The sequence below is a fragment of the Bradyrhizobium sp. 215_C5_N1_1 genome (assembly GCF_052075935.1).
GTDB lineage: Bacteria > Pseudomonadota > Alphaproteobacteria > Rhizobiales > Xanthobacteraceae > Bradyrhizobium > Bradyrhizobium barranii.
This window is the reverse complement of record NZ_CP197228.1, coordinates 6682276-6907042: the sequence shown is the minus strand read 5'-3', so window position 1 is coordinate 6907042 and position 224767 is coordinate 6682276. Positions and strand designations below refer to the sequence as shown.

Here is a 224767-nt window from a genome sequence, read left to right as displayed (position 1 = left end):
CAAGGTCGTCTGCACCGGCTGGGGCGTGGGCGAGACCCATCTCGGTGCCTATGCCGAGAAGGCGCGGGTCAAGGGCGACTGGCTGGTCGCCTTGCCGCAGGGCCTGTCGGCGCGCGACGCCATGGCGATCGGCACGGCCGGCTTCACCGCGATGCTGTCGGTGCTGGCGCTGGAGAAGCACGGCCTGTCGCCGAAGAGCGGCCCTGTGGTGGTGACGGGCGCGGCCGGCGGCGTCGGCTCGGTCGCCACCGCCGTGCTCTCGAAGCTCGGTTATCACGTCATCGCCTCGACCGGCCGCGCCTCGGAAGCCGACTATTTGAAAGAGATCGGTGCGGCCGAGATCATCGACCGCAATGAATTGTCGGCGGCGGCCAAGCCCCTCGCCAAGGAGCGCTGGGCGGGCGGCGTGGACAGCGTCGGCTCGACCACGCTCGCGAATCTCCTGTCGATGACGAAGTATGGCGGCGCAATCGCGGCGTGCGGCCTGGCGGCCGGCATGGACCTGCCGTCTTCTGTCGCACCCTTCATTTTGCGCGGGGTGTGCCTTCTCGGCATCGATTCCGTGATGTGCCCGATCGAGCCGCGGAAAGCCGCCTGGCAGCGTCTGGCCTCGGATCTGGATCGGACAAAACTATCTGAAATTACTCATGAAATTCCGATCGAGGAAGTTTCGGAATGGGGCGCGAAAATACTCGCCGGCCAGGTCCGCGGCCGCATCGTGGTAAAAATTGTCTAACGGCGTTCAGACTTTACCAACCAAGCTGCTTCAATGTTGCCTTGGTTAGTATGGTAAGCAGCGGGTAAAGAGATAAGGCATCGCCCGCGCTGGGGTTGGTTCGGAGTTGAGCATGCTTGCGCGTATTGTGTTGGGGGCTGTCACGGCGGCAGCGACGTTTGTGCCGGCCATTGCAGGAAGCATGAACGCCGACGAGGCGCGCCGCTTCGTTGCCGGCAAGGTGTTCGCGTTCACCTGCTTCGACGGTACCCGCGGCGCAGGCCGCATCCTCGACGACCTTGGCGCCGCCGGCGCGGTGCAGTTCTCGGGCGCAGGCCCGGTGAAGCATCTCCGCCTGCCCGGCAACACGCTCCAGATCCGCGGGCAGAACGTCTGCGCCTCGATCAAGGGCATTCCGTTCGAGCCCTGCTTCAACCTGGAAAAGACCGACGATCGCAGCTTCCGCGGCTCGGTGTCGGGCATGGGCTTCGCCTATTGCGACTTCCACCACCAGGGCGGCAATCAGATGCTGATGGCGCGCGCCGTGGCGCGTCCGCGTTCGCTGCGCTCTTCGGAGCGCACCGGTTCGGTCGCTGCGTCCAATACTGAAGTCGCCGCGCGCGTCGAGACGCCGCGTGTCGAGAGCAGCCGGCTCGAGCCGGTGAAGTCCGAAGCCAGATCGGAGCCCGCCAGGAACGACGCTCCGCTGGAATTGCGCCGCTCGACCCAGTGAGCTGGCTGCGCGGGACCGCCCGCGCATTTTGTCGTTGAAAATATTCATCGGTCACCAAGCCGCCGCGCCGTAGTCATACGGACGGCGGCTTTCATGCCTTGGTAGCGACTCGCGTCCCAGTTTGCGCAGGGCCGGGGGGTGCAAGGGTACTACGATGTCGCTGTATTTCTTTCGCATCAGCACCGGTCGTTATTCCGGCGCCGCCGACCAGCCGTACGAGTTCGAGGATCGCGCCGCCGCTTGGGCCGAGATGAGCGAGGTCTGCGCCAACCTGCTCGGCAGCATCGCGCGCAACCTGAAGCCGAACGCGAAGTGGAGCATGGAGCTGCTCGACGAGAACAAGAAGCCGGTCTTCCGCGTCAGCCTGGTCGGTGAGACCGTGTGCTGATGACCGCGAACGGGCAACCGTTAACGGACGCCAGCGCGTGCAAATCCGCGAGTTCCATTTCATTGCACGTGAAAAGTGTGCAACTGCAGTAGTTTAAGCACGATTTCAGTATTTCTACCCAGGCTGCCGCGGCCACCCTTAACGTTAATGAGTAACCTCGCGGTTAGCCTTCCCGGACTGTTCACGCGCGTCGGCGCGGCAATGCGTATCCGGGGATTATGTCGATGATGTTCATTCAGAACCTGCGAATTGGCACCAAGCTCGCTGTGACCTCGGCACTCACCATCGCGCTCGTCGCGCTGATGATCGTCCTCCAGATGAACGGCGACGCTGCGGTTCAGAAGCTCAGCAATGGGGCATCGGGGCAGCAGTCGATCGCGCAAAGCGCCGCGGAAGCCAAGGCGTCGGTCCGCGGGATGCAGATCGGCATTCGTGACATCCTGAGCTCCACGTCGCCGGCCGAGTTGCAGAAGGCCGTCACCTATTTCAACGATCGGCAGACCGCGGCCCTGAAATTCGCGGACGAGATGGCGAAGCTGTCGCGCTCGCCGGAGAATCACAAGCGGATCGACCGCCTGATCGTGTTGGTCGGCAATTTCAGCAAGGGGCAACAGCAGATCGAAGCGATCCGCAAGCAGGAGCTCGCCCTGAGCGCGAAGAAGGACGGTGAAGCCGCAGCGCCGCTCGCAAAGCTCGTGGCCGAGGTCGACCGCATCCGCAAGGAGATGCTGGCGCCGATCAACGAAGAGATCTCGGAGCTGACCAACGAGATCATCAACTTTGCCAAGCAGAAGAGTTCCGAAGCCCGCGCCGAAGCCGAAGCTGAGGCCGCGTCCGTCGCGCGGACCTCGTTCGTCGCCGGCGTGCTGGTCGCGCTGGTTTTGATCGGGGCGTGCATCTTCTCCGTCTTCAGCATTGCGCGGCCCATGCGCGCATTGACGGCGGCGATGGAGAAGCTCGCCGGCGGCGATTTCTCCGTGGTGCTGCCGGGCCTCGGCCGCAAGGACGAGGTCGGCGAAGTCGCCGGTGCCGTCGAGAAATTCAAGATCGTGTCCGAACAGAAGGCGCGAGAGGACGCGGAAGCCAAGTCGCGGCAGGATCAGCTCGCGGCCGAGCAGCGCAAGTCCGAGATGCGCAGGCTCGCCGACAGCTTCGAAGGCGCCGTCGGCGAGATCGTCGGTACGGTGTCGTCGGCTTCCACGGAGCTTGAAGCATCCGCCACCACGCTCACCTCGACCGCGGAGCGCACGCAGCAGCTCACCACCGTGGTCGCGGCGGCCTCCGAAGAGGCCTCCACCAACGTGCAGTCGGTGGCGTCGGCAACGGAGGAGCTGTCGTCGTCGATCACCGAGATCAGCCGCCAGGTGCAGGAATCTGCGCGCGTCGCCAGCGAGGCGGTCGGCCAGGCCCGCACCACGACCGACCGTGTCAGCGAGCTGTCGAAGGCGGCGACGCGGATCGGCGACGTCGTGGAGCTGATCAACACCATCGCCGGCCAGACCAACCTGCTGGCGCTCAACGCCACGATCGAGGCCGCGCGCGCCGGCGAAGCGGGCCGCGGTTTTGCCGTGGTCGCCTCCGAAGTCAAGGCGCTCGCCGAGCAGACCGCGAAGGCGACCGGCGAGATCGGCCAGCAGATCGCCAGCATTCAGGCCGCGACCGAGCATTCGGTCGGCGCCATCAGGGACATCAGCGACACCATCGAGAAGCTGTCGGAGATCTCCTCGGCGATCGCCGCTGCGGTCGAAGAGCAGGGCGCCGCGACGCAGGAAATCTCCCGCAACGTGCAGCAGGCGGCGGAAGGCACCCATCAAGTGTCGTCCAACATCACCGACGTGCAGCGCGGCGCGAGCGAGACCGGCTCGGCGTCCTCGCAGGTGTTGGCGGCGGCGCAGTCGCTGTCCGGCGACAGCAATCGCCTCAAGCTCGAGGTCGGCAAGTTCCTGGGTACCGTTCGCGCGGCCTGACCAAAACCGCAGGGAGAGCCTTGCTCCCTGCGCAACTCTCGGAACGCAAGAGCGGCGTCGATCGCGGTGAAAACTCCGTGTTTCTACGGCAAACGTGGTTAAGGGAAGCGGAATGGTTTTTGGACGAAGTTCATGGGAATTCAGCCGCTTGAGCGGCAACGTCCATGAAGGATTCCAGTCATGCATTTTCTCGGCCGCTTCCGCATCCTGAGCAAGATCCTCGGGATCGTCCTCCTGCTGTGCGGGATCGGCGCCGCGATCGCCTGGATCGGCGTCTCCGCCCTCAGCGATCTCAGCGAAAAGGCCGACGTGATGTCGACCGCGGCCAAGCGGGCCCTGCTCGCCGCGCGCGCCAACCAGAACGTCATCGCGCTGAACCGCGCTGAATTCCGCAGTGCGCTTGATCCGCGTGACGACAATCGCCTCGCCGCGCGTGATGTCATCAACGCCCAGCTCAAGCAGTATCAGGAGCGTTTCGACGAGGTCAGCCAGACCCCGGACGAGAAGGCCAAGACGCTGCTCCCGGGCGTGCGTGAGGCGTTCTCGGCCTACAAGAGCCAGATGGACACGACGCTCGCGGCCGTCGATGCCGAGAAGTCGGCGAAGCTCAGCGACAGCGCAGACAAGCTGCGCGACATCGCGATGAAGAGCAGGACCGCTGCGGAGAACCTTCAAGGCAAGATCCGCGAACTCGCCGATCGGCTGAATACGCGTGTCGAGGAGAAGAGCAAGGAAGCGCGCGAGCAGTATGAATCGACGTCACGCTTCCTGATCATCCTCGCAGGCCTCGGTGTCATCATCGGCGGCGCGTTGGGCTTCATCATCGGTCAGTACGGCATCGCGCGGCCGATCCGCATGATCGTCGGTGTGCTCCAGGAGCTTGCCTCCGGCCGCTATCAGGTCGAGATCGCCGGCCTTGATCGCAAGGACGAAGTCGGCGAAGTCGCCAAGACCGCGGAAGTGTTCCGGGAGAACGGCCTTGCCAAGATCCGGATGGAAGCCGAGCAGAAGGAGATGGAGCAGCGCAGCGCGGCGCAGCGTCGCCAGGACATGCTCCGGCTTGCCGACCAGTTTGAAACCGCCGTCGGCGAGGTGATCGAGACCGTGAGCTCGGCCTCGACCGAGCTCGAGGCTTCCGCGACGACGCTGACCTCGACCGCGGAGCACGCGCAGCAGCTTGCGACGGTGGTCGCTTCGGCCTCTGAGGAAGCCTCCACCAACGTGCAGTCGGTGGCCTCGGCGACCGAGGAGCTGTCGTCCTCGATCACCGAGATCAGCCGCCAGGTGCAGGAATCCGCGCGCGTGGCGAGCGAAGCCGTCGGCCAGGCCCGCACCACCACCGAACGTGTCAGCGAACTGTCGAAGGCGGCAACGCGGATTGGCGACGTCGTCGAGCTGATCAACACCATCGCCGGCCAGACTAACCTGCTGGCGCTCAACGCCACGATCGAGGCTGCGCGTGCAGGCGAAGCTGGCCGTGGCTTCGCCGTCGTCGCTTCCGAAGTGAAGGCGCTTGCCGAGCAGACCGCGAAGGCCACCGGCGAGATCGGCCAGCAGATTTCCGGCATCCAGTCTGCTACCCAGGAGTCGGTCGGCGCCATCAAGGACATCAGCGACACCATCGAACGGCTGTCGGAGATCTCTTCGGCGATCGCGGCGGCGGTGGAGGAGCAGGGCGCGGCGACGCAGGAGATCTCCCGCAACGTGCAGCAGGCGGCGGAAGGCACCCATCAAGTGTCGTCCAACATCACCGACGTGCAGCGCGGTGCGAGCGAGACCGGCTCGGCGTCGTCGCAGGTGCTTTCGGCTGCGCAGTCGCTGTCCGGCGACAGCAACCGCCTCAAGCTCGAGGTCGGCAAGTTCCTCACCACGGTGCGCGCCGCCTGAGGGCGGCCGTCCTCACCCCATCGTCCGCCGATTGCAACCGCCGCGCGAGGACGCGTGGCGGTTCGCATGCGTCCGCAGCCGATGCCGCGGTGAGAAGGTCTGCACGGTTAACCTTCCGGAAAACCGATGCAGTCATGATCTCGCAATATTCGGGTGCCGAGTCGCCCTCCCTGTATTGCGTATCGAACGTATCGGAGCACATTCAATGAGCGGCTTCTCCATTCGCCTCACCCACAAGGTCATGGCGATCGGACTCTTCGGCCTTGTCGGTCTCGTCGTCTTCGGCGCGATCTACGAGATCGGCAGCCTCTCTCAGGACGCCTCCCGCACCGTTGCCAACCGCGCCCGCGCGATCGCTGACCTGAACAAGCAGCTCACGATCGAGATGCTGGAGGCGCGCCGCAACGAGAAGAATTTTCAGCAGCGCCGCAACGAAAGCTACGCCAAGGCCCATGCCGAGCTGATGGGACCGATCAACCGCGATTTCGACGAGGTCGAGCGGTTGATGGCGGCCGGCGGTATGAGCGCGCTGTCCGACAAGACCAGGCAGGCGCATGACGGCTTCAAACGCTATGCCGAGGATTTCAAGGCGCTCGTCGTGGCCGAGACCAGACTCGGGCTGAACGAGACGCTTGGCCTGTCCGGCTCGCTCCGCGCCGCCGTGCACGACATCGAGGTGAAACTCAAGGAGATCGACGATCCCAGGACGACGAGCTGGATGCTGATGATGCGCCGGCACGAGAAGGACTTCATGCTGCGGCGCGACCCCAAATACATTGCCGAAGTGAAGAAGGCCGCGGTCGAATTCTCCAAGGCGATCGAGGTGGTCGCAGTCCCGATGGCAGTGATGAACGACATCACGGCCAAGCTCCAGAAATACCAGTCCGAGCTCGCGGCCTGGGCCGAGACCGCGCAGCAGAGCGCTACGCTGGACGCGAGCATGATGAAGACATTCCGCGAGCTCGAACCCTCCATGGTCGAGGTGCGGACCGCCGTCGACGCCATGTACAAGCAGGCGGACGCCGCGGAGGCCGCAACGCGCGATGCCGTGCGCATGTGGATGATGATCGCCTTCGCGCTCACCGTCGTCGTGCTCGCCGTGGTCGGCTTTGTCCTCGGGCGCTCGATCTCGAAGGCGCTGTCCGGCATGGTCGGTGCGATGACGCGGCTGGCGCGCGGCGAGCTTTCGATCTCCGTCCCCGGCGTCGGGCGCAAGGACGAGATCGGCGAGATGGCCGGTGCGGTCGAGGTGTTCAGGACCAACATGGCGGAGGCCGAGCGGCTGCGTGCGGAGCAGGCCGAGGCTGACGCGCGCGGGCGCGAACGGCGCAAGGCGGACATGCACCGCCTCGCCGACGGGTTTGAAGGCGCGGTCGGCGAGATCATCGACACGGTGTCGTCGGCGGCAACCGAGCTCGAGGCGTCCTCCAATACGCTGACCCAGGCCGCCGAGCGCGGCAACGGGCTCGCCACGGCGGTGGCGGCGGCCTCGGAGGAGGCGTCCGCGAACGTGCAGTCGGTGTCGTCCGCGAGCGAGGAGATGACCACATCGATCTCGGAGATCAGCCGCCAGGTGCAGGAATCGGCCCGCGTCGCCGACGTCGCGGTGGAGCAGGCCCAGCGCACCAACGCGCGCGTCGCGGAGCTGACCAAGGCGGCAGGGCGTATCGGCGACGTGGTCGAGCTGATCAACACGATCGCCAGCCAGACCAATCTGCTGGCGCTCAATGCCACGATCGAGGCGGCACGGGCGGGCGAGGCCGGCAAGGGCTTTGCGGTGGTTGCGACCGAAGTGAAGGCGCTCGCCGAGCAGACCGCGAAGGCCACCGGCGAGATCAGCCAGCACATCGGCGCGATCCAGACCGCGACGCAGGATTCGGTCGGTGCGATCAAGGAGATCGGCGACACCATCGCGCGGATGTCGGAAATTTCCTCGGCCATCGCCGCAGCGGTGGAGGAGCAGGGCGCCGCGACGCAGGAGATCTCCCGCAACATCCAGCATGCCGCGCACGGCACCTCGGAGGTCTCCGCCAATATCGGCAACGTTCAGCGCGGTGCAGGCGAGACCGGGGCTGCGTCGGCCCAGGTGCATTCGGCAGCACAATCGCTGTCTCAGGAGAGCAACCGGCTGAAGAGCGAGGTCGCGCGCTTCCTGGAGTCGGTCCGGGCGGCCTGAGGTCGTCAGTTGCTCCGTTCGAGCCGCGCATCGCGGTGCGCCGGTGTGGCGTCGCGCGATGTCTGCTGCACTGCAACTAATAATTGCGGAACATATAACGGCGGCGACAGCGAATTCCGTAGTTTCACGTAGGTTCCTGTTAACGCCTGTTTGCAACTATGAGCGCAATCTTACGGGATAAAAATCAGCCAGCATTGTTGAACTGACTTCCGCCCTGTCGTCCGTCGTGACGATGGCGGCGCAGGTGATTTGCGCGTTGCTAGGTCTCATCGGGATTTGCTGTGATGTCGAAGTTGTCGATCGTGTTCAAGCTTCTGACCGTGTTGTCGGTCCTCGTGCTGTCGCTCGCCGGCGTCGGCGTGATGGCGATCGGCACCATGCAGAGTATCAATTCCCACACCGTCGAGATCGCGGAGAGCTGGCTGCCGAGCGTGCGTGCGCTCGGCTCGCTTCGCGCCGACATCAACGAGCTGCGCGTCGCGCTGCGCCTGCACCTGATGCAGGACACCGCCGAGGGCAAGGAAGCCGCCGAGAAGCGCCTCGCCTCGCTGCAGGCGCGCATCGACCAGACCCGCAAGGTCTACGAGCCGCTGATCACCTCGGCCGAGGAGCGTTCGCTCTATGAGCAGTGGAGCAAGGCGTGGGCCGAGTACCTGAACGGGGTGCAGGACGTCATGGCGCTGTCGCGCAAGGGCGTCGGTCGCTTCCCGACCGATGCCAACGAGCTGTTGCAGACCAAGGTCGCGAAGATGGCCCAGGCCGCCGACCCGCTGCTCCAGAAGGGCATCGAGATGAACAACCGGGGCGCCGAGCTGGAGACGAAGCAGGCAGCCGACAGCTACGCCACGATCTTCCGCGTGCTGGTCGGCATCATCGTGTTCTCGGTCGTGATCGCGATCGGTGCCGCCTATTATCTCGTGCGTGACGTTTCTCGCGGCATTGCCTCGATCATCCATCCGATGCAGTCGCTTGGCGAAGGCGACCTCTCCGCCGAGGTGCCGCATCGCGGCGAGAAGACCGAGATCGGCTCGATGGCGGATGCGCTCCAGATCTTCAAGGAGGCGTTGATCGCCAAGAAGGCCGCCGACGAAGTCGCTGCTGCCGACGCCGAGGCCAAGATCGAACGCGGCCGCCGCGTCGACGCCATCACCCGCAAGTTCGAGGCCATGATCGGCGAGGTCGTCGGCACCGTGTCGTCGGCCTCGACCGAGCTCGAGGCCTCCGCGACCACGCTGAGCAGCACCGCGCAGCGCGGGCAGGAGCTTGCGACCGTGGTCGCTGCGGCGTCCGAGGAAGCCTCGACCAACGTCCAGGCGGTTGCGTCCGCCTCGGAGGAGCTGTCGTCCTCCATCACCGAGATCAGCCGCCGCGTGCAGGATTCGGCGCGGATGGCCGCGGAGGCCGTCGAGCAGGCCACGCGGACCAACGACCGCGTCAACGCGCTGTCGCAGGCGGCATCCCGCATCGGCGACGTGGTCGAGCTGATCAACACCATCGCCGGTCAGACCAACCTGCTGGCGCTCAACGCCACCATCGAGGCGGCGCGTGCCGGTGAAGCCGGCCGCGGCTTCGCGGTCGTCGCCTCCGAGGTCAAGGCGCTGGCCGAGCAGACCGCGAAAGCGACCGGCGAGATCGGGGCGCAGGTCTCCGGGATCCAGGCCGCGACGCAGGAGTCCGTCAGCGCCATCCAGGAGATCGGCGGCACCATCGAGCGGCTGTCCGAGGTGGCGGCGGCCATCGCAGCCGCCGTCGAGGAACAGGGCGCGGCCACGCAGGAGATCTCGCGCAACGTGCAGCAGGCTTCGGTCGGTACGCAGGAGGTCTCGATGAACATCACGGACGTGCAGCGTGGTGCGATCGAGACCGGCTCGGCGTCGACGGAGGTGCTGTCGGCGGCGAAATCGCTGGCGACCGACAGCACGCGGCTCAAAGTCGAGGTCGCGCAGTTCCTGGAGTCGGTCCGCGCGGCTTGATCCTCAAGTGCTCGCCTGCGGAGCCGGCGGCGGTGCGACCTGCCGCCGGAACAGGATGCGCTGGTAGAGCCAGCCGATCGCGACCAGCACGATGCCGAGGCACATGAACGACAGCGCGCGGTAGACGCCTGTCAGCGTCGACATGTCGATCACGAAGGCCTTCAGGATCGTCAGCGCGATCACCGCGGCCGACGCCAGCCGTGCCCGCTCGGAGTTGACGAGAATGCCGACGCCGAGCAGCACCACGCCGAAGCCGAGCCAGCCGATCGAATAGGTGTATTGCTCCGCGCCCGTGGTGGCGCCGTAGAGCAGGACCGGGCCGTGATAGAAGCGGCGGATCTCCAGCGTCAAATAGGTCAGCGCGAACACCAGCGCAGCGCCGGCAATCGTGTTCGCATAGGCGACGGGGCGATGTCCGGCCACCGCATAGGACAGCAGCAGCATCAGCACCGCCGGGAGAGCGTAGCCGAGCAGCAGCAGGTTGAAGACGAGACCGCCGACATCGACGCTGGAGAGCAGCCACGGATTCTCCAGGATCAGCAGGCCGAACACGCTGATGAGCCCGGCGATCGCGGTGAGCGCGATTGCGCCGACATTGTGAACGATGCTGTGGCTCCTCAGCCGCAGCCGCTCCAGCCCGATCGCCATGGCGAGCGCGACGCAGACTTGCAGGGCAAATTCGAGCAGTGAGGGCGGCGACGTCATGCGGCCGCCGGTGGCAAGATGCCGGATCTCCATGAAGGCGAGCAGCGCGGTGAACAGGATCGCGGCGGCCTCCACGATGCGCAGCGGCGGATCGTCGCCGCGGCGGCGCAGGAAGATGCTCGCGCCCCAGAACGAGGCCGCCGGCAGGCCGTAGCCCCACAACAGCCAGTTGAAGATCGGCGTGGTGCCGACGGCATCGCCGACGATGCGTGGATCATAGCCGATGCGCGCGGTAACGATCGCGGCAAAGATGGCGGCGAGCCGGCGCAGGACCGGGATCGGCCGCTGCAGCGAGATCCAGGCCGTGCCGAGCGACATCAGGGCCAGCGCGATGGTGAGCCAGCCCTTTTCGAGGGCGAAGGTCAGCGCCAGTGCCAATGCGCCGAGCGTGCCGGTCGCGAACAGCGCGACGGAGGTCGCAGCGCCCGGCCGATCTTCGCGGCGTGCCAGCGCTTCGGTCGCAGCGCCGAAGGCCGCGGCGAGCAGCACCGCGAGGATCGCGAACGGGATCGAGCGGTCGAGATGGGCGATGCGCGCGTAGAGCGCAACGAGGATCGCGGTCGGCGTCGCAACGGCTGCCGCCGACCACACCACCGGAATGACCGCCGAGCTCGAGCGGCCCTGCGCGAGAAAGCCCGCGATGCCGAAGCCGGCAGCGAAGATTGCGGCCATCACCAGATGCAGCGTCACCGCGCCGTCGATCGCTGTCGGTCCGACGCCGGGCATGGGGCCGCCCGGCAGCACCAGCATGTCGGGATTGGCGCGCACCGCCCATTCGGCGAACACGATGAAGACGGTCGCTGCGGCCGCGCCCAGCGCGCCGGTCGCCGCCGGCGCGCGCCAGGCGACGAACAGCGTCGCACCAACCAGAAGCGTGAAGGCGATCAGCGCAAGGTCCGCATGCGCGCTCGACAGCACGATCAGCATCGCGCCGAACAGATAGGCGCCGAGGGAGCTCGACGACACCGGCTCGATCTCGCCGTCCTCGATGGTCGGGCCGAACATGAAGCCGCAGACCACGAGCAAAGCGGCGAGCACGAAGCCCGCGATCGCATGGAAGGCGTGCGGCGCGACCTGCAGTTCGCTGGTATCGAGACCCGGGAAGATCCAGAGCACGGCGAAGGCGATGGTCGTCACCGCGAGCCAGCGCCACAGCCGGATGTGCGCGAGGCCGAAGCTCGCGGCGGTGACGATCGCAAGATAAACATAGAGCGCCCAATAATCCGGCTTGCCGCTGGAGACGAGGATCGGCGTCACGAACGCGCCGACCACGCCGAGGCCCGCGAGTGCGGGCCCATGCAACAGTGCCGCGGCGAGCGTGCCCATCGCGACGATGCCGAGCAGCACGAAAGCGGTGGCGGGCACGAGGAAGCCATAGAGCGCATAGGCGGCGTAGATGGTCGCGAACGCCACGGCCGTTCCGGCCGCGGTGAGGATCGCGGGGATGTTGGCGATCGGCAGCGCCGCGATGTTGGAGATGCTCTCCTTGCGTCGCGACCATTCGCCGGCGCCCAGCAGCGCGGCTGCGAACAGCCCGCCGAGGAACACGCGCACGCCGGGGCCGACGAGGCCCGCCTCGATCGAATAGCGCACCATGAAGAAGCCGCCGAGCGCGAGCGCGAGGCCGCCGATCCAGACCACCCAGCGCGTGCCGAGCCGTTCCTCGAAGCCGGGCGCCGGCGCGGGCAAAGGCGGCGGTGCGTAGGCCTCGGTGCTCGCCGCAAGCGGCGGCGGTGCATCGGCTTCAGTGCTCGCTGCGAGCGGCCGCGGTGAAACCTCTTCGGTGACGAGCGGAGGCGGTGCTGCCTCGACTTCGGGCGCGAGCGGCGGCGGCTCGGCGGCCGTCGTCGCGGGCGCCTCGGCCTGCACCTGCGTGGGCATCAGCGGCGGTGGCTGCACCTGCCGCTGCGCGTAAAACATCTCTTCGAGCGAGGCGAGCCGGCGGCGCAGCTCGGTCGCCTGGCTGGAGGCCTTGATCGCGATCAGGACAGCGATGATCGCAATGATCAGCGCAAAGACGTCAAACGGGCCGTCGAACATAAAGCCTCCAGGCAACCGGCGGGCAGGGGCCGGTCACGCAAATCCTAGGATCTAGCGCCGGGAGCGTACGCGCAAGCCCGGCGCGGGTCGTTCCTGGAGCACGTCGCGGCGGAAGCGGTAGAGCGCCGCCGGCCGTCCGCCGGTCTGTGTCGACATCACCCCGGTCGGTTCGACCAGGGCTTCGGTTTCGACCAGGCGGCGGAAATTTTGCTTGTGCAGGTGCCGGCCGGAGATCGCCTCCACCGTGTACTGCAGTTCAGTGAGTGTGAACTCCGCGGTCAAAAGTTCAAACACCACAGGACGATACTTCAGTTTCGCACGCAGCCGCGCGATCGCGGTCGCGAGAATCCGGCGGTGATCGAATCGCATCGAGGTGCCGAGCGCGGGAAGCTCCTTGCGCGCCAATGCCGCAGGGCGGCCGTCGCGCCGCGCCTCCTCGATCAGCCCGGCCTCGTACAAGAGCTCGTAGCGGTCGAGCACGCGCTCCTCGTCCCAGGGCGCGCCGTCGAGACCGAAATAGAACCGCACGCGATCCCGGCGCGGCAATGCGCGTGTGGTCTCCGGCGTCTCCTCCTCGGCCCATAGCGTCAGCGCCGGGATGATGTCACGGGCGATGATCGCGGGCGGCTCCTCGCGCCAGTCTTCCCAGGGGAGGAAGCGATACCATGGTTCGAAGCTCGCGCCGGTCGCTGCGAGCTCGCCGCCCACCGCGCGCGTCAGCGCGAGATAGCCGATCGACACCATATGCGCACCGGTGTCGCCGGCCTCGGCATGACGACCACGATCGCCGAACGTGTAGAGCTGCTCGACATAGCCGAGCCGCAAGCCCGCCTGTGCCTCGACCCAGGCGCGCAGGCCGATCTCGAACGTGCGATGGCTCGGCGCATCGAACGGCCCGAACGGCAGGCCCGCCAGCCCATCACTGCTGTGCGCGGTGAGGATCAGCGGCTCATGATCCTCGATCGCGACGATCGCCGCGGTCAGGCCGATCTCGATCGGCGTCAGCTGCGTGTCGCTCATGCGGCTGATGTCGCAGTTGTCATTCGAGCTCGATCACGAAGGGGCGGCCCTCGACCATCATCGCGCCCGGGCCCATCTCGTCGAGCGCGCGCAGCATGCGGCCGTTGCGCCCAAGCGCGCGGTCGGCAAGGCCGACGATGCGGCGGTTCGGCGAGGCTATCGGCGAGGCCGCGCGGATCTTCTTGGCGATCTCGATCTCGTCGCGATCCGGATTGAGGGCGCAGACGGCCGCGAACGCGCTCGCAGTGGAGCGGCTGATGCCGGCATAGCAATGCACCACCAGCGGCGCGCTGCGGTCCCAGCCGCGCACGAAATTCAGCACCTGGTCGATATGAGCTTCGGATGGTGCGGTGAAGCCGTCCATCTCCTCGGTGATGTCGTCCATCGACACTTTGAGATGGTTGGCCGGCAGCACCGACACCGGACGTGCCACCTGCTCGACATTGGCCATGACGGTCAGCACATGGCTGGCCCTGGTGAGGCGGACGGTTTCGGGAAGGGCGGCGAGGGAACAGACGTGGATCATGGCGGACCTTTTTGCCGCTGATTATAGCGAGCGCTCGTACGGTGGGCAAAGGCGCATCGCGCCGTGCCCACCGTTTCGCACCGCGCACATTGCGGCTAGTTTGGTGGGCGCGCTTCGCTTTGCCCACCCTACGAAGGGATGATGCTACGCGAACACCGCGTTGAACCGCTCCAGAAACTGCTTCTCGGCCCGCGCCGCGGTCCAGGGCGTGAGGTAGTCGCGCCGGACGCTGTCGGAGAGGCCGGGGTCCCTGCCGAACAGGCGCTTCGCCTCGCTTTCGCTGAAGCCGGCGAGCTCGGTTGCCTCCAGATAGGCCGCCCCGCGATCGGCGGCCTTGATGGCTTGCGTGATCTCCTCGGGCAGCGCCGGCGGCAGGCCGAAGCGGATGTGGATGGCGCCGAGCAGGCGCTTCTCCACCGCCTTGTAATGGCCGTCGAGCACGGCCTTGAACGGCGAGATCATGTCGCCGATCACGTATTCGGGCGCATCGTGCAGCAGCGCGGCCAGCCGCATGCGCTCGTCGACGCGCGGCATCTCGTGCCGCATCACGGTCTCCACCAGAAGCGTATGCTGCGCGACCGAGAAGATGTGCGCGCCGGTGGTCTGCCCGTTCCAGCGCGCCACGCGCGCGAGCCCATGCGCGATGTCGGCGATCTCGACATCGAGCGGAGAGGGATCGAGCAGATCGAGCCGCCGGCCCGACAACATGCGTTGCCAGGCGCGGGATGCCACGTCGCGTGCCGTTTTCTTCGCGGTCATTTGGCCTTGAGGCGCGGCTTGCGCTGCGTCTTGCCGCAGCTCGCGTGACAATGGCAGTCGACGAGATGGTCGTTGACCATGCCGGTCGCCTCCATGAAGGCGTAGACGATGGTCGGACCGACGAATTTGAAACCGCGCGAGGACAGTTCCTTGGAGATCTGCGTCGACAGCGGCGTCGAGGCCGGCACGCTCGCAGTGGTCTTGAAATTGTTGACCTTGGGCCGGCCGTCCATGAAGTCCCACAACAGCTTCGAGAAGCCCGGGCCCTTCTCCATGATGTCGAGATACGATTTCGCGCTCAGGATCGCGCCGTCGATCTTGGCGCGGTTGCGCACGATGCCGGCATCGTTCATCAGCGCGTGCACCTTCTTGTCGTTGTAGCGCGCGATCTTCTCCGGCTGAAAATCATCGAAGGCTTTGCGGAAATTGTCCCGCTTGCGCAGGATCGTGATCCAGGAGAGGCCGGCCTGGAAGCCGTCGAGGATCAGCTTTTCGTAGAGCGCACGGTCGTCATATTCCGGCACGCCCCATTCGGTGTCGTGATAGGCGACATAGAGCGGGTCTTCGCCGGGCCAGGGGCAGCGGGTCTTTCCGTCGGGATGCAGGCGGGGGGCTCGGCTCATGCGATGGGCTGCTTCAGGGGAATGCGGACGACGTCGGGTTCGGCGAGCCGCACGGCGAGGCCGCCGGCGGTGAGCGGCTGGCCGGCATCGAGCGCGTCCGCAACGCGGTCGATGCGCACCAGCGCGATGCCCTTGCCCTGGGCGGACGAGCCCATCGTGCCGACCGGCTTGTCGCCGGCCATAACACTGACGCCGGCCTCCGGCGAGAGGTCATCGAGCAGCACCTTGACGCTGCGGGTGCGCGCGGTGCCGCGATGCTGCATACGCGAGACGACCTCCTGGCCGACATAGCAGCCCTTGTCGAAATCGACGCCGGCGAGGCGGTCCATGTTGGTCTCGTGCGGGAACGCATCGCTGTACATGAAATCGAGCCCGCCGCGCGGCACGCCAAGCGCAATACGATGCGCCTCATAGGCGGAGGCATCGACCAGCTCGGCGCCGATGAGATCGGACAGCTTCTGCTTGAGATCTTCGGGGATCAGGATGCGAGTGCCGAGCGCATCATTGCGCGGATCGGCGAATGCAAGGTCCGGCTGCGCCGCAAGCTGGCCGTCCCAGGCCGCGAGCACACCGAGATCGAGGTTTTCCACCGTGACCTTGGCGCGCAGCTTGTAGAATTTCAGCTTGGTGGCGAGGCCCTCGGCCAGCGCCTTCGGACAGTCGATCAGGAACCCGCCGCCATGGCCTGCGGGCACCTCTGTGATCAGGAAATCCACGATGATCTTGCCCTGCGGCGTCAGCAGCGCACCGAATCGCCCCAGGCCCGGCTTCAGCCTGTCGAGATCGGTCGTGATCAGGCCGTTGAGGAAGTTGCGCGCATCCTCGCCCGCGACCTTGACCACGCTCCGGTCGGGAAGAAACGCTGATTTCATGTGAAAATCTCTTGCGACATGTTGCTCCGGAACGTAAGCCCGCAAGGCATAAACGACAAGACCTCAAGCCCCGCGCTTGGGGATGAGAGAGGCCTTCAGCCATGACCCAGCGCTTCGATGTGATCCTCAAAGGCGGCACCGTCGTCAACCAGGACGGCGAGGGTGTTCGCGATATCGGCATCACCAACGGCCGCATCGCGGAGCTGGGCCCGCTGTCGCAGGCCTCCGCCGCTGAGGTGATCGACTGCAAGGGCCTCCACATCCTGCCCGGCGTGATGGACACCCAGGTGCATTTCCGCGAGCCCGGGCTGGAGCAGAAGGAAGACCTCGAGACAGGGTCGCGCAGCGCCGTGATGGGCGGCGTCACCGCCGTGTTCGAGATGCCGAACACGTCGCCGTTGACCGTGACGGAGGCCACCTTCACCGACAAGGTGAAGCGTGCCCATCATCGCATGCATTGCGATTTCGCCTTCTTCATCGGCGGCACCCGCGAGAACGTGCAGGATCTGCCGGTGCTGGAGCGCGCGCCCGGCTGCGCGGGCGTCAAGGTGTTCATCGGCTCGTCGACCGGCGCGCTGCTGGTGGAGGACGACGAGAGCCTGCGCCGCATCTTCCAGGTGATCCGCCGCCGCGCCGCCTTCCACGCCGAAGACGAATACCGCCTCAACGACCGCAAGTCGTTGCGCATCGAGGGCGATCCGCGTTCGCATCCGGTCTGGCGCGACGAGACCGCGGCGCTGATGGCGACGCAGCGGCTGGTCAAGCTCGCGCACGAGACCGGCAAGCGCATCCACGTGCTGCACATCTCGACCAAGGAAGAGATCGAGTTCCTGCGCGACCACAAGGATGTCGCGTCCTGCGAGGCGACGCCGCATCATCTGACGCTGGTCGCACCCGAATGCTACGAGCGGCTCGGCACGCTGGCGCAGATGAACCCGCCGGTGCGCGGGGCCGATCACCGCGCCGGCATCTGGCGCGGCATCGAGCAGGGCATCATCGACGTGCTTGGCTCCGACCATGCCCCGCATACGCTGGAAGAGAAGTCGAAGACCTATCCGGCCTCGCCCTCCGGCATGACCGGAGTGCAGACGCTGGTGCCGCTCATGCTCGACCACGTCAACGCCGGCCGCCTGTCGCTGGCGCGCTTCGTCGATCTCACCAGCGCCGGCCCCGCGCGTCTCTACAACATGGCCTGCAAGGGCCGCATTGCCGCGGGCTACGACGCCGATTTCACGATCGTCGATCTCAAGCGCAGCGAGACCATTACCAACAAATGGGTGGCGTCGAAGGCCGGCTGGACCCCCTATGACGGCGTTCGCGTCACGGGCTGGCCCGTCGGCACCTTCATCCGCGGCCGCCGCGTGATGTGGCAGGGCGAACTGGTGACGGCCTCGCAGGGCGAGCCGGTGCGGTTCCTGGAGACGCTGAAGCAGTAAGGGGCATTCTTTAGCCTCGTCATTGCGAGGAGCGCAGCGACGAAGCAATCCAGAATCTCTCCGCGGAGGCAGTCTGGATTGCTTCGCTGCGCTCGCAATGACGAGGGGAGAGAGCTACAATCCCTCGACAGGGAGAGTAGTCCATGACCCAACCCCTCATCACCACTGTGCAACTCGCCGCGATTCTCGGCGATCCCAACCTCCGCCTCTACGACTGCACGACCTACAACGAGCCTGTCCCGCCCGGCAGCGACGTGCCGTATCGCGCTGTCCCGGGCGACAAGACGTTCGCGGCCGGCCACATCCCCGGCGCGGATTTCTTCGACCTGCAGGGCGAGTTCTCCGACACCTCCGCGCAACAGCTCTTCATGATGGCTGGCGTGCCCCAGCTAGAGGCCGCCTTCGGTCGCCACGGCGCTGACGCATCCAAGACCATCGTGCTCTACAGCATCGGCACCATGATGTGGTCGACGCGATTCTGGTGGATGCTGCGCTCGCTCGGTGTCGATGCACAGGTGCTCGACGGCGGGTTTGACAAATGGAAGGACGAGGGGCGGCCGGTCGAGACGGGCGCGCCGAAGGGCTATCCCGCCACCACCTTCAAGGCCGTGCCGCGCGCGGGCTTCTTCGTCGACAAGACCACCGTGAAGGCGCGGATCGGCGATCCCTCGACCGTGATCGTCAACGCGCTCGGGCCGCAATTTCATCAAGGCCTCGAGCCGAGCCGCTACGGCCGGCCCGGCCGCGTGCCCGGCAGCGTCAACGTGCCCGCGGCCACGCTCGCCCAGGCCGACAAGACACTGACGACGCTCGCCGATGCCGAAGCGAAATTCGCGGCCCAGGGCGTTACGCGCGACAAGAATGTGATCTGCTATTGCGGCGGCGGCATCTCGGCGACGATCGACCTGCTCATGCTGACACAACTCGGCTACGACAAGCTGACGCTGTACGATGCCTCCATGGGCGAATGGGCGAGGGATCCGGCACTGCCGATCGAGACGGACTAGAGGACTCTCTTACCCTCCCCCCTCCAGGGGAGGGTAAGGAAGGAGGGGGAGTGTAAGGAAGAAAGTCGGGAACCTTTATCGCGGGCCCGCATCCAATGTCCGGAACGAATGGAAACAGGTGACCACCATGCAGCGGACCGCAGCCGGCCTGTCCGCCGGCGCCAGAGCATCGGAAGCCGAACTGATCGACCGCGCGCGGGGCCGTGACGAGGCCGCGTTGCGCGAGATCATGCAGGCCAACAACCGCAGGCTCTACCGTCTTGCGCGCGGTATCCTGCGCAGCGACAGCGAAGCCGAGGACGTGGTGCAGGAAACCTATGTCCGGGCCTTTACCCATCTGGACGACTTTCGCGGCGAGTCCGGGCTGTCGACCTGGCTGTCGCGCATTGCCATCAACGAGGCGCTTGGCCGGGCGCGAAGCCGCAAGCCGCATGTCGAGCTCAGCGCTCTGCCGGAAGAGGCGCTCGACGCGCAGATCATAAAATTTCCCGTTTCTCCCGCAGGCGATCCGGAAAGGACCATGGCCCAACGTGAAATCCAGCGCGTCGTCGAACGCGCAATCGACGAACTGCCGGATGTCTTCCGCATGGTCTTCGTCGCGCGCGTCATGGAGGGGATGAACATCGAGGAGACCGCCGATCTGCTCGGCGTCAAGCCCGAGACCGTGAAGACGCGGCTGCACCGTGCGCGCACCATGCTGCGCGAGAACGTCGAGAAGGAGATCGGTCCGGTGGTGATGGATGCCTTCCCGTTCGCCGGGTGGCGCTGCGAGCGGCTGACCGTATCGGTGCTGAAGCGGCTCGGCAGCGGCGGCTGAAGTTTTTCGGGAACGTTTGCGCGAAAATCCCATCCAATGCCTGTGAAGCAACGCCGGCAAACCGTCCGGCAGCACAGGAGTTTCAAACATGTCCACCCGATGGAGCGCGGCGATCGCCGCGGCAATTCTGTTGTCGAGCCCCGCGCTGCTTCGGGGCGCCGGCGCAGCCGACAAGCCCACCGATCCGCAGATCGCTCACATCGCCTACACAGCGGGCGTGATCGACATCAACGCGGCCAAGCAGGCGCAGAAAAAGGCCAAGAACAAGGACGTCAAGGCGTTTGCCGAGGACATGCTGCGCGACCACGAGGCGGTCAACAAGCAGGCGCTGGCGCTGGTCAAGAAGCTGAACGTTACGCCTGAAGACAACGATACCAGCAAGGCGCTGTCGAAGCAGGCGAGCGACAAGCTGGCTGAGTTCGACAAGCTGAGCGGCGCGGCCTTCGACAAGGCCTATGTCGCGAACGAGGTCGCCTACCACAAGGCGGTCAACGGCGCGCTGGAAACCCAGCTCATCCCGTCCGCCGGCAATGCCGAGCTCAAGAGCCTGTTGCAGACCGGCCTGAAGATTTTTCAGGGCCATCAGCAGCACGCCGAGCATGTCGCGGCCGAGCTGAAATAGGGGGTGTGGGATGAAGCCGGGACACCTCGCTTCGATCGCGCTTGCGGTCGTCTTGCTGTCGATCGTCGTCCCGGCGCGCGCCGCGACCATTCAGATCACAATGGAAAATCTCGTGGTTTCACCGGCCGAAACGTCCGCGAAGGTCGGTGATACCATCGAATGGATCAACAAGGACGTGTTCGCGCACACCGCCACGGCGAAGAACGGCGATTTCGACGTAATGCTGCCACCGAAGAAGTCGGCAACGTTTGTTCTGAATAAGGCGGGAACAGTCGATTATTACTGCCGCTATCATCCCAACATGAAAGCGACGCTCAAGGTCGCGCCGTGAGGGAGGAGGGAGTGCATTCCCGATCGTAGTGGGAATATCTCCCGGTCATCGCGAGACTAATGCTAGTCCGGGGGAGGCGGCTTCCGTGCGATAAACGCAGCAGACTTCGCGAACCTGTTCGCCAGATCCCGTTCGCCAGGTCATTCATCCGTAGACTGGCCCCGCCCGTGTGGCGGGGTCATTTTTCGCAAGCAGCTTACTGCCTTGCGAGAGTGACCGAGAATTCGCCGTTGCGGATGCGGCCCGGAAAGCCCTCGACGAATTTCGCCACCGCATCCTCGCCGTAGGTGCCGACGAGCTCGGCGAATGCCGCAAACAGGCTCGCCTGCGCCAGGCAGTCGCCGTCGACGCCATCATGGCGCGCTTCGGCCCAGGCCTCGTTGAGATAGCTCAGCGCGGCCTGTTTCTGCTCGTGATCGGGCAGCGGCGCGCGGGCGGGGGCGTAGGACACTGAATGGCTCATGAAACTCGATCAGGGCTGGGGCGCGATCCACGGCGATGCGCTGTACGAAAGGTGTAGCACGCGTATTAACGCCCGCTAGGCCACATCTTTAGGAACGGTTAACGGCTGTGAACAAAGTCGATGACAGGGTTCCAGATGCGCGTTCGCGTTCATCTCTCGTCATTCCGGGACGCGCCGACAGGCGCGGGCCCGGAATCCATCGTGCGTCAGAGTTGGTGGCCCGATGGATTCTCAGATGCGCAATTGCGCATCGTAGCTCGCGCTTCGCGCGCCCCGGAATGACGGAAAGAGAAATCAGTTCGCGTAACGCGCGGTGAGATCACGCGAGATCTTCGAGCCTTCCTCGATATAGCGGCGGATCGCCACCGTCGCGGCCGGCGTGCAGCTCCGATAGGTCTGCTGGAAGCCGTTATAGCCGCGGTTGAAGCCGGCGATCATGCGGGTGCGGCGCTCGCCCGAGGGGGTTTCGGCATCGATCAGCGCCTGCATCTCGCTGCGCCATTTGTTGCCCTCGTTGGACCCGCAGATGCCGCGCAGATAGTGCAGGCCGCCCAAAATCTCCGCCAGCCGCTGCAAATCGGCGTCAAACGGCGCCGCCACGTCCTGGGCCCTCGTGGGCACGGAGGCGCAGGCGAGAATCAGGGCAAAAATGGCCAGAAATCGCGTGGACATCGGCGGGGTGTATGCCCCCTCGGGGCGGAGGACGCAAGACGGGGCAGTCAGGGCCCGATCAGCCGGGCGGCCGACAGGATGACCTCCTCCAGCCCCCCGGTCAGCTTGAGGTCGCCGAGGCTCGCCAGGGCGCCGGGGGCGATCCAGCGGTAATCGTCGAGCTCGTCGTTGAGAGCCGGCTCCTTGGCCACCCAGCGGGCGGCAAAGGACATGATCAGGTAATGGCCGGCGCCGGGGGCGGTCGGCAGCACCTCGCGCCAGCCGGCGAGGCCGATGATTTCGATGGCGAGCCCGGTCTCCTCGTCGACCTCGCGCGCCAGCGCCTGGTGCAGCGATTCGCCGAACTCGACCCGGCCGCCGGGCAGCGAATAGAACCCCTTGGCGGGCGAGCGGGCGCGGCGGGTCAGAAGCACCTTGCCGTCGCGGAAGATGGCGGCGCTGACCGCGATCTGGGGGTGGGTGGGCTGGATGACCGCAGGCATATCTTCAACGACCCTTCAACAGCCCTTGGCTCAATTCGCCATGATGGTGTCGACGTCGGCTTCCGCGCCGCCATTGATGATGCCGCCGCAGGCCGCGATCAGCGGCTTGACCCAGAGCGTGGCCTGCTCGGCGAGGCGGACGCGGGTCGTATCCTTCTCGACCTCGCGCATGGCCGAGCCGACCGCTGTCAGGATCGAGGTCATGGTATCAGTGATGTGGTCGAACTGGGCGCGCACGTTCGGATCGGCCTTCTCATAGGCTTCGATGGCCAGATCCCGTGCCTTGAAATTCGACGCGGTGAAATGCTCGGCATAGGACAGCGGCGACCAGGTCAAAAAATCTTCGGCGCATTCCGGCATGTCCGGGACCATTTCCAGCAGCATCACGGCTTCATTGAAATGGTTGAGATAGTCGGTGGCAAGCCCGGTTCGCGGGTTGATGTTGGCCACGCGCAGCCGCTCGGCCCAGGCGGCGGCCTCGGGGCCCGTCTGTACATGCGTCCGCGCGGGTTGGGAGGCCTTTGAGCTCATCTGCCGCAGTGTTAGCGTTCGGGGTTAAAACGACCTGAACGGACCCTATATAGATCGCCAAGGATGTGTGGACGCTTCGTCATAACTTCGGCCCCCGCGGCTTTACGGCAACTGTTCGGCTACATCGAGCAGCCGAATTTCCCGTCACGGTACAACGTCGCGCCGACACAACCGATTCCAGTCGTGCTGCTCGAGAACGGCGCGCGCCATTTCCGCTTGATGCGCTGGGGATTGTTGCCCAGCTGGGTCAAGGATCCCAAGGGATTTACGCTCCTGATCAACGCGCGCTCCGAGACGGTGCTGGAAAAGCCCGCCTTCAAGAACGCGATTCGGAGGCGCCGCGGCCTGATTCCCGCCGACGGCTATTATGAATGGAAGACGGAGGGCGGCCGCAAGCAACCCTTCTTCATCCACCGCGCCGATGGCGAGCCGCTCGGCTTCGCTGCGGTATTCGAGACCTGGGTCGGGCCGAACGGTGAGGAGCTCGACACCGTCGCGATCGTCACGGCGGCGGCGGGCGAGGATCTCGCCGCGCTGCATGACCGCGTGCCCGTCACCATCAGCCCGCGCGATTTCGAGCGCTGGCTCGACAGCCGCGGCGACGATGTCGATGCGGTGTTGCCGCTGATGTCCACCCCGCGCATCGGTGAATTCGCCTGGCACCCGGTCTCCACCCGCGTCAACCGCGTCGCCAATGACGACGATCAGCTCGTGTTGCCGATCAGCGCGGAGGAGATGGAGGCCGAGGCAGAGGCAGAGGCTGCGAAGCCGAAGAAGGTCGCGCGGAAGGTTGCTGCTAGCTCGTCAGATGACGGGCAGGGGTCGTTGTTCTAGGCGGCGGTGCCGTAGGGTGGGCAAAGCGAAGCGTGCCCACCATCGTGTTTCAAGCAAGTGGATAGACGGTGGGCACGGCGCGTTGCGCCTTTGCCCACCCTACGCGATCTACACGATCTCTTTTGCCCTGAGCGCCGCGATCTCCGCTGCATCAAATCCCAGCTCGCCCAGCACAGCATCCGTATCCGCACCCAATTCCGGCGCCATCCGGTCCAGCCGGCCGCCGCCATGGGCGAGCTTGAAGCCGCTGCCGGCAAAGCGCAGGCGGCCGTAGGGCGTATCCAGCTCCTGGATCGCGCCGCGGGCCTGGATTTGCGGATGATCGATGACCTCCTCGACCTTCCAGATGCTGGCGCAGGGCGCGCCGGCATCTTCCAGGATTGTCTCCCACTCGCGCGCAGGCCTGGCCGCCAGCGCCTCCTCGATGATGGCGCGCAATGCGCTCTCGTTCTCGTTGCGCGCGAACCAGTCGGTGAAGCGCGGGTCCGACAGCGTGTCCTCGCGGCCGAGCGCGGACATCAGCGCGCGGTACTGCTTCTCGTTGTTGACGGCGAGCAGGATGTGGCCGTCGCCGCATTTGAACAGATTTGCCGTGGTCCGACGGCTCACCGCCTGGTTACCCGACAGCTGCTGGCGATGGCCGGCGACCGACCAGTCCGCGATCTGCCCCGAGAGAAACGCCATCGTTGCCTCCAGCATCGAGACGTCAATGAGCTGTCCCTTGCCGGTGCGGTCGCGCTGATACAGCGCGCTCGACACGCCGAATGCGGCCGTGGCGCCCGAGAGCACGTCGCACACCGCAAAGCCCGCGCGCGTCGGCCCCGTCTCGGGATGGCCCGTGATCGCCATGATGCCCGACAGCGCCTGCATCTTGCCGTCATAGCCGGGCCGCAGGCGGTCCGGGCCGGTCTGGCCGAAGCCGGACACGGCGCAATAGATCAGTTTTGGATTGATCGCCGACAGCGCCTCATAGCCGATCCCGAGCTTGTCCATCACGCCCGGGCGAAAGTTCTCCATGACGACGTCGACTTGCATCACGAGCTTCTTCACGATCGCGATCGCATCGGGCTTTTGCAAATCGAGCGTCAGGCTGCGCTTGTTGCCGTTGATGGCCTGGAACGCCGGCGCCAGTCCGCGCTCGGCCCATTCGCGGCTGAGCGGCGTGCGGCGCATGTCCTCGCCCTCGCGCCGCTCGACCTTGATGACATCTGCCCCCAGCAGCGCGAGCTGGTAGCTCGCATAGGGGCCGGCCAGCACTTGCGTGAAGTCGAGAATCTTCACGCCCTCGAACGGTCGCGTCACGTCGCTCTCCCCATTGTTTGTTGTTGTCGGAGGACGTCAGGCGGCGCGGTTGCCGCGCGCGATCTCCTTCTGCTTGTCGAATTCGGCGCGGCGGCGCGCCAGCTCTTCGGGCGAGAGCTGCGCGACATTGTTGTAGTCGAGCTTCCAGGACGCGTCCTCGCTCCAGCGCAGCGGCGACTGCATCGTGGTCTGCGGCCCGCTCGCGCTTTCCAGCAGCGTCAGCGCGAGCTCGAGTGTTTGCGCCTGCGAGGCGACGTCGTGCGGCTTGCCCGCCGAATTGCCGAGCGGGAAGTCCGAGAACAAGAAGCGCGGCACGGCGGCATGCTCGATGATGTCCTTGGCGCAGCCCATCACCACGGTCGGAATGCCGTTGGCCTCGAGATGCCGCGCCACCAGTGCGGTGGTCTGATGGCAGACCGGGCAGTTCGGCACCAGCACGGCGACATCGACCTTGTCAGCGAGGCAGCGCGCCAGGATTTCCGGCGCGTCGGTGTCGAGCGTGACGCGATGGCTCCGGTTGGTCGGCGCGCCGAAGAAACGCTGGCTCACCTCGCCGATGCGGCCTGCGGCAGATGCCTTCAAGAGCTGCGGCAACGGAAACCAGCTGCCGTTGTCGGTCGCCGTGGTGTGCTTGCGGTCGTAGCCGATGTGCGAGATGCGCAGATCGTGCTGCTTCGAGGTGTCGCCGTCATAGACCTGGTAGAATTTCGCCCCGCCATTATACGCCGCGCCCGGGCCCTGGTCGCCCTTGGTGGGATCGTAAGGCGCGGCCGTGGTGATGATCGTCACGCGCGATTGCGCCAGCGGTTTTTTCAGCGGCTGGAACGGCGCCTCGGTGTAATGCGCCCAGCGATATGGCGTGGTGTAGCCGATCGCGGTGTAATATTCGCGCGTGCGCTGCATATAGGGGACGGGGGAGTCATAGTCGGGCGCAAAGCCGAATTCGTCGTCGCGCGAAGCGGACATGGGGCGCGTCTCCTGGTTCTTGGTTGGGACCAGACTAGAGATAGTTTTGGGGTAGCTCAACCGGGGCGGGGCGGCGCAGGGCAGAATTGCAGGCTTAGTGGAGCCGATTGCGCTGTCTTCCCCTCTCCCCTTGTGGGAGAGGGTGGCTCGCCGCGGAGCGGCGAGACGGGTGAGGGGTATCTTTCCGCGAGCCCGCTTTTTCTGAATTTGCGGACGCATACCCCTCATCCGGCGCTTCGCGCCACCTTCTCCCACAGGGGGAGAAGGAAGAAAGCGTAACTCACCTGAAAATATGCAGCGCCGCGTATTGCAGCAGCATGATCGCCTTGGCGTCGATGATGCGTCCATCCGCGATCATCGCCAAGGCCTCGTCGATCGAGAGCTCCAGCACCTCGATGTCCTCGCCCTCGTGCTCGAGGCCGCCGCCGTCGCTGACCCGCATCTCCGGCTCGTATTCGGCGACGAAGAAATGCAGCTTCTCGGTGATGGCGCCGGGGCTCATGAAGGCCTCGAACACCTTGTGGACGTGGTGCAGGCGATAGCCGGTCTCCTCCTCGGCCTCGGCGCGGATGCGCACCTCGGGGGAGGCATCGTCCAGCACGCCGGCGGCCGCTTCGATCAGGAGATCGTCGTAGCCGCGGATAAAGGCCGGCAGGCGGAACTGGCGCACCAGGATCACCGTACGCCGTGCGCGGTTATACGGCAGCACGGCGGCGGCGTTGTCGCGCTCATAGGTTTCCCGGTGCTGCGTCTGCCACTCGCCATTGGCGCGCTGGTACTCGAACGTCGTGGTCTTCAGCGTGGTCCAGCCGTCCGAGAGCACGCGGACGTCCTTGATGCGGACGCGGTCGGAAATGGTCATTGCTGTTTTCCAGCTACGTTGTGGAAGCGCGGCCGTCGAGCCACTTCTGGAACATCACCGAGGTCGATTCCTCGAAACCCAGCGACTGGTAGAACGCATTGGCTTGCGCGTTCTCGCGGCGGACCAGCAGTTGCAGCTTCAAAATGCCGGCCTGCCGCAGCCAGTCCTCGGCCGCGACCATGATGACGCGGCCATAACCGCGTTTGCGCCCATCGGGATCGACCGCGACGTAATAGACCCAGCCGCGATGGCCGTCATGGCCGACCATGGCGGTGGCGACGATCGCGCCGCCATCGCGGCCGATCAGCACGGTGGAATTGTCGCGCCGCCGCGCCAGCGCGATGTCGGCATGCGGATCGTTCCAAGGGCGCGTCAGGCCGCAGCGCTGCCACAGCGCGACGAGGGGCTCGACATCGGCGTCGGTGATCGCATCGATCGTAAGTGAGACGCTCACAGCACCTTCCCCGGATTCATGATGCCGAGCGGGTCGAGCATCGCCTTGATCGACCGCATCAGCTCGATCGCGGTCTTGTCCTTCACCTCGGGCAACTCGTCGCGCTTGAGCACGCCGATGCCGTGCTCGGCCGAGATCGAGCCGCCCATGCGCAGCACGATCTCGAACACGACCGCGTTCATCTCGTGCCAGCGCGCCAGGTAATCCGCGGTGTTGGCGCCGATGGGCTCGCTGACATTGTAGTGCAGATTGCCGTCGCCGAGATGGCCGAACGGCACCGGCCGTGCGCCGGGGATCAGTTTCACGACGGCGGCATTGGCTTCGTCGATGAAGGCGGGCACGGCGGCGACCGGAACGGAGATGTCATGCTTGATCGAGCCGCCCTCCGGCTTCTGCGCCGACGACATCTCCTCGCGCAGCTTCCAGAAGCCGTTGCGCTGGGTGAGGTTGGCCGCGATCACGGCGTCGTCGACGATCTCGTCTTCCATGGCGCGGGTCAGGATCGTCTCCAGCGGCGTGCGGGCATCGTCGCCGGGCGAGGACAATTCCATCAGCACGTACCAGGGATGTTTTGCTTCGAGCGGGTCGCGCACGTCGATGCCGTGGCGGACCGAGAAGTCGACCGCCATCTCCGACAGCAGCTCGAAGCTCGTCAGCGCGTTCGCGGCTTCGCCTTGCGCGATGGTCAGCAGCTTCAGCGCCGCCGCCGGCGATTTCAACCCGACGAAGGCGGTCTCGATCGCCCGCGGCTTCGGAAACAGCTTGAGCGTGGTCGCGGTGATGATGCCGAGCGTGCCTTCCGCGCCGATGAAGAGGTTGTGCAGATTGTAGCCGGTGTTGTCCTTCTTCAGCTTCGACAACACGTTGAGCACGCGACCGTCGGCGAGCACCACCTCGAGCCCCAGCGCCATCTCGCGCGCAACACCATAGGCGAGCGCGGCGGTGCCGCCGGCATTGGTCGAGAGATTGCCGCCGATGGTGCAGCTTCCTTCGGCGCCGAGCGAGAGCGGAAACAGCCGGTCCACGTCGGCCGCCTTCTGCTGCGCGACCTGGAGCACGACGCCGGCCTCGCAGGTCATGGTGTTGGAGGCAGTGTCGACCTCGCGGATCTTGTCGAGCCGGCGCAGCGACACCACCACTTCGCCGTTGTGCGGCGTCTGGCCGCCGACGAGCCCAGTGTTGCCGCCCTGCGGCACCAGCGCGATTCCGTGCGCGGAGGCGAGCTTGCAGATCGCCGAGACCTCCGCCGTCGAGCCCGGGCGCAGGACCAGCGGCGAGCGGCCGTGAAACAGGTTGCGCTCCTCGGTAACGTAGGCCTCGATGTCGGCCGCGTCGGTGATGGCATGTCGGTCGCCGACGATCTTGCGGAATTGTTCGATCAGCTCTGGCGCAAGCGGCGGGGTGGCAGATTTATTGACGTTCATGCTCTTGTCTCTTGTTCGCTCTTATCTCTTGCGCATGATCTTATCGGAAAACCGCTGCATACTTTTCCGGGTCATGCGCTATCGGGCGACCGCGGCCCGGCGCAGCCGGTCGTTGATGGCCTCGCCAAGTCCTTCTTCCGGCACCGCCATCACCGCGATCGCTCGCGGGCTCTTCGCATCGAGGGCGCGAAGATAGCCGAACAGATTGGTGGCGGCTTCATCGAGATCAGCCGCGGGCGACAAATTCATGACGGCGGCGGCGGCCTCCAGGCCCGGCAGGCGATCGGGGCCGAACGCCAGCAGCGCTTCGCCAGCTGCCACATCGCGCGCATTGAGCCGCACGCTGGCGCGCGGCGCGTAATGCGAGGCCAGCATGCCCGGCGCCAGCGGCTGGCTGTCGTCGCTCTCGGCCTCTACGGGTGGCCGCGCCAGCGGCGCGCCGAGCACGGCCTCGATCCGCTCGCGCGACAGCCCGCCGGGGCGGAGCAGCATCGGGACGTCGAAACAGCCGACAATGGTCGATTCGACGCCGACCGTAACAGGCCCGCCGTCCACGATCAGGTCGATCCGCCCGGCAAGGTCGCTTTCGACATGGGCTGCCAGCGTCGGCGAGACATGGCCGGAGATGTTGGCGGACGGCGCCACCACGGCCCCGCCGAAGGCGCGCAGGATCGCCTCCGCCACCGGATGGGCAGGAATGCGGATCGCGACCGTGTCGAGCCCGGCGGTGGCCAACTCAGCCACCGGACAGTCATCCGTCTTCGGCACCACCAGCGTCAGGGGCCCCGGCCAGAACGCTTCCGCAAGCCTCAACGCACGCGCGTCGAAACGCCCGATCCGGCGCGCGGCGGCGAGATCGGCGACATGGGCGATCAGCGGGTTGAAGGCCGGCCGCCCCTTGGCGGCGTAAAGATGGGTGATCGCGGTGGCATTGGCGGCGTCCGCCCCGAGCCCGTAGACCGTCTCGGTCGGAAACGCGACCAGCCCGCCGGCGGCCAAAATCCGGGCGGCAGCTTCCGCGCCGGCCGCGCCGGCCGGTAAAATCAGCGTTTCAAGACCCGTTTTCACAGGGACAAAATTCCTCATGCCGGCCGCTTGCGGTGCGTCAAACCCGACGCTATAAGCCGCCTTCTTGTCGGAGTGTGGCTCAGCCCGGTAGAGCACTGCGTTCGGGACGCAGGGGTCGCAGGTTCGAATCCTGCCACTCCGACCATTCTTCCAAAAGTCGACGTTTTCCAGAGGCTTGGCGGACCGGCCGCCAGCGCCTCGGGAGCGCCTTTTTGCAACGATTTTCGGAGCGGGTCCACGGCCGATTTGGCCGGGCAGGGGCATCTGCCGCGGCGGCATGGCTCTACATTCGCCGGCCGATGGTCCAATGCTGGACAGTAGGTCAGTAGCCTACCGCCGCGCCACCAGCACGCCCACCAAGAACGCCACCATCAGTGCCGGCAGTGGCGCCTCGCGCACCATGCCGCGGACGATGTCCGGCCAGTGCTGGTCCGGGACGAGGCTTGGAGACCTGACTTCAGCCATCGGTGTCATGCCCCAGTCCGAGGCAAGTTCGGCGATCTCGCTCGAGGCCAAACGCACGCCGTCGCGGACGCGGAAGATGGCGGCGTCGGATCGCTCGCGCGGCGCGAGCGCCATCAGCGTCGCGACAGCAGTGCGCAACGTCATCTCACCAAAACCTTGCAGCCTCACCGATTCCTCGGGATCGGATGTCATGCAAAATCCCTCACAGCGCGAAGTGGTGCGCGATGGTGAATGCCGCCGTCGCGCACAGGACCAGCGTGGATACCGCGCCGGCCACCCCGCGCGCGAGATGGGCTCGCGTCAGGTGCCTGGTCATGATCTTGCTCCATGCTCTGCATGGCAATAGCGGCGAGGAAGGTTGGTTCCTCGCGCGTCGCTCGAATCGCCCGACGCTCTACTTCCGCAAGAGCTCGCTCAAGGCCGCCGTCGCCTCGGCGCAGCGGATGTCGTCGATCTCGCGCGACAGGCTGAGCGCGCTGGATCTCAGTTCTTCGAGCCTCCAGCTCGCCGGATGTTGGCTTTCGAGCTGACCGAGACGTTTGTTCAGGTCATCCAGTCTCGATTGGAGCTGCCCGATGCTGGCGGCCCCATTCACTTTCCAAACGCGCTGTGCACGCATCGTAGTTCCCCTGCTAGTCTCACGGCGTTGTGAGCGGGGTTCGTGGCTGGAATGGGAGTTTCTTTTGTCCGGCTTCAGACGGTGGGGAACCGTTGCAAAAGGGCAACGCGGGTTCCCGCGCGTTGACCGGCGCGGACAGAGCTATCGCCCATCGCCCGCGCCCTTCTGTAGATGCCGTCGCGTTGCCTAGTCGGGCCCGGCACGATCCGCGTCAGGCGGCGCTCGGCCACCCGGTTGATCGCTTTTCAATGCGGCTTTCCAGGATCGCGATGCTCACCTGGAGATTGTCGCGCCGGGCTCTCAGGTTCTGCGCGAGCATCGGGTAGGCGAGATTGTTTGGATCGGAGATCCCGGCCCTCCGCTCTTCCTCCAGAATGTCGGCGTCGAGCATCTGCGTGCGCCAACGCAGATCGGAGATCAGGACGTGGAGCTGTGTTGGGATGGTCGCTTCGAAACGGGACGTCGATTGCATAGGATCGCCTCACTATGAAACAGACCCACTGCGGGTCTGAGGGATTGGCGGACGAGCAGCAAGGAGAGTGCCAGCGCGCCGGCTGAGGGCGAAGGCCTGCCGGGCGGCCGAAGGGGTGACACTCTCCCCTTCGTCATTCCGGGGCGATGCGCAGCATCGAGCCCGGAATCCATCGGGCCGCAGTTGCGCGGCGACATGGGATCTCAGATGCGCAATTGCGCATCATAGCTCGCCGCTTCGCCGCGCTCCGGAATGACGGTGGCATGCCCGGGTGTTTCGCTTTGCTGTCAACCCAATCGCGCCAAATATTCCACTTTACCGAAATTCGGAAATGGCGTATGTGTAGCCCATCCCGGCTCATTCGGCTCGTAATGTTTGGCTGGCTATTCCCGAACGAAAATGTGGGACTTAACCTTCCATTCGCCGTTGGACTGGTGTTCGTAAAGCTTAACGGTGCTTCCGGACAGCTTGGTCGTTTCCTCGCCTTTGACCAAGGAAGCTTTGAAGCGGGAGGTCACGTATGTGTAGTTCCCCATTGGCAAAACCTCAACAAGTTCAAGCTTGTGATTTCTGACGCTCGTTCCCCTTTTGGCAAAGAAGTCGCGTATCGCAGTCGCACCCGAAACGGGCGGTGCGCCGGGCGGGATTAGACTGGCATCGGTGGCATACATTGGCAGCAAGGCATCGAAATTTGGATCGTTGATCGCTGCATCCCATTGCGCATTGAGTTTCGTCATGTCCTCAGTGAGCGGGTCCGCCCGCGCATGGCCGATAGTGACGAACAACAGCACCAGCAGCAGCGATAAGCTTTTGCTCATGACTTTGCCCTCTTTGATCTGATCGTGTCCGCCAGTCGGGCGCGCCTATGCGACGCGCACGCTGGTGATCTGTGAATGGCTGGTTCTGAAGATCGCGCCTGCCAATGGCACCAAGGCTGCAATTTGAAGAGAAGCGGAGAGTTCGGCGTTTCTCCGTTTTGTGGGCAGCAGCTTCCGGCAAGCAAAGAGCGTGACGGTGCGGGGAGGTTACACGGTTCTCGGAATCATGCCTACGGTTGTTTTGGGTCAGAAAGCCAGCGAATGTCGGCCCCGAACGCGGCATCGTCGATGGCTCGCACCGTGTCGTGGTGATGACGTGATGTCCGCAATGGCTGGCGGCGACCGTCGAAGGATGGGCGGTCCCTCCGCAATCGGTCGTCAGGGTTCTTCAGAGGGCAAAAAGAAACGCGGGGACCGCGCCACCGCACCTATTGAGAATATCTGGTGCGAGAAAATGCGTGGTTGCAGTTGCAGGGGACGCCGGAACGTTCGCTATGCGCCGATAGCGAGCAGCGAGCGCTTTGCAGCGAAATGACGCGATGGGCCCAAAGGCGACACTCAAGAAAAGCCGCCAAGCGAGGCGGACTTAGACCGGCGTCTCCCGGCGGACTGGCGGTAAGAGTGCCAACGCAATGTAGGGGAGTGGATAAAACAATCCGCCCCAGATGAACCAGGCGGCCCTAGAGCGTCCCCTCTGTTCGGCATAGTTCGCAGTATAGTGCCCGCACGCAGAGATGAGGCAGAGATAAAGGATTGCAGCAACAATTAACGGAAACATGGGCCGGCTCCGATCACTGCTACGAATAAACATAAGGGATTTGGGTCACGGGGCAATACACGCCCTCGTCAACGAATGAGTTCAAGACCGCATGGCAAGGTCCGGTTAGGCGCAATCGCGCCCAAGGTCGACCAGCAGCAAATCTGGATATGGTCCGCTCTGCCGCCGGAAGCGAAAGTGAGCTATCCCGCCGCGATGCAGCAGGAATGACGCTGATGACCGAAACCGTCGCGCCCGTCGCCAAGCCTGTTCCTCGACCGCGATCCAGAAGCGCCGAGACCGTCAGCGCGTCGGCGCTGGCGCAGCACCTCGATTGCAGCCGGACCTACATCGGCAAGCTCGAAGCCGAAGGCGTAATCCAGCGGTAAGGTGACGGCTTCCCGCTCGATCAGAGCCGCGTCGCTTATCTGCGATACCTGCGGCGCGAGCGGCGGCAATCGTCGCGCAGTGAAGCCGATGCTGCGCACGGCGCGGCAATGACAGCGTGTTTTCGAGAACGCTGCAATCTCCTCATGCTGTTGCCGAAAGGCAACTGATTTATTGTTTCTTCGTTGAACTGTTCCATTTTGCGTTTACGCCGCAACAAACAGTTTTAGATTTGCGGTCTCCGGGCTGGGGCGTGTTTTACGACAGCGAATTTTCGAACCCGGAGGCTTTTCGAAATGATTTTGGAATTCCTCGCAATTTTTTCTCTCGTTCAGTTCGCCAACATAATTTCGCGACTGATCGGTCAGCGGAATGACGTACTCTCCTACGTTTCAAGATCAGGTCCTCACCGGTAAGTGTGGCAAAAGCGGCATTGCTGGCACCGTTTTGATGGCATCTATCCTGCATGGTGCGCGACGTAGCGATCTTGCGACCCGGCGCGCCATCGAGCGTGTGTGTTCGAGGTGCGCACAGAGATTGCCAAGGTCTAACAGGAGATGGCCGACAAGTGAGGTGAGCCGCCACTGGATGACGACACATGATGACCGCCGCTCAAGTCGCGACACAGGTCCTACGTCGCCTCCGTTGTGCCGGCGTGCCGGCACGCCATCCACCGCAATCTGTAGCGGCGTGCTTGTCCATCGTAGGCCGGGCGGAGTTGTTTGCTATTTCTGCTCCCCGCGATACTCTGACAATCGGCTGGGGGCCTTAGAATGTTCGATGTGTATCTTAACACCAGGCGAGATCTGTTGGTTGTGCGAAATGGTTTGCCAATTCCGCTTCCCGACGCGTCAGGCAGATGGCATAAGAAGAAAAAAGTAGCGAGCGTCAGTGAGAACATTAAGCTCGCCGTTCAGCGACAAGGCTACTACCTGCGCAAGCTAACGGACTTTAAAAAGCGTTAGCCCGCGAACCGCATGTGCAACCTCTACAGCATCGCGACGAACCAAGCTGCGTCGCCGCACTGTTTCGCGTCGCCAACCGATACGTCGGCAACCTCGCACCGATGCCCGGCGTGTTTCCCGACTATCCTGCGCCGGTCGTCCGCAACACAGACGCAGGATGGTGTTGATGCGGTGGGGCATGCCGCCGCCACTTCGCACAGGCGTGCTGCCAGTCACGCCCCGCTGACCCCGGCCGTCGGGCAAAACACCGGGTCATTCCGATCTGCGCCGGTGTCAAGCTGCGCTTGCAAGAATATTCCACTTTACCGAAATTCGGAATTGGCGTATGTGCTGCCCATCCCGGCTCACCAAGAGGGGCGATCTTGTGTCGTCACTGTCGCGAGCCGGGTTGCGGTGGACGCGGCAGCGTTGGGCGCGAAAAGTGCGGGCAGGGCGGATTGCTCTCCGTGAGCCCAAAGCTTCGTGCCGGATGAGCGGCGCTGTCAGGTTCGTCTCGTCTGTAAGTTTCCGGCTCCGTCGACAGGGCTGGAAAAACTGCGGCAAAATGGCGGGCCGTGCGTACGGCAAAACCGTGTGGTCCTGGCCGTCGTTGCTACGGTCAAGTGCTTTGCGAATGCGGCAGTCGCGTCAACCGGCGCGGTGTCGGTGACTTTCGCAAGCGTGAGGGAGGCCAGAAGGAACTCGGCTCCCGGGAGAGCACGGCATAAGCCGTCCGACCATCGCGCAGGGAAGGCCGAGTGATCGGCACCACCTGTATGCTGCTGTGCGGTTTCCTTGCGCTACCTTTCGCGCAGCGGACCGCGGGTGCGAGGTCAGCACCCGGCCTTCCCTGCGCCCTCTTGGCTTCGAGGGTGGAACGACGAAGCAAAGCTCGGGCGAGATGCGCCGCGAGAAGGCGATGGTGCGTCTGCAGCACTCGCTGTCGTCGCCCGGCTTGACCGGGCGATCCAGCATTCCAGAGACGGCTGTGATTGAGCCGAGAGGCCGCGGCGTACTGGATTCCCCGCTTGCCGCCTACGCTAAAGCTTCGGCGGCCCTGGACCTCAGCCCCGGCGAAGCCTTGGCGTAGCCGGGTCGCGGGGAATGACAGTGGTATTTGGAGGACGACGCCGATGCCCCTTGCTCCGTCATTGCGAGCGCAGCGAAGCAATCCAGAGCCTTTCCGCGGAGGGATTCTGGATTGCTTCCGCCTTCGCTGAAGCTTCGGCGGACAAGTCGCTACGCTCGCAATGACGATGGGGAGAGAGCGTGCCCTCCATCCACCCCCATTCACAGCCACGTGCCTTGATTCGGGAACAATCATTCCCTATTATCCCGCAATGCAAAAAGCCGCGCGCCGTCCCCAGCCTGCTGCTCGTCCACCCGGCCGTCCCCGGGAATTCGACATGGACACTGCGCTCGACCGCGCCGTACGCGTATTTTGCGAGCGGGGTTATCATGCCACCTCGATCGGCGACCTGACCGCCGCCATGCGGCTTGCCACCGGCAGCGTCTACAAGGCGTTTCGCGACAAGCAGGCCGTGTTCCTGGCCGCTTTCGAGCGCTATGCCGTGGTGCGCCGGGAGCAGACCCGCAGCGCGGCCGCGCGCGGCGCCAACGGTCGCGAGCGACTGCGCCATATGTTGCTGTCCTATGTCGAGCACTCCCAGGGGATCGAGGGCCGTCGCGGCTGCATCGTGGTCGGCGGCGCGGTCGAGCTCGCCGCGCTCGATCCGGACGTCCGCGCCCGCGTCAACGCCCAGCTCGAGACCAACGAGGCCTTCATCGCCGGCCTCATTCGCGAGGGCCAGGCCGATGGCTCGATTCCCGCCCATGTCGCGACCGACGACACCGCGCGGCTGATGATCTGCATCACGCAGGGAATGCGCGTCGTCGGCAAGGCGCGCCTGCCGCTCGACGGCGAGCGCCTGGTCGGCGTCGCGATGAAACTGCTCGCCTGAATTTGTGTCATATTAGGGAATGATCATTCCCGATATCTGGAGTCTGTTGGAATGACGATGAATGCCACGATCGAGACCGCACCCGGGCCGGATGCGGTGTCGCAACGACTGACCTTCGTGCTTGCCGCGGCCTGTGGCATGGTCGCCGCCAACATCTACTACGCCCAGCCGCTGATCGCGCCGATCAGCGCCGCGCTCGGCCTCTCGCATGCGGCGGCCGGGCTGATCGTCACCATGACGCAGATCGGCTACGGCGTGGGGCTTCTCTTCATCGTGCCGCTCGGCGACCTCGTCGAGAACCGCGCGCTGATCTGCTCCGTCATCACGCTCGGCGCCGCGGCGCTGCTGGCCGCCGCGTTCGCCACCCACGCGCTGCCGTTCCTGATCGCCGCGCTGTTTATCGGCCTCGGCTCGGTCGCCGTGCAGATCATCATTCCCTACGCGGCACACCTTGCGCCGGAAGCCATTCGCGGCCGCGTCGTCGGCAATGTCTCGACCGGATTGATGCTGGGCATCATGCTGGCGCGACCGGTGTCGAGCTTCGTCACGGCAGCACTGTCATGGCACGCGGTGTTCTTCATGTCCGCCGCGCTGATGATCGTGCTCGCGGCGGCGCTGTGGACGACGCTGCCGAAGCGCAAGCCGGTTGCGCGCATGCATTACGGCACGCTGCTGCTGTCGATGCCGCATCTGGCCCGGACCACGCCGCTGCTCCGGCGCCGCGCGCTCTATCAGGCGAGCCTGTTCGGTGCCTTCACCCTGTTCTGGACGGTGGCGCCACTCCAACTCGCCAGCGAATTCGGCTTCTCCCAGCGCGGCATCGCGCTGTTCGCGCTGGCCGGCGTCGCCGGCGTGTTCGCCGCCCCGATCGCGGGACGGCTCGCCGATCGCGGCCATAGCCGCATCGCGACGCTGGTCGCCATGCTGCTCGCGGCCGCCGGCTTCCTGGTGACTTATATCGGCGCGGCCGGCTCGATGCTGAATCTCGCCTGCCTGGTCGTGGCCGCGATCGCCATCGATATCGGTGTCCAGGGGAACGTCGTGCTCGGCTTCCGCGCCATCTTCGCGCTCGGGCATGAGCACCGCAGCCGCCTCAACGGCCTCTATATGGCGACGTTCTTCGCCGCCGGCGCTGCCGGCTCTGCGGTCGGCGCCTGGGCCTTCGCGCAAGGCGGCTGGACGCTGGCGTCGGCCATTGGCCTTGCTCTGCCCGTCGCCGGCTTGCTCTATGCGGCGACAGAGTAGCGGTACGATCGTGCCCGCGGCCGTTTACCAAGCCCTGGATACGTAGCCTAGCACCGTGCGATTTCCGTCTCGCGGTTTCCCTGCGGCTGTAGTACTTTGGTCGCAAGCGAGCCCGGTTAACGGGCGGCAGGGGGAGGCTGATGAGGCGTGCGGGACTGGTTGGCGTACCGCGAGTACGGCCATGGTCGTGGCAGGCGTTTCTGCTCGGATTTGTCGTCGTCGCCGTGTCGGCCGCGCTTCAAGGCGTCTGCGTCGCACTCGGCGCAAAGCTCTATTTCGCGGCGTTCCTGCCCAGCCTGTTCGTGCTCGGAATCGTCGCGGGCGCGCCGGCAGCGGCGTTCGCCGCGCTGCTCACCGTTCCGCTGGTGTGGTGGGCGTTCATCCCGCCGTTCTTCCAGTTCATGCCGCTCTCCAGCGCGGGCGCGGATTCCATCAACCTGTTCTGCCTGCTCGCGGTGCTCTTGATCGGCCTTGCCGATCTCTGCCGCGAGACGATGGCAATGATCAGCCGCGGTGGACTGAAGCCCTCGGGCGAGAGCACGGCAACGAATTCGCAATAAATCCGCTTCGCGCGGAAGCGGCGCGTTGCGCCGGCGCAACAGTCCGGCAACCATCCGCGAGCTTGGCGCGCGCCGCTAACTTTTCGAAAAAGATTTGGCCGCAATTTCTCCCCCGGGAATGACGAGGGAGTTTTTGAACATGAACGGTCACGCCATCTTTGAGAATGTGCGCCGCTATCGCGGCATCGCATCGCTCTATCGCCAGACCGCTGCATTCCGCCCGGGCCAGAGCTGGTCGCTTCTGGAGCAGGCGAGCGAATGGGAAGCGCGGGCGCTGTCGGAGCTGGAAGCCTATTTCGCCGCGCGCACGGATTACGCCGCCGTCCAGCGCGCTGCCTGATCGTTAACCATCACAGGTTTTTGTATCCATGACGAACGGCGCGAACGACACGCGATGGGACGCAGACGTTCGCGCCATAGCCGTCAGAACCGGTAGCTCGCCTGAACCCTCACGGTGCGGCCCTGGCCGGGCGAGATGTTGTTGTTGCCGTCGGCGGACGCCCAATAGCCGCGGTTGAAGATGTTCTCGACCGTGAGCTGCGCCCGCCAGTTGGCATCGATCGTGGCGTAGACGCCGGCATCGAAGCGCACGAAGCTCGGCAGTCTCACCGTGTCATCCGACGATGCAAAGGAATCGCCGAAATAGATGATGCCGAGCGCGGCCGCCCACATCGGCGTGAACTGGTACTTGTTCCACCAGGCGAACTGATTGTACGGCACGAGCTGCACGCGATTGCCCGGCACCACGGTCGCCGACGTCGCGCTGGTGATCTTCGCATCGGTATAGGCATAACCGAGCGTGGACTGCCATTGCTCGGTGACGTAGCCGACGAGGCTCGCCTCGAAGCCGCGCGTCAGCGTGCTGCCGGAGGGCAGGAAGAAGCCGGGATTGTTGCCATCCGCGATCGGTTGGTTGGTGCGGTTGAGGTTGTAGATCGCGGTCGAGAACAGCAGCCTCGGATTGATGTTCCACTTCATGCCGACCTCGGTGTTCTCGAACTTCTGCGGCTGCAGGATCAGCGTGCCGTCGTTGAGCGAGGAGAACTGGTCGCCGGAGGCGGGCAAATAGGAGATGCTGTAGGCGGTGTAGACCGACATCGTCTCCATCGGCTTGAGGAGGACGGCCGCTTGCGGCGAGACCAGATTGTCGGTGCGGTTGCGGTTGAGGTTGGTGTTCATGTCCAGCGCCGACATCTCGAAGCGGTCGAACCGCGTGCCCACGATGAGCTGGAGCGCGCGTGAGAATTCGATGGTGTCGCGCAGGTAGCCGGACTCGACGTTCAGCGCATATTTACTGTTCGAATCCGGTGTCGTGACGCCATCGGTGTTGGTGCCGGTGAAGTGGTGGACGAAGGTGACCGGTCCGAAATAGGTCGGAGCGAACGGGTTCTGCACGATCGTGTTGGTACCGTTCGGAAAGACGCCGGTGTTGCGGATGTCGACACCGGTTTGGCGGCCGAACTCGGTGCCGAAGCCCACGGTGTGCGCGATCGGCCCGGTCCAGCCCTTGTAGGTGAAGTCGGTCTGGTTGAAGAAATTGTCGCGGTTGGTCGTGTGCTGATAGGCGCCAAGGTTGACCGCGGTGTCGGCTGCGTTGACGGCACCGGCGAGCGGCCCGCCGGTGGGATAGACATTCTGGTAGAACTTCTGGTAGTCGGCCGCCATCGTGCCGTTGCGCACCGACAGTCCGTTCTGGAAGTCGTGCTCGATGATCGCCATGCCGGTCTGCACCGTGGCTTGCGCGGTATTGAGGCTGGGGCTGCCGAAGAACGTCTGGAGATTGCCGTTCGGCGCGAACGGCGTCGTCGGATTGAAGCGCGTGACGCCGCCGGGAAGGCCCTGCGAGGGATTGCCGCGATCGGCGGTGCGGCCGTCGTGGTAATATTCGTAGGACAGCTTGATCTTGGTGAAGTCGTCGGGCTTCAGCGTAACGGTCGGGTTGATGCCGTAGCGTTCGAGATGGTTGAAGTCGCGGAACGCATCGCTGCCCTCGTAGAACACGTTCAGCCGGGCTGCCACGTTGTCGTTGACGGCTTGGCCCGCGTCGAGCGTGACGCGCCGGTCGCCCCACGAGCCCGTCTGCCCCGTCGCCTGGTAGATGCGGGTGCCATCGGCCTCCTTGAGGGTGCGGTTGAGCACGCCGCCGCCGGCGCCGCGGCCGAAGGTCAGGGCGCTCGGGCCCTTCAGCACCTCGATGCTTTGCGCGTTGTACAGGTCGCGGAAATATTGCACGTCGTCACGAAAGCCGTTGACGAAGAAGTTGGCGCTGGAATCGACGCCGCGGATGACGAGCTCGTCGCGATTGCCTTCGCCCTGGTGGACGGCGACGCTCGGGACGTAGCGCGTGACATCGGTCAAGCCCTGATAATTCTGGTCGCGGATCTGCTGCTGGGTGATGACGGAAAGCGATTGCGGGATGTTGACGATCGGCGTGTTCGACTTGGTGGCGACGGAGGTGCTGTTGGCGAAATAGCCGACGGTGCCGGTGCGCGCGTCCTGCGATGGCATGAAGGGCTGTGGCGCGGCGGTCGTCCCCGGCCGCCGTGCCGTTTGCGTCCGGCGGCTCCGCGTGCCGCTCGACCGGCGTACGGCCGAAGCGGGATTGGTACGGCGCTGTGCTTCCGGCGCGGTCACGGTGACGGATGGAATCGTCACGCCTTGTGCGGGCGTGGATTGCGCAAAGGCCTGCGGACTTGCGAAGAACGCAGCTGACGTCATCAGCGCGGTCAACACGCCTCCGATACCCGAAAAATTGCGCTTGGACATGTAGCTTGCGGCAGACAAAAGCTCTCCCGCGGCGGCGATGTGGCTCATCGCGCCCTCCCTGACTCTTTCAAAACTCGCCCGGATTCCCCATTGCACGGCCGGATGCGGGGCAAGGAGCATCCGTGCACGCGAAGTCACTGTGTGCATGAACAAAGTGACCGTGCGGCCATTCCGCGCAGGATGATTTGAATCGTTCGAAACTTGTCGGGTTCCAGGCGGTCACATGTTTCGGCGCGCCGGCAGGATCCGTGGCGACTACGGAGTTATCTCGGCGCCCGCGTGTGCTAGCAACAGGCCGATCGAGATCTCCTGCGTCGGCCGGGCCAAGCGATGACCACCTTCAACCGCATCTTCACGACGGAGCGTCTGCTCCAGATCATCGTCGTTCTGGCCGCGACGATCGCGATGAAGCTGATGGGGTGAGTATCGGCGGGCTATTGTCCGCCGAACTCGGGCACGTCGGGCAAATAGTTCGAGCCCTCGGAGCCGAGGAAATCGAACATCGCCTGCGCCGGTGGCAGCAGCACCTTGTCGCTGCGGCGGATCACGTACCATTGCCGGACGATCGGAAGGCCCGCGACATCGAGCACGATGAGACGACCTTCGGCGAGCTCATGCGCCACCGTGTGGGCCGAGATGAAGGCGATGCCGAGCCCGGCGATGACGGCCTGCTTGATGGTCTCGTTGCTGCTCATCTCCATGCCGATGATCGGCTCGAGATCCGATCTCTGGAACATGCCTTCCATCAGCGTGCGCGTCCCTGATCCCGGCTCGCGGGTGAGGAAGGTCTCGTGCACGAGGTCGGTCAGGTTGAGGCCGGAATCCTTCCCCAGCCAGTGTCCCTTGCGCGCGACGATGATGTGCGGATTGCGCCCGAGCTGACGCACGTCGACGCTGACGTCGGCCGGTGGCCGACCCATCACGGCGAAATCGAGATCGTAGCCGTGCATGGCCTCGCGGATCTCCTCGCGATTGCCGATCGTGAGCTTGATCTCGATCTTCGGATGCCGCTTCGAGAACGCCGCGATCGCATGCGGCACGAAATATTTCGCGGTCGAGACCGCGCCGAGATGCACCGTGCCGCCGGTCCGTCCAGCGAGCAGATCGAGCGCGCCCTGGCAGTCCATGATCGCGGCCTCGACGCGTTCGGCGAGCGCCAGCACCTCCTTGCCTGCCTCCGTCAGCAGCATGCCGTCGCCGGTCCGCTGCACCAGCGGCAGGCCGGCGAGGTCCTGGAGCTGCCGGAGCTGCTGGGTGACGGCAGGCTGGGTCAGGCCGAGCTGGCTCGAGGCCGCGGTGACGCTGCCCTTCGCCGAGAGCGCCGCAAGCGAGCGCAGCTGCCGGATCGTCAGATGCCGGAGCTGGGCCGCCGCATGGCCGGGGCCATTATAAGAAAATTCTTTGGCGCTCATTATGAATAGAAATTTTCCTTATTAAGCCGCCCCTGTCAATCTCCTCGCGTTAGGACCGACCGCACCGACCTCCAGCGGGGAGGGAACTGGATGCGGCGCCCGCAAGGGGATGGACGCAGATGACCGGGCAACTCAGGTTGGACGACCACCTTCAACGGTATTCCGAGACGGCGCCGCATGCGCTGGCAGTGGCAGCCGCAGTCGACGCCATCGCAGCGGCGGCGATCGAGATCGCCGACCTCATTGCCACCGGCGATCTCGCGGACGCATCGGGCCTGACCACGGGCCGCAACAGCGACGGCGATCTCCAGCGCGATCTCGACGTCCAGGCGGATGCGATCCTGCGCCGCTGTCTCAGCAGACTGCCGATCGCAGCGCTCGCGTCGGAGGAGATGCGCGAGCCGCAAATCGGCGACCGCGAGGCAAAAATCTGCGTCGCGATCGATCCGCTCGACGGCTCCTCCAACATCGACATCAACATGACCGTCGGCACGATCTTCTCGATCCTGCCTGCCCCGGATGACCTGGCTCTCGCCTTCCATCAGCGCGGCTCGGCGCAGCTTGCTGCGGGGTTCGTCACCTATGGGCCGCAGACCTCACTGGTGCTCACGCTCGGCGACGGCGTCGACATCTTCACGCTCGACCGCAGGGCGGGCTGCTTCCGCCTCGCGCGCAACGCCGTGCAGATCTCCGAGACGTGCGAAGAATTCGCGATCAATGCGTCGAACCGCCGCCACTGGGATACGCCGGTCCGCGCCTTCGTCGACGAATGTCTTGCCGGCGTCGAAGGGCCCGCCAACCACAATTTCAACATGCGCTGGATCGGTTCGCTGGTTGCGGAGGCCTACCGAATCCTCACCCGCGGCGGCGTGTTCCTCTATCCCTCGGACGCGCGCCCCGGCTATGGCGACGGCCGCCTGCGCCTCACCTACGAGGCGCACCCGATGGCCATGATCATCGAACAGGCCGGCGGCTCCGCCACGACCGGGCGCGAGCGCATCCTCGAGCTATCGGCGCAGAGCCTGCACCAGCGCGTGCCGCTGATCATGGGCTCGAGCAACGAGGTGCAGCGCGTCGAGGAACTGCATTGCGATCCGCTGCTGGTCGCCAGCATCTCCGCACCGCTGTTCGCGCGGCGCGGCTTCTTCCGGCTGTGAGCGAGGCGACCCATGTCCAGGAAGCATCCGATCATCTCCATCACCGGCTCCTCCGGCGCCGGCACCACCTCGGTCAAGAAGACGTTCGAGCAGATCTTCTTCCGCGAGAAGGTCAACGCCGTCTACATCGAGGGCGACGCCTTCCATCGCTATGATCGTGCCGAGATGCGCACGCAGATGGCGCAGGAGGCCGAACGCGGCAACAAGCATTTCAGCCATTTCAGCCCCGAGACCAACCTGTTCGAGGAGCTGGAGCGTGCCTTCCGCGACTATGGCGAGACCGGCACCGCGACGACGCGGCACTATGTCCATGATGCCGAGGAGTCCGCACTGCACGGTACGGCGCCCGGGACCTTCACCGAGTGGGAGCGGCTGCCGGAAAACTCGGACCTGTTGTTCTACGAGGGCCTGCACGGCGCCGTCGTCACCGACAAGGTCAATGTCGCGCGCTACGCCGATCTCAAGATCGGCGTCGTGCCGGTCATCAATCTCGAATGGATCCAGAAGCTGCACCGCGACCGCAGCGCCCGCGGCTATTCGACCGAGGCCGTCACCGACACCATCCTGCGGCGGATGCCCGACTACATCCACTACATCTGCCCGCAATTCACCGAGACCGACATCAACTTCCAGCGCGTGCCGACGGTGGACACCTCCAATCCGTTCATCGCGCGCTGGATCCCGACGCCGGACGAATCGATGGTCGTGATCCGCTTCAAGAATCCGCGCGGCATCGACTTTCCCTATCTGCTGTCGATGCTTCCCCACAGCTGGATGTCCCGCGCGAACTCCATCGTGTGTCCCGGCGCGAAGCTCGATCTGGCGATGCAGCTGATCCTGACGCCGCTGATCATGCAGTTGATCGAGCGCAAGCGAAATCTGAAGTGAACAGGGAGAGAATTCGATGAACATCTCCGTCCACGCTGAAGCCGACATCACGGCAGTCACACACAACGATCTCGCCAATGCCGTCCGCTTCCTCGCGGTCGACGCGATCGAGACCTCGCAGTCCGGCCATCCCGGTCTGCCCATGGGCATGGCCGATGTCGCGACCGTGCTGTTCTCGCGGTTCCTCAAGTTCGACTCCGCGCACCCCAACTGGCCGGATCGCGACCGCTTCGTGCTGTCGGCGGGGCACGGTTCAATGCTGCTCTATGCGCTGCTGCATCTCACCGGCGGCGACGTCAGCCTGGACGACATCAAGGCGTTCCGGCAGTGGGGCTCGAAGACGCCGGGCCATCCGGAATACGGCCACACGCCGGGTGTCGAGACCACGACCGGCCCGCTGGGGCAGGGGATCGCGACCGCGGTCGGCATGGCGCTCGCCGAGCGCATGGCCAATGCACGGCACGGCGACGGCCTGGTCGATCACTTCACCTATGTGATCGCGGGCGACGGCTGCCTGATGGAAGGCATCAGCCAGGAGGCGATCTCGCTCGCCGGTCATCTCCAGCTCGGCCGGTTGATCGTGCTGTTCGACGACAACGGCATCTCCATCGACGGGCCGACCTCGCTGGCCACTTCCGATGATCAGCTCGCGCGCTTTGCGGCGTCCGGCTGGTCGGTCCGCCATGTCGACGGCCACGACTCCGAAGCGGTTGCGCAAGCGATTGCCGAAGAGCGTGAGAGCACAAAACCGTCGCTGATCGCCTGCCGCACCATCATCGGTTATGGCGCGCCGGACCGCCAGGGCACCGAGAAGGCGCATGGCGCGCCGCTCGGCACTGAGCAGACGGCAGCGGCGCGCCGGACGCTCGGCTGGGACTACCAGCCCTTCGTGGTACCGATCCCGATCCTCAAGGCATGGCGGATGATCGGACAGCGCGGGCAGGTCGAGCGTCTTGCCTGGCTCGACCGCTACGAAGGCGCGACGGCCGCGCAGCGTGAGCTGTTCATCGAGGGCAAGGCCGTTGCCCTGCCGGAGGCCTATGCCCAGGCCTCGGCGAAATTGCGCGAGCGCTTTGCCAGCGAGCGTCCGAAGCTGGCGACGCGGCAAGCCTCGCAACAGGTGCTCGACGGCATTGCCGGGACAATTCCCGGACTGGTCGGCGGCTCGGCGGACCTGACGCATTCGAACCTCACGCATGCCAAAGCGCAGACTCCGGTGGCGCGTGGTGCGTTCGCCGGCGGCTACATCCACTACGGAATTCGCGAGCACGGCATGGCCGCCGCGATGAATGGCCTCGCGTTGCATGGCGGATTCATCCCCTATGGCGGCACCTTTCTCGCCTTCTCCGACTACAGCCGGCCGGCGATCCGTCTTGCGGCGTTGATGCGGCTGCGCGTCATCCATGTGATGACCCACGACTCCATCGGTCTTGGCGAGGACGGTCCCACGCATCAGCCCGTCGAGCATCTCGCGGCGCTGCGCGTCATCCCGAATCTTCTGGTGTTCCGCCCCGCCGACGCGGTCGAGACGCTCGAAGCCTGGGACTGCGCGCTTGAGGCGGAAGATCGCCCCTCCGTGCTGTGTCTGTCGCGTCAGGCGCTGCCGACATTCCGCAGCGACGTGCGCGGCAGGAACCGTGTCGCGCGCGGCGCCTACCTCATCGTCTCGCCGGACGGCGGTCGCGACGTCACGTTGATGGCGACCGGCTCCGAAGTCTCGATCGCGCTGGAAGCCGCTCGCCTGCTCGCGACGGAACACATCCGCGCCGCCGTGGTCTCCGCGCCCTGCTTCGCGCTGTTCGAGGAACAGCCGGAGGACTACCGCGCCTGTGTGCTCGGCACCGCCCCGCGCGTCGGCATCGAGGCCGCCGTAGTCGGCGATTGGCATCGCTGGATCGGCACTGACGGCGAGTTCGTCGGCATGCGGGGCTTCGGCGCCTCTGCGCCGGCGCCCGTGCTCTACCGCGAATTCGGCATCACGCCGCAAAGCATTGCCGAAGCCGCCCGGCGGGCGATCACCCGCGCCGGCAAGCCATAACAGGAGGAATCTTCGTGGCCCGTATCACCCTTCGTCAGCTGCTCGATCACGCCGCCAACCACGGCTACGCGGTGCCGGCGTTCAACATCAACAACATGGAGCAGGGTATTGCGATCATGCAGGCCGCGGCCGAGGTCGATGCGCCCGTGATCATCCAGGCCTCGCGCGGCGCGCGCAGCTATGCCGGCGATCTCATGCTCTCGCACATGATCGACGCGCTGGAGCGGACCTATCCGGACATTCCGCTCTGCATGCACCAGGACCACGGCAATGACGAGGCGACCTGCGCCTCCGCCATCGCCCACGGCTTCACCTCGGTCATGATGGACGGCTCGCTCAAGGCCGACGCCAAGACCGCCGCCGATTACGACTACAATGTCGACATCACCCGCCGCGTCGTCGATCTCGCGCATTGGGTGGGCGCCTCCGTCGAAGGCGAGCTCGGCGTGCTCGGCTCGCTCGAGCATGGTGGCGGCGAGCAGGAGGACGGCCACGGCGTCGAGGGCAAGGTCAGCCACGACCAGCTCCTCACCGATCCCGACCAGGCCGTCGACTTCGTCCGCGCCACCAAGGTCGATGCGCTCGCGATCGCGATGGGCACGTCTCACGGCGCCTACAAGTTCAGCCGCAAGCCTGATGGCGACATCCTGGCGATGCGGGTTGTCGAGGAGATTCACCGCCGCCTGCCGAACACGCATCTCGTGATGCACGGCTCCTCTTCGGTGCCGCAGCCGCTCCAGGACATGTTCAACCAGTTCGGCGGCGAGATGCCGCAGACCTGGGGCGTGCCGGTCGAGGAGATCGTCCGCGGCATCAAGAGCGGCGTACGAAAGGTCAACATCGACACCGACTGTCGCCTGGCGATGACCGCGGTGTTCCGCAAGGTCGCCGCGCAAACGCGCTCCGAGTTCGATCCGCGCAAATTCCTCAAGCCTGCGATGGATGCGATGCGCGAGCTCTGCCGCGATCGCTTCGAGCAGTTCGGCACCGCGGGCCACGCCAGCAAGATCAAGGTCATTCCCTTGAGCGAGATGGCGCGGCGCTATCGCGCCGGCGAGCTCGATCCGCGCATCGGCGCCCGCGAGTCGGTCGCCGCCTAATCATTCAGAGAGAGAAGAGCAGGAGAGAGCCATGAATGCACACGCAGGAACCGTCCGGGGCAAAGAGCGCTATCGATCGGGCACGATGGAATACGCGCGCATGGGCTATTGGGAGCCCGACTACACGCCGAAGGACACCGATGTCATCGCGCTGTTCCGCGTGACGCCGCAGGAGGGCGTGGACCCCATCGAGGCGTCAGCGGCGGTTGCCGGCGAATCCTCGACCGCGACCTGGACGGTGGTGTGGACCGATCGCCTGACCGCTGCGGAGAAGTATCGCGCCAAGTGCTACCGTGTCGATCCGGTGCCCGGCACGCCGGGCTCGTACTTCGCCTACATCGCCTATGACCTCGACCTGTTCGAGCCCGGCTCGATCGCCAACCTGTCGGCCTCGATCATCGGCAACGTGTTCGGCTTCAAGCCGCTGAAGGCGCTGCGTCTGGAGGACATGCGCTTCCCGGTCGCCTATGTGAAGACGTTCCAGGGGCCGGCGACCGGCATCGTGGTCGAGCGTGAGCGGCTCGACAAGTTCGGCCGGCCGTTGCTGGGCGCGACGGTGAAGCCGAAGCTCGGCTTGTCCGGGCGCAACTATGGCCGCGTGGTTTACGAGGCGCTCAAGGGCGGGCTCGACTTCACCAAGGACGACGAGAACATCAACTCGCAGCCCTTCATGCATTGGCGTGACCGCTTCCTCTATTGCATGGAGGCCGTGAATCGCGCGCAGGCGGCGTCCGGCGAGGTGAAGGGCACCTACCTAAACATCACCGCGGGGACGATGGAGGACATGTACGAGCGCGCAGAGTTCGCGAAAGAGCTCGGGTCGTGCATCGTCATGATCGATCTCGTGATCGGCTACACCGCGATCCAGTCCATGGCGAAATGGGCACGGCGCAACGACATGATCCTGCATCTGCATCGCGCCGGTCACTCGACCTATACGCGGCAGAAGAGCCACGGCGTGTCGTTCCGCGTCATCGCGAAGTGGATGCGGCTCGCCGGCGTCGACCACATCCACGCCGGCACGGTGGTCGGCAAGCTCGAGGGCGATCCCAATACCACGCGCGGCTATTACGACGTCTGCCGCGAAGACTTCAACCCGACCAAGCTCGAGCACGGCCTGTTCTTCGACCAGCACTGGGCGAGCCTGAACAAGATGATGCCAGTCGCCTCCGGCGGCATCCATGCCGGCCAGATGCACCAGCTGCTCGATCTCCTTGGCGAGGACGTCGTGCTGCAATTCGGCGGCGGCACCATCGGCCATCCCATGGGCATTGCGGCTGGCGCGATCGCCAACCGCGTGGCGCTCGAAGCGATGATCCTCGCCCGCAACGAGGGGCGCGACTACGTCCATGAAGGTCCAGAGATCCTGGCCAGGGCGGCAGAGACCTGCACGCCGCTGAAGGCTGCGCTCGAGGTCTGGAAGGACGTCAGCTTCAACTATCAATCCACCGACACGCCGGACTTCGTGCCGACCGCGTTGGAAACCGTTTGAGGAGATGAGATATGAAACTGACCCAGGGCTGCTTCTCGTTCCTGCCTGATCTGACCGACGACCAGATCACGAAGCAGTTGCAATATTGCCTCGCCAATGGCTGGGCGGTGAATATCGAGTTCACCGACGATCCGCATCCCCGCAACACCTATTGGGAGATGTGGGGCCTGCCGATGTTCGACCTCCAGGACGCCGCCGGCGTGATGATGGAGCTCGCCGAGTGCCGCAGGGTCTACGGCGACCGCTACATCCGCATCAGTGGATTCGACTCCAGCCATGGCTGGGAATCGGTGCGGATCTCGTTCCTCGTCAACCGCCCGCCGCAGGAAGCCGAGTTCGACCTGGTGCGGCAGGAGGTCGGCGGACGTGCGATCCGCTACACCACCGTGCGCCGGCCGGCCGCGCACGCGTCGACCTAGTCATTCCTCTCCGCGCGGAGCACTCCCTGCTCCGTTTCCTTGGCGGACCACTGCTTCGCCGCTCCCCCCGCGGCGAAGCTCTTTTCTTCGAGGTGCCGATGCTTGATGTCCCTCATGCGACGACCGCTGAAACCAGCGAGACCAGCTTCGATCTCCGCAAGGAGGCCGAGGCGGCCGGAATCACTGACACGCTGCAACAGCTCGAGCAGGAGCTGATCGGCCTCCGGCCGGTCAAGAACCGCGTGCGTCAGATCGCGTCACTGCTGCTGATCGAGCGCATCCGCCAGCGTGCGGGACTGGCATCGTCGCCCCCGACACTGCACATGTCGTTCACCGGTAATCCGGGCACGGGCAAGACCACGGTGGCGCTGCGCATGGCAAAGATCCTGCACGGCCTCGGTTTCGTGCGGCGCGGGCAGGTGATCTCGGTGACGCGCGACGATCTCGTTGGCCAGTATATCGGCCATACCGCGCCGAAGACGAAGGAGATATTGAAGAAGGCGATGGGCGGCGTGTTGTTCATCGACGAGGCCTATTATCTGCACCGGCCTGACAACGAGCGCGATTACGGCCAGGAGGCGATCGAGATCCTGCTCCAGGTGATGGAGAACCAGCGCGAGGACCTCGTCGTGATCCTCGCCGGCTATGGCGAGCGGATGACGAGCTTCTTCGCCTCCAACCCGGGCTTCCGTTCGCGCATCGCCCATCACATCGACTTCCCGGACTATGCGGAAGCCGAGCTTCTCGTCATCGCCGAGCTGATGCTGAAGGAGCGTGGATACCGCTTCTCGGCGGCGGCGCGCGGGGCCTTCGAAAAATACATCGCACTGCGCCGGACCCAGCCCTTCTTCTCCAACGCGCGCTCGATCCGCAACGCGGTCGATCGTATCCGCCTCCGCCAGGCCGATCGCCTCGTCTCCGATCTCGACCGCATGCTCGATGTCGCCGATCTCGAAACGATCGATCCGACGGATGTCCTTGCGAGCCGCGTTTTCAGCGGTGGTGCGGACGCGCAGAGGAGTGCGAAGTCATGACGGGAGAAATCCTCATCGCGCCTTCGATCCTGGCCGCCGATTTCGCGCGCCTCGGCGAGGAGATCAGGGCTATTGATGCTGCCGGCGCCGACTGGATCCACTGCGACGTCATGGACGGACATTTCGTGCCGAACATCAGCTATGGCGCCGACGTCATCAAGGCGATCCGGCCGGCGACGGCGAAGATCTTTGACGTGCATCTGATGATCGCGCCTGTTGATCCCTATCTGGAGGCGTTCGCAAAGGCAGGCGCCGACGTCATCACGGTTCATGCCGAAGCCGGCCCGCATCTGGACCGCTCGCTCCAGGCCATCCGTGCGCTCGGCAAGAAGGCTGGCGTCAGCCTGTGTCCGGCTACACCGGAAGCCGCGATCGAATACGTGCTTGATCGTCTCGACCTCGTGCTGGTGATGACGGTCAATCCCGGCTTCGGCGGCCAGTCCTTCCTCGACTCCCAGATCGAGAAGATCAGGCGCATTCGAAGCATGATCGGCGACCGGCCGATCCGGCTCGAGGTCGATGGCGGCATCACGCGCGACAATGCCGCCGCTGTGGCTGCCGCGGGCGCCGACACCCTCGTGGCAGGATCGGCCGTGTTCCGCGGCAAGAGCAGCGCCGATTATGCGGGCAACATCGCCGCCATCCGCGCTGCTGCGGAGGCCGGCAGGGTTCCGAAGCTGCAACATGGTTCGGCGCAGACGATCCGGGCCGGCGAGACCGCGCTCACCCGGTAGAATACGGCATACCGGCGTGGCAGAGCCGGCGTCGCACTGGTTGTACCATGGCGTGCCATTCCGTCCGAGGTTCTACAGGGCACGCTGCACGGCGCAGCGGGCCTTCCTCGCGCTAGAGTTCTGCGCAGAAATGCAGGGCAATCTCATCGGGTGGCCGGAATCGATCGAACGGTATCTTGATCTGATCGGCATCTCCGTCGCGCGCCAGCGCTACGCCTGGCCAATGAGTTCCACGTGGGGTTCTCCGATAGGAACCAATGGAGGCCTGCGCGTTTCCCAGACGTTAACCCAGGTTGCGCGGGGCGCCTCGCACGCAGTAAATGTTTTGCATAACCGCCATCGGCCTGACGTAAATCAGGGCAATAAGCTCAGTGAATGCGAGGGAGGGTCTCATGGAGAACGTACGTCGCTACCGGGCGCTGGCGTCTCTCTGTCGTCAGCAGGCGGCCTATCGGCCGCTCCAGAACTGGCAACTCCTTGGGCAAGCCGAACATTTCGAATACCTCGCCGAGATTGCGCTGAAGGCGCATTTCGACGCGTGCAATGCGCAACCCGAGGACGACGCCATCGCCACCGCGCCATTTGAGACCCCCGCCGCGGCGTGAGCGCGTCGGTCCGTTGCGGATCATCTCTCGATCAATGCGACATCAGCGTCGGGACCGTCATGGCTTCCAGCATGGCGCGGGTGACGCCGCCGAGGAAGCGTTCCTGCAACCGCGAGTGGCCGTAGCCGCCCATGACCAGGAGATCGAGGCTCTCGTCGGCGGCCAGCGACAGGATGGTCGGCTGGATGTCGGAGCGCGCCGCCGACAGGCTGACGGTGCGGGTCGACAATCCGCGCCGGCCGAGGTGTCTTGCCAGATGGCTTGCTGAGACCTCGTCGGGAACCGCGTCGGCTTCGTTGATCGTGATGATCACGATCTCCTCGGCGCGGGCCAGGAAGGGAGCGGCGTCGCGCATCGCGCGAGCGGCGAGGCGGCTGCCATCCCAGCAGATGCCGATCCGGTTCGCCCTGAATGACCCACGAAAGGTGTAGGGCAGGAACAGCACCGGTCCGCCCGCCTGGAACAGGATCTCGCCGGGCATATCATTGTCGAATGAGCCTTGCGCCGGATCGGGCTGCAGCACGATGCTGAGATCGTGGAGCCGCGCCATCTCGCCGAGCGAGCCGGCTGCGTCCGCGGGGATTGCGCCGAGCGGGTGGCAGGTGCAGGAGATGCCGGCGTTCGTGGCTTCGCTCCGAAATATCGCCAACGCGGCCTCGGCACGCTCCACCGCGCGCTCGCGCTCCATCTCGAACACCGCCGCTACGGCGGCACCGCCATCCAGGACATAGGCAGTGCTGCTCGCGACGTACCCGACGGCGACCGCGTCGACGTGTGCGTTGAGTCTCGCCGCGAGCGAGATCGAGCCGTCGATCACCGCGCTCATCGGGCGCTCGGTCGGGATGTGGACGAGAATGTCTTTGTACATGGCGCGCCTCCGGTGGACATCATCCAGTGGCCGCAGTCTATCACGGCGCACGGGGCCTGCGTTGAGCCGCATCAAATGTGCAGCCCTGATTTTCGCGGCACCTTTGCCAAGATTTAATCGGACGGACGGGACGCCGTAAGGTGACGATGTCCATGTTGGTTGCAAGGCGACTTACCCAACATGGACATTTCGACATGAACGATCACGTCAATTCCGACACCACCACGTCCCGCAAGATCTTGAAGCCGCGCCGGCTTGCGCTGCTGGGCACCGTGGCCGCGCTTGGCGTGGCCGTGCTCGCTGCCTCTCCCGCCTCTTCGCAGTTCGGTCTGAATTCCTTCATCGGGCCGGCCCAGGCGGCGGAAGCCGCCGCGACGCCGCCGGGCTTCGGCGATCTCGTCAGCAAGGTCAAACCCGCCGTCATCTCGGTGCGGGTCAGGATCGACCAGGACAATGACAAGAGCGCGATGCTGCAACAGAACCGGATGGATTCGGACGAGGATTCGCCGTTCGACCAGTTTTCGCGGCAGTTCGGCTTCCGCGGCCCGGGTGGCATGAACGGCATGCCGCGCCAGCGCCACCAGATGATCACGGGCGAGGGTTCCGGCTTCTTCATCTCCGCCGACGGCTATGCCGTGACCAACAACCACGTCGTCGATCACGCCGAGTCGGTACAGGTGACCATGGATGACGGCACGAGCTACACCGCGAAGGTGGTAGGCACCGATCCGAAGACCGATCTCGCGCTGATCAAGGTCGATGGCAAGAGGGACTTTCCGTTCGTCAAATTCTCCGACCAGAAGCCGCGCATCGGCGACTGGGTGGTCGCGGTCGGCAACCCCTTCGGCCTCGGTGGCACCGTGACCGCCGGCATCGTCTCGGCCAATGGTCGCGACATCGGCAACGGTCCCTATGACGACTTCATCCAGATCGACGCGCCGATCAACAAGGGTAATTCCGGCGGTCCGGCCTTCGACATGAACGGCAACGTGATCGGCGTGAACACCGCGATCTTCTCACCCTCCGGCGGTTCGGTCGGTATCGGCTTCGACATTCCGGCTTCGACCGCGAAGCTCGTCGTCGCGCAGCTGAAGGACAAGGGCTCGGTCACCCGCGGCTGGCTCGGTGTGCAGGTGCAACCGGTGAGCGCCGAGATCGCCGACAGCCTCGGCCTCAAGGAGGCGCGCGGCGCGATCGTGGACAATCCGCAGGACGGCAGCCCCGCGGCGAAGGCCGGCATCGAGGCGGGCGACGTCATCACCGCCGTCAACGGTACCGCGATCAAGGACTCCCGCGATCTCGCCCGCACCATTGCCACCCTGGCGCCGGGCACGTCCGTGAAGCTCGACGTCTTCCACAAAGGCGCGAGCAAGACGGTGACACTCGCCCTCGGCGAGTTGCCGAACGAGCGGCAGGCCAAGGCCGGCGAGGGCAAGGCGCAGCCGAACACCGGCACGCCGCGCCTCGGTCTCAGCCTGGCGCCGGCAGGCGACGTCCAGGGCGCGGGCCAAAAGGGCGTGGTCGTGACCGAGGTCGATCCGCAGGGACCCGCCGCGCAGCGCGGCATCCAGACCGGCGACGTCATTCTCAATGTCGGTGGCAAGGCCGTTGCCAATGTCGGTGACGTCCGCTCCGAGCTGGCGCAGGCCAAATCGTCCGGCAAGAACAGCGTGCTGTTGCAGGTGAAGAGCCAGGAAGCGACGCGGTTCGTCGCGGTGCCGCTGGCCTAAGCCTCGCGCTTCCCGCGGCAAACTCAAAAGGCGGCCTGCGGGCCGCCTTTTTCGTGCGCGTCTGGAAGATTCCCACAGGTGCCGATAACATTCTCGTTAACGGCAGCGTTGATGACGGGTTCGTCCGAAAAAGCCGCGTTCGCTCGTCACAGTTCGGAATCACGTGTTGGGCTTTGGCGTCAATGAAGACGCCCAGGCGAATTGCAGGAGTGGAACTTCGAACGCCCGGCCTTCTTGTGGAACCGGTGGTTCGCATTTGATCGGTGCCGACATGGATCGATTGAAGCTCTCGCTGAGGTGTGCGCTGCTTGTGGCGCCGCTTGTCCTGACGACCGGAAGCGCCCTGGGGCGCGACGATGGCCGCTACGCCAACTCGCCCCTGAAACCCTGGTTCGACAGCTTGCGCAGCCATCTTGGGCCCTGCTGCTCGGATGCAGATGGCTTTGCTGTATCCGACCCCGATTGGGAATCGCACGATGGGCACTATCGCGTGCGGCTCGACGGGCAGTGGGTGGATGTGCCTGATGAGGCCGTCATCACCGAGCCAAACCGGGCTGGCCACACCATGGTATGGCCGGTGAAGACTGCGTTCGGGATTTCGATCCGCTGCTTCATGCCGGGCAGCATGATCTGACGCGGGTGGGCGTTACCGCTTGCTGGATTTGCGCTTCGAGGTCTTCTTCGTTGTCTTGGTCGTCTTCCTGGCCGTCTTCTTGGCTGTCTTCTTCTTGGACGTTTTCCGCTTCGACGCCTTCTTCGGGACTTTCTTGCCCTTCGCGCGCGCTTCCGACAGGCCGATTGCGATCGCCTGCTTGCGACTCTTCACGCGTCCGCCACGACCGCCGGGGCCGCTTTTCGCGGTGCCCTTCTTATAACCGCGCATCTCGCGCTCGACATCACTGCTGGCGCTGCGTGAGTAGCGGCGTTTCTTTGCCTTGCGTGCCATCAACTCTCTCCCTTGGCCCGGGAAAGAACCGCATCACTGACCCTACGTTCCAAATGCGCTGGCCGCGTTCCTCAGAAGGAGTTCGCCAACTCGATCTCGTCTTCCAGCGCTCGAATGCGGCGCGCAGCCTCAGTGGAGGACAGAGCCCGATCGTATTGAGTGGGCTGATAGGCTTCCTCGCTCAGACGCTTCAGCCTCAGCCCCTGCGCTCTCGTCATCTGCTCCGTGAGGAAAACCCTGGCGTCGTATTTACCCTGAACCTGCATCTGGCCTCTCCGTTCTCAAATCGTCACTTGACTATATGTTCTTATTTTGTTCTAACAAGCCATGGACAACAGAATTAATGAAATTCGACGCAAAATCAGCGCCTTGAGGCTCGAGATGGCCGACATCGAGGTGTCTGTGCGCGACCTCGTCGATCGCGACCGCGACTGCACAGAAAAGGCCCTGGCGCAGATGGATCTGCGCCGGAAAATCAACCTGCTGATCGGCGAATGGAAGGCGGCCGGTGGCGGCGATGTCTTGCCTGACGTCCGCGAGCGGGTCCGCCTTCGTCCTGCAACGACATCCGGTAGTCCGCTGCGCGTGATCGCGCGCCGCTGAGAATTTTGGGAGCGTGCGGTGGAAGAAGACCCGGACACGTACCGGATTCTAAAACTGCGCGCCGAAATTCTCGAACTCGGCTCCGCCATCCGGCAATTGCAGCGCGAGGGTCTCGACGATGCCGCAGCGCAGCTCCTGATCGCACGCAAACGTGCACGGCTGGAGCATCTCGTGAAGGCGAATGCCACGGGACGGCCGCTTTAGCGATGCGACGCTGGAAGGATTCCCAATCTAGCTCCAAACTCCAGCTCCAAAGCGAAAGGCCCCGCGTCGCCGCGAGGCCTTTGATTGTCGGCCGGAGCTCACTTGGTGTTGCTCATGCCGCCCTTGTTGTTCGTCATGGTGCCGCCTTGGTCGGAGCCGGGGCCAGAACCACCTTGACCGGAGGGATCAGCGCCCTTGGAGGACTTGGTGTTGGCACCCGTGGTCTGCGACGAGGACATAGCGGATCCATGCTTGGCCTTATGCGACTTGGCCTGCACGGCGAACGGAGCGGCGGCGAGGCCGGTTGCCAACATCACGGTAAGAGCGAGCTTGGTGGTTTTCATGCGCGGGAACTCCCTGAGTTGAATTGACGCAGGCAGCCAACCGCCATTTGCTGCAGGAGTTCCGAACGAAATCGCCCGGTGCGCGTCACGCGCGCTTCAAAATTCCTTGTCCTCGGCGAGGATGAACACGAGGCCCGTGAGCGTTGCGCCGATCGCGAACGTCGTCACCAGTGTGATGATGAAGACCATGCCGGCCGAATGTCCGCCGTGGTTCAACAAATTTGCGACGGCCGGATTGAACAGGACGAGGGCGAGACCGAAGACAAGGCCGAGGGCTGCGCCCATCATCGCATGCGTCATCAGCTTGATGACGCCGGTCGGAGAGATGAGGCTCGGCGACTTTTTCCCGCGCATGGAACCGCCTCGCGGTGTGGCATAAAACGCATGCGACGATTGCGGGTTCCATTGTCATGACGATTTTGTCATTCCCCGCTTCATCCGACGTTCATGGCGGTCTTGCGAGGATGAATGCCATCAACACGGGAACATTCGATATGGGTAAGGTCGTCTTTCTCTATCGCTCGCTGGCCTATCGCAACGCGGCTGCGGACATGCTGCGCAAGGCGCGCAGGCTGCCGCGCGGCGCCGAGCGGAGCGCAGCCCGCCGTTACGCGCGGGCGCTGCGCGAGCTTTCGCAAACGGAAGCCTGGCTGGAAGGACGTGTCGCTGACGAACCGCAGGCGATGCAGAGCATGAGGGTCGCCGCGACGCGCTAGATCATGATCGGTTCTGAGTGAATCAGGGCCGAAGCTCCAGATTCCTATCTTTACGCGCGAACCGGAGCCCACTTCGCTCGCAAACGCGCTAGCCTGAGGCCCGCTGAAGGGGTTCGGACGGAGCCACGTCGAACTTGCTCGCGGCCGGCGGCGCTACGGTCTTCCGCGTCAGCGGCACCTCAAGGCGGCACAACAGGCCTTCGGCACGCCAGTTGAATTCCGCCTGTCCGCCGAGTTGCGATTCCACACTGGCAAGCAGGCTCCGCGTGCCGAAGCCACGGGATTTCGGCGTCCTCACCAGCGGACCGCCGGTTTCGTCCCAGGTCAGTGTGAGGTGGTCGTCCTCGACCTGCCAGCCGATCGCAAGCCGCCCAGACCGCGTCGAGAGCGCGCCATATTTCGCCGAGTTGGTGAAAAGCTCATGCAGCGCCAGCGCCAGCGTCTGCGCTGTCGCCGGCGCCAGCTGAACTTCCGGACCGGCCAGCTTGATCTGGCCGCCGAGCGAGTAGGGCGCGAGCTCCTCGTCGATCAGCCTTGAGAGTTCGGCGCCCTGCCAGCTCGACAGCGACAGGATCGTGTGCACGCGCGCCAGCGCGTTGATGCGCCCCTCGACGGCGTTGACGTAAGCCTTGACCTCGTCGGCGCGGGTGAGGCGCACGATCGATTGCGCCAGCGCCAGCGCGTTCTTGGCTCGATGATCCACCTCGCGCGCCAGCAGGTTTTGTCTCTCTTCCGCGCGTTTGCGTTCGGTGATGTCCACGGTGACGCCGCTCACGCGCACCACGCGGCCGCCCTGGTCCACCGTCGCGGCTGCCGTGCCGACGCACCAGCGCACCTCGCCATCGGGCCGGCTGACGCGAAACTCGCCTTCATAGGCGTGCGCGCCGGTGTTGAACGCGGCAATCGCCTGGCCGAACTGGTCGACGTCATCAGGGTGCAGCAGCGCCTGGATGTTGGCTGAGGTGACGTTGAAGGTCTCCGGCGTCACGCCGAAGATGCGGTACTGGCCTTCGTCCCACATCCAGTCGCCGTTGACCCAGTCCCAGTCCCACGATCCCATCTTGCCGGCGGCGATCGCCATGCTGCGCCGCTCTTCGCTCTCGCGCAGCTTTGCGGTGGAATTCTCCAGCTCGGCCGTGCGTGCGCGAACGCGGTCTTCGAGCTCCTGGTTCAGCCGTTCGAGCTCGCGTGTCTTGCGGTAGAGTTCGGCGAACACCTTGATCTTGGCGCGCAGCACCTCCGGCACGACCGGCACCGGGACGTAGTCGACGGCACCCATCTCGTAGCCGCGTAAGCGGTCGATATCGCTGACCTGAATGGCCGAGATGAAGATCATCGCGGTCTTCTGGAAGCGCGGATGCTCGCGGATCATCGCGGCCAGCTCGAATCCGTCGAGCTCGGGCATGCAGACGTCGACCAGGATCACCGCGATCTCGGTCTTGAGCAGCACCTCCAGCGCCTCGCGGCCCGATGATGCGATCACGAGGTTCTCGCCGAGTTCCTTCAGGATCACCTCGTAGGCGAGCAGCTTGGCCGGCTGGTCGTCGACGAGGAGGATGTTGACCTTTTCGTGGTCCATTCGCGGATCCAAACTCAGCGGTGCAGCCACATGCGGATTGCAAGCAGCAATTGATCGGTGTTGACGGGTTTGGCGAGGTAGTCGGACGCACCGGCTTCCAGGCATTTCTCACGGTCGCCCTTCATCGCCTTGGCTGTCAGCGCGATGATCGGAAGGCGGGCGAAGGCCGGATTTTCGCGAATGACGCCGATGGTCTGATAGCCATCCATCTGCGGCATCATGATGTCCATCAGCACGATGGCGATCTCCGGATTGGATTCGACCAGCGTTACCGCCTCGCGGCCGGTCGTGGCCGTCAGCACCTTCATGCCCCGACGTTCCAAGACGCTCGACAGCGCGAAGATGTTGCGGGCGTCGTCGTCGACGAGCAGGGCGGTCTTGCCGATCAGGTCTTCGTCGGAACTGTTCAGCTTCTCCAGCATGCGCTGCTTCTCGACCGGCAGTTCCGTGATGACGCGATGCAGGAACAAGGCGGTCTCGTCGAGCAGGCGCTCCGGCGATTCCACGCCCTTGACCACGATGCTGCGCGCCATGGTGTGGAGTTCCGCATCTTCCTCCGCCGAGAGCTCGCGGCCGGTGAAGACCACCACCGGAACGTTCGACAGCGCCTCGTCGTTGCGGATCTGGTCCAGCACCTCGAAGCCGCTCATGTCGGGCAGCCGCAGGTCGAGCACCACGCAATCGCAGGGTGCCTCGCGCAGTGTCGAGAGCGCGCCGGCGCCGGTATCCGTCGTCACGATCTCGATGTCGTCGTGATGCAGCAACTCGCGGATCGAGAGCTGCTCGGCCTCGTTGTCCTCGACGATCAGGAGCCGCTTGCGCCGCGGCCGCGCATATTCCTTGATCTGCGTCAGCGCGGCTGAGACGCCCTCGGTCGTGGTCGGCTTGTTGACGAAGGAGAAGGCACCGCGGGCCAGCGCATGCTGGCGGTCCTCGTCGAGCGTGATGATCTGCACGGGGATGTGGCGGGTCAGCGGATTGTGCTTGAGCTGGCTCAGCACCGTCCAGCCCAGCATATCAGGCAGGAACACGTCGAGCGAAACGGCCCGCGGCTGATACTGCTTGGCGAGCTCCAGCGCCTCCGCGCCGCGCGCGGCGACCAGAACCTTGAAGCCCTTGTCACGGGCGAGATCGACCAGCACGCGGGCATAATGCGGATCGTCCTCGACGATGAGCAGGATGGTATCGCCGGGCGCGAGGTTGAGGCGGTCGTCGGCAATCTGCTCGATGACGCGCTGCTGTTCGGGCGCAGCCGCTTGCAACGCCGGTGGCTGACTGTACTGCTGCGGCGCGGGTGCACGCGGCGCGAGCGTCGGGCCGGAATATTTCAGCGGCAGATAGAGCGTGAAGGACGAGCCCTTGCCGGGCGCGCTGCGCAGATGGATCTCGCCGCCGAGCAGGCTCGCGAGCTCGCGGCTGATCGCAAGTCCGAGACCGGTGCCGCCGTATTTGCGGCTGGTGCCGGCGTCCGCCTGCTGGAACGCCTCGAAGATCAGCTTCTGCTTCTCGAGGGGAATGCCGATGCCGGTGTCCGTCACTTCGAACGCGATCACCGCCGGCGCTGAGTTCAGCACCGGATGATCCGTGCCCCAGCCGCCGACCGCGGCGACGACCTTCAGGCGCACCTCGCCTTCGGCGGTGAACTTGAAGGCGTTGGAAAGCAGGTTCTTGAGAACCTGCTGCAGGCGCTTGGAGTCGGTGACGATGCTGCGGGCCAGGTTCGGGTCGACGTCGATCTTGAACGACAGGTTGCGGTTTTCCGCCTCGTGCCGGAACGGCCGCCCGACGGTCTCGAGCAGGTTTGCAGTCAGAATCTCCTCGGCGTCGACCGTCACCGTGCCGGATTCGATCTTGGAGAGATCCAGGATGTCGCTGATGAGGTTGAGCAGGTCGGTGCCGGCGCCATGGATGGTGCGGGCGAACTCGACCTGCTTGGCCGAGAGGTTGCCATCCGGATTGTCGGTGAGCTGCTGTCCCAGGATCAGGATCGAGTTCAGCGGTGTGCGCAGCTCGTGGCTCATATTGGCGAGGAATTCGGACTTGTACTTCGAGGTCAGCGCGAGCTCGGTCGCCTTTTCCTCCAGTGCGCGGCGGGCCTGCTCGATTTCCTGGTTCTTGCGCTCGACCTCGACGTTGCGCTCGGCGAGCTGCTGCGCCTTCTGCTCGAGCTGGTCGTTGGTCTGCTGCAATTCGCGCTGCTGGGTCTGAAGCTCGCCGGCAAGCTGCTGCGACTGCTTGAGCAGGCCTTCGGTCTGCATCGTCGCCTCGATCGAGTTGAGCACGATGCCGATGGAGTCGGTAAGCTGCTCGAGGAATGTCATCTGCGAGGTCGTGAACGAGGTCAGCGAGGCGAGCTCGATCACCGCCTTGACCTGGCCTTCGAACAGCACCGGCAGCACGACGAGGTTCTTTGGCGCGACGCGGAACAGCGCCGAGTTGATCGGCACCACGTCGGGTGGAATGTCGGCAATGACGCGCGGCCGTCTGTCGAGGGCGCATTGGCCGATCAGGCCGTCGCCGAGCGGGAGCACGCGCTGATAGGGATAGACGCCGTCGCCGGCATAGGAGGCGAGCAACAGGAGCCGCGGACTATCCTCGTTCTCGACCTGGTAGATCACGCCGGTATGGGCGTTCACCAGGGGTGACAATTCGGTCAGCAGCAGCCGGCCGACGGTGGTGAGATCGCGCTGACCCTGGAGCATGTTGGTGAATTTGGCGAGGTTGGTCTTGAGCCAGTCCTGCTCTGTGTTCACGTCCGTCGTGAGACGGAGGTTCGTGATCATCGTGTTGATGTTGTCTTTCAGCTCGGCGACTTCGCCGCGGGCGTCGACCTGGATCGACCGCGTCAGGTCGCCCTTGGTCACGGCGGTCGCGACTTCCGCGATCGCGCGCACCTGCGAGGTGAGGTTGGCTGCGAGCAGGTTGACGTTGCCGGTGAGGTCCTTCCAGGTGCCGGCTGCACCCGGCACGTCGGCCTGGCCGCCGAGCCGTCCCTCGACGCCTACCTCGCGCGCCACCGACGTCACCTGATCGGCGAAGGTCGCGAGCGTCTCGGTCATGTTGTTGATGGTGTCGGCGAGCGCCGCGACCTCGCCCTTGGATTTCACAGTGAGATTTTGCTTCAAATCACCGTTCGCAACTGCGGTCACCACCTTGACGATGCCGCGGACCTGCTCGGTCAGGTTCGCCGCCATGAAGTTGACGGTGTCGGTGAGGTCCTTCCAGGTGCCGGCCACACCGGGCACCTGGGCCTGGCCGCCGAGTTCGCCTTCAGTGCCGACTTCACGCGCGACGCGGGTGACTTCGCCGGCAAACGCGTTGAGCTGGTCCACCATGGTGTTGATGGTGTTCTTCAGCTCGAGGATTTCGCCCTTCACGTCCACGGTGATCTTGCGGGACAAGTCGCCGCGCGCGACGGCGGTGGTGACCTCGGCGATGTTGCGGACCTGCGTCGTGAGGTTCGCGGCCAGCAGGTTGACGTTGTCGGTGAGATCCTTCCAGGTGCCGCCGACGCCGGGCACGACGGCTTGACCGCCGAGCCGGCCCTCGGTGCCGACCTCGCGCGCGACGCGCGTCACTTCGGCGGCGAAGGAGCGCAGCTGCTCCACCATCGTGTTCAAGGTGTCCTTGAGCAGCAAGATCTCGCCGCGCACGTCCACCGTGATCTTCTTCGACAGGTCGCCGCCGGCGATCGCGGTCGCGACCTCGGCGATGTTGCGGACCTGGGCCGTCAGGTTCGAGGCCATGAAGTTGACGTTGTCGGTGAGGTCCTTCCAGGTGCCGGCGACGCCGGACACCTCGGCCTGACCGCCGAGCTTGCCTTCGGTGCCGACCTCGCGCGCCACACGCGTGACCTCGCCGGCGAAGGCGTTGAGCTGGTCGACCATGGTGTTGATGGTGTTCTTGAGCTCGAGGATTTCGCCCTTCACGTCCACGGTGATCTTGCGGGACAAGTCGCCGCGCGCCACGGCGGTGGTCACTTCGGCGATGTTTCGGACCTGGGCGGTGAGGTTGCCCGCCATCGAGTTCACGCTGTCGGTCAAATCCTTCCAGGTGCCGGCGACGCCGGGCACGTTGGCCTGGCCGCCGAGGCGGCCTTCGGTGCCGACCTCGCGCGCCACGCGCGTCACCTCGCCCGCGAAGCGGTTGAGCTGGTCGACCATCGTGTTCAGCGTGTCCTTGAGCTGAAGGATCTCGCCGCGGACGTCCACCGTGATCTTGCGTGACAGGTCACCGCCGGCGATGGCGGTCGCGACCTCGGCGATGTTACGAACCTGTGCGGTGAGGTTGCCCGCCATCGAGTTCACGGAGTCGGTCAAGTCCTTCCAGGTGCCGGCGACGCCGGGCACGTCGGCCTGGCCGCCGAGCTTGCCGTCGGTGCCGACCTCGCGCGCGACGCGCGTGACTTCGCCGGCGAAGGCGTTGAGCTGGTCCACCATGGTGTTGAGCGTTTCCTTCAGCTGAAGGATTTCGCCCGACACATTCACGGTGATCTTCTTGGACAGGTCGCCCTTGGCGACCGCGGTCGCGACTTCGGCGATGTTGCGGACCTGACCGGTGAGGTTCGAGGCCATCGAGTTGACGGAATCGGTCAGGTCTTTCCAGGTGCCGCCGACGCCGCGCACGACGGCCTGACCGCCGAGCTTGCCTTCGGTGCCGACCTCGCGCGCGACGCGCGTGACTTCGCCGGCGAAGGCGTTGAGCTGGTCCACCATGGTGTTGATGGTGTCCTTCAGCTCCAGAATTTCGCCGCGCACGTCCACGGTGATCTTCTTCGACAAGTCGCCGCCGGCGACCGCCGTGGTCACCTCGGCGATATTGCGGACCTGCGCGGTCAGGTTCGACGCCATCGAGTTGACGCTTTCCGTCAGGTCCTTCCAGGTGCCGGCGACGCCGAGCACGTTGGCCTGGCCGCCGAGCCGTCCCTCGGTGCCGACTTCGCGCGCCACGCGCGTGACTTCGCCGGCGAAGGCATTGAGCTGGTCCACGCAGGTGTTGAGCGTTTCCTTCAACTGAAGGATCTCGCCCGAGACGTTCACCGTGATCTTCTTCGACAGGTCGCCGCCGGCGATCGCGGTCGCGACGTCGGCGATGTTGCGGACCTGCGCGGTCAGGTTCGACGCCATGAAGTTGACGTTGTCGGTGAGGTCCTTCCAGGTGCCGGCCACACCGGGCACCTGGGCCTGGCCGCCGAGCTTGCCCTCGGTGCCGACCTCGCGCGCCACGCGCGTCACTTCGGAGGCAAAAGAGTTGAGCTGGTCCACCATCGTGTTGATGGTGTCCTTCAGCTCCAGGATCTCGCCGCGCACGTCCACCGTGATCTTGCGCGACAGGTCGCCGCGCGCCACGGCGGTCGTCACGTTGGCGATGTTGCGGACCTGGGCGGTGAGGTTGCCGCACATCGCGTTCACGGAGTCGGTCAGGTCCTTCCAGGTGCCGGCGACGCCGGGCACGATCGCCTGTCCGCCGAGCTTGCCGTCGGTGCCGACCTCGCGCGCCACGCGCGTCACTTCGGAGGCGAAGGAGCGCAGCTGGTCCACCATCGTGTTGATGGCTTCCTTGAGCTGAAGGATCTCGCCGCGGACGTCGACGGTGATCTTCTTGGACAAGTCGCCGTTGGCGACCGCGATCGTCACCTCGGCGATGTTACGAACCTGGTTGGTCAGGTTGTTCGCCATCGAGTTGACGCTCTCGGTCAGATCCTTCCAGACGCCGGTCACTTCCGGCACCTGGGCCTGGCCGCCGAGTTTGCCTTCGGTGCCGACCTCGCGCGCCACGCGCGTCACCTCGGAGGTGAACACGCCGAGCTGCTTGATCATGGTGTTGACGATGGTCGCCGACTGCAGGAATTCACCGCGCAGCGGGCGGCCGTCGACGTCCAGCTTGACAGTCTGGAGCAGGTCGCCTTGCGCCACCGCAGCGACCGCGCGCGTCACTTCGCGCGTCGGCCACAGGAGGTCGTCGATCAGCGTGTTGACGGAGCCTTCCATGTCGGCCCAGGAGCCGCTGGCGAGGCCGAACTTCACGCGCTGGCGGGTCTTGCCCTCGCGCCCCACGACCTGACCGACCAGCTCGAGCTGCTGCGCCATGCGCTGGTTGGCGGCGATGATTTCATTAAAAGTGTCGGCGATCTTGCCGTCGATGCCGAGATAGTCCCCGCTCATCCGCACCGAAAAATCGCCGCTGCGCATCGCCTGCAAGGCGAGCAGCAATTCCGGCCGCGAATCCGGGTCCGACATACCATTGGTTTTTGGCTTTGGGACGCGACGACCGGAGCGTGATGCAGTTCCGGGATCGAGGTCGCTCATACTGATTCCCCCGCGGCGTCGGCCGAATCCAAGGCGTGACGCAGTTGTCAAAATAGACCGTCAGCCAAATTCGAAATCAAGCGCCAACGTTGCAGCGCTTGGAATTGGAACCTGCCGTGCTCAGCCCGGCCAAAATAACGGTGAGGAGTGACGATGGTTCCATCCCGTTCAGGAAAAAGCCGGCCGGCCGCTGCACCAGAGCTCCGAGCCGTCCTAGGAGAGGGGGCTGGCGCGCCCAGCGGGCGCGGGGCTGTGACTGGCGACCCTGCCGCAAGCTCCGCCACGTCACGCGCTGATTCGCTGACCACGGGGACCGCGACCAGCGGCCGGAGAGCCAGCAGCATCATCCGGAAGACAAATAGGGCTGCTATTTATCCGCCATGGTGCGCTCCGCATCTTTCACCTGCGTGCGCAGCATCGGCAATTGCTCGCGCGCGAAGGCGGCGAGCGCAGGATTGTCGGGCGCTTTCAGATAGCGCTCGAGCAGGTTGATGGCGGAGTCATATTCGGGGATTTGCGCGGCATAGAAGCTTCTGACGTAAGTCGGTCCATCCGCATTTTCGGGCTCGACGAGGCTTGCGCTCACTGACGTCGTCTTGCCGGCGTGCGGCTCCGCACCGATCGCGTCCTGAATCTGCTTCAGGGTTTTGTCGCGCTTGCCCGCCTCCTCGGCGCGCAGGGCCGCGAGATTCTTCACCTCCGCATTGCCTTTCAGGTCGGTGCTTTCCAGCAGGCCCTGCTGGAAACGGCTGAAGCTATAGAGGCCGGTGATGACATCGGTTGCGGTCGGCACGCGGTCGCCGGCCGTTCGCTCACCCATATTGTCGGCGAACGCCGAGGTGCTGATGAAAGCCAGGATGATCGCGACGAGAATCCTCATGCATCTCCAATGACCGATGGCGTGCGAAGTTCCCCCGGCGTTACGATCCGGTAAGGGCGATTGCGGAGCGAGAGTTCCGTTCCCACATCTTCTGTATGAAACAGTCTGACATCTTCAGGGATAACGCCGACAACTGCCTTCAGCTCGCCGAGCGCGCGGAAGGGCAGCCCACCCACAAACGCTATTTGCGCATGGCGGCTGCCTGGACGGCATTGGCGAACGAGCAGGACTGGCTGGACGGTGAAATCCCGCCCGTAAAGGTCCGCGTCCTCCGAACGCAGGATGCGTGAGCGCTCTCATCTCTGTGAATCTGCGTGTGAGACCGCTCACGGAATGCAAGCAACCAATCCAGGATCATCCACGAACGGTCGATCGCGTTGATTTCGATTCCAGAAGGAGGTTTTGCGATGGCTCCACGTCTGGCTCTTCTCTCGCTCATTCTCGCCTTTGGCGTCTCGGTCGCGTTCGCGACAGTGACGACGGTGCGGCAGGTGCATCTGGAGAATGCATCGGCGGCGATCCACGCCACGCATAGTTAGCGCTGCGGGCCTCGCGCGCCGGAACATTCGTTGTGCCGGCGCGTAAGCGCTTCAGGACATCTGGAGAGGCGAGAGGACATCATGGCGCATTCCGACCACGGCATCGTCAAGGACAAGCGGGCGGAAGATCAACCGCGCGACAAGCAGCGCGCGCAAGCCGTGCACAAGACGGATTCGAAGGGCTCGCCGTCGCGCGAAGCAACGCGCGATCCCAAGCTCAACGACAACACCAAGACACCGGGCTCCGGCGTGATGCCGGACGATTCCGGCGACGCGCCGACCGGCTAGTTCTCGCGAGGAACGAATCCCTTCGCGACGAGTCGACGGATTGCTTCCGGCTGTCATGCCCCCGGTGCGCCGGAAGCAATCTCCAAGGACGGCCCTGGCACGCCACTGTGCCGGGGTCGTTTTTGCTTGGGAGAGACTCAATCCTCGGTGTCGCCCTCGGGCTTCGCCGGCGCGTGTCCTTCGGGACCGCGACCAAAGACACCAAACTCGCTTGATTTGATGCCTGCCGACGGGTCGATGCTCGTCTCGATGCCCGCGGCTGCGAGCCCGAACTTGAGAAGCTCTCGGACCGCCGCAGCGCGCGTCGGCATGCGGTGCTTGAATCGGAAATCATCGACGGCGGCCAGCTCTTCCGGCGAGAGCATAACCTGGAGGCGCTCGGCGCGAAGGTCATTCATGGTCGATCACGCAAAGTGAGTAAGTTGAGTAGTTTGCTCAACGAACGAGTTTGGCGCGAGTTCCACAAGAGTCGGAAAAATCGTCAGATTAGTAAAAATAATCAGTGAAATCAATAAGTTATTATTGAAACAACTCTGGCGGTGGCGCATTCTTTCGGAAGAGAGGGAGAACAGGCCATGACGGAGGAAGTCAGGTTACCCCGTAAGCTTTCCGAAGAGCCCGAGGCGCCCAAACCGGTGCGTCCGAGCCATCAGAAGGTCATCGAGCAAGTCGAGCGCTGGGCCAACAGCTCGGGGCTGCAACCACCGAGGACGGAAGATGCGAAGACGATCTGAGCCCCACACGTTCGAACAACGTCTCAAGGCAGAGCAGCTGCGGCTCGAGCACGAACTGTCGTGCTTGCCGGATGGACAGCAGCGCGATTCTGTTATGGCGCGCATCGATCAGCTTCAGACTGCTGCCGCGATGCATGATTTCCTGATGCTACCGGAGGCCGCGGCCGCTCGCTGATCGCCCCTGGCGACCGTGCTCCGTGTCTGATGCGACCACCAGAACATGCGCCGGAACGTTCGCTCGCAGACCCGGTTGGTTCACACGTTGGCTGAGTGGAGAATTGGGATGCTGATGCAAGACGAGTTGGACCGCAGCGAGATGGGCAGGTTGATCGGCAGCGACAAGGTCGAGGGAACATCGGTCTATGGCGCCGATCGCAACAAGATCGGTTCGATCGAACGCGTGATGATCGACAAGGTCAGCGGAAAGGTCTCCTACGTCGTGCTCGGCTTCGGCGGTTTCTTGGGCCTCGGCAACGACCACTATCCGCTGCCTTGGCAGTCGCTGAAATACGATACGGAGCTCGGCGGCTATGTCACCGGGATTACCGCCAAGACGCTCGAAGGCGCGCCGAAATACGACGAACGAAGCGACTGGAACTGGGGTGACGACGCGGCAGTCCGCGGCATCAACTCGTATTACGGCGTTCCCTTCGCGTAAGCTCCCATGGAAAGCGAGCTCCGATGAGCAAGGAACGGCCCACCGACTGGATGCCCCGGTCGAGGCGGGGCACGACACCTTTTGCTTGGCGCCACTCTACCCCACCGCTTCCTTCCGCCCCGGCCCCGCATGCACATGCACCTGTTTCGCATGCAGTGGCTCACCGCATTCCGAGCAGACCATCACGGGGTCGAACTCCTTGCCGCAAGTCTTGTGCTGGTGCAGCAGCGGGCGGCCGCGCTCGTCGCCCATGTGGGTGTCGCCCCAATGCACCATCGCCATGATGATCGGGTAGAGGTCGAGGCCCTTCTGCGTCAGGATGTATTCGTAGCGCTTGGGCGCCTCGGAATAGGGGACGCGGCGCAGGATGCCGAACCGCACCAGCTTCTTCAGACGCTCCGAGAGCAGGTGCCGCGTGATCTGGAGCGAGGACTGAAATCCCTCGAACCGGCGCACGCGTAAAAAACATTCGCGCAGGATCAGCAGCGTCCAGCGGTCGCCGACCACGGCGATGGTGCGGGAGAGCGAGCAGGGCTCTTCATCCAGCGTGTCCCACTTCATGTAGCGATCTCCGGCAAAGGGTAGTAAGTCAGAAAAAGGAACTGACTTGAATGATCAGCGCTATTCTCGCTGCAGGCTACCATTCAAACCTGTAGTTTGACAGTTCTATTTTAGAACTATAGCCTCCGGCTCAATCACATGCCGTTCCCACAGGAGGAGGTGACCTTGCCCAAGCGAAACGCGACAGCCGCCGTGATCGGGGCCGGCGATTTCATCGGCTCCGAGATCGCCAAGAAATTTGCCGCGGAAGGTTTCACGGTCTTTGCCGGGCGCCGCAACGGCGACAAGCTGGCGCCGCTGGTGAAGGACATCGAGGCCGCCGGCGGCGAGATTCACGCGCGCTCGCTCGATGCACGCAAAGAGGAGGAGGTCATCTCCTTCCTCAATGACGCCGACCAGCATGCGCCGCTCGAAGTCTGCATCTTCAACGTCGGTGCCAACGTCAATTTCCCGATCCTCGACACCACCGAGCGCGTGTTCCGGAAGGTGTGGGAGATGGCCTGCTATTCCGGCTTCCTGGCCGGCAGAGAAGCGGCGCGGCTGATGCTGCCGCGCGGTGGCGGCAACATCTTCTTCACCGGTGCGACGGCGAGCTTGCGCGGCGGCAGCGGCTTTGCTGCCTTTGCCAGCGCAAAATTCGGACTGCGCGCAGTGGCGCAGGCGATGGCGCGCGAGCTCGGGCCGAACAACATCCACGTCGCCCATCTCATCATCGATTCCGGCGTCGACACCGAGTGGGTGCGGCAGCGCCGGCTCGAAGCGCTCGGGGCGAATGCGATTGATAATCCCGATCTTCTGATGCCGCCGTCATCTGTCGCGGATGCCTATTGGCAGCTCTATCAGCAGCCGAAGAGCGCCTGGACCTTCGAGATGGAGATCCGTCCCTTCGGAGAGAAATGGTGACCGCGGAGCAAGACTGCGGCTAGACTGATCCCAATACAAACTGAAATCCGGGAGGCCCCTACGTGAAGACCGCGATCACCGAACTGTTCGGCATCGAGCACCCGATCATTCAGGGTGGCATGCATTTCGTCGGCTTTGCCGAACTCGCCGCTGCCGTCTCCAATGCCGGAGGGCTCGGCATCATCACGGGTCTCACGCAGAAGACGCCGGAATTGCTCGCGAAGGAAATCGCGCGCTGCCGCGACATGACGGACAAGCCGTTCGGCGTGAACCTCACCTTCCTGCCGACCTTCGCGGCGCCGCCTTATCCGGAATACATCGCGGCCATCGTCGAAGGCGGCATCAAGGCGGTGGAGACGGCGGGGCGCAGCCCCGAACAATACATGCCTGCGCTGAAGGCCGCCGGCATCAAGGTGATCCACAAATGCACGTCCGTGCGCCACTCCCTGAAGGCCGAGCGCATCGGCTGCGACGCCGTCAGCGTCGACGGCTTTGAGTGCGGCGGCCATCCCGGCGAGGACGACATTCCCAACATGATCCTGCTGCCGCGCGCGGCGGAGGAATTGAAGATCCCGTTCGTCGCCTCCGGCGGGATGGCGGACGGGCGCAGCCTCGTCGCAGCGCTGTCGCTGGGTGCGGCCGGCATGAACATGGGCACGCGCTTCATCGCCACCAGGGAAGCACCGGTGCATCAGAACGTGAAGAACGCGCTTGTTGCGGCAACCGAGCTCGACACCCGCCTGATCATGCGCGCTCTGCGCAACACCGAGCGCGTGCTCAAGAACGCCAACGTCGATCGTCTGCTCGAGATCGAGCGCGAGAAGGGCGCCAAGCTGAGCATCGACGACATCCACGACCAGGTCGCGGGCGTCTATCCGAAGATCATGCTGGACGGCCAGATGGACGCGGGTGCCTGGAGCTGCGGCATGGTCGCAGGGCTGATCCACGACATCCCCTCCTGCAAGGAGCTCGTCGATCGCATCATGGATGAGGCGGAAGAGATCATCCGCAGCCGCCTGATGGGGTTCCTGGACGGGACGGGTGCGGCGCGAAAGGTCGCCTGACACCGCCAAACTTCTTAACCACGGCGGCACTTGGCCGCTGGAATTGCGCGTGACGCCTCCTAAATAGAGGTAAATTACCCCTTGAAATAAGTGATTTCAGGAGGCGTCCGTGGTCCTGAAGAGCGTTTCTTTTGCAGTTGCCGTTGCCCTCGTGCTCGCATGGGGCGGCATTGCGCGCGCTGACGACTACAAGCCCGACGAATATCTCGGTCTCGATCTCTCCAAGGCGGTGCTGTCGCCGAAGCGGCTTGGGCCCGAGACGCAGTTCGCCCCGGTCGCGTTGGAGGCGAAGGGTGGCAACGAGGCGCAGGCGCGCGGCGAACCCATCGACGTGCCGAAGAAAGTTGCCGCCGAGCGCGTGCACGTGACCGGGCCGAAGGTTGTTCATGCCAGGAGCGCCCAGCCGCGCGGCGCAGCGCGCACCAAGCTTGCACATCGTCGCGGCAATCCGCTGGACGCGCAGGCGATGGACACCCGCATCCAGACCTGGCCGTGCCGCACCGGCGGCATCTGCAACTGGAAGCACTAGCCGGATCTCTCGCGTCATCCGGGCGTCGCAAAACCGTAGGCGCGGAGTCAAGAAACCGTCAGGATAGGAGTCAAGGAGCGCAGGCACCTTCCGTCGTGATTCGACGAAGGTTTCCTGAATGGCAACGCTCCGCGCCTCGCGCGCATGGACCCGGCGGCAGTTCCTGGTCCGCTCGACTTCAAGCCTCGCCGTTGCCGCGCTCGGCACACTCGCAAAGCCATCCATCAGCCGCGCCGCCGATCGCCCGCAGATCGCGGGTGGCATTCAGTCCGGCGATGTCTCGGATGGCTCCGCCGTGATCTGGGCGCGCGCCGACCGGCCCGCGCGGATGCAGGTGGAATGCGCGACCGTCGAGAGTTTCAAGACGATCATGGCGTCAGCTTCGCGCGACGCGCTGCCCGATGCCGACTTCACCGCAAAACTGCTGCTGAACGATCTGCCGTCCGGGCAGGACATCTTCTATCGCGTGCGCTTCGACGACATCGCCACCGGCATTGCCGGCGAAAGCCGCGTCGGCCATTTCCGCACAGCGCCGGCCGCAGGGCAATCGATCTCGTTCGTGTGGTCAGGCGACGTCGCGGGGCAGGGCTGGGGCATCGACATCTCGCGCGGCGGCTATCGCAGCTATCGCACCATGCTCGACAATCGCCCGGACTTCTTCATCCACTCCGGCGATCACATCTACGCCGACTGCACGATTCCCTCTGAGCAGAAGCTGCCGAACGGCGAGACCTGGCGCAATCTGGTGACCGAGGAAAAAGCCGAGGCCGCGCACACGCTGGCGCAATTCCGCGGCAACTACAAATACAACCATCTCGACGAGCATTTTCGCGCGTTCCATGCGGAGGTGCCGATGTTCGCACAGTGGGACGACCACGAGGTCACCAACGACTGGTCGCCGACCGGCAGCTATGACGACGCCGGCTATGAGGACGACGGCACGCCGCGCCTGGTCGCGCGCGCCCGCCGTGCCTTCTTCGATTTCATGCCGATCCGCGACGTCGGCGCGCGACAGGGCCGCGTCTATCGCAAGATCGCTTACGGTCCGCTGCTCGACGTCTTCATGATCGACATGCGCAGCTACCGTGACGACAGTTGGAACAAGGGCGAGGACCATCGCGGCTGGATTCTCGGTGCCGAGCAGCTCGCCTGGCTGAAGCGGGAGCTTGCCGCTTCGCGTGCGACCTGGAAGGTGATCGCGGCCGACCTGCCGATCGGCCTCGTCAGTCTCGATGCCGTCGCGCTCGGCAATGGAGCGCCCGATCGGCGTGAGCATGAAATTGCCGACCTCCTCAGCTCCATCAAGCGCGCCGGCATCCGCAACATCGTCTGGCTCACCGCCGACATGCACTACACCGCCGCGCATTATTACGATCCGAACAAGGCGCAATTCCAGGATTTTGAGCCGTTCTGGGAGTTCGTCTCCGGCCCGCTCCATGCCGGCACCTGGGGTCCGGGCGAGCTCGACAATACGTTTGGCCCGGTCGCGATGTACCAGAACGGCTGCAGCGAGGCGCAGGGGGAGAACCTCGCGCCGTGCTTCGGCCTGCAGTTCTTCGGCAGGGTCGATATCGACGGTGCGAGCGGCGTGATGACCGTGACCTTGAAAGACGTCGACAACCGCGACCTCTGGTCGGTCGACATCGTGCCGCAGCCGCAGGCGCGCCCGGCCGTGGTCGCGCAGCATTCGTGAGTGGGCAACTCTCTCCGTCGTCATGGCCGGGCTTGACCCGGCCATCCACGCCCTGCTGCTCGGCCCTGAGAACGTCGATGCCCGGGCATAGGCGAGCGGAAGCGACGCCGTCCTTCGGACGGCTATGCCCGGGCATGACGGTGGGGACGGATCGCGCATCCCAGCACTAACCCGATCTTGATTGGCCGCCTCGCGTCTCCTGCGCTATAGTCTCCATTCCCGCCACTTCTTTTCCATCACCGAAGAGTCTGCCCTTGCGGCCCCACCGCGTGTTCGGCGGCTGAAATACGTCAGGAGTTAGCTCATGGATCATCTGAAGACACAGGGCATCAGCATGCCCAAGCTCGGCCTCGGCACTTTCCGCATGCAGGGCGATGCCTGCCGCGCGGCGGTGGAGAGCGCGCTGTCGATCGGCTATCGCCACATCGACACCGCCGAGATGTACGCCAATGAAGAGCCGATCGGTGCCGCGCTCGCCGCGGCCCGGCTGCCGCGCGGCGAGCTGCATGTCACGACCAAGGTCTGGCACGAGAATCTCAGCCCCGATGCGATCCGCCGCGCCTTCGACGCCAGCCTGACCAAGCTCCGGCTCGACCATGTCGATCTCTACCTCGTGCACTGGCCGTCGAAATCCGCGAACTGGGGCGCGGTGTTCGAGACCCTGATGAAGCTGAAGGAGGAAGGGCGTACGCGGGCGATCGGCGTTGCCAATTTCACCACGGCGCTGCTCAAGATCGCGGTCGAGGACATCAAGGCGCCGATCGCCTGCAACCAGATCGAATATCACGCCATGCTCGATCAATCGAAGGTGCTGGCCTATCTCAACGCCAAATCGATCCCGCTGGTCGCCTATTGCCCGCTCGCGCAAGGACGCATCGCGTCAGATCCGGCGTTGGCCGAGATCGGCGCCAGGCACAACGCGACCGCCGCGCAGGTCGCGCTGAAGTGGCTGCTCGACCAGAACGGTGTCGCTGCGATCCCGAAGGCCTCGCGCCGCGAGAGCCAGCAGGCCAATCTCGATGCGCTGAAGATCACGCTCGACGATGCCGACCGCAAGAAGATCGCGGCGTTGCCCAAGGACAGGCGTTGCGTCAATCCAGGCTTTGCGCCGGTGTGGGATTAAAACTCGACGCTGAACGCACCGCCCTTACCCTCTCCCCTTGCGGGAGAGGGTGGCTCGCCGCGTAGCGGCGAGACGGGTGAGGGGTCTCCATCCGCGAGTCCAATTCTCATTGAATGCGCTGAAGCAACCCCTCATCCGGCGCTTCGCGCCACCTTCTCCCACAAGGGGAGAAGGAAGAAAGAGCGCAAAGAAATGGCCCCGCGAGGGGCCATTTCCATGATGTGTTACGCATCAATCCCAATGGTGACGGTGACCGCGCTTGACCACGACGACCCGGTCGTGATGGTGCCAGCCGCGATGCCAGCCGTGGTCGCGATGCTCGCGCATTTCGGCGCGGGCGCCGTAGCCATGATGGTAGCCGTTCTTGATCACCACCGTTTCGGCATTCGCCATCGTCGGTGCAACGATCGCGAGCGCGCCGAGAGCCGCAACCACATAACCAAGCTTCTTCAAGATGTCCTCCTCCAATGCAATGCACATGAGAACGGCGCATGTGTGCGAACGTTCCGGAGGAACTGGAAGAGAATTCTGAATGGATGTTCAGACAGAGCACGATTCGGAAAAGTGCGAAGCGGCTTTCCGAGCGATCATGCTCAAACGTGATGCTCAATCGCAGCGTTGCTGTGAAGGTGTCGGCGCGCCTGTCGCGACGTATTTGCCGTCCCTGATCGTGTACACACCGCGCTCGCTGCGATTGTAGATCGCGCGCAGGCTGCCATCCTTCGCCAGCAGCAGCCCGAATTCACGCGCCTGGTGCAGCGAGGGGAAGTAAACCATCACATTGAGCAGGCCCTCGGCTTCGACCGTGGCGGACACCACTTCGTTCTCGTCCCTGGCCTCGCCGAAATCGCGCCGGTACATCACCCGGCCGTCCTTCCTGATCTCGTAAGTCAACAGCGAGCCCTTGTCGCGGTCCGGCCGGGCCGCGCAATCGACTGCCCACGAGCCCAGCAGGCCCCATTGCTCGACCGTCGCCGCAAGCGTCTCGGCGCCGGCCGCTGGCGTGAACGCAATCCACAGCATCGCCGCCGCGATCCAGCAGCCCAGACAACGCGTCATGTCCTGAAAAACCCCGCCTCGAACAAGTCCAAGTGTAGCATCCCGCGCGCGATCGTCCACGCGAGCTGGCAATCGCGCGCGAATTTGATCCGCGTCAATGAGGCCGGTCGTATCAAGGGTAGGATGGCGCTCCCGAAGGCGAAGTTGGTGAGACCGATGCTGAATCAAGTCGTGGATTTCGCGGGCGAGGTACTGCCGGGGAGCTGTGCCGTGCCGCCTTATTCCGAGACCGCGTTCCTGGCCGAGCTGGGCGAGCGCTTGAGGTCCTCGCGCGCGCGGTGCGAGATGTCGCGCCGGGAGCTGGCCCGCCGCTCCGGGATTTCCGAGCGCTACATCGCCCAGATCGAGGCCGGCAAGGGCAACGTCTCGATCGTGCTGCTGCTGCGGCTGGCCTCCGCGATCCACGGCAGCCAGCCTCAGGTGGCCTAGAGCGAGCCTTAGGCGCGCTTCTCCACGTTGGCGCTGCGGGCCGGCACGCCGAACTCCTTGCGGCAGACCTCGGCCAGCACGGCGACGCCCTCACGGATCTGCTGATGCGAGGGGCTCGCAAAGCACAGCCTGAGCCGCGAGGAGGAATGGGGCTTGTTGGTCGACCATTCCGGCCCCGGATTGATCGAGACTCCGGCGGCGAGCGCGGCCTGATAGAGTTTCAGCGTATCGACCTGGTCGGGCAGCTTGACCCACAGGAAGATGCCGCCCTTGGGCTCCTCGAACTCGGCCGCCGTCCCGAACTGCTCGTTCAGCGCCTCCATCAGCGTATCGAGCTTGGTGCGCAGCGCCTTCGTCAGTGCCGGTACGTGGGTCGAAAAGTGCGGCTTGCAATAGGCGGCCAGCACCATCTGCTCCAGCGCGCCTGAGCCTGCATCCGTCTTCAGCGCCAGCATCCGCGACATCACATCCCAGGGCGCGACGATGAAGCCGACGCGCAGCGCCGGTGCGATCGATTTCGAGAACGAGCCGATATGGATCACGCCGCCGTTCGGGCTCATCGCGTGGATCGCCGGCGGTCGCTGTCCCGACCAGACGAGATCGGCGTAGCAATCGTCCTCGAAGATGGGCACGCCATATTCGGCCGCGAGCCGTACCAGTTCAGCGCGGCGGCTCTCCGGCATGATGCTGCCGGTGGGATTCTGCACGGTCGGGATGGTGTAAATGTACTTGGGCCGGATGCCGCGGCTCTTCAAATCGGCCAGCGTCGAGGCCAGCACATCCATACGCATGCCGTCCTTGTCGAGGGGGATGCCGACGACGTTGACCCCGAGCCGCGCCAGGCGGGTCAACGAGCCCTGATAGCTGTCCTGCTCGAAGATCACGGTATCGCCGCGTGTCAGCAGCGTTGCGTTGACGAGGTCGAGCGCCTGGAGCGAGCCGGAGACGATCAGGAGGTCGTCGACGGTGCAGTTGATGCCGGCGTCGCGCTTCAGTTTTGTCACCAGGAATTCGCGCAAGGGCAAATAGCCCTGCGGCCCGTGCGCCAGGCCGTAGGTCGCGAGCGAGCGGCCTTCCTTTTGCAAGGCGGAATTGGTCGCCTCGATCAGGCCGTCGAGCGGCAACTGCTCGGAGTCGTTGTTGCCACCGACAAAACTGTACTTGGCGAGGCCCGTCCAGCGCGCGGAAGGGGCCGGCAGCCCTGCGGGAAACAGGGGCGCGAAATCGAAGCTGGACGTCATGGGAGCGTTCCTCGTTTTGTTCTTGTTGAGCGACCGGCCTTGCGCCGGCGTGCCTTACTTCTTGCCGGCCGTCCTCGTCGGACGGCCTCTACTTCTTTGTGGCCGTCCGGGTCGGACGGCCCTGGCTGATGAAAGCGTAATGCGCATTGGCGACGCCGCCAACCATCAAGGCCTCGACCACGGGCTCGGCGATCTCGCCTGTTGCGGCCCAGTCGACAAGGAAATTGGCCCCGGTCCCCCCGCGCACATCGTCGGTCGGAATGAAGATCGAGACGGTGGCCAGAGGCTTCAGCGCCACCTGGCCCTTCAGGTAGGTCTCGACCTGCTTGCCTGCGGTGTCGAAATAGGCGATGCGTTTGACGATCAGCGGCTGGGTCTCGGAGGCGTTGTGAACGCTCAGCGTCACCGAGAAGTCGACACGTAGTTTGCCCTGGCTCATCGCAACGCTGGAATAGGCGGGCACATAGAACCCGCCGGAGACGGCGAGTTCCTCCTTCGGCAGTGTGGTGAGCGAATCGGCAAAGTTTTGTTCGATATTGACCTTGGATTGCGCGGCTGCGGGCGCGGCAGAGGCGAGGGGACATAGCAGCATTGCTGCGAAAAGCCCTGCTCGCATGTGACGAATTGCTCGCTTGCCGCGCCGCAACCTGGCCCTAGGGTGCGGCAAAACGGACCAATTTGGTATGCACGAACTCATTCGCGACATCACTCTCTGTATTCTGTTTGCCTGGATGCTGGGCCTGCTCGCCCATTTCTCCCGGCAGCCGCTGATCCTGGCCTACCTTATCGCCGGCTTCTGCATAGGTCCATTCGGTGCCGGCTGGGTCAAATCGCAGGAATCGATCAGCGTCATCTCCGAGCTCGGCCTGATCTTCATGCTGTTCATGATCGGGCTCGAGATCGACCTGAAGAAAATCGTGCGGGCGGGAAAGGTGATCCTGTTCGCGGCGGGCGGCCAGCTCATCGGCGGCTGCCTGCTCGGGGTGCTGTTCTTCGTCGGCATCGGCTTGTCGCTCGGCGGTGGGCATTTCGATGCGGTCTATCTCTGCGTCGCCTGCGCGCTGTCGAGCACCGTGATCATCGTCAAGGTGCTCTACGAGAAGCGCGAGCTCGACACGCTGCCCGGCCGCATCACGCTCGGTGTGCTGGTGCTCCAGGACATCTTCGCCATCCTGTTCCTGGCGGTGCAGCCGAGCCTCGCCAATCTCGAGGTCAGCGTCATCCTGCTGTCGATCGGCCGTGTCGCGGTGCTGGTCGCTGCCGCACTGCTGGTCAGCCGCTATGTGCTGCCGCGCCTATTCCATCAGATTGCCCGTCGCCCCGAGTTGATCCTGCTTGGCGCGCTCGCCTGGTGCTTCCTCGTCGCCGAGACCGCGGAGCGGCTCTCACTGTCGCGCGAGATGGGTGCGCTGATCGCCGGCGTCTCGCTGTCGACCTTCCCTTACGCCCTCGACGTCACCGCCAAGGTCACCACGCTCCGCGACTTCTTCATCACGCTGTTCTTTGTCGCGCTCGGCATGACCATTCCCGTGCCGGGCCTCTCCGTGATCGGGCTTGCCTTGATGATCGCGGCGTTCACGGTGGTGAGCCGCCTCGTCACCACCTTCGCCCCGCTCTACCTGATGAAGCAGGGCCTGCGCGCCAGCCTGTTGCCGGCCCTTAACCTCGCGCAGATCTCCGAGTTCTCGCTGGTGGTGATCCAGACCGGCGTCGCCGACCATCATATCGCGGCCGAAACGGCGAATGCGGCCTCCTTTGCCTTCGTGGTGCTGGCGGTGCTCTCGACCTTCGTGATGACCCGCAGCGACGAGATCACCCGCTGGGCGATCGGCCCCCTGAAGCGGATCGGCCTGCGCGACCTCGACCATGGCAACGGCCACGCCGAGGAGGGGCACGAGGGCGGCCACGGCGAGGCCCGCCGCATCGTCATCCTCGGCTTTTTCCGTGCGGCGAGCGCGCTGCTGGCCGAGATCGAACGGCAGGCGCCGGTGCTGCTCGAGCAGATCACCGTGATCGACTTCAATCCCAATGTGTACAAGACGCTGCTGTCGCGCGGCCTGCACGTGATCTATGGTGACATCAGCAGCGCCGACACGCTGCTCCATGCCGGCGTCGGCAAGTCCGAGATGATCATCCTCAGCGTGCCGGACGCCCTTCTCAAGGGCGCCAGCAACGAGAAGCTGGTCCGCCACGTCCGTACCCTCAACCCGACCGCCATGATCGTGGCCACGGCCGATCTTTTGTCGGATGTGAGCGAGCTCTACGCGGCCGGCGCCAGCTACGTCACGGTGACCCGGCTCAGCGACGCTCATGAGCTGTTTACCGTGATCGAAGCGGCCCAGGCTGGCCTGCTGGCCGACAAGCGGGCCGAGCTCGATGTCCGGCTCGGCGAGCGGCGCGAAGTGCTGCCCTGAAGGCGGCGCGGCCGCTTTCCGTCCGGGCCGTGTGCGCCTATATCCCTGGTATCTTCGGTGCAAGCCTTAGACCCGCGGGCCGGCCCGCCATCAGGCATATGCGGTTGCGTCCAGGACACTAGCGCTTGGGGCCAAGTCCGGCTAAGGCGTCCGGCGAAGCCTCCCGGCCATAACCGATAGAGATTGGGAAATGCCCGATAACGTTCAGGAAGTCTTGCAGGCCTTTGCCCGGGGTGAGCTCGTGGTCGTCACCGACGACGAGGACCGCGAGGGCGAGGGCGATCTGATCGTCGCCGCCTCGCTCTGTACCGCCGAGAAGATGGCGTTCATCATCCGCCATACCTCCGGCATCGTCTGCGCGCCGGTGACCACCGAGGACGCGCGCCGCCTCCGGCTCGATCCGATGGTGGCCCACAACGATTCCGCGCACACCACCGCATTCACGGTCTCGATCGACTACAAGCCCGACGGCGGCACCGGCATCTCGGCCGAAGAGCGCGCCTCGTGCTGCCGCGCGCTGTCCAATCCCAATGTCGGCGCCAACGATTTTGCCCGCCCGGGCCACATCTTCCCGCTGATTGCCAAGGACGGCGGCGTGCTCTTGCGCTCCGGCCATACCGAGGCCGCGGTCGACCTGTGCAAGCTCTCCGGCCTGCCGCCGGTCGGCGTCATCAGCGAACTCATGAACGACGACGGCAGCGTGATGAAGGGCGAGCAGGTCGCCCGCTTTGCGGCCCAGCACAAGCTCAAGCATGTCACCATCGCCGACATGATCGCCTACCGCCAGGTGCGCGAGAAGCTGATCGAGCGGGTCTCGACCTTCGTCACCGACAGCCCGATCGGGCCGCTTCAGGGCTATGCCTACCGCTCGCCGTTCGATTCCATCGCCCACGTCGCGTTCGTCTATAACGGCGTCGGCGACGGCAAGAACGTGCTGACGCGCTTCCACAAGCCCAACATCGTCAAGGACATCTTCACCGGCCATAAGCGCATGGCGGCAGTGCTCGAGCACTTCAAGAAGTCCGGCCGTGGCGTCTTGGTTTACCTGCGTGACGGAGCCGCCGGTGTCCCCGTTGCCCCGCTACCCGATGAGAGCGCGAGCGAGGCGGACCGCAACCGCCAGTGGCGCGAGGTCGGTGTCGGCGCGCAGATCCTGCGCGATCTCGGCGTCACCTCGATCCGCCACCTCACCTCGTCGGTGCACGACTACAAGGGCCTGTCAGGCTTCGGCATCGAGATCGTTGCCAACGAGCAGCTTGAAAGCTAGCGCTGTCATTCCGGGGGCGCGCGCTGCGCATCCCCGGGGTCCACGCAGAGCCATCCATCTGCAACGCAATTGCACTTGTTGCCGCGGCGCTTTACTTTGTCGGGCAAATTTTGACGGAACCAGACGAAAGGACGTTTCATGAGCGTGCGCCCTCAGACCAAGGACAAGCCGGCTGCGGCTTCTTTCCAATGGGACGATCCGTTCCTGCTCGACGAGCAGCTCACCGAAGACGAGCGGATGGTGCGCGACACCGCGCGCGCCTATGCTCAGGACAAGCTGCTGCCGCGCGTCACCAAGGCGTATCTCGAGGAGAAGACCGACCGCGAGATCTTCAACGAGATGGGCGAGCTCGGCCTGATCGGCATTACGCTGCCTGAGGAATATGGCTGTGCCAATGCGAGCTACGTCGCCTACGGCCTCGTCGCGCGCGAGATCGAGCGGGTCGATTCCGGCTATCGTTCGATGAACTCGGTGCAGTCCTCGCTGGTGATGTACCCGATCTACGCCTATGGCGACGAGAACCAGCGCAAGAAGTACCTGCCGAAGCTCGCCAGCGGCGAGTGGGTCGGCTGCTTCGGTCTCACCGAGCCCGACGCCGGCTCCGATCCGGCCGGCATGAAGACCCGCGCCGAGAAGGTCTCGGATGGCTATCGCCTGACCGGCAGCAAGATGTGGATCTCGAACGCGCCGATCGCCGACGTGTTCGTGGTCTGGGCCAAGTCGGCCGAGCACGACAACCAGATCCGCGGCTTCGTGCTGGAAAAGGGCATGAAGGGCCTCTCCGCGCCGAAGATCGGCGGCAAGCTGTCCCTGCGCGCCTCGATCACCGGTGAGGTCGTGATGGACGGCGTCGTGGTTCCCGAGGACGCGCTGCTGCCCAACGTGTCCGGCCTCAAGGGCCCGTTCGGCTGCCTCAACCGCGCCCGCTACGGCATCTCCTGGGGCGCGCTCGGCGCCGCCGAGGACTGCATGCACCGCGCCCGCCAGTACACGCTCGACCGCAAGCAGTTCGGCAAGCCGCTCGCCGCGACCCAGCTCGTGCAGAAGAAGCTGGCGGACATGGAAACCGAGATCGCGCTGGGCCTCCAGGGTTCGCTTCGCGTCGGCCGTCTGATGGACGAGGGCAAGTTTGCCCCCGAGATGATCTCGATCATGAAGCGCAACAATTGCGGCAAGGCCCTCGATATCGCCCGCGTCGCGCGAGACATGCACGGTGGCAACGGCATCTCGGCCGAGTACCACGTGATGCGCCACGTCCATAACCTCGAGACCGTCAACACCTACGAGGGGACTCACGACGTCCACGCCCTGATCCTGGGACGTGCGATCACGGGCATCCAGGCGTTTTTCTAGTCGCAGCGTTCTTCGGCCGCGGCTAGTTTGCTCCGCTGTCATCGCCCGCGAAGGCGGGCGATCCAGTATCCCAGAGACCTCGCCTTCGCCTCAGGCGCCGCGGCGTACTGGATACCCCGCTTTCGCGGGGTATGACGGCGAGGGTTGGGGCTGCAGTGCACAGGAAGTCCCATGTCCGACAACGACGACATCCCGTTCAACCGCAACTTTCCGCTCAGGGCCGGTGTCGTCGAGGAAGTCCGTCCCGGCGTGCGGCGCGTGCTCTGTAACAATCCGAGCCCGTTCACCTTCACCGGCACGGTCAGCTACATCGTAGGCCAAGGCAACGTCGCGATCATCGATCCCGGTCCGAACGACGAGGCGCACGCGGCGGCGCTGCTCGATGCCGTCAGGGGCGAGACGGTGAGCCATATCTTCGTCACCCACACCCATCGCGACCATTCGCCGAACACCGCGCGGATCAAGCAGGCGACCGGCGCGCCCGTCTATGCCGAGGGCCCGCACCGTGCCTCGCGCCCGCGCTTCGAGAGCGAGAAGCACAATCCGGAGTCCGGCGCCGACCGCGATTTCGCGCCCGATATCAGGATCGCCCATGGCGACGTCGTCGAGGGTGCCGGCTGGCGTCTGGAGGCCGTGGCGACGCCCGGCCACACCGCCAATCATCTCGCCTTCGCCTGGCCCGAACGGAAATTCAACTTCGTCGGCGATCACGTGATGGGCTGGTCGACGTCGATCGTGGCGCCACCCGACGGCTCGATGATCGACTACATGGAGTCGCTCGACCGCCTCGCCGCGCGCGAGGAGGATCTGTATTTCTCCGGCCACGGCCCGGAGATCCCGGACGGCCAGCGCTTCGTGCGCTTCCTGATCCGCCACCGCAAGGCGCGCGAAGCCTCGATCCTGCACCGCCTGGCCAAGGGCGAGGCCGATATCCCGACCATGGTGCGCGCGATCTATATCGGCATCGATCCCAGGCTGACGACGGCCGCCGGCTATTCGGTCCTGGCGCATCTGGAAGATCTGGTCGCGCGCGGCGTGGTGGCGACGGATGGCGATCCCGTGATCGGCGGTACGTATCGAATGGCGGGGGCCTAGCTTCTCGTCATTCCGGGCTGGATGCTGCGCATCGTCCTGGAATGACAGCGGGGCTACTTCTTCACCGTCTTCGCCGGTGCCTTCGGTGGCGCGACCGGCGTCTTCTTCACCGGTTTCAGCGCGTCGGCGTCGGCGGCGGTGTTGAGATCGTCGATGAATTTTTTGACGCGCGCGGCGTTGCTGCCGAGATCACTGTCGAAATAGCGCGACGCCGAGCGGATATCGACGCGGGAATCGTCACCATCGGGCACGACCCGGATCGAGATGTCCTCGCGGAACCCCATGATCGGCGTCCGTGCCACCGCCTCGATGCGGCCGATACGGCGCGGTGGCTGCGGCTCGCGCTCGTCGATGACGAGCCATTTGCGCTTGATGACGAGCTGGCGCGCGATCGCATAGGCCCGATCGACCGGGATCTCCAGCTCGATCGGCTCGATGTCCGGGTAGAACTGGCGCTGCTGCTCGGCCGAATAGAGGCCGGCATAGACCGCGGTGTTGGTGCCATCGCCGGTGCGCAGGTGCGCGAGCGCGTCGAAGCGCGGCGGGTCGATCGGGTTGGTGGTGATGTCGTAGATCGGCGGCAGCTTGCGGTATTGCAGGGCGAGATAAGCGGGATAAGCGAGGATCGCGCCGTTGATGAGGAAGGCGAGCAGGATGCGCCCCATGCCGCGCGAGCCGTTCTGCCAGATCGCGGCAAAGCCCGCGAGCCCAAACAGGATCGAGAGGCCGGCGATCGCGAGCCCGCCGAAGAACGTCATCAGCGCCGGTTTCATCTCCAGGAAGTCGAAGCGGACGATGATGATCGAGACCACCACCGCCACCACCGCGAACACGGCCAGATTACGCGCCCAGCTCGCGAGGCTGGACACGGGCTCCGACTGATAGGGAGCGGAAAACCTGCGGGCCATCGGGTGAAGCTCTGCCGGGGTTTTGGGCGATGTCGGCCGATTTGGCGCGACGATGGGCCGTTGAGACCACGGCCCGGGGGCAAATTCAAGGGTTCCGCATGCGCCCAGACCGTCATGCCCGGGCATAGCCGTCCGAAGGACGGCGTCGCTTCCACTCGCCTATGCCCGGGCATCCACGTTCTCCGTGCCGCGGGGCAAGGCGTGGATGGCCGGGACAGGCCCGGCCATGTCGTTATGGAGGCTTCAATGCGTCGAGCGCTCACGCCCTCCAGGGGAGGGCGGTACCGAGGGTTACGCCGCCGCGTTCGGGAAACGGTAATCCTTGAACTGGTCGCGTAGTGCGGTCTTCAGGATCTTGCCGGTCGCGGTGTGCGGAATGCCTTCGACGAAGGCGACGTCGTCGGGCATCCACCATTTGGCGATCTTGCCGTCCATGAACTTCAGGATGTCCTCGCGGCTGGCCTGCTGGCCCTGCTTGAGCTGCACGATCAGCAGCGGCCGCTCGTCCCATTTGGGATGATAGATGCCGATGACGGCGGCCTCCGCCACGGCGGGATGGCCGACCGCGAGGTTTTCGAGGTCGATCGAGGAGATCCACTCGCCGCCGGACTTGATCACGTCCTTGGAGCGGTCGGTGATCCGCATGTAGCCGGCCTCGTCGATGGTCGCGACGTCACCGGTGTCGAAGAAGCCTTCCTCGTCGAGGATGTTGCTGTCGACACGGTAATAGGCCTTGGCAACGGCGGGGCCGGAGACCTTGAGACGGCCGAAGGTCTTGCCGTCCCAGGGCAGCTCCTTGCCGGCATCGTCGGTGATCTTCATCTCCACCGCAAAGGGCGCATAGCCCTGCATCTGAAGCACGTCGAGCCGCGCCTCACCGGTCGCATTCTGGAACGGCGGCTTCAGCGCCGCGACGCTGCCGATCGGGCTCATCTCGGTCATGCCCCAGGCGTGGCGCACGTTCGAGCCCATGTCGAGGAAGGCCTTGATCATCGAGCGCGGCATCGCCGAGCCGCCGCAGATCACCATCTTCAAAGCCGGCAGCTTCAGATTGTTGGCGGCCATGTGCTGCAGCAGCATCAGCCACACCGTGGGCACGCCCGCCGTGTGCGTCACCTTCTCGGTCGAGAGCAGCTCGTAGACGGAGGCGCCGTCGAGCTTGGCGCCGGGCATGACCAGCTTGGTGCCTTGCGAGGGGGCCGAGAAGGCGATGCCCCAGCTATTGGCATGGAACAGCGGCACCACCGGCAGCATTGTCTCGGACGCGCTGGTGCCGAGCGCATCGACATTGTTCGCCATCAGCGCGTGCAGCACGTTGGAGCGATGCGAATACAGGACACCCTTCGGATCGCCCGTGGTGCCGGATGTGTAGCACATCGCGGCGGCCGTGTTCTCGTCAAAGTCCTTCCATTCGAACTTGCCGTCGGCCTCCGCGATCCAGTCCTCGTAGGCGACCACGTTCTTCAGCGTGGTCTCAGGCAGATGCGCCTTGTCGGTGAGCACGACGTAGCGTTCCACGCTTGGCAGCTTGTCGGCGATCTTCTCCAGGACCGGAACGAAGGTGAGGTCGGTCATCACGATGCGGTCCTGCGCATGGTTGATGATCCAGGCGATCTGCTCGGGGAAAAGGCGGGGATTGACGGTATGGCAGATGGCGCCGATCCCCATGATGCCGTACCAGACCTCGAGATGGCGCCAGGTGTTCCAGGCGATCGTTGCGACACGGTCGCCGAGCTTGATGCCGTCTCGCTCCAGCACCTGCGAGACCTTGAGCGCCCGCTTGTGGATTTCGCCGTAGGTGGTGCGATGGATCGGTCCCTCGACCGATCGCGTAACGACCTCCTGCTTGCCATGAATCTTGGCGGCGTGTTCGATGATCCGGTGGCAGAGCAGGGGCCAATCTTGCATCAAACCAAGCATTCAGACATTCCTCCGAGGTGGGCTGGACTTTTTATAGCTCTCAGCGCTGGGCCAAAGAATTGTCATGAGTTTTAGCCTGCCGGACTTTCGCCGCAAATGGTCTTGTCGCGGCTATATGTCCGCAGGCGCGGCAATGGTTACCGCTGCGCTCGGGCTGTCGCTTGTGCTGGCGGAGCGGGCAGAAGCGCGAAAATATGCTACGCCGCTGGATATCTTCGGTCTTGGTACACCACGGCCGCGCGCGAAGGTGCACTCCGCCAGGATACCGCTACCAAAGCCCCGCCCGGAGGAGGCCCCCCAAGCAACGGACGAGGCCGCGCCGGAGGCAGAGGGGAAGCCTTCCGCAGACAAGCCGAGCGCGACCAAGCCCGTCGAGGCCGCGCCGCCGCCCGAGAAGCAGCTCTCGGTCTGCCGGCTCGCCTTGACCGAGGAGATCGCCGTCGCGCCGTCCATTCCCGATATTCGCGGCCCCGGCGCCTGCGGCGGCGAGGATCTGGTGCGGCTGGAGGCGATCGTGCTGCCGGACAAGCGCAAGGTGGCGGTCAAGCCGGCGGCGATCCTCCGCTGCACCATGGCCTCCGCGATCGCCGATTGGGTGCGCAAGGACATGGTGCCGCTGGCGGCGAGCCTCGGCTCGACCATCAGCGATCTCGACAATTTCGACAGTTTCGAATGCCGAGGCCGTAACCGCATCGCCGGCGCGATGCTGTCCGAGCACGGCAAGGCCAACGCGCTCGACGTCCGCGCCATCAAGCTCGCCAACGGGCGGTCGATCGGCCTGACCGACCGCGGCATGCCGCGCGATGTGCGCGAGCGCGTGCTGCATTCAGTCTGCGCGCGCTTTTCCACCGTGCTCGGTCCGGGCTCGGACTGGTATCACGAGGACCACATCCATCTCGACCTGGCGCAGCGGCGCAACGACTACCGGATCTGTCAGTGGAACGTCTGGGATCCCCTGCCGCAGGTCGCCCCGTTGCTGCCGGCGGGACGGCCCGAGGAGGCGCCGCCGCGCGAGGTCGCGGCCAGGCCTGAGGCCAAGGATGGGGCCAAGGACGGAGCTGATGACGAGCCGGCGCAGAAATCCCCTGCGCCGGCGGACAAGTCGGCCGCCGATGGCACCAAAGCCGAGCCGCACAAGCCGGCAACAAAAAAGCGCCGGTAAAACCGGCGCTTTTGAATGTCCGAGAGCAGGAGGCGATCAGTAGCTGCCCGCCTGGCCCGTCTGGCTGCCGCCGAGCGCGAGGCGCGAATTGTAGGGCGAGTCGCCATGCTTCGGCTCGAGCACCACGACGATGGTGCCGACCTTGACGCGGCCATAGAGGTCGATCGCGTCTTCGTTGGTTAGGCGGATGCAGCCCGACGAGATCGAGGCGCCGATATATTCCGGCTGGTTGGTGCCGTGAATGCGGAACAGCGTGTCCTTGCCGCCGGAGTAGAGATACATCGCGCGGGAGCCCATCGGATTGTCCGGACCCGGTGCAACGTAGGTCGGCACGCCCAGTCGCGAAATCTCGCCTGGGGTCGGATGCCAGGCCGGCCACTCGGTCATGCTGCCAACCTTGGCAATGCCCGACCAGGCCATGGCTTCTTCGCCGACGGTGATGCCGTAGCGGATCGCCTTGCCGCCATCCATGACCCAGTAGAGGTAATGGTTGTCGGAATCGACCACGATCGAGCCCGGCGATTCCTTGCGGTGGTAATCGACGATGGCGCGGCGGAACGGCTCGGCGACGGGGGTGTTCTCGTACCGGACCTTGGCGAGGAGTTCCTTGTCCTTCGGCTTGAAGGCCTTGGTGTCGGTCGCTTCAAAATGTGTGGCCTGCATGCAGCCCGACAGCATCAGGCCAGCGGCCAAAATACCCAGCATAACTTTCAGCGACGACATGATTTGATTCCAATCGACAACAACTAGCTTTCGCGGGGCTTGAGACGCGCCCAAACCACGACTCCGTTGGGCCCTATTATCGTTGAAATCTGCCACAATTCCAGCGTTTCGGACCTTTTCCCGCGCTGCAAGAGCCGAGCTGTGGCTTTTTTGCCGCAAGTTTTGCGCTCCTGTGCTGGTTTTTAGGCAAAGCACGCCCGACTGTCGATTCCGTGCCACGGTTGGGCCACGGCGCCGCCACAAATGCAAACGCTCCGTTAATGTGCTTGTCATCATGAACTTGTCAGAATCGCGCTAAGGGCTGTCAGTCTGTCGCAGGCCCCTGCTGGAGTTGTGCATGTTTTCTGTGTTCGTTCCCTCCGACTCCTCCCTCAAGAAAGCGGTTGTCGAAGACCTCGCGGCGGTTCCGGAGCATGCGGTGTGGATCGACCTGGTCAACCCGACCGCGGCTGAGGACAAGGCGGTGGAGCGGCTCTCCGGTATTGCGATCCCGACCCGGGAGGACATGCAGGAGATCGAGATCTCCAGCCGGCTCTATATCGAGAACAGCGCGCGCTACATGACGGCGACGCTGATGTGCCAGTCCGACACCGACATGCCCCGGACCACGGCTGTGACTTTCATTCTCGGCGATCATCGCCTGGTGACGGTGCGCTACGACCAGCCCAAGCCGTTTGCGCTGGTCGAGGCCAAGCTGGCCCGGTCCTGCACGCCCGCGATCACCGGCGAGATGGTGCTGATGGAACTGCTGGACGCCGTGATCGACCGCTGCGCCGACATCCTGGAGCGCTGCGGCGCCGAGATCGACCAGGTCTCGCACGACATCTTCGAGCCGGAGAGCGAGCGCCACGGCCACGCCAAGCAATATTCCCAGATCCTGATCTCGATCGGCCGCAAGGGCGATCTGACCTCGAAGGTTCGCGAAAGCCTGGTGTCGATCGGCCGCGTCGTCACCTTCCTCTCCGCGGTGGTGGAGGGCGTGAAATGGTCGAAGGACATGCGCGAGCAGCTCAAGACCATGCAGCGCGACGTCGCCTCGCTGACCGACCACGCCTCCTATCTCTCCAGCAAGATCACCTTCGTGCTCGACGCCATGCTCGGCGTCGTCAATCTCGAGCAGAACAACATCATCAAGCTGTTTTCGGTCATGGCCGTTGTCCTGATGCCGCCGACGCTGATCGCCTCGATCTACGGCATGAATTTCAAGGCGATGCCGGAACTCGAATGGGTCCACGGCTATCCGATGGCGCTGGTGATGATGCTCGCCGCCGCGATCGTCCCGTACTGGCTCTTCAAGTGGAAGAAGTGGCTTTGATACCTACCGAGACCTTACGCCGTTCAACGAGACACGGTGGTTGGTGTCGCAGAATAGAGCGGGATTGAGGCCGCGCCGTGATGTGTGCCCGCCGCCCCAATTCCTCCGGTAAAATTTGAGCGGTGGGCTGAACGTTTGCGCGAAACTTGTCTGCGATAAGCAGCATGTTAGCCGCGAGGAACAGCCATGGTTGAAAAACACATAACGTCGCCCCGCAACGTCATCGATCTGGCGAATTATCGTCAGGTCCTGGCGAGCGGCAAGGCGTTGTCGATGTCGGCGCGCATGTGCCGGCACTGTGGTGCTCCGCTGCTCGACGGTGAGAACGACGACGACTGCTCGACTGCGTTCAGCACGGCCGCTCCGCGGCTGCGCGATCGGTCGCGTCGGATTCGAGTCGATTGAGGAACGGAAGGGTAAAGGCGATCCAGGTCCTGCGGCGGCGTTGTCTGGATCGCCTTGCTTCCCGCCCTTCGAGCGGGAAAATCATCTAGCGCTTCACGATCTGGGCCGTCGAGACGACGGTCTCGGCGATGGCGCCGTCGCGACTGAAGGGAGCGAGATGCTGCCCGACGTCGCGCAGCATCGCGTCGGCATTTTCGCCAAGCGCTTCCGGCGATGACGACGAGTAGGTGAGGGTGCGGCGTGTCAGGTCCTGCACACTGATTGTGTGGCTGGTCTCAACCGTGACGAGCTCGGTGGGCTGAAAGGCGCTGCCGCGAAAGAACGCCGGCAAGTCGCGATGGGTGCGCGTGCCCATGCCTGCCTCCTCCCAGAGCTTGGCCGGTGACCAGCGGCGGCGGACGTCGTTGTAGCCATCGAGCCACGGGTTGCTGCCGTCGGTGGCCGAGAACGAGGCGCAGATCAGAATTGCCCCATCGCGCGCGACCAGTCGATCGAGCCGCGCAAGCGTCGGCTCACGATCCATCCAATGCAGCGCGCGGCCGATGGTCGCGACGTCGAATGCGCCGATGTCGGGGCTAAGCGTCTCGACCTTGCCTTCGATCAGCGTGAGTGCGTGGCCTGCGCTCGCAGCCGCGCGTCGCGCCGCATCGAGCATGGCAGGTTCAGGGTCGACGCCGACGATGCGGCCGACATAGGGGCCGAAGCCGAGCGCCAGGAGTCCGGGTCCGGTGCCGAGGTCTATCAGGCTGCTCTGTTTGGTAAGACCAAGCTTATGCGCGACGCTGCGAAAGAATTCGCTCGGGTAGGGCGGCCGCAAATGCTCGTAGAGTGACGCAGTGCTCGCGAACCGGCCCATGCTTCGCCTGCCTGGCCTTACACGTGCTGGCCGCCGTTGATGTGGATCTCGGCGCCGTTGACGTAAGAGCTGGTGTCCGTGCACAGCACGTAGATGATCTTGGCGACCTCGTCGGGCGTGCCGAGCCGGTGCATCGGGATCTGCTGGTCGACGATCTTCTCGGTGCCCGGCGACAGGATCGAGGTGTCGATCTCGCCCGGCGCGATAGCGTTGACGCGGACGCCGACGCGGCCGAAATCGGAGGCCATTTCGCGCGTCAGGGATGCAAGCGCGGCTTTCGATGTGGCATAGGCGGCGCCCGCAAAGGGGTGCACGCGCGAGCCCGCGATCGAGGTGACGTTCACGACCGAGCCCCTGGCCGCCTTCAACTCCTCGATCAATCCCCGCGCGATCATGATCGGCGCAAAGAAATTGACGTGGAAGACGTGCGTCCAGGTGTCGAGGTCGGTGTCGACCGAGCCAAGCCGCGAGCCGCCCGGACCCTTCGGCGAGATCGCGGCGTTGTTGACGAGCGCATGCAGCATGCCGCCTTCGAGCCGGTTGCGGATGTCGGTGATCGCGCGCGCGGTGTCCAGGGGGTTGCCGAGGTCGACCTGGATGTGGTCCTCGGGGCCGGCGTCCCACGGACAGTCCTCGGGGAAGGGATGCCGCGAGCAGGTGATGACGCGCCAGCCCGCCGACGAGAACCGGATCACGGTGGCGTGGCCGATGCCGCGGCTCGCTCCGGTCAGGAGCAGCGTGCGGCGCGGCGCATTGGACGAATGCGGCATGGACATCTTTCAGGTCGGCCTAAGCTCAGGGATACATCCGCGTCTTGGACCATGGCTGGCCGGCCGCGTCACGGCGAAATTCGATACGGTCGTGCAGGCGGAACGGGCGGTCGTGCCAGAACTCGATACGCGAGGGCGTGATGCGCCAGCCGCTCCAGCCCGGCGGCCGCGGCACCTCGCCGATGATGTGCTTGGCCGCGACCTTTGCGATGGCCTGTTCGAAGGCGAAGCGGCTTTCCAGCGCCTCGGACTGCTTGCTCGCCCAGGCGCCGATCTGCGCCTGCTTGGGACGGGTGGCGAAGTAAGCGTCTGCCTCGGCGTCGGTCACTGGCGTCACGTTGCCGCGGATGCGGACCTGACGGCGCAGCGACTTCCAGTGAAAAAGTAACGCCGCCTTAGGATTTGCGGCGAGTTCGCGGCCCTTCTGGCTCGCGATGTGGCTGTAGAAGACGAAACCGTCGGCATCGAAGCCCTTCATCAGCACCATGCGCACGTCTGGCAGCCCGTCGGGGTCGACGGTTGCGAGCGCCATGGCGTTCGGATCGTTCGGCTCGCTCTTGATCGCCTCGTTCAGCCAGGCCTCGAACAGCGCAAACGGTTCGTCGGCGGCGGTGAAATCACCGGATGTTAAGGGTGTCTGGTGTTTCATCGAGGTCGTGTCGGTCATGTCCGGAGTCCGAATTGCGTCCCGCGGCCCAAAACGCGTTGTTGTCCGCTACCGCCCTATATAGGGCATGGGGACGCGTTGGCCTATCGGCGATCCGGCCGTCCGGCTTTGTCATGACAATGATTCTGATCGGGCTCGGCTCCGGCGGCTGCAGCTTTTCCCGCAACGACACCAGTGCCTACGCCAAGGCCGACGACAGCGACCTGACCGGCTCGATCGCGCGGCCGGCAAAGGACGCCCCGCCGACCGACACCGATCTTGCCTTCGCCCGTAACGCCGCCTCCGACGTCCTGAGCAAGGGCGACAAGGATTCCAGCCAGCACTGGGAGAATCCGGAAACCGGAGCGCGTGGCTCGGTGACGCCGATCGCGCAGTCCTACGCCGCCGAGGACGGCCGCAAGTGCCGGGACTTCCTGGCGAGCTACGTCAATGGCAGCACCGAAAGCTGGCTCCAGGGCGCCGGCTGCCAAAGCAGCCGTGGCCGTTGGGAGATTCATACGCTAAAGCCGTGGCGGAGCTAGGAATCGGCTCTGCGGCTAGTTGCAAAAATGCCACTCGCCTCCCACATGACCAGCAGATGGGGCGGGGAGCCCTTTGAACAATTCGATTTCTCTTGAAGGAGACGTGACGGATGCGCGACCCCTATGAGGTCTTGGGGGTGCCGCGGAGCGCCAACGCTGCCGCGATCAAGAGCGCCTATCGCAAGCTTGCCAAGAAGCACCATCCCGACAGCAACAAGGATGACCCCAAGGCCGCCGAGCGCTTCTCCGAGATCAATTCGGCGAACGAGATCATCGGCGACGAGGACAAGCGCAAGCAGTTCGACCGCGGCGAGATCGACGCCGACGGCAAGCCGCGCTTCCAGGGTTTTCCGGGCGGCGGCGGGCCGCGCGGCCGTGCGGGTCCCGGCGGGTTCGAAAGCTATACGTTCCGCAGTGGCGGCGCGGGCCCGGGCCAGGGCGGCGGCGCGTTCGAGGACATCCTCAACAGCATGTTCGGCGGGACGCGTGGTGCGCGGCCCGGGGCCGGCGGCGCCGGGCAGTTCGAATTCGACACCGGCGGGATCGGCCTCGATCTCGACGTCAATGTCGCGATGTCAGTCTCGCTGGAAGAATCGGTCAAGGGTGGCGAGAAGCGCGTCCGGTTGCCGACGGGCAAGGAGCTCAACGTCAAGATTCCGGCCGGCGTCACCGAGGGCCAGCAGATCCGGTTGCGGGGGCAGGGCGAGAGCGCTCAGGGCCATCCGCCGGGCGATCTCCTGATCACGATCAGCATCGCGCCGCACCCGTACTTCAAGATCGAGGGCGCCGACCTCAGGATCGACCTGCCGGTCACGCTCTACGAGGCGGTGCTCGGCGGCAAGGTCCGCGTGCCGACCCTCGGCAATGCCGTGGAACTGTCGGTCCCGAAAAACACCTCCAGCGGCCGGACCTTCCGCCTCAAGGGCAAGGGATTGCCAAAAGCCGGCGGAACCGGGGATCTCTTCGTTACCATCAGGATTATGCTACCGGACGGGAACGACGCCGAGCTTGAGGCATTGATGGAGAAGTGGCGGGACCAACACCCCTACAATCCACGTAGCGGGCTTGGCTAAGGCATGATCCGGACCCGGGGGGCCGCGTGAGCGCGAGGCGTTCATTTGGCGTTCAGCGGCTTTCCGAAAAGATCATGCGCAGAGAAAACTGCTGAAGCGTGAGCCATCGCGCTTTAGGGCGAAGTCGCAACTGAAGGGGGTTCTCCCAGAAGTCCAGAGCATCTCTCGACAGATGATGCTCGTCATATGCCTGAGGCGTGAGAGCGCCTCTCGGCCCATGTGGTTCGACGTGTCGGCTGTCCGGCGGGGCAGTCGATAATAGGTGCGGCCTCGAGAGGGGGACCAGCGCGGTACCAAAAACCCCAATCGAGGCCGCCCGCGTCGATCGGCGGATCGAACGCTACTCATTTTCTCGTGAGCATCCGGTGCGATAATGAGACGCACCCATGTCTTGATTCCAAATTTTCAATGTCGGAATCGAGGCACCGCCTTCAAGCGGTTGCTCAGGTACCGTTTTTCTCGGCTTGGTCGTAGACCGCCTGCGCGACCTTGGTCAGGCGATCGCGATCGCTGCCGCCGCTGACGACGTAGCCGACGCCGCGCTCGGCCCAGAACAGTGCGCCGTCCTTGTCGGCTTTGGCGTAGCGCATCTGAGTCGCGCCGGTCTCGGTCTTGGCGGTGTAGATCGTGTACCGCTCGCCCGAGGCGCCCTCATACATCAGGAACGACGCCGGACCGTTCGGCCCCGGCAAGAGCCGGCCGCCGACGAGCTTCAACCCGCTCGCCTCCAGGTTCGGCGCGAACACGGTCCAGCCGCAGCGCCTGGTCAGCCAGGCCTGGAGATGGTCTCGCTCGTTGCCGCCGACCTCGACCGGGTGGCGAACCTCGACGACATAGAGGCGGTGGGCGTCGAGCGCGTCCGCTGTAAAGCTCTGGAAGGTCGAGGGGGCGTTGGCGGCGCCGTGCGCCACCCAGCCGGCGGTGCCGCCGGCCACGAAGGCGACCAGCACAGCCGCCGCGGCGCCATAGAACCATTGCCGGGGACGGCGCTCCAGCCGCTCGAGCTCCAGCCGGGCCGGCACCGGCTCCTGGACGACAGAGTCGTAACGCGCGTGCAGCATCTCGGCCATGGCGCGCCAGGACTGCACGCGTCCGGCATCGTCAGGGTGTGCGGCAAGCCAGGCCTCGACGTCGGCGCGGCGCTCGGCCGGCAGCTCGCCGTCGACATAGGCGTGCAGCTCGTCTTCGGTAATGGGAATATTATGGTCGTTCATATCGATCGTCTCTGGCTCTGCGGCCCAAAATGTCTTTCGCGGTTCAACTGCGCTGCTTCCCGCTCCATGCAGGCGAAGCGACCCGCGCGATGCATCAACACTGCCATCACTTCACCCGCTTGAGCGCCGGGCGCTCACCTTCCAGCGATGCTTTAACGTGGGCTCTCGCCCGCGCCAGGCGCGACATCACGGTGCCGATCGGCACGCCCTGGATGTCGGCGACCTCGCGGTAGCTCATGCCCTCCAGCATCACCAGCAGAAGCACCGAGCGCTGCTCCTCGACCAGCGTCGCCAGCGCCTTCTCGATGTCGCGCCCTTCGGCCTCGGTCCCGCTGGCATCCGGATTGTTCTCCGTCAGCTGCGTGAATTGCGGGCGCCTTGCCAGCGAGCGCCGCCGGTTCTTGTTGAGGTTGGTCAGGATCGTATAGAGCCAGCTCCTGACATCGCCTCCGAGGAACAGGCGCTCCGAACGCAGCGCCCGCACCAGCGTATCCTGCACCAGGTCGTCGGCCGCATCCGCATCGCGCGTGAGCGCGCGGGCGTAGCGGCGCAACGCCGGGATCATGGCTTCCACACTCTGGCGAAACGCACTCATGCCGTCTTGACGTCCTGGTGTCCGGCGCGAGCGCCTCAATCATCATAACACCCGAACGGAACGGCTATTCCGGCGCTTGAAACAGCGTTAACGCCGCGTATTAGGACTGTACCGCGAAGGAGGGCTGGTGTACCTCCAGACCTCAACGAGAGCTCGACGGGACGCTCAAAAATGTCGCAGGATTCAGGTCTGATACAGGGACTGATGCAAGGCAAGCGCGGGGTGATCCTCGGCCTTGCCAACAACCGCTCGATCGCCTGGGGCATCGCCAAGGCATGCCACGCAGCCGGCGCCGAGCTTGCCTTCACCTATCAGGGCGATGCGCTCAAGAAGCGCGTCGAGCCGCTCGCCGCCGAGATCGGCGGTCTCGTGCTCGGCCATTGCGACGTCACCGATGCTGCCACCATCGACGCCGCCTTCGCAGTGCTGAAGGAGAAGTGGGGCAAGATCGACTTCCTGGTGCACGCGATCGCCTATGGCGAGCAGCTTGATGGCCGCTACGTCGACACCACGCCGGAGAATTTCTCCAAGTCGATGCTGATCTCCTGCTACTCGTTCACCGCCGTGGCGCAGCGCGCCGAGAAGCTGATGACCGATGGCGGCTCGCTCATCACGCTCAGCTATTACGGCGCCGAGAAGTGGATGCCGCACTACAACGTGATGGGCGTGGCGAAGGCTGCGCTGGAGGCCAGCGTGCGCTATCTCGCGGCCGATCTCGGCGAGAAGAACATCCGCGTCAACGCGATCTCGGCCGGCCCGATCAAGACGCTCGCGGCATCCGGCATCGGCGACTTCCGCTATATCCTGAAGTGGAACGAGAACAACGCGCCAATGCGGCGCAACGTCTCGATCGAAGACGTCGGCGGCAGCGCGCTGTATTTCCTCTCCGATCTCGCGCGCGGCGTCACCGGCGAGGTGCATCACGTCGATTCCGGCTATCACGTGCTCGGCATGAAGCGCCCGGACGCGCCGGACATCTCGTTCGGCGGCAAGGACTAGCTTATAAATCTGGAATGCCCGTGCCCACGATCTATTATCTTCGCCACGGTGAGACCGAGTGGAACGCGCTCGGGAGGCTTCAGGGCACCAAGGACGTTCCGCTGAACGCGCGTGGACGCGGTCAGGCCGTGCAGGCCGGCGGCGTGCTGGCGGATCTTTTCAAGCGCGACGGCAAGGACAAGGCGGCGTTACCCTATGTGTCGAGCCCGCTCGGGCGTGCACGCCAGACCATGGAACTCGCGCGCGGCAAGCTCGAACTGCCGCAGGCCGACTACGCGCTCGACGATCGCCTGCGCGAGATCGGCTACGGCAGCTGGGAAGGGCTGACGCTGGCCGAGAGCGAGGCGGCCGATCCGGACGTCTACGCCCGGCGCCTCGCCGACAAATGGACGGTCGGCCCCGCGGACGGGGAGACCTACGCCGATGTGCAGGTCCGCGTGCGGGCCTGGTACGACGAGCTCCGGACCGATACCGTTGCGGTCGCCCATGGCGGGACTTGCCGGGCCCTGATGGTTTCGCTCGGCCTTGAGACGCCGGCCAGCGCCGCCGAGCTCTATATCGAGCAGGGCGCCGTCTACGTCTTCCGCGACGGGCGGCTGGAGAAGTTTAGTTAGGCCGGTTCGCCGTCATCCACGGTGGCTATGGGTTTGACCCCCGGCCCCCCGCGCGTTACCACACGCCGGACCCGACCCAGCGAGCAGCGATGTCCTTCAACACTTTCGGCCACATGTTCCGCGTCACCACCTTCGGCGAGAGCCATGGGGTAGCGATCGGTTGCGTGGTCGACGGCTGTCCGCCCATGATCCCGCTCACCGAGGCCGATATCCAGCAGGATCTCGACCGCCGCCGGCCCGGCCAATCGCGCTTCACCACCCAGCGCCAGGAGCCGGACCAGGTCAAAATCCTGTCCGGCGTGATGGCGCATCCGGAGACCGGCGTGCAGGTGACGACGGGCACCCCGATCGGCCTGCTGATCGAGAACACCGATCAGCGCTCGAAGGACTATTCCGAGATCAAGGACAAGTTTCGTCCCGGCCACGCCGACTTCACCTACGAGGCCAAATACGGCCTGCGCGACTATCGCGGTGGCGGCCGCTCCTCGGCGCGCGAGACGGCAATGCGCGTCGCTGCGGGTGCGATCGCGCGAAAGGTGCTGCCCGACGTCAAGGTCCGCGGCGCGCTGGTGCAAATCGGCCCGCACAAGATCGACCGCGACAAATGGGACTGGGACGAGATTGCGAAAAATCCGTTCTTCTGTCCGGACAAGGACAAGGCCGCGTTCTTCGAGACCTATCTCGACGGCATCCGCAAGAGCGGCTCGTCGATCGGCGCGGTGATCGAGGTCGTCGCCGAAGGCGTGCCGGCAGGCCTTGGTGCCCCGATCTACGCAAAACTCGATTCTGATCTCGCGGGCGCGATGATGACCATCAACGCGGTGAAGGGCGTCGAGATCGGCGCCGGCTTTGGCGCGGCGGAGCTCACCGGCGAAGAGAACGCCGACGAGATGCGCACAGGCAATGATGGCACGCGCTTCCTCTCCAACCATGCCGGCGGCGTTCTGGGCGGCATCTCCACCGGACAGCCGGTGGTGGTGCGCTTCGCGGTGAAGCCGACCTCGTCGATCCTCCAGCCGCGCCTCACTGTCGATCGCAAGGGCGCCGACACCGAGATCTTCACCAAGGGCCGCCACGACCCCTGCGTCGGCATCCGCGCCGTGCCCGTCGGCGAGGCGATGATGGCCTGCGTGCTCGCCGATCATTTCATTCGGGATCGCGGGCAGGTCGGCCGGTAGGGCATTCGTGTCGCGGTACTAGCCCACCGCGCAGCTTGACGTCCCCACAACTTCGTCCGCAAATGCGGACATGCAAAACTCCGAGATCCAGCGCATCACCAACTGGCTGATCGACGGTGCGAGGTCGTCCGGGACCCCTTCCGAGATGATCGCCGAGGTCTGCGAGCATCTGGTCGCGGCCGGCCTGCCGCTGTCGCGGTTCGGCATCTTCATTCGCACGCTGCATCCGGAAATCTTCGGCCGCAACTTCATCTGGCGGCAGGGCCAGAAGGTCGAGATCGGCACCGTCGATTTCGAGATCCTGGAGACGCCCGAGTTCGCCCGGAGCCCGCTCCGGATCGTGTTCGAGGAGGGGCTGGAGGTCCGGGGACGGATGGACGATCCGGACAGCAAGCGGTTTCCGTTCCTCGACGACATGCGCGCCGAAGGCGTGACCGACTACCTCGCGATGCCGATGCACTATCTCGACGGCTCGATCCATGCGACGAGCTGGGTCACGCGGCAGCCCGGCGGCTTCAGCGACGACGACATCGCGGCGATCCGGACCCTCGGGGCACCGCTTGCGCGCGTCAGCGAGATCATCAGCCTGCGCCGCACCGCCGAGATGCTGCTCGACACCTATGTCGGCAACCGTGCCGGCGCGCGCATCCTCGGCGGCCAGATCCGCCGCGGCCACAACGACACCATGCAGGCCGCGATCTGGCTCTCGGATCTGCGCGGGTTCACTGCGCTGTCGGACCGGCTGCCGGCCGAGACCGTGGTCGAGATCCTCAACCAGTATTTCGACTGCCAGGTCACCGCGATCCGGGGCCATGGCGGCGAGGTGCTGAAATTCATGGGCGACGGCCTGCTCGCGGTGTTCCCGATCGACGAATATGTCGGCGATGCCGCCCATGTCTGCACCCGCGTGCTGGAGGCCGCGCGCGAATCCCGCGCCAGCGTCGAGGCGCTCGCTTTCCCGGTCGGCGACATCGTCGAGCGCTTCCGCTTCGGCGTCGCGCTGCACGTCGGCAACATCCTCTACGGCAATATCGGCGGCGGCAACCGGCTCGACTTCACCTGCATCGGCCCCGCCGTCAATCTCGCGGCAAGGCTGGAGAAGATCACGGGCCGGCTGGGGCGGACCGTCGTGGTCTCGGAAGTCTTCGCGAACGCCTGCCGCCATGACTGGCGCGAGCTCGGCGAATTTCCGATCGCGGGATTTTCCAAGGCGCAGCGCGTGTATGGGCTTGCCGAAGAGACGCCGGTGGTGATGGCCTGAAAGTCGATGCATGATCCCGCATGTGAGACGATGGGTATGCTTGGCACTCTTCCTGTTTCTGGCAGCCTGCGGGTTCGTTCAGGACGACGCGATTGACGGTCCCTATCGTCTCGTCGCCGTCGACACGGATGACGACATGACGCTTTGCCGCTCCGTCGGCACGGATGGAACTTGCGTTGGCGACGGCCTCCCGGAGCCTACGGTCTTTCAGGCCGGCGCGAACGCCCAGTACATCGTGTTCGCTCGCCATCCATGGACATCGGGAAAGCGACCGGACCGCTCCGTCACGGAGTTTTACTACATCTCGCGAAAAGCAAACGAATGGGACGTTGCGGTGCGGGTTTTCGTGAGCGGCCCCTTCACTGAATCTGAATACCTGGAGGAGAAGCGGAGGCTGCAGCTTCCGGAGTTCAGCAAGGTCTTTGCCAGGTTGAAGTAGCTTGCGACCAGATCATCACAGCAGCCTCAGGCGTGGCTCGCGAGCAGCGAAGCCCTATTCCTCGGGCTCCGTCGTGAACAGCAGCGGATAGCCCTTGGCGCGGCCGGCGTCGGTGGCGCGGGTGGCCTTGGTTTCGGCGACGTCCCTGGTGAACACGGCGACCACGCAGGCGCCCAGCTTGTGCGCGGTGATCATGACCTTGTAGGCCTGATCCTCGGTCATGCGGAACTCGGCCTTGAGGATCATCGTGACGAATTCGCGTGGCGTGAAGTCGTCGTTGATCAGGATGACCTTGTGCAGCTTGGGCCGCTCGACCTTGGTCTTCGTCCTGGTTTTAGGCTTGGTAACGGTGTCGTTCATTCCGCCTCCCGGAAACGGCGGGCTCGGTTCAGCCGCGGTGCTCAGTGTGCGGTCCTCTCACCATATTGTAGGACCTGCACCTTCTCCAAGGTGATCAGGCCGCTCGACATCATGCCATCCAGGATGGGCAGGAATGCGTTGATGCTGTCCTCGCTGTCGACGATCTCGATCAGCAGCGGCAGGTCTTCCGACAGCCGTAGGATCTTCGAGGTGTGTAGCCGGCTCGACTTGCCGAACCCCATCGGGCCGCGCAGCACGGTGGCGCCCGCGAGATGCCGCTCGCGCGCCGTCATCACGATCGCTTCGTAAAGCGGCTTGCCGTCGAAATGGTCGCTCTCGCCGATGAAGATCCGGAGCGAAACAGCCTGATTGGGGATTTGCATGGTCAGCTCCTCGTCAAGCGGTTGTAGCGGCTTGCCATCATATGGCCGAGCCACACGGAGACCAGCCAGCAGATGACGGATGCCGCGATATAGGCGAGTGCCGTGTATTTCATGCCGCCGTGGAACAGGCGGAAGGTCTCCAGGCTGAAGGCCGAGAAGGTGGTGTAGCCGCCGCAAAACCCGGTCATGACGAATTGCCGGTGCTCGGGCCGCGCCAGCATGCGGCCGTCGGGGCCGGTCAGCGTTGCGTAGAAGCCGATGATGAGCGATCCCGTGGCATTGATGAACAGCGTCGCGACGGGGAAGCCCGGGCCGGTGTCGAGCACGAGGGAGACGAAGTAGCGCGCGAGGCCGCCAAGGACGCTGCCGAAGGAAACCCAGGCATAGAGCATCGTGCTGCGCCAGCGGTCGGTGGAGGAGGGAACGGTCATCCGCCTCTAGCCTCCAAGACCGTCAGCGAGGACAAAGCCGAAACTGACGGCGGCAAGGCAAAGCCCGACCGAGAGCGCGACATTGCCGAGCGCATGCATCGGCTCGCCGTTGCGCGCCAAGGTCAGCGTTTGCAGGCTGAACGAGGATACCGTGGTGTAGCAGCCGAGGAACCCGGTCACCGCGAACAGCCAGGGATTGGGGGAGGCGAAGATCGAGCCGGGATGGGTTGCCAGCGCGCCGAAAATGCCGATCAGGAAGGCGCCGGTGATGTTGATGGTCATGGTGCCCCAGGGAAAGGTCTCGCCCAGCCGCCGCGCGATCGCGCCCGAGACGAAATAGCGCGCGCAGCCGCCGAGAACGCTGCCGATCACGATTGCGATCACTCCGCTCAACACGACGAACGCCCCTCCATCATCATTTGTCCTCCGCTGCCAGACCATTGCCGACGGCGAGCAGCCCTGCGAGCGCGACCAGCGCGAAGCCGAGCCCGGCCAAAAACGTGCCTGCCGGACCGTAGGCATCCCACAGCGCGCCGGCGATCACGCTTGCTGCCAGCAAGGCCAGTCCGGTGAACAGGTTGAAATAGCCGAATGCGGTGCCGCGCAGGCTCGGCGGCGCGGCGTCGGCGACGAGGGCCGACAGCAGGCCTTGGGTCAATCCCATGTGCAGCCCCCACAGCACGACGCCGAGCGCGAGGCCCGCGAGGCTAGGCAGCAGCGCGAGCGCGAGGTCGGCGGCCGCGAGGAAGACGAGGCCGAGCGCGAGCAGGCCGGTCCGGTTGATCCGGTCCGACAGCACGCCGGCGGGATAGGCCGACAGCGCATAGACCACGTTCATCAGCACCAGCACCGCCGGCACCCACATCGCCGAGAGACCGATGTTCTGCGCGCGCAGGATCAAGAAGGCCTCGCTGAAACGCGCGAGCGTGAACACCACGCCGACCGAGACGACGCGCCAGTACACGGATCCGAGCTGCCGCATGGCGGAGGTGTTCAGCGGATTCTTCGTAGTCTCCCGGCTTGGGTCCGGCTCCGGCTCGCTCACCGCGAATGCGATCAGGCCGAAAGACAGGAAGGCCGGCAGCACCGCCACCCAGAAGACAAGGGCAAAATTATCTGCCGTCCACCACATCAGGCCGATCGCCACGAGCGGTCCGACGAATGCGCCGATGGTGTCGAGCGACTGCCGCAGGCCGAAGCTCGCGCCGCGCAGACCCGCAGGTGCGATATCGGCGATCAGCGCATCGCGCGGTGCGCCGCGAATACCCTTGCCGACGCGGTCGATGAAGCGCGCGGCAATCAGCCAACCGACGCTGGGGGCAAGCGGGAACAGCGGTTTTGTCAGCGCGGCTAGGCCGTAGCCGAGCGCCGCGAGGAGCTTGCGCCGGCCGAGCCAGTCGGACAATGCGCCGGAGAAGATCTTCGTGATCGAGGCGGTCGCCTCCGCAATGCCCTCGATGAAGCCGACCGTCAGCGTGGAGGCCCCGAGCACAGTGACGAGATAGACCGGCAGCAGCGCGTGGATCATCTCGGAGGAGACGTCCATCAGCATCGAGACGAAGCCGAGCACCCAGATCCCCCTGGGCAGCCCCGCACGCGCAGCATTCGGTGTCGTCGTCGTCACGCCCTGACCTTCGCCTTCAGGCAACAAAAAACCCGCCATCGGCGGGTTTGTCCATGCTCCCGCCAAAGGCCGAGGCTTTTGAGATTGCCCCTCCTCGAGCAGGAGTCATCAGCCCACTACGGTCACAGGCCGACGGGCGGTTGTCGGGGGACTCCATCCCCATCTGTACATCCAACCTAGCATGGAAATCGCACCGGACAAGTGGGCGGGGAACGTCTGTCTTCGGCTCGATGCTGCTGGACGCTCCGGAATGATGGCGTGAGCGATCGCGCATGTCCCCGTGGCGCAAGCGCGGCAACACGGCGGCAGCTTTGCGTGACGTGCGCATTCCCAACTCGCGAATTCCTAACTGGAATGTGAAGCGCAAGCGATCTTCGGACTTTGCGGCAAGGCGATTGCATGTCACCATCGCGTCATACGACGGGAGACTGCGATGCGCATGCTGTTCTCGATCGGGGCTGTGCTGGTGGCCGGCGTACTCGCCGGAGGGGATGTCGCGGGCATCGCGGCACCAGGGCCCAAATTTGAACCGAGCAAGAGTTCGCCACAACGGCTAGCGGCCGATCGGGACGCGCAGACGGTCGATGTCGAGCTGGTCCTCGCGGTCGACGTCTCCTACTCCATGGACATGGATGAACTCGCGATCCAGCGCGAAGGCTATGCGCAGGCGATCCAGTCGAAGGAATTCCTCCAGGCGCTGAAGCTCGGGCCGAATGGCCGGATCGCGGTGACTTACTTCGAATGGGCCGCTTCCAGCGATCAGAAGATCATCATCCCGTGGCGGCTGGTCGACGGACCGGAGACGGCGGACGCGGTCGCCGCCGAGATCTTGAAGACGCCGATCCGGCGCGCCTCGCGCACCTCGATCTCCGGGGCGATCACGTTCGCGATGCCGTTGTTCGACGAGGATCCCTATCGCGGCTTGCGCCGCGTGATCGACATTTCCGGTGACGGCCCCAACAACAATGGCGGCCCGGTCACGGCGGCGCGCGACGCCGCGCTCGAGAAGGGCATCGTCATCAACGGCCTGCCGATCATGGTCAAGGAGCCGTCCTATTCGACCATGGATATCGACAATCTCGACTACTATTACGAGGACTGCGTCATCGGCGGTCCCGGCTCCTTCGTCATCACGATCAAGGATCGCGACAAGTTCAAGGAAGCGATCCGCACCAAGCTCCTGATGGAGGTCGCGGGCCGCATGCCGGAGCGCCCCGTGAGGCGCGTTGCCGACAAGGAGCCACGGGTCAGCTGCTTGATCGGCGAGAAGATCTGGTCGGACCGCTGGGGGCGCTGATCCGCACCACCCCGAATGAGACCTTTTGCCCTGTCCCGCCCGCGGTCGAATTTAACCACGCGTTAACTGCTGCGTGGCCCTAATCGGCCTGCTTCCGGTTGTTTCCGGATAAAGTTCTGACTTCGCCGTCCGGCGCGCGAACAGAAGCGGGTCTGTCAGACAAATCCGCCGAGCAATCCAATGGCCATCGTCACATCGAGCACCAGCCAGATTTCGCCCGCCAACGAGCGGGTGTATCACCAGAGCAGTCTGGTGGGTGACTGGAAGGGCAATTGGGCAGGCAACAACCAGGCCGTCGGCTTCAAGGTCGTGAACATCCGCGGGGCCAGGGCCCAGATCGAGTACACCCATAACGGGCACACCGAGCGCGGTATCGGCGAGGTCAATGGTGCAACGATAAGCTACGGCAACGTCACGGTCGGCACCAAGGACGGCAAGAACCTGGTGCTCCTGTTCTCCTCGGGCGTTGGCAAGCAGAGCGCGACTTTGCAGAAACAGGCGCCGGCAGGTTCCGACAGCATCCTCATGGGAAGCTGGGGCGGCTATTCCGCCGACATCGGCAAGAGCGCGAGCTTTCGCGTGCTGGCCATCAACGGCAAGGAGGCGACGGTCAGCGTCACCACCGACGGTATCACCCGCCAGGGCACCGGCTACGTCTACAGGAACGTCATCATGTTCGGGCAGTCGCAGATATCGACCGACAACGGACAAAACGGCAAGATCATCTATCAGGTCGGCTCCAAATCCTTCACTGTGCCGGTGACGAAATATCCGCCTGCGGATTCGTCGTCCTCGGTGGACAGGACGGCCTGAACGTCAGCCTCCCTGGGCGGCCGGCGGCCCCCTCACCATTTCGGCGCCCGCTTCTCCACGAACGCCCTCAAACCCTCCTGCGCTTCGTCCGACGTCGCGACATTGCAGAAATCGTCCACTGCACTTGCGATGCTGCGCCGGTAGTCGAGATCGATCTGGCGCATGAAGGCGGCGCGGCCCATCCGCAGCACGGCGGCCGACTTGCCGGCGAATTGCGCCGCGAGCTTGATCACCTCGGCGTCGAGCTCGGCATCGGCAACGACGCGGTTCACCACGCCGAGCTCGCGCGCCTCCGCGGCGGTGAAGACGCGGCCGGTGAACAGCAGCTCGAAAGCGCGATGACGTCCGACGATGCGCGGCAGATGCGCGTAGTGGATCGCGGGAATGACGCCGACGTCGATCTCGGGATAGCCGAACGTCGCGCTCTCGGTTGCCAGCACCACGTCGCAGGACACCGCCATGGTCATGCCGCCGCCGCGCGCCGCGCCTCCGACCGCGGCGATCGATGGCTTTCCGAGCCCATACTGGGCGTCGTAAAGGTCGATATAGAGCGCCTGGAGGAATTCGCGGATCTCGGCGCCGGATTTCCCCAGCAGGATGTCGAGGTCGAGGCCGGCCGAAAAGCGCTTGGCGATCGCGCTCGCCAGCACGACAACGCGTGCTTCCGGATCGTTCGCCGCGCGACGCAGGGCCGCGACCACCGCACGGATGACTTCGAGGCTCAGTGCATTGACAGGCGGGCGGCGCAGCGTGATGCGGGCGATGTTGCCTGCGCGTTCGTAGGCGACTGGATTGTCAGATGTCACCGGGTTCTCCATGCTTTCGGGAAACGTGCGGCATCGATCGCGGTGGTGGCGCGGTTATTTCGCGTCGAGCGGCGGCAGCGGCGGGACGCTGTCGTTCGGCGCTTCCGCCTTGTTCGGCGACAGCTTACGGTGCGGCTTGGGCCGTGCAAGACCTCCAGCGCGCATGTTAGACTGCGTGCATGAGATTGCTTGCCGGATGGAGGGACCAATGACCGACGAACACCCGATGATGGCCGGCTCCGCCACCGTCTTCGTCGTGTCCGACATCACAGCCAGCCTCGCCTATTACCGCGATGTGCTCGGCTTCGAGGTCACCTTCGAATACGGTCAGCCTCCGTCCTACGCCTGCCTCTGCCGCGACGAGGTCGGCCTGCATCTGCTTGCGGCGGGGGTAACGAAGCGGTTGCCCGGGCACGGCGGCATCTGCATCTTCGTCAGGGACGTCGATCAGGTCTATGCCGAACTATCGGGACGCGGTGCCAGGCTGCTCAACCGGCCGGAGGACCGCGACTATCGTATGCGCGATTTCGACGTCGTCGACGCCGACGGCAATCAGCTCACGTTCGGTATGGGAACGGACGACGCGGCCTGACATCGCCGGCCGCGCGCGTCCGCCGTTGCATCAGATCCGGGCCTCCAGGATCAGGTTGAAGGGTGTTTCGGCGGCGCGGCGGAAGCGCGACAGGCCGCCTTCGCTGGCGACCTTGCGCAGCCTTGCCTCGCCGGCTTGAGCGCCGAGCGCGAGGCCGACCTCCTGATCGAGCGAGGCCGGCGTGCAGATCATGGTCGATGCCGCATAGTAGACCCGCCCGACAGGATTGAGATTGTCTTCGAGGCGGTCGCCTGCGAACGGCTCGACCAGCATGCAGGTGCCGTCCTTGGCCATGGTCTCGCGCACGTGGCTGATGGCGCCGACGGGATCGCCCATGTCGTGCAGGCAATCGAAGAAGCAGACGAGATCGTAGCCCTCGGCCGGATAGGTCTTCGCCGAGTGAACCGCGAAGCTGACACGATCGCCCAGCTTCGCCTCAGTGGCCGCCTTTCGTGCGGCCGCGATCGAGCCCTCGTGATAGTCGAAGCCGTAGAAGCGGGAGTTCGGGAAGGCCTCCGCCATCAGCCGGGTCGAGACGCCGTGCCCGCAGCCGACATCGGCGACCTTGGCGCCGCGCTTCAGCTTGTCTACGACGCCTTCGAGCGCGGGCAGCCACTCCTGCACCAGATGATGCATGTAGCCGGTGCGGAAGAACCGGGCGGTGCCGCAGAACAGGCACTCGCTGCGACGATTCCAGCCGACGCCCTTGCCGGACTTGAATGCGTCCGTAATTTTCGGCTCGTCGAGGAACGCCGCGGCAATGACATTGCCGACCGCGCCGAGGAAGACCGGGCTGTCCTCATCGGCGAGCGCCAACGCCTGCTCCGGCAGCATCGAGAACTTGCCGGAAGTGGAGTCGTATTCGACGTAACCAGAAGCCGCCTGGCTCGCCAGCCACTCGCGGACGTAGCGTTCGTTCGTTCCGGTGGCGCTTGCGAGTTCGGCAGAGTTCATGGGTCCCTTGGCGGCGAGGGCGCGGTAGAGGCCGAGCTTGTCGCCCAGCAGGACCAGCGATGCGTTCATCGCCGCACCGACCTCGGTGATCATCTTGCCCATAAAGGCATTCAACCTGTCGGAATCGACCTCCATGACAGCCTCCATGTTGTGTCTGGCATTTTCAAAGGTCTGCGCAATTGCGTCTTGCCGGACTGCCCCGGCCGATCAGGATCGAGGCGACGGCTCGCGTTCGCGCGTCCTCTATGTGGGTCAATCCGTCGCGCAGGAGGTTCAACACGTCGGGATAACGTAATTTTGGAACTCGATGGCGCGACCACCGGCATCGCGTCACTGGTATTCGCGTGGTCCCCGGCGTATAATTTCCGCACTTTTTTGACGGTCACCTGAATGTTCAGCCTTGCACGTTCCTGCGGTCTCGCAACTCTCTTCGTGGTGCTCTGCCTCGGCGGAGCGCCGGCTCATGCGCAAGTCGCGCCGCTGCAATATTGGATCCCGGGCGGGCCTTTCGGCTTTGGCGGCAGCGCCGGCCAGAGCTCCGATGGCTACGGCAATTTTCCGAGCTTCAAGGGTGGCGATGCCAACGCGGGCTATGATTTTCGTCCCGGTTTCTTCGTCGGAAGCGAACGCGGCAACCTAGGCCTGGGCGGACTCAGCCAGCCTGCGCCGGCCGGCAATTTCAGCGCGCTCTCCTACGATGGCACGCAGTTCGGTTACAACTACAAGACCGCGGGCGGCATGCCCGTCACGTTCTTTGCCGGGTTCGACACGCTGAAATACAATGGCGGCATCGGCAGCTCGCTCGCCCCGCTCACCTCCGGCGCCTCGCCCGGCTACGGCGCTTTCGCGGGTGTCGAGTTCAAGCCGACCCCCAACCTCAGCCTGTCGTTCGGCGCCGGTTTCACCCAGCAGCAATCGGGACGCATGGACAGCGACATCAATTCGTCAATGCTGCCCGGCGAGTCACCGGCGTTGGGCGGCTTGCGGCGTTGAGCGCTCACACGTCCGTTTCGCCGCCCGCTTGACCGCGGCCGCGTTGGCCTACGACAAGCCGGCCACCAGCGGGCGTTGCAGGTGCTTCGCCATCAGCTCTGCCGCCTCGGCGTAACGCCGCGTTTCCAGAACCTCGAGCAGGCGCAAATGCTCGCGCACGTGCCGCCGCATACCGTCGCGGTCGGCGAAGCTGCGATAGGCGAACAGGCGTCTGATTGAATTCACGCGCCGGAGCGATTCAAGAAAGAAGGGATTGCCGGCGCCGCGAATGATCTCCTCATGGAATTCGCAACCGGAAAGAAAGACCTCGCCGATCGTCATCTTCTCGAGCTCGCCTTCGAACACGCGCAGCTGGCGCTCGCGCAAGCGTGCAATCACCTCCTGCGGCAGCGCAAAGCCGGGCTGGGCGATTGCCGCAGGTTCGATCACCGCGCGAAACGCCATGGCCTTGGCGTGAGCTTCGGGGTTCGAGACCGTCTCCGCGAAGCGCCAGCCATAGCCCGGCAGGCGTGCAATCCAGCCCTCGGCAGCGATCCGGTCAAGCAGCCGCTGCAACTCGGCCCGGCTGAGGCCATAGCGGCGCATCAGCTCCGCCTCGGTGACGTCAGCCGGCAGTCGGCTTGCGAGCACGTCGCCTGCGATGGACGTATAAACCTGTTCGCTGCGCCTGACCGCCGCGAGGGCTGGCTGGGCTGCGCCGCTGGTCGGATGCTTGGCCAGCACGAACCCGCGATGTGGCTCGCCGCGCGCGAGCCCTGCCGCTTCCAGAGCCTTGAGGCCGAGCCGGATCGGCGCGCGTGAAAGATCGAGCGCATCGGCAAGCCGCTGTTCGATCAAGCGATCGCCAGCCTTCATGCCTTCGCGTCGGGCGAGCGCCATGATCAGCCCGGCGAGGTGCTCAGCGCGCTCGGAACCGCCTTTGCTTGAAGCGGGCGGTCGGGAATTGTCGGAGGCGGTCATTGCAGTGCACGCGGATTTTGAGCTTGACAGATTGTCCCACGGATTGTTCTTTTACGCAATAATATACAATCGAACCCAGGGAGAGCCTGATGGCTCATGCGCCGGATGTCCTGATTTGCGAGGTCGGCCCCCGCGATGGACTGCAAAACCTGGACGTGTTCGTTCCCACCGAAGCCAAATGCGCGCTGATTGATACGATCGCCGCCGCCGGCATGCGCGAGATCGACGCGGGATCCTTCGTGCCGCCGAAGGTCGTGCCGCAATTCGCCGATGTCGATGCGGTGATGGCGCACGCGCTCGCGCACAGGACCGCGACCATCGGTGCACTTGTGCCGAACGTGAAGGGCGCCGAGCGCGCCATCGCCGCCGGTGTCGACGCCGTCTACTTCGTCATCTCCGCCAGCGAGACGCACAACCGCGCCAATGTGCGCCGCTCGATCGAAGAGCAGCTCGACGGGTTTCGCGCGGTCCGCGCCGCGATCGACGCCTCTCCGGCGGGCCGGCGGCCGCACCTGATGGGCGCGATCGCCACCTCCTTCGGCTGCTCGCTGGAGGGCGAGGTGAGCGAAGCGGCGGTGTGCCGGGTCGCGCGCGCCTTTGCCGAGGCCGGTGCCGACGAGATCGGGCTCGCCGACACCGTCGGCTACGCCACCCCGAAACTGGTCAGGCAGATCGTCGAAGCCGTCAGGCGTGAAGTCGGATTGCAGATGACGCTGCGGCTGCATCTGCACGACACGCTCGGTGCTGGCCTCGCCAATGCCGTCGCCGGCCTCGACGCCGGGATCCGGCGTTTCGACGCCGCGGTATCAGGACTTGGCGGCTGTCCGTTCGCGCCTGGTGCCCGTGGCAACATCGTCACCGAGGATCTCGTGTTCATGCTGGAACGCATGGGACTTTCGACCGGCATCGACCTCGATCGCCTGATGCAGACGCGCGAGATTCTGGCCCGCCATATCCCGGCAAAACATCTGACCGGGCACCTGCACGAGGCCGGAATTCCCAAGGTGCTGCGGAGGGCGGCATGACGGCGGCGGCGCCCGAGGCGGCAACGGAGCTCCGTCCGCTCGCCGGCCTTCGGGTCATCGAGTTCAGCCAGATGGTGATGGGGCCGAGCTGCGGCTTGATCCTCGCCGATCTCGGCGCCGACGTGATCAAGGTCGAGCCGCCCAAGGGCGACCGCACCCGCTACTTCAAGGGACCGGCTGCCGGCTTCTTCGCCACCTACAGCCGCAACAAGCGCAGCATCGCGCTGGATACGTCGACCGCGGAAGGCCAGACCATCGCGCGGCGGCTGATCGAGAGCAGCGACGTCCTGATCGAGAATTTCCGACCCGGCCTGCTGAAGCGGATCGGTCTCGACTACGAGTCGGTTGCCGCTTTTGCGCCACGCCTGATCTACTGCTCGCTCAAAGGCTATTTGCCCGGCCCCTACGAGAATCGCCTCGCGCTCGACGAGGTCGTGCAGATGATGGGCGGCCTTGCCTACATGACGGGCCTGCCGGACCGGCCGATGCGCGCCGGCGCCTCGGTCAACGACATCATGGGTGGCATGTTCGGCGTGATCGCGATCCAGGCTGCGCTGGCCGAGCGGCAGCGCACCGGCCGCGGTCGCTACATCCAGAGCGCGCTCTACGAGAACAACGTGTTCCTGATGGCGCAGGCCATGATGTGCGAGGTGGTCAGCGGCCAGCCCTCGATCCCCTATTCGATCAAGGACAGCCCCTGGCCGGTCTACGATCTCTTCGACACCAGGGACGGCTCGAAGCTGTTCGTCACCATCGTCGGTGAAGAGCAGTGGGAGGCGTTCTGCCGCGCCTTCGATCGCGAATCCTGGCTTGCCGATCCGCGCTTTGCGACGAGCAACGACCGCGTCGACCATCGCGGCTGGCTGATTCCGGAGATCGCGAAGATCTTCAAGCAATGGGACAAGGCCGATCTCGCGGCGCGCCTCGAGCAGCTCGATCTGCCCTACGCGCCGGTGAACAAGCCCGGCGATCTCTTCGACGACCCGCATCTGAACCAGTCGGGCGGGCTGACCAACATTCACCTGCCTGACGGCGGCGAGGCAAAAACGCCGCTGTTGCCGATCTCCATGGACGGCCGCCGGCTGCCCAACCGCTACGATCCGCCGCAGATCGGCGAGCAGACGCGCGAGATCCTGGGTGAGATCGGCGTTTCGTCGAGCGAAATCGAAACGCTGCGAAAGGCAGGAACCATTCGGATCGCGCCTGGGCCGTCCTGACGAACGGATCGATCAAACAAGAATCAACGGAGGAGCACATGAACATCACCAGGCGCCAGGCGCTGATCGCGGGCTCCACATTGGCCGGCGCGTCGATGCTGCCCGGGCAGCTCCGCGCCGAGACCAAGCAGGTATCGCTCGCCTTCGGGCCGGTGTCGCCGGTCTACGCCATCGGCATGATTGCCGAGCTGAAGGGTTACTTCAGGGACGAAGGTCTCGACTCCAAGCTCGTCACCGGTAACGCCGGCACGTTCGGCCGTCAGACGCTGGCGGCGGGACAAGCCGTGTTCGCGCATGGCGATGCCAGCCACCCGCTCCAGCTCAGTGCGCGCGGCAAGCCCTGCAAGATCCTGCTCGCGACGGAGATGGTGTGCTCCTACGCCAACATCGTGGTCCGGCAGGACCTTTACGACGGCGGTATCAATTCGGTCGAGAAGCTCGCGGAGCACAAACGGCCTGACGGCGCCAAGCCGATCGTCGCGGCCACCGCGATCGGGTCGGGCACCTGGGTGTTCGGCACCTATGTGTTCGAAACGCGCGGGCTCGGCGACAGGGTGAACTGGGTCGCCGGCGGCGGGCCCAACACGATGTTTCCGTCGCTGCAGACCAAGCAGTTCGACGCAATCATGGCGCCGCCAAGCTGGATCGTCGAGGTCGAGAAGAAGGGCTTTGGCAGGACGATCTACGACACCTCCAAGCCCGGCGTATTCGAGAAGGATTTCGGCGGAACGCTGCCCGTGCTGGTGATCTACACGCTCCAGGACACGATCGAGCAGGACAAGGCGACGGTGCAGGCCTATGTGAATGCGATCCACCGCGCGATGGCTTTCGTGAAGGCGACGCCGCTCGCGGACGTGCAGGCACTGGTCACGCCGAAATATTTCTCGGGCATCGACCCCGATGCGGTCAGCGCCGAGCTCGGCTTCGACAAATCGACCTGGGCCTATGACGGCGTCATCGACAAGTCCTCGTTCGAACGCGGAGCCAAGCCCTGGTACCGCAAGGGAACGGATATTCCCGAGACGAAATACGAGGATGTCGTCGACATGAGCTTCCTCCAGGCGGCCAGAGCGAAATACAAATGATCGCCGCGCCAAGCCCGGGATTCGCGCTCGCGCGAGACGAGGTTGAGAGAGCGGAGACGCGAACCCGCATCGCGGTGCGAGGTCTCGCCAAGCGCTTCAACGCGTCGGGCCGCGAGTTCGTGGCGGTCGATGACGTTTCCTTCGAGGTCAAGCAGGGCGAGTTCGTCGCGCTGCTCGGTCCGTCCGGCTGCGGCAAGAGCACCATTCTCAACATGGTCGCGGGGCTATTGCCGCGCTCAGGCGGACGCATCCTGATCGATGAGGACATGGTTGAGACCGGTAAGGTCAACCCCAGGGTCGGCTATGTCTTCCAGCGCGACACACTGTTTCCCTGGCGAACCGTGGAGCAGAACATCGGCTATGGGCTGGAGATCGCGGGGCTGCGAAGGACCGAGCGCGCCGGGCGCGTCGCTTCGGCCGTCGAGAAGGCCGGGCTCTCCAGCTTTGCACAAAGCTTCCCCAGCACGCTGTCCGGCGGCATGCGCCAGCGCGTCGCCTTGATGCGCACGCTGATCATGGAGCCCGAGATCCTGCTGATGGACGAGCCGTTCGGCGCGCTCGACACCCACACCAAGCTCGAGATGCACAAGACGCTGCTGGAGATATGGGAACGCGAGCGGCAGACCGTGCTGTTCGTGACCCACGATCTCGGCGAGGCCTTGACCTTGGCGAGCCGCATCATCCTGCTCTCGGCGCGGCCCGGGAGGCTCAAGGAAGATTTCGACGTCGCGATCCCGCGGCCGCGCGATCCCGTGGACGTCCGCGAGACCGCCGAATTCGGCCGCCTCTACTCTCACATCTGGCATTCCCTCGGCGAAGAATTCCGCCGCACCAGGGCCGAATGATCATGTCCAACAGCCGTAGCGCCGTCCTGTTCTGGCAAGTGGCCATTCTCGTGGTGGTTCTCGTCGTCTGGCAGTGGGGCTTCGAATGGAGCAAGGCGCTGTTGCCGAAGGCCTATGTGCCGAAAATCCTCGATCCGTATTTCGTCGCCAAGCCGTCGTTGATCTGGCAGAGCTTCCTGCGGCTCGGCTGCTTTGCCGATCCCGCCGGCTTCGCCGCCTGCATCAACGGCAACGACAACAATCTGTGGCTCGCCACGCTCGTCACGCTGAAGAACACCTGGTGGGGTTTTCTTTTCGGGTCCGCGAGCGGAATCGCGGCCGGCCTGGTCCTCGGCCGTTCGGACTTCCTGGCCCGCGTGTTCGGGCCCTATGTCGTGGCGCTCAACTCGATACCGCGCATCGCGCTGGTACCGCTCGTCATCCTGATCTTCGGCCTCGGCGATCTCTCCAAGATCGCCACTGCCTGGCTCGTCGTGTTCTTCGTGGTGTTCTTCAACACCTTCGAGGGAACGCGTGCGGTCGACCGCGACCAGATCGCCGCTGCCCGTCTGCTCGGCGCCAGCGAATTCATCGTGCTGCGCACGGTCGTGATCCCTTCCGCACTGGCCTGGGTGTTCGCGTCGCTGTTGCCGGCGGTGTCTTTTGCGCTGATCGGCGTCATCGTTGGTGAGTTCATCGGCGCCGAGCGCGGGCTCGGCAAGCTCATCATCGAAGCCGAGGCGCGCGCCAATGCCAGCGAGATGATGGTCGCCATCTTCGTCATGATGTTCGTCGGAATCCTGTTGGCGATCGCGGTGCGCTCGCTGCAGTCCTACTTGCTGCGATGGCAGCCGCAATTCGAACCGTCGGCATAGCAGTCTGGAAGGGTTCGGACGGTGAGCGGCAGGTAGCGCGTCAGCGCGTGAACCGCGCCACCAATTCCACATGCGGCGTGTGGCGGAACTGATCGACCGGGACAACGGTCTCGATCCTGTAGCCGCCGTCGATGAGGAGCCGGGCGTCGCGAGTGAAGGTTGCGGCGTTGCACGACACCGCGATCACGACGGGTACCTTGCTCGCAGCGAGTTTCAGCGCCTGCGCCTGCGCGCCCTGGCGCGGCGGGTCGAACACCACGGCGTCGAAGTCGCGCAGCTCCGGCGGCACCAGCGGGCGGCGGAACAGGTCGCGCGGTTCGGCCTTGATCGGTTTCAGCCCTGGTGTGCGCGCAGCCTTCACGAGCGCGGCGACGGCGCCGGCGTCGTTGTCATAGGCGGTGACGCGCGCCTTCTCGGCGAGCCTCAAGGCAAACGGGCCGACGCCGCAGAAGAGGTCGAGAACCTCCTTGGCCTTGCCGACACGCTCGGCGACGAGCGACGCCAGCGTCTCCTCGCCCGCGACCGTTGCCTGCAGGAACGAGCCCGGCGGCAGCGTCACCTCGGCGCGGCCCATCCGTACCGTCGGCGGCAAGCGTTGCAGCACCAGTTCGCCGTGCCGCGTCAGCCGCGCCAGCCGATGCAGCTCCGCAACGCGCGAGAGCGCCGTGACCAGCGCCGTCGGCAGCGGGCCGGAGCCGCGCACGTCGACATCGAGGCCGTTGGCGGTCGCGGTGACCTGGATGTCCAGCGGCTTCGTCGCCGCCATTCTGGACATCAGGGATTCGGCAAGCGCCCAGGCGGCATCGAGCGCACCCTCGAGCCCGGGATCGAGGATCGGGCAGCGATGGATCGGGATGACGTCGTGCGAGCTCGCCGCCGAGAAGCCGACCTTGAGGACGTCATGCGTGCCGAACCGGCCGTGCAGCGTGACGCGCCGGCGCCCCGCGCCATGGGCATCGACCAGCGGCGCCACCTCGCAATCGATGCCGGCCTGCGCCAGCGTCTCGACCACGATGCCGCGCTTCCACGCGTGATAGGGCTCAGCCGCCCAGTGCTGGATGGCGCAGCCGCCGCAGACGCCGAAATGCGGACAGAACGGCTCGATGCGATCGGGGCTGGCGACATCGACCGCGAGCAGCTTGCGGCGGTCGGGATGGCTGCCGGCGACGTGGTCGACCTCGACGGTCTCGCCGCCAAGCGTGTAGGGCACATAGACGGCATCGCCCGCTGCGAGCGAGACGCCGTCGCCGCGATGGCCGACGTGATCGATCCTCACGCGCTCAACCACGGCGCGCGCCCAGGAAGAATTCGATATTGCCGTCACCGCCGGTGATCTGGGAGGGGAACACCTCGATGTCGGTGCAACCGAGCGAAGCGGCAAAGACCGCGATGTCGTCGCAGATCTCCTGATGCACGGCGGCGTCGCGGATGATGCCCTTCTTGTTGTGCTTCCTGTCAGCCTCGAATTGCGGCTTGATCAGTGCCAGTAGGCTCATCGGCGCGGCTGCCAGTGACAGCGCCACGGGCAGCACCGTCTTGAGCGAGATGAAGCTGACGTCGATGACGACGACGTCGGGCCGCGCCGGCAGCCGTTTGCCGTCATAGCTGCGGATGTCGGTCTCCTCCATCGACACGATTTTGGGATGGTCGCGCAGCGAGGGATGCAGCTGGCTGGTGCCGACATCGATGGCGAACACCAGGCTGGCGCCGTTCGCCAGCAGCACCTCGGTGAAACCGCCGGTGGAGGCGCCGACATCGAGGCAGACATGGTCCTCGATCTCGATGGGGTAGCGCTCCAGCGCGCCGGCCAGCTTGACGCCGCCGCGCGACACATAAGGATGCGCAGGCTCGGCCACGATCACCGCGTCCTCGGCGATCGTCTCCGAGGGTTTGGCGACCTGCTTGTCGTCGGCGGTGACGAGCCCGGCCTCGATCGCCGCGCGCGCCCGCGCCCGGCTCTCGAACAGGCCGCGCTCGACCAGCAGAACATCCGCACGCTTGCGGGCAGGGGACATCGGATCTCCGGAGGCGACTGAAGCGTCGAAGCGTCTATGTAGCGATCAATCGCGCGGCCGCCATCCGGACGCAAGCCTCGAACGCGGCCAGATCGTGCCAGACGTCGATCGGCATCTGCGCCGGCGTCACCAGCGGGCAGCCGTGCAGCTCCAGCGCATGGATCATCATGAGGTTGTCGACGAGGCCAAAATCCTCGACCGTCAGCCCCTGTGCATCGACCAGCCGTCCGTCCTCGGAGGTCACGTCCATGAAGCGGCCGACGCGGTCGGCATAGACGGCGCCGTCGTTGGAATAGGCCAGGCAAAACTTGCGGCGGCCGGCCATGTAGCCGAGCTCATAGACGGTGCCGGGGTCGGCGCCGGCACCGCGGAACGGGGTGAGGTTGGCGATGATGGCATCGGCTTCGTCCATCATCGCCTCGTTGCCGCAAAAGATCTGCCGCGAGGCGTCGGGCGAGGTGAGATCGATGGCGTTGTCGAGGGGATAGAGGCCGGTGAGCCCGTGCGCCGCGCAGATCGCAGCCTTTTGCCGGCCGATCTCAACCGCATCCGGCAGGAACACGTCGGGCCCTGCCAGATAGATTTTCATGAAGGTCGCGCTGGTTCGCGAAGGTCGAAGCTCGCCGTCAGGCGAGCTTGACCGTCTCGGTCTTGACGTCCTTGCCCAGCGCCTCGAACACCTTGGCGACGATGCCCTTGGCGTCGAGACCGGCACGGCCGTACATCGCGGCCGGCGTGTCGTGGTCCTGGAACACGTCGGGCAGCACCATCGAGCGGAACTTGACCATGCCGCCGTCGAGCGCGCCCTGATCGGTCAGGTACTGCGCGACATGCGAGCCGAAGCCGCCGACCGAGCCTTCCTCGATCGTGATCAGGATCTCGTGGTCGCGGGCGAGCTTGAGAACCAGCTCGGTGTCGAGCGGCTTCATGAAGCGCGCATCGGCGATCGAGGTGGAGAGGCCGTGGGCGGCGAGTTCGTCGGCCGCCTTCTCGCATTCGGCGAGGCGCGTACCGAAGGAGAGCAAGGCGATCTTGCTGCCTTGGCGAATCATGCGGCCCTTGCCGACCTCGAGCGGAACGCCGACTTCGGGCATCTCGATGCCGCGGCCTTCGCCGCGCGGATAGCGCAGCGAGCTCGGACGGTCGTCGATCGCGACCTGGGTCGCCACCATGTGCACGAGCTCGGCTTCGTCGGCTGCGGCCATGATCACCATGTTCGGCAGGCAGCCGAGATAGGCGTTGTCGAACGAGCCAGCATGCGTCGCGCCGTCGGCGCCGACGAGGCCGGCGCGGTCGATGGCGAAGCGGACGGGCAGGTTCTGGATCGCGACGTCATGCACGATCTGGTCGTAGCCGCGCTGCAGGAAGGTCGAGTAGATCGCGCAGAACGGCTTGTAGCCCTCGCTCGCAAGACCGGCGGCGAACGTCACCGCGTGCTGCTCGGCGATGCCGACGTCGAAGGTGCGGTCGGGGAAGGCCTTGTTGAAGATGTCGACGCCGGTGCCCGACGGCATCGCCGCGGTGATGGCGACGATCTTGTCGTCCTTCTGCGCTTCCTTGACGAGGCTCTGGCCGAACACGTTCTGGTAGGCCGGCGCATTCGGCTTGGCCTTGGCCTGGGTGCCGGTCGCGACGTCGAACTTGACGACCGCGTGATACTTGTCGGCGGAAGCTTCCGCCGGGCCGTAGCCCTTGCCCTTCTGGGTCACGACGTGGACCAAGATCGGGCCGGTCTCCATGTCGCGCACGTTCTTCAGCACGGGCAGCAGATGGTCGAGGTTATGACCGTCGATCGGGCCGACGTAATAGAAGCCGAGCTCCTCGAACAGCGTGCCGCCGTCCATCATGAAGCCGCGCGAATATTCCTCGACGCGGTTGGCGCGGTTGGCGATGATCTTGGGCAGGCGCTTGTTGATCTGCTTGGCCGCATCGCGCAGCGTGCGATAGGTCTTGCCGGAGTAGAGGCGCGACAGATAGGCGCTCATGGCGCCGACCGGCGGCGCGATCGACATGTCGTTGTCGTTGAGGATCACGATCAGGCGCGAGTTCATGGCGCCGGCGTTGTTCATGGCTTCATAGGCCATGCCGGCTGACATCGCGCCGTCACCGATGACGGCGATAACGTTGTTCTTGCCGCCGGAAAGGTCGCGCGCGACCGCCATGCCGAGGCCGGCGGAAATCGAGGTCGAGGAATGCGCCGCGCCGAACGGATCGTAATCGCTCTCGCTGCGCTTGGTGAAGCCGGACAGGCCGCCGCCGGTGCGCAGCGTGCGGATGCGGTCGCGCCGGCCGGTGAGGATCTTGTGCGGATAGGCCTGATGGCCGACGTCCCAGATCAGCCGGTCGCGCGGCGTGTCGAAGACATAATGGATCGCGGTGGTGAGCTCGACCACGCCGAGGCCGGCGCCGAAGTGACCGCCGGTCACCGAGACGGCATCGATGGTCTCTTGCCGCAGCTCGTCGGCGACCTGGCGAACCTGCTCGATCTTGAGCTTGCGCAGGTCATCCGGCGTATGGATGGTGTCGAGAAGCGGCGTTTTACTGTATGCGTTCACGGCGATTTCCAATTTGTCAGCGCCGGAAGATCGTTCCGGTGCGCGATGGGTTTGCACAATATCGGCGCAGCGCGAGTCCTTAAACCGTCGGAGCCACCTGCATGGGGCAGGGCCCCGTCTTCAAGCTTAGGTGAGCCTAGGTGCGCTCCGGTTCAGTCCCTGTGATCCCTGTCACTTAGATCGGCTTCGTCCGTCCCAGCCAATTTCATTAGCAGTTTGAAGCGCTTGTCGTCGGTAATTTGTGCCCACGCAAGGCTTGCAAAAAGCCACACTCCGCGCAGCTTTACACCAAAGCTTGGGCCAAAGCCAACCCGCAGGGTCGTTTAGGGGTATGCACCTGCAACCCGCGGGCCAGCTTGGTTAATCTTGGCGCCGGCGGATGGGTTCCAGTCTTGCCCGGTTCCTCGCCTGCATTTTGGGCGAGAGGAAGGCCGTTTTGGCCAGATTCGCGAGCCCGAGAGGCCCTGGCCGGGGGAACTCTTCGATGTCAGTGCCTGGCCGCCGAGGGCTGTAAGCCCAAACAGCGGCGTGCGATCATGAAAAACTGCAGATGGCCGATGCTTGAGGCGGGCGGCTTGAAACGGGGACCTTACTGCACGTCGAGCGGTGCGGTGCCGGTGGCCTGGCCGCTGGCATCGGTGGTGATCTTGTCGACGCGTGCCTCGGCTTGGCGCAGCAATTCCTCGCAGCGGCGCTTCAGCGCCTCGCCGCGCTCGTAGATCGTCACGGATTCCTCGAGCGGCACCTTGCCGTCCTCGAGCCGCTTCACGATGGTTTCGAGCTCCTCGATGGCGCGTTCGAAGGTGAGCCTGGAGACGTCGACTTGGGTATTTTCGGCCATATCCGTTTCCGATTGCCCGCTTCACGTGAGAAAAAGCGCAGTTTTGCGGGCGTAATGTGGCGGGTGCGTCAAGCGCCCATCAGGGCGCCGACATGCGCCGTAACAGATTCTTTCAATCCTTGCAGGTCATAGCCGCCCTCGAGCACCGAAACAATGCGGCCCCCTGCGGACTTGTCGGCAAGGTCCATCAGCTTGCGCGTGACCCACGTGTAGTCCTCCGCGCGCAAATTCAGCGAGGCCAGCGGATCGCGGTAATGCGCATCGAAGCCCGCGGAGATGACGAGAAGCTCGGGGCTGAATTTTTCGAGGCGCGGCAGGATCAGTTGCTCGAACGCGGCGCGGAATTCTGGTCCGCCGTCTTCGGAAGCGAGCGGCGCATTGACGATGGTGTCGTGGTCGCCGCGCTCGCCCTTCGCGCCGGTACCCGGAAACAGCGGCATCTGATGCGTCGAGCAGTACATCACGGTCTGATCGGACCAGAAGATGTCCTGCGTGCCGTTGCCGTGATGCACGTCGAAATCGACGATGGCGGCGCGCTGGATGCCGTATTTGCGCTGCGCATGACGCGCCGCGATCGCGGCATTGTCGAAGAAGCAGAAGCCCATCGGCTTGCCGATCTCGGCGTGATGTCCGGGCGGGCGCACCGCGACGAAGGCGTTGCGATGCTCGCCATTCATCACCGCTTCGGTCGCAGCCACCGCGCCGCCGACGCCGCGCATCACCGCTTCCCACGTGCCTGGTGACATCGAGGTGTCGCCGTCGATATAGACCTGACCGCTGGTCGGCGCGATGTGGCGCAGCTCGGTGACGTAGTGCTCGTTGTGGCAGAGCGTCACGAGATCGAGATCGCCTTCCGGTGCCAGGTCGCGCGCCAGGAACTGGAAGCGCTCCTGCGACAGCGCTTCCTCCACCGCCCGCAGGCGGTCGGGCCTTTCAGGATGTCCCGGGGGCGTGACGTGGTCGAGGCAGGCCTTGTGGGAGAGGAGAAGCGTGCTCATCAGGTCGGCCTCACAGGGAACGGGCTCTTGACGTCGCTTGGCGCATCCCGAGCCAAAACGCAAATGCAAAAAGCAATCTAAGCGCTTGGGCGGGAATGGCAAAGGGTGGTTCCGGACAAGTCCGTTTGATCCGGATCAATTCACGCGCAGGATGCGGGTGGGCGGCAGCGGACCGATCGGTCCGTGTGCCCTGAAGAAGGCGAACAGCGCGTCCGCGTCGTAGCCGCCATATTGCTGTGCTGTGCCTTGTTTGGCGGCCGTAAAACCGTCGCCGCCGACGGCGAGGTAATCGTTGACGGTGACGCGGTAGCCGCTTCCAGGCTCGATCGGCTTGCCGTTGAGCGTCATCTTCTCAAGGCTGATTCGCTCGCCGAACGGTTTCGTCGCATCCCAAGTGTAGCTGAACCCGTTCGAGACCTGGAGAATCCGCGGGCGCTTCGGATCGAGCCATTGCTGCTCCAGCATGTCCTTGAGCTGGCTGCCCGTGAGCGTCATCGTAACGAGGCGATTGCGGAACGGCTGGCTCGCGAACAGTTCGCCGAACGACACAGCGCCGTTCTCCTTCGGAACAATGTCGGTGCGGATGCCGCCGGGATTGGTGAGCGCGATGACAGCGCTGCCATCCTTGGCGTCCTTCGTCGCGGCGAGCTGCGCGTCCGCGATGACGTCGCCGAGCGCGCTCTCGCCGGCCTCGTTCGGCACGCGCGACAGCGTCTGCGTCACCGATCCGGCCGGGCGATTCGCAATCGGTGCCGACAGCTTGTCATAGGCTTCGATCAACGCGGTCTGTTCGGGATCCTTCGCCAGCGAGGCATTGGCGACGATGACGTTCTCGGCTTTGGCGCTGACGATGTCGCGGGTTACAGGATCGAGCTTGAGGTCTATCGCGGTGACCAGCGTGCCGTATTTGTCGCCGCTGGTGACGAGCCGCCCGTCGATGTCGCAGACATAGGCGCGGTGGGTGTGGCCGCTGACGACGACGTCGACGGCGCGGTCGAATTTCTTGACGATGTCGACGATCGGCCCCGTAATGGCGGGGCATTCATTGTAGTCGCCTGAGGGCTCACCGCCCTGGTGGATCAGCACCACGATTGCCTCGACGCCGCGCGCCTTCAGCTGCGGCACCAGCGCGTTCACCGTCTCGGCCTCGTCGCGGAATTCGAGCCCGGCAATGCCTGAGGGCGAGACGATGCCCGCGGTCTCCTTCAAGGTCAGTCCGATGAAGGCGACGGGGATGCCCTCGAACTCCCTGATCTCGTAGGGCGGCAGTACGCTCTTGCCGGTCGCGGTCTCGATGGTGGAAGCCGCGAGATAATGGAACTTGGCGCCCGTGAAGGGATGCGGCCCCTGGCAGCCGTCGACCGGATGACAGCCGCCGTTCTGCATCCGCAAGAGCTCGGTCTTGCCCTCGTCGAACTCGTGATTGCCGACCGAGGTGATCGCAAGCCCCATCATCGAGAGCGCCTCGACCGAGGGCTCGTCGTGAAACATTGCCGACAGGAACGGGCTCGCGCCGATCAGGTCGCCGGCGGCAACGAAGATCGTGTTTGTATGCCCCTCGCGCAGCTGCTTGACCAGCGTCGCCATGTACTCCGCGCCGCCGGCCACGACCATGACCTTCTTGCTTTTGTCTTCGGGATCATTGATCCGGATGCCGCCCGGCGGCGGACGCAGATTGCCGTGGAAATCGTTGATGGCGAGAATGCGCAGCTCGACCGGCGCCGCGGTTTGGGCCGAGGCGGGGAGGGCGATGGCGAGGGCGGCAAGGAGGAATAGGAAGGCGTATCGCATGGAACAAGTTTAGTCGTTCCCCGCGAAGATTTCACGAACGTTCTCGCTGTCATTCCGGGGCGCGCGTAGCGCGAGCCCGAAATCCATTCATCCACCAACTCTGCCGCACGATGGATTCCGGGCTCGCGACTTCGTCGCGCCCCGGAATGACGACCATTGGCTGGGCGCCGGCCGCCCCCTACCTCTTCTTCCGGTTTGCAAACGCCTTGAACGCGGCAATCGCCTCGTCCGACTTCAACCGCTCGCCGAACAGATGGGCCTCCTGGTCGATGCGGCGGGTGAGCTCCTCGGGCGCGGCGCGCAGCAGCTTGCGCGAGGCCGCGACCGCCTCGGCCGGCAGCCGGCAGATATCGCGCGCCACCTTGCGCGCCTCGACCTCGGTATGTCCCGGCGAGACCACGGTGTTGACGAAGCCTGCCGCGTGCGCCTCCGCGGCGGTGAAAGTCCGCCCCATCACCAGCATCGCGAAGGCGCGCTGGTAGCCCATCGTGTTCGGCATCAGGAGGCTGGCCGCGCCGACCGGAACGAGCCCGAGATGGATATAGGGCGCGGAGAAGGTCGCGGCGTTCGAGGCGAGCACATAGTCGCAATGAAACAGCATCACGGTGCCCATGCCGATCGAGGCGCCATCGACGGCCGCGATGATCGGCTTGACGTTGAGGGCGAGCGAATAGAGAAATTTTGCGCCGTCCGACAGCGTCTCGGAATTCGGTTCGGCCTGCATGAAGTCGTCGATGTCGTCGCCGGCGGTGAATACGCCGGAGCCGCCGGTGATGATCATGCAGCGGATGTCGGGATTGTTCTGCGCGGTGTCGATCGCGCGGCTCATCTCGCGATACATGTCCTGCGTGATCGCGTTCTTCTTGCTCGGGCGGCGCAGGGTGATGACGCGTGTTCCGCGCTCTTCGGTGACGACGATGTTGCCATTCGGCATGAGAGCCCCCTGCGGTCGCCGCGACGCTTGCCTTGGCGAGTCTCGCAAGCCTCAGCCTACATCATCTTGCAGGCGTGCCAATCCGCCCGCTCGACCTTTTCGAGAACGTCCCCGTGAGTTCGCCGCATGGCGCGCTGTCGTTTTTCTGATCGGGAACCGCACCGCACCGGATCATGCCGGTTGTATTGCTTCGCACATGCAGTTGCGCATTGCAACAAATGGCTACAATGTTTCATTTGAAAAACCGGGGGTTGTAGGGCACGATTGCCCAATGCCGGTTCCTTTGGCCGATTGTTCGTTTGATGATTGCCGCAACGGGCGTTGACGAATCCTCGCTGCGTTATCGCGGCTGGCGCGTCGTGCTGGCCTGTTTCCTGATGGCCTTCTTCATGTTCGGCTTCGGCCTCTATGGCCAGGGCGTCTATCTCGCCGAGCTCCAGCGCGCCCATGGCTGGCCGGGCACGCTGGTCTCCGCGGCGAGCACCTTCTCGTTTCTCCTCACCTCCGTGCTCGTCATCTTCACCGACGATCTGCTCGCCCGCATCGGGCTGCGCGCGCTGATCCTGAGCGGCCTGTCGGCGCTCGGCGCTTCGACCGTGCTGCTGGCGCTGATGCAGACGCCCTGGCAGCTTTATCTCGCCTATGCGCTGATGTCGGTCGGCTGGACCGGCATGGGCACCGTGGTGATCGCCACCGTGCTGAACGCCTGGTTCGAACGGCGCCGCGGGCTCGCGCTCAGCCTCGCCTTCAACGGCGCGACCTGCGGCGGCATCGTCCTCGTTCCGCTGTTGTTGTCGCTGACCGGCAGCATCGGCTTCCAGTCCGCCATGCTTGCCGCCACGATGGCGATGGTGGTGCTGGTGCTGCCGGTGGTCGTCATCTTCATCGGCTGGCCGACGCAGATATCGCCGGCATCGGGCGGCCGCTCGTCCGCTGGCATGGCCGCGCCGGCCCATTCCCGCAAGACGCTGCTCGCCAACGCGGCGTTCTGGACCATGGTGCTGCCGATCGCGATCGCGCTGCTGGCACAGATGGGATTCATCATCCACCAGGTGACGTTCCTCGAGCCGCTGATCGGGCGTTATGCCGCAGGCCTTGCGGTCACCATCATGGCGGCGATGGCGGTGGTCGGCCGCCTGTCGCTCGGCCTGTTCGTCGACCGGCTCGATCCGCGGCTCGCCTGTGCGGCGTCGATGACGAGCCAGGCGGTGGCGCTGTTCGTGCTTCTCCAAAGCACGAACCCGACCGTGCTGCTCGTCTGCTGCGCCGTCTACGGCTTCTCGATCGGCAACATGATCACGTTCCCACCCTTGATCATCCAGCGCGAGATCGGTGCTGCCGCCTTTGCCGCCGCAATGGGATTGGGCACGTCGATCAGCGGCGTCGTCAGCGCCTTCGGCCCCGGCATCATCGGCCTCGTGCGGAGTTTCACCGGCAACTACACGAGCGCGTTTGCGATCTGTGTGATGCTCGATCTCGTGGCGGCTGGAATCGTGCTGTGGCGGCCGGGCCGACGCGCGAAGCTTGCGGCGTCGTAGCCACCCTTACCCCAACAACACCGCATCCGCCGCCGCGACCGACTCCGCGCTCTCCGTCACCGTGCGCTCCAGCGCGCCGGCCTGCACCGTGATGTTCTCGGCGAAGAAGCGCGCGAGCGAGACGTAGCGCGCGGCGTCGGTGTTGCCGTCGGACTTGGCGGCGAGCGCCTCGGAGGCCAGCATGCAACCGCCGAGCGTCGAGCCGAACTGCTGGAGGTACGGCGTCGCGCCGGCGAGCGCCTCGTTCGGCGCGGAGGTCACGCGCTCCAGCAGCCACTTGCTGGTGCGCGTCAGCGCCTCCAGCGCCTCGCGCAGCTTGATACCTGTGGTGCCGAAAGCGGGATCGTTGGAGGCTTCGACCTGCTTCACGGTTGCCGAGAGCTCGTCGAGCAGCGCCCACACCGCAGCGCCGCCATTGGCCGCGAGCTTGCGGGTGACGAGATCGATCGCCTGGATGCCGTTGGTGCCCTCGTAGATCGCGGTGATGCGCGCATCGCGGTAGTGCTGCGCGGCGCCGGTCTCCTCAATGAAGCCCATGCCGCCGTGCACCTGCACGCCGAGATAGGCGACCTCGTTGCCGATATCGGTGGAATAGCCCTTGGCCATCGGCGTCAGCAGCGCCGCGCGTGCGGCGGCGTCCGCGCGGACCTTCGGATCCCTGGCGCGCGTGGAGACGTCGATCGCGACCGCGGTCGCATAGCAGATGGTGCGTGCGGCCGCGGTCTGCGCCCGCATCCGCATCAGCATGCGCTTGACGTCGGGATGCACGAAGATCGCGTCCGAACCGTCACCCGTCTTGCCGATGGCGCGGCCCTGCTTGCGCTCCTGCGCATAGGCCAGCGCCTGCTGGTAGGCGCGATCGGCGACGCCGACGCCCTCCAGCCCGACGCCGAGGCGGGCCTGGTTCATCATCGTGAACATGCAGCGCATGCCCTGGTTCTCTTCGCCGACGAGGAAGCCGATCGCGCCGCCATGATCGCCCATGGTCATGGTACAGGTCGGGGAAGCATGCATGCCGAGCTTGTGCTCGACGCCCGACGCATAGATGTCATTGCGCGCGCCGAGCGAGCCGTCGGCATTGACCATGAACTTCGGCACAAGGAACAGCGAGATCCCCTTGGTGCCGGCGGGCGCATCGGGCAGGCGCGCCAGCACGAAATGCACGATATTGTCGGTCATGTCGTGCTCGCCATAGGTGATGAATATCTTCGTCCCCTTAATGCGATAGGTGCCGTCGGCCTGCCGCTCGGCGCGGGTACGCAGCGCGCCGACGTCGGAGCCGGCCTGCGACTCGGTCAGCTGCATCGTGCCGGTCCATTCGCCGGAGACGAGCTTTTCCAGATAGATCTTTTTCAGCTCGTCGCTGCCATGCGCATCCAGCGCCTCCATTGCTGACGCCGTGAGCAGCGGGCAGAGGCCGAAGGCGACGTTGGAGGCGCTCCAGATCTCGGTACAGGCGGCGTTGATCGCGATCGGCAGGCCCTGGCCGCCGAAATCCTCGGGGCCGGAGACCGCGTTCCAGCCGCCCTCGGTCCAGCGCTTGTAGGCGTCCGGCCAGCCCGGCGCAGTCGTGACCTTGCCATCGCTGAGCTTGATGCCGTGCTCGTCGCCGACCTGGTTGAGCGGCGCCAGCACGTCGGTTGCGAACTTGCCGGCTTCCTCCAGCACGGCGCTCACGATGTCGCCGTCGAAATCGCCGTAATGGCCGGCCTCCACGGCAGCCTTGAGGCCGGCGCCATGGTTGAGCGACAGCAGCATGTCTGAGATCGGCGCGCGGTAGGTCATGGCTCACTCCCGTGGACAGGTATTGGCGCCGTATTCCCATGAAACGGGGGAGGTCTCAACTGCCCGAACGCCGGGACTGCGCCGGCCCGGAACGGCGCCGCCGCCGGGCTAATAATAAAGGGTGGCACGGCCAGCGCCGGCCCCGGTCCTGGACCTCAGGTATTTTGCCCTTCCAGGCGGTTGAAATGCCGCGCCGCTCCCTATAGACCGGCTGCGACCAGCGGGAATCTGCGGTAGCCGGTTCTTCCGCCCATTCCCTGGTCGCCTGTTGGGGCGTAGCCAAGCGGTAAGGCAGCGGATTTTGATTCCGCCATTCGGAGGTTCGATCCCTCCCGCCCCAGCCAATTGATATTGCTTACCAAATCGACGTCATCGTTGCCCCATTTGGAGAGCGGATGGCGCTGTCCGCTGGAGACGTTGCTGTTTTTGTTCGCCACCATTCACTCAGAACATCTTCCAGAAACTCGAGATCAGTTACCCGGACGGTGTTCGCGAATTCCGCACAACGATCGCGCGGGTCGCTGAAGATAAGCTGACCACCTGTAGGACTGAGCGCAGTACGAGTGACGGTCGTACCTTGTGAAAGGATCGTATCAACTGCCGCCGGGCTGAGCTCGTGAGTCATTTCAGCGGAGCCAACTAGCTGTTGGCTTGAGCCGATAGCGCGGGTGAGCCGAGAGGACTACCACTGAAAATTTATTGCAGCGACGATCAACAGCCCGAAGAAGATCACGAGGCTGGTCGCACTTAATTTTCGTGGGCAGTTGTAATCCGATTCCAGAGTAGCCATTTATGGTTTAGCGCAGCCGGATCGCTCTCAGAACCTATTCCCGTTGCGCAAACTTGATCGGACCCAACCATGATCGAGTTTCCGAATTTCAGTCGTTCATATGACCGAACGCGGCACGCCGTGCGTTTTTGGGGATACGATAGCGCGTTAGAGGCATCGTTCTTCATAGAGGAAGACGCGCTGAGGCGACTTGAACCGGGCGCTCACTCCAACAATGAATCGGATTTCCTGAGCGCATTCGATTCCAATCGTGATGTGATATGTGCCGCCGCTGCCAGGGTGTACGTCCGCGGCAGCAGGGGCTCTTACGATCTGGTCGCCGCCAATTTTTGAGACGAAGCCTCACGTCTTGATGGACGCGGAAGACTTCGTTTACGGCACGTGCTTCATTACGACTGCCAATCCAGAATAATCACAAAAGCCAGGGAGGATCGCATGAAATTCCGTCCGCTCCATGACCGCGTCGTGGTCAAGCGCATAGAGGCCGACGACAAGACAGCCGGTGGCATCATCATTCCGGACACCGCCAAGGAGAAGCCCTCCCAGGGCGAAGTCATCGCCGTCGGCCCCGGTGGCCGCGACGAAGCCGGCAAGCTGATCCCGATCGACCTGAAGGTCGGCGACCGCGTGCTGTTCGGCAAGTGGTCCGGCACTGAAGTCAAGATCGACGGCGTCGACCTGCTGATCGTGAAGGAAAGCGACATCATGGGCGTCCTCACTGATCTGCCGGCCGCCAAGAAGAAGGCCGCGTAAGCGCCAGCCGGTTTTCCTTACCCTGAGGATTCGGCGTAGCCGGGTTCTCGAAGGATGAGGCCCGCAATTCAAATCTCATCCCTCAAGAGCTCGCCAGTTGCGCGGCCTTTGGGATCTGACCAGTTGAAAACGGAGATCGCCATGTCAGCCAAAGAAGTCAAATTCGGCGTCGATGCCCGCGACCGCATGTTGCGCGGCGTCGAAATTCTCAATAACGCGGTGAAGGTCACGCTCGGTCCGAAGGGCCGCAACGTCGTGCTCGACAAGTCGTTCGGCGCTCCCCGCATCACCAAGGATGGCGTCACCGTCGCCAAGGAGATCGAGCTCGAAGAGAAGTTCGAGAACATGGGCGCACAGATGGTGCGCGAAGTCGCCTCCAAGTCAGCTGACGCGGCCGGCGATGGCACCACCACCGCCACCGTGCTCGCGGCTGCGATCGTGAAGGAAGGCGCCAAGGCGGTTGCCGCCGGCATGAACCCGATGGACCTCAAGCGCGGCATCGACTTGGCAGTGGACGCCGTCGTCGCCGACCTCGTCAAGAACTCCAAGAAGGTCACCTCGAACGAGGAGATCGCCCAGGTCGGCACCATCTCGGCCAACGGCGATGCGGAGATTGGCAAGTTCCTCTCCGACGCCATGAAGAAGGTCGGCAACGAGGGCGTCATTACGGTTGAAGAAGCCAAATCGCTCGAGACCGAGCTCGAAGTCGTCGAAGGCATGCAGTTCGACCGCGGCTACATCTCGCCCTACTTCGTCACCAACGCCGACAAGATGCGCGTTGAAATGGACGACGCCTATATCCTGATCTACGAGAAAAAGCTCTCCAGCCTGAACGAACTGCTGCCGCTCCTGGAAGCAGTCGTGCAGAGCGGCAAGCCGCTCGTTATCATCGCCGAAGACGTGGAAGGCGAGGCGCTTGCGACCCTGGTCGTCAACCGTCTGCGCGGCGGCCTGAAGGTCGCGGCCGTCAAGGCTCCGGGCTTCGGCGATCGCCGCAAGGCCATGCTGCAGGACATCGCGATCCTGGCCGGCGGCCAGGCGATCTCGGAAGATCTCGGCATCAAGCTCGAGAACGTCACGCTCAACATGCTCGGTCGCGCCAAGAAGGTGATGATCGACAAGGAGAACACCACGATCGTCAACGGCGCCGGCAAGAAGGCCGACATCGAGGCGCGCGTGGCCCAGATCAAGGCGCAGATCGAGGAGACCACCTCGGACTACGACCGTGAGAAACTCCAGGAGCGTCTCGCCAAGCTCGCAGGCGGCGTCGCGGTGATCCGCGTCGGCGGCGCGACCGAGGTCGAGGTGAAGGAGCGCAAGGATCGCGTTGATGACGCGATGCATGCGACCCGCGCGGCGGTCGAGGAAGGCATCGTCCCGGGCGGCGGCGTCGCCCTGCTCCGTGCCTCCGAGCATCTCAAGGGGCTGCGCACCAAGAACGACGACCAGAAGACCGGCGTCGAGATCGTGCGCAAGGCGCTGTCCGCGCCGGCTCGCCAGATCGCGATCAACGCCGGTGAAGACGGCTCGGTGATCGTCGGCAAGATCCTGGAAAAGGAACAGTACGCCTACGGCTTCGACTCGCAGACCGGTGAGTATGGCAACTTGGTCGCCAAGGGCATCATCGACCCGACCAAGGTGGTTCGCGTGGCGATCCAGAACGCGGCCTCGGTTGCGGCTCTCCTGATCACCACCGAAGCCATGGTGGCCGAGGTGCCGAAGAGGAACGCCGGCGGCGGCGCGCCTGCGGGTGGCGGCGGCATGGGAGGCATGGGCGGTATGGATTTCTAGGTCAAACCGCTCATGGCCGAACGGCAGACAAGGGAAGGGATGGCCGATTTCCAGGAGGCAGAAGCGACGATCTGCTCACAGGAAAGGGTCAGTTGAGAACCGCATGCGCACTCCGCAGTCCGGCAAACCCTTCCAGGGAAGCTTCTCCTCGTTTGCCGAGACGCCGAGGTGAGACTGCTGTTCTATCGCCCTCGACTGCGAACGGCCTTCCCAAGCGAAAAGCCCGGCCGCGAGGGCCGGGCTGATCGGTAATATATTCAAGTCAGGCAATGCAGGAATAAAGCGGGGAGAGGCGTCGCCGTCTGTTCGAAAAGGAACACCTGAACCGATTATTGGTACCGCCCGCGCTCAACTGCGAAAGGCGGAGAATCTCACAAAGGCCCTGCATTTCCAGGAGCATCAAGGGTGCAGATACTCGCCGTGGCGCGCTGGCATCAGACTGCAGCGAGCCGGCGCATCAAGCCATCCCGAAGGTATCCCTACGCGAGTGTAGTGAGCAATTTGGTACAGACGCCGATCCCTCGACGTGTCTAGCCTCCTTAACCGGTGAAGCTCAACATACCTCCAAATCAAGGCGAAAATCATGGAAATCTCCAGCGAGACGAAAGCTGCCGTGCGGCCGGCACTGTGGGGAGCCGCGGCCGGAGCAATTGCTCTGGCAATCGTGGGTTTCAGCTGGGGCGGCTGGGTGACGGGTGGGGCCGCCGAGACGCTCGCGAGGAATAGTGCTGCGACGGCTGTCGTCGCAGCTCTCACACCCATCTGCGTTGAGAAGTTTCAACAAGCCGCTGATGCCTCGGAAAACCTGGTCGCAATGAAGAAGACGACCTATGCGTGGGATCAGAGCAAGTTCGTCGAAAAAGGCGGTTGGGCCACGATGCCGGGAAGCACTGAGCCAAATTCAGCCGTTGCGAAAGCTTGTGCCGAATCGCTTGGTAGCAAGAAAGCTGTGGAGCTGCGCGGATAGTCAGGCAAGTCGCGCGGCGGAAATCTGCGCATAGACGCGCCGGCCCCTCGACACGTCTGCATCTTGCGCAGTGGAAGGGGGCTCCTGCAAAGCAGACCAGGCAGTCGTCGCCAGATGGTCAAGCATCAAATTCGTCGTATCTACTTTGAACGGAGAACTCGATGGGACGAAATCCCTGAAGCCCAGGTCGAGCCGAGCGCTTCCCCTCGTCATTTCAGTTCCCGATTTGCCGCACGCCACGCGGCCTTCCAACGGGTGAACATCCTTTCAATTGTGGTAGTATGATTGCGTGTTAATGGTCCAGCGAACGAGAGTCCTGCCTTGGTGAAAGCGGCGAAGGACTTTGATCCCAGAGCATTCCTTGCCAAGGTCGGGGCCGGGAAATCGATCTCGAAAGTTGGCAAAGGTCGGAGCGTGTTCGTGCAGGGAGATGCCGCGGACGCGGTATTCTACATTCAAGAGGGAAAGATCAAGCTCACGGTCGTTTCGGACCAAGGCAAGGAAGCCGTCGTTGGGATTTTGGAGCCCGGACAATTCTTTGGCGAGGGCTGCCTCAATGGTCATCCATTGCGTCTTGCCACGACTACGGCAATGGAGTCCTGTGTCATCACGAGAATATCGAAGACGGCGATGACTACGGCGCTCGAAGGCAAGCCGAAGTTCTCTCAATTGTTCATGGCGTATTTGCTCGCGCGCAATAGCCGGATTGAAGAAGACCTGATCGACCAACTCTTCAATTCGAGCGAGAAACGCTTGGCGCGCCTGCTGCTTCTGCTGGCGAACTTCGGCAAGGAAGCCAGCTCGCAGCCCATTGGCGTCAATATCAGCCAGGAAACGCTGGCCGAAATGATCGGTACGACCCGGTCACGGGTCAGCTTCTTCATGAACAAGTTCCGGAAGCTTGGCTTCATCAGCTACAATGGAAAGATCGAGGTCCATAGCTCGCTTCTGAACGCGGTTCTGCGCGACAAACCCGAGATAGACCGGAAGAACTGACCGCCGCGCGGCCAAACCGAGCGCCGGGCCAAACGCGGGACATTAGCCCACTCGAATAGCGGATCAGGGCGGCAGTTCGTCGCGGACCGAGCCTCCCTCGTTCTCCCATCGTGACAGAGCGGTTGCGCTCGATCTCGCATCGCCAGGCGTGTCCTTTTTCAAAGGCAGCTTGTTGCGACCGATTTCATTGTTGCGCCTGTGATCCGTCAAAAAGACGAAGCCGGCCCGCCAGGTGTTGAATTTACAGCTTCCCTCAGCGCTGGCCGAATCCTTAACGAGCTCGCCGGACGCGGTCGCTCTTGCGCGATGCTGCTGAGATTTGGACATATGCAGAGCCCTTTCGTTGGAAGTCTCCGCGCACTCCGGCCAATCTCGACGGTTGACCAAGGTGGACTTGAATGTGGGGATCGAAGCGATGAATAGCGAGCCCTCGGCATAAATAAGATTGCCAAAGGAGCGCACGGATCGCTTTGCCGTGCGTCCAATCGTGCCGCGCGGCAAAAGAGCCGCTGTAGCGGATTGTAGTCAGAAACAATTCACTGCCATCTTCGACGACATCGTAGTTGCGAGCGATGGAGTCGGCAGCAATTGGCGGCGAGGAGCACGCGCCCGGCAGCGTCCGACCAATCCCTCAGGCGCGGCAATGATGCTGACAGACAGAAACACCGTAATCGCGTCCCGGCGCTGGTTCGCACCCAAGCTTCTGATCTATCGACCAGTGGGATTCGCTGCCGGATGGTAAGACAAGCTGTCCTTGCTTCATTTGGAAATGGCGCAGTCCGCTGCCCGTTGAAGAGAGATCGGGCAGCGACGGCGGCACGGTGGGGCCGTTGGCGATTGATGATCAACTCGGCGTTCGCGGCTTGCTGCTGTTTGATGATGGGCCGCCTGATGCTTGCCGTTCCTTCGCTTCGTAATATTCGGCCGAGAACTTGATGGACCATCGCGCGAAGAACGAACGCAATTCCTGAGTGGGCTTCTCGACGCCCAAATGCTCTGCGACATGCGCCTCGCGCAACCATCGCACCGCCGATGTGAGACCGGCGATGCGCTCGAGCCTCTCAACCGCCGCGGTCCCGGCGATCTCTGCCTGCCGATAGCGAAGGCCGAATTTTCTGATCACATGCACGCGCTTGATGATGTCGTAGCCCTTGAAGACGAGCTGAACGAGTGGATGCTTTCTGGCCTGCGGCCAGGCTGCCGGATAGACCGGTAGCACCAGAAGCTTGCTCTTCGCGATGACCGTTGCGAGCGGATGCAGGAGTTGCATCCAGGCTGGCCAGGATGTGACCTTGGCAAACAATACCGCGTGCATCGCCGTTGCCGCACCGAAAGAGATCGGCAGCCAAAGGACCGCGCACAGGATCACGAGCAATGCGGCGTTCGGCGTGAGATGCCGGCATGTTCTGAACACCCATGCCATGCCGCCTTCAAAGGCATCATGCACAGCGTGTTCGAACGCCCGATAGCTGATCTTCCGCCGGAACCACAACCAGTTGCGCCGAATCGATCTACCCCACTGTCGACGCTTCGCGGCGGACAGGGGAAGGAAGCGCACCGCGCCATCGATGACGGTCAAGATGACATCGCCGACAAGTCTGGCCGCGAAGAGCGGCAGCCAGACAATCTGCATCGCAAAGGGGAAGGCGTAGTCGAGCATCCGCATCAAGATCGAAAGAACGAAACGCAGGATCTTGTTCGTGACGAGCGCGACAACAACAAGTGGGATGATAATCACATCGTCGAGCGCACCGCGAAAGCGGCTTTCCTCGGTCCATGCCGGGTGACGACCATCGGTCACGGTGCACCGTCCGGGCTGAGTGCCGGCTCAGACTAGCACATTGCGCGCTCGAGGGGGGCCTCAGGTGCCGGTCGTTAGGCGACACCGAGCACTCCGCATAAGGGACCAGTTCGCATGACCCGCGTTAACCCTGTCTCTGATCTTGTCCGGTCGCCGCGCCGGCTGGTTTAGTTCTGCCGCCAAGCCGCCTTATTGGATGTCTGCAATTGGTCTCCGGCTTTGAACGAGGCGTCTCGTTCGGGAAGCGTGAAATCAGATGAAGGCGGCTCTCATCCTCGTTGGCTTCAGTACACTCGCGGTGATGGAGCTTGAGACGGCGCCCCGCATGACCAAGCCCGTGAACGCGCCGCCTGTTCAGGCGACCGTCGGGTTACGCGTCTCAGCCGATACGCTGACGACGGCAGACCGGCTCGGGACCCCGCACATGCACATGCAATTTGAAGCGCCTCCGCAGCTGGTCTCCTTGAGCGAACCGATGCCTCCGCCGGATCAAACGGCGAATGTTGCGCCAGAGCCTTTGAAGATCATCGCGCCACACCAGCGCACCGCAAGCGGGAGAAAATTCGCGGTCATGCTGCCCAGACCTCGGCCCGTGCAGGAAACGTCCAAGGCATTTGCGAATGCCAAGCGCGCCAAGCCAGTCGCGGAGGTCAAGCCCTGCCGGTCAGGTGTCTTCGATGGCCTGTTCAAGGCATTGAACCTGTCAACGGGATGTCAGAGCTAGCCCTAAGATACCTCTCTATCAGCGATATCGTTTCCGCCACGCCGGGTTCACGCGGCCACGGTATCAATCGAGCGGCGTATCACCTGGCGCACCTCTGCATTCGACAGGAACAGGTCGTGGTTGATAACGCCCCAGCCTGCCTCGGACGCATCGACCACGCGCACCCCGAGCCCTTCGATGGCGGTCTTCTCGGCAGCGCCGACCCGTGTCATCCCACCAGCGAGTTGCCCCGACAACGCCAGCGCGCGGTCGTTCGTTGCGGCGATGACGGTGATCTTGCGCGAAAGCGGACCGATGCGGTTGATCGACGACGAGAACACGTCCATGTCGATGTCCGGCGCGGCGAACACCACGGCCCCGATCCTGCCCGCAACGGCGTCACCGGATCGCGCATAGAGCTGGCGCAGGCTTTCGAGCGTCAGCATGGTTCCCATGCTGTGCGCGACGATGTGGACGCGGCCGGCGCTTGAACTCGTCACGACGGATTGCAGCACGCGTTCGAAGCCATCGCGGGACCACATTGCGCTGTCGCGGTCATAGGCGTAGTCGAACAGTCCAGCCTTCGAGGGCCAGGAGAATACCATCGTCTGGCCGCGGAACCTGATGCCATCGGAGAGATGCGCGGCATCGAGCGCCGCTGTCTCGAACGTCTGCTTGAAGCCGTGCACGTAGATCAGGACGTCTGGTCCGCCGCCGGCCTGCGCGACAAGACTGCCGACATCGCCCGATACCGGCTCGATCCCATCAAGACGCCAATCGTCAAGTCCGGCTGCAGCCAGAGAAAAACGGCTGTCACCAGGCGCCACAAGCTTCGCTCGTGCGACGGTCATCGTAGAAGCCCGCTCCGGCCCAAACCACGGCTTCGACCGGCCGCCGTTCACTGGCTTGCGCGTGGTTACGACGAGCAACGTAGGGTCGACCGAGAGCGACGAAGCGTCGTACCGTGCGCCGGTAGCACCCAGGCTGGCGCATCCGCCCAACGCGACGACGCAGGCTGAGGACGCAAGCCCGCCAAGGAGCGCACGGCGGGACGCAGTCACTTCGTGTTGCACTAGACGTCGGATGATCACGCAGAACCTTTGGGAACTGCCCCCTGGAGGAGCCCGCCCCCTGCGCGCGTTCCTGAATGATGATGGCGGCGAGAATAAGGGCGGGGCGCGCCACGCCGCTTGTTCCAAATGCGGATTGAAATCGTCGAATAATCAAACAGGTTTTGGTTCCGCCATGCGGAGGTTCGATCCCTCACAGGCCTAGTCAGCTGGCAACCCGACGGATGCGCCGGGCTGCCAGCTGGATTCGGCCAACTCAGGACTTCGTGGGGCTGCGGACCGCCACGCCGGGATCGATCGTCTGCGACGGTAGGCGGCGTTCGGCGGGGCGCGCGACCAGCAGATAGAGAACCAGAGCGAGCAGCGACGTTGCCGCCATCACCGCCGTCATCGACAACGCGGTCCGCCCGTCGAAGCGAAGTGCGACCAATCCGCTCGATATTGCGCCGGCGGTCAGCTGAATGCTTCCGGCGGCAGCGCTGACGGCGCCCGCGATCTCCGGGAGACGCTGCATCGTCGCGCTCATCACGTTCGGCACGCTGAACCCGAAGCCGAGTGCGACCGCCATCAGCAGCGCAACCACGAGTGACGTGGGCATCCACCCGGCCAACGTCATCGCGAGCAGGGCGGTGCTGGCGGCGGCCGACAGCGTCAGCCCGGTTGCGAGCATGCGGGCGGACTCTACGCCGCGCCGGCCGAGCTGGCCGTCGAGAAAGGCGCCGACCATGACGGCCCCCGAGCATGCGCTGAAGATCAGGCCATATTGCTCCGGGCGCAGTCCGATGGCGCCGACGAAGAACAGCGAGGCGCCGGTGACGTAGGCAAACACGGTCGCGCCGCCCGCGGCGCCGACCAGGATGAAAGGCAACGACACCGGATGCGTCAGCACCTGGCGGTAGCTGTCGATGACGGCCGAAAGCCCCAGGCGGCCGGCGCGGTCGGTCGTCGCAGTCTCCGCGAAGCGAAACATCACCACGACCAGCAGCATGAGACCGATCCCCGCCTGGACGGCATAGATTGATCGCCAGCCGGCGATCGCCAGCAGGGCGGCTCCGGCCGTCGGTGCGATCACGGTCGCGACATTGACCGTGACCATGACGTTGGCGATCTTGCCTCGCGCGGCGTTGCCGTCGAAGAGATCGCGAATGATGGCAAAGGTCGTTGCGGTGGCGGCGGCGCCGATGCCCTGGACGAAGCGGCCCAGCAATAGAACCGGCAGCGAGGACGCTTTCGCGCAGGCAAGGCTTGCGGCGACGAACAGTACGAGGCCGAATGCCAGAATCGGCTTGCGGCCCAGGCGGTCGGAGATTGGTCCGTAGATCAGCGGCGCGGTGGCGAGGCTGAGCATGAAGGCGCTCATGGTCAGCCCGACATCCGACGCGCTCGCGTCGAGCGTCGCGCCGGTCGCTGCCAGCGCCGGCAGATTGATGTCGATGCCGGAATAGGGCACGGCCGCCAGAAAACCGAGCAGCAACGTGAAGGCGAAGGATGCGGGGTCGATTTGCATGGACGGTTATCCGGTTCCGGCTTGTTCGATGTGCATGAGGTGATGGAGGTGCGGTCGCCCGCCCTCCATCGTCGCGTTCGGCGATTACGCGCGCCGTTCGGCGCGCCGCCCCCGGCTTGCCGCCATCGCGCCGGTGTGCGAGCTCTCGTCGGCCACGAGCTCGCCGATGACCCGGAGGATTTCGGCCCGCGTGTCGATCCCGGCGAATTCGTCGGCGATCTGCGAGGCACGCGACTGGAAGCGGGATTGATCGAGCACCGTCCGCACCGCGTCGCGCAATGCCTTCGGTGTTGGCTCGTTGGTCGCGAGGTTGATGCCGACCCCGGACCATGCGACCCGCGCGTTGACGTCGGCCTTGTCTTCGGTCAGCCCCGCGGTGACCAGCGGGATGCCGAAGCTCATGGCCTGGTTGACGCTGCCATAGCCGCCGTTGGTGACGAGCACGTCGACGTTCGGCAGCAGCCATTCGAACGGCAGATAGCTGGCGATGCGCGCGTTCGACGGGATCTTGCCGGGGATGGCGTCAATCGGGCGGCCGCCTGCCGTCACGATCACCAGGATGTCTTCCTCGTCCGCGAGGGCCGCCAGCGTCGGGGCAACCAGCAGATTGAAATTGTGATTGGCCACCGTTCCCTGCGTCACCAGAACGATCTTGCGCGATCCGCCGAGCTCTTCGGCCCAGGACGGCGGCGGAACCTGGTTGGCGATGATCGGCGGGGTGCCGACGAAATGCACTGAGGGCGGAATCTCGCGAGGAAATTCGAAGCTTGGCACCGACAGTTGCAGATAGGCATCCCCGAGAGCGACCACGGAATGGAACATCGGCATCGCGATCGGCCCGACCCCGAGAGACTTCAACGCCCGGTTCAGGCGCATCGACACCGGCTGATCGACTGCCGCATCAAATTCCCGCGCCATGGCCGCGTAGCGATCGCGCTCCTCGTCGGTCTTTGCCGGCGGCAGACCGAGGAAATTGGGCCCGCCGTCCTCGCGCGCCCAATGCAGAAACGAGGTCCCGCAGAGCGCGATGGGAGGCCGCTGCGAGCGCGGTCCGAGCAGCATCGGCAGCACACCGAACAGCATGTCGTCGGCGACAATGATGTCGGCGGGGAATTGCCGCAGGATTTGCAGCAGCCCCTGGTGCTGGGCCGGAATGGCGTCGACGAAGATGCGCTCGCAAGCAACACGGAACCACTCCAGTCCCGGCGGAATGGTCTTGAGTTCGGGGAATCGCGAGAAGACGTCGTTCGGATCGAAGTCCGCGTCCTCGGGAAGGGGAAAGAACTTCACGCCGCTGGCTTCGACGCGGGCACGAAAGGCGGTGCCCGTCAGGAAAGCGATCTCGTGACCATCTCCACGCAGGATTTGCGTGATCGCCAGCATCGGATTGAGATGACCCGTCGCAGGTGTCGAAGCGATAAGAATCTTCATGTGAGTTGACCTCTTGATGATCGATGCACGGTCGCCCCAGAGCGTCCGGTCGAGTAAGAGGCAATTGAAGCGATCGCCGTTACGCCAAGACTTCCGGCGGCAGCGAAAATGGTTACGGCGGCAACGCATCGTGGCGCTGCCAAGGCCGGGCAAAAAAAGTTCGGTGCGAAACCGGTGACATCCTGCCAGCAGCGATAATGCTGGCACAGGATTACAATTGTAACGCGAGCGGCGGGCGATGAAACGGCACGGAAACACCGCGCTGTTAATCCGGCAGACCTCCGCATGGCACACCTTCGCAGATATTGGCGCGTTGGCGTCGGCCGAAATTCATTTTTGACGATCCGGATGTCGCGCGGCATCGGTCGCACCCAATTCATTGAGGACTGGCATGGAAAATATTGTCGCCCTGATTGCGATGGTTGCGTTCATCGCGTTTCTGGCCTGGCTGGGCGTTCGCGCCGCCCGGACGAAATCTGCTCTGGCGAAGTGGAGCGGCATGGTGCTGACGGCCGTGCTGGCCGTCTCAGTGTTCGGCGTCGCCGCTTTGACCGCGGTCGGTATCGTCCGGCAACACGCCCGTTCTGCACCGGTCCCGGATGTGAAGATCGAGGCGACACCGGACCAGATTGCCCGAGGCATGGCCGTGGCCGACGGCTTTTGTGCCGCATGTCACTCGCAGACCGGGACGCTGACCGGCGGCGGCGATGTGGCCAAGGATCTCCCGATTCCCATCGGCGCGTTCGTGCCGGCCAATCTCACGCCCGCCGGCGTCTTGAAGAATTGGTCCGATGCCGAGATCTTTCGAGCCATTCGCAACGGGATCGACGCGAGGGGGCGCTGGCTGGCGATCATGTCCTTCGCCAATGCCGGCCGGCTCAGTGACGACGACACCAAGGCCGTGATCGCCTACATCCGCAGCCTGCCCGCGAGCGGTGCGCAGACCCCGGATCCGCCGGATCGCTTCAGCCTGCTGGGCATCGTGATGCTGGGCGCCGGACTGTTGCCGGATGCGAAGCCCGTCTTCACCGGCGTGATCACCGCGCCGCCGAAGGCGCCGACGGCGCTCTATGGCAAGTACCTGCTGTCCTATCAGGATTGCCGCGAATGCCACGGCAGGGATCTCGGCGGCGGCGTGCCGGGACAATTGCCGCCGCTCGGACCGGACCTCGGTATCGTCAAGAACTGGAGCCTTGCGCAATTCGTCGACACCATGCGCACAGGCGTTGATCCGAACGGGCATCGGCTCGGCGAGCAGATGCCGTGGCGGCCGATCGGGCGGATGGATGACGACGATCTCGCCGCGATCTACCAGTACCTGTTGGCTCTGCCGGGCTCCTGATGAGTCCGTGAAGCCCGCAAACGCCCGCGCCCTGCGGGGCCGGGCAACAGCCTGCGCAGCACATCGCAGTCGCTGAACGACAGCGCAGGCCGCAGGCTTCCTATCGCCCCAAAGTAGTAAGCGTTGGGATCACAATTATTCACGTATGCGACATCCGGTGGAATTAGCCGCAGAATTACCCTGTTGCGGCGTCATCACGGCATCATAGATAGGTTCAGTGTGTGCCGATGACCGCGGATATCCCGTTCTATTTTGAGCGATTCCAATTCGGACGACATCAATATCATTTCACCACAGCCGGACGTTGACGTTCGCAATTTTTAAGTACAGCTCACTCGGCGGACGGCGAATTTTGAGAGTATGGAATGCTTGCAGATATTGGCCACATCGTCGTCGTCGATGACGATCCGACGTTAAGGCAAATGGTGATCAAATATCTCGAGGAGCACAATATCCCGACAAGGGCGGCCTCCAACAGATCGGAATTGAACCACTATCTCGATGGCAGCCAGCCGAGCCTGATCATCCTCGACCTTCGGCTTGGTCAGGATGACGGTTTGGACCTGTTGAGGGAAATCCGGTCGCATTCCGACGTGCCGGTCATCATCACGACGGGCCATCGCCCCGACGAGATCGATCGCATCGTCGGGCTCGAGCTTGGCGCCGACGACTACATCATCAAGCCGTTCTCGTTGCGTGAGCTGCTGGCGCGCGTCCGCGCGGTGTTGCGGCGGCAGGAGATGGGACGGGCCGCGCGCGCCCGCGATCCCGAGCGCGGGGGCTATCGCTTCAGCGGCTGGAAGCTCGAACGCCGCAGCCGAAAGCTGACCGATCCCGACGAAGCGCCGGTGCCGTTGAGCAAGGGAGAATATGCGCTGCTGCTGGCCTTTCTCGAGGCGCCGCAGCGTGCCCTGACCCGCGAGCATCTGCTGCAGGCGACCCGCATCCATGAGGATATTTTCGATCGCAGCATCGACGTCCAGGTGCTGCGGCTGCGGCGCAAGCTGGAGACCGATCCGAGCGCGCCGCGCGTCATTCAGACCGAGCGCGGCGTCGGCTATGTCTTCGCGGTGCCGGTCGATCCGTTCTAGAAGCAATTGGCGGATTGCAATTGTAGCCAATTTGCCGATGGCGGTGACCTTGGCGTAACAGCGGGCCGTCAGATTGCCTCCCACCAACAGCGTGTGGGAGATTTACGATGGAGAAGTATTCTCACAGTGTGAGCCGCGTTGCCTTGCCGGGTCACATGGAACTCGACAGGGCGAACTGGGTCGCACGATCTGACGGTCGTGGCATGGTCCGTCTCGGTGCGATTGCCGCGAGGCATCGCGCGCCGGACATCGCTTCGCCACCGGACGTGCCGCCTGCCGGGCAGGATCAGCCCGTCACCACATTCTGGTGGGCGGTCTTCGCCTCCTTGATGGAAGGCTTTGCCCTTTACGGGGCGGCCTTGCATCCGACAGCAGCCGCGCCGGTTCAGGCGATGCTGGAGGCCACGAGAGATTGCCGGTCGCCCTCGGCGGGTCGCGAGCCCGCGGAGAAGCGCGGCAACGATGGAGCCGACAACAATGGGAATGACAATAATGGGAATATCGTCAGGCTCGATCGCGCCGAGCCACGCGATGCGCGACTGGAGCGGAGCTGGAATCGGCTGGGGTCGCTCGGCGCGACCCTCGGGACTCTGATGGACCTGCCTGCGCACTGGCGTCGGGAACGTGAGATCAGGAAGGCCGTCGCTGCGTTGATGGAGTTCGATGACCGGACCTTGCGGGACCTCGGGATTTCCGGCAGGTCGGACATCGAGCGGGTGGTGAGGTACTGCCGTGATTGCTGACACCATCGCCCGGAGCATGTGGCGGCCACCTTCGCGAAATCATCCAGCTTCGATCAAAATTCCTTGAGCAGCCGCGACAATTCTCGCTTCACCCCCACATTGCTGGGCGTGCAGCAGTTCGCCAGATTTCTCGGGGCCGGACGAGGTGCCGGCCTTCGACGTTGCGCGATCGTGATTTGCGCACTGGTGCCGTGCTCTCTGAAGGTCTCTCCGGCACCGTCGCAGTCGCCGTCTGCCTTCGTGTCGGTCCGCAAGGATGAGCCCATCACGCCCATTCCGGCACCGCCGGCAATCAATCCGCTGAAGGTCAAGCTCGGCGAACGACTGTTCTCCGATCGCAGGCTGTCGCACGACAATTCACGCAGTTGCGCATCGTGTCACGATATCGCGACGAACGGCGCGAGCCCGAGGCAGCACGATGTCGGCCCCGACGGGGCGGCGATCGCGCTCAACACGCTCACCGTCTTCAATGCGGCGCTCAGCTTTCGCTTCGGCTGGGAAGGAAAATTACGCAACATCGAAGCCGATACCAGGGCGTCGCTGGAAAGCCCGCGCACCATGGCGAGCAGCTCGGTCGAGATCGCAGAGAAGCTCAATGCCGATCCCGACATGCGCGAGAGCTTCTTCGCGGCTTACGGCCACCGCCCGGAGCGCGGCGATGTCGTCGACGCGCTCGCGAACTTCCAGCGCACGCTGGTCACGCCGGGCGGCAAGTTCGATCGCTGGCTGGCGGGTGACGCCGCGGCGCTGTCGGAGGACGAGCTGGGCGGCTACCAATTGTTCAAATCGCTGGGCTGCGCGTCCTGCCATCAGGGCGTCAATGTCGGCGGCAATCTGTTTCAGCGCCACGGCATATTCCACCCGCTCGCATCGCCCGAGCCGAAAATTCTGCGCGTGCCGAGCCTGCGCAACGTCGCGACCACGCCGCCGTATTTCCATGACGGCAGCGCGCCGACGCTCGATGACGCGGTTCGCAAGATGGCCTTTGCCCAATTGAACGCCACGTTGACGGAGAAGCAGGTCAAGGCGCTCGTCGCCTTTCTGAACAGTCTGACCGGCACCTATCGCGGCGCGACTGTCGGAGGCTCCCCATGAAATTTGCCCCCGCCGTGATCGGCGTAACCTGCGTGCTCGCCCTGCTGACCTGGCTGTTGTTGAACGGGCTGAACTTCAATTCGGTGCGTTACGACCGTCAGCTCCAGGCGCTTGGCGACTTCACCCGGTTCGAACGCGCGATGACCAGGGAAGTGCTGACCGCGCGCGTCGGCCTGTCGCGCAACTATGACAAGCTGGTGCAGATGACCGATGCCTATGACGACGCCCTGACGCGGCTGCGCGAAACGCCGGGTCTCAATGCCGAAGAGACCAGGGCCATCGATGTGCTGTCGGCACGCGCCCTCCGGCAGGAGGATCTGGTCGAACGGTTCAAGAGCCGCAACGCGCTGCTCCAGAACTCCTTTGCCTATTTCGGTCTGTTCAGCGACAAGTTGGCCGAGTCGGATCAGCGGGCGCTGGTCACCGCCGCCTCCGCATTGGCGGCGGCGATGCTGCGCCTGACGCTCGATACGTCGGACGTCGTGGCGCGTCAGGTCCAGGGTCGATTGGAAGAGCTGGCGCTCGTGCAAACGCCGCCGCAGGACATGGATTCGGTCCGCGCGTTGCTGATGCACGGGGAGATGCTGCATGACCTTCTGCCCGACATCGACACGATCGTGAAGACGCTCGTCGCCGAATCGAACAACCGCGAGCAGGATGCCGTATTGGCATTGATCACCAGGCGTCAGCTCGCCTCGCGGGCGTCGGCGCGCCGGGTACGCCTGTTGCAGTTCATGACGTCGCTGCTGCTACTCTGCGGCGTGGTCTATTTCGGATTGCTATTGCACCGGCGCGCGGTCACGCTGCGCCGCCGAGCGGCGTTCGAGCACGTCATGGCCGGCATCTCGATGCGGTTCATCGATTCGAGCCGCGAGAGGATCACCGCTGACGTCGAGACCGCGCTGCAACAGCTCGCCGGATGCATCGGTGCGGATCGCGCCTATTTCGTCGGCGCGACCGGGACGACGACAAGCACCTATCGGTGGTCCCGCGACGGGATCGCATTCGAGCCGGGTTGGCCGGATCGCGCGCTGAGCCTCGCGCCACGCTTCGACAGTGGCGAAGGCGGTATCGTTTATATTCCCAAGGTCAAGGCCGCCCATCCCGACGACACGATGAACCTGCTCGAGGACGCTGGCGTCGGCGGCTGGCTGTGCGTGACGGCGGTCAGGGGACATCGCGATGAAATCCTCGGCTTCGATACCGTGCCGGCCGGGGCGCTCGCATACTGGTCCGAAGTCTCGTTGTTTCGCATGGCGTTCGACGCCATCGGCAACGCGATCCGCCGGGTCCGGCTCGAAGGCGAGAAGGAGCGCTTGCAGGCGAGCCTGCAACAGGCACGCCGCATGGAAACCCTCGGCACCTTTGCCAGCGGTATCGCCCATAACTTCAACAATATCGTCGGCGCGATCCTCGGCTATGCCGAGATCGCCGAAGCGCGAATCCGGTCGGGAGGCCGGCCGGCCGGCAGCCTTGCGGAGATTCGCCGTGCCGGCGAGCGGGCGCGCGAACTGGTCGAACAGATTCTCGGCTTCGGCCGCCGCGGCGAGGGCAGGCGGGAGCGTGTCTGTGTCAGGACCCTGATCGACGAAACCAGATCGCTGCTGGCGGCTTCGTTGCCTTCGCACGTCCAGTTCGAGGTGAATGAGTCGGCCGAAGAGGCCACCGTGATGGGCGAGCCCGCCCAGTTGCAGCAGGTGATCCTGAATCTTTGCAACAATGCGGCACAGGCGATGACGGAGCCGGGTTGCATCGAACTCGGCATCAAGGTGCGCGATCTTCAACAGCCATTGTCGATCGGACGCAGTGAGGTCGGCCCCGGCCGCTTCACCGTGATTTCGGTCACCGATCCGGGGCCGGGAATGGACGAGGCGACGCTGGAACGGATATTCGAGCCCTTCTTCACGACGCGTCCGGACGGCAACGGCATCGGGCTCGCAACCGTTCGCGAGATCGCGGAGCAATATGGCGGCGCCGTCGCCGTGCAGAGCGAGCCGGATGCGGGCACGCGCTTCGACGTCTGGCTGCCATCCGGCGATCCCGACGAGGCGGTGCCGGTTCAGCACAGCCCCGATCTTGCGTTCCGTGGCGCGGGCGAGACGGTGCTGGTGCTCGACACCGATCGCCGTCGCCTGTTGCGCCATGAGGAAATCCTCGCGGCGCTGGGTTATGAGCCGGTCGGGTTCACCAGGCTGGCGGAGGCGATCACTGCCTGCCGCACCGCGCAAACGCGCTTCGATGCGGCGCTGGTGTGTCACATGCCCGGAGGCTCCTCGATCGAGCTGGCTGCGGCATTGCACGCGGCAGCGCCGGCCTTGCCGATGATTCTGGCGAGCCCATCGACGCGCGAGCTGGCGGTGCCGTCGCTGGAGACGTCAGGGATCACCGAGCTCGTTCATCACCCGCTGATATCGGCGGAGCTCGCCGGCGTCCTGGCGCGGAGCGTCGCCTCGTCGGCCGCACGACGACGCGTGAGGCGGTCCGCCGCGGCGCGGTAGAGCGTTTTCGAGCGAAGCGGATACCGGCGCGCGCGAAGAAAGCGCGTCAAAACAGGAATCCAGAGCTGGCGCACGACAATCGGCGATCGCGGTTGCAATGGTAACGCGATGTCGCCGCGGGCGAAATGGTCGAGTAGCCGGGACCTCCTATCCATCGCATGCGCATCGTCGCAACGTCACCGCGATAGGAGAATGATGATGTCAATCAGACTTGGCGTGACCGTCGTCGCAGCTACGTTTCTGTTCGGATCGGTTTCCAGCCTCAGGGCTGCCGGAGGCGCAAGCGCGCCTGTGACCATGTCCTCGCCTGGCAGTGTGGACGCAATGAAGTTCGCGGACCTGTCCCGGCAGGCTCCCATCGGTCACCGGCAGCCGCGACGCAGCGACGTGCCCGGGTCGACGCAAGCCTCGCCCCAAGACGCGGAGCTGCAGCGGCTCGACAGGGAGATCGACCGCCGGCTGATCATCTGCCGTGGCTGCTGATGGCCGGCCGAGGTCACGGATGGCGCGCGCCGTAAGGCGCGCGTTCGCCATCTCCTATCCCTCGTATTGATCCGGCCCCATCGCCCAGAGCGACTGATCGTGGCCGAATGCGTAATTGCGGTTGTTGATCGCCGGATTGCGATTGACCATCGGCCGCATGAACATCGGATGGGTCGCGCTGCGGACCTCGTGCTCGACCGTGAAGAGATGCCTGCCGCTGTCGAGATCGACGATGTCGCAGAAGCGGTACTGGTATTGATTGTCCTCGCGCGAGATCAGGTCGCGCGCCAGCAGTTTGCGGTAAGGGCCGGAGAAGTCGGTGATGTACATCTGCACGTGGTGGCCGTCGTAGTCGCCTTGGGGCCGATCGGTCTCGCGGAACAACAGATGCTGGTCGCGGCCGGTCTTCACGGCGGCGACCTGGCCGTCGCCGTTTCGCAAGCTTGCGGGCATGCCCATGATCTCGGGGTAGAAGGCGCAAATCGCCTTCGTGGTGCCTTCCGGCACGTCGAACTCGACATAGGGAATGCCGAGCGCGATGCGGCCGAAGCGTGCGGCGTCCGGCTCGTAGCAGCGCAGTCGGTTGCCCCACGGACAGATCGCCTCGACATGATCGTTGTGCTCGGCGAATGCGAACGCCGTGCCCTCGAGCTTCTTCGCGACCGACGCGAGCCGCGCCAGCAGCGCCTCGCGGCCCTCGATGACCAGCCCGACATGGCCGCGCAGCACCTGCGGCCTGCCGCTCGGCAGGTGAAACTGGCTCCGTCCGGCATTGATCCACATGTTGGTGTCGGACACCATCAGGTAGGGATCGCGGGTCAGTCCAAGCCCGGTCACGTAGAACAGCGTGGCGAGGCGCTGGTCGGGGACCTGGATGTTGACGTGCTCGAAATGGATCGCGTTGCCGAGATCTTCTGCGGATCGATCGAATTGTTGCGGCATGGATGTGCTCTGGCTGGGGGGACTGAGAGATCGATACTAGAGCAGAATTTCCGCCGGCCGAAACTGTTCGCCGATCACATCTTGAGGGCAGGGGCATGATGTCCGTTGCCGCCTTGCCGTGGCAGCCAGTCCCTGTAATCTGGCCAGAACATATGAATATGGGAAGGGATCGATGGGAGGAGTTTTGGAGGGCGTGCGCGTCCTCGATTTCGGGCGCTATATCGCAGGGCCCTATTGCGCGACCTTGCTGGCCGAATTCGGCGCCGAGGTCATCCGCGTGGAAAAGCGCGACGGCAGCGAGGATCGCTTCGTGGCGCCGGTCGGCGAGGGCGGCGAAGGCGCGCTGTTCCTGCAGGTCAACCGCAACAAGAAGTGCATCACGCTCGATCCGATGAAGCCGGAAGGGCAGGAGGTGATGCGCCGCCTGATCGCGACCGCGGACGTCGTCGTCGCCAATCTGCCGCCGCAGACCCTGCGCGCGATGAAGCTCGACTACGACTCGCTGAAGGCGATCAAGCCCGACATCATCCTGACGACCGCCACCGCGTTCGGCGGGCCGGGGCCATGGTCCGACCGCGTCGGCTTCGATGGCGTCGGCCAGGTCATGTCGGGCTCGGTGTACATGACCGGTGCTGGCGACCCGCCATATCGGGCCGCGGTGAACTGGGTCGATTTCGGCACGGCGCTGCATTGCGCGTTCGGGACGCTTGCAGCCCTGATCGAGCGCGGCAAATCCGGACGCGGGCAGATCGTCGAGGGCGCGCTGCTCGCCACCGCGCTGTCCTTCACCAATGCCACGCTGATCGAGCAGGCCGTCATCAATGTCAATCGCGTGCCGACGGGCAATCTCGGCCAGACTGCAGCACCGGCCGACATCTACCGCACCAAAGACGGCTGGGTGCTGTGCCAGGTCACGGGGCATCCGCTGTTCAAACGCTGGGCGAAGCTGATGGGTGAGGAGGACCAGTGGCTGAACGATCCGCGCTTTGCCGACGACATCAGCCGCGGCAATAACGGCCCCGTCATCAGCGCGCGGATGGCGCGCTGGTGCGCCGAGCGCACCACGCAGGAGGCTGTCGACACGCTGGGCAAGGCCATGATTCCGACCGGGCCCGTCCTCAGCCCGCAACAGGCGCTGGACCATCCGCATATTCGCGCCGCCGGCTTCATGCAGGATGTCGAGTATCCCGGCCTGCCGAAACGCGCACCCGTGGCCCGCGCTGCCGTCCGGCTGTCGGAAACGCCCGGCGAGATCGCATCGCGTCCGCCGACGCTCGGCGAGCATACCGACCTCGTCCTGACGGAGCTTGGCTACGACGTGGCTGCGATTGCGGCGCTTCGGCAGGGCGGGATCGTCTAGGAAGCGCGCGCGCCTCACGCTAGGAGATTTTCATTGAGGACTCCGGTGGTCGTCAATACCATGGCAAGGTATTGATCGATCAAGCGTTCGACCGACGTGGCGGGGATGGTGGCAGGTTCAAAGAGAGCGCGTGGAGGCAGCGGCCGCGTCAAGCTCGAGGAGGTCGCCCGCAAGGCCAATGTCTCGACCGCGACCGTCTCGCGCGCCTTCAACGAACCCGACAAGGTCTCCGAAGAGGTCAGGCAGCGGGTCAAGGACGCCGCACGCGCGCTGAACTGGATTCCCAATGCTGCGGGACGGGCGCTGGCCTCGCGCCGGACGCATATCGCCGGCGCCATCATCCCGACCCTGGACGACGAAATCTTCGCCCACCAGATCGGCGGCATGCAGACCGTCTTCAGCGAACGCGGCTTCACGCTGTTCCTGGGCTGCTCGAACTACGATCCGGACGAGGGCTTGCGGCAGGCCGAAGCGATGCTTGCGCGCGGCGTGGAAGCAATTGCCGTGGTCGGTGAAAATCATCCCCCCGAGCTCTTTGACGCGTTTAACTCGCGCGGCATTCCCTATGTCGTGACATACTCATACAACAAGCTGTCACCGCATCCGTGCATCGGCTTTGACAATCGCGCCGCGTTCAGCCGCATGACGGAGCATCTGCTGTCGCTCGGCCATCGCCGGTTTGCCGCCATCTTCCAGCCGGACACCAACAACGACCGCGTCAAGGAAAGGCTTCGCGGCGTCAGCGAAGCGCTCGCGGCCGCGGGTTTGGAAATTGCGGCGCAGGATCTGATGATGGGTCCCTCGACGCTGGAGTTCGGCGCGGCCAGCTTTGCCGGATTGATGACGCAAGCCGTCGACATCCGGCCGACCGCGATCGTTTGCGGCAACGACAATCTGGCGCTCGGTGCGTTGATGGCCGCGCGGGAATGCGGCCTCGACGCGCCCGGGGATTTTTCGATCACCGGCTTCGATGATCTTGCGATTTCATCGCGCTTTTCTCCGGGGCTTACGACGATGAAGGTCGACAATCAGGAGATCGGTGTCCTGGCGGCCAACGAGCTCCTCGCCGTGATCGCGGGCCGGCAAGCGCAGGCGCAGTCGCGCGAAGTCGTGCCTGTTCTGAAAATCCGCGACAGCGCAGGTCACGCGAGGGGCGCCTGATCCCGCAGAGAGCGGTCGTCTCTTCGATAGCGCGCCTGGTCCCGCCAAGAGGGCGGCTTCCCGCGCAAAAGGGCCGCTTGACTCCTCATATGTAAGCGCTTACATAGCCGCGTTTTAAACGCCATGAGCGCAACCGGCGGGCCCCTCGCCGGATGAGACGGAGAGGAAACGACAATGCGGAATAGCGTTTTGCGGTGGGCCAGAAACTGTTCGATGGCGGTTTCGCTGCTCTTGCCGATGATGGGAACGGCGAGCCCCGCGGCCGCCGAGGAGAAGCTCGTCGTTTGGTGGAACAAGGGCTACTACAAGGCCGAGGAAGACGCGCTGCTCGCCGTCATCAAGAAGTTCGAGGCCAAGACCGGGGTCAAGGTCGAGCTGTCGCAATATGCGACGCAGGACATGATGCCGAAGCTGGTGGCGGCGCTCGATGCCGGCAGTCCGCCCGACGTGACCTATGCGGACACCTACCATTTCCAGGGCGCCGGCAAGTGGGCCTCCGAGGGCAAGCTGGTCGATCTCGGCTCCGTGCTCGCACCGATCAAGGGCGAGTTCTCCCCGCAGTCGCTCGAAACGGTCATGCTGTACAACGACAAGACCAAGGCGAAGGCCTATTACGCCTTCCCGCTGAAGCAGGCGACGCTGCATCTGCATTATTGGAAGGACATGCTGGAGGAGGGAGGTCTCAAGGAGACCGACATCCCGAAGGACTGGAAGGGCTATTGGTCGTTCTGGTGTGACAAGGCGCAACCGGCCGTGCGCAAGGCGTCCGGCAAGCGAATCTACGGCGTCGGCCATCCGATGGGCGTCGACGCCACCGACAGCTTCATCTCGTTCCTGGTGTTCATGGACGCCTACAACGTCGTGCTGGTCGACGACAACGGCAAGCTCCTGGTCGACGATCCCAAGGTGAAGGCGGGCCTCGTCGCCGCCATGACGGACTATGTCGAGTTCGCCGCGAAAGGCTGCACGCCGCAATCGGCGACGAGCTGGAAGGATCCCGACAACAACGTCGCCTTCCACAACAAGACGACGATCATGACCCACAATTCGACGGTTTCGCTCCCCGGCAAATGGCTCGACGACGCCGGCAACGAGACGCTCACCGCCGAGCAGCGCGACGAAGCCAAGAAGAACTATAATGACCGCATCCGCACCATGGTCTGGCCCAACAAGCCGGATGGTACGCCGGTCCACACCCGCGCCTCCGTGGTGGTCGGCCTGATCTTCGAGCAGGCCAAGAACAAGGACCGCGCCAAGGAGTTCGTCTCGTTCCTGCTGCGCGACGAGAACCTCCAGCCCTATGTCGAAGGCGCGCTCGGCCGCTGGTTCCCGGTCAAGACGGCCGCACAGAAGTCCGCCTTCTGGGACGGCGACGTTCATCGCCGCGCCGTGCGCGACCAGTTCTTCGCCGGCGTCGGCGGCTACGAGATGAGCAAGAACTACAAGTTCACCACCCTCAACAACGAGAACGTCTGGATGAAGGCCGTGAACGCCATCGTCACCAACAAGGTGCCGGTCGACAAGGCCGTCGACGACATGATCGCACGCATCAAGGAAGTGGCCGGCAACTGATCGCCGGCCCGAACAGCTACGCTCACGCGTTGCAAGACGCGTGAGCGGCAGGCTCCTGCCTGTCAACAATTTCAACGCCTGGGAGCCGATTTGTGACCGCAACCATCAAGGGCATCATTCCGGTGATGCTGACGCCGTTCACCGAAGCCGACGCAATCGACTATGCGGGCCTCGAAAACCTCGTCGAATGGTACATTGCCAACGGCGCGGATGCGCTGTTCGCCGTGGCCCAGTCGAGCGAGATGCAGTTTTTGAGCCTCGAGGAGCGGGTCGCGCTGGCGCGCTTCGTCGTGCGGCAGGCGGCGGGCCGGGTGCCCGTCATCGCGTCAGGCCACGTCAGTGAATCCCGCGACGATCAAGTGACCGAGCTGACCTCCATCGCCGCGACCGGCGTGGACGGACTGGTGCTGGTGACGAACCGGTTCGATCCGAAGGGGCAGGGCGGCACCGTCTTCATGGATCATCTGCGCCATCTGCTCGATGCGCTGCCCGCCGATCTTCCGCTCGGCCTCTACGAATGTCCCGCGCCGTTCCGGCGGCTCATGTCCGACGACGAGCTGGCGTTCTGCGCCGAGAGCGGGCGCTTCGCGATCCTCAAGGACGTGTCCTGCGACCTCGAGACGGTGAAGCGTCGCGTGGCGCTGACGAAAAACTCCTCGCTCGCCATCGTCAACGCCAATGCGGCGATCGCCTTCGACGCCATCAGAAGCGGATCCGCCGGCTTCACCGGCGTGTTCACGAACTTCCATCCCGATCTCTACAAATGGCTGTTGACCGATAGCGCGCGGCATCCGGCGCTGGCGGACGATCTCTCCGTCTATCTCGCCCTCGCGGCGATGGCCGAGCCGATGGGATATCCCAAGCTGGCCAAGCTGTACCATCAGAGGCTCGGCACGTTCGCCTGCGCCCACAGCCGGACCATCGATTTCGACATCCGTGAGCGCTTCTGGGCGCTCGATGCACTGCTCGACAAGATCATGCAGGGGCAGGCGAGCTTCCGCGCAAGGATCGCGGCCACGCGCTGATCGCGGCTCTCGCAAATCTCGATGATATGGGGCGATCGTCGCGTGACTGCGGCAGAGCGGCACCATCTATCGGATGCGTACTGGGCTCGTGCCCTCACTCCGCGCTGCGCTTCCAGGCGCCGGTGCCCAGCTTGCCCGTGATCACCGCGAGTGTATCGCGGATCTCGTAGGCGCCGCCATCGCTATAACCCGAAAGGCCCCTTCGGGCTTGTAGGGTCCAGTGGCCATTTGCAGCAATCATCGTGCCTTCGTGCGGATGGGCCGAGCGCTGCGGCACGGCGTGGAATTTGTAAGTGCCGTCGTTCATGATCTGCCAGATCCAACGCGATTGTCCGCGGCGGCCCGGTACCATGATCTCCCAGGTGCCCACCAACGCAGGATCGATCGTCGATGACATCGACGCGCCTGACGGTGCCGGGGACGCGACAGCCGGAAGCGGGGCGACAGGTTCCGCTCCCTCGGCGCCGCCCTTTGGTTGCCCGGCCAGGTAAATCCCTTGCGAGACAGCGAGCCCTAGACGAACGGCTGCTGCTCGTTTCGGGTGGCTTCCATCACTTCGTCGCGGACGTTGCGGAACATGAACGTGACCTCGACGCCCGGTGTCTCGATGTTGCGAAGGAGCGCCGCTGCAAACGGACTGTTACGCGTGTCGCCGTCAAGCGCCGTGGTGCCGTCTCGTGCGGCATAAGCGACCAGAACGTTGCCGACGGGCTCGATGCGACCGAGCCCGCCGGTCGGCGTCCCCCGGGTGGCGAGCGTGCGGTTCATCCTGGCGGCAAATGGATTATTGCGGCAGGCGTCGAGGATGACGAGGCCAAGGCTCGTGGTATTGGAAACCTGCAACATCACGCTCTGCAGGCTGATGGCTTCGTTTGCCGCGTCCGTGTCCCGCTTCAGTTCTGCGTCGATCGGGATCAGCCAGTTTTCGCCATTGATCTCCATGCCATGGCCCGCGAAATACACGGTCGCCATATCGGCTCCGGCGGCGTCGCGCCCCAATGCGATCAGGCCGCGACGCATCTCGTCGAAGCTGGCATTGGTGACCAGACGGACCGAGAAGCCGAGCCGCTTCAGCGCTGCAGCTATGTCGCCGGCGTCGTTTGGCGGATTGAGCAGCGTGGGCACGTTCCTGTAGGCGCCGTTGCCGATCACCAGCGCGACGCGCCTGCCTTCCGCCGCGGCGCCGGTCGGCATCAGGCCTGCCGCGGCAGTCGCAAGGGTCAGTCCCGAAACAAATTCGCGTCGGTCCATTGGGATCTCGCTTGCTTGAACGAGATCCATCGTACAACAACCGATTTGGAGTAGCCACGGGTCGAACTCAGAGCGAGCTGCCGCCGCAGATGACGAGTTGCTGTCCAGTGATGGCGGCCGCTTCCGTCGAGAGCAGGAAGGCCACGGCGGCTGCGACTTCCTCCGGGCGGATGAAGCGGCCGATCGGCGGCAGCTTTGGCATGACATTGGCGCGCGAGGGATCCTTCAGCATCGGCGTCTCGGTTGCGGCGGGGGCAACGACGTTGACGGTGATGCCGCGAGGTGCGAGCTCGAGCGCCCAGGACCGCGCCAGCGCGACCAGCGCCGCCTTGGTCGCGGCATATTGCCCGCGGCCCGCGGCGCCCGATGCGGTGCGGCTGCCTATGAAGACGATGCGTCCGCCGTTCGGCAGGCGCGGCGCCAGCGCGTTGGCGAGGCGCCCGGCGACGTCGACATGCAGCCGCCACATCGCCGCGCCGTCGTCATGGTCGAGCGATCCGAGCGCACCGACCTTGAGCAGGCCCGCGGCATGAACCAGCGCGGTCGGCGTGAAGCCTGCCAAGGCGTCGGCAATGCTGTCGACATCATCGAGGTCGAGCGACAAATGATCGAACGCCGGATGGTCGAACGTCGCAAGGCGGCGGCTGATCCCGGTGACGCGCCAGCCGTCGCGCAGCAGCTGCTCGACGATCGCCGCACCAATCCCCGAGCTTGCGCCCGTCACTAGCGCGTGCGGCCTCTTGTCCATGCTCTCAGTCCCGGATGGCGCGCTTCACCCATGGCTCGGTCACGCGCACATATTTGATCGCGCGGCGATGGAAGGTGAAGGCCATGTGGATCGCCCCGTCGGCGGTCTCCTTGACCGAAGGATAGGACAGTTCGCGATTGGTCTGATCGCGTGAATTGTTGGTCATGCAAAGGCCGTCACCGGTCTCGACATTGCGCTTGCTCCACGTCCGCCCGCCGTCGGCGGAGACGGCCAGCGTCATCGGCGCCCGCGGCGCGCCCCAGAACGCGGTGCGTTCATCCGTTCTTTTGCCGTCGCCGGCGAGCACGGGCGGCAAATCGTCCTCGATCTCGTCATAGAGCGAGAGGCGGCGCCCGGTCGCATCCCTGGCGCTGGAATCGTTGAAGACCAGCGCGAGATGACCGTTGCCAAGTCGCGTGACCTGGATCGAGGAGTTGTTGTTGGGCAGCACGGTCTGGACCGGCGCCGACCAGGTGCGGCCGTGATCGGTGGACCGGCTCTGATAGATGTTGTCCGCCCAGCGGCTGCGGTAGAGGGCAATCAGCGAGCCGTCGTCGAGGCGCGCGATACACATATGCACGCAGCCGCGGCTGCCGGGGACGTCGACGTCGCGCCAGGTCGCGCCGGAATCGGACGAGATCTTCACCGCGCTGGTGTCCTCGTCGCCGTTCCATTTCCGTCCCGGGGTGCTGTGGCAATAGAACACCGGCAGCAGCCAGTCGCCATTGTCGAGCACGACGATCGGCTGCCGGATGAAGGTGCCGCGGCCGCGCTGCTCGGGAAACAGCGTCTCGATCGGGCCCCAGTTCTTGCCGTTGTCGCGGGAGAGGCGGCGGCGGATCAGCGCGGTGTCCTGGTTTCCCGCCAGCTGCGCCGTCCACATCAGCCACAGCGTGCCGTCAGGTGCGGGAAACAGCACCGGGTTCTGCTCCGAACGTCCGTTGTCGTCGGACAGCTTTTCGGCCGGAGACCACTGCGTCGCGCCGCGGGGCAGGCGCGAAAAATAGACCGAGATGTCCGACATGCCCTCCTGCGTGCCGCCGAACCAGACGCAGGCCAGATCGCCGTTCGCGAGCGGCATCAGATTGGCGGCGTGGTTCTGCACGCAAGGCGAGGGAATGAAAGCGTCGGACCGGTCGGGATCGCCGGCGGCCGGGCGAACGACGCCGTCGGCGGCGGTCCCGATGTCGGTGGTCACGATCTCGGTATCGATGATCATGTCGAAGTCCTTTCCATCAATGCATTTGGCTGCGACGTCGCGGCGGCGGCCGGAGCGCGGCCCATCACCAGGCGCTCGACCGCCATCACCACCAGCGGTGTCGCGGCCGCGACATACATGTTGTCGATACCGAAGGGGTTTCCGAGCATGTACCAGGCCGTCGTCGAGATCGCGGCGCCGATCAGGCCCGCGGTGGCGCCGCGGTTGCTGGCAAACAGCGGCAGATAGAATCCCATCATCGCGATGATGGTGATCGACAGGCGCAGCGCGCGCGTGAAGAACGACAGCTTGAGGATTTCCGGGATGAAGAAGACGAAGACCAGCGGTGCAATGCCGATCGCCACCGAGAACAGGCGGGTCATCTTCAGCTCCCGCTCGGGCGTCGGCTTCCAGTAGGGGACGTAGAAGTCGCGCACCACCAGCGAGGCGATCGCGAGCGCAACCGTGCAGACGCTGACGAAGATCGAGGCGACGAGCGAGGTGGTCACGAAAGCCGAGGCCAGCGGCGGCATCTTCTCCAAAAACACCGGCAGCGCGTAGAGGCTGTTCATGTCGGGATAGAGGAATTTCGCCGCGACGCCGATCAGGGCGAGCAGAAATCCGAGCGGCAGGCAGAACGCCGCCGCATAGAAGGTGGCCCTGCGCGCGTCATCAGCGCTCGGCGTCGAGGAGATCGCCTGCACGATGAACTGGGTCGAGAAGATCGCGCCGACGGTGCCGAAGGTCCAGGCGAAGATGGTCGCAAAGCCGATCTTGCCGTCCCAGCTGAAGTAATAGGCGGGCAGCTTGGCCTGGATCGGCGCGATGCCGCCGGTCAGCGACATCGCAACCGAGAATATGATGACGATACCGACGACCTTGATGGCGCTGTGCAGGATCGTCACCCAGGCGACGCCCTTCAGCCCGCCGAACACGTAGTAGAAGGTGCTGACCACGGCGATGATGCACATCGCAACGGGCATGCTGACATGCAGTGCGGTGGCGATCGCGGCTGCGCCGCTCACATAGTTGCCGACGTTCACGAGCAGCAGCGCGTAGATCATGATCACCGACACCGTGAGCATGGTCGACTTGCCGTATTTCTGCGCGATCGCCGCCGAGATGGTGTATTCGCCGGAACTGTAGAGCTTCTTCACCATCAGGAACCCGAACAGCAGGAAGCCGATCGAGGCGCCGAGCACGGCCCACCCCGCCGCGATGCCCGACTGGAACGCTTCCTGCGCCGTGCCGACGGTCGATTTGGCGCCGACGAATTCGGACATCATCAGCACGCCGACGACCACCGCCGGCATCGCGCGTGCGCCCGTCATGAACTGATCGCTGGTCCTGCTGCGCAGTTTGAACGTGAGCCAGGACGTGAAGGCGATGTAGGCGACGATCATTGCGACGATGAGCGTGCTGTCGCCATTGAGGATGGCTTGCATCGATGACGTTTCCTCTGGTGGCGCGGATGCGGTGTTGTGAGCCCGCTTGGTCCCGCTGCAGTTTGTTCGGAATGCGAACAATTGTTCTTTAATTTCATTATTCCTGCCCGCACGTCCCGCGTCAAGCGCGCGCAGCGGTGCGGTGCTGCAACGCGCCCGGTCGGGCAGTCATCGCCGCTGCATGTTCAAAGGGTTGCAGGCCAAAGAAAAAAGTGTCGGTGGGACAGTGCGGCGGGACGGTCGGCGCACGGCCGACGTCATGCGCAGGGAATCCGAGGTCCTGCCGTTCCGGGGTCAGTTCGACTTCAGCGCCACCTTGGCGACCTCGGCCATCCAGCTGGACGCGACGGGCAAAATCGCGTCGTTGAAATCGTAGCGCGGGCCGTGCAGCTCGGCGCCGTCGCGCAATTCACCGTTGCCGATCCAGGCGAAGGCGCCGGGGCACTGCTTGAGGAAGAAGGCAAAATCCTCGCCGGCCATGCTCGGCGCGAGATCGCGTCGCACCTCGGTCTGCACCCTCTCCGCGGCAAGGCGCGCCAGGCCCGCCTCGGCAGGCGTGTTGACCACCACGCCGACGCCCATGACGATTTCGGGCGTGACCTTGACGCCGAAGGTCGTTGCAATGCCTGCGCAGACCTCTCCGATCCGCGCCAGGATGACGTCCTTCACCGCGTCGCGATGATACCGCAGCGTGCCGCCGATGGTGACGCGTCCCGCGATCTGGTTGCGCGCCGTGCCGCCTTCGAGCGTACACAGCGAGAGCACGGCGGTGTCGAGCGGATCGATGCTGCGCGACACGACCGATTGCAGCGCCACGATCAGGTGTCCCGCCGCCATGACGGGATCGCGGGTCAGATGCGGCATGCCGGCATGTCCGGCATGGCCGTCGATGGTGATGCTGACGCGTCCGCCGGAAGCCATCACGACGCCGTCGTGGACCGCGATGGTGCCGGCTGCGAGCCCCGGCCAGTTGTGGAAGCCGAACACCCGCGTCATCGGAAAGCGGTCGAACAGGCCCGCCCCGACCATCGCGCGCGCGCCGCCAAGGCCTTCCTCGGCCGGCTGGAAGATGAAGTCGACGGTGCCGCTCCAGCCGGTGTCGGCCACCAGCAGCGCGGCCGCGCCGAGCAGCGAGGCGGTGTGCCCGTCATGACCGCAGGCATGCATCACGCCTGATGTCGTCGAGGCGTAGGGCAGGCCGGTGTCCTCGGTGATCGGCAGCGCATCCATGTCGGCGCGCAGGCCGACGCGGCCCTGCGCCGCCCCTCGCGTCAGCGTCGCAACGACGCCGTGGCCGCCGATGCCCGCTTCGAAGGGAATGCCGAGCTCGGTGAGCTTCTCCTGCACGAAGGCCGAGGTGGCCTTCTCGTGGAGGCCCAGTTCCGGGTGCGCATGCAGATGCCGGCGCCACTGGGTCAGTTTCTGGTGCAGCTCGGGGGGCAAGGCGGGGATCTTTCGTAAGGAGGGCCGGCTAATGCCAGCATAGCCGAATATTGAGCCGACCCGTCAAGCGCCTGCGAGTGTCTCGCGTGCAGCAACATCGTCATGGCCGGGCATAGCCGTCCGAAGGACGGCGTCGCTTCCGCTCGCCTATGACCCGGCCATCCACGTCTTGCTTCGGCCATGACGGATTGCCCTACGGCGAGAGCTTCGCCAGTCCTTTCCAGTCGAAGCTGATGCCATGGCCCGGCCGGTCCGGCGCCACGGCCTTGCCGTCCGCGAGCACCAGCGGGTGCTCGATATACTTGTCCAGCCCGAATCCATGCGCTTCCAGATACGAGCGGTTCGGACAGGCCGCGAGCAGATGCACCGTGATGTTGTGCGCGCCGTGGCTGGTGACCGGGAGATTGAACGCCTCCGCCAGCCGCGCGATCTTCATGAACGCACTCACGCCGCCGCAATTGGTGACGTCAGGCTCGGGATAGGATACCGCGCCCGCGACGATGTAGTTCTTGAACTCCCACAGCGAGCGCAGATTCTCGCCGGCCGCGATCGGCACGCCGCCGGCCTGCATGATGCGGGCATGGCCCGCGACGTCGTCGGGGATAACAGGCTCCTCGAGCCAGGTGAGGTCGTAGGGGACGAAGGCGCGGGCGGCGCGAATCGCGTCCTCGACCGTCCATTTCATGTTGGCGTCCGCCATCAGCGGAAAGCCGTCGCCGAGATGTTTGCGCATGGCCGCGACGCGCGCGACGTCGGATTTGAGATCGGGCCGGCCGACCTTCATCTTGATGGCGCGAAAGCCCTTGGCGAGATTGCCGTCGGTCTGCGCGAGCAGCGCCTCGACGGAGAGATCGAGGTCGATGCCGCCGGCATAGCAGGGCACGTGCGCATCGAAGCCGCCGAGCAGGCGGAACAGAGGCAATTTCGCGCGCCGCGCCTTCAGGTCCCACAACGCGATGTCGAGCGCGGACAGTGCCAGCACCGCCGGTCCGCCGCGCCCGCCATAATGCAGGCCCCACCAGACGTGATGCCAGATCGCCTCGGTGTCGTCGGCCTCGCGTCCTTCGACGAGTGGCGGGATCTCGCGTTTGAGGATGTCGGCAGTCGCCCCGCCATTGCGCCCGACCGTGTAGGTGTAGCCGACGCCCTCGGCGCCGTCGGCATCGCGGATGCGGCAGGTGATCAGCTCGAACGCCGCGATCTCGCCATGCGTCGAGTCCGACAGCGTGACGGGGAGGGGGATCCGGTAGAACCCGGTCTCGATTGTCGAGATGCGTGCCATGTTTCCTTCCTGCTTTTCCTTGCAGGCTAGGCCGACAGGCATCGGCGGGCAACCGCGGGCGATGCAGGGCAGTTCTGTAGGATGGGTAGAGCGAAGCGAAACCCATCATCTTCGTTACCGCGGCGATGGGTTTCGCTGCACTCTCCCCATCCTGCGGACGACTTCATGCGAAGAAACGACGCAGCTCCGCCGCAACGCGAATCGGGTCGCCTTCGTTGTCTGCCGCGATGTGTCCGGCGCCCTTGAATTCAACGCGCGTCGCGTTCGGCAGGATCGCGGCGAGAGCATCGAGAGCGGTGGCGAGATAGCCCTGGCTCCGATCGCCGCCAAGCAGCAGCGTTTCCGTGCTCAAGCTCCTGAAGCGGTCAAGGTCGCCGGCTTTCTCCGCAATCAGCTCGATGTCGTAGTGGACCGTGGGGATGAGCGTGGCCAGAGGCGGCCCGTTGCCAACGGCCGCGTTGGGACGGAGCCGCATCATCATGGCGAAGAACGATTTAAGGACAGGCGCAGGGAGCCTTGTCATGATCTCGTTGTCGCCGGTGCCTTTGAGCACGGCAACAAGGGCGCCCGGCAGATCCCCCTTCGCCAGGGCCGCCTCATAGCCAGCGGCCCAGTAGCGCGGCTGGACCCCGCCGAATTCGAGCGGCGGCTCGTAAAGCGTGAGGCGCGCGATCGCCGGATTGGCGAGCGCGGTGTGCATGGCAACCAAGGCCCCGGCGCTCAATGCAAACACATTTTGTGCGCCCGTCTCGGCGAGAAGCCGGCCGAGATCATCGATCTCGGTCGCCATGCAGTGGTCGGGCCGGAACGGTCCGCTCAGACCACGACCGCGCCGGTCCGGGATGAGAACGGTGAAGCGGTCGGCCAGCGCTGCGCCAAGGTCAGTAAAGCTCGCTGCGCTCTGCAGCGCGCCATGGAGCAGCACCAGTCCGGGGCCTGAGCCCAGTTGCCGATATCCAATGACGGTGCCGTCATTGGCGACAAATGATCTCTCTGAGCTCACGCGCGACGCGCCTCACCGCATCGTCGCGAGCTGCACGGCCAGCGCGCAGGCGCGGTCGTATTCGTCGAGGTTGATCCACTCGTCGATCGTGTGCGCCTCGTTCTGGCCGGCACCGAAGGTCACGGTGGGAACGCCGTGGCGGACCATCCAGTTGGCATCGAGGCCGCCATTGGCGGTGCGGACGTTCGGGGTGCCGCCGACCGCGGACACCGCCTCGACCGCGCGTTTGACGACGGGGAGATTGTCCTTCATGCGGAACGGAAAATAGTCGGTCTCGGCCTTGAACTTGATCTTGCCGGACTTGCCCTGCGCGTTCGTCACCTTCTTGGCGGCCTTCTCGAACGCGGCCTTGTAGGCCTTGGTGATCTCCTTGAAGAACTTTCCGTCGTGGCTGCGGCTCTCGCCGCGCACATGGACGTAGTCGGTGACGACGTTGGTGGCATCGCCCGCCGGGCGGCCCTCGCCGCCGGTGACGGGGCCGACATTGCTGGTGCCTTGGCTCTTGCCCTTCACGACCTTGCCGAACCAGCCGCTGGACTTCACGTCTGCAAGCGCGAGCGCCATGATCATGGTCGAGGAGATGCCGCGCTCCGGTGCAACGCCGGCATGCGAGGCGCGGCCGAAGATCTCAACATTCCAGCGGTCCGCGCCGACGGCGCCGATGATGACGTTGGAGGCCGAGCCGCCGTCATAGTTGAAGGCCATCGCCGGCGAGCCGAGCTCGTCCAGCTTGACGTGGCGCGCGCCGTAGAGCCCGCTCTCCTCGCGCACGCAGAACAGCAGCGTGATCGGGGGATGATCGAGCTTCTGCTTGGCGAGCTCGGCGGCCAGCGTCACCAGCACGCCGCAGCCGCAGCGGTTGTCGCCGCCGAGCGCGGTCTTGGCCTCGTTGACGATCTTGCGGCCGGATTTCTTCGGCTTGGCGCCGGCACACAGCGGCACGGTGTCCATGTGGGTCATGAACATGATGCGCGGCTGGTTGTGCAGCGCGCCGCGGCCGGGCAGGTCGACGATGAGGTTACCGGTCTCGGTCGGCACGGGAATGCGGGTGTTGGCGTCGTCGAGCCGGATCGCCTTGGACGGCACGCCGCTCTCCTTCAGCGCAGCGGTGAGCTCACGCCCGATCGCCGCCTCCTGTCCGGTGACGCCCTCGACGGAGAGGAAGCGCATGAGGCGATCGGTGGCGGCTTTGGTATCGACAGGCATGAGATGGTCCTTTGATGCACGGTACGCGTCAGCATCCTTCGCTGCGCCGTGTTTCGCAAGGCCTCTCGGACAGTCCGGTGAGTTTTAGGGCGGGGCAGGGACGACCGCATCAAAGCCACGGCGGCTGTTGGCGGCGGCGCGCCGAACACGACGCGCCGCCGACGCTTTCGGCACAAAAATCAGTATCGCGCGACGAGCGGGGCGACAGCCGTATTGAATCGCCAATTCACGCCGAGCATGACGGTTTGCATGTTCTGCCGGACGCTCGCCGGGAAGAAGGGAGTAGCACATCCGGGACTGCTGGTGCAGTTCAGGGTGTAGCCGTTCGTTCCAAAGTCGAAATAATTGTATTCGGCCTTCAACGACAGGTTTGGCAGCAGCGCATATTCGAGGCCGGCGCCGACGACGAATCCCGTCACATCGCGCGACCCCTTGAAATCAACCGAGAAGGCGGCGAAATCGGTCTGCGTCATCTGATAATTGAAGTGAGCGAAGGCGGCGCCGCCCTTGGCGTAAAACAGCACGCGATCGAAGGCGTAGCCGATGCGGCCGGTCGCGGTGGCGACGCGATCGAGCTGGGTCGTCAGCAGGAAGCCGGCGGCGCCGCCCGGAATCAGTGTCGTGCTGGTGTCCTTCATGTCGGCCCAATCGAACTGGCCTTCGAGGCCGACCACCAGGGAGCCGACCTGATAGTCGCAGCCCCCTTGCACGCCAGCGAGCCAGCCGCTGTTGTGATCGGCATTGAATGTTTGCCCGACGATGGGCTGCTGCTCGTTGACCCCGCGGCCACCGCCGCCATTGCCGCCGACATAGCAACCGGTCCAGGAGAACGCCGGGGCCGCAGGCGCCGCCTTGTACGGCATCGACACGTCCGCCGCCATGGCCGAGGTCAACGTCGAAACGGCCAGCGCAATGGCGCTGAAAAGGGTTTTGGTGGTCATGCGAGGATCTTCCTTCAACTAACGGCAATGGCGCCTGAGGCGCATCGTGCGTGTCGGCATCGCACAGGCCAGCGACTTCATCTGGTGAGTTGTCCGACTTCGCGATCCGGTCACAATATCCGGCGAGTCATGCGGCGGCTGTAACCACCGGGTCACAGTGGAAATAACGGCCACTGCAGGTTGCGACTTTTCACAGAGGCTGGCGCGACAGGACGAATCGGGAGCATCCCCTGCGCCACGCTGTTGTACGAGGCTGCTTCACGCAGTGCGCGTATAGGCCAGGAAGATCAGCGCGCCCAGAAGAAGCGCCGCCGCCATGAACAGCAGCACCGCCGGCAGCCCCGCGAACGCCGCCACCGCGCCCGTCATCGACTGCATCAGGGCGGCGCCGAGGAAGAAGGCGAGGTTGATCGCCGCGAGCGCCTTGCCCGCGGTTTGCGCATCGACCAGCTGCCGCGACATGCCGAACAGCAGCGGCTGGGCGGAGGTCGCAAGGCCGATGAGCACGAACAGCACGAGATCATATTGCGGCGGCATCACGGGCACGCCGAACAGCATCGAGACCGCATAATGCGGCGCCCCCAGCGCCATCAGCGCCAGCAGCAGCGCGCCGACCATATGCGTGCCCGCCACCAGCTCGCGGCGGCGACTGAGCCTGCGGTCGATCATGCCGATGCACAGGGGACCTGCGATCATAGCCAGCGTGAATGCGCCGAGCTGGTTGCCGGCCTCGACCCGCGTCAGTCCCTTGATCTCCATCAGCCAAGGTCCGCCCCACAGGCCGCGCAGCACCAGCGAGGTCGCAAGCGACACCAGCGCCAGCGCGATCAGGCCACGCAGGGGGCGCGAGAGCCCGAGCCGCAGCACCTCGATCATCTGCGACAGCGGCGAGGACTCGTCCTTGTGCTCGGCCGGTTGCCTCGGCACCAGCAAGAACACGGCGAGCGCGACGAGGACGCCGCCGAGCGCCGAGATCCAGAATCCGGCGCGCCAGCCGTAATGATCGACCACGAAGGCGAGCGGGCTCGACGACAGCAGCATGCCGATATTGCCGATCGAGAGGATCGCGCCGGACCATAGCCCGAACCGCGCCGCCGACAATTGCTTGGCCGCCAGCGTCATCGGGCACATCAGCATGCCCGACGTCGCGATGCCCAGCATCACCTGCCCGACCGCAAAGCTTTCCGGCCCCGTCGCGAATCCCGACGCGATGGCGCCGATCACGGTTCCCATAAGCAGGCTCAGCGACACCGGCCGCACGCCAAAGCGATCCATCGCCGCACCGACCGGGATCTGCGCGGCGGCAAAGGCAAAGGGATAGACCGAGGTGAGGCTCGCCAGCGCCTGCGGCTCGATGTGGAAATCCGCCGCCATCAGGTCGAGGCTGACGGCGGGAATCGTGCGCAGCAAGGTCGAGAGCATGTGCCCGCAGGCGAGCGCAAGCAGCGCAAAGATCAGCGCGCGGGTGCCATCTCCCGCGTTATCAGTAGCAACCGCACTCATCAGCGTCCCGTCCCGGCGAGGGTTTCGGCCGGGTTACACGATTGGCGGGACGGTGCCAATGGGGGAGGGCCGATCCGGTGCGCGATGCTTTGTGTCTTCCGGAGCCCCGCTGATCGAGCCATGCCCCGCGTCGATGCCGCTGAAATTGCGATTCGTCGTTACGTCGCCAGTTGATGACGGGCGCTGTTCAATTCCTGCATTCCGATTTATCGAAGCACAGGTTCGATTGCTCGAGCCTGGAAAAGTCCTCTGTTGCAATGAATACGAGAAGTCCGAGCAGAACCATTGCTGCGATGTTGGAACGCATGCTGGGGCGGTTCTCGACAGTGGCGCGATGGTGTTCGAACTTCGAGAGGTCCAGCATGCGCAAGATGTTGTCGGGCCGTGCATCATCAGCCGGATCTCGGCCGCCTCCCGATCGCGTTCGAAACGGTACGACATTTCCCCGGTGGTTCGGTTGATCAGCCTTCATCCCGCGCCTCGTTCCCATCAAGCAGCGCTTGCTGAATTTCAATGATAGGGCCTGACTTGAGGCGAGCGGTCCTGAAATTCGCGATTGTTGGCGCAATTCAGCGTGATGCCGCGGTGACCTCTCACGTCTCTCCATTTCGTTTCTGTTTGTTTCTGCCTGTCCTTCGTTGGACGGCTTTGATCGAGCGACTGCGTTTTGCGACGAGCGAACATGAAAATTTGTACAGATTTTCGCACGCGATCGTCATTTTGACGCTGGGATTTTGTCCGCGATACTTCCAATCAGAGGCGGCGGTTTCACCTGCAATCAGTCGAGTCACCCGTAGGCAGGTACAAACAGTTAGAGGGCCATCAATTTGTCAACGCGACCGAAGCTCAGCGTTGCGCTGTTTGGAATCCTTGCAATAGCCGCGGTGGCCTATGGCGTGTGGTATGAGCTCCTCGGGGGCGTCAAGCCAGCCGCAGCGGCCGCCCAAAGCGCTGCCAGTCAGGCCGCGGCGAAGATTCCCGTCACCTCGTTCGTAGTGAAGAAGGCCGACTTTCCCGTGCGCGCCTACGGTCTCGGAGTCGTCTCGCCGTTCAAGACGGTGACGGTCAAGAGCCGCGTCGACGGTCAGATCATCAAGGTGTTCTTCAAACAGGGGCAGATGGTGAAGGAGGGCGATCCACTTCTGGAGATCGATCAACGCCCCTTTACCGCGGCTCTCGAGCAGGCGGTGGCGAAGAAGGCCCAGGACGAGGCCAATCTAAGGAACGACCGCTTGAACCTGGAGCGCTTTCAGAAGCTCGCGAAGCAGCAATTCGAGACCCAGCAAAATCTCGATACCCAGCAGGCCCTGGTCGATCAGATGATCGCGCAGGTGAAGGGCGACCAGGCCGCCATCGACAATGCGCAGACCAATCTCGGTTACACCTCGATCAAGGCGCCGATCAGCGGACGAACGGGTTTCCGGCTGGTTGACCCCGGCAACATCGTGCATGCCGCGGATACGACGGGGATCGTCACCATCGCCCAGCTGCAGCCGATCGCAGTGCAGTTCACGGAGCCTGAAGAGCAATTGCAGGCCATCGACAAGGCCTTTGACACCGGCGAGGTGCCGGTCGAGGCGCTGACCTCGGACGGAACCAGGACACTGTCGCAAGGCAGGCTCGTGGTCATGGACAATTCGGTGAACCAGGCCACCGGGACCATCAGCCTGAAAGCGCGCTTCGACAACAAGGACAATGCGCTGTGGCCCGGCCTGTCGGTGACCACGCGGATGCTGATCGATACGCGCAAGGACGTCATCGTCGTGCCGCAGGATGGCGTGCAGCACGGGCCGTCGGGTCTGTTCGCCTATGTGATAGGCGACAATGGCAAGGTCAGCGCGAGGCCGATCAAGGTCAGCCAGAGCGGCGATGCAAATGCCGTGGTCTCCGAAGGCCTGAACGTCGGAGACAGGATCGTGGTGGCCGGACAGTCACGCCTGTTCGATGGCGCACTGGTCGACGACAAGCCCCAGGCCGCGCCGACGGCGGATGCGAGCGCAAGCACTGCTCAGGCCAATAGCGGAACCAAGACCACCGGATCGGCTGACTGACATGGCTGGCGGTATCTCGGCTCCCTTCATTCGCCTCCCCATCGCGACGTCGCTGCTGATGGTCGGCATCGTCTTCGTCGGGATCATCGCCTATCCGCAATTGCCGGTGGCGCCGCTGCCGGAAGTCGACTTCCCCACCATCCAGGTCTCCGCCAACCTTCCCGGCGCGGATCCGGAAACGATGGCTTCTTCGGTGGCGCAACCGCTCGAATCGCAGTTTGCGCTCATTCCCGGCGTCTCGGAGATGACGTCGCAGAGCCAGACCAGCTCGACCCAGATCGTTCTGCAGTTCGATCTCTCGCGCAACATCGATGGCGCCGGCTCCGACGTGCTCGCCGCCATCAATGCCGCGAGCGGGCAATTGCCCAAGAACATGCCGACCCCGCCGACCTACAGAAAGGTCAATCCGGCCGACTCGCCCATTCTCACGCTCGGTGCCACCTCGACGACGCTGCCGATGACGCAGGTGTCCGACGAGACCTACACCAAGCTCGCGCAGGCGATCAGCCATATCAGCGGCGTCGGCCAGGTCAGTGTCGGTGGACAGCAGGCGCCGTCGATCCGTGTCCAGATCGATCCCGCCAAGCTGGTCGCCAAGGGCCTGTCGCTGGAGGATGTGCGCACCCCGCTCTCGGTGATCACCGTCAACAATCCCAAGGGAACCCTCAACGGCGACACGCGCACCTACACCGTCTATGCCAACGATCAGTTCACCAAGGCCGAGGCCTGGAACGACATCGTCATCGCCTATCGGAACGGCAGTCCCGTCCGTGTCGGCGACATCGGCCATGCCGTCAGTGCGCCGCTGGACAATACCCAGTACGGCTGGGTCGACGGCAAGCCCGGGGTGTTCCTGGTCATCTTCAAGCAGCCCGGCGCCAACGTCATCGACACCGTCGACAGCGTCATGAAGCAGCTGCCGCATCTGCAGGCCGGCATTTCGCCGGCCATCAAGGTCTCGGTGCTGTCGGACCGCACGCAGACGATCCGCGCGGCGGTGAAGGACGTGCAGTTCACGCTGCTGCTGACGATCGGCCTCGTCGTGATGGTGATCTTCGTCTTCCTGCGCAGCGTCTGGGCCACCATCATCCCGTCGATCACGGTTCCGCTCGCGCTGCTGGGCGCCTGCGCGCTGATGTGGATAGCCGGCTACAGCCTCGATAATCTGTCACTGATGGCCCTCACCATCGCGGTCGGCTTCGTGGTCGACGATGCCATCGTGATGCTGGAGAACATCACCCGCTACATCGAGGAGGGCGAGACGCCGATGGCCGCCGCGCTCAAGGGCGCCAGCGAAATCGGCTTCACGATCATCTCGATCTCCGTTTCGCTGATCGCGGTCTTGATTCCGCTATTGCTGATGAGCGGGATCATCGGCCGCCTGTTCCGCGAATTTTCGGTGACGCTCGCGATGACGATCGCCGTGTCGGCCCTGGTATCGCTGACGTTGACGCCGATGATGGCGTCGCGCTTCCTCAAATCGCACGACGAGGAGCATCACGGCAGGCTCTATATGCTCAGCGAGCGGATGTTCCAGGCCCTCGTGAACGGCTACGCGCGCGGCCTCGACCTCGTGCTGCGTTTCCGCTTCATCACCTTGATGGTGTTCTTCGCGACGATCGCGCTGACGGTCTATCTCTTCGTGATCATCCCCAAAGGGTTCTTTCCGCAGCAGGATACCGGGCTGATCACCGGAGTCGTCGAAACGTCGCAGGACGTGTCGATCGCCGATATGGCGAAGCACATGCAGGAGATCGGCGCGATCGTGCTGAAGGACCCTGCGATCGACCACATGGCGATGCGGATGGGCGGAAGCGGCAATACGCTCAACGACGGCACGATGTACATTACGTTGAAGCCGCGGGATGAACGCACCGACTCGGCCGACCAGGTCATCCGTCGTCTGCAGGTCCAGACGGCGAAGGTCCAGGGCGCGCGGCTCTATCTCCAGTCGGCGCAGGACGTTCGTGTCGGCGGCCGGGCCTCCCGGACGCAATTTCAGTTCACGCTGCAGTCGACCGACATGGACCAGCTCAACACATGGGCCCCGAAGCTGCTCGCGAAGATGAAGGAGATGCCCGAGCTTCGCGACGTCGCGTCCGACCAGCAGACGTCAGGCACCACGCTGACGCTGTCGATCGACCGCAATCAGGCCGCGCGTTTCGGGATCACGCCCGACGTGATCGACGCGACCCTGTATGACGCATTCGGGCAGCGGGAGATCGCGACATATTTCACCCAATTGTCGACCTACTATGTCGTCCTCGAGGTGCTGCCCTCGCTCCAGAAGAATCCGTCCACGCTGGAGCAGATCTACCTCCGCTCACCGACGACGGGGGGAGAGGTGCCATTGTCGGCGTTCACCAAGTGGACCACGGCTCCAGTGCGGCCGTTGGCCATCAATCACCAGGGCCAGTTTCCTGCGGTGACGATCTCCTTCAATCTCGCGCCCAACGTCGCGCTCGGCCAGGCGACGCAGGCGATCGACGCGATGGAACAGCAGATGAACGTGCCGGCCGCGATCACCTCGACTTTCGCAGGCACGGCGAAGGCATTCCAGGAGTCTCTCTCCTCTGTGCCTTTGCTGATCGTGGCGGCGCTGATCGTGGTCTATCTCATTCTCGGCGTGCTCTACGAGAGCTACATTCACCCCTTGACGATTCTGTCGACCCTGCCGTCGGCCGGTGTCGGTGCTCTGGCGACGCTCCTCATCTTCCATTTCGACTTCAGTTTGATCGGGTTGATCGGCCTCGTCCTGCTGATCGGCATCGTCAAGAAGAACGGCATCATGCTGGTCGACTTCGCGATCGCGGCGGAGCGGGATCAGGGCCTGTCGCCGGTTGAGGCCATTCGAAGGGCATGCCTTCTGCGCTTCCGTCCGATTCTGATGACCACGATGGCGGCGGTGCTCGGCGGCGTGCCGCTGATGCTCGGCCACGGCACCGGCTCGGAGCTGCGTCAACCGCTCGGCTACGCCATGGTCGGCGGTCTCTTGGTCAGCCAGGTCCTGACGCTCTTCACCACGCCGGTTGTCTATCTTTATCTGGACCGTGTCTCGCAATGGTTCAGTCCGAAACCACACGCAGGAAGCGATCCTCAGGAAGAGGACGTTGTCGACGACGGCGATCTGGACGTCGTCGAAAAGCTGGACCCGAAGAAATCAAGGGTCTTTGCGGCAGAATGACTGTTTGACATCCGCGCCGACGACGGCGAGCGCGGCGATCTGGCTCATGTATGCATGGCCAACGCGCGGCGGCTAACCATGCGCAAATTCGGACTGGTTGTACCTGATTTTCGTGATTGTCGGACCGTTTGACGATCAGCATTTCAGCTTCCGTCTGACAGTCTCCCCCTGCTTCACGCCACCGCCTGGGCAATGAAGTTGCGGACGATCTTCGAGGTCTCGCCACGCCGGAACGCCAGAGCCAAGCGCACGATTGGAGCGATCCCTTTGACCTCACGATAGGTGACGCCGGTTACATGAAGCTGGCGCATTGACGCCGGCACGAGCGAAAAGCCAAGCTCAGCTGCCACCAGGCTGACGACAGAGCTGATCTGCGGCGCGGACTGCCCGAGGGTCGGCTCGAAGCCCGCCCGCCGACAGGCCGCGATGACTGTGTCAACCCAGGCCGATCCGCGCGGCGTCAGAATGAGCGGATCCCCCTTCAGCCTGATAAGATCGATTTCAGTCGACTTCGCCACCGGATGGCTTGCGGGCAATACGACGAGCATCGGCTCGTTGGAGAGACGCCGAAACTGTAGATCGTCCTCGCCCTCATCGGGGCGCAGGAACACCGCGTCCCGCTCTCCTTCCCGAAGGCCCGCAAGGAGGCGGGATGTGCTTGCTTCCTCCAGCGTCAGATCCACATCGGGATAAGCTCGGCGAAACGATCGGATTGTCGAGGTAACAACGGGATTAAATGGTGCCGAGTTGGTAAAGCCCACCCGCAGCGAACCGATTTGACCCCGCGCAGCCCTCTGCGCGGCGCGAATGGAGCGCTCCGCCGGCCTTGTCCGACAAAGCGCTGTCAAAAAAGATTGATGGGCGAAATCGCTTGCAGCCAAGCCGAATACTAGACGATCGGTCTAATTTATGGCACCTCGGAAAAGCGCGGTGAAATCAGCTTTGGTTGGGGCTCGGTCGCTACCGAGCGCTGACTGGTTGATGAGGGAATCTTCAACAAACATCGTCCGACCATATCTTCATGGTTGGGTGGATTTCAGCATGAGAGGTCACGCATGTTTCGCAGTATCGCGCTTGGAATGATGATCACTCTCGCAATGGCTCTAACCGCGCCGGTGGCCATTGCGCAGCAAAAGCACCACGTCAGCTATGATACGCCGGCAACTCAGACGGTATACACCCAACAACACGTCATCGACGTTGGCGACATTCCGGGACATCAAGCTCGGCTCTTCGAAATTCGGCGGACCTATGGTGACGATGCCCCCCTTATCAACGGATCGAGGTTGAAGGAGCAGTGGACACGCGGCATGTCGGACTACATCGACAACAACGGTCCGGCTCTCATCTACAACGTTTGGATACTGGAGAACGGGGAGAAGTTTTTTGTCAGGACATCTCTGGTCGCTCAAAGCAGTGGAGATGGGAAACTTACGAACATGACATCGGGCGTCATTACCGGTGGCACGGGTAGCCTCGCCAGAATGCGTGGCATCATCAGCAGTCATGGCCCGTCCGAGCCGAAGGCCGGCACCAATGCAAATCAGACGGACATCGACTATTGGATGGAGTGAGAAGGCCTTCGCCATAGGCGATGGACCGGTGAAAAGGTTGCCGGTCCATCATGTCCGTTCTGATACGGCGTGTCGTGATCAAAAAATGCTCGAAACCAGCCGCTATCCCCTATGGAGAATTCTCATGCCGCACCGTCGAAACGGGCGAATTGTGATGTTCTTGTTTTGCTTGTTCAGCCTGATCTCTACGGCGCGGCCAGTGAGCGCAGAAGTTACCCGGATCGAGTTCACGTCGAAGCAGCCTTACGGCACATTTCGCGCCGGCGACTATGTGATCTGGCAGGGCAAGATCCGCGGCGACCTATCGCCGCAAGAAGCCATCCCTGGGATCAACAAGGCGCCGCGCAATGAACGCGGGCGCGTCGACTACGCGGCGAAGGTCATTCTCATGATGCCGGCGGCTCCGCGCGGGGAAAACGGCGCGTTGCTGGTAGACGTACCCAACCGCGGGCAAGTCTGGGCCGAGGCGATCTACAACTCGCCACGCGACGTGCGGTTTCTCCCGGGCACGCTGGAGCAGGGCACCGGCTTTCTTCAAGACCATGGTTTCGCGGTTGCGGAGGTATTTTGGGAGCTTGGACAGAGTGCGGACCTGCCTTCGTTCGCTGACGCCGATGGCAAGACACGGTTCGTCGAGGGAGTGGGCTTTGCGATCGTCCGCGATGCCGCGGATTTCTTCGCGCATGCAGCTTCTGACAAGGGTGGAACGCCCAACCCGCTCAAGGGAGCGATCAACCGCGTGCTCGCGAGCGGCAGGTCGCAGGATGGACGATTCCTGAAGACCTTTCTCCTGAACGGCTTCAACATGATGGGCAACCGGCGCGTCTTCGACGGAATGCATGTGTTCGTCTCGGCCGCTGGCCTTCTACCGATCCTGCAGACGGGCCTTGGACCAATGTCGAGCGCCGAGGGGGCTCCAACATTCGACAACCCGGATTTTCCCGGCGTGAATGACGGACCGCTCACGATCGGGGAGATCACGGCCAAGGTCGAGGCGCGCGGCGAGGTGCCTCCGAGGATGATACTCGTGAGCTCCACCACGGACTACTATTCGCTGCGCGCTTCGCTTGGCCGCACGGGCGCGTCCGGAACCGCGGATCAGCCACTGCCCGCCAATGTGCGGATGTACGATATCGCGGGAGGCCCGCATATACCCGCCCCCAAGGCACCGGCCTGCACACTGACGCCAGGCCGCCTCGATTGGTCGCCGCTGTCGCGGGCCCTCCTGCTGCACCTTGATGCCTGGGTAAGCCGCGGCACCAAGCCGCCCGCCAGCGAGCTGATGTCGCTTGAAGCCGCGGGCGGCGAGCCACCTGCGCTGCGCGCCCCGACTCGGCTTTCCGCCGCAGTGATACAAGTGCCAAAGCGCGATCAGGACGGCAATGCGCTCGGCGGCGTGCGGCTGCCGGATGTCGCGGTGCCGACCGGCACCAATGGCGCCCAGAACCAGCCGCAGACATTCACCTGCATGCTGATCGGGTCCTTCTCGCCATTCGCAGCGACGAAAGCGGAACGAGAGCGTACCGGTGACGCCCGCCCGTCGATCGAAGAGCGCTATCACGGCCGCGACGATTACGTGAACCGGATCCGGATCGCCGCCCAGGATCTGCTAGCGCGTGGGTTTCTGCTGCCGGAAGACGCGGCAGTGATCGTTCAGGAAGCCGCGTCGACTAACCTGTTCGCGCCCGCACCAACGAATGCCGAGCCACGTTGAGTGAGCCAAGCCGGAGCCTAGGCCTACCACCGAACTGGTGGATGGAGTGAGAGGGTTTCCGCCACCTGCAGAACGCCGCATCACGGGCAGTTTGCTTCTTCTAGACGATCGGTCTATTACGATTTGCATGAGCAAGACGCTGCCTCGCCGCCGTCGCGGGCGACCTCCTAAGGAACTTGCCGGCACCAGCGCGACCCGTGACGCGCTTGTCCGTGCAGGTGTCGTTATGCTGACGGAGAAGGGCTATTCCGCGACGGGGATCGAGGAAGTCTTGCGGAGCGTCGACGTGCCAAAGGGGTCGTTCTACCACTACTTTCCGAGCAAAGAGGCATTTGGAGCGGAGCTGATCGACAGCTACGCTGGCTACTTTTCGCGAAAGCTCGACAGCTTCTTCCTGAACGAGCAGCATTCCCCGCTCGAAAGGCTCAGAAGTTTTACCGACGATGCTACGTCCGCCATGAAGCGCTTCCGTTATGCGCGAGGCTGTTTGGTGGGCAATCTTGGGCAGGAGATGAGCGTACTTCCACAATCATTTCGCCAGCAGCTGTTCGATGTGTTCATCGACTGGCAGCAGCGCACTGCCAAGTGCTTGAGAGCTGCCCAGGCTACTGGTGCAATCTCTTCCAACCAAGATTGCGACTGGCTTGCCGAGTTCTTCTGGATCGGTTGGGAGGGCGCGGTTCTTCGCGCCAAACTCGAACGCCGTTCCGAACCGCTTCATTCCTTCTCGAAGGGCTTTTTCAAGCTCCTCGGTGAATGAGTCGTTTTTCGTGTAGATGGCCGAAGGCACAATCCACCACACTATCTCCGCGCTATCATTTCAACCGACTTGATCAGCCGCTCGCGCTCGGCCGCGAGAGCCTGCCGATCTAGAGCATCCCGTTGAGCTGATCGATCTCATGCTCGTGGCAAACGGCGCTAAGGTTGCGATTCTTGGTTTTGCAAGTGCATCCCCGAGTTGATCTGAATAAATGTCGCCTTCTGGCCCATCGCGACCTCTTGCCTTGCCGCACGAACCTGGTCGCTATTGGGGCAACGCAGACGTAGCCTTCGCATCACGCCGCGGGGTTTATGGGCACACGGCCTAGCCCAGCTCCTGCAGCAGCTTCCGCGTCTCGCCCAGCAACGCCCGTATCGCCCTTCGTTCTGCGATCCGGTCCTGCGTGAATAGCCCATGCTTCCGCGCATTTTGATTTCCCTTCGGTGCGCCTGATCTCGCGGCGCTGCCATGCATGCGGCAGCGGGTCTTGCCGTGCACCGCCGGCGCGAGGCAGGCGCTGCCGCTGCGTGTCCTGGCGCCGCAGCGCGGACTCGCCAGCATCGCAGCCATGTTGCGGGGGTGATCGCCGCTCATGCGGTGGCACCTTGTGCGGCATCGACCAGTTCATGTTCGCCTTCGCCGGCTTCGCGAGGCGAGACCGATCCTGCTCCCATCGGCGTGTCCGCGACGCTTTGCTCCGTTACGATCATGCCCGTGTGCTGGACGGGGTGGCTCGCGATGGCTCCTGCGCCATCCTGCACCGTCAGACTCTCCACCGTGATCGCCCGCTCGCCATTGTTGCGGTACCGGTTGAGCGCCTCGACCTGGGCCGGAAAGATTCGCGCCAGCTTGGCGAGCGCGCGTGACGCGCTGTCCTGCCGCGGGATGTCGTCAGCGAAGGCGAGGCGATGGGCGCAGCGCATCGCCAGGACGTGAATGGAGACCATCTGTGCCGCCAGCATGGCCTCGATGGAGTCCCGCGGCGCGATGCTCTTCATCATCGAGATCATGAAGGCGAGATTGGCCTCGTCCGGCTTCTGCGCAGTCACGCTGGCCTTCACCAATTGCTTCAGGATGCCTTGCAACGCGTCACGGTCGACGGCACCGAGCGCGTCGGCTAGCAGCCGTTCGCCGGTTCTCGGGTCGGGATGATCGATGGCAATGCGCCGCCTGTAGAGTTTGACGCGCGGGCTCGCAGCCGGGTCGCTGCGATCGTTTGCCGCAACCGGCGGCGTGGTGTGGCGATCGGGGGATGTCGTCATGTGTCGTGTCCTTTACCGGCGCAGGTGCGCGAACGACCGCTCGCGTGCTGCGCGGCTACGAATTTTGAGATGTCGATGAGAGGCTTGCGCGCGATCGCGGCGAGTCGCCCGAGGAGCGGGCGGCCTGGACGCTGGCGATTGTTGCGATGATGCCATCATGCCGGTGTTTTGCCCGACGTGTCAAACTGCATTTCGTGGTATCCGAAGGTTCTTGTCCTGCGCAAGTCCTTGTCCTGCTGTGCATGGGGTTGTTTTCGCATTTTTTGTTTGGATGCGGCTCTCGCGTGCCGCACGACGGAATGCCGGCGTGCAAACGCGATTGCGAAATCCGGCGCGACCGCTAATCATGATCTCCAGAGGCGCCGCACCATGCAAAAGCGGCAGCGCGGGTCCGGGGAGAGAACGAATGCAACGAACGCTTCGCCTGCTGGCGATTGTCGCCGGATTGTGCGTGACGACCGAGGCTCTCGCGCAGAAATATCCGACGCGTCCGGTCAAGATCATGGTCGGCTTCAGCGCGGGCGGCCCGGTCGATGTGGTCGCGCGCATCGTCGGCGACCGGCTGAGCAACAAGCTCGGCCAACCCTTCGTGGTCGAGAACCGCGCCGGCGCCAACGGCATGATCGCAGCCGAGGGCGTGGCGCGCGCGGACGCGGACGGCTACACCATCCTCGCCTGTAACTCGTCCACGATCACGCTCAACAAGACGCTGTTCAAGGACGCCCGCTACGATCCGCAAGGCGATTTTGCGCCGCTCACCACCGTCATCTCGGCGCCGCTCGTTCTGGTGGTCAATCCCGAGAATCCCAAAACGGCCAACATCAACACCGTCGCCGATCTGGTCGCGGCGGCGAAGGCCGCGCCCGGCGCGCTCGCCTACGGCTCGGGCGGCAACGGCAACCTTGCCCATCTCGCCATGGAGCTGCTCAGCCAGAAGGCCGGCATCAAGCTGATTCACGTGCCCTATCGCGGCGGCGCGGCATCCGAGGTCGGCATCCTCGCGCAGGAGGTCCTGGCGGTGTTCGATCCCTTGTCCGCCGTCCCGCTGGTGAAGGCCGGCAAGCTGCGCGCGCTTGCGGTGTCATCGGCCGAGCGGCTGCCGGCGCTGCCTGACGTGCCGACCGTCGCGGAGGCCGGCTATCCCGGCTTCGATATCTCGTTCTGGGTCGGCTTCTTCATGCCGAAGGCCGTGCCCGCGCCGATCCGCGAGACGCTGCACCGTGAGATCGTCGCCGCCGCCAGGGATCCGGCGTTGCAGGAGCGCCTGGAGTCGCAAGGCGTCGTCAGCGTGCTCAGCCCGGCCGACTACGCCGCGAAGATCGCCAAGGAGACGACGGATCTTGCCGAGGTCGTCGCGGCCGCGAACATCAAGGCGGAGTAGGGGGCGTCACGCGAGAGGATCTGCTTGCGGTAGCGGATCAGGGCTCGCTCGATGCGAGGCGCACGGCGCGGGCCTTCGCGCCGGTCGTCTTCCTCGATGCGCCGACGGAATCCTCATTAAAGCAGCAGGGAAAACCGGCCGCGAAGCGGGCTTCGAGCTAGTCCTTGGGAAAATCCTTGCGCATCGCGATCTCGGCGGCGTCGCCGGGCGACAGCACCGTTTGCTCAAAAGCCGGCTGCGGCTTCGTCATGATGTCATAGAGCGAAATGCCCTTGATCGGCTTATCCATGAGCACGCGAACGCAGTCGGCGAGCGTGCCGTTGTAGACGAGATAGGGCGGACCCCGGTCCTTCTGTCTCTCGCCTTTCAGCGACGGCCACTTCTTCAGTTCGGCCGGCGCGTCATAGGCGATCGGCGATTCCTCTTTGAACATGCGCTTGGCCTCGGGCGGCGTGAAAAGCCCGAAAAGCCTAGGCTTGCCCGGTAAACGCTTGTTAAAGAATTAGTTCAAATCAGCCGGCAACGAAGGCGAGCAGGGTGCCGTTGGCCTTGGCCGGTGGCACGCAGATCGCGGCCCCGCTGCGCAACGCAGCCGGACCCAACGCCTTCTCGGTGGCTGCGAGATCGCCGCTGACGAGGACCAGGGCGGCGCCACCGCGCGCGGAAAGGCCGGTGAGCGGCACGCCGGGATAGCGTCTGCCGAGCTGGTCCAGCGTCAGATAGACGAAGTCGGCGCGGTCGCCGCCGGACGGCACGGCGACTGCACCGTCGGCTTCCGCCTTCGGTTCGCGGTCGATTAGGCGGCCGAGATGCGCCGCATCCTGCGCGGGCTCGGGCGTTGCGATCAGCGTCTGCCTGATCCGCTTCGCCGCATTGGCGTGCTTCATCAATTCAGGAATCCACACCGTCTCGCGGGTCTTGTGCTGGCAGGCGAAGATGCGCACGCCGCCGGGCGCCTCAGCGGTCGGCCACATGAAGGTGCGGAATTTTGCAGCCGAGATCGTGCCATCGGGCAGCGTCACCGGCCGTTCGAAATCGGTCGGGCCGATCGGCGTCAGGCCGCGCGCACGGATCTCCTCGGCGCCGGCTGCGCTGTCGATCGCCGTGAAGGCGATGCGCTCGATGCCCTCGCCGTGCCTGTCGACGAAGGCGCGGGCCGGTGCGTTGTGCTCAGTCGCCACCAGCACGCCGAGCAGCTCCATATAGTCGGGGTCGAACATGATGGTGTAGTTGCCGGTGCCCATATGCGCGCTGTGGGTGCCGCGCGGCGACAGGGTGAAACCGAGCTGCCTGTAGTTTTCGGCGGCCTTGTCGAGGTCCCGAACCATGACCACGGCGTGGTCGATACCGATGATGTTCTTGAGGGCCACTGTTCTTTCCCCGCAGCAAATGCAAATTTCGATCTGGACCGCGCCAGCGGCCGCTGGCCCTGTCTACGCCGGATAGGCGATCAAGTCATTTTCAAATCGGCGCTAGATGCGGAATTTCATTTCGCGAAATGCGGTATCGACGCGCGATGGCGTCACTGCGCCTGCTCGATATAGGCGGCGAGAATGGCGCGCTCCTCGCTGGTCATGTCGGTGATGTTGCCCGGCGGCATCGCATTGGACCACGCCGCCACGCGGCCGATCAGGCGGATGTTGCGATGGATGTGCTCGGGCGCGTCGAGCAAGATGCCTTTGGGCGCGGTCACGATGCCGGCCCAGACCGGCTCTGCCGCGTGGCACATGCTGCAACGGGACATCACGATCTCCTCGACATTGGCGCGCGTCGGCTGTGCCGACAGCGCGCCCGTCTTGACCTCGCGCGGGCCTGCGGCGGAGAGCAAGAGGATCGCAATCACGCCCAATGCGGCGACACCCCACACCCACCACGGCGATTTGTGCCCCGCGTGCCGCTCGTTGAAGAAGTGGCGGATCACGGGGCCGAGCGCCAGAATGATCGCGACGATGATCCAGTTGAAGCGCGTCGCGTAGAGCAGAGGATAGTGATTGCTGATCATCAGCACGACGACGGGCAAGGTCAGGTAGTTGTTGTGAACCGAGCGCTCCTTGCTGGCCTTGCCGAGCTTCGGATCGGGCGCCTGTCCCGCGATCAGGCTGGCCACGATCTTCTTCTGGTTCGGGATGATCAATGCGAACACGTTGGCGACCATGATGGTGCCGATGATCGCCCCAATCTGGTTGAAGGCGCCGCGCCCGCTCAGGACGTGGGTGAAGGCGTAAGTGAGCGCGACCAGAAACAGATAGCCGCCGATGGCAAAGGGCAGCTCGCGCTGCGCAAGCCCGGTGCGGCAGGCCGCCTCATAGAGCAGCCATGCCAGCGCCAGGCTGCAGAAGCTGAACAGCCCGGCCTGGATCGGTGTGAGGTCGAGAATCGACTTGTCGACCAGGAACAGGTCGGCATCGAGATAGTACACCACCACCATCAGCGCGAAGCCGGACAGCCAGGTGGTGTAGGCCTCCCATTTGAACCAGGTCAGCTCCTCCGGCATCTGGCTCGGAGCCACCAGATATTTCATGATCCGGTAGAAGCCGCCGCCATGGACCTGCCAGGCTTCGCCCTGCACGCCGTCCGGCAGGTCAGTCTTCGGCTTCAGGCTGAGATCGAGGGCGATGAAGTAGAAGGAACTGCCGATCCAGGCGATCGCCGCCACCACGTGCAGCCAGCGCAGCAGCAGGCTCGCCCATTCCGATATGATGGATCCCCACATGATCACCCCATCAATTGCGACCTGGATGCCGCAGCTTTGATGACCGCAACCGGCGGTCGCGCCCTTACAATGTGTCGCACCGATCTGCCGCATTTTCCAGTACGATGGGCCGTGGCCGATGCACATCGTGCGGGCATGAGCTGACGTGGGATTCGGCAGGTGTTTGAACTGCCGTAGAACATTTGCGGACCTATAAGCGTCGACGTTCAGGACGCGCAGGCTGGGAGGAAGACGACGTGAAAAGCAGGATTTCGTCCGCAGCAACGGCTGCGGGATTGCTGGTCGCGGTTGCTGCCAGCGCGCAGGCCGAGCCGGTTCTGCAAGGCAAGGACGCCTATGGCGATTGGCAGGCCGACAAGCCCGGCACGGTCAGGTTGATCCGGCCGCAGGACCTCGTCAGGCCCGGCGCGACACGGTCGGTTGCGAGCACCGCGCGTGTGGCGTCGCGACCGCCGGAGGCCACGCCACGTGTGCCGGCGGGTTTCAAGATCGAGCTGTTCGCCGAAGGCTTGCGCGCGCCGCGCATTGTGAGGGTCGCGCCGAACGGCGATGTCTTCGTCGCGGAGACGCGGGCCGACGCCATCCGCGTGCTGCGCGCCGGGGATGGCGGCAAGGCCGCGACCAACGAGGTGTTTGCCAGCGGATTGAGACGGCCGTTCGGCATCGCCTTCTTTCCGAACGGCGACAATCCGCAATGGGTCTATATCGCCAACACCGACAGCGTCGTCCGGTTTCCCTATCAGGCCGGCGATCTCAAGGCGCGCGGCAGGGCGGAGACGATCGTGGCAAGCCTGCCGCAGGACGGCAGCCATTCCACCCGCGACATCGTCTTCACGCCCGACAACAAGCGCATGCTGGTCTCGGTCGGCTCGCTCAGCAACGTCGCCGAGGGCATGGGGACGCCGCCGGGCGGATTGGATGGCTGGTCGAAGACGCAGCCGCTCGGCGCGGCCTGGGCCAGTGAGCTCGAGCGCGCCACCGTGATGGCATTCACGCCTGACGGCAAGGACCGGAAGATTTATGCCACCGGCATCCGCAATTGCGTCGGTCTTGCGATCGAGCCGCAGAGCGGGCTGCCCTGGTGCTCGACCAATGAGCGCGACGGGCTCGGCGACGATCTCGTGCCCGATTACGTCACCAGCGTGAAGGAGGGCGCGTTCTACGGCTGGCCGTGGTTCTATATCGGCGGCAACGAAGATCCGCGCCACGCCGGCGCGCGGCCGGATCTCAAGGACAAGGTGACGGTGCCCGACGTGCTGATCCAGCCGCACTCGGCTTCGCTCGGCATGACTTTCTATCAGGGCACGCAGTTTCCGTCCGACTATCAAGGCGATGCCTTCGCCGCTGAGCACGGCTCCTGGAACCGCTCCAAGCGCACCGGCTACAAGGTGATCCGTATCAGGATGAAGGACGGCAAGCCCACCGGCGAGTACGAGGATTTCGTCACGGGGTTTGTCGTGAGTGACACGGAGGTCTGGGGAAGGCCGGTTGGTGTCGCCGTGGCGAAGGATGGATCGCTGCTGGTGTCGGAGGACGGCAATGGCACCATCTGGCGGGCGACGCGCGCACCGCAGTGACGCTGTTTCCCTCCCCCTCCAGGGGAGGGTAAGCAGCGCGCTCGAATTACCCCCGTCTCACACTCGCGCCACCGTCCACCGGCAGCGTCACGCCCGTGATGAAATTCGCTTCGTCCGACGCCAAAAACAGCGCGGCGTTCGCGACGTCCCAGCCGGTGCCCATCTTCTTGCGCAGCGGCACCTTGCTGTCGCGCTCGGCTTCGACCTCGGCGCGGGTCTTGTGCCACTCGCGGGCGCGGGTGTCGACGGCCATCGGCGTGTTCATCAGGCCGGGCAGGATGACGTTGGCACGGATGCCGTATTCGGCGTTCTGGTAGGCGAGCTGCTCGGTGAAGGCGATCATCGCCGACTTCGTCGCCTTGTAGGCGACGTAAGGATAGGTCGTAATCGCGGCCATCGAGGAGATGTTGATGATGGCGCCGCTTCCTTGCGCGCGCATGATCGGGATCACTTCCTTCGCGGCGAGAATGCAGCTCTTCAGATTGATGGCGACGACACGGTCGAACGCCTCCTCGGTGATTTGAAGCAGCTCGGCATCGCCCCCGGACAGGCTGACGCCGACATTGTTGTGCAGCACGTCGATGCGGCCCCAGCGCGCCTGCGCGTCCACGACCATCGCCTTGATGTCCGCGGATTTGGTCACGTCGGCCTTGAAGGCCGCAGCGGTGCCTTGCTCCGCTGCGATCAGATCGACGGTTTCCTGCGCCGATTCCAGGTGGTGGTCGACGCACAGCACTTTGGCACCCTCGCGCGCGAAGGTCAGCGCGGTGGCGCGGCCGTTGCCCATGCCTTCACCGGGGCTCTGGCCGGCGCCGACGACGATCGCGACCTTGTCCTTCAAGCGCATGTCACTTCACTCCCGGGATCGGGTACTGCTGGAGTACCTCTTTGTAATACGGTTCGTTGTCGATCTTCATGGTGGCGAGCGCCCGCACCACACCACAATAGAAGGCGATGGTGAGTACGAGGTCGACCATGTGCTCGTCGGAGAGATGCTGCCTGATCTCGGCGAAGGTGGCATCCGACATCGCGAGCTGGCGCACCATCTCGCGGGCGCCTTTCAGGATCGCTTTTGCGAGCGGCTCCAGCTTCGACGGCTTGCCCTCGGTCTCCGCCATCAGGCCTGTGATGTCCTCGTCGGTGACGCCAAACTCCTTGCCGATCTTCACATGGTGGGTGAATTCGTATTCCGACTTCTCCATCCAGCCGACCTGGAGGATCGCGAGCTCTCGCAGCCGCGGGTCGAGCTTGCTCTTGAAGCGAATATAGCTGCCGATGCCGTTGAAGGCGCGCGCCATCTCCGGCGAGTTGACCAGCAGCTTGTGCAGGTTCGTGTTGCGCTTGAGCATGTCGCGATATTCGGGCGCGACCTGGTCGGCCTCGAGATAGGGTAGGCGGGCCATCCGTGTTCCTTTCAGTGTTCCTGTGATTCACGTTCCGGCGCTTGCAGCGTCACGCCGCCGTCGACCACCAACACCTGGCCGGTGATGTAGCGTGCAAAGTTGCTGAGCAGGAATTTGACGGCGTGGCCGACATCCCAGCCGGTGCCTTCGGTCTTCAGCAGCGAGGCCCTGGCGCGGTTGGCGCGGGCCCGCTCGCTCATGCCGCGGGCATAGACCATCGGCGTGTACATCGGGCCGGGGCAGATGCAGTTGACGCGGATGTTGTCGCGGCCGTGATCGACAGCCATGGCGCGCGTCAGACCGATGATGGCGGCCTTCGATGTCGTGTAGGTCGTGAGCCCGCGCGGCCGCAGCGCCGAGATCGAGGAGATATTGACGATCGCGCCGCCCTTGGCGGTCTTGATCATCGCGGGGATCGCGTGCTTGGAGAGCAGGAACATCGTCTCGACGTTGACCTGCATGACACGGCGATACTGCTCGGGTGTCTCGTCGACCACGCTGCCACGGCTGCCGATGCCGACATTGTTGTCGAGGAAATCTAGCCGGCCCCAGCGGTCGAGTGTAGCTTCGACCAGTGTCTTGCAATCGGCTTCGCTGGTGACGTCGCCGCCATGCGCCGCTGCCGTGCCACCCTCGTCCCGGATCATCTCCACGGTGCGCTCGGCGAGCTTGAGGTCGCGATCGGCCACCAGCACTTTTGCTCCGGCGCGGGCCAACAGAATTGCTGCAGCGCGGCCGTTACCGATGCCGTCGCCAGCGGCGCCACCGCCGCTGATCAGCGCCACCTTGCCGGCGAGGCCGGCATCGTCCTCGGGGCCCTGCATGTCGTTTCATCCCAATTATTTTCGTGCAGATTAGCAATCGCCCTGACAGGAGAGAAGGCCGATGGTCCCGCGCAGATGTCATTGACATCGCATGGAATTGCATGCCGCCGGGCGGCACGGCGCGCGATTAAGCGGGCATGTCGCGGAACCGTTCTGCCGAGCTTGCGTTTGTTGCGGGGGCTTTTCCGCGCTAGGCTCTCGCCTGGGGTTTCCCAATCGTCAGTGGCTTGCCGATGAATCTGCTCGATCCACAAGGGCCGGTGGCTGTCGCCAACAGCACCATCCTGGTCGATTCCGTCTTCATCATGCTCGTGATCGTGGTGCCGACCATTTTCGCGATTTTGGCCTTTGCGTTCTGGTTTCGCGCGTCCAATCCGAGAGCACGTTACCAGCCTGACTTCGTCTATTCCGGCCGCGTCGAGATGGTGGTGTGGGCGATCCCCGCGCTCACCGTGATCCTGCTCGGCGGCGTCGCCTGGATCGGCTCGCACCAGCTCGATCCCGCCGCGCCCGTGCCGGGCACCGGCAGTCCAGTCCGCATCCAGGCGGTCTCGCTCGACTGGAAATGGCTCTTCATCTATCCGGACCAGCGCATCGCCACCGTCAACACGCTGACGGTGCCGGCCGGTGCCGAGCTGAATTTCCAGCTGACGTCGTCGAGCGTGATGAACGTGTTCTTCATCCCGCAGCTCGGCAGCATGATCTACACCATGAACGGCATGGTGACGAAGCTGAACCTGCGCGCCGACAATGAGGGCAAGTTGCAGGGCCTGTCGGCGCATTTCTCCGGCGACGGCTTTCCCGACATGATGTTCGACGTCAACGTGATCTCGCCGCTCGCCTTCCCAGACTGGGTCGCGACCACGGCGAAGACCGATGCCGTGCTGAACGAGGACAGCTACAAGAAGCTGATGCAGCAGGGCATCGAGAAGAACAGGCTGACCTTTCGCCTGGCGGATCCCCGTCTGTTCGACCTGATCGCAACCCAGCACATTCCGCCAGGGCCCGGCCCGGAGCTGCTCTCCGATGCCGGCAGGCCGCACAGTGGAGGCCACGATGCTCGGTAAGCTCGATTGGTCGGCGATCCCGTTCGACCAGCCGATACCCCTCATTGCGGGTGCCGTGGTGCTGGTCGCGATCCTCGGCGTGCTGATCTGGGTCGTCGTTAAGGGACATCTGCCGTATCTCTGGCACGAGTGGATCACCAGCGTCGACCACAAGCGCATTGGCGTCATGTATATCCTGCTGGCCTCGGTCATGCTGCTGCGCGGCGGCAGCGACGCCATCATGATGCGGCTCCAGCAGGCGGTCGCTTACCAGTCACAAGGCTATCTCCCGCCGGAGCACTACAACCAGATCTTCTCGGCGCACGGCACCATCATGATCTTCTTCACGGCGATGCCGTTCGTGATCGGGCTGATGAACCTGATCGTGCCGCTTCAACTCGGTGTGCGCGACGTTGCTTTCCCAACGCTGAATTCGGTCGGCTTCTGGCTGACAGCGACCGGCGCGCTGCTGGTCAATATCTCGCTCGTGGTCGGCGAGTTCGCGCGCACCGGCTGGCTGGCTTTTCCGCCGCTGTCGGAACTGTCCTATTCGCCGGGCGTCGGCGTCGACTACTACGCCTGGTCTCTCCAGATCTCCGGCGTCGGCACCCTGGTCGCCGGCATCAATCTCGTGACCACCGTGCTGAAGCTGCGCACCAAGGGAATGAACTATCTGCGCATGCCGATGTTCTGCTGGACCACGCTGGCCTCCAACCTGCTCATCGTCGCCGCCTTTCCGATCCTCACCGCCACGCTCGCGATGCTGCTGCTCGACCGTTACCTCGGCTTCCACTTCTTCACCAATGAAGCCGGCGGCAACGTCATGATGTTCATGAACCTGATCTGGGCCTGGGGGCACCCGGAGGTCTATATCCTCGTATTGCCGGCCTTCGGCATCTTCTCCGAGGTGGTGTCGACCTTCTCGGGCAAGGCGCTGTTCGGCTACCGCTCGATGGTGCTCGCGACCATGGCGATCTGCGTCATCTCCTTCATGGTCTGGCTGCACCATTTCTTCACGATGGGCGCTGGCCCCGACGTCAACGCCATCTTCGGCATCGCCAGCATGATCATTGCGATACCGACGGGGGTGAAGATCTACAATTGGCTTTTCACGATGTATGGCGGCCGCATCCGCTTTGCGACGCCGATGCTGTGGGCGGTCGGCTTCATGGTCACCTTCATCATCGGCGGATTGACGGGCGTGCTGGTCGCGGTGCCCCCGGCCGACTTCATGCTCCACAACAGCATGTTCCTGGTGGCGCACTTCCATAACGTCATCATCGGCGGCGTGCTGTTCGGCGCCTTCGCCGGCTTCGAATACTGGTTCCCGAAGGCGTTCGGCTTTCGTCTCGACGAGCGCTGGGGCAAGGCCGCGTTCTGGTTCACGTTCCTCGGCTTCTACGTCACCTTCATTCCGCTCTATATCGCCGGCATGCTCGGCATGACCCGGCGCATGCAGCACTACGACGTCGCGGCCTGGCGGCCATGGATGTTCGTGGCGGCCGCCGGCATGGCGGTGCTGACGATCGGCGTGATCTGCCAGATCGTGCAGCTCGTGGTCAGCATCCGCAACCGCGAGGCCCTGCGCGACCGCACCGGCGATCCCTGGGACGGGCGCTCGCTGGAATGGGCGACCTCGTCGCCGCCGCCCGTGTTCAACTTCGCCTTCTATCCGGATGTGCGCGGCGAGGATGCTTATTGGGATCAGAAGGCCCATGCCAAGCAGCAGCAGCTCGAGCATGATCGGCCGGAGTATCAGGATATCGAGATGCCCAGGAATTCACCGACCGGTTTCATCTGCGCGTTCTTCGCCACCATCATGGGCTTCGCGCTGATCTGGCACATCTGGTGGATGGTGATCCTGGGCGGCATCGGCGCATTCGCGACCTTCGTCGTGTTCGCCTGGCGCGATCATGACGAATACGTCATTCCGGCCGACGAGGTCGCAGCGATCGATCGTATCAATCTCGAGGAACGGCGCAGCCTCGTCAGCATGGCGGGAGCGCTCTGATGTCGATGACGGCGACAGCCGGCCGCGCGCATGCCGACCCCCACCACATCGGGCTCGTCGTCGAGCATCCAGGCCCGGCATCGAAGCGCATCGTGACCGCCTACGGCTTCTGGGTCTTCCTGCTCTCCGATATCGTAATGTTCTCCTGCTTCTTCGCGGCCTATGCGGTGCTGTCCGGCCAGACCGCGGGTGGCCCCAGCGGCTCGGAGATCTTCGAGCAGCGCAACGTCGCGATCGAGACGGTCTGCCTGCTGCTGTCGAGCTTCACCTGCGGCATGGCCAGCATTGCCGCCGACGTGCGCAACCGGTTCTGGTTCTATCTCGGCATGACCGTGACCTGCGTGCTCGGACTGATCTTTCTCACCATCGAGTTCCGCGAGTTCGCCGACCTCGTTGCACGCGGCTATGGCCCGTCGCGCAGTGCGTTCCTGACGTCGTTCTTCTCGCTGGTGGGCTGCCACGGCCTGCACGTCTCGGCCGGCATATTGTGGCTGCTCACCATGATGGCCCAGGTCTTTGCAAAAGGCTTTCGCGCCGACGTCCTGCGCCGGATGATGTGCTTTGCGCTGTTCTGGCATGCGCTCGACATCGTCTGGGTCGGGGTCTTCTCCGTCGTCTACCTGCTTGGGAGTGCCGTATGAGCGATCAGACGCATGTGCGGACCGGACACGATCTCGCACCGGGCGAGGAAGAGCAACACAGCGTCGGCGAGCGGGTGCTCGGCTACGTCGTTGGTCTCGGCCTCGCGCTGCTGCTCACGGCAACGTCATTCTTCATCGCCGGAACCGACCTGGTCTGGCAGCCATCCATCCCCGTCGCTCTGATCGTGCTGGCGATCGCGCAGATGGGCGTGCACCTCGTGTTCTTCCTGCACATCACGACGGGGCCTGACAACACCAACAACGTGCTGGCGCTCGCCTTCGGCCTTCTGGTCGTCTTCCTGGTCGTCGGCGGCACCGTCTGGATCATGGGGCATCTCAATGCGAACATGCCGCCGATGGACCAGATCATGCCGATGCGGAAATAGGGCGCACAAGAAAGAAGAGCCGCTTGTTGTGACAAGCGGCCCAAGTCTAGGGAGGAAACGCCCGAGCAAAGCAATCGGACCGAAGCCGGATTGCTGCCAAGGAACGCTCGCGCAAAGCGCTTGCGTACATATTAGATGTAGCAACCACCGAGAGAGTTCAATTCCGGATCAATACTGTCTCCGGCTACCGCTCACATGCTCGTGACGGGCTTCCTCATTTCGGTCGGCGGCAATTGTAGGCCTTGCGGAAGCCGGCGGCCTGCGCGTCGTCCTCCGAGCAGAACCAGCGGTCCGGCTTGGTGGTCGCGGGATAGCTCGGGCAGCCCCTTAAGTGATAGATGCCGATATTGCCGGTGACGCGTGCGCGCACGGCGAGCTTGCCCTTGATGCTGCAACTCGGCGGCATGGTCAGCTCCTCCGGAAACAGCGCCGCGCGGATTTCCTTGTCGCGGTCGGCGCGGCAGGCGGCGCCGAGCAGCGCGCCGTCCTTCTTGCCCATGCGGAATTCTTGCGGTGCAACAAAGCAGCCCTTCCAGATGCCGGCTGACGCGGTTTTGGCATCGGCCGCGGCAGCCTTGACGTTCGCCTTGATCGGCTCGCGGGCGATGGCATAGCCAAGCTTGACCAGCTGCTCGTTCAACGAGACCTTGTCGCCCTCGGCGGTGCAGATCGCCCGGTGCCGTTTGCCGAAGCTCTTTTCCGGCCCGACATCGTCACAGCGCACGCTGCGTTTGTTGATCAGCTTCGCCAGCTGGTCGCGGGCCTCGATGCCGCAGGTCCAGGGATCGGCGTGATCGTCGATGCAGACCTGGTCCAATTCGGGCGCGTCGACGCCGTCGAGGCGGTAGGTGACGTCGCCGAGCTGGATCGAATTGGCGTCCCGGACGGTCGCGGCCGCCGTCAGCGCGGAGGCCGGCCCGGACGAGGCCAGAAACCCGGACAGAGCGAGACACGAAACAAGCGCGAAGGCGCGGGCGGCGGCAAATGAATTCCTAAAGGACATAACGTCTCGCTATCGATTGCTCTGGCGCCTCGTTCCTAGCATCCGGAAGTCGCGATACCAATGGTCTGCGCCCTGCGAAGTGCGACATTCGCGTGCCAGCCTTTACTGACCGGCCGGTCTGCCCCTATCGTTCGGCACGATCAAAAACCTGCGTAGACCGGATCGCCCTTGAAGCGGCGAGGGCGGGAGGAAGAAAGTTCGATGAAAGACCCCGTGGACGTCCTGATCATCGGCGCCGGCGCTTCAGGCGCCGCGATCGCGTGGTCGCTGGCCGAGACCAAGATGCACATTCTCTGCCTGGAGCAGGGCGGCTGGATGAACCCAGCGGAATATCCCAGCACGGGCCGCGACTGGGAGGCCAAGTTCTACGGGGAGTGGTCGTCGAGCCCGAATGTCCGCGGCCGGCCCGAGGACTATCCGATCAACGACGACAATTCGCCGATCAAGGTCGTCAACTACAACGCGGTCGGCGGCTCGACGGTGATGTACACCGCGCACTGGCCGCGGCTGCATCCCTCCGATTTCAAGGTCAAGACGCTCGACGGCGTCGCCGATGACTGGCCGATCGACTACGACGCGCTGACGCCGTTCTTCGAAGAGAACGATCGCATCATGGGCACGTCAGGCTTGTCGGGCGATCCGCTGTCGCCGCTGACGCATCCGCCGATGCCGCAGCAGCCGATGGGATTGTCCGGCGCCATCATCGGCAAGGCCATGAACACGCTCGGCTGGCACTGGTGGCCGTCGGACACGACGGTCGCGACCACAGACTATGAGGGCCGCGCGCGCTGCATCAATCTCGGCCATTGCACGCCGGCCTGCGCCCAAGGTGCAAAATCCTCGACCGACATTACCTATTGGCCGCACGCGATCCGCGCCGGCGTCGAGCTTCGCACGCATTGCCGGGTGCGCGAGATCACCACCGACGAGAACGGCATGGCCTCGGGCGTGGTCTATTATGACAAGGACGGCGTCGAGCAGTTCCAGCCGGCGCATGTCGTCATCATCGCCTGCAACGGCGTCGGCACGCCCCGGCTGCTGCTCAACTCGGCATCCAACCGCTTCCCGCACGGTCTTGCCAATTCGTCGGGCCTCGTCGGCAAGAACCTGATGTTCCATCCCTATGCGCAGATCTACGGCTATGTGAAGGAGCCGACCGACAGCAACCGCGCGCCGCCGACCTGCCTGTGGAGCAAGGAATGGTATGACACCGACCTGTCGCGCGGTTTCGTACGCGGCTACGGCGTCCAGTTCGTGCGCGGGGCAGGGCCCGTGTTCGAGGCTGTCGTGAGCGAGCAGAGGGGCATTTTACCGTGGGGCGCGGATCATCACCGCGTCTTCCGCAAGCTCAATGGCCATCGGCTGGGATTCTCCGCGATCTGCGAGGACCTGCCGGAGGAGCACAATCGCGTCACGCTCGATCCTGTCCTGAAGGACAGCCACGGCATTCCCGCGCCGAGGATCGACTACACCATCAGCGAGAACAGCCGGAAGATGATGGAGCATGCGCTCGCGCGCGGCCGCGAGGTTCTGGAAATGGCGGGGGCGACCGACATCTGCGTCAACTCGCCGATCCCGTGGGGCGGCTGGCATCTGCTCGGCACCGTGCGGATGGGCACCGACCCCGAACGCTCCGTCGTCAACGAATGGGGCCGCACGCACGACGTGAAAAATCTCTTCATCGTCGACGGCAGCATCTTCGTCACCTCGGGCGGCGTCAATCCGACGTCCACCATCCAGGCCCTCGCGCTCTACATCGCCGACCAGATGAAGCAGCGCCTCGCAAACTTGTTCGACTGAGGCCGCCATGTCCGCAGACAATCAACTCACCCGCGCCCAACGCGATGACCTCCGTACCATCGCTGCGATGATCGTTCCCGCCAGCGACGAGTACAAGGTGCCCGGCGCCGACGACCCCGCGATCCAGGCCGATATTCTGACGACGCTGGGCCGCGACACCAAATTGGTGGCGGCGGCGCTGGACCATCTGGCCCGGCTCGCAGGGCAACCGTTCGCCGAGCTCGATGCCGCCAGGCGCGATGCGGTGGCGCAGGAGTTCCGCAGCTCCGGCGGCGGCGCCGCCGCAACGCTCGTCCGCGTCGTCCTGCAATGCTATTACCGCGACGACCGGGTGCTGCGCTCGCTCGGGATCGAGCTGCGCGCGCCGTTCCCCAAGGGTTACGTGCTCCCGGACGGCGACTGGTCGCTGCTCGACCCGGTTAAGGCGAGGGCGGGCACGCTGCGGCGCGCGCCCTAGCCACCTTGGTAGGTCAAGTCCTGACAGCCCAGCCTTGCGCCCCAGGCGGGTCCCTTGCGCTGGCAGGAACAGGCCACCATTTGTGTGAGCCTCAAGGACTCTTGCCATGCTGGATTTTACCTCAGACATCGTCGATGACGCCGCGTCATCGCGAGCGACAGCGTCTGCCCCGGTCGATGACCGAGCCCTGCTGGACGCCTATTCCAACGCCGTGATCGACGTGACCGACCGTGTCGGTCCCGCCGTCGTGCGCGTCGAGACCGGGCCAAAGGTGCCGAACGGTCGCGAGCGCGGCGGGCTCGGCTCCGGCATCGTGATCTCGCCGGACGGGCTCGTGCTCACCAACAGCCACGTGGTCGGTTCCTCCAGGGAGATCCGGCTGCGGGACGTCGAGGGTAACGTCGGTGAGGCCCGCGTACTCGGCGTCGATCCCGACACCGATCTGGCGCTGCTCCGCGCCAACGGCGTGCGCGACTTGCCCTATGCCGCGCTCGGCAACTCCAAGACCCTGCGCCGCGGCCAGCTCGTGATCGCGATCGGCAATCCGCTCGGCTTCGAATCGACCGTGACCGCCGGCGTGGTCTCGGCGCTGGGGCGCTCGATCCGCTCGGTGAGCGGGCGCACCATCGAGGACGTGATCCAGACCGATGCTGCGCTCAACCCCGGCAATTCCGGCGGTCCGCTGGTGTCGTCGAATGCCGAGGTGATCGGCATCAACACGGCCATCATCAACGGCGCGCAAGGCATCTGTTTCGCGGTCGCCAGCAACACCGCGCAGTTCGTGTTGTCGGAGATCATCCGCCACGGCTATGTCCGCCGCGCCTTTATCGGCGTCGCCGGGCAGACTGCACCGGTCCCGCGGCGGCACGCGGTACTGGCCGGCGTCGACAACAAGATGGGCGCGCTCTTGATGCAGATCGAGCCGGACGGACCGGCGGCGAAGGCGGGCCTGTTGCCCGGCGACGTCGTCATCAAGCTCGATGGTGTCGATATCAACGGCGTCGACGATCTGATCCGCGTGCTCGACCGCGACCGGATCGGCCGGCGGCTCGCCATGGACGTGCTGCGGCTCGGCCGCTTGCGGGCGATCGATATCGACCCGATCGAGCGCAAGCCGGCGCGCTAGCGTTGGTGCCTCCGGGCGAGGTATGACGGTGTCATGCCTCGTTCCCGGACCCTTGCCGCATGATGCCTGCGCATGAGATCTACGATGTCATTGTCGTCGGCGCCGGCGCCGGGGGCATGACGGCCGCGGCGGTGGCCGCCGCTGAAGGCTTGCGCGTGCTGGTGATCGAGAAGACGGCGTTCGTCGGCGGCACCACCGCCTGGTGCGACGGCATGGTTTGGATCCCCGCCAATCCCAAGATGAAGGATGTAGGGCTGTCCGACAGCATCACGGACGCGGTCCGGTATCTGTCGAGCACGGTGCCGGAGCCTGCCAATGCCGGCTTGCGCGCCGCCTTCCTCGCGCGCGGGCCGGAGGCGGTCGCCTATCTCGAAGCCAACACGGAAGTGCGCCTCCAGCCGGTGAAAGCCTGTCCGGACTGTTATCCGGAGCGACTGGGCGCGACATCAGGCGGGCGCGTGCTGGAGCCGGTCGCGTTCGACGGCACCCGGCTCGGCGCGCCTTTCGCGCGGCTGCGCGCGCCGCTGCCGGAGTTCACGCTGTTCGGCGGGATGATGGTCAACCGCCTCGACGTCCCGCATCTGCGGCGGGCCGGAAAATCGTTGCGTTCGACCCTGCGCGCGGCGCGGCTCGTTTCGGAATACGCGTTGCAGCGGCTGCGCAATCGGCGCGGCACGACGCTGCATCTCGGCAACGCGCTCGCGGCGCGGCTCTATGCCTCGCTGCTGGCGCGGCAGGTCGAGATTCTCTTCTGCGCCGATGTCGAGGACCTGTCGATGCAGGGCGATCGCGTCGGCGGCGTTGTCATCCGCCACGGCTCCCGTGACCGCCTGATCGCCGCGCGTCGCGGCGTGGTGGTTGCGACCGGCGGCTTTTCGCACGACGCTGTGTTGCGCAAACGCTTCTTCCCGGCCGCGGCTGGTTTCGTCTCGGCGGCCAGCACCGCTGGCACTGGCGACGGGCTCCGGCTTGCGGCCACGGCCGGTGCCGCGCTCAACACGGAGGCGACGAGTCCGGCCTATTGGGTGCCGGCCTCGCTGTTCCGTCGCGACGATGGCAGCCGAGGCGTTTTTCCGCATACGGTGACCGACCGCGCCAAGCCCGGCGTGATCGCCATCAACGCGGCCGGCCGTCGCTTCGTCAACGAGGCGCTGTCCCACCATGAGTTCGTGCTGGCGATGTTGCGCGACTGCAATGGCGAGCCGGACCGGCCGTTTTATCTCGTCTGCGACCGTCAGTTCCTGTGGAGCTACGGCCTCGGTCACATCAAGCCGTTTACGCTCAACCTCCGGCGCTATGTGGCGGGCGGCGAGTTGCTCAAGGCTCCCGACATCGCGCAGCTCGCGGCGAAGATCGGCGTCAATCCGTCCGTGCTCACGGCGACGATCGCAGGTTACAACGTTGATGCGAAGCAGGGCCGCGATCCCGAATTCGGTCGCGGCAGCACCATCTATCAGCGCCACCTCGGCGATGCCACCCACAAGCCCAATCCCTGTGTCGCACCGATCCTCCGCGCGCCGTTCTTCGCGATGCGTATCTATCCGGCCGATCTCGGCACGGCCATCGGCATGAAGGTGGATGCCCAGGCGCGCGTGCTGCGCGAGGACGGCACGCCGGTTGCGGGTCTGTACGCCTGCGGCAACGACATGGGGTCGATCATGAATGGGAATTATCCGGGACCGGGGATCACGCTCGGGCCGGCGCTGACGTTCGGGTATATCGCGGGGCGGCATCTGGCGGAGGGGAGTGTTGTGACGGCGACGTCTGCGGTTGCAGGGACTCCCGTCTAGCCATCTCCACCGCTGTCATTCCCCGCGACCCGGCTACGCCAAGGCTTCGCCGGGGTTGAGGTCCAGGGGCGCCGAAGCTTTAGCGTAGGCGGCAAGCGGGGAATCCAGTACGCCGCGGCCCATCCGTTCAATCACAGCCGCCTCGGAGTACTGGATCGCCCGGTCAAGCCGGGCGATGACGCTGAGTGTGTGGCGAGCTCGTCCCACAATCTCCGTCATTGCGAGCGCAGCGAAGCAATCCAGGCTGCCTCCGCGGAGGGACTCTGGATTGCTTCGTCGCTTCGCTCCTCGCAATGACGTGGAGAGAGTTTGCGTCCTAACCGCTACTCCGCCGCCGCCGCAAAGCGGCTGTTCTCCAGCTCGGCTTCCAGCCGGGCTGTCTCGGCCGCTGCGAGCTTGATGTTGGCTTCCTTGACGTGGCCGAAGCCGCGGATCGTCTCGGGCACGCGGGCGAGCCGCGCCAGCAGCGGGATCTGCTCCGCCTTCAGCCCGGCCATCCGCTGGTCGATCATGCCGAGATAATCCGCGACCAGCTTACGTTCGGTCCGGCGCTCCTCGGTGCGGCCGAACGGGTCGAACGCGCCGCCCCGCAGGAACTTCAGCTTGGCGAGAACGCGGAAGGCGTGGACCATCCAGCCGCCGAATTCCTTCTTCTGAAGGTGCCCGGTCGTCTTGTCGCGCTGCGCGAAGATCGGCGGGGCGAGGTGGTATTTCAGCGTGAAGTCGCCATCGAACTTCTCCGACACCTTCTTGGCAAAGCTGCCGTCGGTGTAGAGCCGCGCCACCTCGTACTCGTCCTTGTAGGCCATCAGCTTGAACAGGTTTTTCGCGACCGCCTCGGTCAACTCGGTGGAGGCGGGCGAGACTGTGCTCTCCGCCTTGCGCACCTTGGCGACGGCCGCGAGGTAACGGTCGGCGTAGGCAGTGTCCTGATAGCCGGTCAGAGACTCCGCGCGGGTCGCGATCACGTCGTCGAGCGACTTCGTCGGCGCGGAAGCGCGGCTCTTGAACTGCAGTACGCTGCGCACGCGCGACATGTCGTGGGCGGCCAGCCGTCCCCATGTGAAGGCGAGCTTGTTCATCTCGATCGCCGCGCCGTTGATCTCGATGGCGCGGAGGAGAGCCTCCAGCGACAGTGGGATCGCGCCCTTCTGGAAGGCGAAGCCGAGCATGAAGGGATTGGTCGCGATCGAGTCGCCCATCAGGGCTGAGGCAATGCCTGTCGCGTCGATGATGTCGAGGTTCGTGTCGCCGACGGCGTCACGCAGCACGGTCTGCATCGTGCCCATCTCGAAGTCGAGATCGGGGTTTTGCACGAAGCTCGCAGTCGGCTGCAGGTCGGCGTTGATGTAGGCCTTGGTCACGCCGCGCTCGGCGCGGCTGAGCGCGGAGGGACCTGCCGAGACGATCATGTCGCAGCCGAGGATGACGTCGGCGCCGCCGGTGGTGATGCGGACCGCGGAGATATCCTCCGGCCTCCGCGCGATGCGGACATGGCTCATCACCGCGCCGTTCTTCTGCGACAGGCCGGTGAAGTCGAGCGCCGAGCAGCCGCGGCCGTCGACATGGGCGGCCATGCCGAGCAGCGCGCCGATGGTGATGACGCCGGTGCCGCCGATGCCGGTGACGAGGATGTTGTACGGCGCCTCGAGCTCGCGGGCAGGAGGCAGCGGCAGGTCGGCGAACAACTGTCCGGAATCGACCGCCGACGTCTTCAACCGCTTCAGGCTGCCGCCATGCACGGTGACAAAGCTCGGGCAGAAACCTTCGACGCAGGAAAAGTCCTTGTTGCAGTTCGACTGGTCGATCTGTCGCTTGCGGCCGAACTCGGTCTCCAGCGGCTGCACCGAGACGCAGTTGGAGGCCTGCGAGCAATCGCCGCAGCCTTCGCAGACGAGCTCGTTGATGAAGGCACGCTTGGCGGGATCGGGATAGAGCCCGCGCTTGCGGCGGCGGCGCTTTTCGGCGGCGCAGGTCTGGTCGTAGATCACGACCGTGAGGCCCTTGATGTCACGCAGCTCGCGCTGCACGGCGTCGAGCTCGCGGCGGTGATGGATGGTCGCCCCCTGCGGGAAGTAGTTGCCTTCCGGATACTTCGTCGGATCGTCCGATACGATCGCGAGTCGCTTGACCCCCTCGGCCCAGACCTGGTGCGCAATCTGCGCGACGTTGAAGGCGCCTTCGGCCGGCTGGCCGCCGGTCATCGCGACGGCGTCGTTGTAGAGGATCTTGTAGGTGATGTTGATGCCCGCGGCCGATGCCGCGCGAAGGGCGAGAAGTCCGGAATGGGTGTAGGTGCCGTCGCCGAGATTCTGAAAAATGTGCTTCTCGGTGGTGAAGGGCGACTGGCCGATCCAGTTCACGCCCTCGGCACCCATATGCGAGATTAGATCGGTGCGGCGGGTCGGCATGCTCAGGGCCATGCCGTGGCAGCCGATGCCGGCCATGGCACGGCTGCCCTCGGGCACGCGCGTCGAGGAGTTGTGCGGGCAGCCCGAGCAGAAGAACGGCGTGCGCGCGAGCTTGATCTGCGTGCTTGATGTGACGGGATTGTCGAAGGCCTCGAGCCGGGCGAGGCGTTGCTCCAGCACCGGGCTGTGATGCCCGAGCTTGCGCAAGCGTGCCACCAGCGCCCCTGCGACAATGGTCGGCGTCAGCTCGCCCTCGCTCGGCAACAGCGGTGCTCCGCGCTCGTCGCGCTTGCCGGTGACGGTCGGGCGCCTGGACGCAGCGATATTGTAGAGGGTGCGCATCAGCTGGTCTTCGATGAAGCCGCGCTTCTCCTCGACCACGAGCACGTCCTGAAGACCTTCGGCGAAGCGCCTGGCGCCGCTTTCCTCCAGCGGCCAGGTCAGTGCGACCTTGTAGATGCGCAGGCCGAGGTCCTGCGCGTCCTTGTCGGTGATGCCCAAATCGGCCAGCGCCTGGCGCAGATCGAGATAGGCCTTGCCGGTCGCGAGAATGCCGAGCCGTGCCGGCTTGGAATCGAGCACGATGCGGTCGAGCTGGTTGGCGCGGGCAAAGGCTTGCACGGCGGCCATCTTCGGGCCGAACAGACGTCGCTCGGCCTCCAGCGGCGGATCGGGCCAGCGGATGTTGAGGCCGCCAGGCGGCATCTCGAAATCGTCTGGAAGTACGATCTTGATACGCTCAGGATCGCTGTCAATCGAGGCCGAACTCTCGACGGTCTCGCTGATCGCCTTGAAGCCGACCCAGCAGCCGGAGAAGCGCGACAGCGCAAAACCATAGAGGCCGAGGTCGAGATAATCCTGGAGCGTCGCCGGATTGATCACGGGGATCAGCGCCGCCGCGAACACCTGCTCGCTCTGATGCGCCAGCGTCGAGGACTGGCAGCCATGGTCGTCGCCGGCAAGCGCGAGCACGCCGCCATTGAGCGAGGTGCCGGCCGCATTCGCATGTTTGAGCGCGTCGACCGAGCGGTCGACGCCGGGGCCCTTGCCGTACCAGATGCCGAACACGCCATCGACCTTGGCGCCGGGGAACAGGCCGACCTGCTGGCTGCCCCAGACGGCGGTCGCAGCCAGGTCCTCGTTCAGGCCGGGGACGAAGGCGATGTCGTGCTGCTGGAGGTGCGACTTCGCGCGCCACAGCGCGTGGTCGTACATGCCGAGCGGGGAACCGCGATAGCCCGAGATGAAACCGCCTGTGTTGAGCCCCTGGAGCCGGTCGCGTTCGCGCTGCAACATGGGCAACCGAACCAGTGCCTGCGTGCCGGACAGGAAGATCCGCTTCGATTCGAGCCGGTATTTGTCGTCCAGCTCGACCTGCATCAGCGTCATTTCAGGAGTCCTCGTCTCTCGTTCGGCGTGGGGGTTTGCGCTGCGGGAGGGATAGCGGCGGCGCGACGCGAATTGTGACAGTCAAGAGCATGGGCCGGCGAAGTCAATACGGCTAGCCGCATCCGTGGCGCTCCTGCTAGTCATGGCTGCCTGTGGAGGACACCATGGCTGCAAACGCATTCGACACCGAGATTACAGAGACGGCCGAGGCGCTGATCGGGCCGTGGCGCCAGCCGCGCCAGATGCTGCACGCGCAAGTCTATGACGCGCACGCCTCGATCCACGACGATGCCACCGCGCAGAAGCTCGGCTTCAAGGGCGGCACCATCGAAGGCCCGACGCATTTCAGCCAGTTCGCCCCGCTCGGCGCGCGGCTGTGGGGGCAGGCCTGGTTCGAGAGCGGTTGCCTGTCCGCGCATTACCGCAACGCCTGCTTCGAAGGCGAGGAGGTGCAGGCGATGCTATCGAAGCCGCTGCCCGGCACGAGCCAGTGCCAGATCCAGATGGTCAAGCGCGACGGCACCGAGGTGCTGCGGGGCACGGCCTCGGTCGGCGAACCGCATGCGGCGACCGCGCTCGAGGCGCGCCTCACCGAGCTCAAGCCGCTCGCCGATCCCGTGATCCTGCGCGATGTGAAGGTGGCGCAGACGAGCAAACGGCAGGCGGTGCGGATGGCGTTCGACCAGAACATGGGCGACCTCTATCCGTTCTCCCTCAGGCAAAAGCTCGCCGTCATCACCGAGAACTCGCCGTGTTATTCCGGCGCCGACAATCCTTGGGGCAGAGCGATCATCCCGATGGAGATGCTGAGCGTGTTGTTCCAGTACCGCTCCAAGGACGACCCGCTGCCGGCCAAGGGGCCGGCGGTCGGCCTGTTCGCGGATCAGGAGATCAGGCTGATCAAGGGGCCGCTCTTCGTCGACGAAGAGTACGAAATCGAGCGTGAGGTTGTCGCACTCTCCGGCAGCCGCCGCACCGAGAGTGCCTGGATTAAAACGCGCGTGTTCGGCAAGACGGGCGCGGTGGTGGCCACCATGCTGCTCAACATGGCGACGCTGAAGGATTCGTATGCGCCGTATGAGATGGAGTATCGGCAGCTGTACGGCACGGGGCGGTAGCGCTACGGCCTCCGCCGTCATTCCGGGGCGCGCGCAGCGCGAACCCGGAATCCACTTTCCTCGCGTACTGCGGCCCGATGGATTCCGGGCTCGACGCTGTCGCGTCGCCACGGAATGACGGCGAGCGAGTCCGTCGCCGCCCGCTCATCCTTTAAGCAACTGCACGTCGCAAAGCCGTCGCACAGGGAATAAGCAGGCGCCGATCGCCGGCGTAACCTTCTGAGTACGCAGCAAATTCTCTCGCGGCCTGTGCCCCACCGCTATTGTACACAATGGCACGGCGTTTGCAGAACTCCTGGCAAAGAGAGTTCTCGCGGGGGCCTTGAGTCATGTTGAGCTCGACCAAGCCGACACTGGGCGTCATCAGCGCCGAGCCCGAGCCGATCAGGCTCGACTGGCCTGCCACCGCGCTTCTCATCATCGACATGCAGCGGGATTTCATGGAGCCGGGTGGCTTCGGCGAGACGTTGGGCAACGATGTCAGCCAGCTCGCGCGCGCGGTAAAGCCGATCGGCGCGGTGCTGAAGGCGGCACGTGACACCGGCATGCTGGTGATCCACACGCGCGAGGGGCATCTGCCTGATCTGTCCGACGCGCCGCCCGCAAAAGTCGAGCGCGGCGCCCCGTCCTTGCGCATCGGCGATCCCGGCCCGATGGGGCGCATTCTCATTCGCGGCGAGGCCGGCCACGACATCATTCCCGAGCTTTATCCGCTCGACAGCGAAGTCGTGATCGACAAACCCGGCAAGGGTGCGTTCTACGCCACCGAGCTCACGGACGTGCTGGAGAAATACGGCATTGAGAACTTGCTCGTCTGCGGCGTCACCACGGAAGTGTGCGTCAACACCACCGTGCGAGAGGCCAATGACCGCGGCTATCGCTGCGTCGTCATCTCCGACGGCTGCGCATCCTACTTCCCCGAATTTCACGAGATGGGCCTGAAGATGATCAAGGCCCAAGGCGGCATCTTCGGCTGGGTCGCGGACTCAGCCGCAGTCTTGGAGGCAATGAAGACTTCGACCACACAGGGGTAGCATCATGAGCACATTGACGGGGACGGCCGGCAAATCTGATCTGAGCAAGTCCGAGTTCAAGCCGGCACTATGGACATCGGGCGACTGGAACGCGTTCTTCGGCTTCGGCACCAACATCCTCGTCAACATGCTGGTGCTCACGGGCCTGCTGCGCTTCGTTTTGAAGATGCCTGATAGTCTCGTGTTCGGCCGCATCCTGCCCGCGCTCGGGCTGATGATGTGCCTCTCCACCTTCTACTATGCGTATCTCGCCTATCGGCTGGCGCAGAAGACGGGCCGCAACGATGTCTGCGCACTGCCCTCGGGCGTCAGCGTACCGCACATGTTCATCGTCACCTTCGTGATCATGCTGCCGATCACGATCAAGACCGGTGATCCGCTCAAGGGCTGGTCGGCTGGCCTCGTCTGGGTGTTCTTCCAGAGCTTTATCCTGATGATCGGGGGCTTCATCGCGCCGTTCATCCGCAAGATCACGCCGCGCGCGGCGTTGCTCGGCACGCTCGCCGGCGTCTCCGTCACCTTCATCTCGATGCGTCCGGCGTTAGAGATGTACATGACGCCGCAGATTGGTCTCGTCTGCTTCGCCATCATCCTGGTGAGCTGGTTCGGCGGCGTGAAATACTGGCGCGGCATTCCCGCGGGCCTCGTCGCGATCGCGGTCGGCATGGTCATCGCCTGGGGCTCAAACCTGTTCGGCCTCGGTCTCGGTGGGCTGAGCGTCAAGGGAGTCGGCGACGCTTTCGCGAACTTCGGCTTCTCGGTGCCGATCCCGGCGGTGGGCTACGTCTTCTCGGGCTTCGAATTCCTCGGCATCATCCTGGTTACCGCCATTCCCTTCGGCATCTACGACCTCGTCGAGGCCATGGACAATGTCGAGAGCGCGGAAGCGGCGGGCGACGAATATCCGACCACGCGGGTGCTCACCGCCGACGGCGTCGTCAGCCTGATCGGCTGCCTGATGGGCAACCCCTTCATCAACGCCGTCTATATCGGTCATCCCGGCTGGAAGGCGATGGGCGGCCGCATCGGCTATTCGGCTGCGACCGGCATCATGGTGGTGGTGCTGGCCTGGTTCGGCATCATCTCGGTGCTGCTGGCACTCGTGCCCGTCGTCGCGATCTCGCCGATCCTGCTCTATATCGGCATGCTGATCGGTGCGCAGGCGTTCCAGACCACGCCGGTCAAGCACGCGCCCGCGATCGTGCTGGCGCTGACGCCGCATCTTGCCGCCTGGGCCAAGCTCCAGATCGACACGATGCTCGGCTCGACCATGATGGCGGCGACCTCTGTCGGCGGTCTCGCCGCCGACAAGGCCGACGCGGTCAAGGCCGCGGCGATTGCCGCGCTGCCGCAGCAGGGCGTGTTCTATCACGGCTTGGAGGTGATGGGCGGCGGTTCCATCCTCGGCGGCCTCATCCTCGGTGCGATCGGTGTCTTCATCATCGAGCGCGACTTCGAGAAGGCCTCGGCCTTCGCGCTGGTCGGTGCCGTGCTCACCTACTTCGGCTTCATGCATGGCGAAGCCGTCGGTATCGGCGGCGGCTTCGGCGTCACGCCCGCGGTGGCGTTCGCCTACGCGGTGATGGCGGCGGGACTGTTCGCGGCCAGCAGGCTCGGCGCCACCGAGCATTATGCCACCCATCCGGAGATGCACGCCGCGCCGGCGGAGTAGGCATCGGAAAACATGAAACGCAGCCGGGCGATGTCGTGTCGCCCGGCTGCTTCATTTGCTACCCGCCCTTGACCGCGCCCGCGGTCAGCCCGGCCACGATCTGCCGCTGGGCGAACACTGTGAGCAGCAGCACCGGGAGGGTGACGATCAGCGCGGCGGCGGCGAGCGGGCCCCAGCTCAACTGGTCGAACGAGATCATGTTGTAGACGGCGACGGGCAGGGTGCGCGTCTCGCGTCCGGCCAGCACGATGCCGAACACAAAATTGTTCCAGGAGAAGATCACGGCGAGGATGAAGGCGACCGCGATCCCGGGCTTGGCGATCGGCAGGGCGACGTGCCGAAAGACCTGCCACCGCGTGGCGCCGTCGATCAGCGCGGCTTCCTCCAGCTCCAGCGGCGTGGTCTCGAAATAGCCGATCATGATCCAGATCACGATCGGCACCGTCACGACGAGATGGATGATGATCTGCGGCACCAGCGTGCCGAGCAATCCGAGCCACTGGAACAGCAGGAACAGCGGGATCAAATAGGACAGGCCGGGCGTGATGCGCGCGATCAGGATCACGATCGCGGATTTGTGCGCGGCCATGCGCGCGATGCCGTAGCCGGCGGGAACGCCGACGAGCAGGGCCAGCGTGGTCGCGCCGCCGGTGACGATCAGGCTGTTGACGAAATAGGTCAGGAAGCGGTTGGAAGCGAGCACGTCGGCATAGTTCTTCCAGGCGATGCGATCGGGGAAGAACACCGGCGGGTAGGCGGCATTGTCGACCTCGAACTTGAGCGATAGCGACGCCATCCAGAGGAAGAACAGGATCGCCGGCGACACGATGACGAACACCGACAGCCACAGACCGATCCTGCCAATGACCTGACGTAGGTTGATTCGACTTGGGTTGACTTGACTTGGGCTCATGCGCCGCTCGCAATTTCGGTCCACAGCATGCGCTGGCGGGCATAGAGCATCACGGCCGCGAGGGCGACGATGAGGAGGAAGAACACCACCGCGATCGCCGAGCCGTAGCCGAGGTCGTAATAGGTGAAGGCGACGCTGTAGAGATAGATGTTGATCGTCTCCGACGCCGAGCCCGGTCCTCCCTGCGTGATCGCGAAGATGATGTCGAAACTCTTCACGGCGTCGATCATGCGGATCATGCCGGCGATGAACAGGAACGGCATGATCAACGGCAGGGTGATGAAGCGGAACACCTGCCAGAAGCTGGCGCCGTCGATCTGCGCGCTTTCATAAGGCTCGGTCGGGATGGCGGCGAGGCCGCCGAGCACGATCAGCATGACCAGCGGCGTCCATTGCCAGGTCTCGACCAGCACGAGCGAGGGAATGACGGTCGCGGGGTGGAAGACCCAGAGCTGCGCAGGTATCCCGACCAGCGACAAGAGGTAGTTCAGCACGCCGAGCTGCGGGTGGAACATCATGGTCCAGACCAGCGCGATCGCGACGGGGGTCGCCATCATCGGCATGATGAAGATACCGCGCAGAAAGCCGCGGCCGGCGAATTTCTGGTGAAACACGACGGCCGCGAACGTGCCGAGGATCAGCGGCAGCAGCACCGACAGCAAAGTGTAGACCATGGTGTGGCCCACCGCCTCGATGAAGCGGGGATCGCTCGTCAGCCGCAGATAGTTGGAGAACCCGACGAAGGTGGTCGGTGAGCCGACCTTCCACTCGTTCAGGCTCATCCAGATCGTGAAGACCCACGGGAAGATGATGATCGCGAGCACGACGACCAGCGCCGGCACCACGAACGGCCAGTAGGACGGCGGCCGCAATTCCTTCTCCGGCGCGGCATCGGACCGTGCCGCGGCCGGAGTCGATTGTGTCAACGCACTCACGCTTTTTCGCTGCGCTCCAGGATCGGCCGGTACTGATCGTGAGCCTTCTTCAACTCGGTCGCGGGATCGGCGCCCGATAGTGTCGAGGTGAGGGCCGCGCCGACGAGATCGCGGAATTCGGCGACCGGGATCACGACGGGAAGGCCGAGCTTGCTGATCTTGGCGGAATCGATCACCGACTGCAGCCACTCCTTGGGCATCTTCACGCCGTTCTGGACCTCGGGATCGCCGAGGATCGAGTTGCGGAACGGGACGCCGCCGCCGGCCTGCAACAGCCGCGCGCCCTGCTGCTTCGAGACCGCCCACTGGCAGAGCAGATAGGCGGCTTCCTTGTTCTTGCTCGCCGCGGCAATGCCGATGCCGTCGCCATAGGTGGCCGAATATTGCCCCTTCGGTCCGGCCGGCACGACGGTGTAGCCGACCTTGCCGACGACGCGCGAGGCGGCGGGGTCCTCCAGTGGCGGCGCCCAGCCGACGCCGTCGATCCACATCGCCGAACGTCCTTGCGTGAACGAGGCCATCGACTCCATCCAGTTGAAGCCGGCGACGCCTGGCGGGGCGACCTTCGTGAGGAGCGTCTGGTAGAGCTTGGTCGCGGCTACAGCCTCTGGACCGTCGGTCAGGATGTTGCCCTTGGCGTCGAGGAATTCGCCGCCATAGTTGAGGAAGAAGTTGGTCCACAACGTCATGTTGGCGTTGCGCAGGCCCCGTCCGACAAAACCGTAGGTGCCTTCCTTGGTGTCGGTCAGTTTTTCGGCGGCCGCGACCATCTCGTCGAGGGTCTTGGGGACGGCGACGCCCTTCTTCTGGAACAGCTCCTTGTTGTAGTAGAGGATGAAGTAATCGACCGACCAGGGCAGCGACAGCATCTGGCCCTTGTCGTTCTTGGCGTATTGCAGGCCGGCGGCCGAGAAATCGCTCTCGACGAGATCGGGTGCCGTCAGCGTCGGATCCTTCATGAAGGGCGTCAGGTCGGCGAGCCAGCCCCCCTTTTCGAACTGCCGCTTCTGGACGTGATAGCTGAGATGGACGACGTCGAAGCTCGGCCGGCCCGAGGTCAGCTCGATCACCACTTTCTGGCGCTGCTGCTGCTCCGGGATCTGTTCGGATTCCACCTGGATGCCGGTGAGCTCGGTGAACTCCTTGATGTTTTTTTGCAGGTTGTCGCCGCGCGGACCCTTGGCGAGGATCACCTCCAGCTTGGTCCCGGCGTATTTCTTCCAGTTGACCTCGGCGCGTGCCGGTAGTCCGGTCAGGCTGAGCGCGCCAGCCGCGGCGGTCCCCGTCAACAGCGTGCGGCGCGAGATGTTATGGTTGGCCACGTCAAATCCCTCCCTCTGATTCATTTTCTTTGGGAGGGATACTAACGGCCGTGCCACGCCTGCCTAGTCCTAATCTGGGGACTCAGGGACGCACGGCAGGCGTCTCCATCGGCAGGCCGCGCGCCCGCGACATCAGGTAGAGTTCAAGCGCGACCAGCTCGGGCGCGCCGTAATCATAGGCCTGGGCGCGTACGCCGGTCATGCAACTGCGCAACCTTCGCTCGATCGACCCCAGCGTCTGCCACTCCAGGCGGTAGAGCGGATAGCCGGTCGGCTGCCCTTGCGTGATCGGCGCGCCCGCAAGACGCTTGTCGAAATTGTCGTCGTGGCAATTGGTGCAGGCGAGGTTGAGCTGGCCCTCGCGCCGCATGAAGAGGTCGCGGCCCTGCGCCACGAAAGGCTTCAGTTCCGGATCATCGCCAGCCGTGATCGCGACGCCACGGGACTGGTGTGCGACGAAGGCGGACAGCGCCAGGAGGTCGCGGCTCTCGTAGGGCAGCGCCGGCGCCTGCTGATGATTGGCACGGCAGAGGTTGATGCGCTGGTCGAGGGTGACGGGGCGCGCCAGCGCCTTGTCGAAGGCCGGATAGCGCGCCGCGATACCCTTCATGCTGGTCGTTGCATCGCCATGGCAGTCCGCACAGGCCTTGTCGGCGCTGCCGGCCTTCTTCGCCCAGAGCGCCTCGCCGTCGAGCACGAAAAGCATGCCCGGATTGGACGTGTCGTCATCCTGCATCGCGCGCGTGTCCGGCCCCATGAACGAATAGCCGGAGCGGCGCGCGTCCGGCGGAATTTCGCCGGCGAGCAGGGCAGGGGCCGCGGCCAACAATGTTGCCGCCGCTATCGCGCGCCAAAAGATCATTCGACCGTGATCGAGGCCGATGCGGTCGACGAATAGCCGTTGTCGCCGATCCATTCGAATTCGAACTTGCCGCTCTCCTTCGCGACCGTGAAGAAGGAGAGGTATGGGTTGGCCGCGATCGCCGGAAACAGGTCGGCGCGGAAAACTTCGGTGCCATTGTAGCGGCACGTAAAACTCGTGATGATGTCGCGCGGCACCAGCGCGCCGTCCGCGGTGTGGCGGAAGCCGGTCTCCATGATGTGCGAGGTCAGCGTGCGGATCTCGATGACATCGCCGCGTTTGGCCTTTGCCGGAACGTTGATGAGCGCGGCCATCAGTTCATCTCCTCGGTACAGGCGGCCAGCGTCACGACGATGTCGGCGGCGACCTGCCAGAACGTGTCATCGGACATGCGTGCGATTGCCACCACCTTCTGGGTGTCGGCCAGCCGCATGCGGGTCGAGACCTGGGCGCGGCCGGAGGAGGGGTTGAGATAGAAATTACCGATGTTCGGCTGCGGGTTCTTCTCGTTGAAGACGTGGATGCTCTTGACGTAATCGGTCGCCGTCATCGGGCTTGCGACGCTCACCGTCACCGGCACGGTGTTGCCGTTCTCGACCAGCGGCGGAATGTCGAGCTTGACTTTGCCGGTGTGAATCTGGGCTTCGCCGACGACGTTGCGGATCGCGGTGCTGAGCATCGCCGGCGTCGCTTCCAGCGGTCGCAACGTGACGATCGGGATCGTCCCGGCGACCGTCGCGCCGCCTGCAATACTCAGGAATTGTCGTCGCGTGGTTGGCATGAAGCTAGTTCCGAAGCGTTACAAGAAAGGCCACGATGTCTTCGATCTCCGCGGCGGATAATATCGGCTTGCCGGCAAAATTGCGCCCGACCCGGACCAGCCCGTCGTTGCGATAATAGGACGGCATGATGGTCTGCGGGTTGTAGCGCGATGCATCGACCAGCCGCAGCCGCAACTGGCCAGCCGACCACCAGTTCCCGGTGCCGGTGAGATCGGGTGCGAGGTCACCCTGGAACCGCGCCTCCGGGAACGGACCGGAATGGCAGAGGATGCAGGTCGTGGAACGCACCACCACCAGCGCGCGTCCGCGCGCGGGATCGGCCGGCGCGCCCGTGAGCGGCTCGGGGATGGTGTCACCGATGATTTTGTAGCGCACGAGCTCGTCGGCTCTTGCGCCGCAAGCCAGGGCAAGGCCGGCGGCGATCAGCGCCGCGATATGAAGGAATGCTCTAGCCAAAGGTGTCTGCCGTGATGGTTTGAAACCAGCGCTCGGCTTCAGCCGCCTCGCGGGCGCGGAGCTCGCGTGGTGCATCGACCGGGCTGGTCGCGCCGCCTTCGACCTCGGCAAAGATGTCACCCCTGGGCTGGTAGTTGCCGGCGAGCGAGAAGCCGTAGCCGGGCGCGGCGGTTGTATAGCAGACGCCGGTCAGCCGCGGCGTCTCCGGCGCGCGGCCCACGAACAGGTTGACGATGGCGGCGGCGCAGGCCTTGCCCTGTGCGCTCGCGGCCGAGGCCGATTTGGGAATGCCGCCGCCGAGGCAGGCATCGCCGATGACGTGGATGTTCGGGACGAGCTTCGACTCGAAGGTCACGGGATCGATCGGGCACCAGCCGGTCGCATCCGCCGCGCCCGCGATCTCGGCGATGCGGCCGGCGCGTTGCGGCGGGATGACGTTGGCGACATCAGGCGTGTAGTTGCCGAACTCGGTGATGATGGTCCTTGTCGAAGGATCGACCGAGGTGACGCGACCGCCCTGCGACAGCGCGATGCGCTCGATCATGTCGCCATAGAGCTCCTTCCACGCCTTCTCGAACAGCCGCTGCTGCGAAAAATTGTCCTTGGCATCGAGGACCAGCACCTTCGAGCGCGGCTTCTTCGTCTTCAGGTAATGCGCGATCAGGCTGGCGCGTTCGTAGGGCGCCGGCGGGCAGCGCGAGGGATTGGCCGGGATCGCGATGGCGACCGTGCCGCCGTCCGCCATTGCCTCCAGCTGCCTGCGCAGCAGCAGAGTCTGCGCCCCGGCCTTCCAGGCGTGCGGCATTTTTTCGGATGCCGCTTCGTCATAGCCGGGCAGGGCCTCGAAATGGAAGTCGATGCCAGGGGAGAGCACGAGACGGTCATAGGGCAGCGCGACGCCGTCGGTCGTCACGACGCTGCGCCGCTGCGGCTCGATTGTGGTCACGGCCTCGCCGATCACGGTGATGCCCTCGGCGGCGAGCTTGTCATAGTCGAATTGCTGCGCGTCGATCTCACGCAGGCCCGCAATCACCTCGTTGCTGAAGGGGCAGGAGGTGAAGACCGCGTTCGGTTCGATCAGGATGATTTGCAGGTTTTCCTGCGCGCGTTTCAGCGCGCGGGCGCAGGCCGCGCCGCCAAAGCCGCCGCCGACCACGACGATACGTGCTGCCGATTGCGCACGCAGGACCGATGGCCGCGCCAGCGTTGCGGCGGCCGCGGTGATGCCGAGCACGGCATTCCGCCGTGTCACCGGGCGCGTGGTCATCAGGATCATCCAGGCAAAAATGCCGCGGCGGCCGTTGCAGCCGCCGCGGCGTTTCTCAGGCGAAGGTGATGTTCTGGTCGCGCAGCGGCACCGAGCGGATGCGCTTGCCCGTCGCCGCGAAATAGGCGTTGAGCACCGCCGGCGCCGCGACGCCGATGGTTGGCTCGCCGACGCCGCCCCAGAACCCGCCGCTCGGCACCATCACCGATTCCACCTTCGGCATCTCGTTGATGCGCATCGAGTTGTAGGTGTCGAAGTTGGTTTGCTCGATCTTGCCGTCCTTGACGGTGCAGCCGCCGTAGAACAACGCGGACAGGCCATAGACGAAGGAGCCGGCGATCTGCCGCTCCACCTGCGCCGGATTGACGACGTAGCCGGGATCGGTGGAGGCGACGATGCGATGCACCTTGATCTTGTTGCCGTCGGTCACCGAGATTTCGGCGGCGCCGGCGACATAGCTGCCATAGCCCATGACCTGCGCAATGCCGCGATAGACGCCCTGCGGTGCCGGCTTGTCCCAGCCGATCTTCTCGGCCACGGCATTGAGCACCGCCAGATGCTTGGGATGATTGCCCATCAGCTTGCGGCGGAATTCGAGCGGGTCCTGGCCTGCGGCCTGGGCCAGCTCGTCCATGAAGCATTCCATGTAGATCGCGTTGTGATTGACGTTCACGCCGCGCCAGAAGCCGGGCGGAACGTGCGGGTTGCGCATCGCATGCTCGATCAGGAGGTTCGGCACCGAATAGCCGAACGCGGCTTCGCCGGACTGGGCGACGCCCTGGAATGCGGCCGGATCCATACCGTTCTGCAGCGCTTCGGGGCGCAGCGAGAACAGGATTGACTGCCCGGACAGGCGGTAGTGCAGCGCGACCAGATTGTTGTTGGCGTCGAACGCGCCGGTCATCTTGCACTGGGTGATCGGGTGATACCTGCCGTGCGCCATGTCTTCTTCGCGCGACCACAACAGCTTGATCGGCGTGCCCGGCATCTGCTTGGCGATCATGACCGCCTGGCGGACGTAGTCGGTCTGGCCGCGCCGGCCGAAGCCGCCGCCGGGCATCACCTTGTACATGTCGCACTTCTCAGCCGGCAGGCCGGAGGCCTCCAGCACCGCCGCGAAGACGGCCTCGCCGTTCTGCGTGCCGCACCAGACCTCGCATTTGTCGGCCGTGTAGAGCGCGGTGGCGTTCATCGGCTCCATCGTGGCGTGGTTCTGGTAAGGGTAGTTGTAGACCGCTTCGACCTTCTTCGCTGCGCCGGCAATCGCGGCTTTGACGTCGCCGTTCTTGTTGCCGACATAGGCCGGCTGCGAATCGTCGAGGCCCTCGGCCAGCCACTTCGCGATCGACTCGCTCGAGACCTTGGCATTCTCGCCCTCGTCCCAGACGATCGGCAGCGCTTCCAGCGCGGTCTTGGCGTGCCACCAGGTGTCGGCAACGACCGCAACCGCGGTGTCGCCGACCTTGACGACCTTCTTGACGCCTTTCATGCCGGTGATCTTGGCTTCGTCATAGCTCTTCAGCTTGCCGCCAAACACCGGGCAGTCCTTGATCGCGGCGTTCAGCATGCCCGGCAGCTTGACGTCGATGCCGTAGATCATCGTGCCGGTGGTCTTGTCGGCGGTATCGAGCCGCAACAGGCCCTTGCCTGCGATGGTCCAGTCCTTGGGATCCTTGAGCTTCACGTCGGCCGGCGGCGTCAGCTTGGCGGCGGCTTCGGCGACCTTGCCGTAAGTTGTCGTCTTGCCCGACGCCTTGTGGGTGATGACCCCCTTGGCGACGGTGCATTCGGAGGCCGGCACCTTCCACTCATTCGCGGCGGCCTCGATCAGCATCACGCGCGCGGTGGCGCCGCCCTTGCGGACATAGTCTTGCGAGCTGCGGATGCCGCGGCTGCCGCCGGTCGAGAAATCACCCCAGACGCGCTTGCGGGCGACGCTCTGGCCGGGAGTCGGGTATTCGGTCGTGACCTTCGACCAGTCGCATTCGAGTTCCTCGGCGACCAGCTGGGCGAGGCCGGTGAGCGAGCCCTGGCCCATCTCGGAGCGGGCGATGCGGATCACGACGGTGTCGTCGGGCCTGACCACGACCCAGGCGTTGACTTCCGGCGAGCCGTCGGCCGCGCGGACCGCGGCGGGGCCACCGAAGGGGAGATCGAGCCCGATGGCGAGGCCGGCGCCGACAGCGGCGGTGCCGATGACGAAGGCGCGACGGTTCATCTTGGGAGAAACATGCTTGTCCATGGGGCGGCTCCTCAGGCGCTGGCGATCGTGTGGATCGCTTCGCGCACCTGCTGGAAGGTGCCGCAGCGGCAGATATTGGTGATGGCTTCGTCGATATCGGCGTCGGTCGGCTTCGGCTTTTCGGCGAGGAGTGCGGCCACCGCCATGATCATGCCGCTCTGGCAATAGCCACATTGCGGAACGTCCTTGGCGATCCAGGCTGCCTGCACCTTGTGCAGCGTGTCGCCGGATGCGAGCCCCTCGATCGTGGTGATCTTCTTGCCTTCGGCCTCGCTGACCGAAATCCCGCAGGAACGGATGGCGACGCCGTCCATGTGAACGGTGCAGGCGCCGCATTGCGCAATGCCGCAGCCATATTTGGTGCCGGTCAGGCCGGCATTCTCACGGATCGCCCAGAGCAGCGGCGTATCCGGCTCGACGTCGAGCGTGAAGGTTTTTCCGTTGATTGTTAGGTTTGCCATCGCAAGTCCCCTGATTGGCCCAATCCACCGATCGGACTCAGGGCGCAATGTGTCTGGCAAATTGGAACTGTTCAAATCAATAGTCCGAGGGGTGGCCAACAGCGAGGCTGGCATGCGCGGGGAAGAATGTCGGGAGCGCGGTGTTGCGTTGTGAACGGCGGTGCAAATCCGCAGCCTTTGGTCGTATCGAATTCGTTTGACTATCTGAGGGTATTGTACAACCTTTGGTTTGATGGATCATTAGTCCATCCTAAGGGAGAATCGCCATGGGCCGCATCGTCACGATCGATCTCGAAAAAGTTCTCGCGTCAGGTAACGATCTCAAAGCCAAGTCACCGTCCGGACTCACTACCCACGCCGATCTGCTCAGCCTCGCCAGCGACGTCAGCAAGGACCCGGTCTCCTATCTGAGCAGCGTTGGCGTACAGCTCGACGACCAGACGGCGTCGATGCTGCGGAACAAGCTGGCCACGCGTAGCGGCGGCGTACAGGCCGGTACGATCCATATCGACATCCTCTGATCCCGCATCTGCAGATCACGATGGCCGGCTGACCGGTTCGCCGGGCAGCCGGGATATGGGGTCGTCGGCCATGGCGTTCGGCGCACAATTTTTATCCGATTTCCGCGCGGCCAGGGTGACGCCTACCAATCTCGTTCTGAACGTCACTCTGAAATGCCCGCTCAAATGTTCGCATTGCTGCTTTTCATCTGACATGTTTCACGGCGGGCACCTGTCCGCCGCGGACGTTCATCGTTGTATTCAGCAGGCCGCACAGATCCCGTCGATGGAGATCATCCATTTCGTCGGGGGTGATCCGATGCTGCATGCGGATATCGTTGCCGACGCCGTGGCACTGGCCGCGTCGCTGGGCTTGCGCGCGGGCATCACCACGAGCGCGTTCTGGGCCAAGTCGCCCGCGCGCGCAACGGCGGCTGTTCGGCAATTGCGCGCGGCCGGGCTCACCGAAATGACGTTGTCTTACGACGATCCCCACGCCGAGTTCGTGCCGCTGAATTTCATTGCCAACGCGGTCGCCGCTGCGCGCGAATGCGGCCTGCTGCTTCGGATCGCCGTGGTGGTCGAGGCGGGTTCGAAGATCACCGCCGCCAGCCTGCGCGCCGATCTCGGTCTTCAGGACGAGCCCGGCATCAACATCTATGAGACCGTCGCCAACTCGACCGGTCGCGGCGACGGCACGGACGAGGACACGCAGGCGGGCCGCGTTCACCACGCCTCCGCCTATCGCGGTCCCTGCGAGTCCGTTCTCCACACCGTCACGGTCGATCACGAGGGCGGCATCCGGCCCTGCTGCGGCGTGCTTCCCCATTACGACTCGCTGAAGGTGGGCCACATCGCGAAGGAAGGGATCGAAGCCGCGATGCAGGCGGCCGCGGACGATCCGCTCTACAGATGGATCAGGCTGGAGGGACCCGTCGCCATCCTCGCCGCAGTCACGGCCGCCGATCCCGTGCCGATGCGCGTTGAGGATTTCGACGGCATCTGCACCGCCTGCGACCGCATCTTCCGCTCGCCAGAGCTGCTGGCGCGCGTGCGCGAAGCCGCCGAGGCGCGCCACGGCCAGATCGAGACCTGCGAGATCCTGCTGGACGGACAAGCCGCATCTGCCAACCTCGTGGCCGCACAATGAGCGTCGATGTCCTCTTCTGCTCGGCGCCGGTGATGTCGGTGGTGCGGCCGTCGGCGGCGCTCGGCCTGTTGCAGGCCTTGCTGCGGCAGAAGGGCATTCGGGCCGAGACGCTCTATCTGAACCTGCTCTTCGCCGACCGCATCGGGCTCGATCTGAACGAGCAGCTTGCGGAGAAGTTGCCGAGCCATCTCCTCGCCGGCGATTGGCTGTTCGGCGATTGCCTGGGCACGCGGCCCGGACGGCCGCAGGCGCAGCGCCACCTCAGCGAGCTCAGCGCCGCCATAGAGCGCAAGGGGCTGGACCAGCTCTACGAGATCCGCCGCAACCTGATCCCGTCCTTCGTGGCGGAAGCGGCCGACCGGCTGCTCGAACGCACCCCCAAGATCATCGGCTTCACCTCGATGTTCGAGCAGACGGCCGCTTCGCTGGCGATCGCGGCCGCGGTCAAGGCGCGTGATCCGTCCGTCGTCGTCTGCTTCGGCGGCGCCAATTGCCATGGGCCGATGGGCGCGGTGCTGCTGAAGAACTTTGCGCAGATCGACTATGTCTTCAACGGCGAGGCCGATACCGTGTTCGGGCCGGCCGTCGAGGCAATCCTGCGCGGCGAAGAGCCTCGCGGCCTACCGGGATGCCTGTCCCGCGACCAGCCGGCTGCTGGCGCAGCAGCCGGTCCGACCGCGATGGATGCGCTGCCGATCCCCGACTACGCCGACTATTTCGCGCAACTGCCCTGGATGTCTGAAGCTGCGCGCGTGCGTCCCTCGATTCCGTTCGAGTCCTCGCGCGGCTGCTGGTGGGGGCAGAAGCACCATTGCACGTTCTGCGGCCTCAACGGCGAGGGCATGGCGTTCCGGGCCAAGTCGGCGCCGCGCGTGCTCAGCGAGATCGAGACCCTGCATGCGGAGTTCGGCATCGGCCGCTTTGCCGCGACCGACAACATCCTGGGCATGTCCCATATCGAGGGCGTGCTGGGCAGGCTCGCCGAACGCCCGGCGCACGGCTTTCGCTTCTTCTACGAGATCAAGGCCAATATGGACGAGGCGCAGCTCGAGAAGCTGGCGCTTGCCGGGACGGTCTGGTTGCAGCCCGGCATCGAGAGCCTGTCGGATCCGGTGCTGCATCTCATGCGCAAGGGTGTGAGCGCCTTGCTCAACCTGCGCCTGCTGCGCAATTGCCGCGAGCTCGGCGTCGGGCTGGTCTGGTCGATCCTGTACGGATTTCCCGGCGAGCCACGCGACGCCTACGACGCCGTCGCCAAGATGGTCCCGCTGCTCGAACACCTTCAGCCGCCGGTCGGCTGCGGCCGGATCCGGCTCGACCGGTTCAGCCCCAATTTCGAGCGCGCCGCCGAGATCGGATTCCGCAACGTCACGCCGATGCCGGCCTATGGCGCGATCTACGATGTCCCTGACGAGGATCTCTTCGATCTCGCTTATTTCTTCGAGGGCGACGCACCCGATGCCGCGCGCGAGCAGGATCTGGTGTCGCTCAAGGCCGCGAGTGCGGCCTGGCGTGCGCGCTGGTTCGATCAGCCCTTTGCGCCGCAATTGACGATGACGGCGGTCGGCACGGCGCATCTCGTCAGCGACACCCGGGCATGCGCGCTCCAGCCGTTCTATTGTCCGACACCGGCCGAGATCGCCGTGCTCAATCTGCTGCGCAATCCCTGCACGCGACTGAGCGTCATTGAACAGCTTGCCGATCGTTTGGATGCGGCATCAGTCGAGGCCGCACTGGATGCGATTCTGGCGCGACGGTTTGCGATCGAGATCGACGGCAGAGTGTTGTCGCTCGTCACCGAGGCCGGCCGCGAGATTTTTGACGCCGACGCCCGTGCCGAATTTCCGCTTGGATTCGTTTTGCCACGCGAGCGTATCGCCCCGCCGGAAGAAAACGGGTTGCACGTGGCCCTGATGAACGCCAGCGATGAACCGGCAGGCCTCGAACGGGTGCAGCCATGACCGTCGAAGTCCGCCCCCTCGGCGACAAGTGCAACATCAAGTGCCGCTACTGCTATCAGGAGGGCATCCGCACCGCCGGCAACGTGCCGACGCGTTACGATCTCGACGCGATCATGGCGACGCTGGACAGATTGGCGGAACCCTTCAGCCTGTTCGGCGGCGAGATCATGCTGACCCGCCGGCCCGATCTCGAACGCCTGATGCAGCTGGGCTTCGACCGCCATGGCGGCGTCGGCATGCAGACCAACGGCACGCTGATCGAGGAGCGCGACATCGAGCTCTTCAGGAAATACCACGTGCGCGTCGGCATCTCGATCGACGGGCCGGGACCGCTCAACGATGCTCGCTGGGCCGGCAGCCTGGCGGCGACGCGGCGTGCGACGGCGCGCATCGAGGCGGCGATCGAGACGCTGTGCCGGGAGGGCATGCCGCCAAACGTGATCGTGACGCTCAACCGGATGAATGCCGCGCCGGCTCGGCTCGGCGTGCTGTGCGAGTGGATCGGGTTTCTCGGTAGCCTCGGCGTGCGCAAGCTGCGCCTGCACCTGCTGGAGCAGGACGAAACGGAAGGGGGCGAGGGTCTCGCGCTCACCGCGCAGGAGAACCTTGCGGCCTTGAGGCGACTGCGCCGGCTCGAACAGGAGCTGCTGTCAGTCCAGTTCGACATCTTCGCCGAGATGGCCGCGATGCTTAGGGGCGATGACGCGCAGACCTCATGCGTCTTCCACGCCTGCGATCCCTATGCAACGCGCGCCGTGGTGGGCGTCGAGAGCGATGGCCGGCTCGGCAATTGCGGCCGCACCAACAAGGATGGCGTGACCCATCTGCGTGCCGGCCGCGAGGCCTTCGAGCGCCAGCTCTCGCTTTACCGGACGCCGCAGGCCGATGGCGGATGCGAGGGGTGCCGGTTCTTCCTGGCGTGCAAGGGCAATTGTCCGGGCACCGCGATCGACGGCGACTGGCGGATGCGCTCGATCGATTGCCCGGTGTGGTTCGGCCTGTTCGAGGACATCGAGACCGAGCTTCAGGCGAACGATGAGGTCGCGATCAGCCGGTTGGAGCGCCGGTCCGATCTCGAAGCGAAGATGATCGCCGCCTGGTCGATCGGCGACAATCCGACCCTGCATTCGTTGCTCCAGCAGGCGGACGCACCATGACGTCCGCCTGGCCGACCTGCTGGCTGACCTGGCCCCGTCCTCCGCTCGCGGCCGCGCCGCGGGAGCCAGCCGTCGCCAAGGCAGCGACTCAGCGCATCAGCTTCACCGGACCGCAGGCGCGCGCGCTCTGGCAGCCGCGTCTGGATCGCCTCAGGCATGCGGCGCTAGCGATCGAATTCGAGATGGTGCGCCGGAAGCGCATCCCGGCCACGCTGGTGTGGACTGGCTATGATGGCATCGACGCCCTGACCGAGCGGGCGCGCGCGATTGGCCTGGAGGCCAAGCCGGTCAAGGCGTCGCTTGGCTATGCCGTCGACTGGCCGCTTGAGGCATCGATCGCCGAACCGAAGCGGCTGCTCGACTATGCGTTCCTGATCGGCGCCGCGCCGCTCGACACATCGATCGCCGAGCCGGCGGCGGACGGCCAGGAGCAGGCGGCGATACGGTTCGGCTATCCCGCATGCTGCGCAAGATCCTGGGCGGACCATCTTCGGCGTGGCGGAAGCGATCCGTTGGCCGGCATCCTCGCGCGCGAGGAGAAAGCGGCCGTGCCTGCCCATGTCGCGCTCGCGGTTCTGGGACTGGGGCCGGTGAGACACGGGCCTTGTTCTGCGGACTGTTCCGCTACGCGCGATCGTTCGCGTGAGTTCATCGATCTCGGCCGCCAGCTGGGATTGGCCGCGGAAATGAGTTGGCTCGAAGAGATGGCGGATTGGACGGTGTGTGCGTCGTTTGTCAATGGCGTTGCCGAGATTGCGACGGCCACCTTCCGCTGCACATGGCTGTCCGATGAGGGCACACCGTCGCATCGGCGGCCTCGTCAACGCGCGGCGGCGACGCACCTGGACAAGCGAAAGGCCGCAGCGGTCGAGCCCGCGGACAGCGCCGATATCCTCACCGAACTCGGCGGCGGATTTGAAGCGGCCGGTTTCGAAAACCCCTTCGCCATGCGCTCGCGCTTCAGCACGGTGGTCTGGGAGCAGACCGCTGCGCTGCGCCGCGCGGGATCGGCCGTGCATGTCGGATGCGGCGATGGATTGCTGCTGGAATTGATCGCGCAGACGAGGCCAAAGCTGAGATTATACGGTGCCGAGGAAGATGCCGCGCTAGCTGAAGCCGCGCGCCGGCGCCTCGGTGCGTCATTGCCGGTACTCGGCGGGACCAGCATCGCGGCGATTGCGGCGCTGTCGCGTCTTGCACCTGATGGCGTCGACCTCGCTTTCGTCGATGCGGAACGGCTTGGCGGCCGCGAACCGCTTGCCGCTGTCCGCGCGATCGCGAAATCGGTGATCGTGATCGGCACCGACCGATCGCTGCACCGGCTTGGGGATATGGACACCCTTGCGGCATCGATGGGATTTGCCTTGCTGCCTGGACGCGCAGGGCGCGTCTCCGCGGCCCTCTCGACGACGAGTGGTCGTCCGCACTGACCGGTTCGAAGGAGAGATCGCCATGGACGCGACGTCGATTGACTGGGAACGCACGGCACGACCGCAGGCCGACGGCCACGATACCGCCGTCGCCCTCGGCCTGATCGACACCGAGCCGACGCCGTGGCGGCCGCTGCCGCCGCAGCGTCCCCCGGTGAACGGTGCGCCGGCCATTGCGGATGGCAGGGTTGCCCTGCGCACGGAGGATCCGCTGCTGCCGGCGCCGCGGTTTGTCCCCGACGCGCAAGCCATCCGGGCGCTGGAGCAGGCGCTGCACTACGTCCGCCGCTGGCCGCTCGCTGCGAAACAATGGCCTGATATCGTGCACACCATCCAGTGCTATCACGACACCGAGCAGCCGACCGAGGGGCCCGGTCGGCTCGGCTCGGCCAGCCACTCGGTCGACGCGCGGTTCGGCGTCATCGGCCTCACGGTCAATTGCCCGCTCGCGACCGCGCAGGCGATCGTCCATGAAATGGCCCATCACAAGCTGAGGGCATTCGGCGTCGCCAACGAGAATGCGATCCGGATCATCAGCAATCCGCAGGACGAGCTCTATCCCAGCCCGATCGTGGTCGACCGGCCGCGTCCAATGACCGCAGTGCTGCACGCACAATATTCGTTCATCCACGTCACCCAGCTCGACGTGCACATGCTGGAGCAGGAAGACGACCCGCAGGTTCGCAGCGACATCCGCGCGCTGCTCGCGCGCAATGCGTCGCGGATGGAGCAGGGGTTCGAGACGCTGCGGCAGCACGCCCGCACCGATGCGGCCGGCCGGGCGTTTCTCGGCGCGTTCTTCGCCTGGTGCAGCGACGTCCTGGCGAGCAGCCGGAAGATGCTTGCCAGCGAGCGCGGCTGATTGCCCGCTCTGCCCAGGACCGGGTTCCAGCCCTAAACGCCAGATACGCGGTTTGAGACGACTTTCGGCTGTGATTGCCGGTTCCAGGCCCCGTCGGCGCTGCATTGCGGCGACAGTTTGTCCTTTTTACCGGGGTGCAAGACGAACGCGCTCTGGTACACTGGGACGAAGCAAAAAGGGATTCCATGAACGTACCGCAGCGTTGCAACGTATTGATGCTCTATCCGCTGTTCTTGGCGGAGTCGTTCTGGAGCTTTGGCGAATCCTGCGAGCTGATGGGTGTGAAGCGACCCGCGGCCCCCCTCGGCCTGATCACGGTGGCCGCGATGCTGCCGAAGGACTGGACGGTCCGGCTGATCGACTGCAACACCCAGCCCCTTGGTGACGAGGATCTCGCCTGGGCCGATGTCGTGTTCACCGGCGGCATGCTGCCGCAGCAGGCCGATACGCTGCGCCTGATCGAACTCTGCCGCGCCGCCGGCAAGCCGGTGGTCGTCGGCGGACCCGATCCGACGTCGAGCCCCCATGTCTACGAACGGGCCGACTTCCGGGTGCTCGGCGAGGCCGAAAGCGTCATCGACGAGTTCATCGCGGCCTGGGAAAGCGGGGCCCGCGCCGGCGTCTTCACTGCGCCGAAATTCCAGGCCGACGTAACAAAGACGCCGGTGCCACGCTTCGATCTCCTGAAGTTCGAGGACTATCTCTACCTCGGTGTGCAATATTCGCGTGGCTGTCCGTTCACCTGCGAGTTCTGCGACATCATCGAGCTCTACGGCCGTGTGCCGCGCACCAAGACGGTCGAGCAGATGTTTGTCGAGCTCGAGACGCTCTACCGGATGGGCTACCGCGGCCATCTCGACTTCGTCGACGACAATTTCATCGGCAACAAGAAGTCGCTGCGGCAGTTCCTGCCCCAGCTCGCCGAATGGCAGCGCGCGCACGGCTATCCCTTCGAATTGTCCACCGAGGCCTCGGTCAACCTGGCCGACGATCCCGAGCTATTGGAGCTGATGGGCGCGGCCAATTTCTTCGGCATCTTCGTTGGCATCGAAAGTCCGGACCCTGCAACGCTGGTCGCGATGCGGAAGAAGCAGAACACGCGGCGCAACATCGCCGAGAGCATCCACAAGATCTATGCCGCCGGCATGCTCGTCACCGCGGGTTTCATCGTCGGCTTCGACACCGAGAAGGTCTCGATGGCGGAAGCGATGATCGATTTCATCGAGGAGGCCGCGATTCCCGTCGCCATGGTCGGCCTGCTCTATGCGTTGCCGAACACGCAGCTCACGCGCCGACTCGAGCGTGAAGGCCGGCTGCATCCGGGCCACGATCTGGCGCCGACCATCGGCGCCGATCAGTGCACGGACGGCATCAACTTCGATCCGGTCCGCCCGTTGCGCGACATCCTGACGGACTACAAGCGGGTGCTGGAGCACATCTACAGCCCCGCCGCCTACGCAGGACGCGTCGACCGCCTGATGACGCTGCTCGACCGATCCAGGCAGCGCCCCGAGCTCGCCGAGGGCGACATCCGCTCGCGGGTCGGGGCGATGGAGACGGTGCACCGCGTTGTCACCGCCCTTCCCGAAGCGCGCGGGCCGCTGTGGCAGACCTTCATGAACTGCGCCAAGCGCGACACGTCATCGGCACGGATCGCGGTGCAGATGATTGCCGCCTATGCGCATCTCGGGCCGTTCTCGCGCAAGGTCATCGAAGCCATCGACGGGCGCCTCGCTGCGCTCGATGACGAGACGGTCATCCCGACCGCTGCGACGCTCGACACCACCGCAGCCCGGCACCTGGCCTGAAGGCTTACTTCACCGCCAGCCGCAGGAAGCTCATCACGCTGCCGAGCGCGGCAAAGCCGGCGCCGAGGGCCAGCGCGACGGTTGCGCCGTCGTGGCCGGCAAGCGCAAAGCAGAGGGCGGCTAGCGCCGCGCCCGTGGTCTGGCCCGTCAGGCGTGCGGTCGCGACGATGCCGGAGGCGCTGCCGCTGCGGTGCGGCGGCGCGCTCGACATCACCGCCTTCATGTTCGGTGCCTGGAAAAAGCCGAACCCCATGCCGCAGATCACCATCCGCCAGATGATGTCGGGAATGGCAGGATTGGACGGGAGCATCGCGAGCAATGCCATGCCGAGGCCGAGCAGCACGAGCCCGATGCCGCCGAGCAGGCCGACCGCGTGCCGGTCGGAGAGGCGCCCTGCGATCGGCGCCATGATGCCGACCACCAGCGGCCAGGGTGTCATGAAGAAGCCGGTCTCGACCTGCGAACGCCCGAGCACGTCCTCGAAATAGAACGGCAGCGAGACGAAGGCGAGGCCCTGCACGGCGAACGAGCACACCGCGGTCGCTGCCGACAGCGCGAACATCGGCCGGCTGAACAGGTCGATCGGCAGCATCGGCGCGGGATGGTCGGCATGCCGGCGCGTCAGGATGAAGCCGAGTGCGAGGGCCGTGATCAGCTCGATGCCCACGACAACAGGCGACAGATTGTGCGCGGCGCTGCCGATTCCCGTGATGAACAGGCCGAGGCAGGCGGACGCAAGGACTGCGCCGAGGAAGTCGAAGCCATGATCGGCGCGCGGCGTCTTCGGCAGCATTGCAAAGCCGATCCCGATCGCGACGAGGCCGAAAGGAATGTTGACGGCGAACAGCCAGGGCCATGGGCCGACTGCGAGAATGGCGGAGGCGATCGATGGACCGATGGTGAAGGCGGTCGCGACCACGAGCGCGTTGTGGCCAAAACCGCGGCCGAGCATCCGGCCGGGATAGACGAAGCGCACCAGCGCCGTATTGACGCTCATGATGCCGCTGGCCCCCAGGCCCTGCAGCGTGCGCGCGACCAGCAGGCTGTCCAGCGACCACGCCACCGCGCAGAACAGCGAGGCGATGGTGAACAGGATCAGGCCGCCGAGATAGATCCGCTGGTGCCCGACGATCTCGCCGAGCGCACCGAGCGGCAGCAAAGTGGCCACCAGCGCGATCTGGTAGACATTGACCACCCAGACCGATTGCTCCGGCGTGACGTGCAAATCGGCGGCAATGGCTGGCAGCGCGATATTCGCGATCGCGGTGTCGAGGGAGGCCATCGCCAGCGCGGTGAAGATGGCGGCGATCGCCCAGCGCCGCTGCGTGGCCGGAAGGCCGTCGGCAATGGGATGATCGGGCTCGCGCGCGGCGGCAGGTAACGTGATTGTCATTGCCTGGCGCGTTGCTCCGGCGGCGTGGTGAAAGGGGACTTTCGGCATGTACTACGCCGAAGGCCGCTTCCACAGGCATATGCTTGCATGCTGTGTATGCGCGAAGGTGAGGCGATGCGGCCGGCGGCTGGCGTATGATTGCGCCAGCTGCTGCAATCTTGGGGGATCACCATGCAAATCGTCGTTCTGCCCGGTGACGGCATCGGACCGGAGATCACGGCCGCGACATCGGGCGTGCTGCGTGCGGCCTCCGAGCGCTTCCAGCTCAATCTGCGGCTCGAGGAGCACGCGGTCGGGCATGCGAGCCTGAAGCTATCAGGCACGACGGTACGCCCCGAGCTGCTCGACATCGTCCGCGCCGCCGACGGCCTGATCCTGGGGCCAACCGCGACCTTTGACTTCAAGGACGAGGCGCATGGCGAGATCAACCCGTCCAGGCACTTTCGCAAGAGTCTCGACCTCTACGCCAATGTCCGGCCCGCGCGCACCTATGCGGGGCGGCCCGGCCGGCTCGGCGAGTTCGACCTCGTCGTCGTGCGCGAGAACACCGAAGGGTTTTACGCCGACCGCAACATGGAGCAGGGCAATGGCGAGATGCTGGTCACGCCTGACGTCGTGATCTCGCTGCGCCGGATCACGCGCCTCTGCTGCGAGCGTATCGCGCACGCCGCCTGTCGTCTGGCGATGAAGCGGCGGAAGCATCTGACCATCGTGCACAAGGCCAATGTGCTGAAACTCGGCGACGGCATGTTCCTCGACATCTGCCGCACGGCGGCGAAGGGCTATCCCGGCCTCGAAGTCGACGACATCCTGGTCGACGCCATGATGGCGCATGTCGTGCGCAACCCCGATCGCTTCGACGTCATCGTCGCCACCAACATGTTCGGCGACATCCTGTCCGATCTCACGGCCGAGCTCTCCGGCAGCCTCGGCCTCGGCGGCTCGCTGAATGTCGGTGATCGCTTCGCCATGGCGCAGGCCGCGCACGGCTCGGCGCCTGACATCGCGGGGCAGGACGTTGCCAATCCGGTCTCGCTGATCCTGTCGACCGCGTTGCTGCTGGCCTGGCACGGCGAGAAGAGCGGCGCCGTCCGCTACGAGGAAGCGGCGCGTGCGATCGAAGCCGCGGTGGCGAAAGCGATCGGCGAGGGCAGAGCGACGCGCGACGTCGGCGGCAAGCTCGGCACCATCGCGGCAGGTGCTGCGATCGCGGAGATCTTGCAGGCGGAGTGAGCCATCGTCGCGGATGCCTGCGATTTTTTTGGGGGCCAACACAAAAACTCGAAAAACAACCCCATGCACAGTAGCAGGCTCCTTGATCGATAAGGGATTTTCGGAGCGCGTCGCGACGACCTTCGTGACAGTGATCACGTTGACCCGTCGGGCAAAACACTGGCATGATGCTATCGTGCCAGCGGTCGGGGACAAGGGCGCATTCTCATCATGCGCGACGTCCGTTTCCTGACGTCCAGTGGCCCGTCTCCTCTGGCCCGCTTGAGCCAGATCAAGACTCACCCCGCGGCGCCGCCGGACCTTTCCATCAACGCATCCATGGAAAGGGCGGCCCATATGACAACCCTGCTCAGGGAAATCCGGGATACACCTCTGCTCTGGATGCTGGTCTTCGTGCCCATCGTGCTGGTGGCGGACGCGGTCGCCCCGCATTCCCACACGCTGCTGTTCGTGCTCGCCGTGCTTGCGATCGTGCCGCTGGCGGCGCTGCTCAGCCACGCCACCGAAGCGGTCGCCGCCAGAACCGGCGATGCCGTGGGTGGACTGCTCAACGCAACGCTCGGCAATCTGACGGAGCTGATCATCGCCATCACGGCGCTGCGGGCAGGCGAGTACATGCTGGTGAAGGCCTCGATTGCCGGCGCCATCGTCACCAACGCGACATTCATGCTCGGCGCCTGCCTGCTGCTCGGCGGCCTGCGCTACCACGTGCAGGAGTACAACCGTGCCGGCGCGCGCCTGTCGTCCGGCCTGTTGCTGATGGCGACAGTCGCCCTGCTGGCCCCCTCGGCAGTCGCCGACCTCGAGCATTTGCCGCAGGACGGAGGCGTCATTCACAAGCTTAGCGTCGGCATTTCAGTCCTGCTGATCGCGGCTTACGCGCTTGGCCTGTGGTTCTCGCTCGGGACGCACAAGGAATTGTTCGCAAGCGCCGATCACGGCGAGCAGGAGGAAGCGCACTGGCCGATCGGGCTAGCCGTTGGGACGCTGCTGGCCGTCACCGTGCTGGTGGCGCTGGTGAGCGAGATCTTCGTGGAATCGGTGCAGAAGGCGGCGGAGACCTTCGGCATGAGTCCGGCTTTCGTCGGGTTCATCATCGTTTCGCTGGTTGGCGCCGCTGCCGAATTTGCAGTTGCCCTTGCCGCTGCGCGCAAGGACCGCCTCGACATGGTCGTCAGCATTGCGCTCGGCAGCGCCTCCCAGATCGCGCTGTTCGTTGCACCCGCGCTCGTGCTGCTCAGCTATGTCGTGGGACCGACGCCAATGAACCTTCAGTTCTGGCCTGGCGCCGTCACCATGGTGATGATCGCAACAGTCACGGCGACCTTCATCACCACCAGTGGACGCTCGGCATGGTTCGTCGGCGCCCTGATGATCTTCATTTATGCGGTGTTTGCGCTGACGCTGTATGTCGTCCCGCCGGCGGGCGAGGGATGAGGTGCACTCGCCCGCGGGCACAGGGGTGAATTGGCTCATCGGAGAATGGCGGCCCGTGGCGAGCCATCCTCCGAAGCGGCGAATACGTTTCCCGCTAGTAGGCCCAGTAGCTGCCGGTGGGCGGGCAATTGTCGCCGCCGTAGCCATAGCCGTAGTTGCCGCCGCCATAACCGTAATACGATGCGGCCGGGTAGCCATAGCCATAGGCGGGATAACCGCCAGAGTAGCCACCGTAGTACCCGCCATAGCCGCCGTAATAGGCGCTCCGCGCGATTGCGCCGCCGACGACCGCGCCGGCGACCACACCGTAACCGAGGCCGCGATAGCCGTAGCCGCGATAACCCCAGCCGCCGCGGTAGCCCCAGCCGACGCCGCGATAGCCGTAGCCGCCGCCGCGCCAGCCGCCGACCCAGCGCACTTCGGTGGTGGTCTGATCGACCATCGATTTCATCGTCGAAAGATGCGTCGGGATCGGCCCGGCCTGAGCGATTGTGCCTGATAGCAGGGCGCCGGCTCCGGCGAGAACGAAGGTACGCAGGGAATTCGAGGATGTCATGATCGATCATCTCCTTGGCTTACGGGCGGCGCTTTCTGCGCGGCCGTACCCATTCCGGGATGGCAATGCCGCGGCGGGTTTGATCCAGATCAAGCGTCGACGGCGTATCCGGCCTGGACCTCGACGGGATCAATGTGCGATGCCGTCGGTAAGCACGCGCAGGCTCGTGGCGGGCGACTACTTCAAGTCGACCGTATCTTCCGCGATGATTTCTTCGTCGAATCCGGTCGTCCGCAACACGCGTACCGCGGCACGTTTGGCGCCGGCGAACTGATTGCGATCGACGTCCACCTCCGGGGTGGGACGACTCACTGCGATCGTGTCCCACGTCGACTTGTTGTCCGGCTTGACCTGGACCGAGTAGGTTACGCCGGCGACGGGCTGCAAACCGCCGAGTTGGTCGATCCTCAATGGCCGCCGGCTGGCTGCTGCAGCCCCGGCAAGCTCAAGTCCGAAGGTGGCGCCTGCGGTCGGCCCGGAGGGTGCCGCCCCGGCCTCGTACCGGCTGATCTCCTTCCCCTTGAGCTGGAGGCTTACCGACTTCATGCCGCTCACCCGCGGAAGGTCCGCCTGAATCAGACCGACTTCGTTCGGCCGGTCGGGTTCTGCAGATGACCGGCGGATCACGACTGGCTCACGGTAGACTTCCTTGCCGGTGCCGTCGTAGGCTACGAGTTCCACGTCCTTGTCGGTGGCGGCGTCCGACGCGATGGTGGAGACCGACGGGTTCACATACATGATCTTGCCGTCACCAGCGGTCTTGTTGATGGTGGCGACGACGTGAACGAATGATCCGGTCTTGATTTCGGTCTTCATCGGATCCTCCTAGGCGACCGGCGGACCGAGGGCGTCCTCTTCCAAAAGCCGGGTCATTATCGCCTGGTAAGTGTACGCCGATAGCCACTGGTTGTCTGCATAGGTCATCACGTCGTGATATGTGAGCCCCGGCAACGCAGCGGCCGGCAGGCCGAGTTCGTGATCCCCGGTGTCGACACCGACATATTTGTTGTCCGGCTTGCTGATACAGCCGTTCTCATAAGGGAATGTCGGATCGCTCGCGTCCTGCGCGGCGGGGGGAAATCCCGGATGAAACCGGCCGAACGTATGTCCGAGTTCGTGAGCACCGTACCAGTCGGCGTACGACGCGTCGCGATCGCCGGCAAATCCGTTCGGCACGCCCGCGGGTCCGGAAGCGACGGTGTCCGGCTGGGGCGTGCCCGGAATCGCGAACGCCTTTCCTCGCATGAAGTTGTTGGACGCGTTATCGTCGACGAGACCGTAATAGTGCGTGCGCGGGTCGACGCCGCTGCTCACCTCGCGGCTTCGCAGCGCGGCGATCTGGGCATTGGCGAGATCGACCGTCGAGTCGTCGAACGGTGCGGCAAAATCCGCGTCCACCACCATGTGGGACCATTCGAGCGCGGCGACAGGATAGGCGCGATTGAGAAACGACCTGAGATACGAAAAGTGGACCGCAGCGGGTGTGACGGTCGTCGTGCCCGCTTTGTATCGAAGGCCGATCACCCGGATGCGCAGCGGCGGCGCCGCCGCGAATGTGACGGGCGCGATGTTGAACGCCGCCGCCGGAAGGTCGCCGCCTCCGGGCTGAAAGATGCGGCTGATGCGCAAGTTGAGTGTGCCCGCGCCGATGGCCGCGGCCGGCAGGCGGAAGTTCAGGCTCTTGTCGATGTCTTCCCGCTGTTCGCGGAGACTGAAGGGCGAGCCCGGGTCTACCCGAAGCGAGTTGAGGGCCGGGAGGAACGTGTCGCCTCCGCCGCTCCGGCTCCACGCAATTTCCGCGGTGATCTGTCCGGGCTGCGACACCGAAGTCGGCTCAAGATAGAGGCGAACGAGCGTCGCCTTATCGGCGACCAGCGGCACCGAATTCGTCACGTCCTGAACGCACTGGACGATCTCGACGCCGCGCACCTGCACGCCGGTCTGCGGCTGAGCGAGGCCGAGCGGGCGGCGCTTGCGAGGTTTGAGTCTGGGAACGCCCGAGCCGCGATGCACGCACATCATGCACATGGTGTTGTTCCGGCTTTGATGACCCGTAACGCGAGCTTCGCTTTGTCGCGTGGACTTTAGGTCTACATTGATACTATACTACTCGCTATAATTGAACAAAGCCAACCCTGCGGATCGGTCATTTGGACGCAGCGCGGTTGACATAGCCTGTTGTCGGAGCCGGTTGCGAAAGGCCCCCGCACAGCAAGTTCTGCGGCGAATTATTTGCGCGGAGGACGTTCGATGCTGCATCGCTTTCAGTCGCGTGGGCTCGGCGCGGCAGCTGCTCCGCAGAGCACCGCGCCGCCACGTTCGGAGTTCGAGCCGATCGAGGACATCCGCGCCTCGTTCATCGACAAATTCCAGAGGCGGCGGATCGAGGCCGGCGAGAAGCCCGCCGCCCTGAGGCGCAGCCTGAACGGACAGCCGATCGACGAGCCGGACCATCCGCGCTGATGGCCTCGCGGCAAGTCTCGTGCGACGCCTCCGTTTTTGGACAATCCCTTTTGATATCGAGGTCAGACGATGATCGATCCAAACGCAATTGCAGCGTTGAAAGTCTATCCGCCCATCGGCGTCGCCCGCGTTGGCAA

215 protein-coding genes, 2 tRNA genes, 1 pseudogene and 1 riboswitch (2 of these 219 running past the window's edge) are annotated in these 224767 nt (G+C 64.6%); of the genes and pseudogenes, 115 read left to right on the top strand and 103 right to left on the bottom strand.

What is annotated here, in order from left to right; all coding sequences use genetic code 11:
• From acuI to AB7G19_RS33085, 7 genes are all read left to right on the top strand, one after another.
• Positions 1-736 carry the 3' portion of an acrylyl-CoA reductase (NADPH) gene (gene acuI, locus AB7G19_RS33115; RefSeq protein WP_085402564.1) on the top strand. It extends 251 nt beyond the left edge of the window, so only the last 736 of its 987 coding nucleotides appear in the window; the start codon falls outside the window, past its left edge; the stop codon is at positions 734-736.
• A 112-nt stretch (positions 737-848) separates the two neighbouring features.
• Positions 849-1448: a hypothetical protein gene (locus AB7G19_RS33110; protein ID WP_085402565.1), complete on the top strand. Its 600-nt coding sequence runs from the start codon at positions 849-851 to the stop codon at positions 1446-1448.
• A 154-nt stretch (positions 1449-1602) separates the two neighbouring features.
• The gene (locus AB7G19_RS33105) at positions 1603-1836 is read left to right on the top strand and encodes a DUF6894 family protein (RefSeq protein ID WP_028152150.1); all 234 of its coding nucleotides are present in this window, start codon (positions 1603-1605) and stop codon (positions 1834-1836) included.
• Between the two features lie 224 nt (positions 1837-2060).
• Positions 2061-3803 (top strand): methyl-accepting chemotaxis protein, encoded by a 1743-nt coding sequence (locus AB7G19_RS33100; protein WP_085402595.1) that lies wholly within the window; start codon positions 2061-2063, stop codon positions 3801-3803.
• Between the two features lie 180 nt (positions 3804-3983).
• Entirely contained in the window at positions 3984-5690 is a 1707-nt protein-coding gene (locus AB7G19_RS33095) for a methyl-accepting chemotaxis protein (protein ID WP_085402566.1), read from the top strand.
• 205 nt (positions 5691-5895) lie between these two features.
• Positions 5896-7866 carry a methyl-accepting chemotaxis protein gene (locus AB7G19_RS33090; protein ID WP_085402568.1) on the top strand — a complete coding sequence of 657 codons (1971 nt, stop codon included), beginning with the start codon at positions 5896-5898 and terminating at the stop codon, positions 7864-7866.
• 284 nt (positions 7867-8150) lie between these two features.
• Positions 8151-9839 carry a methyl-accepting chemotaxis protein gene (locus tag AB7G19_RS33085; RefSeq protein WP_085402569.1) on the top strand — a complete coding sequence of 563 codons (1689 nt, stop codon included), beginning with the start codon at positions 8151-8153 and terminating at the stop codon, positions 9837-9839.
• 3 nt (positions 9840-9842) lie between these two features.
• Here the strand turns inward: AB7G19_RS33085 and AB7G19_RS33080 are convergent, their stop codons facing one another.
• The 6 genes from AB7G19_RS33080 to ygfZ form a co-directional block, all read right to left on the bottom strand.
• On the bottom strand, positions 9843-12584 hold the full coding sequence (locus tag AB7G19_RS33080; RefSeq protein WP_085402570.1) for a DUF2339 domain-containing protein: 2742 nt from the start codon (positions 12582-12584) through the stop codon (positions 9843-9845).
• A gap of 51 nt (positions 12585-12635) precedes the next feature.
• Positions 12636-13604: an NUDIX hydrolase gene (locus tag AB7G19_RS33075; protein ID WP_085402571.1), complete on the bottom strand. Its 969-nt coding sequence runs from the start codon at positions 13602-13604 to the stop codon at positions 12636-12638.
• A gap of 19 nt (positions 13605-13623) precedes the next feature.
• The gene (locus AB7G19_RS33070; RefSeq protein WP_028152156.1) at positions 13624-14130 is read right to left on the bottom strand and encodes a tyrosine phosphatase family protein; all 507 of its coding nucleotides are present in this window, start codon (positions 14128-14130) and stop codon (positions 13624-13626) included.
• Positions 14131-14274: 144 nt separating this feature from the next.
• Positions 14275-14889, bottom strand: coding sequence for a YfbR-like 5'-deoxynucleotidase (locus AB7G19_RS33065; RefSeq protein ID WP_085402572.1), 615 nt, complete (start codon positions 14887-14889; stop codon positions 14275-14277).
• Positions 14886-15512: a DNA-3-methyladenine glycosylase I gene (locus tag AB7G19_RS33060; protein WP_063985089.1), complete on the bottom strand. Its 627-nt coding sequence runs from the start codon at positions 15510-15512 to the stop codon at positions 14886-14888. The genes AB7G19_RS33065 and AB7G19_RS33060 overlap by 4 nt, the downstream gene beginning before the upstream one ends.
• On the bottom strand, positions 15509-16384 hold the full coding sequence (ygfZ, locus tag AB7G19_RS33055) for a CAF17-like 4Fe-4S cluster assembly/insertion protein YgfZ (protein ID WP_085402573.1): 876 nt from the start codon (positions 16382-16384) through the stop codon (positions 15509-15511). Before ygfZ ends, AB7G19_RS33060 begins: the two co-directional genes overlap by 4 nt.
• Before the next feature lie 101 nt (positions 16385-16485).
• On the opposite strand from ygfZ, the gene AB7G19_RS33050 reads away from it, so the two are divergent.
• From AB7G19_RS33050 to AB7G19_RS33030, 5 genes are all read left to right on the top strand, one after another.
• On the top strand, positions 16486-17820 hold the full coding sequence (locus AB7G19_RS33050) for a dihydroorotase (RefSeq protein WP_085402574.1): 1335 nt from the start codon (positions 16486-16488) through the stop codon (positions 17818-17820).
• A 143-nt stretch (positions 17821-17963) separates the two neighbouring features.
• On the top strand, positions 17964-18827 hold the full coding sequence (locus tag AB7G19_RS33045) for a sulfurtransferase (RefSeq protein ID WP_085402575.1): 864 nt from the start codon (positions 17964-17966) through the stop codon (positions 18825-18827).
• 127 nt (positions 18828-18954) lie between these two features.
• The gene (locus AB7G19_RS33040; RefSeq protein ID WP_085402576.1) at positions 18955-19644 is read left to right on the top strand and encodes an RNA polymerase sigma factor; all 690 of its coding nucleotides are present in this window, start codon (positions 18955-18957) and stop codon (positions 19642-19644) included.
• 88 nt (positions 19645-19732) lie between these two features.
• Positions 19733-20266, top strand: a complete 534-nt coding sequence (locus AB7G19_RS33035) for a DUF4142 domain-containing protein (protein ID WP_085402577.1) — start codon at positions 19733-19735, stop codon at positions 20264-20266.
• Between the two features lie 10 nt (positions 20267-20276).
• Positions 20277-20597: a cupredoxin domain-containing protein gene (locus tag AB7G19_RS33030; RefSeq protein ID WP_085402578.1), complete on the top strand. Its 321-nt coding sequence runs from the start codon at positions 20277-20279 to the stop codon at positions 20595-20597.
• Between the two features lie 196 nt (positions 20598-20793).
• Here the strand turns inward: AB7G19_RS33030 and AB7G19_RS33025 are convergent, their stop codons facing one another.
• The 4 genes from AB7G19_RS33025 to AB7G19_RS33010 form a co-directional block, all read right to left on the bottom strand.
• Positions 20794-21060: a hypothetical protein gene (locus AB7G19_RS33025; RefSeq protein WP_014497305.1), complete on the bottom strand. Its 267-nt coding sequence runs from the start codon at positions 21058-21060 to the stop codon at positions 20794-20796.
• A 294-nt stretch (positions 21061-21354) separates the two neighbouring features.
• Positions 21355-21732, bottom strand: coding sequence for a TIGR02301 family protein (locus AB7G19_RS33020; RefSeq protein ID WP_011085347.1), 378 nt, complete (start codon positions 21730-21732; stop codon positions 21355-21357).
• 47 nt (positions 21733-21779) lie between these two features.
• Positions 21780-22214 carry an NUDIX hydrolase gene (locus AB7G19_RS33015; RefSeq protein WP_085402579.1) on the bottom strand — a complete coding sequence of 145 codons (435 nt, stop codon included), beginning with the start codon at positions 22212-22214 and terminating at the stop codon, positions 21780-21782.
• A 30-nt stretch (positions 22215-22244) separates the two neighbouring features.
• Positions 22245-22745 carry a hypothetical protein gene (locus tag AB7G19_RS33010; RefSeq protein WP_028152167.1) on the bottom strand — a complete coding sequence of 167 codons (501 nt, stop codon included), beginning with the start codon at positions 22743-22745 and terminating at the stop codon, positions 22245-22247.
• A gap of 63 nt (positions 22746-22808) precedes the next feature.
• On the opposite strand from AB7G19_RS33010, the gene AB7G19_RS33005 reads away from it, so the two are divergent.
• Positions 22809-23579, top strand: coding sequence for an SOS response-associated peptidase (locus AB7G19_RS33005; RefSeq protein WP_135215924.1), 771 nt, complete (start codon positions 22809-22811; stop codon positions 23577-23579).
• A 108-nt stretch (positions 23580-23687) separates the two neighbouring features.
• Here AB7G19_RS33005 and AB7G19_RS33000 read toward each other — a convergent pair whose 3' ends face one another.
• From AB7G19_RS33000 to AB7G19_RS32975, 6 genes are all read right to left on the bottom strand, one after another.
• Entirely contained in the window at positions 23688-24881 is a 1194-nt protein-coding gene (locus AB7G19_RS33000; RefSeq protein ID WP_085402581.1) for a CaiB/BaiF CoA transferase family protein, read from the bottom strand.
• 36 nt (positions 24882-24917) lie between these two features.
• Positions 24918-25847: a glycine reductase gene (locus AB7G19_RS32995; RefSeq protein ID WP_441268735.1), complete on the bottom strand. Its 930-nt coding sequence runs from the start codon at positions 25845-25847 to the stop codon at positions 24918-24920.
• Positions 25848-26127: 280 nt separating this feature from the next.
• Complete coding sequence (locus AB7G19_RS32990; protein WP_085398461.1) at positions 26128-26709, bottom strand: NUDIX domain-containing protein; 582 nt, start codon at positions 26707-26709, stop codon at positions 26128-26130.
• Between the two features lie 13 nt (positions 26710-26722).
• Positions 26723-27163: a GNAT family acetyltransferase gene (locus AB7G19_RS32985; protein WP_085398460.1), complete on the bottom strand. Its 441-nt coding sequence runs from the start codon at positions 27161-27163 to the stop codon at positions 26723-26725.
• Positions 27160-28587: an FAD-binding oxidoreductase gene (locus AB7G19_RS32980; protein ID WP_085398459.1), complete on the bottom strand. Its 1428-nt coding sequence runs from the start codon at positions 28585-28587 to the stop codon at positions 27160-27162. Before AB7G19_RS32980 ends, AB7G19_RS32985 begins: the two co-directional genes overlap by 4 nt.
• A 78-nt stretch (positions 28588-28665) precedes the next feature.
• Complete coding sequence (locus tag AB7G19_RS32975) at positions 28666-29655, bottom strand: L-threonylcarbamoyladenylate synthase (RefSeq protein WP_161495726.1); 990 nt, start codon at positions 29653-29655, stop codon at positions 28666-28668.
• Positions 29656-29723: 68 nt separating this feature from the next.
• On the opposite strand from AB7G19_RS32975, the gene AB7G19_RS32970 reads away from it, so the two are divergent.
• Positions 29724-29800, top strand: a tRNA-Pro gene (locus AB7G19_RS32970).
• A 185-nt stretch (positions 29801-29985) separates the two neighbouring features.
• Here the strand turns inward: AB7G19_RS32970 and AB7G19_RS32965 are convergent.
• Positions 29986-30312: a hypothetical protein gene (locus AB7G19_RS32965; protein ID WP_028154397.1), complete on the bottom strand. Its 327-nt coding sequence runs from the start codon at positions 30310-30312 to the stop codon at positions 29986-29988.
• Positions 30313-30434: 122 nt separating this feature from the next.
• On the opposite strand from AB7G19_RS32965, the gene AB7G19_RS32960 reads away from it, so the two are divergent.
• Positions 30435-30650, top strand: coding sequence for a hypothetical protein (locus tag AB7G19_RS32960; RefSeq protein WP_038945415.1), 216 nt, complete (start codon positions 30435-30437; stop codon positions 30648-30650).
• Between the two features lie 300 nt (positions 30651-30950).
• Here the strand turns inward: AB7G19_RS32960 and AB7G19_RS32955 are convergent, their stop codons facing one another.
• On the bottom strand, positions 30951-31130 hold the full coding sequence (locus AB7G19_RS32955; RefSeq protein ID WP_409363863.1) for a hypothetical protein: 180 nt from the start codon (positions 31128-31130) through the stop codon (positions 30951-30953).
• Between the two features lie 464 nt (positions 31131-31594).
• On the bottom strand, positions 31595-32029 hold the full coding sequence (locus tag AB7G19_RS32950) for a YybH family protein (RefSeq protein WP_085398213.1): 435 nt from the start codon (positions 32027-32029) through the stop codon (positions 31595-31597).
• A 984-nt stretch (positions 32030-33013) separates the two neighbouring features.
• Between AB7G19_RS32950 and AB7G19_RS32945 the strand changes: the two genes are divergently transcribed.
• The 6 genes and pseudogenes from AB7G19_RS32945 (at position 33014) to AB7G19_RS32920 (ending at position 38223) form a co-directional block, all read left to right on the top strand.
• The gene (locus tag AB7G19_RS32945; RefSeq protein WP_161495712.1) at positions 33014-33175 is read left to right on the top strand and encodes a hypothetical protein; all 162 of its coding nucleotides are present in this window, start codon (positions 33014-33016) and stop codon (positions 33173-33175) included.
• Between the two features lie 975 nt (positions 33176-34150).
• Positions 34151-34355, top strand: a pseudogene (locus AB7G19_RS32940) (SOS response-associated peptidase); the annotation flags it as partial.
• Between the two features lie 1102 nt (positions 34356-35457).
• On the top strand, positions 35458-36078 hold the full coding sequence (locus AB7G19_RS32935; RefSeq protein ID WP_085401326.1) for a TetR/AcrR family transcriptional regulator: 621 nt from the start codon (positions 35458-35460) through the stop codon (positions 36076-36078).
• Positions 36079-36129: 51 nt separating this feature from the next.
• On the top strand, positions 36130-37323 hold the full coding sequence (locus AB7G19_RS32930; protein WP_085401325.1) for an MFS transporter: 1194 nt from the start codon (positions 36130-36132) through the stop codon (positions 37321-37323).
• A gap of 140 nt (positions 37324-37463) precedes the next feature.
• Positions 37464-37883 carry a DUF4118 domain-containing protein gene (locus AB7G19_RS32925; RefSeq protein ID WP_085401324.1) on the top strand — a complete coding sequence of 140 codons (420 nt, stop codon included), beginning with the start codon at positions 37464-37466 and terminating at the stop codon, positions 37881-37883.
• A 139-nt stretch (positions 37884-38022) separates the two neighbouring features.
• Positions 38023-38223, top strand: coding sequence for a hypothetical protein (locus AB7G19_RS32920; protein ID WP_244623442.1), 201 nt, complete (start codon positions 38023-38025; stop codon positions 38221-38223).
• 83 nt (positions 38224-38306) lie between these two features.
• Here AB7G19_RS32920 and AB7G19_RS32915 read toward each other — a convergent pair whose 3' ends face one another.
• A complete protein-coding gene (locus AB7G19_RS32915) occupies positions 38307-40697 on the bottom strand; it encodes a TonB-dependent receptor (RefSeq protein WP_085401323.1) in 2391 nt (796 codons plus the stop codon).
• Positions 40698-41083: 386 nt separating this feature from the next.
• Positions 41084-42061: a LysR family transcriptional regulator gene (locus AB7G19_RS32910; RefSeq protein WP_028148254.1), complete on the bottom strand. Its 978-nt coding sequence runs from the start codon at positions 42059-42061 to the stop codon at positions 41084-41086.
• A 119-nt stretch (positions 42062-42180) separates the two neighbouring features.
• Here AB7G19_RS32910 and AB7G19_RS32905 point away from each other — a divergent pair, with 119 nt between their 5' ends.
• From AB7G19_RS32905 to AB7G19_RS32865, 9 genes are all read left to right on the top strand, one after another.
• Entirely contained in the window at positions 42181-43218 is a 1038-nt protein-coding gene (locus AB7G19_RS32905; protein ID WP_085401322.1) for a class 1 fructose-bisphosphatase, read from the top strand.
• Between the two features lie 12 nt (positions 43219-43230).
• Positions 43231-44106 (top strand): phosphoribulokinase, encoded by an 876-nt coding sequence (locus AB7G19_RS32900; RefSeq protein ID WP_063984965.1) that lies wholly within the window; start codon positions 43231-43233, stop codon positions 44104-44106.
• Between the two features lie 16 nt (positions 44107-44122).
• On the top strand, positions 44123-46144 hold the full coding sequence (gene tkt, locus AB7G19_RS32895) for a transketolase (RefSeq protein ID WP_354113192.1): 2022 nt from the start codon (positions 44123-44125) through the stop codon (positions 46142-46144).
• 14 nt (positions 46145-46158) lie between these two features.
• Positions 46159-47244, top strand: a complete 1086-nt coding sequence (gene fba, locus AB7G19_RS32890) for a class II fructose-bisphosphate aldolase (RefSeq protein WP_063984963.1) — start codon at positions 46159-46161, stop codon at positions 47242-47244.
• A gap of 31 nt (positions 47245-47275) precedes the next feature.
• Positions 47276-48736 (top strand): form I ribulose bisphosphate carboxylase large subunit, encoded by a 1461-nt coding sequence (locus AB7G19_RS32885; protein WP_085401320.1) that lies wholly within the window; start codon positions 47276-47278, stop codon positions 48734-48736.
• 11 nt (positions 48737-48747) lie between these two features.
• On the top strand, positions 48748-49155 hold the full coding sequence (locus tag AB7G19_RS32880) for a ribulose bisphosphate carboxylase small subunit (protein WP_085401319.1): 408 nt from the start codon (positions 48748-48750) through the stop codon (positions 49153-49155).
• Positions 49156-49253: 98 nt separating this feature from the next.
• Positions 49254-50189, top strand: coding sequence for a CbbX protein (gene cbbX, locus AB7G19_RS32875; RefSeq protein ID WP_085401318.1), 936 nt, complete (start codon positions 49254-49256; stop codon positions 50187-50189).
• A complete protein-coding gene (gene rpe, locus AB7G19_RS32870; RefSeq protein WP_085401317.1) occupies positions 50186-50923 on the top strand; it encodes a ribulose-phosphate 3-epimerase in 738 nt (245 codons plus the stop codon). Before cbbX ends, rpe begins: the two co-directional genes overlap by 4 nt.
• Before the next feature lie 392 nt (positions 50924-51315).
• Positions 51316-51528, top strand: coding sequence for a hypothetical protein (locus AB7G19_RS32865; protein ID WP_028148245.1), 213 nt, complete (start codon positions 51316-51318; stop codon positions 51526-51528).
• Between the two features lie 31 nt (positions 51529-51559).
• On the opposite strand, the gene AB7G19_RS32860 is transcribed toward AB7G19_RS32865, so the two are convergent.
• The gene (locus tag AB7G19_RS32860; protein WP_085401316.1) at positions 51560-52396 is read right to left on the bottom strand and encodes a universal stress protein; all 837 of its coding nucleotides are present in this window, start codon (positions 52394-52396) and stop codon (positions 51560-51562) included.
• A 194-nt stretch (positions 52397-52590) separates the two neighbouring features.
• Between AB7G19_RS32860 and AB7G19_RS32855 the strand changes: the two genes are divergently transcribed.
• A complete protein-coding gene (locus AB7G19_RS32855) occupies positions 52591-54126 on the top strand; it encodes a Do family serine endopeptidase (protein ID WP_063984957.1) in 1536 nt (511 codons plus the stop codon).
• A gap of 271 nt (positions 54127-54397) precedes the next feature.
• On the top strand, positions 54398-54760 hold the full coding sequence (locus AB7G19_RS32850; RefSeq protein ID WP_028148242.1) for a hypothetical protein: 363 nt from the start codon (positions 54398-54400) through the stop codon (positions 54758-54760).
• 12 nt (positions 54761-54772) lie between these two features.
• Here the strand turns inward: AB7G19_RS32850 and AB7G19_RS32845 are convergent, their stop codons facing one another.
• Together AB7G19_RS32845 and AB7G19_RS32840 are read right to left on the bottom strand one after the other, a co-directional pair.
• Positions 54773-55072, bottom strand: a complete 300-nt coding sequence (locus tag AB7G19_RS32845; RefSeq protein WP_085401315.1) for a DUF6496 domain-containing protein — start codon at positions 55070-55072, stop codon at positions 54773-54775.
• Positions 55073-55143: 71 nt separating this feature from the next.
• Positions 55144-55338 carry a DUF3072 domain-containing protein gene (locus tag AB7G19_RS32840; RefSeq protein WP_028148240.1) on the bottom strand — a complete coding sequence of 65 codons (195 nt, stop codon included), beginning with the start codon at positions 55336-55338 and terminating at the stop codon, positions 55144-55146.
• 115 nt (positions 55339-55453) lie between these two features.
• Here AB7G19_RS32840 and AB7G19_RS32835 point away from each other — a divergent pair, with 115 nt between their 5' ends.
• Entirely contained in the window at positions 55454-55675 is a 222-nt protein-coding gene (locus AB7G19_RS32835; protein ID WP_038958668.1) for a hypothetical protein, read from the top strand.
• An 18-nt stretch (positions 55676-55693) separates the two neighbouring features.
• Positions 55694-55879, top strand: coding sequence for a hypothetical protein (locus tag AB7G19_RS32830; protein WP_085401314.1), 186 nt, complete (start codon positions 55694-55696; stop codon positions 55877-55879).
• 98 nt (positions 55880-55977) lie between these two features.
• Here the strand turns inward: AB7G19_RS32830 and AB7G19_RS32825 are convergent, their stop codons facing one another.
• Positions 55978-56223 carry a hypothetical protein gene (locus tag AB7G19_RS32825; RefSeq protein WP_063984953.1) on the bottom strand — a complete coding sequence of 82 codons (246 nt, stop codon included), beginning with the start codon at positions 56221-56223 and terminating at the stop codon, positions 55978-55980.
• Between the two features lie 96 nt (positions 56224-56319).
• Complete coding sequence (locus tag AB7G19_RS32820) at positions 56320-56577, bottom strand: hypothetical protein (RefSeq protein ID WP_085401313.1); 258 nt, start codon at positions 56575-56577, stop codon at positions 56320-56322.
• A 56-nt stretch (positions 56578-56633) separates the two neighbouring features.
• Between AB7G19_RS32820 and AB7G19_RS32815 the strand changes: the two genes are divergently transcribed.
• Complete coding sequence (locus AB7G19_RS32815) at positions 56634-56939, top strand: hypothetical protein (RefSeq protein ID WP_245344073.1); 306 nt, start codon at positions 56634-56636, stop codon at positions 56937-56939.
• An 88-nt stretch (positions 56940-57027) separates the two neighbouring features.
• Here AB7G19_RS32815 and AB7G19_RS32810 read toward each other — a convergent pair whose 3' ends face one another.
• The 3 genes from AB7G19_RS32810 to AB7G19_RS32800 form a co-directional block, all read right to left on the bottom strand.
• On the bottom strand, positions 57028-58518 hold the full coding sequence (locus tag AB7G19_RS32810) for an HWE histidine kinase domain-containing protein (RefSeq protein WP_085401332.1): 1491 nt from the start codon (positions 58516-58518) through the stop codon (positions 57028-57030).
• Positions 58519-58532: 14 nt separating this feature from the next.
• Positions 58533-64826, bottom strand: coding sequence for a HAMP domain-containing protein (locus AB7G19_RS32805; protein WP_085401312.1), 6294 nt, complete (start codon positions 64824-64826; stop codon positions 58533-58535).
• 367 nt (positions 64827-65193) lie between these two features.
• A complete protein-coding gene (locus AB7G19_RS32800; RefSeq protein WP_085401311.1) occupies positions 65194-65706 on the bottom strand; it encodes a DUF4142 domain-containing protein in 513 nt (170 codons plus the stop codon).
• Positions 65707-65801: 95 nt separating this feature from the next.
• Between AB7G19_RS32800 and AB7G19_RS32795 the strand changes: the two genes are divergently transcribed.
• The 3 genes from AB7G19_RS32795 to AB7G19_RS32785 all read left to right on the top strand — a co-directional run bounded on the left by AB7G19_RS32795 (position 65802) and on the right by AB7G19_RS32785 (position 66533).
• Positions 65802-65996 (top strand): hypothetical protein, encoded by a 195-nt coding sequence (locus AB7G19_RS32795; protein ID WP_085401310.1) that lies wholly within the window; start codon positions 65802-65804, stop codon positions 65994-65996.
• Between the two features lie 117 nt (positions 65997-66113).
• Positions 66114-66245 (top strand): hypothetical protein, encoded by a 132-nt coding sequence (locus tag AB7G19_RS32790; protein WP_256376429.1) that lies wholly within the window; start codon positions 66114-66116, stop codon positions 66243-66245.
• Between the two features lie 81 nt (positions 66246-66326).
• On the top strand, positions 66327-66533 hold the full coding sequence (locus AB7G19_RS32785; protein ID WP_028148231.1) for a hypothetical protein: 207 nt from the start codon (positions 66327-66329) through the stop codon (positions 66531-66533).
• A 137-nt stretch (positions 66534-66670) separates the two neighbouring features.
• On the opposite strand, the gene AB7G19_RS32780 is transcribed toward AB7G19_RS32785, so the two are convergent.
• Complete coding sequence (locus AB7G19_RS32780) at positions 66671-66931, bottom strand: hypothetical protein (RefSeq protein ID WP_028148230.1); 261 nt, start codon at positions 66929-66931, stop codon at positions 66671-66673.
• A gap of 177 nt (positions 66932-67108) precedes the next feature.
• Here AB7G19_RS32780 and AB7G19_RS32775 point away from each other — a divergent pair, with 177 nt between their 5' ends.
• Together AB7G19_RS32775 and AB7G19_RS32770 are read left to right on the top strand one after the other, a co-directional pair.
• On the top strand, positions 67109-67267 hold the full coding sequence (locus AB7G19_RS32775; RefSeq protein ID WP_166350489.1) for a hypothetical protein: 159 nt from the start codon (positions 67109-67111) through the stop codon (positions 67265-67267).
• Positions 67268-67550: 283 nt separating this feature from the next.
• The gene (locus tag AB7G19_RS32770) at positions 67551-67925 is read left to right on the top strand and encodes a PRC-barrel domain-containing protein (RefSeq protein WP_085401308.1); all 375 of its coding nucleotides are present in this window, start codon (positions 67551-67553) and stop codon (positions 67923-67925) included.
• Between the two features lie 96 nt (positions 67926-68021).
• Here AB7G19_RS32770 and AB7G19_RS32765 read toward each other — a convergent pair whose 3' ends face one another.
• Positions 68022-68486 carry a winged helix-turn-helix transcriptional regulator gene (locus AB7G19_RS32765; RefSeq protein ID WP_085401307.1) on the bottom strand — a complete coding sequence of 155 codons (465 nt, stop codon included), beginning with the start codon at positions 68484-68486 and terminating at the stop codon, positions 68022-68024.
• Positions 68487-68651: 165 nt separating this feature from the next.
• On the opposite strand from AB7G19_RS32765, the gene AB7G19_RS32760 reads away from it, so the two are divergent.
• The 5 genes from AB7G19_RS32760 (at position 68652) to AB7G19_RS32740 (ending at position 73798) form a co-directional block, all read left to right on the top strand.
• Positions 68652-69389 (top strand): SDR family oxidoreductase, encoded by a 738-nt coding sequence (locus tag AB7G19_RS32760; protein ID WP_085401331.1) that lies wholly within the window; start codon positions 68652-68654, stop codon positions 69387-69389.
• Positions 69390-69451: 62 nt separating this feature from the next.
• Entirely contained in the window at positions 69452-70453 is a 1002-nt protein-coding gene (locus tag AB7G19_RS32755) for an NAD(P)H-dependent flavin oxidoreductase (RefSeq protein ID WP_085401306.1), read from the top strand.
• 109 nt (positions 70454-70562) lie between these two features.
• A complete protein-coding gene (locus AB7G19_RS32750) occupies positions 70563-70982 on the top strand; it encodes a hypothetical protein (RefSeq protein ID WP_085401305.1) in 420 nt (139 codons plus the stop codon).
• Between the two features lie 118 nt (positions 70983-71100).
• Positions 71101-72675 carry an alkaline phosphatase D family protein gene (locus tag AB7G19_RS32745; RefSeq protein WP_085401304.1) on the top strand — a complete coding sequence of 525 codons (1575 nt, stop codon included), beginning with the start codon at positions 71101-71103 and terminating at the stop codon, positions 72673-72675.
• A gap of 304 nt (positions 72676-72979) precedes the next feature.
• A complete protein-coding gene (locus AB7G19_RS32740) occupies positions 72980-73798 on the top strand; it encodes an aldo/keto reductase (RefSeq protein ID WP_085401303.1) in 819 nt (272 codons plus the stop codon).
• Positions 73799-74029: 231 nt separating this feature from the next.
• On the opposite strand, the gene AB7G19_RS32735 is transcribed toward AB7G19_RS32740, so the two are convergent.
• Entirely contained in the window at positions 74030-74251 is a 222-nt protein-coding gene (locus AB7G19_RS32735) for a hypothetical protein (protein WP_071917652.1), read from the bottom strand.
• Positions 74252-74404: 153 nt separating this feature from the next.
• Positions 74405-74857 (bottom strand): hypothetical protein, encoded by a 453-nt coding sequence (locus AB7G19_RS32730; protein ID WP_085401302.1) that lies wholly within the window; start codon positions 74855-74857, stop codon positions 74405-74407.
• 156 nt (positions 74858-75013) lie between these two features.
• Here AB7G19_RS32730 and AB7G19_RS32725 point away from each other — a divergent pair, with 156 nt between their 5' ends.
• Entirely contained in the window at positions 75014-75286 is a 273-nt protein-coding gene (locus AB7G19_RS32725) for a helix-turn-helix domain-containing protein (RefSeq protein WP_135216540.1), read from the top strand.
• Between the two features lie 8 nt (positions 75287-75294).
• Here the strand turns inward: AB7G19_RS32725 and AB7G19_RS32720 are convergent, their stop codons facing one another.
• Together AB7G19_RS32720 and AB7G19_RS32715 are read right to left on the bottom strand one after the other, a co-directional pair.
• Positions 75295-76527, bottom strand: coding sequence for an aminotransferase-like domain-containing protein (locus AB7G19_RS32720; RefSeq protein WP_028158083.1), 1233 nt, complete (start codon positions 76525-76527; stop codon positions 75295-75297).
• Between the two features lie 88 nt (positions 76528-76615).
• Positions 76616-77143 (bottom strand): DUF3124 domain-containing protein, encoded by a 528-nt coding sequence (locus AB7G19_RS32715; RefSeq protein WP_085401301.1) that lies wholly within the window; start codon positions 77141-77143, stop codon positions 76616-76618.
• A gap of 67 nt (positions 77144-77210) precedes the next feature.
• On the opposite strand from AB7G19_RS32715, the gene AB7G19_RS32710 reads away from it, so the two are divergent.
• From AB7G19_RS32710 to AB7G19_RS32695, 4 genes are all read left to right on the top strand, one after another.
• Positions 77211-78941, top strand: coding sequence for a cation:proton antiporter (locus AB7G19_RS32710; RefSeq protein ID WP_085401300.1), 1731 nt, complete (start codon positions 77211-77213; stop codon positions 78939-78941).
• Between the two features lie 190 nt (positions 78942-79131).
• Positions 79132-80208: a 3,4-dihydroxy-2-butanone-4-phosphate synthase gene (gene ribB / locus AB7G19_RS32705; protein WP_028148219.1), complete on the top strand. Its 1077-nt coding sequence runs from the start codon at positions 79132-79134 to the stop codon at positions 80206-80208.
• Between the two features lie 138 nt (positions 80209-80346).
• The gene (locus AB7G19_RS32700; RefSeq protein WP_028148218.1) at positions 80347-81561 is read left to right on the top strand and encodes an acyl-CoA dehydrogenase; all 1215 of its coding nucleotides are present in this window, start codon (positions 80347-80349) and stop codon (positions 81559-81561) included.
• Between the two features lie 171 nt (positions 81562-81732).
• Positions 81733-82656, top strand: a complete 924-nt coding sequence (locus AB7G19_RS32695) for an MBL fold metallo-hydrolase (protein ID WP_167768286.1) — start codon at positions 81733-81735, stop codon at positions 82654-82656.
• 53 nt (positions 82657-82709) lie between these two features.
• On the opposite strand, the gene AB7G19_RS32690 is transcribed toward AB7G19_RS32695, so the two are convergent.
• Positions 82710-83564, bottom strand: coding sequence for a DUF1499 domain-containing protein (locus AB7G19_RS32690; protein ID WP_028148216.1), 855 nt, complete (start codon positions 83562-83564; stop codon positions 82710-82712).
• 291 nt (positions 83565-83855) lie between these two features.
• Positions 83856-85484 (bottom strand): fatty-acid--CoA ligase, encoded by a 1629-nt coding sequence (locus AB7G19_RS32685; protein ID WP_063984935.1) that lies wholly within the window; start codon positions 85482-85484, stop codon positions 83856-83858.
• Positions 85485-85548: 64 nt separating this feature from the next.
• Here AB7G19_RS32685 and AB7G19_RS32680 point away from each other — a divergent pair, with 64 nt between their 5' ends.
• On the top strand, positions 85549-86646 hold the full coding sequence (locus AB7G19_RS32680) for an extensin family protein (protein WP_085401297.1): 1098 nt from the start codon (positions 85549-85551) through the stop codon (positions 86644-86646).
• Between the two features lie 36 nt (positions 86647-86682).
• Here the strand turns inward: AB7G19_RS32680 and AB7G19_RS32675 are convergent, their stop codons facing one another.
• Positions 86683-87369: a L,D-transpeptidase gene (locus tag AB7G19_RS32675; RefSeq protein ID WP_063984933.1), complete on the bottom strand. Its 687-nt coding sequence runs from the start codon at positions 87367-87369 to the stop codon at positions 86683-86685.
• A 337-nt stretch (positions 87370-87706) separates the two neighbouring features.
• On the opposite strand from AB7G19_RS32675, the gene AB7G19_RS32670 reads away from it, so the two are divergent.
• Positions 87707-88684, top strand: coding sequence for a magnesium transporter CorA family protein (locus AB7G19_RS32670; RefSeq protein WP_085401296.1), 978 nt, complete (start codon positions 87707-87709; stop codon positions 88682-88684).
• Between the two features lie 490 nt (positions 88685-89174).
• Here AB7G19_RS32670 and AB7G19_RS32665 read toward each other — a convergent pair whose 3' ends face one another.
• The 3 genes from AB7G19_RS32665 to pdxH are packed head-to-tail and all read right to left on the bottom strand — an operon-like array spanning position 89175 to position 91382.
• Positions 89175-89945, bottom strand: coding sequence for a class I SAM-dependent methyltransferase (locus AB7G19_RS32665; protein WP_085401294.1), 771 nt, complete (start codon positions 89943-89945; stop codon positions 89175-89177).
• A 17-nt stretch (positions 89946-89962) separates the two neighbouring features.
• Positions 89963-90715 carry an SDR family NAD(P)-dependent oxidoreductase gene (locus tag AB7G19_RS32660; protein WP_063984930.1) on the bottom strand — a complete coding sequence of 251 codons (753 nt, stop codon included), beginning with the start codon at positions 90713-90715 and terminating at the stop codon, positions 89963-89965.
• Between the two features lie 25 nt (positions 90716-90740).
• On the bottom strand, positions 90741-91382 hold the full coding sequence (gene pdxH, locus AB7G19_RS32655) for a pyridoxamine 5'-phosphate oxidase (RefSeq protein WP_085401293.1): 642 nt from the start codon (positions 91380-91382) through the stop codon (positions 90741-90743).
• A 113-nt stretch (positions 91383-91495) separates the two neighbouring features.
• On the opposite strand from pdxH, the gene AB7G19_RS32650 reads away from it, so the two are divergent.
• Both AB7G19_RS32650 and AB7G19_RS32645 read left to right on the top strand, forming a co-directional pair.
• Entirely contained in the window at positions 91496-91903 is a 408-nt protein-coding gene (locus AB7G19_RS32650) for an RT0821/Lpp0805 family surface protein (RefSeq protein ID WP_028158074.1), read from the top strand.
• A 110-nt stretch (positions 91904-92013) separates the two neighbouring features.
• Positions 92014-92976: a DnaJ C-terminal domain-containing protein gene (locus AB7G19_RS32645; protein WP_085401292.1), complete on the top strand. Its 963-nt coding sequence runs from the start codon at positions 92014-92016 to the stop codon at positions 92974-92976.
• 443 nt (positions 92977-93419) lie between these two features.
• Here the strand turns inward: AB7G19_RS32645 and AB7G19_RS32640 are convergent, their stop codons facing one another.
• Both AB7G19_RS32640 and AB7G19_RS32635 read right to left on the bottom strand, forming a co-directional pair.
• Positions 93420-94190, bottom strand: coding sequence for an anti-sigma factor family protein (locus tag AB7G19_RS32640; RefSeq protein ID WP_085401291.1), 771 nt, complete (start codon positions 94188-94190; stop codon positions 93420-93422).
• Positions 94191-94296: 106 nt separating this feature from the next.
• On the bottom strand, positions 94297-94785 hold the full coding sequence (locus AB7G19_RS32635) for a sigma-70 family RNA polymerase sigma factor (RefSeq protein WP_014497222.1): 489 nt from the start codon (positions 94783-94785) through the stop codon (positions 94297-94299).
• 171 nt (positions 94786-94956) lie between these two features.
• Between AB7G19_RS32635 and fabI the strand changes: the two genes are divergently transcribed.
• From fabI to AB7G19_RS32610, 5 genes are all read left to right on the top strand, one after another.
• On the top strand, positions 94957-95784 hold the full coding sequence (fabI, locus tag AB7G19_RS32630) for an enoyl-ACP reductase FabI (protein WP_085401290.1): 828 nt from the start codon (positions 94957-94959) through the stop codon (positions 95782-95784).
• Positions 95785-95798: 14 nt separating this feature from the next.
• Positions 95799-96398, top strand: a complete 600-nt coding sequence (locus AB7G19_RS32625) for a histidine phosphatase family protein (RefSeq protein ID WP_028148204.1) — start codon at positions 95799-95801, stop codon at positions 96396-96398.
• An 89-nt stretch (positions 96399-96487) separates the two neighbouring features.
• Positions 96488-97576: a chorismate synthase gene (aroC, locus tag AB7G19_RS32620; protein ID WP_071916063.1), complete on the top strand. Its 1089-nt coding sequence runs from the start codon at positions 96488-96490 to the stop codon at positions 97574-97576.
• Positions 97577-97646: 70 nt separating this feature from the next.
• Entirely contained in the window at positions 97647-98837 is a 1191-nt protein-coding gene (locus tag AB7G19_RS32615; protein WP_085401289.1) for an adenylate/guanylate cyclase domain-containing protein, read from the top strand.
• Positions 98838-98877: 40 nt separating this feature from the next.
• Positions 98878-99276 carry a hypothetical protein gene (locus AB7G19_RS32610; RefSeq protein WP_085401288.1) on the top strand — a complete coding sequence of 133 codons (399 nt, stop codon included), beginning with the start codon at positions 98878-98880 and terminating at the stop codon, positions 99274-99276.
• Positions 99277-99330: 54 nt separating this feature from the next.
• On the opposite strand, the gene clpS is transcribed toward AB7G19_RS32610, so the two are convergent.
• Genes clpS through AB7G19_RS32585 form a run of 5 tightly spaced genes read right to left on the bottom strand, consistent with a single transcriptional unit; the run spans position 99331 to position 102113 of the window.
• Complete coding sequence (gene clpS / locus AB7G19_RS32605; RefSeq protein WP_014497217.1) at positions 99331-99636, bottom strand: ATP-dependent Clp protease adapter ClpS; 306 nt, start codon at positions 99634-99636, stop codon at positions 99331-99333.
• 41 nt (positions 99637-99677) lie between these two features.
• Positions 99678-100019, bottom strand: a complete 342-nt coding sequence (locus AB7G19_RS32600; protein ID WP_085401287.1) for a DUF190 domain-containing protein — start codon at positions 100017-100019, stop codon at positions 99678-99680.
• 2 nt (positions 100020-100021) lie between these two features.
• Positions 100022-100450 (bottom strand): fluoride efflux transporter CrcB, encoded by a 429-nt coding sequence (crcB, locus tag AB7G19_RS32595; RefSeq protein ID WP_085401286.1) that lies wholly within the window; start codon positions 100448-100450, stop codon positions 100022-100024.
• Between the two features lie 6 nt (positions 100451-100456).
• Positions 100457-100891, bottom strand: a complete 435-nt coding sequence (gene crcB / locus AB7G19_RS32590; RefSeq protein ID WP_085401285.1) for a fluoride efflux transporter CrcB — start codon at positions 100889-100891, stop codon at positions 100457-100459.
• Positions 100866-102113 carry an MFS transporter gene (locus AB7G19_RS32585; protein WP_244623381.1) on the bottom strand — a complete coding sequence of 416 codons (1248 nt, stop codon included), beginning with the start codon at positions 102111-102113 and terminating at the stop codon, positions 100866-100868. The genes crcB (AB7G19_RS32590) and AB7G19_RS32585 overlap by 26 nt, the downstream gene beginning before the upstream one ends.
• A 53-nt stretch (positions 102114-102166) precedes the next feature.
• Positions 102167-102244, bottom strand: a riboswitch (Fluoride riboswitch).
• 263 nt (positions 102245-102507) lie between these two features.
• Between AB7G19_RS32585 and AB7G19_RS32580 the strand changes: the two genes are divergently transcribed.
• Both AB7G19_RS32580 and AB7G19_RS32575 read left to right on the top strand, forming a co-directional pair.
• Complete coding sequence (locus AB7G19_RS32580) at positions 102508-103371, top strand: DUF1194 domain-containing protein (RefSeq protein WP_063984919.1); 864 nt, start codon at positions 102508-102510, stop codon at positions 103369-103371.
• 180 nt (positions 103372-103551) lie between these two features.
• A complete protein-coding gene (locus tag AB7G19_RS32575; protein WP_071916058.1) occupies positions 103552-104184 on the top strand; it encodes a hypothetical protein in 633 nt (210 codons plus the stop codon).
• A 32-nt stretch (positions 104185-104216) separates the two neighbouring features.
• On the opposite strand, the gene AB7G19_RS32570 is transcribed toward AB7G19_RS32575, so the two are convergent.
• Positions 104217-104990: an enoyl-CoA hydratase/isomerase family protein gene (locus AB7G19_RS32570; protein WP_085401329.1), complete on the bottom strand. Its 774-nt coding sequence runs from the start codon at positions 104988-104990 to the stop codon at positions 104217-104219.
• Positions 104991-105198: 208 nt separating this feature from the next.
• Between AB7G19_RS32570 and AB7G19_RS32565 the strand changes: the two genes are divergently transcribed.
• The gene (locus AB7G19_RS32565) at positions 105199-105582 is read left to right on the top strand and encodes a bleomycin resistance protein (RefSeq protein WP_085401283.1); all 384 of its coding nucleotides are present in this window, start codon (positions 105199-105201) and stop codon (positions 105580-105582) included.
• Between the two features lie 30 nt (positions 105583-105612).
• Here AB7G19_RS32565 and AB7G19_RS32560 read toward each other — a convergent pair whose 3' ends face one another.
• Entirely contained in the window at positions 105613-106671 is a 1059-nt protein-coding gene (locus AB7G19_RS32560; RefSeq protein WP_085401328.1) for a class I SAM-dependent methyltransferase, read from the bottom strand.
• Positions 106672-106926: 255 nt separating this feature from the next.
• Here AB7G19_RS32560 and AB7G19_RS32555 point away from each other — a divergent pair, with 255 nt between their 5' ends.
• Positions 106927-107529: a hypothetical protein gene (locus AB7G19_RS32555; RefSeq protein ID WP_085401282.1), complete on the top strand. Its 603-nt coding sequence runs from the start codon at positions 106927-106929 to the stop codon at positions 107527-107529.
• A gap of 48 nt (positions 107530-107577) precedes the next feature.
• Here the strand turns inward: AB7G19_RS32555 and AB7G19_RS32550 are convergent, their stop codons facing one another.
• Positions 107578-108408 carry a GntR family transcriptional regulator gene (locus AB7G19_RS32550; RefSeq protein WP_071917648.1) on the bottom strand — a complete coding sequence of 277 codons (831 nt, stop codon included), beginning with the start codon at positions 108406-108408 and terminating at the stop codon, positions 107578-107580.
• Positions 108409-108578: 170 nt separating this feature from the next.
• On the opposite strand from AB7G19_RS32550, the gene AB7G19_RS32545 reads away from it, so the two are divergent.
• Genes AB7G19_RS32545 through AB7G19_RS32525 form a run of 5 tightly spaced genes read left to right on the top strand, consistent with a single transcriptional unit; the run spans position 108579 to position 113515 of the window.
• A complete protein-coding gene (locus tag AB7G19_RS32545) occupies positions 108579-109514 on the top strand; it encodes a hydroxymethylglutaryl-CoA lyase (protein ID WP_244623380.1) in 936 nt (311 codons plus the stop codon).
• Positions 109511-110731 (top strand): CaiB/BaiF CoA transferase family protein, encoded by a 1221-nt coding sequence (locus AB7G19_RS32540; RefSeq protein ID WP_085401281.1) that lies wholly within the window; start codon positions 109511-109513, stop codon positions 110729-110731. The genes AB7G19_RS32545 and AB7G19_RS32540 overlap by 4 nt, the downstream gene beginning before the upstream one ends.
• Before the next feature lie 38 nt (positions 110732-110769).
• On the top strand, positions 110770-111816 hold the full coding sequence (locus tag AB7G19_RS32535) for an ABC transporter substrate-binding protein (RefSeq protein WP_085401280.1): 1047 nt from the start codon (positions 110770-110772) through the stop codon (positions 111814-111816).
• Positions 111813-112661 carry an ABC transporter ATP-binding protein gene (locus AB7G19_RS32530; RefSeq protein ID WP_085401279.1) on the top strand — a complete coding sequence of 283 codons (849 nt, stop codon included), beginning with the start codon at positions 111813-111815 and terminating at the stop codon, positions 112659-112661. The genes AB7G19_RS32535 and AB7G19_RS32530 overlap by 4 nt, the downstream gene beginning before the upstream one ends.
• Positions 112662-112663: 2 nt before the next feature.
• Entirely contained in the window at positions 112664-113515 is an 852-nt protein-coding gene (locus AB7G19_RS32525) for an ABC transporter permease (protein WP_166353707.1), read from the top strand.
• A 40-nt stretch (positions 113516-113555) separates the two neighbouring features.
• On the opposite strand, the gene AB7G19_RS32520 is transcribed toward AB7G19_RS32525, so the two are convergent.
• The 8 genes from AB7G19_RS32520 to AB7G19_RS32485 all read right to left on the bottom strand — a co-directional run bounded on the left by AB7G19_RS32520 (position 113556) and on the right by AB7G19_RS32485 (position 122649).
• Positions 113556-114803, bottom strand: a complete 1248-nt coding sequence (locus AB7G19_RS32520; RefSeq protein ID WP_085401277.1) for a class I SAM-dependent RNA methyltransferase — start codon at positions 114801-114803, stop codon at positions 113556-113558.
• Entirely contained in the window at positions 114796-115530 is a 735-nt protein-coding gene (locus tag AB7G19_RS32515; RefSeq protein ID WP_085401276.1) for a TlyA family RNA methyltransferase, read from the bottom strand. The genes AB7G19_RS32520 and AB7G19_RS32515 overlap by 8 nt, the downstream gene beginning before the upstream one ends.
• Positions 115531-115564: 34 nt before the next feature.
• Positions 115565-116119, bottom strand: a complete 555-nt coding sequence (locus AB7G19_RS32510; RefSeq protein WP_085401275.1) for a nucleoside 2-deoxyribosyltransferase — start codon at positions 116117-116119, stop codon at positions 115565-115567.
• Between the two features lie 37 nt (positions 116120-116156).
• On the bottom strand, positions 116157-118085 hold the full coding sequence (gene dxs, locus AB7G19_RS32505; RefSeq protein ID WP_028148183.1) for a 1-deoxy-D-xylulose-5-phosphate synthase: 1929 nt from the start codon (positions 118083-118085) through the stop codon (positions 116157-116159).
• A gap of 589 nt (positions 118086-118674) precedes the next feature.
• Complete coding sequence (locus AB7G19_RS32500; protein ID WP_008132970.1) at positions 118675-118926, bottom strand: exodeoxyribonuclease VII small subunit; 252 nt, start codon at positions 118924-118926, stop codon at positions 118675-118677.
• Between the two features lie 68 nt (positions 118927-118994).
• On the bottom strand, positions 118995-119924 hold the full coding sequence (locus AB7G19_RS32495) for a histone deacetylase family protein (protein ID WP_085401274.1): 930 nt from the start codon (positions 119922-119924) through the stop codon (positions 118995-118997).
• A 135-nt stretch (positions 119925-120059) separates the two neighbouring features.
• A complete protein-coding gene (locus AB7G19_RS32490; RefSeq protein ID WP_085401273.1) occupies positions 120060-121715 on the bottom strand; it encodes a bifunctional metallophosphatase/5'-nucleotidase in 1656 nt (551 codons plus the stop codon).
• Positions 121716-121893: 178 nt separating this feature from the next.
• Positions 121894-122649, bottom strand: a complete 756-nt coding sequence (locus AB7G19_RS32485; protein ID WP_028148179.1) for an enoyl-CoA hydratase-related protein — start codon at positions 122647-122649, stop codon at positions 121894-121896.
• Between the two features lie 302 nt (positions 122650-122951).
• On the opposite strand from AB7G19_RS32485, the gene AB7G19_RS32480 reads away from it, so the two are divergent.
• Positions 122952-124187 carry an MFS transporter gene (locus tag AB7G19_RS32480; RefSeq protein WP_085401272.1) on the top strand — a complete coding sequence of 412 codons (1236 nt, stop codon included), beginning with the start codon at positions 122952-122954 and terminating at the stop codon, positions 124185-124187.
• 6 nt (positions 124188-124193) lie between these two features.
• On the opposite strand, the gene AB7G19_RS32475 is transcribed toward AB7G19_RS32480, so the two are convergent.
• On the bottom strand, positions 124194-125972 hold the full coding sequence (locus AB7G19_RS32475; protein WP_085401271.1) for an acyl-CoA dehydrogenase: 1779 nt from the start codon (positions 125970-125972) through the stop codon (positions 124194-124196).
• 269 nt (positions 125973-126241) lie between these two features.
• On the opposite strand from AB7G19_RS32475, the gene AB7G19_RS32470 reads away from it, so the two are divergent.
• The 6 genes from AB7G19_RS32470 to AB7G19_RS32445 all read left to right on the top strand — a co-directional run bounded on the left by AB7G19_RS32470 (position 126242) and on the right by AB7G19_RS32445 (position 131269).
• Positions 126242-126316 (top strand) — tRNA-Gln (locus tag AB7G19_RS32470).
• A 515-nt stretch (positions 126317-126831) separates the two neighbouring features.
• Positions 126832-127095 carry a DUF1488 domain-containing protein gene (locus AB7G19_RS32465; RefSeq protein ID WP_063984906.1) on the top strand — a complete coding sequence of 88 codons (264 nt, stop codon included), beginning with the start codon at positions 126832-126834 and terminating at the stop codon, positions 127093-127095.
• 102 nt (positions 127096-127197) lie between these two features.
• Positions 127198-127515: a co-chaperone GroES gene (locus AB7G19_RS32460; protein ID WP_063984905.1), complete on the top strand. Its 318-nt coding sequence runs from the start codon at positions 127198-127200 to the stop codon at positions 127513-127515.
• A 141-nt stretch (positions 127516-127656) separates the two neighbouring features.
• Positions 127657-129306, top strand: a complete 1650-nt coding sequence (groL, locus tag AB7G19_RS32455; RefSeq protein WP_071917644.1) for a chaperonin GroEL — start codon at positions 127657-127659, stop codon at positions 129304-129306.
• 583 nt (positions 129307-129889) lie between these two features.
• A complete protein-coding gene (locus tag AB7G19_RS32450; RefSeq protein WP_135215055.1) occupies positions 129890-130273 on the top strand; it encodes a hypothetical protein in 384 nt (127 codons plus the stop codon).
• A gap of 321 nt (positions 130274-130594) precedes the next feature.
• Positions 130595-131269 (top strand): Crp/Fnr family transcriptional regulator, encoded by a 675-nt coding sequence (locus tag AB7G19_RS32445; protein WP_063984903.1) that lies wholly within the window; start codon positions 130595-130597, stop codon positions 131267-131269.
• A gap of 63 nt (positions 131270-131332) precedes the next feature.
• Here AB7G19_RS32445 and AB7G19_RS32440 read toward each other — a convergent pair whose 3' ends face one another.
• Both AB7G19_RS32440 and AB7G19_RS32435 read right to left on the bottom strand, forming a co-directional pair.
• Positions 131333-131731, bottom strand: coding sequence for a hypothetical protein (locus AB7G19_RS32440; RefSeq protein WP_144030843.1), 399 nt, complete (start codon positions 131729-131731; stop codon positions 131333-131335).
• A 382-nt stretch (positions 131732-132113) separates the two neighbouring features.
• Entirely contained in the window at positions 132114-133070 is a 957-nt protein-coding gene (locus AB7G19_RS32435; protein WP_085404541.1) for a hypothetical protein, read from the bottom strand.
• Positions 133071-133326: 256 nt separating this feature from the next.
• On the opposite strand from AB7G19_RS32435, the gene AB7G19_RS32430 reads away from it, so the two are divergent.
• Positions 133327-133794, top strand: coding sequence for a hypothetical protein (locus tag AB7G19_RS32430; RefSeq protein ID WP_085404540.1), 468 nt, complete (start codon positions 133327-133329; stop codon positions 133792-133794).
• Positions 133795-133841: 47 nt separating this feature from the next.
• On the opposite strand, the gene AB7G19_RS32425 is transcribed toward AB7G19_RS32430, so the two are convergent.
• From AB7G19_RS32425 to AB7G19_RS32415, 3 genes are all read right to left on the bottom strand, one after another.
• Entirely contained in the window at positions 133842-134864 is a 1023-nt protein-coding gene (locus AB7G19_RS32425) for an alpha/beta hydrolase (RefSeq protein WP_085404539.1), read from the bottom strand.
• 235 nt (positions 134865-135099) lie between these two features.
• Positions 135100-136350 (bottom strand): multidrug effflux MFS transporter, encoded by a 1251-nt coding sequence (locus AB7G19_RS32420; protein ID WP_085404538.1) that lies wholly within the window; start codon positions 136348-136350, stop codon positions 135100-135102.
• A gap of 84 nt (positions 136351-136434) precedes the next feature.
• Positions 136435-137781 carry a glycosyltransferase gene (locus tag AB7G19_RS32415; RefSeq protein WP_085404537.1) on the bottom strand — a complete coding sequence of 449 codons (1347 nt, stop codon included), beginning with the start codon at positions 137779-137781 and terminating at the stop codon, positions 136435-136437.
• 391 nt (positions 137782-138172) lie between these two features.
• Here AB7G19_RS32415 and AB7G19_RS32410 point away from each other — a divergent pair, with 391 nt between their 5' ends.
• The 6 genes from AB7G19_RS32410 to AB7G19_RS32385 all read left to right on the top strand — a co-directional run bounded on the left by AB7G19_RS32410 (position 138173) and on the right by AB7G19_RS32385 (position 145033).
• Positions 138173-139123 (top strand): c-type cytochrome, encoded by a 951-nt coding sequence (locus AB7G19_RS32410; RefSeq protein ID WP_441268734.1) that lies wholly within the window; start codon positions 138173-138175, stop codon positions 139121-139123.
• A gap of 365 nt (positions 139124-139488) precedes the next feature.
• Positions 139489-140214, top strand: coding sequence for a response regulator (locus AB7G19_RS32405; RefSeq protein WP_085404535.1), 726 nt, complete (start codon positions 139489-139491; stop codon positions 140212-140214).
• 107 nt (positions 140215-140321) lie between these two features.
• On the top strand, positions 140322-140957 hold the full coding sequence (locus AB7G19_RS32400) for a DUF1127 domain-containing protein (protein WP_085404534.1): 636 nt from the start codon (positions 140322-140324) through the stop codon (positions 140955-140957).
• A 186-nt stretch (positions 140958-141143) separates the two neighbouring features.
• Positions 141144-142052, top strand: a complete 909-nt coding sequence (locus tag AB7G19_RS32395; protein ID WP_234678505.1) for a cytochrome-c peroxidase — start codon at positions 141144-141146, stop codon at positions 142050-142052.
• Positions 142049-144550 carry a two-component system VirA-like sensor kinase gene (locus tag AB7G19_RS32390; protein ID WP_085404533.1) on the top strand — a complete coding sequence of 834 codons (2502 nt, stop codon included), beginning with the start codon at positions 142049-142051 and terminating at the stop codon, positions 144548-144550. The genes AB7G19_RS32395 and AB7G19_RS32390 overlap by 4 nt, the downstream gene beginning before the upstream one ends.
• 198 nt (positions 144551-144748) lie before the next feature.
• On the top strand, positions 144749-145033 hold the full coding sequence (locus AB7G19_RS32385) for a hypothetical protein (protein WP_135215059.1): 285 nt from the start codon (positions 144749-144751) through the stop codon (positions 145031-145033).
• Positions 145034-145087: 54 nt separating this feature from the next.
• Here the strand turns inward: AB7G19_RS32385 and AB7G19_RS32380 are convergent, their stop codons facing one another.
• The gene (locus AB7G19_RS32380; RefSeq protein ID WP_085404532.1) at positions 145088-145975 is read right to left on the bottom strand and encodes a VOC family protein; all 888 of its coding nucleotides are present in this window, start codon (positions 145973-145975) and stop codon (positions 145088-145090) included.
• Between the two features lie 172 nt (positions 145976-146147).
• Here AB7G19_RS32380 and AB7G19_RS32375 point away from each other — a divergent pair, with 172 nt between their 5' ends.
• The 4 genes from AB7G19_RS32375 (at position 146148) to AB7G19_RS32360 (ending at position 151093) form a co-directional block, all read left to right on the top strand.
• The gene (locus AB7G19_RS32375) at positions 146148-147335 is read left to right on the top strand and encodes a CaiB/BaiF CoA transferase family protein (RefSeq protein WP_085404531.1); all 1188 of its coding nucleotides are present in this window, start codon (positions 146148-146150) and stop codon (positions 147333-147335) included.
• A gap of 105 nt (positions 147336-147440) precedes the next feature.
• A complete protein-coding gene (locus AB7G19_RS32370; RefSeq protein ID WP_085404530.1) occupies positions 147441-148496 on the top strand; it encodes a LacI family DNA-binding transcriptional regulator in 1056 nt (351 codons plus the stop codon).
• Positions 148497-148709: 213 nt separating this feature from the next.
• Positions 148710-150068 (top strand): ABC transporter substrate-binding protein, encoded by a 1359-nt coding sequence (locus tag AB7G19_RS32365; protein ID WP_085404529.1) that lies wholly within the window; start codon positions 148710-148712, stop codon positions 150066-150068.
• Positions 150069-150160: 92 nt separating this feature from the next.
• On the top strand, positions 150161-151093 hold the full coding sequence (locus AB7G19_RS32360) for a dihydrodipicolinate synthase family protein (protein WP_085404528.1): 933 nt from the start codon (positions 150161-150163) through the stop codon (positions 151091-151093).
• Between the two features lie 94 nt (positions 151094-151187).
• Here AB7G19_RS32360 and AB7G19_RS32355 read toward each other — a convergent pair whose 3' ends face one another.
• From AB7G19_RS32355 to AB7G19_RS32300, 12 genes are all read right to left on the bottom strand, one after another.
• Complete coding sequence (locus AB7G19_RS32355; protein WP_085404527.1) at positions 151188-151490, bottom strand: hypothetical protein; 303 nt, start codon at positions 151488-151490, stop codon at positions 151188-151190.
• A 116-nt stretch (positions 151491-151606) separates the two neighbouring features.
• A complete protein-coding gene (locus AB7G19_RS32350) occupies positions 151607-152344 on the bottom strand; it encodes a caspase family protein (RefSeq protein WP_161495920.1) in 738 nt (245 codons plus the stop codon).
• A 67-nt stretch (positions 152345-152411) separates the two neighbouring features.
• The gene (locus AB7G19_RS32345; protein WP_085404525.1) at positions 152412-153092 is read right to left on the bottom strand and encodes an SDR family NAD(P)-dependent oxidoreductase; all 681 of its coding nucleotides are present in this window, start codon (positions 153090-153092) and stop codon (positions 152412-152414) included.
• Between the two features lie 4 nt (positions 153093-153096).
• Complete coding sequence (locus tag AB7G19_RS32340) at positions 153097-154311, bottom strand: sialidase family protein (RefSeq protein ID WP_135215060.1); 1215 nt, start codon at positions 154309-154311, stop codon at positions 153097-153099.
• Positions 154308-155735 (bottom strand): sodium:solute symporter family protein, encoded by a 1428-nt coding sequence (locus AB7G19_RS32335; protein WP_135215061.1) that lies wholly within the window; start codon positions 155733-155735, stop codon positions 154308-154310. Before AB7G19_RS32335 ends, AB7G19_RS32340 begins: the two co-directional genes overlap by 4 nt.
• Before the next feature lie 294 nt (positions 155736-156029).
• Positions 156030-157178 (bottom strand): amidohydrolase, encoded by a 1149-nt coding sequence (locus AB7G19_RS32330; protein ID WP_085404523.1) that lies wholly within the window; start codon positions 157176-157178, stop codon positions 156030-156032.
• 193 nt (positions 157179-157371) lie between these two features.
• Complete coding sequence (locus AB7G19_RS32325) at positions 157372-158460, bottom strand: mandelate racemase/muconate lactonizing enzyme family protein (RefSeq protein WP_441268733.1); 1089 nt, start codon at positions 158458-158460, stop codon at positions 157372-157374.
• A 163-nt stretch (positions 158461-158623) separates the two neighbouring features.
• A complete protein-coding gene (locus AB7G19_RS32320) occupies positions 158624-159385 on the bottom strand; it encodes an alpha/beta fold hydrolase (protein ID WP_201266257.1) in 762 nt (253 codons plus the stop codon).
• 90 nt (positions 159386-159475) lie between these two features.
• Complete coding sequence (locus AB7G19_RS32315) at positions 159476-160669, bottom strand: M20/M25/M40 family metallo-hydrolase (protein WP_085404521.1); 1194 nt, start codon at positions 160667-160669, stop codon at positions 159476-159478.
• A gap of 179 nt (positions 160670-160848) precedes the next feature.
• Positions 160849-161610, bottom strand: coding sequence for an outer membrane protein (locus AB7G19_RS32310; protein ID WP_085404520.1), 762 nt, complete (start codon positions 161608-161610; stop codon positions 160849-160851).
• A gap of 258 nt (positions 161611-161868) precedes the next feature.
• Entirely contained in the window at positions 161869-163113 is a 1245-nt protein-coding gene (locus AB7G19_RS32305) for an MFS transporter (protein ID WP_085404519.1), read from the bottom strand.
• A gap of 187 nt (positions 163114-163300) precedes the next feature.
• Complete coding sequence (locus AB7G19_RS32300; RefSeq protein WP_135215062.1) at positions 163301-163585, bottom strand: hypothetical protein; 285 nt, start codon at positions 163583-163585, stop codon at positions 163301-163303.
• Between the two features lie 355 nt (positions 163586-163940).
• Here AB7G19_RS32300 and AB7G19_RS32295 point away from each other — a divergent pair, with 355 nt between their 5' ends.
• Both AB7G19_RS32295 and AB7G19_RS32290 read left to right on the top strand, forming a co-directional pair.
• The gene (locus tag AB7G19_RS32295) at positions 163941-165164 is read left to right on the top strand and encodes an efflux RND transporter periplasmic adaptor subunit (RefSeq protein ID WP_085404518.1); all 1224 of its coding nucleotides are present in this window, start codon (positions 163941-163943) and stop codon (positions 165162-165164) included.
• 1 nt (position 165165) lies between these two features.
• On the top strand, positions 165166-168348 hold the full coding sequence (locus AB7G19_RS32290; protein ID WP_085404517.1) for an efflux RND transporter permease subunit: 3183 nt from the start codon (positions 165166-165168) through the stop codon (positions 168346-168348).
• Between the two features lie 173 nt (positions 168349-168521).
• Here AB7G19_RS32290 and AB7G19_RS32285 read toward each other — a convergent pair whose 3' ends face one another.
• Entirely contained in the window at positions 168522-169196 is a 675-nt protein-coding gene (locus AB7G19_RS32285; RefSeq protein ID WP_275552113.1) for a LysR substrate-binding domain-containing protein, read from the bottom strand.
• 207 nt (positions 169197-169403) lie between these two features.
• Here AB7G19_RS32285 and AB7G19_RS32280 point away from each other — a divergent pair, with 207 nt between their 5' ends.
• The 3 genes from AB7G19_RS32280 (at position 169404) to acuR (ending at position 172396) form a co-directional block, all read left to right on the top strand.
• On the top strand, positions 169404-169922 hold the full coding sequence (locus AB7G19_RS32280) for a hypothetical protein (RefSeq protein WP_085404515.1): 519 nt from the start codon (positions 169404-169406) through the stop codon (positions 169920-169922).
• Between the two features lie 85 nt (positions 169923-170007).
• Positions 170008-171636, top strand: coding sequence for an alpha/beta hydrolase domain-containing protein (locus tag AB7G19_RS32275; protein WP_144030842.1), 1629 nt, complete (start codon positions 170008-170010; stop codon positions 171634-171636).
• 127 nt (positions 171637-171763) lie between these two features.
• Positions 171764-172396 (top strand): acrylate utilization transcriptional regulator AcuR, encoded by a 633-nt coding sequence (gene acuR, locus AB7G19_RS32270; RefSeq protein ID WP_085404513.1) that lies wholly within the window; start codon positions 171764-171766, stop codon positions 172394-172396.
• A gap of 324 nt (positions 172397-172720) precedes the next feature.
• On the opposite strand, the gene AB7G19_RS32265 is transcribed toward acuR, so the two are convergent.
• Both AB7G19_RS32265 and AB7G19_RS32260 read right to left on the bottom strand, forming a co-directional pair.
• A complete protein-coding gene (locus AB7G19_RS32265) occupies positions 172721-172990 on the bottom strand; it encodes an HGGxSTG domain-containing protein (RefSeq protein ID WP_085404512.1) in 270 nt (89 codons plus the stop codon).
• The gene (locus AB7G19_RS32260; protein ID WP_085404511.1) at positions 172987-173658 is read right to left on the bottom strand and encodes a hypothetical protein; all 672 of its coding nucleotides are present in this window, start codon (positions 173656-173658) and stop codon (positions 172987-172989) included. The genes AB7G19_RS32265 and AB7G19_RS32260 overlap by 4 nt, the downstream gene beginning before the upstream one ends.
• A 406-nt stretch (positions 173659-174064) precedes the next feature.
• On the opposite strand from AB7G19_RS32260, the gene AB7G19_RS32255 reads away from it, so the two are divergent.
• Positions 174065-175039 (top strand): Bug family tripartite tricarboxylate transporter substrate binding protein, encoded by a 975-nt coding sequence (locus tag AB7G19_RS32255; protein ID WP_085404510.1) that lies wholly within the window; start codon positions 174065-174067, stop codon positions 175037-175039.
• 157 nt (positions 175040-175196) lie between these two features.
• Here the strand turns inward: AB7G19_RS32255 and AB7G19_RS32250 are convergent, their stop codons facing one another.
• The 3 genes from AB7G19_RS32250 to AB7G19_RS32240 form a co-directional block, all read right to left on the bottom strand.
• The gene (locus tag AB7G19_RS32250; RefSeq protein ID WP_085404509.1) at positions 175197-175472 is read right to left on the bottom strand and encodes a hypothetical protein; all 276 of its coding nucleotides are present in this window, start codon (positions 175470-175472) and stop codon (positions 175197-175199) included.
• Between the two features lie 79 nt (positions 175473-175551).
• Positions 175552-176409, bottom strand: a complete 858-nt coding sequence (locus tag AB7G19_RS32245) for a VOC family protein (protein ID WP_085404508.1) — start codon at positions 176407-176409, stop codon at positions 175552-175554.
• A 152-nt stretch (positions 176410-176561) separates the two neighbouring features.
• Entirely contained in the window at positions 176562-177752 is a 1191-nt protein-coding gene (locus AB7G19_RS32240; protein WP_085404562.1) for a urate hydroxylase PuuD, read from the bottom strand.
• 236 nt (positions 177753-177988) lie between these two features.
• On the opposite strand from AB7G19_RS32240, the gene AB7G19_RS32235 reads away from it, so the two are divergent.
• Positions 177989-179329, top strand: coding sequence for a PQQ-dependent sugar dehydrogenase (locus AB7G19_RS32235; RefSeq protein WP_063984870.1), 1341 nt, complete (start codon positions 177989-177991; stop codon positions 179327-179329).
• 46 nt (positions 179330-179375) lie between these two features.
• Here AB7G19_RS32235 and AB7G19_RS32230 read toward each other — a convergent pair whose 3' ends face one another.
• Genes AB7G19_RS32230 through AB7G19_RS32220 form a run of 3 tightly spaced genes read right to left on the bottom strand, consistent with a single transcriptional unit; the run spans position 179376 to position 181556 of the window.
• A complete protein-coding gene (locus tag AB7G19_RS32230) occupies positions 179376-180176 on the bottom strand; it encodes an SDR family NAD(P)-dependent oxidoreductase (protein WP_085404507.1) in 801 nt (266 codons plus the stop codon).
• A gap of 1 nt (position 180177) precedes the next feature.
• Positions 180178-180732 (bottom strand): carboxymuconolactone decarboxylase family protein, encoded by a 555-nt coding sequence (locus AB7G19_RS32225; protein ID WP_085404506.1) that lies wholly within the window; start codon positions 180730-180732, stop codon positions 180178-180180.
• Between the two features lie 11 nt (positions 180733-180743).
• Positions 180744-181556 (bottom strand): SDR family NAD(P)-dependent oxidoreductase, encoded by an 813-nt coding sequence (locus tag AB7G19_RS32220; protein WP_085404505.1) that lies wholly within the window; start codon positions 181554-181556, stop codon positions 180744-180746.
• 233 nt (positions 181557-181789) lie between these two features.
• On the opposite strand from AB7G19_RS32220, the gene AB7G19_RS32215 reads away from it, so the two are divergent.
• Genes AB7G19_RS32215 through cyoD form a run of 4 tightly spaced genes read left to right on the top strand, consistent with a single transcriptional unit; the run spans position 181790 to position 185640 of the window.
• The gene (locus AB7G19_RS32215; protein WP_085404504.1) at positions 181790-182623 is read left to right on the top strand and encodes a cytochrome ubiquinol oxidase subunit II; all 834 of its coding nucleotides are present in this window, start codon (positions 181790-181792) and stop codon (positions 182621-182623) included.
• Positions 182613-184613, top strand: coding sequence for a cytochrome o ubiquinol oxidase subunit I (gene cyoB / locus AB7G19_RS32210; protein WP_085404561.1), 2001 nt, complete (start codon positions 182613-182615; stop codon positions 184611-184613). The genes AB7G19_RS32215 and cyoB overlap by 11 nt, the downstream gene beginning before the upstream one ends.
• A complete protein-coding gene (locus AB7G19_RS32205; protein ID WP_028150138.1) occupies positions 184613-185254 on the top strand; it encodes a cytochrome (ubi)quinol oxidase subunit III in 642 nt (213 codons plus the stop codon). Before cyoB ends, AB7G19_RS32205 begins: the two co-directional genes overlap by 1 nt.
• A complete protein-coding gene (cyoD, locus tag AB7G19_RS32200; protein ID WP_028150137.1) occupies positions 185251-185640 on the top strand; it encodes a cytochrome o ubiquinol oxidase subunit IV in 390 nt (129 codons plus the stop codon). Before AB7G19_RS32205 ends, cyoD begins: the two co-directional genes overlap by 4 nt.
• A 214-nt stretch (positions 185641-185854) precedes the next feature.
• Here the strand turns inward: cyoD and AB7G19_RS32195 are convergent, their stop codons facing one another.
• Positions 185855-186643: a thermonuclease family protein gene (locus AB7G19_RS32195; RefSeq protein WP_085404503.1), complete on the bottom strand. Its 789-nt coding sequence runs from the start codon at positions 186641-186643 to the stop codon at positions 185855-185857.
• A gap of 201 nt (positions 186644-186844) precedes the next feature.
• On the opposite strand from AB7G19_RS32195, the gene AB7G19_RS32190 reads away from it, so the two are divergent.
• From AB7G19_RS32190 to AB7G19_RS32175, 4 genes are all read left to right on the top strand, one after another.
• On the top strand, positions 186845-188443 hold the full coding sequence (locus AB7G19_RS32190) for a GMC family oxidoreductase (protein WP_135215064.1): 1599 nt from the start codon (positions 186845-186847) through the stop codon (positions 188441-188443).
• A 7-nt stretch (positions 188444-188450) separates the two neighbouring features.
• Positions 188451-188900, top strand: coding sequence for a hypothetical protein (locus AB7G19_RS32185; protein ID WP_135215065.1), 450 nt, complete (start codon positions 188451-188453; stop codon positions 188898-188900).
• Positions 188901-189006: 106 nt separating this feature from the next.
• Positions 189007-190026: a S1C family serine protease gene (locus AB7G19_RS32180; RefSeq protein ID WP_071916003.1), complete on the top strand. Its 1020-nt coding sequence runs from the start codon at positions 189007-189009 to the stop codon at positions 190024-190026.
• 59 nt (positions 190027-190085) lie between these two features.
• Positions 190086-191816, top strand: a complete 1731-nt coding sequence (locus tag AB7G19_RS32175; RefSeq protein WP_085404500.1) for an FAD-dependent oxidoreductase — start codon at positions 190086-190088, stop codon at positions 191814-191816.
• Between the two features lie 323 nt (positions 191817-192139).
• Here the strand turns inward: AB7G19_RS32175 and AB7G19_RS32170 are convergent, their stop codons facing one another.
• The gene (locus AB7G19_RS32170; protein ID WP_441268732.1) at positions 192140-195616 is read right to left on the bottom strand and encodes an indolepyruvate ferredoxin oxidoreductase family protein; all 3477 of its coding nucleotides are present in this window, start codon (positions 195614-195616) and stop codon (positions 192140-192142) included.
• A gap of 164 nt (positions 195617-195780) precedes the next feature.
• Here AB7G19_RS32170 and AB7G19_RS32165 point away from each other — a divergent pair, with 164 nt between their 5' ends.
• The 3 genes from AB7G19_RS32165 to AB7G19_RS32155 all read left to right on the top strand — a co-directional run bounded on the left by AB7G19_RS32165 (position 195781) and on the right by AB7G19_RS32155 (position 199440).
• A complete protein-coding gene (locus AB7G19_RS32165) occupies positions 195781-196734 on the top strand; it encodes a hypothetical protein (protein ID WP_085404560.1) in 954 nt (317 codons plus the stop codon).
• A gap of 329 nt (positions 196735-197063) precedes the next feature.
• Positions 197064-197768, top strand: a complete 705-nt coding sequence (locus AB7G19_RS32160) for a cysteine hydrolase family protein (protein ID WP_085404497.1) — start codon at positions 197064-197066, stop codon at positions 197766-197768.
• A 4-nt stretch (positions 197769-197772) separates the two neighbouring features.
• Positions 197773-199440, top strand: a complete 1668-nt coding sequence (locus tag AB7G19_RS32155) for a regulator (RefSeq protein WP_085404496.1) — start codon at positions 197773-197775, stop codon at positions 199438-199440.
• 58 nt (positions 199441-199498) lie between these two features.
• Here AB7G19_RS32155 and AB7G19_RS32150 read toward each other — a convergent pair whose 3' ends face one another.
• Genes AB7G19_RS32150 through AB7G19_RS32105 form a run of 10 tightly spaced genes read right to left on the bottom strand, consistent with a single transcriptional unit; the run spans position 199499 to position 208680 of the window.
• Positions 199499-200353 (bottom strand): carbohydrate ABC transporter permease, encoded by an 855-nt coding sequence (locus AB7G19_RS32150; protein WP_094184434.1) that lies wholly within the window; start codon positions 200351-200353, stop codon positions 199499-199501.
• Positions 200350-201288, bottom strand: a complete 939-nt coding sequence (locus tag AB7G19_RS32145; protein WP_085404495.1) for a carbohydrate ABC transporter permease — start codon at positions 201286-201288, stop codon at positions 200350-200352. The genes AB7G19_RS32150 and AB7G19_RS32145 overlap by 4 nt, the downstream gene beginning before the upstream one ends.
• Positions 201285-202634 (bottom strand): ABC transporter substrate-binding protein, encoded by a 1350-nt coding sequence (locus AB7G19_RS32140; protein WP_071915996.1) that lies wholly within the window; start codon positions 202632-202634, stop codon positions 201285-201287. The genes AB7G19_RS32145 and AB7G19_RS32140 overlap by 4 nt, the downstream gene beginning before the upstream one ends.
• 58 nt (positions 202635-202692) lie before the next feature.
• A complete protein-coding gene (soxA, locus tag AB7G19_RS32135; RefSeq protein WP_085404494.1) occupies positions 202693-203472 on the bottom strand; it encodes a sulfur oxidation c-type cytochrome SoxA in 780 nt (259 codons plus the stop codon).
• On the bottom strand, positions 203469-203786 hold the full coding sequence (soxZ, locus tag AB7G19_RS32130) for a thiosulfate oxidation carrier complex protein SoxZ (protein ID WP_014497100.1): 318 nt from the start codon (positions 203784-203786) through the stop codon (positions 203469-203471). Before soxZ ends, soxA begins: the two co-directional genes overlap by 4 nt.
• On the bottom strand, positions 203786-204253 hold the full coding sequence (locus AB7G19_RS32125; RefSeq protein ID WP_085404493.1) for a SoxY-related AACIE arm protein: 468 nt from the start codon (positions 204251-204253) through the stop codon (positions 203786-203788). The genes soxZ and AB7G19_RS32125 overlap by 1 nt, the downstream gene beginning before the upstream one ends.
• A gap of 4 nt (positions 204254-204257) precedes the next feature.
• On the bottom strand, positions 204258-204710 hold the full coding sequence (gene soxX, locus AB7G19_RS32120; RefSeq protein WP_085404492.1) for a sulfur oxidation c-type cytochrome SoxX: 453 nt from the start codon (positions 204708-204710) through the stop codon (positions 204258-204260).
• Positions 204703-205986, bottom strand: coding sequence for an NAD(P)/FAD-dependent oxidoreductase (locus AB7G19_RS32115; RefSeq protein WP_193560891.1), 1284 nt, complete (start codon positions 205984-205986; stop codon positions 204703-204705). The genes soxX and AB7G19_RS32115 overlap by 8 nt, the downstream gene beginning before the upstream one ends.
• Before the next feature lie 46 nt (positions 205987-206032).
• Entirely contained in the window at positions 206033-208219 is a 2187-nt protein-coding gene (locus tag AB7G19_RS32110) for a molybdopterin cofactor-binding domain-containing protein (protein ID WP_441268731.1), read from the bottom strand.
• Positions 208220-208230: 11 nt separating this feature from the next.
• Positions 208231-208680 (bottom strand): (2Fe-2S)-binding protein, encoded by a 450-nt coding sequence (locus tag AB7G19_RS32105; RefSeq protein ID WP_028156974.1) that lies wholly within the window; start codon positions 208678-208680, stop codon positions 208231-208233.
• Between the two features lie 266 nt (positions 208681-208946).
• Between AB7G19_RS32105 and AB7G19_RS32100 the strand changes: the two genes are divergently transcribed.
• The 7 genes from AB7G19_RS32100 to AB7G19_RS32070 all read left to right on the top strand — a co-directional run bounded on the left by AB7G19_RS32100 (position 208947) and on the right by AB7G19_RS32070 (position 217548).
• A complete protein-coding gene (locus AB7G19_RS32100; RefSeq protein WP_028150121.1) occupies positions 208947-209201 on the top strand; it encodes a hypothetical protein in 255 nt (84 codons plus the stop codon).
• Between the two features lie 55 nt (positions 209202-209256).
• Positions 209257-210330: a radical SAM/SPASM domain-containing protein gene (locus AB7G19_RS32095; protein WP_354075344.1), complete on the top strand. Its 1074-nt coding sequence runs from the start codon at positions 209257-209259 to the stop codon at positions 210328-210330.
• A complete protein-coding gene (locus AB7G19_RS32090) occupies positions 210327-212291 on the top strand; it encodes a RiPP maturation radical SAM C-methyltransferase (RefSeq protein ID WP_244623184.1) in 1965 nt (654 codons plus the stop codon). The genes AB7G19_RS32095 and AB7G19_RS32090 overlap by 4 nt, the downstream gene beginning before the upstream one ends.
• A complete protein-coding gene (locus tag AB7G19_RS32085) occupies positions 212288-213448 on the top strand; it encodes a radical SAM protein (RefSeq protein WP_085404488.1) in 1161 nt (386 codons plus the stop codon). The genes AB7G19_RS32090 and AB7G19_RS32085 overlap by 4 nt, the downstream gene beginning before the upstream one ends.
• Positions 213445-214878: a hypothetical protein gene (locus tag AB7G19_RS32080; protein ID WP_085404487.1), complete on the top strand. Its 1434-nt coding sequence runs from the start codon at positions 213445-213447 to the stop codon at positions 214876-214878. The genes AB7G19_RS32085 and AB7G19_RS32080 overlap by 4 nt, the downstream gene beginning before the upstream one ends.
• 22 nt (positions 214879-214900) lie before the next feature.
• Entirely contained in the window at positions 214901-215740 is an 840-nt protein-coding gene (locus AB7G19_RS32075) for an aKG-HExxH-type peptide beta-hydroxylase (RefSeq protein WP_085404486.1), read from the top strand.
• Positions 215741-215925: 185 nt separating this feature from the next.
• Entirely contained in the window at positions 215926-217548 is a 1623-nt protein-coding gene (locus AB7G19_RS32070) for a B12-binding domain-containing radical SAM protein (RefSeq protein WP_085404485.1), read from the top strand.
• A 4-nt stretch (positions 217549-217552) separates the two neighbouring features.
• On the opposite strand, the gene AB7G19_RS32065 is transcribed toward AB7G19_RS32070, so the two are convergent.
• On the bottom strand, positions 217553-218941 hold the full coding sequence (locus AB7G19_RS32065; protein ID WP_085404484.1) for an MFS transporter: 1389 nt from the start codon (positions 218939-218941) through the stop codon (positions 217553-217555).
• A 171-nt stretch (positions 218942-219112) separates the two neighbouring features.
• On the opposite strand from AB7G19_RS32065, the gene AB7G19_RS32060 reads away from it, so the two are divergent.
• Both AB7G19_RS32060 and cax read left to right on the top strand, forming a co-directional pair.
• Positions 219113-220174 (top strand): isocitrate/isopropylmalate dehydrogenase family protein, encoded by a 1062-nt coding sequence (locus AB7G19_RS32060; RefSeq protein ID WP_085404483.1) that lies wholly within the window; start codon positions 219113-219115, stop codon positions 220172-220174.
• A 336-nt stretch (positions 220175-220510) separates the two neighbouring features.
• The gene (gene cax / locus AB7G19_RS32055; protein ID WP_085404482.1) at positions 220511-221611 is read left to right on the top strand and encodes a calcium/proton exchanger; all 1101 of its coding nucleotides are present in this window, start codon (positions 220511-220513) and stop codon (positions 221609-221611) included.
• Between the two features lie 94 nt (positions 221612-221705).
• On the opposite strand, the gene AB7G19_RS32050 is transcribed toward cax, so the two are convergent.
• The 3 genes from AB7G19_RS32050 to AB7G19_RS32040 form a co-directional block, all read right to left on the bottom strand.
• Complete coding sequence (locus AB7G19_RS32050) at positions 221706-222167, bottom strand: hypothetical protein (protein ID WP_085404481.1); 462 nt, start codon at positions 222165-222167, stop codon at positions 221706-221708.
• 177 nt (positions 222168-222344) lie between these two features.
• Positions 222345-222983: a hypothetical protein gene (locus AB7G19_RS32045; RefSeq protein WP_085404480.1), complete on the bottom strand. Its 639-nt coding sequence runs from the start codon at positions 222981-222983 to the stop codon at positions 222345-222347.
• A 9-nt stretch (positions 222984-222992) separates the two neighbouring features.
• The gene (locus tag AB7G19_RS32040; protein WP_205124604.1) at positions 222993-224195 is read right to left on the bottom strand and encodes a hypothetical protein; all 1203 of its coding nucleotides are present in this window, start codon (positions 224193-224195) and stop codon (positions 222993-222995) included.
• A gap of 222 nt (positions 224196-224417) precedes the next feature.
• Here AB7G19_RS32040 and AB7G19_RS32035 point away from each other — a divergent pair, with 222 nt between their 5' ends.
• Both AB7G19_RS32035 and AB7G19_RS32030 read left to right on the top strand, forming a co-directional pair.
• Positions 224418-224630: a hypothetical protein gene (locus AB7G19_RS32035; protein WP_085404479.1), complete on the top strand. Its 213-nt coding sequence runs from the start codon at positions 224418-224420 to the stop codon at positions 224628-224630.
• A 69-nt stretch (positions 224631-224699) separates the two neighbouring features.
• Positions 224700-224767, top strand: the 5' end (the start) of a protein-coding gene (locus AB7G19_RS32030; protein WP_085404478.1) for a LodA/GoxA family CTQ-dependent oxidase. It continues 1927 nt past the right edge of the window; only the first 68 of its 1995 coding nucleotides appear in the window; the start codon lies at positions 224700-224702; its stop codon lies off the right edge, out of view.

Bases quoted from the DNA above. Each gene is read 5' to 3' on its own strand.
- AB7G19_RS33110 (WP_085402565.1), top strand. From the start codon at position 849: ATGCTTGCGCGTATTGTGTTGGGGGCTGTCACGGCGGCAGCGACGTTT.
- AB7G19_RS33105 (WP_028152150.1), top strand. From the start codon at position 1,603: ATGTCGCTGTATTTCTTTCGCATCAGCACCGGTCGTTATTCCGGCGCC.
- AB7G19_RS33100 (WP_085402595.1), top strand. From the start codon at position 2,061: ATGATGTTCATTCAGAACCTGCGAATTGGCACCAAGCTCGCTGTGACC.
- AB7G19_RS33095 (WP_085402566.1), top strand. From the start codon at position 3,984: ATGCATTTTCTCGGCCGCTTCCGCATCCTGAGCAAGATCCTCGGGATC.
- AB7G19_RS33090 (WP_085402568.1), top strand. From the start codon at position 5,896: ATGAGCGGCTTCTCCATTCGCCTCACCCACAAGGTCATGGCGATCGGA.
- AB7G19_RS33085 (WP_085402569.1), top strand. From the start codon at position 8,151: ATGTCGAAGTTGTCGATCGTGTTCAAGCTTCTGACCGTGTTGTCGGTC.
- AB7G19_RS33080 (WP_085402570.1), bottom strand. From the start codon at position 12,584: ATGTTCGACGGCCCGTTTGACGTCTTTGCGCTGATCATTGCGATCATC.
- AB7G19_RS33075 (WP_085402571.1), bottom strand. From the start codon at position 13,604: ATGAGCGACACGCAGCTGACGCCGATCGAGATCGGCCTGACCGCGGCG.
- AB7G19_RS33070 (WP_028152156.1), bottom strand. From the start codon at position 14,130: ATGATCCACGTCTGTTCCCTCGCCGCCCTTCCCGAAACCGTCCGCCTC.
- AB7G19_RS33065 (WP_085402572.1), bottom strand. From the start codon at position 14,889: ATGACCGCGAAGAAAACGGCACGCGACGTGGCATCCCGCGCCTGGCAA.
- AB7G19_RS33060 (WP_063985089.1), bottom strand. From the start codon at position 15,512: ATGAGCCGAGCCCCCCGCCTGCATCCCGACGGAAAGACCCGCTGCCCC.
- ygfZ (WP_085402573.1), bottom strand. From the start codon at position 16,384: ATGAAATCAGCGTTTCTTCCCGACCGGAGCGTGGTCAAGGTCGCGGGC.
- AB7G19_RS33050 (WP_085402574.1), top strand. From the start codon at position 16,486: ATGACCCAGCGCTTCGATGTGATCCTCAAAGGCGGCACCGTCGTCAAC.
- AB7G19_RS33045 (WP_085402575.1), top strand. From the start codon at position 17,964: ATGACCCAACCCCTCATCACCACTGTGCAACTCGCCGCGATTCTCGGC.
- AB7G19_RS33040 (WP_085402576.1), top strand. From the start codon at position 18,955: ATGCAGCGGACCGCAGCCGGCCTGTCCGCCGGCGCCAGAGCATCGGAA.
- AB7G19_RS33035 (WP_085402577.1), top strand. From the start codon at position 19,733: ATGTCCACCCGATGGAGCGCGGCGATCGCCGCGGCAATTCTGTTGTCG.
- AB7G19_RS33030 (WP_085402578.1), top strand. From the start codon at position 20,277: ATGAAGCCGGGACACCTCGCTTCGATCGCGCTTGCGGTCGTCTTGCTG.
- AB7G19_RS33025 (WP_014497305.1), bottom strand. From the start codon at position 21,060: ATGAGCCATTCAGTGTCCTACGCCCCCGCCCGCGCGCCGCTGCCCGAT.
- AB7G19_RS33020 (WP_011085347.1), bottom strand. From the start codon at position 21,732: ATGTCCACGCGATTTCTGGCCATTTTTGCCCTGATTCTCGCCTGCGCC.
- AB7G19_RS33015 (WP_085402579.1), bottom strand. From the start codon at position 22,214: ATGCCTGCGGTCATCCAGCCCACCCACCCCCAGATCGCGGTCAGCGCC.
- AB7G19_RS33010 (WP_028152167.1), bottom strand. From the start codon at position 22,745: ATGAGCTCAAAGGCCTCCCAACCCGCGCGGACGCATGTACAGACGGGC.
- AB7G19_RS33005 (WP_135215924.1), top strand. From the start codon at position 22,809: ATGTGTGGACGCTTCGTCATAACTTCGGCCCCCGCGGCTTTACGGCAA.
- AB7G19_RS32995 (WP_441268735.1), bottom strand. From the start codon at position 25,847: ATGTCCGCTTCGCGCGACGACGAATTCGGCTTTGCGCCCGACTATGAC.
- AB7G19_RS32990 (WP_085398461.1), bottom strand. From the start codon at position 26,709: ATGACCATTTCCGACCGCGTCCGCATCAAGGACGTCCGCGTGCTCTCG.
- AB7G19_RS32980 (WP_085398459.1), bottom strand. From the start codon at position 28,587: ATGAACGTCAATAAATCTGCCACCCCGCCGCTTGCGCCAGAGCTGATC.
- AB7G19_RS32965 (WP_028154397.1), bottom strand. From the start codon at position 30,312: ATGACATCCGATCCCGAGGAATCGGTGAGGCTGCAAGGTTTTGGTGAG.
- AB7G19_RS32960 (WP_038945415.1), top strand. From the start codon at position 30,435: ATGATCTTGCTCCATGCTCTGCATGGCAATAGCGGCGAGGAAGGTTGG.
- AB7G19_RS32955 (WP_409363863.1), bottom strand. From the start codon at position 31,130: ATGCTCGACGCCGACATTCTGGAGGAAGAGCGGAGGGCCGGGATCTCC.
- AB7G19_RS32950 (WP_085398213.1), bottom strand. From the start codon at position 32,029: ATGAGCAAAAGCTTATCGCTGCTGCTGGTGCTGTTGTTCGTCACTATC.
- AB7G19_RS32945 (WP_161495712.1), top strand. From the start codon at position 33,014: ATGACGCTGATGACCGAAACCGTCGCGCCCGTCGCCAAGCCTGTTCCT.
- AB7G19_RS32935 (WP_085401326.1), top strand. From the start codon at position 35,458: ATGCAAAAAGCCGCGCGCCGTCCCCAGCCTGCTGCTCGTCCACCCGGC.
- AB7G19_RS32930 (WP_085401325.1), top strand. From the start codon at position 36,130: ATGACGATGAATGCCACGATCGAGACCGCACCCGGGCCGGATGCGGTG.
- AB7G19_RS32925 (WP_085401324.1), top strand. From the start codon at position 37,464: ATGAGGCGTGCGGGACTGGTTGGCGTACCGCGAGTACGGCCATGGTCG.
- AB7G19_RS32920 (WP_244623442.1), top strand. From the start codon at position 38,023: ATGAACGGTCACGCCATCTTTGAGAATGTGCGCCGCTATCGCGGCATC.
- AB7G19_RS32915 (WP_085401323.1), bottom strand. From the start codon at position 40,697: ATGAGCCACATCGCCGCCGCGGGAGAGCTTTTGTCTGCCGCAAGCTAC.
- AB7G19_RS32910 (WP_028148254.1), bottom strand. From the start codon at position 42,061: ATGAGCGCCAAAGAATTTTCTTATAATGGCCCCGGCCATGCGGCGGCC.
- AB7G19_RS32905 (WP_085401322.1), top strand. From the start codon at position 42,181: ATGACCGGGCAACTCAGGTTGGACGACCACCTTCAACGGTATTCCGAG.
- AB7G19_RS32900 (WP_063984965.1), top strand. From the start codon at position 43,231: ATGTCCAGGAAGCATCCGATCATCTCCATCACCGGCTCCTCCGGCGCC.
- tkt (WP_354113192.1), top strand. From the start codon at position 44,123: ATGAACATCTCCGTCCACGCTGAAGCCGACATCACGGCAGTCACACAC.
- AB7G19_RS32885 (WP_085401320.1), top strand. From the start codon at position 47,276: ATGAATGCACACGCAGGAACCGTCCGGGGCAAAGAGCGCTATCGATCG.
- AB7G19_RS32880 (WP_085401319.1), top strand. From the start codon at position 48,748: ATGAAACTGACCCAGGGCTGCTTCTCGTTCCTGCCTGATCTGACCGAC.
- cbbX (WP_085401318.1), top strand. From the start codon at position 49,254: ATGCTTGATGTCCCTCATGCGACGACCGCTGAAACCAGCGAGACCAGC.
- rpe (WP_085401317.1), top strand. From the start codon at position 50,186: ATGACGGGAGAAATCCTCATCGCGCCTTCGATCCTGGCCGCCGATTTC.
- AB7G19_RS32865 (WP_028148245.1), top strand. From the start codon at position 51,316: ATGGAGAACGTACGTCGCTACCGGGCGCTGGCGTCTCTCTGTCGTCAG.
- AB7G19_RS32860 (WP_085401316.1), bottom strand. From the start codon at position 52,396: ATGTACAAAGACATTCTCGTCCACATCCCGACCGAGCGCCCGATGAGC.
- AB7G19_RS32855 (WP_063984957.1), top strand. From the start codon at position 52,591: ATGAACGATCACGTCAATTCCGACACCACCACGTCCCGCAAGATCTTG.
- AB7G19_RS32850 (WP_028148242.1), top strand. From the start codon at position 54,398: ATGGATCGATTGAAGCTCTCGCTGAGGTGTGCGCTGCTTGTGGCGCCG.
- AB7G19_RS32845 (WP_085401315.1), bottom strand. From the start codon at position 55,072: ATGGCACGCAAGGCAAAGAAACGCCGCTACTCACGCAGCGCCAGCAGT.
- AB7G19_RS32840 (WP_028148240.1), bottom strand. From the start codon at position 55,338: ATGCAGGTTCAGGGTAAATACGACGCCAGGGTTTTCCTCACGGAGCAG.
- AB7G19_RS32835 (WP_038958668.1), top strand. From the start codon at position 55,454: ATGGCCGACATCGAGGTGTCTGTGCGCGACCTCGTCGATCGCGACCGC.
- AB7G19_RS32825 (WP_063984953.1), bottom strand. From the start codon at position 56,223: ATGAAAACCACCAAGCTCGCTCTTACCGTGATGTTGGCAACCGGCCTC.
- AB7G19_RS32820 (WP_085401313.1), bottom strand. From the start codon at position 56,577: ATGCGCGGGAAAAAGTCGCCGAGCCTCATCTCTCCGACCGGCGTCATC.
- AB7G19_RS32815 (WP_245344073.1), top strand. From the start codon at position 56,634: ATGACGATTTTGTCATTCCCCGCTTCATCCGACGTTCATGGCGGTCTT.
- AB7G19_RS32810 (WP_085401332.1), bottom strand. From the start codon at position 58,518: ATGGACCACGAAAAGGTCAACATCCTCCTCGTCGACGACCAGCCGGCC.
- AB7G19_RS32805 (WP_085401312.1), bottom strand. From the start codon at position 64,826: ATGAGCGACCTCGATCCCGGAACTGCATCACGCTCCGGTCGTCGCGTC.
- AB7G19_RS32800 (WP_085401311.1), bottom strand. From the start codon at position 65,706: ATGAGGATTCTCGTCGCGATCATCCTGGCTTTCATCAGCACCTCGGCG.
- AB7G19_RS32795 (WP_085401310.1), top strand. From the start codon at position 65,802: ATGAAACAGTCTGACATCTTCAGGGATAACGCCGACAACTGCCTTCAG.
- AB7G19_RS32790 (WP_256376429.1), top strand. From the start codon at position 66,114: ATGGCTCCACGTCTGGCTCTTCTCTCGCTCATTCTCGCCTTTGGCGTC.
- AB7G19_RS32785 (WP_028148231.1), top strand. From the start codon at position 66,327: ATGGCGCATTCCGACCACGGCATCGTCAAGGACAAGCGGGCGGAAGAT.
- AB7G19_RS32780 (WP_028148230.1), bottom strand. From the start codon at position 66,931: ATGAATGACCTTCGCGCCGAGCGCCTCCAGGTTATGCTCTCGCCGGAA.
- AB7G19_RS32775 (WP_166350489.1), top strand. From the start codon at position 67,109: ATGACGGAGGAAGTCAGGTTACCCCGTAAGCTTTCCGAAGAGCCCGAG.
- AB7G19_RS32770 (WP_085401308.1), top strand. From the start codon at position 67,551: ATGCTGATGCAAGACGAGTTGGACCGCAGCGAGATGGGCAGGTTGATC.
- AB7G19_RS32765 (WP_085401307.1), bottom strand. From the start codon at position 68,486: ATGAAGTGGGACACGCTGGATGAAGAGCCCTGCTCGCTCTCCCGCACC.
- AB7G19_RS32745 (WP_085401304.1), top strand. From the start codon at position 71,101: ATGGCAACGCTCCGCGCCTCGCGCGCATGGACCCGGCGGCAGTTCCTG.
- AB7G19_RS32740 (WP_085401303.1), top strand. From the start codon at position 72,980: ATGGATCATCTGAAGACACAGGGCATCAGCATGCCCAAGCTCGGCCTC.
- AB7G19_RS32730 (WP_085401302.1), bottom strand. From the start codon at position 74,857: ATGACGCGTTGTCTGGGCTGCTGGATCGCGGCGGCGATGCTGTGGATT.
- AB7G19_RS32725 (WP_135216540.1), top strand. From the start codon at position 75,014: ATGCTGAATCAAGTCGTGGATTTCGCGGGCGAGGTACTGCCGGGGAGC.
- AB7G19_RS32720 (WP_028158083.1), bottom strand. From the start codon at position 76,527: ATGACGTCCAGCTTCGATTTCGCGCCCCTGTTTCCCGCAGGGCTGCCG.
- AB7G19_RS32715 (WP_085401301.1), bottom strand. From the start codon at position 77,143: ATGCGAGCAGGGCTTTTCGCAGCAATGCTGCTATGTCCCCTCGCCTCT.
- AB7G19_RS32710 (WP_085401300.1), top strand. From the start codon at position 77,211: ATGCACGAACTCATTCGCGACATCACTCTCTGTATTCTGTTTGCCTGG.
- ribB (WP_028148219.1), top strand. From the start codon at position 79,132: ATGCCCGATAACGTTCAGGAAGTCTTGCAGGCCTTTGCCCGGGGTGAG.
- AB7G19_RS32700 (WP_028148218.1), top strand. From the start codon at position 80,347: ATGAGCGTGCGCCCTCAGACCAAGGACAAGCCGGCTGCGGCTTCTTTC.
- AB7G19_RS32695 (WP_167768286.1), top strand. From the start codon at position 81,733: ATGTCCGACAACGACGACATCCCGTTCAACCGCAACTTTCCGCTCAGG.
- AB7G19_RS32690 (WP_028148216.1), bottom strand. From the start codon at position 83,564: ATGGCCCGCAGGTTTTCCGCTCCCTATCAGTCGGAGCCCGTGTCCAGC.
- AB7G19_RS32685 (WP_063984935.1), bottom strand. From the start codon at position 85,484: ATGCTTGGTTTGATGCAAGATTGGCCCCTGCTCTGCCACCGGATCATC.
- AB7G19_RS32680 (WP_085401297.1), top strand. From the start codon at position 85,549: ATGAGTTTTAGCCTGCCGGACTTTCGCCGCAAATGGTCTTGTCGCGGC.
- AB7G19_RS32675 (WP_063984933.1), bottom strand. From the start codon at position 87,369: ATGTCGTCGCTGAAAGTTATGCTGGGTATTTTGGCCGCTGGCCTGATG.
- AB7G19_RS32670 (WP_085401296.1), top strand. From the start codon at position 87,707: ATGTTTTCTGTGTTCGTTCCCTCCGACTCCTCCCTCAAGAAAGCGGTT.
- AB7G19_RS32665 (WP_085401294.1), bottom strand. From the start codon at position 89,945: ATGGGCCGGTTCGCGAGCACTGCGTCACTCTACGAGCATTTGCGGCCG.
- AB7G19_RS32660 (WP_063984930.1), bottom strand. From the start codon at position 90,715: ATGCCGCATTCGTCCAATGCGCCGCGCCGCACGCTGCTCCTGACCGGA.
- pdxH (WP_085401293.1), bottom strand. From the start codon at position 91,382: ATGACCGACACGACCTCGATGAAACACCAGACACCCTTAACATCCGGT.
- AB7G19_RS32650 (WP_028158074.1), top strand. From the start codon at position 91,496: ATGACAATGATTCTGATCGGGCTCGGCTCCGGCGGCTGCAGCTTTTCC.
- AB7G19_RS32645 (WP_085401292.1), top strand. From the start codon at position 92,014: ATGCGCGACCCCTATGAGGTCTTGGGGGTGCCGCGGAGCGCCAACGCT.
- AB7G19_RS32640 (WP_085401291.1), bottom strand. From the start codon at position 94,190: ATGAACGACCATAATATTCCCATTACCGAAGACGAGCTGCACGCCTAT.
- AB7G19_RS32635 (WP_014497222.1), bottom strand. From the start codon at position 94,785: ATGAGTGCGTTTCGCCAGAGTGTGGAAGCCATGATCCCGGCGTTGCGC.
- fabI (WP_085401290.1), top strand. From the start codon at position 94,957: ATGTCGCAGGATTCAGGTCTGATACAGGGACTGATGCAAGGCAAGCGC.
- AB7G19_RS32625 (WP_028148204.1), top strand. From the start codon at position 95,799: ATGCCCGTGCCCACGATCTATTATCTTCGCCACGGTGAGACCGAGTGG.
- aroC (WP_071916063.1), top strand. From the start codon at position 96,488: ATGTCCTTCAACACTTTCGGCCACATGTTCCGCGTCACCACCTTCGGC.
- AB7G19_RS32615 (WP_085401289.1), top strand. From the start codon at position 97,647: ATGCAAAACTCCGAGATCCAGCGCATCACCAACTGGCTGATCGACGGT.
- clpS (WP_014497217.1), bottom strand. From the start codon at position 99,636: ATGAACGACACCGTTACCAAGCCTAAAACCAGGACGAAGACCAAGGTC.
- AB7G19_RS32600 (WP_085401287.1), bottom strand. From the start codon at position 100,019: ATGCAAATCCCCAATCAGGCTGTTTCGCTCCGGATCTTCATCGGCGAG.
- crcB (WP_085401286.1), bottom strand. From the start codon at position 100,450: ATGACCGTTCCCTCCTCCACCGACCGCTGGCGCAGCACGATGCTCTAT.
- crcB (WP_085401285.1), bottom strand. From the start codon at position 100,891: ATGGTCTGGCAGCGGAGGACAAATGATGATGGAGGGGCGTTCGTCGTG.
- AB7G19_RS32585 (WP_244623381.1), bottom strand. From the start codon at position 102,113: ATGGCGGGTTTTTTGTTGCCTGAAGGCGAAGGTCAGGGCGTGACGACG.
- AB7G19_RS32580 (WP_063984919.1), top strand. From the start codon at position 102,508: ATGCGCATGCTGTTCTCGATCGGGGCTGTGCTGGTGGCCGGCGTACTC.
- AB7G19_RS32575 (WP_071916058.1), top strand. From the start codon at position 103,552: ATGGCCATCGTCACATCGAGCACCAGCCAGATTTCGCCCGCCAACGAG.
- AB7G19_RS32565 (WP_085401283.1), top strand. From the start codon at position 105,199: ATGACCGACGAACACCCGATGATGGCCGGCTCCGCCACCGTCTTCGTC.
- AB7G19_RS32560 (WP_085401328.1), bottom strand. From the start codon at position 106,671: ATGGAGGTCGATTCCGACAGGTTGAATGCCTTTATGGGCAAGATGATC.
- AB7G19_RS32555 (WP_085401282.1), top strand. From the start codon at position 106,927: ATGTTCAGCCTTGCACGTTCCTGCGGTCTCGCAACTCTCTTCGTGGTG.
- AB7G19_RS32550 (WP_071917648.1), bottom strand. From the start codon at position 108,408: ATGGCGCTCGCCCGACGCGAAGGCATGAAGGCTGGCGATCGCTTGATC.
- AB7G19_RS32545 (WP_244623380.1), top strand. From the start codon at position 108,579: ATGGCTCATGCGCCGGATGTCCTGATTTGCGAGGTCGGCCCCCGCGAT.
- AB7G19_RS32540 (WP_085401281.1), top strand. From the start codon at position 109,511: ATGACGGCGGCGGCGCCCGAGGCGGCAACGGAGCTCCGTCCGCTCGCC.
- AB7G19_RS32535 (WP_085401280.1), top strand. From the start codon at position 110,770: ATGAACATCACCAGGCGCCAGGCGCTGATCGCGGGCTCCACATTGGCC.
- AB7G19_RS32530 (WP_085401279.1), top strand. From the start codon at position 111,813: ATGATCGCCGCGCCAAGCCCGGGATTCGCGCTCGCGCGAGACGAGGTT.
- AB7G19_RS32525 (WP_166353707.1), top strand. From the start codon at position 112,664: ATGTCCAACAGCCGTAGCGCCGTCCTGTTCTGGCAAGTGGCCATTCTC.
- AB7G19_RS32515 (WP_085401276.1), bottom strand. From the start codon at position 115,530: ATGTCCCCTGCCCGCAAGCGTGCGGATGTTCTGCTGGTCGAGCGCGGC.
- AB7G19_RS32510 (WP_085401275.1), bottom strand. From the start codon at position 116,119: ATGAAAATCTATCTGGCAGGGCCCGACGTGTTCCTGCCGGATGCGGTT.
- AB7G19_RS32500 (WP_008132970.1), bottom strand. From the start codon at position 118,926: ATGGCCGAAAATACCCAAGTCGACGTCTCCAGGCTCACCTTCGAACGC.
- AB7G19_RS32495 (WP_085401274.1), bottom strand. From the start codon at position 119,924: ATGAGCACGCTTCTCCTCTCCCACAAGGCCTGCCTCGACCACGTCACG.
- AB7G19_RS32490 (WP_085401273.1), bottom strand. From the start codon at position 121,715: ATGCGATACGCCTTCCTATTCCTCCTTGCCGCCCTCGCCATCGCCCTC.
- AB7G19_RS32485 (WP_028148179.1), bottom strand. From the start codon at position 122,649: ATGCCGAATGGCAACATCGTCGTCACCGAAGAGCGCGGAACACGCGTC.
- AB7G19_RS32480 (WP_085401272.1), top strand. From the start codon at position 122,952: ATGATTGCCGCAACGGGCGTTGACGAATCCTCGCTGCGTTATCGCGGC.
- AB7G19_RS32475 (WP_085401271.1), bottom strand. From the start codon at position 125,972: ATGACCTACCGCGCGCCGATCTCAGACATGCTGCTGTCGCTCAACCAT.
- AB7G19_RS32465 (WP_063984906.1), top strand. From the start codon at position 126,832: ATGATCGAGTTTCCGAATTTCAGTCGTTCATATGACCGAACGCGGCAC.
- AB7G19_RS32460 (WP_063984905.1), top strand. From the start codon at position 127,198: ATGAAATTCCGTCCGCTCCATGACCGCGTCGTGGTCAAGCGCATAGAG.
- groL (WP_071917644.1), top strand. From the start codon at position 127,657: ATGTCAGCCAAAGAAGTCAAATTCGGCGTCGATGCCCGCGACCGCATG.
- AB7G19_RS32450 (WP_135215055.1), top strand. From the start codon at position 129,890: ATGGAAATCTCCAGCGAGACGAAAGCTGCCGTGCGGCCGGCACTGTGG.
- AB7G19_RS32430 (WP_085404540.1), top strand. From the start codon at position 133,327: ATGAAGGCGGCTCTCATCCTCGTTGGCTTCAGTACACTCGCGGTGATG.
- AB7G19_RS32420 (WP_085404538.1), bottom strand. From the start codon at position 136,350: ATGCAAATCGACCCCGCATCCTTCGCCTTCACGTTGCTGCTCGGTTTT.
- AB7G19_RS32415 (WP_085404537.1), bottom strand. From the start codon at position 137,781: ATGAAGATTCTTATCGCTTCGACACCTGCGACGGGTCATCTCAATCCG.
- AB7G19_RS32410 (WP_441268734.1), top strand. From the start codon at position 138,173: ATGGAAAATATTGTCGCCCTGATTGCGATGGTTGCGTTCATCGCGTTT.
- AB7G19_RS32405 (WP_085404535.1), top strand. From the start codon at position 139,489: ATGCTTGCAGATATTGGCCACATCGTCGTCGTCGATGACGATCCGACG.
- AB7G19_RS32400 (WP_085404534.1), top strand. From the start codon at position 140,322: ATGGAGAAGTATTCTCACAGTGTGAGCCGCGTTGCCTTGCCGGGTCAC.
- AB7G19_RS32390 (WP_085404533.1), top strand. From the start codon at position 142,049: ATGAAATTTGCCCCCGCCGTGATCGGCGTAACCTGCGTGCTCGCCCTG.
- AB7G19_RS32385 (WP_135215059.1), top strand. From the start codon at position 144,749: ATGTCAATCAGACTTGGCGTGACCGTCGTCGCAGCTACGTTTCTGTTC.
- AB7G19_RS32380 (WP_085404532.1), bottom strand. From the start codon at position 145,975: ATGCCGCAACAATTCGATCGATCCGCAGAAGATCTCGGCAACGCGATC.
- AB7G19_RS32375 (WP_085404531.1), top strand. From the start codon at position 146,148: ATGGGAGGAGTTTTGGAGGGCGTGCGCGTCCTCGATTTCGGGCGCTAT.
- AB7G19_RS32370 (WP_085404530.1), top strand. From the start codon at position 147,441: ATGGTGGCAGGTTCAAAGAGAGCGCGTGGAGGCAGCGGCCGCGTCAAG.
- AB7G19_RS32365 (WP_085404529.1), top strand. From the start codon at position 148,710: ATGGCGGTTTCGCTGCTCTTGCCGATGATGGGAACGGCGAGCCCCGCG.
- AB7G19_RS32355 (WP_085404527.1), bottom strand. From the start codon at position 151,490: ATGTCATCGACGATCGATCCTGCGTTGGTGGGCACCTGGGAGATCATG.
- AB7G19_RS32350 (WP_161495920.1), bottom strand. From the start codon at position 152,344: ATGGACCGACGCGAATTTGTTTCGGGACTGACCCTTGCGACTGCCGCG.
- AB7G19_RS32345 (WP_085404525.1), bottom strand. From the start codon at position 153,092: ATGGACAAGAGGCCGCACGCGCTAGTGACGGGCGCAAGCTCGGGGATT.
- AB7G19_RS32340 (WP_135215060.1), bottom strand. From the start codon at position 154,311: ATGATCATCGATACCGAGATCGTGACCACCGACATCGGGACCGCCGCC.
- AB7G19_RS32335 (WP_135215061.1), bottom strand. From the start codon at position 155,735: ATGCAAGCCATCCTCAATGGCGACAGCACGCTCATCGTCGCAATGATC.
- AB7G19_RS32325 (WP_441268733.1), bottom strand. From the start codon at position 158,460: ATGGCACGCATCTCGACAATCGAGACCGGGTTCTACCGGATCCCCCTC.
- AB7G19_RS32315 (WP_085404521.1), bottom strand. From the start codon at position 160,669: ATGCCTGTCGATACCAAAGCCGCCACCGATCGCCTCATGCGCTTCCTC.
- AB7G19_RS32310 (WP_085404520.1), bottom strand. From the start codon at position 161,610: ATGACCACCAAAACCCTTTTCAGCGCCATTGCGCTGGCCGTTTCGACG.
- AB7G19_RS32305 (WP_085404519.1), bottom strand. From the start codon at position 163,113: ATGAGTGCGGTTGCTACTGATAACGCGGGAGATGGCACCCGCGCGCTG.
- AB7G19_RS32300 (WP_135215062.1), bottom strand. From the start codon at position 163,585: ATGAAGGCTGATCAACCGAACCACCGGGGAAATGTCGTACCGTTTCGA.
- AB7G19_RS32290 (WP_085404517.1), top strand. From the start codon at position 165,166: ATGGCTGGCGGTATCTCGGCTCCCTTCATTCGCCTCCCCATCGCGACG.
- AB7G19_RS32280 (WP_085404515.1), top strand. From the start codon at position 169,404: ATGTTTCGCAGTATCGCGCTTGGAATGATGATCACTCTCGCAATGGCT.
- AB7G19_RS32275 (WP_144030842.1), top strand. From the start codon at position 170,008: ATGCTCGAAACCAGCCGCTATCCCCTATGGAGAATTCTCATGCCGCAC.
- acuR (WP_085404513.1), top strand. From the start codon at position 171,764: ATGAGCAAGACGCTGCCTCGCCGCCGTCGCGGGCGACCTCCTAAGGAA.
- AB7G19_RS32265 (WP_085404512.1), bottom strand. From the start codon at position 172,990: ATGAGCGGCGATCACCCCCGCAACATGGCTGCGATGCTGGCGAGTCCG.
- AB7G19_RS32260 (WP_085404511.1), bottom strand. From the start codon at position 173,658: ATGACGACATCCCCCGATCGCCACACCACGCCGCCGGTTGCGGCAAAC.
- AB7G19_RS32255 (WP_085404510.1), top strand. From the start codon at position 174,065: ATGCAACGAACGCTTCGCCTGCTGGCGATTGTCGCCGGATTGTGCGTG.
- AB7G19_RS32250 (WP_085404509.1), bottom strand. From the start codon at position 175,472: ATGTTCAAAGAGGAATCGCCGATCGCCTATGACGCGCCGGCCGAACTG.
- AB7G19_RS32240 (WP_085404562.1), bottom strand. From the start codon at position 177,752: ATGTGGGGATCCATCATATCGGAATGGGCGAGCCTGCTGCTGCGCTGG.
- AB7G19_RS32230 (WP_085404507.1), bottom strand. From the start codon at position 180,176: ATGCGCTTGAAGGACAAGGTCGCGATCGTCGTCGGCGCCGGCCAGAGC.
- AB7G19_RS32225 (WP_085404506.1), bottom strand. From the start codon at position 180,732: ATGGCCCGCCTACCCTATCTCGAGGCCGACCAGGTCGCGCCCGAATAT.
- AB7G19_RS32220 (WP_085404505.1), bottom strand. From the start codon at position 181,556: ATGCAGGGCCCCGAGGACGATGCCGGCCTCGCCGGCAAGGTGGCGCTG.
- AB7G19_RS32215 (WP_085404504.1), top strand. From the start codon at position 181,790: ATGAATCTGCTCGATCCACAAGGGCCGGTGGCTGTCGCCAACAGCACC.
- cyoB (WP_085404561.1), top strand. From the start codon at position 182,613: ATGCTCGGTAAGCTCGATTGGTCGGCGATCCCGTTCGACCAGCCGATA.
- AB7G19_RS32205 (WP_028150138.1), top strand. From the start codon at position 184,613: ATGTCGATGACGGCGACAGCCGGCCGCGCGCATGCCGACCCCCACCAC.
- cyoD (WP_028150137.1), top strand. From the start codon at position 185,251: ATGAGCGATCAGACGCATGTGCGGACCGGACACGATCTCGCACCGGGC.
- AB7G19_RS32195 (WP_085404503.1), bottom strand. From the start codon at position 186,643: ATGTCCTTTAGGAATTCATTTGCCGCCGCCCGCGCCTTCGCGCTTGTT.
- AB7G19_RS32190 (WP_135215064.1), top strand. From the start codon at position 186,845: ATGAAAGACCCCGTGGACGTCCTGATCATCGGCGCCGGCGCTTCAGGC.
- AB7G19_RS32185 (WP_135215065.1), top strand. From the start codon at position 188,451: ATGTCCGCAGACAATCAACTCACCCGCGCCCAACGCGATGACCTCCGT.
- AB7G19_RS32180 (WP_071916003.1), top strand. From the start codon at position 189,007: ATGCTGGATTTTACCTCAGACATCGTCGATGACGCCGCGTCATCGCGA.
- AB7G19_RS32175 (WP_085404500.1), top strand. From the start codon at position 190,086: ATGATGCCTGCGCATGAGATCTACGATGTCATTGTCGTCGGCGCCGGC.
- AB7G19_RS32170 (WP_441268732.1), bottom strand. From the start codon at position 195,616: ATGACGCTGATGCAGGTCGAGCTGGACGACAAATACCGGCTCGAATCG.
- AB7G19_RS32165 (WP_085404560.1), top strand. From the start codon at position 195,781: ATGGCTGCAAACGCATTCGACACCGAGATTACAGAGACGGCCGAGGCG.
- AB7G19_RS32160 (WP_085404497.1), top strand. From the start codon at position 197,064: ATGTTGAGCTCGACCAAGCCGACACTGGGCGTCATCAGCGCCGAGCCC.
- AB7G19_RS32155 (WP_085404496.1), top strand. From the start codon at position 197,773: ATGAGCACATTGACGGGGACGGCCGGCAAATCTGATCTGAGCAAGTCC.
- AB7G19_RS32150 (WP_094184434.1), bottom strand. From the start codon at position 200,353: ATGAGCCCAAGTCAAGTCAACCCAAGTCGAATCAACCTACGTCAGGTC.
- AB7G19_RS32140 (WP_071915996.1), bottom strand. From the start codon at position 202,634: ATGAATCAGAGGGAGGGATTTGACGTGGCCAACCATAACATCTCGCGC.
- soxA (WP_085404494.1), bottom strand. From the start codon at position 203,472: ATGATCTTTTGGCGCGCGATAGCGGCGGCAACATTGTTGGCCGCGGCC.
- soxZ (WP_014497100.1), bottom strand. From the start codon at position 203,786: ATGGCCGCGCTCATCAACGTTCCGGCAAAGGCCAAACGCGGCGATGTC.
- AB7G19_RS32125 (WP_085404493.1), bottom strand. From the start codon at position 204,253: ATGCCAACCACGCGACGACAATTCCTGAGTATTGCAGGCGGCGCGACG.
- AB7G19_RS32115 (WP_193560891.1), bottom strand. From the start codon at position 205,986: ATGATCCTGATGACCACGCGCCCGGTGACACGGCGGAATGCCGTGCTC.
- AB7G19_RS32110 (WP_441268731.1), bottom strand. From the start codon at position 208,219: ATGGACAAGCATGTTTCTCCCAAGATGAACCGTCGCGCCTTCGTCATC.
- AB7G19_RS32105 (WP_028156974.1), bottom strand. From the start codon at position 208,680: ATGGCAAACCTAACAATCAACGGAAAAACCTTCACGCTCGACGTCGAG.
- AB7G19_RS32100 (WP_028150121.1), top strand. From the start codon at position 208,947: ATGGGCCGCATCGTCACGATCGATCTCGAAAAAGTTCTCGCGTCAGGT.
- AB7G19_RS32095 (WP_354075344.1), top strand. From the start codon at position 209,257: ATGGGGTCGTCGGCCATGGCGTTCGGCGCACAATTTTTATCCGATTTC.
- AB7G19_RS32090 (WP_244623184.1), top strand. From the start codon at position 210,327: ATGAGCGTCGATGTCCTCTTCTGCTCGGCGCCGGTGATGTCGGTGGTG.
- AB7G19_RS32085 (WP_085404488.1), top strand. From the start codon at position 212,288: ATGACCGTCGAAGTCCGCCCCCTCGGCGACAAGTGCAACATCAAGTGC.
- AB7G19_RS32080 (WP_085404487.1), top strand. From the start codon at position 213,445: ATGACGTCCGCCTGGCCGACCTGCTGGCTGACCTGGCCCCGTCCTCCG.
- AB7G19_RS32075 (WP_085404486.1), top strand. From the start codon at position 214,901: ATGGACGCGACGTCGATTGACTGGGAACGCACGGCACGACCGCAGGCC.
- AB7G19_RS32070 (WP_085404485.1), top strand. From the start codon at position 215,926: ATGAACGTACCGCAGCGTTGCAACGTATTGATGCTCTATCCGCTGTTC.
- AB7G19_RS32065 (WP_085404484.1), bottom strand. From the start codon at position 218,941: ATGACAATCACGTTACCTGCCGCCGCGCGCGAGCCCGATCATCCCATT.
- AB7G19_RS32060 (WP_085404483.1), top strand. From the start codon at position 219,113: ATGCAAATCGTCGTTCTGCCCGGTGACGGCATCGGACCGGAGATCACG.
- cax (WP_085404482.1), top strand. From the start codon at position 220,511: ATGACAACCCTGCTCAGGGAAATCCGGGATACACCTCTGCTCTGGATG.
- AB7G19_RS32050 (WP_085404481.1), bottom strand. From the start codon at position 222,167: ATGACATCCTCGAATTCCCTGCGTACCTTCGTTCTCGCCGGAGCCGGC.
- AB7G19_RS32045 (WP_085404480.1), bottom strand. From the start codon at position 222,983: ATGAAGACCGAAATCAAGACCGGATCATTCGTTCACGTCGTCGCCACC.
- AB7G19_RS32040 (WP_205124604.1), bottom strand. From the start codon at position 224,195: ATGTGCATGATGTGCGTGCATCGCGGCTCGGGCGTTCCCAGACTCAAA.
- AB7G19_RS32035 (WP_085404479.1), top strand. From the start codon at position 224,418: ATGCTGCATCGCTTTCAGTCGCGTGGGCTCGGCGCGGCAGCTGCTCCG.